This is a genomic window from Belliella pelovolcani (genome assembly GCF_900156785.1).
GTDB lineage: Bacteria > Bacteroidota > Bacteroidia > Cytophagales > Cyclobacteriaceae > Belliella > Belliella pelovolcani.
On record NZ_FTOP01000001.1, the window covers coordinates 1 to 230,686 of the forward strand.

The 230,686-nt window shown below is 39.1% G+C and carries 207 protein-coding genes, 3 tRNA genes and 2 riboswitches (1 of these 212 cut by a window edge); of the genes, 82 read left to right on the forward strand and 128 right to left on the reverse strand.

The window, feature by feature from the left end; translation table 11 throughout:
* Positions 1-319: 319 nt before the first annotated feature.
* Positions 320-958: an alpha/beta hydrolase gene (locus BW935_RS00005; protein WP_076497319.1), complete on the reverse strand. Its 639-nt coding sequence runs from the start codon at positions 956-958 to the stop codon at positions 320-322.
* A complete protein-coding gene (locus BW935_RS00010) occupies positions 958-1,440 on the reverse strand; it encodes a cytidine deaminase (protein ID WP_076497321.1) in 483 nt (160 codons plus the stop codon). The genes BW935_RS00005 and BW935_RS00010 overlap by 1 nt, the downstream gene beginning before the upstream one ends.
* Before the next feature lie 137 nt (positions 1,441-1,577).
* Here BW935_RS00010 and BW935_RS00015 point away from each other — a divergent pair, with 137 nt between their 5' ends.
* The gene (locus tag BW935_RS00015) at positions 1,578-2,909 is read left to right on the forward strand and encodes a saccharopine dehydrogenase family protein (RefSeq protein ID WP_076497322.1); all 1,332 of its coding nucleotides are present in this window, start codon (positions 1,578-1,580) and stop codon (positions 2,907-2,909) included.
* On the opposite strand, the gene BW935_RS00020 is transcribed toward BW935_RS00015, so the two are convergent.
* The 11 genes from BW935_RS00020 to BW935_RS00070 all read right to left on the reverse strand — a co-directional run bounded on the left by BW935_RS00020 (position 2,899) and on the right by BW935_RS00070 (position 16,172).
* Positions 2,899-3,612, reverse strand: a complete 714-nt coding sequence (locus tag BW935_RS00020; protein ID WP_076497324.1) for a tRNA1(Val) (adenine(37)-N6)-methyltransferase — start codon at positions 3,610-3,612, stop codon at positions 2,899-2,901. The two genes, BW935_RS00015 and BW935_RS00020, sit on opposite strands and share 11 nt — an antisense overlap.
* A 9-nt stretch (positions 3,613-3,621) precedes the next feature.
* Positions 3,622-4,095, reverse strand: coding sequence for a ribonuclease HI (gene rnhA, locus BW935_RS00025; protein WP_076497327.1), 474 nt, complete (start codon positions 4,093-4,095; stop codon positions 3,622-3,624).
* An 85-nt stretch (positions 4,096-4,180) separates the two neighbouring features.
* Positions 4,181-6,616, reverse strand: coding sequence for a TonB-dependent receptor (locus BW935_RS00030; protein WP_076497329.1), 2,436 nt, complete (start codon positions 6,614-6,616; stop codon positions 4,181-4,183).
* A 380-nt stretch (positions 6,617-6,996) separates the two neighbouring features.
* Positions 6,997-7,863 carry a nucleoside phosphorylase gene (locus BW935_RS00035; RefSeq protein ID WP_076497331.1) on the reverse strand — a complete coding sequence of 289 codons (867 nt, stop codon included), beginning with the start codon at positions 7,861-7,863 and terminating at the stop codon, positions 6,997-6,999.
* A complete protein-coding gene (gene trhO / locus BW935_RS00040) occupies positions 7,844-8,839 on the reverse strand; it encodes an oxygen-dependent tRNA uridine(34) hydroxylase TrhO (RefSeq protein ID WP_076497333.1) in 996 nt (331 codons plus the stop codon). The genes BW935_RS00035 and trhO overlap by 20 nt, the downstream gene beginning before the upstream one ends.
* An 86-nt stretch (positions 8,840-8,925) precedes the next feature.
* Positions 8,926-9,564: an acetyltransferase gene (locus BW935_RS00045; protein ID WP_076497336.1), complete on the reverse strand. Its 639-nt coding sequence runs from the start codon at positions 9,562-9,564 to the stop codon at positions 8,926-8,928.
* A gap of 56 nt (positions 9,565-9,620) precedes the next feature.
* Positions 9,621-10,916 (reverse strand): DUF2851 family protein, encoded by a 1,296-nt coding sequence (locus BW935_RS00050; RefSeq protein ID WP_076497338.1) that lies wholly within the window; start codon positions 10,914-10,916, stop codon positions 9,621-9,623.
* 82 nt (positions 10,917-10,998) lie between these two features.
* A complete protein-coding gene (gene pyrF / locus BW935_RS00055; protein WP_076497340.1) occupies positions 10,999-11,817 on the reverse strand; it encodes an orotidine-5'-phosphate decarboxylase in 819 nt (272 codons plus the stop codon).
* 70 nt (positions 11,818-11,887) lie between these two features.
* On the reverse strand, positions 11,888-12,547 hold the full coding sequence (locus BW935_RS00060; protein ID WP_076497342.1) for an outer membrane lipoprotein periplasmic chaperone LolA1: 660 nt from the start codon (positions 12,545-12,547) through the stop codon (positions 11,888-11,890).
* Between the two features lie 41 nt (positions 12,548-12,588).
* Positions 12,589-15,069 (reverse strand): FtsK/SpoIIIE family DNA translocase, encoded by a 2,481-nt coding sequence (locus BW935_RS00065; RefSeq protein ID WP_076497343.1) that lies wholly within the window; start codon positions 15,067-15,069, stop codon positions 12,589-12,591.
* Between the two features lie 59 nt (positions 15,070-15,128).
* Positions 15,129-16,172, reverse strand: coding sequence for a quinone-dependent dihydroorotate dehydrogenase (locus tag BW935_RS00070; RefSeq protein ID WP_076497345.1), 1,044 nt, complete (start codon positions 16,170-16,172; stop codon positions 15,129-15,131).
* A 158-nt stretch (positions 16,173-16,330) separates the two neighbouring features.
* Here BW935_RS00070 and BW935_RS00075 point away from each other — a divergent pair, with 158 nt between their 5' ends.
* Positions 16,331-17,011: an outer membrane beta-barrel protein gene (locus BW935_RS00075; RefSeq protein ID WP_076497347.1), complete on the forward strand. Its 681-nt coding sequence runs from the start codon at positions 16,331-16,333 to the stop codon at positions 17,009-17,011.
* A 248-nt stretch (positions 17,012-17,259) separates the two neighbouring features.
* Here the strand turns inward: BW935_RS00075 and xerD are convergent, their stop codons facing one another.
* Complete coding sequence (xerD, locus tag BW935_RS00080) at positions 17,260-18,162, reverse strand: site-specific tyrosine recombinase XerD (protein ID WP_076497349.1); 903 nt, start codon at positions 18,160-18,162, stop codon at positions 17,260-17,262.
* Positions 18,163-18,698: 536 nt separating this feature from the next.
* On the opposite strand from xerD, the gene aroQ reads away from it, so the two are divergent.
* The 3 genes from aroQ to BW935_RS00100 are packed head-to-tail and all read left to right on the forward strand — an operon-like array spanning position 18,699 to position 20,768.
* On the forward strand, positions 18,699-19,118 hold the full coding sequence (gene aroQ / locus BW935_RS00090; RefSeq protein WP_076498102.1) for a type II 3-dehydroquinate dehydratase: 420 nt from the start codon (positions 18,699-18,701) through the stop codon (positions 19,116-19,118).
* A gap of 7 nt (positions 19,119-19,125) precedes the next feature.
* Positions 19,126-20,181, forward strand: coding sequence for an aminotransferase class V-fold PLP-dependent enzyme (locus BW935_RS00095; protein ID WP_076497353.1), 1,056 nt, complete (start codon positions 19,126-19,128; stop codon positions 20,179-20,181).
* On the forward strand, positions 20,181-20,768 hold the full coding sequence (locus BW935_RS00100; RefSeq protein WP_076497355.1) for a MarC family protein: 588 nt from the start codon (positions 20,181-20,183) through the stop codon (positions 20,766-20,768). Before BW935_RS00095 ends, BW935_RS00100 begins: the two co-directional genes overlap by 1 nt.
* Positions 20,769-21,208: 440 nt before the next feature.
* Here BW935_RS00100 and BW935_RS00110 read toward each other — a convergent pair whose 3' ends face one another.
* The 13 genes from BW935_RS00110 to BW935_RS00180 all read right to left on the reverse strand — a co-directional run bounded on the left by BW935_RS00110 (position 21,209) and on the right by BW935_RS00180 (position 34,628).
* Positions 21,209-21,502 (reverse strand): transposase, encoded by a 294-nt coding sequence (locus tag BW935_RS00110; RefSeq protein ID WP_076497358.1) that lies wholly within the window; start codon positions 21,500-21,502, stop codon positions 21,209-21,211.
* 418 nt (positions 21,503-21,920) lie between these two features.
* The gene (locus BW935_RS00120) at positions 21,921-24,425 is read right to left on the reverse strand and encodes a hypothetical protein (RefSeq protein ID WP_139325464.1); all 2,505 of its coding nucleotides are present in this window, start codon (positions 24,423-24,425) and stop codon (positions 21,921-21,923) included.
* A gap of 34 nt (positions 24,426-24,459) precedes the next feature.
* Positions 24,460-24,921, reverse strand: a complete 462-nt coding sequence (locus BW935_RS00125; RefSeq protein ID WP_076497364.1) for a hypothetical protein — start codon at positions 24,919-24,921, stop codon at positions 24,460-24,462.
* On the reverse strand, positions 24,911-26,086 hold the full coding sequence (locus BW935_RS00130) for a DUF4221 family protein (protein ID WP_076497366.1): 1,176 nt from the start codon (positions 26,084-26,086) through the stop codon (positions 24,911-24,913). Before BW935_RS00130 ends, BW935_RS00125 begins: the two co-directional genes overlap by 11 nt.
* A 752-nt stretch (positions 26,087-26,838) precedes the next feature.
* The gene (locus BW935_RS00140) at positions 26,839-27,984 is read right to left on the reverse strand and encodes a carboxypeptidase-like regulatory domain-containing protein (RefSeq protein WP_139325465.1); all 1,146 of its coding nucleotides are present in this window, start codon (positions 27,982-27,984) and stop codon (positions 26,839-26,841) included.
* A gap of 2 nt (positions 27,985-27,986) precedes the next feature.
* Positions 27,987-29,135, reverse strand: coding sequence for a hypothetical protein (locus BW935_RS00145; protein WP_076497372.1), 1,149 nt, complete (start codon positions 29,133-29,135; stop codon positions 27,987-27,989).
* 47 nt (positions 29,136-29,182) lie between these two features.
* The gene (locus BW935_RS00150) at positions 29,183-29,419 is read right to left on the reverse strand and encodes a hypothetical protein (protein ID WP_076497374.1); all 237 of its coding nucleotides are present in this window, start codon (positions 29,417-29,419) and stop codon (positions 29,183-29,185) included.
* A gap of 568 nt (positions 29,420-29,987) precedes the next feature.
* Positions 29,988-31,223, reverse strand: a complete 1,236-nt coding sequence (locus BW935_RS00155) for a DUF4153 domain-containing protein (protein WP_076497376.1) — start codon at positions 31,221-31,223, stop codon at positions 29,988-29,990.
* A gap of 55 nt (positions 31,224-31,278) precedes the next feature.
* Positions 31,279-32,001, reverse strand: coding sequence for a hypothetical protein (locus BW935_RS00160; protein WP_076497386.1), 723 nt, complete (start codon positions 31,999-32,001; stop codon positions 31,279-31,281).
* Between the two features lie 22 nt (positions 32,002-32,023).
* Entirely contained in the window at positions 32,024-32,347 is a 324-nt protein-coding gene (locus tag BW935_RS00165; RefSeq protein WP_076497389.1) for a hypothetical protein, read from the reverse strand.
* 52 nt (positions 32,348-32,399) lie between these two features.
* Entirely contained in the window at positions 32,400-32,693 is a 294-nt protein-coding gene (locus BW935_RS00170) for a winged helix-turn-helix domain-containing protein (protein ID WP_076497391.1), read from the reverse strand.
* A gap of 1 nt (position 32,694) precedes the next feature.
* The gene (locus BW935_RS00175; protein WP_076497393.1) at positions 32,695-33,309 is read right to left on the reverse strand and encodes a hypothetical protein; all 615 of its coding nucleotides are present in this window, start codon (positions 33,307-33,309) and stop codon (positions 32,695-32,697) included.
* 344 nt (positions 33,310-33,653) lie between these two features.
* Positions 33,654-34,628 (reverse strand): polyprenyl synthetase family protein, encoded by a 975-nt coding sequence (locus tag BW935_RS00180; protein ID WP_076497395.1) that lies wholly within the window; start codon positions 34,626-34,628, stop codon positions 33,654-33,656.
* A 229-nt stretch (positions 34,629-34,857) separates the two neighbouring features.
* Here BW935_RS00180 and BW935_RS00185 point away from each other — a divergent pair, with 229 nt between their 5' ends.
* The 3 genes from BW935_RS00185 to BW935_RS00195 all read left to right on the forward strand — a co-directional run bounded on the left by BW935_RS00185 (position 34,858) and on the right by BW935_RS00195 (position 38,972).
* Complete coding sequence (locus BW935_RS00185) at positions 34,858-36,555, forward strand: 1-acyl-sn-glycerol-3-phosphate acyltransferase (protein WP_076497397.1); 1,698 nt, start codon at positions 34,858-34,860, stop codon at positions 36,553-36,555.
* Positions 36,533-37,591: an NAD(P)H-dependent glycerol-3-phosphate dehydrogenase gene (locus tag BW935_RS00190; protein ID WP_076498105.1), complete on the forward strand. Its 1,059-nt coding sequence runs from the start codon at positions 36,533-36,535 to the stop codon at positions 37,589-37,591. Before BW935_RS00185 ends, BW935_RS00190 begins: the two co-directional genes overlap by 23 nt.
* Before the next feature lie 88 nt (positions 37,592-37,679).
* Positions 37,680-38,972 (forward strand): APC family permease, encoded by a 1,293-nt coding sequence (locus tag BW935_RS00195; protein ID WP_076497399.1) that lies wholly within the window; start codon positions 37,680-37,682, stop codon positions 38,970-38,972.
* A 172-nt stretch (positions 38,973-39,144) separates the two neighbouring features.
* Here the strand turns inward: BW935_RS00195 and BW935_RS00200 are convergent, their stop codons facing one another.
* The 3 genes from BW935_RS00200 to BW935_RS00210 form a co-directional block, all read right to left on the reverse strand.
* Complete coding sequence (locus BW935_RS00200) at positions 39,145-40,122, reverse strand: YpdA family putative bacillithiol disulfide reductase (RefSeq protein WP_076497401.1); 978 nt, start codon at positions 40,120-40,122, stop codon at positions 39,145-39,147.
* A gap of 131 nt (positions 40,123-40,253) precedes the next feature.
* On the reverse strand, positions 40,254-41,018 hold the full coding sequence (locus tag BW935_RS00205; protein ID WP_076497403.1) for an NRDE family protein: 765 nt from the start codon (positions 41,016-41,018) through the stop codon (positions 40,254-40,256).
* Between the two features lie 48 nt (positions 41,019-41,066).
* Positions 41,067-42,173: an alkene reductase gene (locus BW935_RS00210; RefSeq protein ID WP_076497405.1), complete on the reverse strand. Its 1,107-nt coding sequence runs from the start codon at positions 42,171-42,173 to the stop codon at positions 41,067-41,069.
* Positions 42,174-42,378: 205 nt separating this feature from the next.
* Between BW935_RS00210 and BW935_RS00215 the strand changes: the two genes are divergently transcribed.
* Both BW935_RS00215 and BW935_RS00220 read left to right on the forward strand, forming a co-directional pair.
* On the forward strand, positions 42,379-42,753 hold the full coding sequence (locus BW935_RS00215) for a BlaI/MecI/CopY family transcriptional regulator (protein ID WP_076497407.1): 375 nt from the start codon (positions 42,379-42,381) through the stop codon (positions 42,751-42,753).
* Between the two features lie 8 nt (positions 42,754-42,761).
* Positions 42,762-45,344: a M56 family metallopeptidase gene (locus BW935_RS00220; protein WP_175606614.1), complete on the forward strand. Its 2,583-nt coding sequence runs from the start codon at positions 42,762-42,764 to the stop codon at positions 45,342-45,344.
* 220 nt (positions 45,345-45,564) lie between these two features.
* On the opposite strand, the gene BW935_RS00225 is transcribed toward BW935_RS00220, so the two are convergent.
* Positions 45,565-46,689 (reverse strand): sugar phosphate isomerase/epimerase family protein, encoded by a 1,125-nt coding sequence (locus tag BW935_RS00225; RefSeq protein ID WP_076497411.1) that lies wholly within the window; start codon positions 46,687-46,689, stop codon positions 45,565-45,567.
* Positions 46,690-46,834: 145 nt separating this feature from the next.
* Between BW935_RS00225 and BW935_RS00230 the strand changes: the two genes are divergently transcribed.
* Positions 46,835-47,992, forward strand: a complete 1,158-nt coding sequence (locus tag BW935_RS00230) for a PQQ-dependent sugar dehydrogenase (protein WP_076498108.1) — start codon at positions 46,835-46,837, stop codon at positions 47,990-47,992.
* Between the two features lie 225 nt (positions 47,993-48,217).
* Here the strand turns inward: BW935_RS00230 and BW935_RS00235 are convergent, their stop codons facing one another.
* The 4 genes from BW935_RS00235 to BW935_RS00250 form a co-directional block, all read right to left on the reverse strand.
* Positions 48,218-49,033 (reverse strand): NAD(P)-binding domain-containing protein, encoded by an 816-nt coding sequence (locus tag BW935_RS00235; RefSeq protein ID WP_076497412.1) that lies wholly within the window; start codon positions 49,031-49,033, stop codon positions 48,218-48,220.
* A 48-nt stretch (positions 49,034-49,081) separates the two neighbouring features.
* Positions 49,082-49,723 (reverse strand): sterol desaturase family protein, encoded by a 642-nt coding sequence (locus tag BW935_RS00240; protein WP_076497414.1) that lies wholly within the window; start codon positions 49,721-49,723, stop codon positions 49,082-49,084.
* Positions 49,724-49,859: 136 nt separating this feature from the next.
* Positions 49,860-51,005: an N-acetyl-alpha-D-glucosaminyl L-malate synthase BshA gene (gene bshA / locus BW935_RS00245; protein ID WP_076498111.1), complete on the reverse strand. Its 1,146-nt coding sequence runs from the start codon at positions 51,003-51,005 to the stop codon at positions 49,860-49,862.
* 125 nt (positions 51,006-51,130) lie between these two features.
* Entirely contained in the window at positions 51,131-54,193 is a 3,063-nt protein-coding gene (locus BW935_RS00250; protein WP_076497416.1) for a serine hydrolase domain-containing protein, read from the reverse strand.
* Positions 54,194-54,358: 165 nt separating this feature from the next.
* On the opposite strand from BW935_RS00250, the gene BW935_RS00255 reads away from it, so the two are divergent.
* Genes BW935_RS00255 through BW935_RS00270 form a run of 4 tightly spaced genes read left to right on the forward strand, consistent with a single transcriptional unit; the run spans position 54,359 to position 58,383 of the window.
* Positions 54,359-54,769 (forward strand): hypothetical protein, encoded by a 411-nt coding sequence (locus BW935_RS00255; protein WP_076497418.1) that lies wholly within the window; start codon positions 54,359-54,361, stop codon positions 54,767-54,769.
* Entirely contained in the window at positions 54,766-56,646 is a 1,881-nt protein-coding gene (gene mutL, locus BW935_RS00260) for a DNA mismatch repair endonuclease MutL (RefSeq protein ID WP_076497420.1), read from the forward strand. Before BW935_RS00255 ends, mutL begins: the two co-directional genes overlap by 4 nt.
* Positions 56,647-56,650: 4 nt before the next feature.
* The gene (locus tag BW935_RS00265; RefSeq protein WP_076497422.1) at positions 56,651-57,442 is read left to right on the forward strand and encodes a rhomboid family intramembrane serine protease; all 792 of its coding nucleotides are present in this window, start codon (positions 56,651-56,653) and stop codon (positions 57,440-57,442) included.
* A gap of 11 nt (positions 57,443-57,453) precedes the next feature.
* Complete coding sequence (locus BW935_RS00270) at positions 57,454-58,383, forward strand: rhomboid family protein (RefSeq protein WP_076497423.1); 930 nt, start codon at positions 57,454-57,456, stop codon at positions 58,381-58,383.
* Position 58,384: 1 nt separating this feature from the next.
* On the opposite strand, the gene BW935_RS00275 is transcribed toward BW935_RS00270, so the two are convergent.
* From BW935_RS00275 to rlmN, 3 genes are all read right to left on the reverse strand, one after another.
* The gene (locus BW935_RS00275; RefSeq protein ID WP_076498114.1) at positions 58,385-58,855 is read right to left on the reverse strand and encodes a hypothetical protein; all 471 of its coding nucleotides are present in this window, start codon (positions 58,853-58,855) and stop codon (positions 58,385-58,387) included.
* Positions 58,856-58,943: 88 nt separating this feature from the next.
* Positions 58,944-61,640 (reverse strand): TonB-dependent receptor plug domain-containing protein, encoded by a 2,697-nt coding sequence (locus BW935_RS00280; RefSeq protein WP_076497425.1) that lies wholly within the window; start codon positions 61,638-61,640, stop codon positions 58,944-58,946.
* Between the two features lie 171 nt (positions 61,641-61,811).
* A complete protein-coding gene (gene rlmN, locus BW935_RS00285; protein ID WP_076497427.1) occupies positions 61,812-62,876 on the reverse strand; it encodes a dual-specificity RNA methyltransferase RlmN in 1,065 nt (354 codons plus the stop codon).
* A 97-nt stretch (positions 62,877-62,973) separates the two neighbouring features.
* On the opposite strand from rlmN, the gene BW935_RS00290 reads away from it, so the two are divergent.
* Positions 62,974-64,101 carry an App1 family protein gene (locus BW935_RS00290; RefSeq protein ID WP_076497429.1) on the forward strand — a complete coding sequence of 376 codons (1,128 nt, stop codon included), beginning with the start codon at positions 62,974-62,976 and terminating at the stop codon, positions 64,099-64,101.
* Here the strand turns inward: BW935_RS00290 and BW935_RS00295 are convergent.
* The 3 genes from BW935_RS00295 to ubiE are packed head-to-tail and all read right to left on the reverse strand — an operon-like array spanning position 64,088 to position 66,574.
* The gene (locus BW935_RS00295) at positions 64,088-65,098 is read right to left on the reverse strand and encodes a cyanophycinase (protein WP_076498117.1); all 1,011 of its coding nucleotides are present in this window, start codon (positions 65,096-65,098) and stop codon (positions 64,088-64,090) included. The genes BW935_RS00290 and BW935_RS00295 overlap by 14 nt on opposite strands.
* Before the next feature lie 25 nt (positions 65,099-65,123).
* Positions 65,124-65,813 carry a type IX secretion/gliding motility protein PorT/SprT gene (gene porT / locus BW935_RS00300; RefSeq protein ID WP_449374837.1) on the reverse strand — a complete coding sequence of 230 codons (690 nt, stop codon included), beginning with the start codon at positions 65,811-65,813 and terminating at the stop codon, positions 65,124-65,126.
* A 38-nt stretch (positions 65,814-65,851) separates the two neighbouring features.
* Positions 65,852-66,574, reverse strand: coding sequence for a bifunctional demethylmenaquinone methyltransferase/2-methoxy-6-polyprenyl-1,4-benzoquinol methylase UbiE (gene ubiE / locus BW935_RS00305; RefSeq protein WP_076497433.1), 723 nt, complete (start codon positions 66,572-66,574; stop codon positions 65,852-65,854).
* A gap of 179 nt (positions 66,575-66,753) precedes the next feature.
* On the opposite strand from ubiE, the gene yihA reads away from it, so the two are divergent.
* From yihA to BW935_RS00320, 3 genes are all read left to right on the forward strand, one after another.
* Positions 66,754-67,362, forward strand: coding sequence for a ribosome biogenesis GTP-binding protein YihA/YsxC (gene yihA / locus BW935_RS00310; protein WP_076497435.1), 609 nt, complete (start codon positions 66,754-66,756; stop codon positions 67,360-67,362).
* 57 nt (positions 67,363-67,419) lie between these two features.
* The gene (locus BW935_RS00315) at positions 67,420-67,851 is read left to right on the forward strand and encodes a DUF5606 family protein (protein ID WP_076497437.1); all 432 of its coding nucleotides are present in this window, start codon (positions 67,420-67,422) and stop codon (positions 67,849-67,851) included.
* 84 nt (positions 67,852-67,935) lie between these two features.
* Positions 67,936-68,238: a hypothetical protein gene (locus BW935_RS00320; RefSeq protein WP_076497439.1), complete on the forward strand. Its 303-nt coding sequence runs from the start codon at positions 67,936-67,938 to the stop codon at positions 68,236-68,238.
* A 1-nt stretch (position 68,239) separates the two neighbouring features.
* On the opposite strand, the gene fbp is transcribed toward BW935_RS00320, so the two are convergent.
* Positions 68,240-69,277, reverse strand: coding sequence for a class 1 fructose-bisphosphatase (fbp, locus tag BW935_RS00325; RefSeq protein ID WP_076497441.1), 1,038 nt, complete (start codon positions 69,275-69,277; stop codon positions 68,240-68,242).
* Positions 69,278-69,334: 57 nt separating this feature from the next.
* Here fbp and BW935_RS00330 point away from each other — a divergent pair, with 57 nt between their 5' ends.
* Entirely contained in the window at positions 69,335-70,606 is a 1,272-nt protein-coding gene (locus tag BW935_RS00330; protein WP_076497443.1) for an aspartate kinase, read from the forward strand.
* On the opposite strand, the gene BW935_RS00335 is transcribed toward BW935_RS00330, so the two are convergent.
* Both BW935_RS00335 and BW935_RS00340 read right to left on the reverse strand, forming a co-directional pair.
* Positions 70,598-71,473 (reverse strand): fructosamine kinase family protein, encoded by an 876-nt coding sequence (locus tag BW935_RS00335; RefSeq protein ID WP_076497445.1) that lies wholly within the window; start codon positions 71,471-71,473, stop codon positions 70,598-70,600. The two genes, BW935_RS00330 and BW935_RS00335, sit on opposite strands and share 9 nt — an antisense overlap.
* Positions 71,466-71,951 (reverse strand): low molecular weight protein-tyrosine-phosphatase, encoded by a 486-nt coding sequence (locus tag BW935_RS00340; RefSeq protein ID WP_076497447.1) that lies wholly within the window; start codon positions 71,949-71,951, stop codon positions 71,466-71,468. The genes BW935_RS00335 and BW935_RS00340 overlap by 8 nt, the downstream gene beginning before the upstream one ends.
* Before the next feature lie 311 nt (positions 71,952-72,262).
* Between BW935_RS00340 and BW935_RS00345 the strand changes: the two genes are divergently transcribed.
* The 8 genes from BW935_RS00345 (at position 72,263) to BW935_RS00380 (ending at position 80,010) form a co-directional block, all read left to right on the forward strand.
* Positions 72,263-72,691: a Fur family transcriptional regulator gene (locus BW935_RS00345; RefSeq protein ID WP_076497449.1), complete on the forward strand. Its 429-nt coding sequence runs from the start codon at positions 72,263-72,265 to the stop codon at positions 72,689-72,691.
* 17 nt (positions 72,692-72,708) lie between these two features.
* Complete coding sequence (locus tag BW935_RS00350; RefSeq protein WP_076497450.1) at positions 72,709-73,338, forward strand: peroxiredoxin; 630 nt, start codon at positions 72,709-72,711, stop codon at positions 73,336-73,338.
* 134 nt (positions 73,339-73,472) lie between these two features.
* A complete protein-coding gene (locus BW935_RS00355; protein WP_076497452.1) occupies positions 73,473-74,714 on the forward strand; it encodes a 3-deoxy-D-manno-octulosonic acid transferase in 1,242 nt (413 codons plus the stop codon).
* 10 nt (positions 74,715-74,724) lie between these two features.
* Entirely contained in the window at positions 74,725-75,648 is a 924-nt protein-coding gene (gene rsgA / locus BW935_RS00360; RefSeq protein WP_076497454.1) for a ribosome small subunit-dependent GTPase A, read from the forward strand.
* A 62-nt stretch (positions 75,649-75,710) separates the two neighbouring features.
* The gene (locus BW935_RS00365; RefSeq protein WP_076497456.1) at positions 75,711-76,214 is read left to right on the forward strand and encodes a phosphoribosyltransferase family protein; all 504 of its coding nucleotides are present in this window, start codon (positions 75,711-75,713) and stop codon (positions 76,212-76,214) included.
* Between the two features lie 6 nt (positions 76,215-76,220).
* Positions 76,221-77,042 (forward strand): 3-methyl-2-oxobutanoate hydroxymethyltransferase, encoded by an 822-nt coding sequence (gene panB / locus BW935_RS00370; protein WP_076497458.1) that lies wholly within the window; start codon positions 76,221-76,223, stop codon positions 77,040-77,042.
* Positions 77,043-77,284: 242 nt separating this feature from the next.
* Positions 77,285-79,288 (forward strand): tetratricopeptide repeat-containing sensor histidine kinase, encoded by a 2,004-nt coding sequence (locus BW935_RS00375; protein ID WP_076497460.1) that lies wholly within the window; start codon positions 77,285-77,287, stop codon positions 79,286-79,288.
* Between the two features lie 104 nt (positions 79,289-79,392).
* Positions 79,393-80,010: a response regulator gene (locus tag BW935_RS00380; protein ID WP_245802612.1), complete on the forward strand. Its 618-nt coding sequence runs from the start codon at positions 79,393-79,395 to the stop codon at positions 80,008-80,010.
* Positions 80,011-80,015: 5 nt separating this feature from the next.
* Here BW935_RS00380 and BW935_RS00385 read toward each other — a convergent pair whose 3' ends face one another.
* The 3 genes from BW935_RS00385 to BW935_RS00395 form a co-directional block, all read right to left on the reverse strand.
* Complete coding sequence (locus tag BW935_RS00385) at positions 80,016-80,768, reverse strand: hypothetical protein (protein ID WP_076497464.1); 753 nt, start codon at positions 80,766-80,768, stop codon at positions 80,016-80,018.
* A 67-nt stretch (positions 80,769-80,835) separates the two neighbouring features.
* Positions 80,836-81,867, reverse strand: a complete 1,032-nt coding sequence (locus BW935_RS00390) for a hypothetical protein (RefSeq protein WP_076497466.1) — start codon at positions 81,865-81,867, stop codon at positions 80,836-80,838.
* Between the two features lie 112 nt (positions 81,868-81,979).
* Positions 81,980-84,121, reverse strand: coding sequence for a T9SS type A sorting domain-containing protein (locus BW935_RS00395; RefSeq protein WP_084565748.1), 2,142 nt, complete (start codon positions 84,119-84,121; stop codon positions 81,980-81,982).
* A gap of 412 nt (positions 84,122-84,533) precedes the next feature.
* On the opposite strand from BW935_RS00395, the gene BW935_RS00400 reads away from it, so the two are divergent.
* Both BW935_RS00400 and BW935_RS00405 read left to right on the forward strand, forming a co-directional pair.
* A complete protein-coding gene (locus BW935_RS00400) occupies positions 84,534-85,835 on the forward strand; it encodes a UDP-N-acetylmuramoyl-tripeptide--D-alanyl-D-alanine ligase (protein WP_076497467.1) in 1,302 nt (433 codons plus the stop codon).
* A 140-nt stretch (positions 85,836-85,975) separates the two neighbouring features.
* A complete protein-coding gene (locus tag BW935_RS00405) occupies positions 85,976-86,656 on the forward strand; it encodes a DUF2461 domain-containing protein (protein ID WP_076497469.1) in 681 nt (226 codons plus the stop codon).
* A gap of 183 nt (positions 86,657-86,839) precedes the next feature.
* Here the strand turns inward: BW935_RS00405 and BW935_RS00410 are convergent, their stop codons facing one another.
* The 5 genes from BW935_RS00410 to BW935_RS00430 all read right to left on the reverse strand — a co-directional run bounded on the left by BW935_RS00410 (position 86,840) and on the right by BW935_RS00430 (position 90,343).
* Positions 86,840-87,655, reverse strand: a complete 816-nt coding sequence (locus BW935_RS00410; RefSeq protein ID WP_076497471.1) for a Cof-type HAD-IIB family hydrolase — start codon at positions 87,653-87,655, stop codon at positions 86,840-86,842.
* Positions 87,655-87,933 (reverse strand): hypothetical protein, encoded by a 279-nt coding sequence (locus tag BW935_RS00415; RefSeq protein WP_076497473.1) that lies wholly within the window; start codon positions 87,931-87,933, stop codon positions 87,655-87,657. The genes BW935_RS00410 and BW935_RS00415 overlap by 1 nt, the downstream gene beginning before the upstream one ends.
* 149 nt (positions 87,934-88,082) lie before the next feature.
* Positions 88,083-88,156: transfer RNA gene (locus tag BW935_RS00420), tRNA-Pro, on the reverse strand.
* A 146-nt stretch (positions 88,157-88,302) separates the two neighbouring features.
* Positions 88,303-89,064, reverse strand: coding sequence for an alpha/beta fold hydrolase (locus BW935_RS00425; RefSeq protein WP_076497475.1), 762 nt, complete (start codon positions 89,062-89,064; stop codon positions 88,303-88,305).
* Positions 89,065-89,626: 562 nt separating this feature from the next.
* Positions 89,627-90,343 (reverse strand): pyridoxine 5'-phosphate synthase, encoded by a 717-nt coding sequence (locus tag BW935_RS00430; RefSeq protein ID WP_076497477.1) that lies wholly within the window; start codon positions 90,341-90,343, stop codon positions 89,627-89,629.
* A 61-nt stretch (positions 90,344-90,404) separates the two neighbouring features.
* Between BW935_RS00430 and BW935_RS00435 the strand changes: the two genes are divergently transcribed.
* The 5 genes from BW935_RS00435 (at position 90,405) to BW935_RS00455 (ending at position 95,878) form a co-directional block, all read left to right on the forward strand.
* Positions 90,405-90,854, forward strand: coding sequence for a GatB/YqeY domain-containing protein (locus BW935_RS00435; protein WP_076497479.1), 450 nt, complete (start codon positions 90,405-90,407; stop codon positions 90,852-90,854).
* A gap of 6 nt (positions 90,855-90,860) precedes the next feature.
* The gene (locus BW935_RS00440; protein ID WP_076497481.1) at positions 90,861-91,406 is read left to right on the forward strand and encodes a CvpA family protein; all 546 of its coding nucleotides are present in this window, start codon (positions 90,861-90,863) and stop codon (positions 91,404-91,406) included.
* Positions 91,390-91,956 (forward strand): anthranilate synthase component II, encoded by a 567-nt coding sequence (locus tag BW935_RS00445; RefSeq protein WP_076497483.1) that lies wholly within the window; start codon positions 91,390-91,392, stop codon positions 91,954-91,956. Before BW935_RS00440 ends, BW935_RS00445 begins: the two co-directional genes overlap by 17 nt.
* A gap of 451 nt (positions 91,957-92,407) precedes the next feature.
* On the forward strand, positions 92,408-94,024 hold the full coding sequence (locus BW935_RS00450) for a M14 family metallopeptidase (RefSeq protein ID WP_076497486.1): 1,617 nt from the start codon (positions 92,408-92,410) through the stop codon (positions 94,022-94,024).
* A 105-nt stretch (positions 94,025-94,129) separates the two neighbouring features.
* Complete coding sequence (locus tag BW935_RS00455; RefSeq protein WP_076497488.1) at positions 94,130-95,878, forward strand: M14 family metallopeptidase; 1,749 nt, start codon at positions 94,130-94,132, stop codon at positions 95,876-95,878.
* Positions 95,879-96,080: 202 nt separating this feature from the next.
* On the opposite strand, the gene trxA is transcribed toward BW935_RS00455, so the two are convergent.
* The 3 genes from trxA to BW935_RS00470 form a co-directional block, all read right to left on the reverse strand.
* Positions 96,081-96,389: a thioredoxin gene (trxA, locus tag BW935_RS00460; protein ID WP_076497490.1), complete on the reverse strand. Its 309-nt coding sequence runs from the start codon at positions 96,387-96,389 to the stop codon at positions 96,081-96,083.
* A gap of 52 nt (positions 96,390-96,441) precedes the next feature.
* A complete protein-coding gene (locus BW935_RS00465) occupies positions 96,442-97,029 on the reverse strand; it encodes a hypothetical protein (protein ID WP_076497492.1) in 588 nt (195 codons plus the stop codon).
* Between the two features lie 264 nt (positions 97,030-97,293).
* Positions 97,294-98,790 (reverse strand): M28 family peptidase, encoded by a 1,497-nt coding sequence (locus tag BW935_RS00470; RefSeq protein ID WP_076497494.1) that lies wholly within the window; start codon positions 98,788-98,790, stop codon positions 97,294-97,296.
* A gap of 203 nt (positions 98,791-98,993) precedes the next feature.
* Here BW935_RS00470 and gcvP point away from each other — a divergent pair, with 203 nt between their 5' ends.
* Positions 98,994-101,888: an aminomethyl-transferring glycine dehydrogenase gene (gene gcvP, locus BW935_RS00475; RefSeq protein WP_076497496.1), complete on the forward strand. Its 2,895-nt coding sequence runs from the start codon at positions 98,994-98,996 to the stop codon at positions 101,886-101,888.
* A gap of 562 nt (positions 101,889-102,450) precedes the next feature.
* Here the strand turns inward: gcvP and BW935_RS00480 are convergent.
* The 11 genes from BW935_RS00480 to BW935_RS00530 form a co-directional block, all read right to left on the reverse strand.
* Positions 102,451-103,560 carry a 6-bladed beta-propeller gene (locus BW935_RS00480; protein ID WP_175606615.1) on the reverse strand — a complete coding sequence of 370 codons (1,110 nt, stop codon included), beginning with the start codon at positions 103,558-103,560 and terminating at the stop codon, positions 102,451-102,453.
* A gap of 83 nt (positions 103,561-103,643) precedes the next feature.
* Positions 103,644-103,859 carry a hypothetical protein gene (locus BW935_RS00485; protein WP_076497500.1) on the reverse strand — a complete coding sequence of 72 codons (216 nt, stop codon included), beginning with the start codon at positions 103,857-103,859 and terminating at the stop codon, positions 103,644-103,646.
* 192 nt (positions 103,860-104,051) lie between these two features.
* Complete coding sequence (locus tag BW935_RS00490; protein ID WP_076497502.1) at positions 104,052-104,249, reverse strand: hypothetical protein; 198 nt, start codon at positions 104,247-104,249, stop codon at positions 104,052-104,054.
* A gap of 84 nt (positions 104,250-104,333) precedes the next feature.
* Complete coding sequence (gene der / locus BW935_RS00495) at positions 104,334-105,647, reverse strand: ribosome biogenesis GTPase Der (protein WP_076497504.1); 1,314 nt, start codon at positions 105,645-105,647, stop codon at positions 104,334-104,336.
* Positions 105,648-105,659: 12 nt separating this feature from the next.
* Positions 105,660-106,550 carry a GTPase Era gene (era, locus tag BW935_RS00500; RefSeq protein WP_076497505.1) on the reverse strand — a complete coding sequence of 297 codons (891 nt, stop codon included), beginning with the start codon at positions 106,548-106,550 and terminating at the stop codon, positions 105,660-105,662.
* A gap of 596 nt (positions 106,551-107,146) precedes the next feature.
* Complete coding sequence (locus BW935_RS18830; protein ID WP_076497508.1) at positions 107,147-107,458, reverse strand: HNH endonuclease; 312 nt, start codon at positions 107,456-107,458, stop codon at positions 107,147-107,149.
* Positions 107,459-107,504: 46 nt separating this feature from the next.
* On the reverse strand, positions 107,505-108,236 hold the full coding sequence (gene qatD / locus BW935_RS00510) for a Qat anti-phage system TatD family nuclease QatD (protein WP_076497511.1): 732 nt from the start codon (positions 108,234-108,236) through the stop codon (positions 107,505-107,507).
* On the reverse strand, positions 108,233-109,621 hold the full coding sequence (gene qatC, locus BW935_RS00515) for a Qat anti-phage system QueC-like protein QatC (RefSeq protein WP_076497513.1): 1,389 nt from the start codon (positions 109,619-109,621) through the stop codon (positions 108,233-108,235). The genes qatD and qatC overlap by 4 nt, the downstream gene beginning before the upstream one ends.
* Positions 109,622-109,623: 2 nt before the next feature.
* Entirely contained in the window at positions 109,624-110,373 is a 750-nt protein-coding gene (locus BW935_RS00520) for a hypothetical protein (RefSeq protein ID WP_076497515.1), read from the reverse strand.
* Positions 110,374-110,375: 2 nt separating this feature from the next.
* Positions 110,376-112,274 (reverse strand): KAP family P-loop NTPase fold protein, encoded by a 1,899-nt coding sequence (locus BW935_RS00525; RefSeq protein WP_076497517.1) that lies wholly within the window; start codon positions 112,272-112,274, stop codon positions 110,376-110,378.
* A 556-nt stretch (positions 112,275-112,830) separates the two neighbouring features.
* Entirely contained in the window at positions 112,831-114,087 is a 1,257-nt protein-coding gene (locus tag BW935_RS00530) for an AAA family ATPase (protein WP_076497518.1), read from the reverse strand.
* Positions 114,088-114,303: 216 nt separating this feature from the next.
* On the opposite strand from BW935_RS00530, the gene BW935_RS00535 reads away from it, so the two are divergent.
* Together BW935_RS00535 and BW935_RS00540 are read left to right on the forward strand one after the other, a co-directional pair.
* A complete protein-coding gene (locus BW935_RS00535; protein ID WP_076497520.1) occupies positions 114,304-115,419 on the forward strand; it encodes a Fic family protein in 1,116 nt (371 codons plus the stop codon).
* 2 nt (positions 115,420-115,421) lie between these two features.
* The gene (locus BW935_RS00540) at positions 115,422-115,772 is read left to right on the forward strand and encodes a hypothetical protein (RefSeq protein WP_076497521.1); all 351 of its coding nucleotides are present in this window, start codon (positions 115,422-115,424) and stop codon (positions 115,770-115,772) included.
* 9 nt (positions 115,773-115,781) lie between these two features.
* Here the strand turns inward: BW935_RS00540 and BW935_RS00545 are convergent, their stop codons facing one another.
* From BW935_RS00545 to BW935_RS00555, 3 genes are all read right to left on the reverse strand, one after another.
* Positions 115,782-116,477, reverse strand: a complete 696-nt coding sequence (locus BW935_RS00545) for a hypothetical protein (RefSeq protein WP_076497524.1) — start codon at positions 116,475-116,477, stop codon at positions 115,782-115,784.
* A 76-nt stretch (positions 116,478-116,553) separates the two neighbouring features.
* Positions 116,554-116,943 (reverse strand): helix-turn-helix domain-containing protein, encoded by a 390-nt coding sequence (locus BW935_RS00550; RefSeq protein WP_076497525.1) that lies wholly within the window; start codon positions 116,941-116,943, stop codon positions 116,554-116,556.
* A 22-nt stretch (positions 116,944-116,965) separates the two neighbouring features.
* On the reverse strand, positions 116,966-117,271 hold the full coding sequence (locus BW935_RS00555) for a type II toxin-antitoxin system HigB family toxin (protein ID WP_076497527.1): 306 nt from the start codon (positions 117,269-117,271) through the stop codon (positions 116,966-116,968).
* A gap of 183 nt (positions 117,272-117,454) precedes the next feature.
* Here BW935_RS00555 and BW935_RS00560 point away from each other — a divergent pair, with 183 nt between their 5' ends.
* On the forward strand, positions 117,455-118,498 hold the full coding sequence (locus BW935_RS00560; RefSeq protein ID WP_076497530.1) for a YbjQ family protein: 1,044 nt from the start codon (positions 117,455-117,457) through the stop codon (positions 118,496-118,498).
* 87 nt (positions 118,499-118,585) lie between these two features.
* Here BW935_RS00560 and BW935_RS00565 read toward each other — a convergent pair whose 3' ends face one another.
* The 3 genes from BW935_RS00565 to BW935_RS00575 all read right to left on the reverse strand — a co-directional run bounded on the left by BW935_RS00565 (position 118,586) and on the right by BW935_RS00575 (position 124,559).
* On the reverse strand, positions 118,586-119,875 hold the full coding sequence (locus tag BW935_RS00565; RefSeq protein ID WP_076497533.1) for a YopA family protein: 1,290 nt from the start codon (positions 119,873-119,875) through the stop codon (positions 118,586-118,588).
* 29 nt (positions 119,876-119,904) lie between these two features.
* Complete coding sequence (locus BW935_RS00570) at positions 119,905-123,726, reverse strand: class I SAM-dependent DNA methyltransferase (RefSeq protein ID WP_076498121.1); 3,822 nt, start codon at positions 123,724-123,726, stop codon at positions 119,905-119,907.
* Between the two features lie 191 nt (positions 123,727-123,917).
* Entirely contained in the window at positions 123,918-124,559 is a 642-nt protein-coding gene (locus BW935_RS00575; RefSeq protein WP_139325468.1) for a hypothetical protein, read from the reverse strand.
* A 51-nt stretch (positions 124,560-124,610) separates the two neighbouring features.
* Here BW935_RS00575 and BW935_RS00580 point away from each other — a divergent pair, with 51 nt between their 5' ends.
* Positions 124,611-124,868, forward strand: a complete 258-nt coding sequence (locus BW935_RS00580) for a hypothetical protein (RefSeq protein ID WP_076497537.1) — start codon at positions 124,611-124,613, stop codon at positions 124,866-124,868.
* 140 nt (positions 124,869-125,008) lie between these two features.
* Here the strand turns inward: BW935_RS00580 and BW935_RS00585 are convergent, their stop codons facing one another.
* Both BW935_RS00585 and BW935_RS00590 read right to left on the reverse strand, forming a co-directional pair.
* The gene (locus tag BW935_RS00585; RefSeq protein ID WP_014771161.1) at positions 125,009-125,284 is read right to left on the reverse strand and encodes a helix-turn-helix domain-containing protein; all 276 of its coding nucleotides are present in this window, start codon (positions 125,282-125,284) and stop codon (positions 125,009-125,011) included.
* Positions 125,281-125,706, reverse strand: coding sequence for a helix-turn-helix domain-containing protein (locus BW935_RS00590; RefSeq protein ID WP_041779194.1), 426 nt, complete (start codon positions 125,704-125,706; stop codon positions 125,281-125,283). Before BW935_RS00590 ends, BW935_RS00585 begins: the two co-directional genes overlap by 4 nt.
* A gap of 216 nt (positions 125,707-125,922) precedes the next feature.
* On the opposite strand from BW935_RS00590, the gene BW935_RS00595 reads away from it, so the two are divergent.
* Positions 125,923-126,294 (forward strand): helix-turn-helix domain-containing protein, encoded by a 372-nt coding sequence (locus BW935_RS00595; RefSeq protein ID WP_076497538.1) that lies wholly within the window; start codon positions 125,923-125,925, stop codon positions 126,292-126,294.
* A 1,065-nt stretch (positions 126,295-127,359) separates the two neighbouring features.
* On the opposite strand, the gene BW935_RS00600 is transcribed toward BW935_RS00595, so the two are convergent.
* The 6 genes from BW935_RS00600 to BW935_RS00625 all read right to left on the reverse strand — a co-directional run bounded on the left by BW935_RS00600 (position 127,360) and on the right by BW935_RS00625 (position 134,520).
* Positions 127,360-128,106, reverse strand: coding sequence for a hypothetical protein (locus tag BW935_RS00600; protein WP_076497540.1), 747 nt, complete (start codon positions 128,104-128,106; stop codon positions 127,360-127,362).
* Between the two features lie 373 nt (positions 128,107-128,479).
* Positions 128,480-128,552 (reverse strand) — tRNA-Met (locus BW935_RS00605).
* A gap of 329 nt (positions 128,553-128,881) precedes the next feature.
* Positions 128,882-131,095, reverse strand: coding sequence for a tetratricopeptide repeat-containing sensor histidine kinase (locus BW935_RS00610; RefSeq protein WP_076497541.1), 2,214 nt, complete (start codon positions 131,093-131,095; stop codon positions 128,882-128,884).
* Positions 131,096-131,212: 117 nt separating this feature from the next.
* Positions 131,213-131,638, reverse strand: a complete 426-nt coding sequence (locus BW935_RS00615; protein ID WP_076497543.1) for an energy transducer TonB — start codon at positions 131,636-131,638, stop codon at positions 131,213-131,215.
* Positions 131,639-131,767: 129 nt separating this feature from the next.
* A complete protein-coding gene (locus tag BW935_RS00620; protein WP_076497544.1) occupies positions 131,768-132,520 on the reverse strand; it encodes a LytR/AlgR family response regulator transcription factor in 753 nt (250 codons plus the stop codon).
* Positions 132,521-132,981: 461 nt separating this feature from the next.
* The gene (locus tag BW935_RS00625; RefSeq protein ID WP_076497546.1) at positions 132,982-134,520 is read right to left on the reverse strand and encodes a SulP family inorganic anion transporter; all 1,539 of its coding nucleotides are present in this window, start codon (positions 134,518-134,520) and stop codon (positions 132,982-132,984) included.
* Between the two features lie 232 nt (positions 134,521-134,752).
* Between BW935_RS00625 and BW935_RS00630 the strand changes: the two genes are divergently transcribed.
* Entirely contained in the window at positions 134,753-135,379 is a 627-nt protein-coding gene (locus BW935_RS00630) for a class I SAM-dependent methyltransferase (protein ID WP_076497547.1), read from the forward strand.
* Between the two features lie 120 nt (positions 135,380-135,499).
* Here BW935_RS00630 and BW935_RS00635 read toward each other — a convergent pair whose 3' ends face one another.
* Both BW935_RS00635 and BW935_RS00640 read right to left on the reverse strand, forming a co-directional pair.
* On the reverse strand, positions 135,500-136,543 hold the full coding sequence (locus tag BW935_RS00635; protein ID WP_076497549.1) for a hypothetical protein: 1,044 nt from the start codon (positions 136,541-136,543) through the stop codon (positions 135,500-135,502).
* Between the two features lie 883 nt (positions 136,544-137,426).
* Complete coding sequence (locus BW935_RS00640) at positions 137,427-138,713, reverse strand: voltage-gated chloride channel family protein (protein WP_076497551.1); 1,287 nt, start codon at positions 138,711-138,713, stop codon at positions 137,427-137,429.
* 69 nt (positions 138,714-138,782) lie between these two features.
* A riboswitch (Fluoride riboswitch) is annotated at positions 138,783-138,850 on the reverse strand.
* Positions 138,851-139,080: 230 nt separating this feature from the next.
* Here BW935_RS00640 and BW935_RS00645 point away from each other — a divergent pair.
* A complete protein-coding gene (locus BW935_RS00645) occupies positions 139,081-139,989 on the forward strand; it encodes a TIGR01777 family oxidoreductase (protein ID WP_076497553.1) in 909 nt (302 codons plus the stop codon).
* A 168-nt stretch (positions 139,990-140,157) separates the two neighbouring features.
* Here BW935_RS00645 and BW935_RS00650 read toward each other — a convergent pair whose 3' ends face one another.
* Genes BW935_RS00650 through BW935_RS00660 form a run of 3 tightly spaced genes read right to left on the reverse strand, consistent with a single transcriptional unit; the run spans position 140,158 to position 140,807 of the window.
* On the reverse strand, positions 140,158-140,334 hold the full coding sequence (locus BW935_RS00650; RefSeq protein WP_076497555.1) for a PLDc N-terminal domain-containing protein: 177 nt from the start codon (positions 140,332-140,334) through the stop codon (positions 140,158-140,160).
* Positions 140,335-140,340: 6 nt separating this feature from the next.
* Entirely contained in the window at positions 140,341-140,592 is a 252-nt protein-coding gene (locus BW935_RS18835) for a PLDc N-terminal domain-containing protein (RefSeq protein ID WP_084565750.1), read from the reverse strand.
* Entirely contained in the window at positions 140,589-140,807 is a 219-nt protein-coding gene (locus BW935_RS00660; RefSeq protein ID WP_076497556.1) for a PLDc N-terminal domain-containing protein, read from the reverse strand. The genes BW935_RS18835 and BW935_RS00660 overlap by 4 nt, the downstream gene beginning before the upstream one ends.
* A gap of 101 nt (positions 140,808-140,908) precedes the next feature.
* Between BW935_RS00660 and BW935_RS00665 the strand changes: the two genes are divergently transcribed.
* Positions 140,909-143,461, forward strand: a complete 2,553-nt coding sequence (locus tag BW935_RS00665) for a M14 metallopeptidase family protein (RefSeq protein ID WP_076497558.1) — start codon at positions 140,909-140,911, stop codon at positions 143,459-143,461.
* 393 nt (positions 143,462-143,854) lie between these two features.
* On the opposite strand, the gene BW935_RS00670 is transcribed toward BW935_RS00665, so the two are convergent.
* Positions 143,855-146,287 carry an outer membrane beta-barrel family protein gene (locus tag BW935_RS00670; protein ID WP_076497560.1) on the reverse strand — a complete coding sequence of 811 codons (2,433 nt, stop codon included), beginning with the start codon at positions 146,285-146,287 and terminating at the stop codon, positions 143,855-143,857.
* Positions 146,288-146,883: 596 nt separating this feature from the next.
* Between BW935_RS00670 and BW935_RS00675 the strand changes: the two genes are divergently transcribed.
* The 6 genes from BW935_RS00675 to BW935_RS00705 all read left to right on the forward strand — a co-directional run bounded on the left by BW935_RS00675 (position 146,884) and on the right by BW935_RS00705 (position 153,697).
* Positions 146,884-147,441 (forward strand): hypothetical protein, encoded by a 558-nt coding sequence (locus BW935_RS00675; RefSeq protein ID WP_139325469.1) that lies wholly within the window; start codon positions 146,884-146,886, stop codon positions 147,439-147,441.
* A gap of 311 nt (positions 147,442-147,752) precedes the next feature.
* Complete coding sequence (locus BW935_RS18840) at positions 147,753-147,875, forward strand: hypothetical protein (protein WP_394333605.1); 123 nt, start codon at positions 147,753-147,755, stop codon at positions 147,873-147,875.
* 383 nt (positions 147,876-148,258) lie between these two features.
* Complete coding sequence (locus BW935_RS00690) at positions 148,259-148,639, forward strand: hypothetical protein (protein ID WP_139325470.1); 381 nt, start codon at positions 148,259-148,261, stop codon at positions 148,637-148,639.
* Positions 148,636-150,675: a S8 family serine peptidase gene (locus BW935_RS00695; protein ID WP_076497568.1), complete on the forward strand. Its 2,040-nt coding sequence runs from the start codon at positions 148,636-148,638 to the stop codon at positions 150,673-150,675. The genes BW935_RS00690 and BW935_RS00695 overlap by 4 nt, the downstream gene beginning before the upstream one ends.
* Positions 150,676-151,023: 348 nt before the next feature.
* On the forward strand, positions 151,024-151,488 hold the full coding sequence (locus tag BW935_RS00700) for a hypothetical protein (protein WP_076497570.1): 465 nt from the start codon (positions 151,024-151,026) through the stop codon (positions 151,486-151,488).
* A gap of 22 nt (positions 151,489-151,510) precedes the next feature.
* Positions 151,511-153,697 (forward strand): M12 family metallo-peptidase, encoded by a 2,187-nt coding sequence (locus tag BW935_RS00705; RefSeq protein WP_076497572.1) that lies wholly within the window; start codon positions 151,511-151,513, stop codon positions 153,695-153,697.
* A gap of 171 nt (positions 153,698-153,868) precedes the next feature.
* On the opposite strand, the gene BW935_RS00710 is transcribed toward BW935_RS00705, so the two are convergent.
* The 3 genes from BW935_RS00710 to BW935_RS00720 all read right to left on the reverse strand — a co-directional run bounded on the left by BW935_RS00710 (position 153,869) and on the right by BW935_RS00720 (position 156,250).
* Positions 153,869-154,474, reverse strand: coding sequence for a superoxide dismutase (locus BW935_RS00710; protein WP_076497573.1), 606 nt, complete (start codon positions 154,472-154,474; stop codon positions 153,869-153,871).
* Between the two features lie 106 nt (positions 154,475-154,580).
* Positions 154,581-155,024: a nucleoside deaminase gene (locus tag BW935_RS00715; RefSeq protein ID WP_076497575.1), complete on the reverse strand. Its 444-nt coding sequence runs from the start codon at positions 155,022-155,024 to the stop codon at positions 154,581-154,583.
* Positions 155,025-155,119: 95 nt separating this feature from the next.
* Positions 155,120-156,250 carry a hypothetical protein gene (locus BW935_RS00720; RefSeq protein WP_076497576.1) on the reverse strand — a complete coding sequence of 377 codons (1,131 nt, stop codon included), beginning with the start codon at positions 156,248-156,250 and terminating at the stop codon, positions 155,120-155,122.
* Positions 156,251-156,577: 327 nt separating this feature from the next.
* Between BW935_RS00720 and BW935_RS00725 the strand changes: the two genes are divergently transcribed.
* The gene (locus BW935_RS00725) at positions 156,578-157,756 is read left to right on the forward strand and encodes a Na/Pi symporter (RefSeq protein WP_076497578.1); all 1,179 of its coding nucleotides are present in this window, start codon (positions 156,578-156,580) and stop codon (positions 157,754-157,756) included.
* On the opposite strand, the gene deoC is transcribed toward BW935_RS00725, so the two are convergent.
* The 6 genes from deoC to BW935_RS00755 form a co-directional block, all read right to left on the reverse strand.
* Positions 157,753-158,418: a deoxyribose-phosphate aldolase gene (gene deoC, locus BW935_RS00730; RefSeq protein WP_076497579.1), complete on the reverse strand. Its 666-nt coding sequence runs from the start codon at positions 158,416-158,418 to the stop codon at positions 157,753-157,755. The genes BW935_RS00725 and deoC overlap by 4 nt on opposite strands.
* Positions 158,405-159,628: an NAD(P)-dependent oxidoreductase gene (locus tag BW935_RS00735; protein WP_076497581.1), complete on the reverse strand. Its 1,224-nt coding sequence runs from the start codon at positions 159,626-159,628 to the stop codon at positions 158,405-158,407. Before BW935_RS00735 ends, deoC begins: the two co-directional genes overlap by 14 nt.
* 282 nt (positions 159,629-159,910) lie before the next feature.
* Positions 159,911-160,468: an FKBP-type peptidyl-prolyl cis-trans isomerase gene (locus tag BW935_RS00740; RefSeq protein ID WP_317044798.1), complete on the reverse strand. Its 558-nt coding sequence runs from the start codon at positions 160,466-160,468 to the stop codon at positions 159,911-159,913.
* Position 160,469: 1 nt separating this feature from the next.
* A complete protein-coding gene (locus tag BW935_RS00745) occupies positions 160,470-161,027 on the reverse strand; it encodes an FKBP-type peptidyl-prolyl cis-trans isomerase (protein WP_076497583.1) in 558 nt (185 codons plus the stop codon).
* Positions 161,028-161,036: 9 nt separating this feature from the next.
* On the reverse strand, positions 161,037-161,966 hold the full coding sequence (locus BW935_RS00750) for an FKBP-type peptidyl-prolyl cis-trans isomerase (RefSeq protein ID WP_076497585.1): 930 nt from the start codon (positions 161,964-161,966) through the stop codon (positions 161,037-161,039).
* A complete protein-coding gene (locus tag BW935_RS00755; protein WP_076497586.1) occupies positions 161,953-162,996 on the reverse strand; it encodes a DHH family phosphoesterase in 1,044 nt (347 codons plus the stop codon). Before BW935_RS00755 ends, BW935_RS00750 begins: the two co-directional genes overlap by 14 nt.
* A 185-nt stretch (positions 162,997-163,181) precedes the next feature.
* On the opposite strand from BW935_RS00755, the gene BW935_RS00760 reads away from it, so the two are divergent.
* Positions 163,182-163,604 (forward strand): nucleoside-diphosphate kinase, encoded by a 423-nt coding sequence (locus tag BW935_RS00760; RefSeq protein ID WP_076497588.1) that lies wholly within the window; start codon positions 163,182-163,184, stop codon positions 163,602-163,604.
* Positions 163,605-163,894: 290 nt separating this feature from the next.
* On the opposite strand, the gene BW935_RS00765 is transcribed toward BW935_RS00760, so the two are convergent.
* Both BW935_RS00765 and BW935_RS00770 read right to left on the reverse strand, forming a co-directional pair.
* On the reverse strand, positions 163,895-165,421 hold the full coding sequence (locus BW935_RS00765) for a P-loop NTPase family protein (protein ID WP_394333603.1): 1,527 nt from the start codon (positions 165,419-165,421) through the stop codon (positions 163,895-163,897).
* A 3-nt stretch (positions 165,422-165,424) separates the two neighbouring features.
* A complete protein-coding gene (locus BW935_RS00770) occupies positions 165,425-166,525 on the reverse strand; it encodes a vWA domain-containing protein (protein ID WP_076497589.1) in 1,101 nt (366 codons plus the stop codon).
* Between the two features lie 64 nt (positions 166,526-166,589).
* On the opposite strand from BW935_RS00770, the gene BW935_RS00775 reads away from it, so the two are divergent.
* Positions 166,590-166,796 carry a hypothetical protein gene (locus BW935_RS00775; protein ID WP_076497591.1) on the forward strand — a complete coding sequence of 69 codons (207 nt, stop codon included), beginning with the start codon at positions 166,590-166,592 and terminating at the stop codon, positions 166,794-166,796.
* 13 nt (positions 166,797-166,809) lie between these two features.
* Here the strand turns inward: BW935_RS00775 and BW935_RS00780 are convergent, their stop codons facing one another.
* Complete coding sequence (locus BW935_RS00780) at positions 166,810-167,049, reverse strand: Kazal-type serine protease inhibitor family protein (RefSeq protein WP_076497592.1); 240 nt, start codon at positions 167,047-167,049, stop codon at positions 166,810-166,812.
* A gap of 147 nt (positions 167,050-167,196) precedes the next feature.
* Between BW935_RS00780 and BW935_RS00785 the strand changes: the two genes are divergently transcribed.
* The 3 genes from BW935_RS00785 (at position 167,197) to BW935_RS00795 (ending at position 169,154) form a co-directional block, all read left to right on the forward strand.
* Entirely contained in the window at positions 167,197-167,799 is a 603-nt protein-coding gene (locus BW935_RS00785; protein WP_076497594.1) for a trimeric intracellular cation channel family protein, read from the forward strand.
* 150 nt (positions 167,800-167,949) lie between these two features.
* The gene (locus BW935_RS00790; protein ID WP_217695338.1) at positions 167,950-168,528 is read left to right on the forward strand and encodes a hypothetical protein; all 579 of its coding nucleotides are present in this window, start codon (positions 167,950-167,952) and stop codon (positions 168,526-168,528) included.
* Positions 168,529-168,572: 44 nt separating this feature from the next.
* Positions 168,573-169,154 (forward strand): hypothetical protein, encoded by a 582-nt coding sequence (locus BW935_RS00795; protein WP_076497595.1) that lies wholly within the window; start codon positions 168,573-168,575, stop codon positions 169,152-169,154.
* A gap of 11 nt (positions 169,155-169,165) precedes the next feature.
* Here BW935_RS00795 and BW935_RS00800 read toward each other — a convergent pair whose 3' ends face one another.
* The 7 genes from BW935_RS00800 to BW935_RS00825 form a co-directional block, all read right to left on the reverse strand.
* The gene (locus tag BW935_RS00800) at positions 169,166-169,678 is read right to left on the reverse strand and encodes a RidA family protein (RefSeq protein ID WP_076497597.1); all 513 of its coding nucleotides are present in this window, start codon (positions 169,676-169,678) and stop codon (positions 169,166-169,168) included.
* A gap of 19 nt (positions 169,679-169,697) precedes the next feature.
* Positions 169,698-170,903, reverse strand: coding sequence for a glycoside hydrolase family 57 protein (locus tag BW935_RS00805; RefSeq protein WP_076497598.1), 1,206 nt, complete (start codon positions 170,901-170,903; stop codon positions 169,698-169,700).
* 2 nt (positions 170,904-170,905) lie between these two features.
* Positions 170,906-172,186, reverse strand: a complete 1,281-nt coding sequence (locus BW935_RS00810; protein WP_076497600.1) for a glycosyltransferase family 4 protein — start codon at positions 172,184-172,186, stop codon at positions 170,906-170,908.
* A gap of 10 nt (positions 172,187-172,196) precedes the next feature.
* The gene (locus BW935_RS00815; RefSeq protein WP_076498131.1) at positions 172,197-174,113 is read right to left on the reverse strand and encodes an amylo-alpha-1,6-glucosidase; all 1,917 of its coding nucleotides are present in this window, start codon (positions 174,111-174,113) and stop codon (positions 172,197-172,199) included.
* Positions 174,114-174,223: 110 nt separating this feature from the next.
* On the reverse strand, positions 174,224-174,364 hold the full coding sequence (locus BW935_RS18250) for a hypothetical protein (protein WP_175606616.1): 141 nt from the start codon (positions 174,362-174,364) through the stop codon (positions 174,224-174,226).
* 114 nt (positions 174,365-174,478) lie between these two features.
* Positions 174,479-174,554: transfer RNA gene (locus tag BW935_RS00820), tRNA-His, on the reverse strand.
* A 76-nt stretch (positions 174,555-174,630) separates the two neighbouring features.
* The gene (locus BW935_RS00825; protein WP_076497601.1) at positions 174,631-175,980 is read right to left on the reverse strand and encodes a dihydroorotase; all 1,350 of its coding nucleotides are present in this window, start codon (positions 175,978-175,980) and stop codon (positions 174,631-174,633) included.
* 130 nt (positions 175,981-176,110) lie between these two features.
* On the opposite strand from BW935_RS00825, the gene BW935_RS00830 reads away from it, so the two are divergent.
* Positions 176,111-177,475, forward strand: coding sequence for a DEAD/DEAH box helicase (locus BW935_RS00830; RefSeq protein WP_076497603.1), 1,365 nt, complete (start codon positions 176,111-176,113; stop codon positions 177,473-177,475).
* Positions 177,476-177,503: 28 nt separating this feature from the next.
* On the opposite strand, the gene BW935_RS00835 is transcribed toward BW935_RS00830, so the two are convergent.
* The gene (locus BW935_RS00835; RefSeq protein ID WP_076497605.1) at positions 177,504-178,016 is read right to left on the reverse strand and encodes an FKBP-type peptidyl-prolyl cis-trans isomerase; all 513 of its coding nucleotides are present in this window, start codon (positions 178,014-178,016) and stop codon (positions 177,504-177,506) included.
* Between the two features lie 46 nt (positions 178,017-178,062).
* Between BW935_RS00835 and BW935_RS18255 the strand changes: the two genes are divergently transcribed.
* Complete coding sequence (locus BW935_RS18255) at positions 178,063-178,278, forward strand: VTT domain-containing protein (RefSeq protein WP_394333606.1); 216 nt, start codon at positions 178,063-178,065, stop codon at positions 178,276-178,278.
* 51 nt (positions 178,279-178,329) lie between these two features.
* Positions 178,330-181,152, forward strand: a complete 2,823-nt coding sequence (gene uvrA, locus BW935_RS00840; RefSeq protein WP_076497607.1) for an excinuclease ABC subunit UvrA — start codon at positions 178,330-178,332, stop codon at positions 181,150-181,152.
* A gap of 103 nt (positions 181,153-181,255) precedes the next feature.
* Here uvrA and BW935_RS00845 read toward each other — a convergent pair whose 3' ends face one another.
* The 4 genes from BW935_RS00845 to lysA all read right to left on the reverse strand — a co-directional run bounded on the left by BW935_RS00845 (position 181,256) and on the right by lysA (position 187,814).
* Entirely contained in the window at positions 181,256-182,785 is a 1,530-nt protein-coding gene (locus BW935_RS00845; protein WP_076497609.1) for a cryptochrome/photolyase family protein, read from the reverse strand.
* A 117-nt stretch (positions 182,786-182,902) separates the two neighbouring features.
* Positions 182,903-183,928, reverse strand: a complete 1,026-nt coding sequence (locus tag BW935_RS00850; protein ID WP_076497610.1) for a PorP/SprF family type IX secretion system membrane protein — start codon at positions 183,926-183,928, stop codon at positions 182,903-182,905.
* A gap of 4 nt (positions 183,929-183,932) precedes the next feature.
* Entirely contained in the window at positions 183,933-186,020 is a 2,088-nt protein-coding gene (locus BW935_RS00855; protein WP_076497612.1) for a T9SS type B sorting domain-containing protein, read from the reverse strand.
* 561 nt (positions 186,021-186,581) lie between these two features.
* Positions 186,582-187,814 (reverse strand): diaminopimelate decarboxylase, encoded by a 1,233-nt coding sequence (lysA, locus tag BW935_RS00860; RefSeq protein WP_076497613.1) that lies wholly within the window; start codon positions 187,812-187,814, stop codon positions 186,582-186,584.
* A gap of 225 nt (positions 187,815-188,039) precedes the next feature.
* On the opposite strand from lysA, the gene BW935_RS00865 reads away from it, so the two are divergent.
* The gene (locus BW935_RS00865; protein WP_076497615.1) at positions 188,040-189,752 is read left to right on the forward strand and encodes a sensor histidine kinase; all 1,713 of its coding nucleotides are present in this window, start codon (positions 188,040-188,042) and stop codon (positions 189,750-189,752) included.
* Positions 189,749-190,441: a response regulator transcription factor gene (locus BW935_RS00870; RefSeq protein ID WP_076497617.1), complete on the forward strand. Its 693-nt coding sequence runs from the start codon at positions 189,749-189,751 to the stop codon at positions 190,439-190,441. Before BW935_RS00865 ends, BW935_RS00870 begins: the two co-directional genes overlap by 4 nt.
* Positions 190,442-190,522: 81 nt before the next feature.
* Here the strand turns inward: BW935_RS00870 and BW935_RS00875 are convergent, their stop codons facing one another.
* The 10 genes from BW935_RS00875 to BW935_RS00920 form a co-directional block, all read right to left on the reverse strand.
* The gene (locus BW935_RS00875) at positions 190,523-192,922 is read right to left on the reverse strand and encodes a TonB-dependent receptor (RefSeq protein ID WP_076497619.1); all 2,400 of its coding nucleotides are present in this window, start codon (positions 192,920-192,922) and stop codon (positions 190,523-190,525) included.
* Positions 192,923-193,085: 163 nt separating this feature from the next.
* A riboswitch (TPP riboswitch) is annotated at positions 193,086-193,182 on the reverse strand.
* 207 nt (positions 193,183-193,389) lie between these two features.
* On the reverse strand, positions 193,390-193,941 hold the full coding sequence (locus BW935_RS00880; protein ID WP_076497620.1) for an OmpH/Skp family outer membrane protein: 552 nt from the start codon (positions 193,939-193,941) through the stop codon (positions 193,390-193,392).
* 120 nt (positions 193,942-194,061) lie between these two features.
* Positions 194,062-194,595 carry an OmpH/Skp family outer membrane protein gene (locus tag BW935_RS00885; RefSeq protein WP_076497622.1) on the reverse strand — a complete coding sequence of 178 codons (534 nt, stop codon included), beginning with the start codon at positions 194,593-194,595 and terminating at the stop codon, positions 194,062-194,064.
* A gap of 2 nt (positions 194,596-194,597) precedes the next feature.
* On the reverse strand, positions 194,598-197,297 hold the full coding sequence (locus tag BW935_RS00890; protein ID WP_076497624.1) for a BamA/OMP85 family outer membrane protein: 2,700 nt from the start codon (positions 197,295-197,297) through the stop codon (positions 194,598-194,600).
* Between the two features lie 8 nt (positions 197,298-197,305).
* Positions 197,306-198,043 (reverse strand): isoprenyl transferase, encoded by a 738-nt coding sequence (locus BW935_RS00895; protein WP_076497626.1) that lies wholly within the window; start codon positions 198,041-198,043, stop codon positions 197,306-197,308.
* Positions 198,044-198,127: 84 nt separating this feature from the next.
* Positions 198,128-198,889: a type IX secretion system protein PorG gene (gene porG, locus BW935_RS00900; RefSeq protein WP_076497628.1), complete on the reverse strand. Its 762-nt coding sequence runs from the start codon at positions 198,887-198,889 to the stop codon at positions 198,128-198,130.
* A gap of 347 nt (positions 198,890-199,236) precedes the next feature.
* A complete protein-coding gene (gene secDF, locus BW935_RS00905) occupies positions 199,237-202,200 on the reverse strand; it encodes a protein translocase subunit SecDF (protein ID WP_076497630.1) in 2,964 nt (987 codons plus the stop codon).
* 98 nt (positions 202,201-202,298) lie between these two features.
* Positions 202,299-202,661 (reverse strand): hypothetical protein, encoded by a 363-nt coding sequence (locus tag BW935_RS00910; RefSeq protein ID WP_076497632.1) that lies wholly within the window; start codon positions 202,659-202,661, stop codon positions 202,299-202,301.
* A gap of 88 nt (positions 202,662-202,749) precedes the next feature.
* Positions 202,750-203,364 carry a uridine kinase gene (gene udk / locus BW935_RS00915; RefSeq protein ID WP_076497634.1) on the reverse strand — a complete coding sequence of 205 codons (615 nt, stop codon included), beginning with the start codon at positions 203,362-203,364 and terminating at the stop codon, positions 202,750-202,752.
* A 19-nt stretch (positions 203,365-203,383) separates the two neighbouring features.
* Positions 203,384-203,953, reverse strand: a complete 570-nt coding sequence (locus BW935_RS00920) for a non-canonical purine NTP diphosphatase (protein ID WP_076497636.1) — start codon at positions 203,951-203,953, stop codon at positions 203,384-203,386.
* Positions 203,954-204,262: 309 nt separating this feature from the next.
* Between BW935_RS00920 and BW935_RS00925 the strand changes: the two genes are divergently transcribed.
* Positions 204,263-204,835, forward strand: coding sequence for an LOG family protein (locus BW935_RS00925; RefSeq protein WP_076498133.1), 573 nt, complete (start codon positions 204,263-204,265; stop codon positions 204,833-204,835).
* Positions 204,836-204,991: 156 nt separating this feature from the next.
* Here BW935_RS00925 and BW935_RS00930 read toward each other — a convergent pair whose 3' ends face one another.
* The 4 genes from BW935_RS00930 to BW935_RS00945 all read right to left on the reverse strand — a co-directional run bounded on the left by BW935_RS00930 (position 204,992) and on the right by BW935_RS00945 (position 208,267).
* Positions 204,992-205,474 (reverse strand): GAF domain-containing protein, encoded by a 483-nt coding sequence (locus BW935_RS00930; RefSeq protein WP_076497638.1) that lies wholly within the window; start codon positions 205,472-205,474, stop codon positions 204,992-204,994.
* A 7-nt stretch (positions 205,475-205,481) separates the two neighbouring features.
* Positions 205,482-206,507, reverse strand: a complete 1,026-nt coding sequence (ribD, locus tag BW935_RS00935; RefSeq protein WP_076497640.1) for a bifunctional diaminohydroxyphosphoribosylaminopyrimidine deaminase/5-amino-6-(5-phosphoribosylamino)uracil reductase RibD — start codon at positions 206,505-206,507, stop codon at positions 205,482-205,484.
* A 2-nt stretch (positions 206,508-206,509) separates the two neighbouring features.
* Positions 206,510-207,307 carry a DUF4382 domain-containing protein gene (locus BW935_RS00940; protein WP_076497642.1) on the reverse strand — a complete coding sequence of 266 codons (798 nt, stop codon included), beginning with the start codon at positions 207,305-207,307 and terminating at the stop codon, positions 206,510-206,512.
* Positions 207,308-207,412: 105 nt separating this feature from the next.
* Complete coding sequence (locus BW935_RS00945) at positions 207,413-208,267, reverse strand: DUF4382 domain-containing protein (RefSeq protein ID WP_076497644.1); 855 nt, start codon at positions 208,265-208,267, stop codon at positions 207,413-207,415.
* 131 nt (positions 208,268-208,398) lie between these two features.
* Between BW935_RS00945 and dgt the strand changes: the two genes are divergently transcribed.
* Positions 208,399-209,751, forward strand: coding sequence for a dGTP triphosphohydrolase (dgt, locus tag BW935_RS00950; RefSeq protein ID WP_076497645.1), 1,353 nt, complete (start codon positions 208,399-208,401; stop codon positions 209,749-209,751).
* 46 nt (positions 209,752-209,797) lie between these two features.
* On the opposite strand, the gene BW935_RS00955 is transcribed toward dgt, so the two are convergent.
* Complete coding sequence (locus BW935_RS00955; RefSeq protein ID WP_076498135.1) at positions 209,798-210,250, reverse strand: DUF1569 domain-containing protein; 453 nt, start codon at positions 210,248-210,250, stop codon at positions 209,798-209,800.
* A gap of 311 nt (positions 210,251-210,561) precedes the next feature.
* Here BW935_RS00955 and ileS point away from each other — a divergent pair, with 311 nt between their 5' ends.
* The 6 genes from ileS (at position 210,562) to BW935_RS00985 (ending at position 218,561) form a co-directional block, all read left to right on the forward strand.
* Complete coding sequence (ileS, locus tag BW935_RS00960) at positions 210,562-213,942, forward strand: isoleucine--tRNA ligase (RefSeq protein WP_076498137.1); 3,381 nt, start codon at positions 210,562-210,564, stop codon at positions 213,940-213,942.
* A 76-nt stretch (positions 213,943-214,018) separates the two neighbouring features.
* A complete protein-coding gene (locus tag BW935_RS00965) occupies positions 214,019-214,648 on the forward strand; it encodes a lipoprotein signal peptidase (RefSeq protein ID WP_076497647.1) in 630 nt (209 codons plus the stop codon).
* Between the two features lie 181 nt (positions 214,649-214,829).
* Positions 214,830-216,131: an ATP-binding protein gene (locus tag BW935_RS00970; RefSeq protein WP_076497649.1), complete on the forward strand. Its 1,302-nt coding sequence runs from the start codon at positions 214,830-214,832 to the stop codon at positions 216,129-216,131.
* A gap of 55 nt (positions 216,132-216,186) precedes the next feature.
* Positions 216,187-216,810, forward strand: a complete 624-nt coding sequence (pnuC, locus tag BW935_RS00975; protein WP_076497651.1) for a nicotinamide riboside transporter PnuC — start codon at positions 216,187-216,189, stop codon at positions 216,808-216,810.
* On the forward strand, positions 216,800-217,333 hold the full coding sequence (locus tag BW935_RS00980; protein WP_076497653.1) for an AAA family ATPase: 534 nt from the start codon (positions 216,800-216,802) through the stop codon (positions 217,331-217,333). The genes pnuC and BW935_RS00980 overlap by 11 nt, the downstream gene beginning before the upstream one ends.
* Positions 217,334-217,496: 163 nt before the next feature.
* Positions 217,497-218,561: a fatty acid desaturase family protein gene (locus tag BW935_RS00985; protein ID WP_076497655.1), complete on the forward strand. Its 1,065-nt coding sequence runs from the start codon at positions 217,497-217,499 to the stop codon at positions 218,559-218,561.
* Between the two features lie 74 nt (positions 218,562-218,635).
* Here BW935_RS00985 and BW935_RS00990 read toward each other — a convergent pair whose 3' ends face one another.
* Positions 218,636-219,583, reverse strand: a complete 948-nt coding sequence (locus BW935_RS00990; protein ID WP_076497657.1) for a pyridoxal-phosphate dependent enzyme — start codon at positions 219,581-219,583, stop codon at positions 218,636-218,638.
* Positions 219,584-219,723: 140 nt separating this feature from the next.
* On the opposite strand from BW935_RS00990, the gene BW935_RS00995 reads away from it, so the two are divergent.
* Positions 219,724-220,395: a peptidoglycan DD-metalloendopeptidase family protein gene (locus BW935_RS00995; RefSeq protein WP_245802614.1), complete on the forward strand. Its 672-nt coding sequence runs from the start codon at positions 219,724-219,726 to the stop codon at positions 220,393-220,395.
* Here the strand turns inward: BW935_RS00995 and BW935_RS01000 are convergent.
* The gene (locus tag BW935_RS01000) at positions 220,382-221,161 is read right to left on the reverse strand and encodes a type III pantothenate kinase (RefSeq protein ID WP_076497659.1); all 780 of its coding nucleotides are present in this window, start codon (positions 221,159-221,161) and stop codon (positions 220,382-220,384) included. The two genes, BW935_RS00995 and BW935_RS01000, sit on opposite strands and share 14 nt — an antisense overlap.
* Before the next feature lie 92 nt (positions 221,162-221,253).
* Between BW935_RS01000 and BW935_RS01005 the strand changes: the two genes are divergently transcribed.
* From BW935_RS01005 to BW935_RS01060, 12 genes are all read left to right on the forward strand, one after another.
* Positions 221,254-221,736 (forward strand): GNAT family N-acetyltransferase, encoded by a 483-nt coding sequence (locus tag BW935_RS01005; RefSeq protein WP_076497661.1) that lies wholly within the window; start codon positions 221,254-221,256, stop codon positions 221,734-221,736.
* A gap of 350 nt (positions 221,737-222,086) precedes the next feature.
* On the forward strand, positions 222,087-222,845 hold the full coding sequence (locus tag BW935_RS01010) for an SDR family NAD(P)-dependent oxidoreductase (protein ID WP_076497663.1): 759 nt from the start codon (positions 222,087-222,089) through the stop codon (positions 222,843-222,845).
* A 92-nt stretch (positions 222,846-222,937) separates the two neighbouring features.
* Positions 222,938-223,540 (forward strand): hypothetical protein, encoded by a 603-nt coding sequence (locus BW935_RS01015; RefSeq protein ID WP_076497665.1) that lies wholly within the window; start codon positions 222,938-222,940, stop codon positions 223,538-223,540.
* Between the two features lie 97 nt (positions 223,541-223,637).
* A complete protein-coding gene (locus BW935_RS01020) occupies positions 223,638-223,985 on the forward strand; it encodes a hypothetical protein (protein ID WP_245802615.1) in 348 nt (115 codons plus the stop codon).
* 338 nt (positions 223,986-224,323) lie between these two features.
* Positions 224,324-224,998, forward strand: coding sequence for a hypothetical protein (locus BW935_RS01025; protein WP_076497669.1), 675 nt, complete (start codon positions 224,324-224,326; stop codon positions 224,996-224,998).
* Between the two features lie 25 nt (positions 224,999-225,023).
* Complete coding sequence (locus tag BW935_RS01030) at positions 225,024-225,428, forward strand: hypothetical protein (protein ID WP_076497671.1); 405 nt, start codon at positions 225,024-225,026, stop codon at positions 225,426-225,428.
* 4 nt (positions 225,429-225,432) lie between these two features.
* Positions 225,433-226,098, forward strand: a complete 666-nt coding sequence (locus tag BW935_RS18530) for a hypothetical protein (RefSeq protein WP_076498141.1) — start codon at positions 225,433-225,435, stop codon at positions 226,096-226,098.
* Positions 226,099-226,188: 90 nt separating this feature from the next.
* Positions 226,189-226,953 (forward strand): sensor histidine kinase, encoded by a 765-nt coding sequence (locus BW935_RS01040; RefSeq protein WP_076497672.1) that lies wholly within the window; start codon positions 226,189-226,191, stop codon positions 226,951-226,953.
* 18 nt (positions 226,954-226,971) lie between these two features.
* A complete protein-coding gene (locus tag BW935_RS01045; RefSeq protein ID WP_076497674.1) occupies positions 226,972-227,607 on the forward strand; it encodes a response regulator in 636 nt (211 codons plus the stop codon).
* A 13-nt stretch (positions 227,608-227,620) separates the two neighbouring features.
* On the forward strand, positions 227,621-228,652 hold the full coding sequence (locus BW935_RS01050) for a Gfo/Idh/MocA family oxidoreductase (RefSeq protein ID WP_076497677.1): 1,032 nt from the start codon (positions 227,621-227,623) through the stop codon (positions 228,650-228,652).
* Between the two features lie 49 nt (positions 228,653-228,701).
* Positions 228,702-229,121: an outer membrane insertion C- signal gene (locus BW935_RS01055; RefSeq protein ID WP_076497679.1), complete on the forward strand. Its 420-nt coding sequence runs from the start codon at positions 228,702-228,704 to the stop codon at positions 229,119-229,121.
* A 186-nt stretch (positions 229,122-229,307) separates the two neighbouring features.
* Positions 229,308-230,018 (forward strand): SAM-dependent methyltransferase, encoded by a 711-nt coding sequence (locus BW935_RS01060; RefSeq protein ID WP_076497682.1) that lies wholly within the window; start codon positions 229,308-229,310, stop codon positions 230,016-230,018.
* A 196-nt stretch (positions 230,019-230,214) separates the two neighbouring features.
* Here BW935_RS01060 and BW935_RS01065 read toward each other — a convergent pair whose 3' ends face one another.
* A protein-coding gene (locus tag BW935_RS01065) for a cysteine desulfurase family protein (protein WP_076497685.1) crosses the window boundary here: on the reverse strand, positions 230,215-230,686 show its final stretch. Its footprint extends 671 nt past the window's final position; 472 of the gene's 1,143 nt are visible here — the last part of the coding sequence; its start codon lies beyond the right edge, outside the window — the gene reads right to left on this strand; it ends in the stop codon at positions 230,215-230,217.

Here is a 230,686-nt window from a genome sequence, read left to right on the forward strand (position 1 = left end):
TAGTCCGAGACACCCAAAAACACAAAATCAAATAATATAAGTCAATGAAATTCAATTACTTAATTTTCAACTAAAATATACCCGCACAAAACAGGTGGCGTGAGGTCATAGTTGAAGTAATCCTCATCATCGGGCAAGTGATGTATTTTTTTGTTATTCAATTGATAAAAACAAATCATGCCCTTTTGCAGTAAGCCTGCAATTTTTTCAATTTCTTGTCCGGTCAGGGTTAACATTATGGATTGGATGTAAAATTTTTAGAAAATTAAGTAACTGATGGTTAAAATCAAACTATTTAAGATGACCCTTTGATTAATTTCTAATCGATAAGTTTTTTTAATGTAGGGTAATGCAAATCATGGCCTCCTGAATAGGTAACTTTCTCGACTTCTATGTTGATAACTCGAATGAGTTCTTCTTGTTTTTTAATACTTTCTGGGGTAATAAATTCATCTTGATTCCCTAACACAACATATAGCCTGGTCTGTTGAAATTTCTCTTCAAAACCGTCCCACTTAAGATCATGTGCAAATCCTCCGCCCCACAAAATCAACTTGTCTACTGGGTATCCTATTTGACTTGCCCATCTACTTGCTGTGGCTGCGCCCTGAGAGAATCCCAAGATCTTCAGTTTAGGCTCAGTAGTGAAACTTTCCAGCTGAGAATCAAGCAATGCGTTCAGATACCTGTGATTATTTTCAATGGCTGTTTCTCTTTCATATTTGGTCATCCAATTGGCCCCAACTCTACCATGGAAGCCTTGCAAATAATTATAATTCGTCCCCTCAGGCGCGATAAACAAACGATCTTCTGAGAAAAAATCTTGGAATTTTCTGAGAAAGAATTCTGCCAATTGCCCATAGCCGTGAAAAATCACCCAAAGTTCACTCTCCTCTCCATTAGGCTGTTTTGAAAGGTGATAGAATGCTGTTGCCTGGTATGAGATCTGTTGCTTCATTAGCTATTCAAATCATTGAATCTAAAAGGTAGCAATTGATCTATCCCGGAAGCTTTGAGTATTTCTTGCGCAGGGTTGAGCATTAGAATTTCAATAGGGTGCCCAAACTTTATCTCGTATTCATTGATAGTCTGCCTACAGAGCCCACAGGGTGTCACCGTTGCCAATTGCGCATCTTGACGGCGCTTGGCTACAATGGCTAGCTTGACCGGACGTACGTTTGGCCTATTACCCATCGCATAGCTCAATACAGCTCGCTCAGCACAAACACCAACTGGAAAAGACACATTCTCTTGATTATTAGCAACAAAAGTCTCCCCATTCTCCAAAAGTAGTGCAGCTCCAACTAGAAAATTGGAATACGGAGCATGGGCATTTTCAAGAACTTGTTCAGCTTTGGTAATCAAATCACCATCTTCCGCTGTCCATTCTGACTTTGGAAAAACCTGTAAAGAGACTTTAATTTCTATCTTCTTCGTCATATCAATTTTCTAAAAAGGGACTGAATTAACAAAAAAATATCCTCAAATGTTATTTTTCGTCGAAATATTAGCTTTGATTTTTTACAGTCGGCCATTTTTCACATCTTCGATCTGTACAATCCAAATACCTTTTTGCTATGCATACGATCTTGATCATTGGCACTGGAAAATCCTCCACTTACCTGATAGACTACTTGGCCAAGACTACTGTTGAAAAAAACAGAAAGTTAATTCTAGCCGATCTTAGCAAGGATTTGGCTATCCAAAAGGCAAAAATCAATCCTCAAATAGTGGCTACGGCCATTGATTTGAATAATATCTCAGAACGAAAAAAAATCGTTGCACAAGCTGATATAGTAATTTCCATGCTGCCAGCCTTTTTGCATCCATTGATTGCAGAAGATTGCTTGGAGTTAGGAAAGCATTTTTTTACGGCTTCTTATGAATCTGAGCAATTGCGAAGCCTTTCCAATCAGATCAAAGAAAAAGACTTACTATTTCTCAATGAGTGTGGACTCGACCCTGGTATCGATCATATGTCTGCTATGAAAATCATCCACCAAGAACAAGCTAAGGGCAATGAAATCATTGGCTTCAAATCTTTCACCGGGGGTGTATTGGCTCCTGAAAGTGAAGATAACCCTTGGAAGTATAAGTTTACTTGGAACCCAAGAAATGTGGTCTTAGCTGGGCAGGGTGTGTCAAGATTTATTAGAAATGGAAAATACAAATACGTCCCCTATCACATGCTTTTCAAAAGGTTGGAAACGATTTCATTTGAAGATGTGGGAGATTTTGATGGATACCCCAATCGTGATTCACTGAGCTATAGGAAAATCTATGGGCTAGACAACATTCCCACAATGCTGAGAGGCACTTTACGTAGAGCGGGGTTCTGCCAAAGCTGGGATGTCTTTGTACAATTGGGGATGACTGATGATAGCTTTGAAATGGATTTACCGGCTGGATTTACCAAGCGGATGTTTGTCAATTCGTTTCTCCCCTACCATGATGAAAAATCAATCGAAACCAAAATCATGGAACTTCTCCCATGGGTAACAGAGGAAATAATTGCTAAAATAGCTTGGCTGGGTATTTTGGATGAAGAAGAATTGCCAAAACTCAAAGGCAGCCCCGCAGCTATTTTACAAGTGATTTTAGAGGATAAATGGAGCTTAAAACCAAGTGATAAAGACATGATAGTGATGCAACACCTTGTAGAAATCAAAACTCCAATAGGAAATAAATCCATCAAGTCAAGTTTAGTCTGTAAGGGAGAGAACCAAACGTATACTGCTATGGCTAAGACTGTCGGGCTACCTTTGGCAATAGCTGTAGATTTATTTTTGGATGGAAAAATCACATCAAGAGGGCTACAAATCCCCACTGTTCCTGAAATCTACCAACCTATCCTTGATACATTAGAGCAAGAGGATATTATTTTCAAAGAGCAGGAAATTAGAAAATGATCAAAAAGTCCTTCAACAATTTCTGATAATTGGAAGCAAAAGTACCATCGCTGTTTTTGATATATAGTTCTTGTTTCTCTACTTCTACTTGTTCAAAAGTAAAAGCTTGTACCTCTCTGATAACCTTAGAGGCTGTTTTATCCCTCAACTTCAAGTTGAACTTGGGAAATAATTGCATCCCAGCACATATGCTGGTAAAGTCCTCCATTTGTCTTGGAGGCAGGATCACCCAAAAGGAGCCTTTTTGATTCAATAATTTCACTACGCCTCTAGCCAGATCTTCAAATGAAAGCTTATCGTTGTGCAAGGCTTGGTTCCTTTGCAGGTCTTTGGACTTGAGGTGATCTGGGAAATAAGGTGGATTGCTTACAATCAGGTCATATTGAGTAGCGTTATTATGGGCAAAATCCTGAAAACTGTTTTGATGCACTTTGACCCTATCTGAAAAAGACGAGGATTTGACATTTTCTATTGATTGAGTGCATGCATGTTCATCTAATTCTACTGCATGAACCGAAGCCTCTACAAAACGCTGCGCAAGCATCAAGCTAATCACCCCAGTCCCCGATCCAATATCTAGTATAGACTTAGCTTCAACTTCATCAGCCATGGCACCTAGCACTACAGCATCTGTACTGATTTTCATCCCACAGCGATCTTGTCGCACTTCAAACTGCTTGAATTTAAAAATAGCGTTACCCATTTTTTTAAATCAAAAAAGTCCTTTACCCTGATTCTTTTCCATTTCGTAGGCTTCGTCTGCTTGTAGTCTAGGTTGTTCTGAAGCCGCTACTGCCAACTGATCACACCTTTCATTGAGTGGATTTCCAGCATGTCCTTTGACCCAAATAAACTTCGGCTTGAATTTCATGTGAAGTGGAATGTACCTTTTCCATAGGTCTACATTCTTTTTGTCTTTGAATCCTTTTTTCTGCCAAGACCAAATCCAGCCCTTCTCCACAGCATCTACGACGTATTTGCTATCTGAATAAATGGAGACGGGAATACCAGTCACCTTAAGCTCCTCAAGTCCTTTGATGACCGCCAAAAGCTCCATTCTGTTATTGGTAGTAAGCCTAAACCCTTCGGAGAGTTCTTTTCTATGTGCTTTATAAAGCAAGACCGTTCCATACCCCCCCGGACCAGGATTTCCTTTGGCAGCCCCATCTGTGTAGATCGTGATCATGGTACAAAGAAAGGGAGTTCGAGAGAATTAATGGACTTAAAAAGAAAAAATCCGAAAGCAAAGCCTTCGGAATGTATTTATCATCTTAAAAATCAGCATCATCAAAATCATCTCTCCCTCCTCCGTTTCTTCCATTATTCTTTTCTTTGAATCCTCCAAATCTATATGTGAAAGCCAATGTCCCAATTCTTGTTTCTCTGTTGAACCAACGTTCTTGGGTGAATCTTTGATCTGCTGTCTGAATCCTAAATATTCTAGTATTGAAGATATCGCTGACATTTAGACTTACAGTTGCCTTTTTGTCTAGGACATCTTTTCTAATACCCACATTTACTCCCCATAACGGCTCTATCTCCCCCTGAGGCAATACGATTGGACCCCGGTAATCTCCTTGAATCTGAATGGTTGCAAACTTCGGTATTGCCATATTCAGTAAGGTATTGACTGTCCAAGAAAAGTTAGAATTATTAAATCCAGCCTCTATATTGTCTCCACGGATCTCCGAATAGAAAAAATTACCTGAGATCGTCGCATCGAACCACTGTGTAAATTGAAACTGATTGATGACTTCTAACCCAGTGCTTGCTCTACTGCTGGCATTTTCACGCAATTGAATGGCTACATTATCTTCATTTAATCGCACTACTCGTGTCTGCACATCAGTAGAATACCTGTGATAGACAGTTGCATTCATCAGGTATTTCTCCCATCCTTTCATGTAGCCCAATTCATAGGAATCCGTAAATTCAGGTTGCAGTTCCGGATTACCAATACTCAAGTTATAAAGATCACTTACACCATAGATAGGGGCTAGAGCCCATATCCCCGGTCTATTTATCCTTCTACTATAATTAGCCGTAAATTCCTCTTCTTGACCAAGTTCATAGCTCAAATAAGCACTAGGAAAAAGATTGAAGTAATTGTTCACAAATGGGTCTGACGTACTAGCCAGCCTTGAAATTGTCTCTGTGTATTCCGCCCTCAGTCCTCCTTGATAGCCTAATTTTCCAAGTTTGTTCTTGTAGCTAAAGTAAGACGCATACACATCTTCTTTGAAGTTAAATGAATCACTGAAAAAGTCATTCAATTGTGGATTAAATGCATTGTCTTCATTTCCCTCCGAGAAAAACTGAGATCTATCCCATTCCCCAAAAGTACCTTTCAATCCAGCCTCCATCTTACCACCATTCAGAAATGGTTTTTCATAATCGACTTGTATCACATATAGGTTACTTGTTTGTGGTCTTTCATTCAGCTGAAGGATTCTATTACTTGGAACTTCTTGATTGAACTGATTAAAAAACAACTGATTGAATATCTCATCCTGTAAGCGCTCATCTCTTGAGAAGGAAGCTGAAGTGAAAAAACGCTGCCCTAAAGTATCTATGTCTACCGCATAATTTATGCCCGTCTCAAAGTTGGTACTTGATCGATCTTGTTGGATATCTCGTACAAACAAGCTATCCAAATCTTGTGTCAAAGTAAGATTTCTTTGATTGAGTGTCTCCATTCCAGTTCTATCTCGAAAGTTACCTTGAGCATATATTCCCAATACTTTAGATTCTGACAAGTTCCAATCTACTCCACCTCGGATCAAATGATTGATATCTCTATTCAACTGATAAGAGTCTTGATCGAGAATGGGAGAAACTCCAGCCAGATTGCTCTGTCTGAAACCTTCACTTTCTCTAAAAAGTCTCCTATCCTGCCAATTATACGATAAATAGTAGTTTGCTTTTTCGGTGCCATAATTCATATTGATTCCAACATTATACTTATCTCTAGTACCTACAGAAGCATTTACCTGACCATTGAAGCCTGTTCTTTGATTTTTTTTCAAAATAATATTGATAATACCACCGACCCCAGCAGCATCATACCTTGAAGAAGGATTAGTGATCAATTCTACTGATTTAATACTGTTGGCTGGAAACTGTGATAGCACACTTTCTGCATCGTCACCAGAAAGATTTGATGGGCGACCATTGATATAGATCAGAATATTACCGCTTCCTCGCATAGAAATACCTCCTTCATCATCAACTTGTATTGAAGGCAATGTTCCAAGTAATTCTGATGCAGTAGCTCCTTCAGCTACAATACTATTTTCTACATTGTATCTTCTCTTATCTATGTCACTTTCAAACATAGAAGTCACACCTTCTACTACTACTTCCTCAAGATTCTGGGCATCTTTTCTTAATCTTATATTCCCGACATTAAGTACATCTCTTTCCCCTATGGTAATAGCTCTAAATCTACTTTCATAGCCTATAAATCCAACTCTAAGTAAATACTCACCAGACTGAGCTGTAAAGGAAAAAGTCCCATCCAGATCACTCATCCCTCCAGTGACCAATGCCGAATCTGTAGGGGACAATAAAGCTATGTTGGCAAATTCCAATGGATCGGAACTCTCTGCCTCTATCACCCTACCCTTTACTTCAAATTCTTGCGCTTGAAGCTGCAATGAAGCCAAAAAAGTCAAAGGCACTAATAAATATTGTAAAATAAGTCTCATGATTTAGTATTTTTTATAGTTGGCTTTAATTTTATTAATAACAATATGTTATTTTGTTTATTGAAATTTTATTTATATATAAATCATATAATTCAACAGACAAATCAAAATAACATCTTTAATTCTGATCCAAACATGTAAAACAATTATTGTTCCTATATGTTTTTTTCTACTATTTAAAGGAATAAGTAAAATGACCCTATATTATAAAACGACCCACAGCAGACATTGTTCTCAAAATCAATGTATATACATATATGGTCAAATATGAGGCTGTCCTGAAATATTCTTATGTGAAGGGAGCTAGCTCAATCTTAAAAAACTATGGTATTTATATTGATTAGCCTAAAAAATTAAAACCAAAAAAAAATAGCGGAAAATCATTCCGCTATCTTATCCAGAGTATGTTTAATCAATTGATCAACAATAGCATATGAATCCTTCGCGAATTCATGTGTAATCCTATTAGCTACGATGGCATTGAGACTAAGTACTTCGTGACCGAGTAGTCTGCCCATTGCATAGTAACCAGCCGTTTCCATTTCGAAATTAGTCATCTTGAAATCCCCCACAGAAATTGTAGACAGTCGTTCTATGATGTCAGGAATAGCTGGTTTCAGCCTTACTTCTCTCCCTTGAGGGGCGAAAAAACCCGGACAGGTTGCAGTATTTCCAATTAAAAGCCCATTACCAAGTCTTTTTAACAATACTTTTGACCCTTCTATACAATATGGAAGAAAGGATACTCCTAGTTTTTTTTGGATGGCTTTAGCTACATTGGCTTCTAAGTCTGTGTAATCAGTAGTATAATAGGCCATCAAAGTATCCAAACCAACACCATACCTAGAAGCTAACATAGACCCGGCAGGAATATCCGCTTGCATACTCCCAGAAGTCCCTACTCTGATGATATTCAAGCTAGTGTGGCTTTCTTTGGGCATTCTAGTCTCAAGATCAATGTTGACCAAGGCATCTAGCTCAGTCATAAAAATCTCAATATTATCAGTACCCATACCAGTACTGATAGCTGTGATTCTTTTTCCTTTGTATGTACCTGTGTGAGTCACAAATTCTCTTTTTGACATTTTGAATTCAATGGTGTCAAAATACTGAGAGACTTTCTCCACCCTGTCTGGATCACCGACAGCAATAATAGTTGAAGCCAGATGTTCTGGCTTCAAATTGAGGTGATATATACTTCCATCTGAATTGATGATCAATTCAGACTCAGGAATTCGCTTGCTCATGGGCCGCTTGTTTAATTTTTTCTTTATTTGGCTTGCGCTGCAATCCCTTGTACGGATTATAGCCATTGCTTTGTTTTTGATAGTATCCTGTGCCATCATAAGGTCGCTTATCTGGATGCTCTTTGCATTCCACAGAGCAGGCGCCATCTAGTTCCCAACCACAATTTTCGCAAATTGCCAAATGCTCATTACAAGTAGGATTGGCACAATTGACCATACGATCTGAGGCAGTCCCGCAAACATGGCACTTTGAGATCACTTTGGGATTTACCTTATTGACATCTACAGCAATTCTATTGTCAAAGACATAGCATTTCCCTTCAAAGTCTTCTCCTCCAGCTTCTAGACCATACTTAATAATACCTCCATGAAGCTGATAGACATCCTCAAAACCCTGCTCTAGCAAGAAGGCAGAGGCCTTCTCACACTTGATTCCTCCTGTGCAATAAGTCAGTACTTTCTTGTTTTTCAAGTGCTCCAACTCTTTGACCTTTTCAGGAAAATCTCTGAAGTTATCAATATCTAAAGTGATGGCATTTTTGAAATGACCCAACTCATGCTCGTAATTGGACCTAACATCTAAGATCACTACGTCTTCTTGATCTTTTAATTTTTTGAATTCCTCAGGTTCAAGATGCTTGCCTGTCTTTACATTTGGATTGATATGTCTCAGGCTACTGTGGACAATCTCAGGTTTTACACGAACATGAATCTTTGCAAAAGCATGTTTATCATGCCCTTCTACTTTGAATTCAGTTTTGGCAAATCTTGGGTCGCTGTGGATGTAGGCCATGTACTTCTCGCAGTCTTCTTTCAATCCTGAGACAGTGCCATTGAGCCCTTCCGATGAAATGATAATTCTACCTCTGATATTGTTCTCTATACAAAAGAGGTGATGCTCTTCCCTGTATGTTTCGGTATCCTCGATATCCGCATAGCAATAGTAGAGCAGGATGCTGTGTGTTTGTGTTTCCATAACTGAAGCCTTGTTTCCGACAAGGTGTTTTGGTTTTTTACTTAAATATGACAACTATTAATAAAGCTCTAATAGCTTTAACTTTTTTATTTTTTGATTGGAGCAGCTGGATTTCCAAAAACCGTATCATTGGCTTTGACATCTGAAATCACTACCGAACCTGCACCAATTCTGGCATTTCTACCAATTGTTATACCAGATACGAGTACCACACCTGAACCTACAAATGCACCTTCCTCTATCGTCACATTCGCGTTGACAATTGAGCCAGCGCCGATTTGAACAAAGTCACCTATTTTAGATCCGTGATCTACAATAGCCCCAGAATTGAAAATACAGTGGTTTCCTACAGTAGCCGCAGCACCTACAGTCACATTGGCATTGACAAAATTACCATGACCAATCACTGCATCAGTTGAAATATAGGCTCTTTCGTGAATCGCATTGATCGGTTGAACTTTCCTTCTTTCATTGAGCATTTTTACCAAAAACTGTCGGTACTTATTGTCATCCACTGCAACAAAAGCCTCACATTTCTTGCCGATGAGTTTCAAGAATCCATCATCTTCGGGATTACCAAGTACAGGAACTACATTGATTTCTTGCCCATGAAGCTTTTCGTCTTCGTCCAAAAATCCGTACACCACTACATTATTGCTATTGAAAATCTCCAATGCTGGGTGTGCGATTCCTTTTGCTCCTAAAATAATTACTGGTTTCTCCATGGTTCTTTTTCTATTCGGATGGCAAAAGTACTGCTAATTGACCTTTTATACAAAAATCATTTCAAAGCTGGCTTGAGGAGGTTTTGTCCTACTTTGCAATCGAGACATCTTTTCTGATGACAATAATTGTGATACATGCCCAGCATACCTTGGGCATCAAAAGCATTTTGAGGAATCCAGTCTGAATTTCTGAATTTTCTAATGATGTAATTTTCTTCTGCATTCATGGCTTGCAAAAGGTCAAAACATCGTTCTTGCAAAGTACTATCTTGCAAATATTTTCCATATGCAAACCAAATCGGCACTACAAAATTGATCAGTAAAAGATTGAATGTCATAGAACTTAAAGCTGAGGACATGGGCTTAACCGCCGTCTTATCTACTTGGTGATGATGTCTCCAATATTCAGGAACTTGAATAGAGAATAGTCTTTTCAATGCTTTGAAATCTGCTGAATCATGTAGCAAACTTCCAAGTAGATTGGGATTTTTTCTGATGACCTCGGCCAATTGAACCAATCGAATTGTAGGAAAATTCGCAGGTCTAACACCCATGAATTTCCATTCAGCCACATGCATAGGTATCGGCCAAGTATATTTTTGCTGATAAAAATCATGCTCCCGTTTCAAAATTTTCCCATACTCATCTTCTGGCCTTTCCGGAATCAATCCAGCTTGCCCTAGCAGGAGCGCTTGTATCACGAGAGGATTACTACTATGCTTTTTGAGTGTCTTGAAGTCAAGCAGCTTGCCTAGTCTTTCCATCGCTTCGGCATTGGTCTTAAACCCAAAACCTATCAAAAGCCATCGAAAACAAGTTTCTTCCCAATCTGAATTGGTTTCTTCTAAGATTTTCAAAACTCTGGAAGACTTAATTTCTAGACGCTCAACCAATGCTTTTTCCAAAGCAGAAAAACGGATGATTTCTGGAACGTTTTGTAAGCCATTGTTACATAGCAAATCTCCCTTTCCTGCAATAAGCCTCTCATAATTTCTGACTACATCAAGCAGGATTCTGCCTTTGAGAACTAGGGTGGGTATCAGAGTACCATCTTTTCTCAAAATGGCCTTATCATCTTCATATACCACATGAAGCACCACACTATTGTATCTTGGATCGGCATCATGGTCATGATTTTTCCAATCAGAGGACTTTCTATGTACTTCCACATGTCCAAAATAAGCCACCTCGCCAAGTTGAATATGTGCCTCAAGAAAATCTGGTCCCTCGTGAAAATTATGAAAGCCAATCTTTCTAATTGTCAGTGGCTCTCCACTTGTGGTTTGCAAGCCATTTTTGTCAAAATACTGATACTTCCAGACAGAATGTAGAAAATCCTCTTTGAAATCCATAGCGAAAAATATTTATGTAAAACAATCATTATCAATAGATAACCTTGATAAATTTAAGTTAAAAAAATCAAAGAATAAAATCTCAGTGGCAATACTGCGCAAGCAACTCTTTCATTTCTTGTTGTAGTTTTTTGGCCTCCTCACGGGCTGCATTTGCAAAATCTTGACCTTTGCTAGCATAAATTATCCCCCTTGATGAATTGACAAGCAACCCACAACTAGCATTCATACCATATTTAGCTACCTCTTCCAAGCTCCCACCTTGCGCTCCCACGCCTGGCACGAGAAAGAAATGATCAGGGACAATTGCCCTAACTTCTGCAATTTTTTCTCCGCGAGTAGCTCCTACTACATACATCATGTTATCAGTATTCCCCCAGCTTTGACTTTTCTCTAAGACTTCTTGAAAGAGTGGCTTTCCAGATTTGGATTCAGTCAATTGAAAATCAGCACTACCTTCATTGGAGGTCAAGGCTAATAGTATCACCCACTTGTCTTCAAAAGCTAGAAATGGCTTGACACTATCAATGCCCATATACGGCGCTACTGTAATAGAATCAAAGTCCATCTGTTCAAAAAATGCCTTGGCATAAAGGCCAGATGTATTCCCTATATCGCCTCTTTTGGCATCCGCAATGGTAAATATCTCCTGTGGGATATAGTCCAAGGTTTTCTTCAAGCTTTCCCAACCCTTGGCTCCTAGTGCTTCATAGAAGGCAATATTAGGCTTATAGGCAACAGCAAGGTCTGCTGTAGCATCAATGATTTGCTTATTGAATTCAAAAATTGGATCATTTAAAACTAAAAGGTGAGCTGGAATTTTACTTAGATCTGTGTCTAATCCAACACATAAAAATGATTGCTTCTTTTGAATCTGCTGAAATAGGGCTGCTTTATTCATGCTTTTGCTCGGTTTGGGCAAAAGTAGGGATTTTTTGAGTTTAAAAATAAAAAAGCGTTGAGGAGATTCCTCAACGCAAGTCTATAATTTCAACTTTCCCGTATTTCTGCGGATTGAATACAAAGTAGTCATCTGCTAACTTTATACCGGTATCTACGGACTTGAAGGTATATTTCAATACACCTCCCTGGTCATCTGTGATTTCCCATCCCAGTAAGTCTTTCCTGTTTTTATCTACTTTTAGGATGACTTTTTTGAAGGGCTCCCCCGTTCGCTCAGCAGTCAGCTCGATTTCTTGGGTTAGTATTCCATTGATCGACTTTTCACCTAGCAATTTGTAATTGTACCCTTTTTTATAAATCGTATAAACAGATGATGGCTTCAATTCATCCTCCATATCGGAAGCATTATTGATCGTGACTTCTTTGTAAGTTCCTGAATTAATAAAAGTCCAAACCGTCTTACCATTATTGAAGATTTCCTGTCCTTGCTCAGGAAGCACTAGGTGATACTTTTCTCCTTTGATCGCAATCTCACCTACTTGAACTTGAGGAGTAGACTCTCCTGCCATGCTGTAAGCGTACTCAAAAGTAGCCTTCATGCCAGCTAACGACTGGTATTTTTGACTCACTGCATCTAAGACCTCTTTGGCCTTCGGGTCTTTTTGAGCAAATACCCCTCCTGCTATCCCAGCAGTAAATAAAACTATAAAAGCAATTTTCTTAAACATGATTATCTCAAATCTATAATGATAGCCCAAAATTCAGGACATCAGAGGCTACTCAACAACCGTTCCAAAGTTGCCTCATCTTGAATCAATACTTCTCTTGCTTTGCTTCCTTCAAAAGGTCCCACAACTCCAGCTGCCTCCAACTGATCTACAATTCTACCAGCTCTGTTGTAGCCCAATTTTAATTTCCGTTGAATCAAGGATGTACTTCCCTGTTGGTGCATTACTATTAGTCTTGCCGCATCATCAAAAAGTGGGTCTCTATCTGCTAAGTCCACATCCAATGAACTGCCATCCCCATCTTCTCCTTCAAACTCTGGCAATAAGTACGCGTCTGGATAACCTTTCTGCTCTCCAATCCAATCACATATGGCATCGACCTCTGGGGTATCCAAGAATGCACACTGCAATCGGGTCATTTCTGACCCAGAAGATAGCAACATATCCCCCATACCGATCAATTGATCTGCACCTCCTGCATCTAGGATAGTCCTACTATCAATCTTCGAAGTCACTCTAAATGACAACCTCGCTGGGAAGTTGGCTTTGATAATCCCAGTGATTACATTCACAGAAGGCCTCTGAGTAGCGACAACCAAGTGTATTCCAATCGCTCTAGCTAGCTGAGCCAACCTCGCAATAGGACCTTCTATTTCCTTACCCGCAGTCATCATCAAATCAGCCAACTCATCAATCACCAACACAATGTAAGGCATAAATCGATGACCTTTTTCTGGGTTCAATTTGCGCGCTACAAACTTGGCATTGTATTCTTTAAGGTTTCTACAGCCTGCATCCTTGAGCAAATCGTAGCGATTGTCCATCTCAATACAAAGTGAATTCAAAGTGTAGATCACTTTCTTAGTATCTGTAATAATCGCCTCCTCAGCTCCTGGAAGCTTCGCAAGAAAATGCCGCTCAATCTTATTGAAAAGTGTCAATTCCACTTTTTTCGGATCTACCAAGACAAATTTCAGCTGAGAAGGGTGCTTCTTGTAAACCAAGGAGGCCAAAATCATATTCAAACCAACTGACTTTCCTTGACCAGTAGCACCTGCCATCAGCAAGTGAGGCATTTTGGCCAAATCCATCACAAATACTTCATTGGAAATGGTCTTACCCAATGCAACCGGCAGATCTTTGTCGCTATGCATAAACTTCTCAGTTCCCAATACTGCTCTTGCAGGGACGAGCTCTCTGTTTTTATTAGGAACTTCTATACCTATGGTACCTTTACCTGGAATAGGAGCAATGATCCTGATGCCCAAAGCTGCCAAACTCAAGGCTATGTCGTCTTCTAAATTCTTGATTTTGGAAATCTTGACCCCTGGATCTGGAACGATTTCATACAACGTAACTGTAGGACCAATTGTCGCCTTGATTTCTTGAATTCCTATCTTGAAATTGACTAGTGTCTCTACGATCTTATTTTTGTTCTCTTCTAGCTCTTGCCTCGTTACTGTCACCTTTTTGACATCGTACTCATTGAGCAAATCGAGTGTTGGGTACTGGTATTTTGGAAGGTCTAGGGTAGGGTCGTAAGGATCTAGATTGCTTACTTGATCTGCTGTCCTTTCTTCCACAGCCACATTGGTGACAGAAAATTTCTTTTCTTCCTCAACAAGAGCTTCTAACGACTCTTCTTCATCTGGAAGCTCGTCCATTCCTTCGATATTAAAAGCAGGATCTGGCGCTGGTGTTTTGCTTTGCTGTTCTTCTTTGTTGATCGTCCAAGAGCTACCATCATCCTCTAAAGCTTCCTCGCTAAACTCCTCCTCTTCAAGAACCTCTTCCTGCTCTTCTATCATTTTCTTGAATAAGTCATCGGCATCATCGTCTAAATCACCCTCATCTGATCCCAGCTGGTCTTGATCAGAACGGCTAGAAGTAAGCCAATCCAGCTGATCTATGTTGAAGAAAAAGACCACAAAAATCAATAATGCGCCACCAATCAAAACGAAGGTTCCCCACCCTAAAAAATCATTGGCTAATCTCCCTAATTCGTAACCAAATCCACCACTGAGGTTATTGAAGGCTGAATACCCCTCTACCAGCTGAATGATGTAGCCAGTAAACAGACCCAACCAAAAGGTGAAGAAAATCGCGAAGATACTATACCGTGATAAAGAAAAAAGACTGACTTTGAAGGAAAGCTTAACTCCCAACAAAAACAAAAAAGGTGGCAATAAAAAAGCCGCTATTCCAAACCATCTTTTGATAAAGACTTCTGCTAAATAAGCCCCAAAGTATCCTTGCCAATTTTTGGTCTGTGAGGCATTTTCACGGATGCTATTTTCTACTTCTGACAAAGTGCTTTGATCAGCCTCTCCTGTAAATAAGTAACTCACAAAGGCAAAAAACATCACGATCGCTAAAATAATCAGGACTATCCCGATAGTAATAGGGATTTTCTTATCCTGAAGAAAAGTCAAAGAAAACTTCTTCTTGCGCTTCTCTCCAGCCTTAGCTCTGGTTTCGCTCTTCTTCCTAAAAGTATTTGTTCTGGGTGCTTCTGAAGCCATATGAATATTTTGCTACTGAATATTAGAATCGAATTAATCGAAATATACAGAATTCTATTTTATTGATTTTTGAAATGTGACAGAAGTCCTTTTTTGATTGCTTTGATCATCCCAGGACCTTCATAAATCATGCCTGAGTAGACCTGTACCAAGCTAGCTCCAGCTTCCAGTTTATCTATTGCATCTTGTGCCGTGAAAATCCCCCCAACACCTATGATAGGAAATGCGCGATTGGATTTTTCGGCCAAATATCGAATCACTTCAGTACTCCGCTGGGCCAATACCTTACCGCTCACTCCTCCGGCACCGATTGCCTCCACTTTATTGGCATCTGTCTTCAGTTGACTCCTGTCTATAGTCGTATTGGTAGCGATGACTCCATCGATTCCTGTCTCTTGGACGATATCAACAATATCATCCAGCTGCCCACCAGTCAAATCTGGAGCTATTTTCAATAATATTGGTTTTGGGTTTTCCTTGGACTCATTCGCCTCCTTTACTGCTGAAAGGAGTTTTTTCAAAGGTTCTTTTTCCTGAAGATCTCTGAGGTTAGGTGTGTTGGGAGAACTCACATTGACTACAAAATAATCTACAAAAGGATGCAAGGCTTCTAGACAAATCAAATAGTCATCCACTGCATTTTCATTTGGAGTGACTTTATTTTTACCAATATTACCACCTATGATGACATTCGATTTCCTTTTCTTTAGCCTTTCTACCGCTGCTGCCACCCCCCCATTGTTAAAGCCCATTCTATTGATCAAGGCTTCATCTTCTGGTAGCCTGAAAAGCCTAGGAAGTGGATTGCCGTCTTGTGGTTTTGGGGTGAGCGTTCCGATTTCTATATAGCCAAAGCCCAATAAAGCCATCTCATCAATCAGCTTAGCATCCTTATCAAATCCCGCAGCCAAACCCACTGGGTTTTTAAATTTCAACCCAAAAACTTCTCTTTCCAATCGCGGATCATCTAAGCTAAATTGGTTCGCTATCAGGCCCTTGACCAATGGAAGATTGAAAGTTTTCTTGATCCAAGCAAATGTAAAATGATGGGCAGACTCTGGGTTCTTTTTGAAAAGAAGGGGTTTGATGATGGACTTGTACACAGAATTTGAGGTTTTCTTTCGGGTGCTAAATTACAGGAATTAAAAGTCTTTTGCGAAGATATTCCTTAATCTATTTGATTCAGTCGATTTCAAAAACTAAACATACAGCTTTATACTTCGTATCTATCAGCAGACTTTCATTCTTAAACTTCCTATTTATGAAAAATTTACTCACAGCACTGTTTCTTTTTCTAGCTGTTTCTTTTTCTTCATATGCTCAAGATGGATTAGGAGGGATTCAATTCAATGGAGGCATTCCCGTTGGAGGCTTTCAACCCGAAGTAGGCAATATCTTATTTCCTTCCATAAGCATTAGCGGACTTTATCAATTGCCCAAAACCCCATTTTTTGTCGGAGGAGAACTGGGTTATGGCCGCTATGGTACAGCTATGACAAGAAGTCGCGACATCATCAATGGTACAGACCAAAGGTTCAGAATCCGTAGGAATAATAATGCCATCAACCTTACAGGAGTAGTCAGGGTCATGCCTGAGACACCCTTTTGGGTTAGACCCTTTGTAGAAGGACAGTTTGGAGGTATTCATACCTATACAAGATCCAAAGTCAGGGAAAATAGATTAGCGGATCCGCTTTCCTCAGGCACAGAAGTCTACGATTGGGGATGGATCTATCAGCTGGGAGGAGGCTTGATGATTCCCTTGGAAAAAAGTAAAGAGACCTTCTTAGAGCTAAGGGTAAATTATGTCCAGACTAGCGAAATGGATTTCCTCACTAAAAGAGACGCTAGCTACAATGACCAAGGTCAAGTAACACTCAGCCCAAGAACAGCCACATTTCAAATGATCCAACCAAGTATTGGGGTGAAGTTTGCATTTTAATGGGTTATTAGTTGAAAGTACAGGTCTACAAATCAGAATTAATTTGATATTAATTGATATTGGATATTGATAGATATTGGGTTTGGTAAGCTATTTTTGTGAATAGATAACCTTATGAAGTATATCCACTTTTCACCTCAAATCATATAACAAAATATTGGTTAAATCTACTGATCCACTGATAACCTAATAACTTTTTTACGCTCACGTGAATCATAATCCATAAACAAGCCCACATTAGCGGATAATCACTTTCTGGGATGAAATTCATTCAACACTTGTCTCAAATAATCTCTATCTAGGTGTGTATAGATCTCTGTGGTGGTGATGCTTTCATGACCGAGCATCTCTTGGACGGCACGGAGGTCTGCCCCTCCCTCTATTAGGTGTGTCGCAAAACTATGCCTGAAAGTATGCGGGCTTACATTTTTCTGAATTCCCGCTAATTCCACTTGCTTCTTGATAATCAAAAAAACCATCACTCTAGAGAGCTTTTTCCCTCTTCTATTCAAGAAAACAAACTCTTCATGGCCTTTGGCTATGGTCTGGTGGACACGAACCTCATCAAGGTAAAGTTTGAGATACTTCAATGCATCTGAGCCTACAGGAACCAAACGTTCTTTGTTGCCTTTTCCAATCACTCTGAGGAAACCAATATCTGCATAGACATTGCCCAGCTTCAAATCTAGTAGTTCTGAAACCCTCAAGCCCGAACTATACAGCATCTCCAGCATCGCCCTATTTCTGTGACCTTCTGCCTCTCCTAACTGCACGCTTTCCAAGATCTGTGTAATTTCCTCGTAGCTGAGGGTATCAGGAAGCTTCCTGCCAAGCTTGGGCGACTCCAGTAGCTGAGCAGGGTCTTCTTGAATCAAATCTTCGTACATTAGAAATCTATAAAATGCCTTGATCCCTGAGATGATCCTTGCTTGGGTATATTCAGAAATCTCCAAGTCAGCGAGTCCATTGACAAATCCACGCAAGTGTGTAAGCTTGACTTCCAAAGGAGATATTGTCGGAAATTGCTTTTCCATATAATTACTCAGCTTGGATACATCCTGCTGGTATGCCAACAAGGAATTTTTGCTCAGAGACCTTTCGAGTTTGAGGTAATGTTGGAATTGCTTCTGATAGGAGACCCAAGTGGACATAGCGCGTTAATTATTTTTTGAATAAAACTGATAAAATCATCCCTTCTTCTTTGGAATCAGACCATGTACCCAGCACATGAATGCGAAATAAACGATAAAAAAAATCACCCCACCTAAAATTGTCATCCAGACATTTTGCCCTTTATTTAACCAGAATTGCTCTACAAGCATGAAAACAACGACTATTGGCAGACTTTGAATGAACAATTTCCTAAATGTCATATCTAGTTTATTCATAATTGCTTTTTAAGATTAGAGTTCTATTGGTCAGGTTAAAGGTATTCGGAGAGAGCTGCCAGATTTTGAATTAAAGCTGATTTAAAATTAAATAACTTCTTCAAAAAAACTGACAGGTTTATGCAAGTCTCCATTAAATTTAAAAATAATAAAATTGATTTATTGATTAAGTAAGAAATCGGAACTGTAAAGTTTGGCTTGGTTGGCAAACATATAGCAATATTCCACCATTCTCTGTGTAATCTCTTTTTTATCAAATAACTTTGTTTGCTCAAATACAACCACTAACCAAAGACATTTTGAAAATCATCATCATCAACGGACCCAACCTCAATTTACTGGGCAAGCGTGAACCAGAAATCTATGGCAGCCAGTCATTTGAGGAATTCTTCGAGCAACTCAAGCAAAAATACAACTCCATTCACCTCGATTACTTTCAAAGTAATGTTGAAGGAGAGATCATCAATAAAATTCACGAAGTAGGGTTTTCATATGACGCCATCCTCCTCAATGCGGGTGGCTATACTCATACGTCCGTGGCCATCTCGGACGCCATAGCGGGGGTAAAGACGCCTACTCTTGAAATTCATATATCCAACATCTACAAGCGAGAGGAATTCAGACACAAGAGTATCATCACTAAAGAGTGTGTAGGCATGATTTCTGGCCTTGGACTCAGAGGATACGAACTTGGAATCCAATACTTTATCACAACCTAACAAACCTATGACCACATTTTCACCAGGACCTTCCAAGGTCTATGATACCCTACCGGGATATTTGCAGGATGCTTATGATGCTGGTATTTTGAGCGCTAGTCATAGGAGTGCGGCTTTTATGAACCTTTATAAGGAAACTGAAACCTTGATGAAGGAAAAGCTACACATGCCTGATGATTACAAGCTTTTGTTCACCTCCTCTGCAACAGAAAACTGGGAAATCATCACACAGTCTGTTGTGCAAGATGCCAGTTTCCATATTTTCTCTGGCTCATTTGGTAAGAAATGGTACGAATATGCCAAATACATCGAGTCCAAAACAGACCTTCTAAAACTAGATCCTAACGATACCATCTACGTAGAAAGCCTTCAAGTGCCAAATCACTGTGACCTGATCGCCATCACGCAGAATGAAACCTCCAATGCTACTCAGGTAAGTATGGACACGATTAAGGCAATAGGTTCGAAGTTTCCCGAGAAAATGATTGCCGTAGATACGACTTCCTCCATGGGGGGCATAGCGCTGGATTTTTCAGTAGCAGATATTTGGTATGCATCAGTTCAGAAATGCTTTGGGCTTCCTGCAGGCCTAGGTGTGCTGATACTCTCTCCAAAAGCCATCCAAAAAGCCAAAGACAAGGGTGAAAAAGGCCGATACAATAGTCTGAACTTCATGCTCGAAAATGCTGAAAATTACCAAACACATTATACACCAAATGTATTTGGCATCTACTTGCTCAATAGAGTGCTGCAAGATATCCCAGAGATCCAGCACATTGATGAGGTGATCAGGACTAGAATGCAGCAATTGGAGTATGCTGTGGCCATGACTTCCCAAATGAGCCTGCTGATCAGCAATGAAGCTGCAAGGAGTTCCACAGTACTGGCTGTATCAGGGAAAGAGGAGTTTATCAAAACTATCAAGAAATCTGCCGAACAAGTAGGTTTGCAGCTTGGTGGTGGCTATGGGCCATTGAAGGCTACGAGTTTTAGGATCGCCAACTTTCCAGCCATCACTGATGAAGAATTCCAACAATTAATCAACTTTATCAAACAATACTAATGGGTACATTCGATCTTAAAGAAGTATTATCGGTCACCTTGATCCTCTTTTCTGTGATAGACATATTGGGATCAATCCCCATCGTAATCAACCTCAGAAAGAAAGTAGGGCATATTGAGTCTGAGAAAGCTACCTTAGCTGCGGGCGTATTGATGATTCTTTTCTTGTTTTTGGGAAAATCTATTCTCAACCTATTTGGAATTGGCGTAGAGGATTTTGCCATAGCTGGTGCATTGATCATATTTGCCTTAGGTGCAGAGATGATACTAGGCATTGAGCTTTTCAAACCAGATCCCGATGCAAGTGGTGGGGCATCTATCGTACCGATAGCTTTTCCCCTGATCGCGGGTGCTGGCACATTGACTACGATTTTGACTTTAAAGGCAGAGTTTGATCAGATCAATATTGGGATAGGCATCATCATCAATCTTGTCATCGTCTATGTAGTGCTCAAAAGTACCACATGGCTAGAGCGAAAACTTGGGAAAACTGGTTTGGATGTACTCAGAAGGATTTTTGGAATTATCCTATTGTCGATTGCGATAAAAATATTTAAGACAGCACTGACTTCTGGAGACCTGGTGTAGTAGGATCGAGAGCAGCTTTATATAAAAATCAATAAACTCTACCTGCTCTTTAAGCTGAATCGATTTATTATTTACAAACGTAAAATTAGGAATTAATTTGAGCTAATACTTAAGATAAAAGCTGACTAATCATCAAGAGGATTATAACACTCCCCATTTGTTGGACCAAAAGTATCAGTTGCTAAGTTAATTTATTTATTTGTTAATATATCCTTAGTTGTCCTATTTCCCAAAGGTACCCTTGGGAAATAGGACAACTAACTTTTGCTTTATGCTGCTTTTTGGGTTGGCCCAAAATATCTTTCTCTGGACTTCTCCCTTGTGGTATGATGAACCTTTTGGTTTGTAATATAGACTGCTTCGGGGAACCTCCAATACTTCACACTGTTTCCTTATAGAAAGCCCCTTATAATCGGAACAAACCAATGTCGCCCGGTCATTCATATCCCCAGTTTCTTGCAGCTTTTTTTTAAAAAGTCATTCTCTACTTTTAGCTCTCCGATCTGGGCATAGAGCTGCTCAAGGGCAGGGCCTTCTTCCTTTTTCTTTGAATGATTCTTTTCAAATACAGCTGACATATTATCCAAAAACTCACCCTTCCACTTGGAGATAATCACAGGTCTAACATCGAACTTCTTGGACAATTCAGCCAACGTAAACTGATTCTTGATTGCTTCAAGGGCCACTTTTGCCTTGAACTCAGGAGAAAACTTTCGTCTTGTTTGCTTATTCATAAGGTTAAATTTAAACGGATTTTTTTAACTTAACCTCTGGTCTCAATTTTGGGGAATATTATATAAGAACAAGTTTTAAAATTACTTCCAAAATTGTTTAATTTAACTTTTGATCTAGAAATAGCCACAGGGGAAATTTTATATTTATAAAGAAATGGAGATAAATTAGAAAACTCATTGTAGCAAACAGGGCAATCATCTAGAAGTACGAAAAGAAATCCTTCATATTCGCCTATATCAAATTCTTCAACAAGTTCATATAATCTATTATTCATCACAATATCATACATAAAACTAATTCTAACCTTCTTCTTCTTTTCAGATTTTTCATAGCTGTGTTCATGAAAAAGATGCTTCCCGTTTATCCTATTACATGTAAAAGAGATACAAAAGCAATAAAAACATAGGCTAATAATGCTTATTTCACAACAAACTCAAAGTTCACTTTACCCATTTTTCCATCTGCACTTAGGACTTCAAAATTGCCTGCAAATATGGATCGAATGTCTGAAGTATAAAGCTCAATCTCCGCTTTTCCATTGGAATCTGTAAAAAGATAAGGATACCATCCCAACGTATTTCTATAATCAGCCTCAGGATCATTTTTTGATTCATGATCAGGATATTCTTTGGCTTGGAATCCTGCCCCTACAAAAAATCCCTTCGTCCTTGTCATATTATACAACTTCATCAATTCTTCATCCGTGTATTTTGGGTATTTGTAAATTACTCTTCTCCAGTTTCCTAGACTCAAATCATAATGTTTACTTGCATTACCAAAAACTTTTTCTCTATCACTATCAAAAACCTCTATATATTCACCTCCTTCAACTGGCTTAATGTTCTTATCAGCGCAATAATAGCAGTTTAAAACACTCCATACATGTCCAAATCCATTACACAAAAAATCATCATTAAAATCTAATTTTGCTCTTTCAGCTAATTCACCAATGAATTTTTCTCTTTCTTGCTCAATACGCTTTCCCCTGACTACAAACTCACTGAGCAGAATCATATTCCTATCAAAAGCAGGGAGATCTAATTTTTGCTCTGAACTACCATAATCTATACTTGGATAGTTAAAATTTGCAGTTTTTAGAACCGATTCTAAGTCATCAAAGGGGTCTTTTATTGTAAGAATTATTTCACTTGATCCTTTTGGTAGGGCTTTTATGTAGAGGTATTCATCTTTTCCAAAGTCTAATTCTTCCGGATAGATTTCAAAATTCCCCTCTCGATCCAATGGAATAAATGCTGTGTTACCTTCATTATCTCCCCTAAATAAAAGCCCATAATTGGAATCATTCTCTTTGCTAGAATTCCTATATTTTATCTGGCCAGTAAGCTTATTTCCTAGAGGGTATTCTACTGTTCTATAGTTTTCAAATTTTTGTTCCAACCAAATGTATTTTTCAATATTGCTCGATTCTAGAATATTATTGATTTTTCTAAAATCATTTTCCTCTGATAAACCTAGTATTGATTCAAGATTTGGATTCGTCCCCATTTGTGTAATTATATGGGCAAAGGTATATAAGCTTCTATTGTATCTAGAATTCTGGTAAAGCTTGTCCGATACAGTTCCTCCTATTTGTACACCTTCAAGCGGGGTGCCTTTTGAATCTTTCACTGTAAAGGTGACTTTAACTTTTTCTCTGCTTCCGTACTCCTGTTGATTGAGCTTGGCTTCAACAATCAGTTTTCCATTATTCTCTATCCATGTTAATCTTTCCCCAAGTGGTTCAGCTTGATCATTGAATATCGCGATCTCTGCTATTCCTGAGGGAATATTTGTCAATGGAATCTTAATTTGGGAATTGTCTTCAAGTATCAATTCATGGAAAACATGCACGATACCCCTCACTTGTAGCCTCAAAAAGTGTTTTTGACCAGGCCAAGAGGTTTGTATTGTCATCAGGAGGGTGTCAGCCAAAGTATTTAGGTTAATGGTGACCCCGCGATCCTCGATCTGATCAAATACGGTCATTGTATCTGAGGGTGTATCATTCCATAAAATTCTGTAAGATGACCCTTTCTCTGGCTTTACTTTAAATTTACCCAATCCTTCACTTCCCATATTGATGAATTGAAGTATTTCTCCATCTTTCAACAATACTCCCTGCCTTGATTGATTTTCATTATTATCCCCAGCAGCTGACAGCATTACAAAGCTTTCTTGATTATGAATTAATTTTCCACTTTCTGGGTGAAAGGTTATCTCTTTGGGATTTGTGATGTCTTTCAGCTCTATTCTTTGGAAAACATGCTTATTTCCTAAAGTAACATCCAGGTCAATCCATTGACTTCCTGTTCTATTGAGAGGAATTTCTAATCTTCCTTCAAGATTTGACTGAAAGGTGGTTTCATGTATTGATTTCCTTTTTGAGTTGAGCCAAGTAATTTGAATTTTAGCATCTGACAATCTATTACCCTGCTTATCAGATACGATCAGGCTTAAAGTGTCAGAATAATCATCTTGATCAGATAAATTGTGTCTGATGATGATCTCTGGATTGATAAACTGTCTGATCTCTATCTCCTTAAAAGCATGGTAGTCTTTCATTTCATGATAGACGGATGAAGGCGAATAGGCTTCCAAATTGTAAATACCGGGATTTAGGTTTTCATTTAAGAGAACCATACCATCTGTGAATCCTGAGTAAATGCCATACTTCTCTTCCCAAAAAACTTCCCTACTTATTTGATTCACTAATCTTAGATACAAGATGCTATCTCCTTGGTATGGACTTAAAAATTGCCCATCAAGTTGCAAAAATTTGAACCAAAGCTGCTCTCCAGTCTCGTATATATCTTTGTCTGTCTGCAAATACTCAATAGGTCTGGCATTTTTCCTTGCTTTTTCTTCAAATTCTGCAACCAATACTTTCTCGTACAAAGTTTGGCTTTGAACAAAATTGCTCAAGCTTAAAAAAATTAAATGTAAAATAAGGCGGTATTTAATCATCCCAAGTTACTTTATCTACTAATGTTTTGTCTGTTTCTGGTGATATATAATCCAATGCTTTGATATGTGACCCTTCCAACCTCAATACAATGGGGTAAATACTTTTATTTGAAGTTAATAAAAACTCATTATCTAAATCAATCAATACATTATCTCTATTTCTTAAATCAACACCTATTTTATTTTGTAACATTTTCAATGATTCAATAGCTGTGAGTATAAAAAAAATATCATTTCTCTCAATGTTATTTTTAATGTATTCTTCTACACCTGAGATACACCCTTGACAACCTAGTCCCGGGAGTATTATCACATATTTATAGGACGAAATTCCATCCAGCTTTGTTAATTGTTGTTCGTAATAAACTTTGCCTTCGTCTTTACTTTCACAAGAAAATAAAAAACAAATTGAGGCACAGATAATGAATACTGAACTTAATAACCTAATTTTCATTCTCTATTAGCTTAAATAGTTTAAAAATCATATAATCTTCATTGCTTGATTGAAAATCAATGTACTCTATAAGAAGTCCATCTTGAGACACCATCATATTATCAACATTCCAGTTTTTTAATGTCCCAATATTCGTTTTTCCCAATAAATTGAACTTGTGATCATAAATGATGATGCTGATCGACTTTCCAGATAAATCTTTAAAACCTCCAGTATCTGACAATCCATTCATCAAAACCCGATAATATACATTTTTATATTTATCAAATTTGATCCCTGCATAGATATCTGATTCGATCAAGTGATTGAGCATCATTTCTCTAGTAGGTCTCTTATTTGAGATGGGCTTTACCGTTTTTGAACCACTTTCAAGCGCCTTGATTTCATTCAAATCTTCACTTTCAAGGGAAGCAGTGAATAGGCTATTGGATATCGGAAAACTATAGACCATTAATTTTTCAATTGGGTTCCAATCATAATGTACGGTGGTATAGTAAGGATCATCCCAATTGAACTTGCTACCATATATAGTTTTTGGATAAGAGTGGTTATAAACTATTTCATTGTTGTCTAAACTCAAAGAAGCCGTGAATTTGAAAGAATTCAAGATATTATCAGGAATAGCCCACATGAAACTACCCGAAAAAACCAATTTGTTATCGACCTTAATGAATGGGGTAACGGTTTTAGGGAAAAACTGCGGATAAGATAATATCCAATTATTATCATTCATTGGTGCATTGTTTATCAGCGAAGTTACACTTAACTTTTTTCCTTTATCATTTAACAAAACCAAGTCATTCTTGAGCATATCGAAGACAAATATTGAATCTCTATTCAAGATATGGTATCCCACTGGTCTTAGTACTTGATTCTCTCCCTCAGATGTAAGAACCGTTCTTTCCAGGTATTCATTTTGACTTAAATCGTACCAATAAATTGAGGCGTTGTAGGCATTGAAAAAAGTTAGGATATTATCTTCTTCTAATAATTGAATAAAAGGAGCTTTGGGTGGGCTGACACTATCTAATGGGATGACTAGTCCGTCTTCTTCAGTTAGGGCAAACCTGTCTTGGAAATCACTACTATCAATAGATTTTTGATTACAATAAACCAAAATCAAACATGAAAGCAATAGAATAATTAGTTTAGTAAATTTAAACATGTAGATAGAATAAAGAATTTAAAAAAGAGGCTGTCGTCAAAATTAGATCAGCCTCTTTATATTTAGAAAGTTTTACAAGTCAGATTTCATTAAACTAAGTTTTTTTGAACTATCATTGACTAATAAAAAATATTATCCTCTTACGGCTCTAAGGTAGGAGGTGGCGGAAGTTCAGAACCTCCTCCAGTACCGGGCTGACCATTTTGTGGAGTTGTTGGATCACATTCAGTATAACCAATAGCAGCAAAGCACATTTTCGATAATGAACATTTCCCATTCATTATAACCCCTGGAGGACATTCTGCATGAGTTGGATTTATCCCACTGAACGCAATCAGTAAGGAAAAAGCTGCGATAAAGTTTAAACATTTTCTCATCATAACAATTTTTGTTTTGGTTAAAATATGATTTTCAATGACTCTAAAAGTTTGACCACTAATAAAGCTGTTTACAAGAAAGAAAGAAGCAATTTTTAGTTTAAAATATTTTGAATAATTTAAGTTTATAAAAATAACAAAATGAAAGTTATTTACACATTAAATCTGTTTAAATCACAATTCTATATGTTCATACTAGATATCTTTAGTTTAAGAAAAGTTATCAGTTTTGTGATTTTTTAATTGGAATGAAGGCAGGTATCGAAGTATTTAGGTATTTATTTCGTCCGTCCCGAAGGGACTTTTGGGGATTTTTTTCACCACGTACCTTTATACTTTGCGAATACATACCTCAAATAAATATTGTTAAAACATTCAATCCCCCTTCTTCATCACAACAGCGTCAATAAAATCAATACCAACCTTCTTCTTTTTATCAGGCTTTTCATTGGTATGTTCTTGGAAAACTAGTTTACCTTTAATCATTTTTGTACCAAGCTCTGGAGAATTGCCTATCCTTTTCAGTTCAATTATTTCAACCTGCTTTACGTAAGATAACCCATCTACCTTAAAGTAATCAATTCTAAAATCAAGTTCTCCGTTCAAGTAAAACTCCATAACATTTCGATGAGTAGAAGGCACTTTAAGAATTTTTGCTTGAATAGAATTAACATGATAAGAATCAATATTAACCAAATAAACAATCTCTGATTGGCTTCCTCTTCTAGCCAGTTTGACAAATTTCTCACCATCCTTTTCTAGTAAATCTTCAAATATCCAATTAGAAGTAGCATTAATTTCAGGCATATACAGTGTAAGTCTTTCAAACCAATTCTTTTTTGATAAAAACTCGTCGATAAAAGCATCATGTTGCTGATCAGGTGGTCCAAATTGGAAATCAAAGCCAACAAGTTCACCAGCTTTAGCATAGGAATATTTTTGCTCACCATCTACATTGATAAGTTTTTTAAAATATACATCATCATTGTTGACAAACTGATTTTTCCCAGTAGCCCTTCTGAATCCTTGAGCATCGTATAAAATCTCCATCTCATAATTGAATGTCGGCTCACCATCTTCAATTACTCGTTCTGAATAACTTGCTAGTCCTGTATAACTTTTGGTATAGAATGTTTTTTCTACCATTTCCATAGTCTTGAGATAAAAATCAGATGGGCTGATACCAATATCCACAACTGAGACTCCGCTCAGCTCAATATCATTCTCTTCTAATAAAACCTCATTGATTTGATCTCTTTTAAGTTGACTAATTTGTAGTGTTTTGACCTCGTACCCCATGAATGACACCTTGATCTCCTCATCTGAGTATTTGGAAGGAATAGTCAAGGAACCCATTCCGTCTACATTCGTTACCACCCCTTGAAGAGAATTGCCGATTTGAATATGAGCATAACTTACTGGTGCAGCATCAGCTGCTCGCTTGACAGCAAAAGTATATGTCTGCCCAATCGCTCCCCAACAAAACAACATCAATCCGAGCAACGTAAAAAAACTCCTCATAACTATTCCAATTTAAATTTATAGACTACAATCTCTTCATTATTAGGGTTTCCACCAGAACCATCAGCAAAATAATAATCACCTATTTTTCCTATGATTGCAAAAGAAGTGGGGACTTCTACATCACCAATCAGCACCTTCCTCTTATAAATCTGCATTCGTTGAGGGTTATCTGCATAGTCAAAGCTAGTTCTATCGGCAACACCTTCTGTATATGTTCTAAAAACCATATCATCTTCAGGAATATATTTAATATGCCTGTAAAAACCCTTTTGTGCTCTATTTGGCCTCCAGTAGGTATCATAGTCTTCCAAATTATTGACTTGAACGTAGTCCTGAAGCATCCCTTTTCCACTTACTCCAAATGCTTCTTTAAAATTAAAATCCCTATCGGCTATATAGATCAAAGAGTCTGGCTCAAAGCTAAGATAGATATCTTCGCCTGTTATATCATGATAGTAGAAATCAAAATGTGGTATATATTTATAATTGAGATAAATAGCTGGCTTCTTTCCAAGTATTCTTAGAATCTTGCCAGTCTTCAAGTCAAACTCTCCATAATTGGCTGTTTCTTGATAATATTTGTCATGCATCAGAAAATTCAGCTTTGGGTTTGAGGTCTCTATTTTCGTATAAAATTTCCCTTCTCGTACAAATATTTCATTGTTTACATATTTGACTTCATAGATACCAGGATCATCAGGTCGCGGGTTGGATTCAATCTCCTTCATAGAGCTGTTGTGGTAAAAGTCCAAGACGGTTCTCTGTGAAAGCTCATTATTCCTATCAAATTCATAGATGGTATATCCACTCAAAAAATATTTGATATCACCATTCATGCTAAAACTCTCAAATCTTTGTATTTCAGAAGGACCTTCTCCTTTGGTAATAGGTGCATCAATAAAATGACCCTCAGAATCGAATCTCAGTAGTTGAGAATTGAGTTTGTCAAGAAAAAATAGCTCACCATTTTGTAGAAATGAATTCCCTTTGCCTATCAAAAAATCTGATGAAAAATCAATTTTCAACAAAGAAACTGTATTAATAATATCAGGACTCTTTATCGAAGTTATTGATAAGTCTAAAGAGTTTTGATCTCTTGTATCATTACAGGCTAAAATTATAAATATTAAAATAAATAGTTTTTTCATAGTATAAAGAAGTTCCCCCCTAGTAAAAACCAGAGGGGAGATTTAACTTAATTCATTTCTGGCTCTTCAATGATAATTTCAAAAGGTTCACAATCAGCTGTGGCTTTACACTTAAGGTAATCACAAGATGCTCTTAGACTAATTTTATGACCAGGTAAACAATATCCCATTCCAACAGAATGGCATTTTGCATTGTCACAACTGGCTTCTGCGGATGATTCAATAGGATTCCATGTAAGCGCCATCACTCCTGCTAACAAACTGAATAAAATTTTCTTCTTCATAACAATTTTTGTTTTGGTTAAAATATGATTTTCTTTGACTCTAAAAGTTTGACTACTAATAAAGCTGTTTACAAGAAAGAAAGAAAGAAGCAAATTTTTAGTTTAAAATATTTTGAATAATTTAAGTTTATAAAAATAACAAAACAACAGTTATTTACACATTTTATCTGTTTAAATCACAATTCTATATGTTCATACTAGATATCTTTAGTTTAAGAAAAGTTAAAAGTTTTTGTGATTTTTCAATTGAATAGAAGGTTAGTATCGGAGTATTAGGCAATTATATCGTCCGTCCCGATGGGACTTTAGGGTGGTGTTCGCCTTTTTATTTGTGGATGAAACCTAACATTAGGATATCGGTCGTCACGAGGGGACTATTTGAGATTTGGATACATATTTTTTTTCTTTGCGTCACTTTGTGTTTCTCTGTGGCTAAAAGAAAAAGAAAACCACAGAGAAAAGTTTTGAAAGGAATTAATCTTACTGTTTTTAAATCCTATTCGTACGCTTTTCTGTGGTAAAAGAAAAACTGTGTTCATCTGTGTTAATCCGTGGTAAAATCCCCCTTTCAGAATCCAAAGATCAAAGGGAACATGAACACCACTAGGATTACCCAAATCACATAGATTGGCAAGTAGTCAACAATACTTTTCCCTATTTTGGAAATAGACTCTTTATCTCGAATCACTTGTATTAAGGTCTTGGAAACACGAAGCAGATGAATGAGCATTAAGATATTGATTCCCAAAACGGCAGTTCTGTTTGGCGTGAAACCCCAAGTAGATATTCTAAATGCGATGGCAGACAATGCCACCGCATTGACTACAACAGTCACCCAAGAAAGTAAAGTAAGCACCCAGATTGCTGAGCGACTCTTTTCTTGAGCAGAAGTTTCTGCTACTGAGAAGAAAATCAAGCCCATCACTCCTATCAACAAGACGTTGAATAACAAAAGGAATTCCCTGTCATTGTATGGGTCTTTTCCTGACAAAACAATCGCCCCAAGGTAAATCACCAACATCACCAAAACCAAAGGACTGAAAATTCTGGCGATGACAGGGGATACTTTATTAATCAGCTGAGGATTGCTTTGGGTGAGTTGCGTAGCAACAAGCGGAGCTGCGGCCAAGCCAAACACAGCTATATAGTTCATATAAAATTCTCCGATATTCAAGCCTACCAAACCAAATAAGCCTAAAGTCACTCCAGTCAATATCCCTCCACCTATCAGCAAAAGTCCTCCCATAATGACTGTATCTCCATTGTATCTCAAAAAGGCCAACCTTCCCGAAATTGACGATTTTCCTACAAAAGAATAACCCAAAATAGCCCATAATAAAATAGGCAAATGCATACACACCAAAACCCAGGTATCACTTGTTTCATCCGCGGGAAGGACATTGATATACAGCAACAAAATTCCCAAGATGACAGCTAATATGGCTATAATTTTTTCACTGAGTTGATTTTTCCAAGCGAAGTATGCGGTCAAAAATGGAAAGACTATAAAGCCAATGTTTCTAGGATAAAAGAGGTCTTCTTTCAAATCAAAGATGACTGGAAACTTCGCATAAATTCCTGCAATCAATGCAGCTATAACTATAAATCTCCATTCCTTAAAACTCCCCCAAGTAATGGACTCCGCGTCATAGCTCAATCTTTCATGCCAAAATTCCGCCCAAGGCTGATCTTTGATCTGTTCATAAATAGCAGTAAACTCTTGACGAAATGCTGCTTTATTTTTTCTGTACAATTTCTCCAATTCAGCCGGCTGATCTTGAAGTGAAATAATGGATTGCTTCATGGTGTATGTCTTAACTTTTGGTTGTTAGTTTATATCAAAGTTTAAAGTGATTTATTTAGTTTGATTTGACTTTGGACATGATTTCAAATTGTTCTATACACAAATCCAAAGGACTTCCCATTCTATGCACGCATTCACAGAATTGGAATCCAATTTCCTCATTTTCTTTGTTGACAAACTGTTTTTTACAATCAGCTAGGGAGTTTCTAGGCATAATCTCAAAACTCCAGAGAAAGACCACTATTACCAAAGCAATGGTGATAATCACTCCGCTGAAAAAGTAGATTGGAAATTTTTTAGCTTCAGGAGTACAAAGCTTTGGTTTATTGGCTTTTGTGGAGATTAGGAGATATTTAACCCTATCAAAATTCCAACAAATCAGATAGCAGTTTGCCAATACCATCAATGTTGATGAAACCAAAGAACCTTCAAACCTCACAGCCAAGGACAAAATCCAGATATTGACTATGATAGAAAGATAGATCAATGCACCTATCAAGACTGTCCTGTTCCAAAGTAATAGCAAAGCCGCCACAACTTGTGCAATACCAATAAATGTGTAGTAATAGCCAGTATGATGCAGCGCTTCCAAATATGCCCCCATTGGATGAACTTCGGACAAACCGCTAGCAAATCTCTCACCCATTATCTTTACCATGCCAGCTATAAAAAATCCTAATGCAAGGGTAACTCGGCAGAAAATATAAAAATATTTATGCCATCGGTTAGCTTGAACACGCAAATGTATTTGCTCAATATCAAATATTGGATTGATCATGATAGGCTAAGTTTGACAGTTATTAATCCCAATGACCTGTAATCGAAAATGCCAAAACTGCACTGATCCAAAGAATTACAAAATAGAATAGCGTACTAAAAATTACAGCGATCAGCTTACGGTTTCCTTTCGGAAACCATTGGAAACCCATCAGATAGAAAAACAGCCCTCCAAAAGCTCCCCCTGCTGGGATGATGGTGAGCGGAAATAGCATCCATGTTTCAAAAACGTCTTCTTTGGTCAGAATGATAATTGCCAAAATTGCGAATGGCAAGAAAGCTCCCAATAGCGCTGCTAGCACGAGATTTTTAGATTTTATCTCTTTAGAGAATTGTTGATTTTCCATATTCTATTTAGTCTAAAGTACTTTGTTTTTCAAAGTATATTTTTAATTTTTTTTACTCTTTATTTTGGTTAATTAAATTTTCAAGATAATCGAGATGTCTTTGAAAGGCTTCCCTTCCTGCTGGAGTAGCACTATAGTTACTTTGTGGCTTACGTCCGACAAATGACTTTTCGACCACCACATAACCTTGCTTCTCCAAAGTTCGCAAGTGTGAAGAAAGATTACCATCAGTTACCTCCATCAATTCCTTGAAGCCATTGAAATCATATTGCTCATTGGCCATCAAGACAGACATCACACGTAGCCTGACAATATTCTCAAAAGCTTTGTCAAAATTTCCTTTCACCTTATCGCTCGTATTTGTAATACATCATCGTTCCATAGATCACATGAAGTACGCCAAACCCTGCTGCCCAACAAAGCAAGCCATAAGCTGGAAAGTAAGCCGCAATCAAACCCAAGATCAATTGCCCAAATCCAAGATTATTGATCTCGTTTAAGGTATAATGTGATGCACTGATCAACCCTAATCCATAAAAAATCAATGTAGTAGCAGCGATCAAATCAAACTGCCCTTCGTGCAAGAGTGCAAATGCAAAAAGTCCCCCACTGATCACAGGGACAAACAAAGCTTTCATAAAACGCTTGCTGGCGGAACTCCAAAATTGACTAGCTGTCTTAGCGCTCCTTTTTTGGCTGAGTAAACCTGCTGTTCCTATCGCCAGGATCAATACTGCTAATGCTACAATTAAAAGTCTTTGAAAAATCACACTTGAATCCAAAACTTCCACTCCATCGCCCCATGAAGATGACGGGAAATAAATCCAATAATAAGCTAGCCCTGCGCCAATAAAGGCATAGATTCCAGCCAATACCCCAGACAAACCACTCAATGATAAAAAGCGAGTACTCCGCTCCATCATCGCTTTGATTTCAGCCAACTCTTGTTCAGGTTTTTTCATTATTTATAAAGTACTTTGAATTACAAAGTAAATGAAAAGATTTGAATGTGTGAGATTTTATTTTGATTTATTTTTGAAACTCTTATAGGTGTAGTTTGCAACTACACTTGAATATCTTAGGCAAGTAGGTTTATTTTAGAGTGGAATTACAAATTCCTTGTATAGAAAAGCATAGATGAAATCTCACGCTTAGGGTCATCTAGGTGTAGTTTGCAACTACACCTGAATATCTTTAGCGAATGAATTTGGCTTATTTTAAAATGGAACTACAAATTCCAAGAATACTAAAGCATAGATGCAATCAATGCTTATGATCACTTTTGAAACACAAAACAAAAACTCCCTTACTTCTTCCTTTCAATAGTATATCTTACCAATCCTTCTAGAGAAGTTTTGTATTCGGAATCAGGGAATTCATTGAGCAATGCGAGAGCTTCTTCAAAATATGTATTCATAACCTGATTGGCATAGTCAAGTCCCCCTGATTTTTTAACAAAATCTATGACTTCATTGACCGCTTTCTTGTCTTCATTCTTGTTTCGAATCATATAAATGATCCTTTTCTTGTCAAACCATGAAGCATTGTTCAAAGCGTAGATAAGAGGTAGGGTCATTTTCTTTTCTTTGATATCAATCCCCACTGGTTTGCCTATTTCATCTTCACCATAATCAAAAAGGTCATCTTTGATTTGGAAAGCCATCCCAACTTTCTCTCCGAAGTCACGCATCTTCTCCACCAAAGCAGGAGACGCACCAGAAGTAGCAGCACCTACAGCACAACAAGAAGCGATCAAACTAGCAGTTTTCTGACGAATAATGGTGTAATATACTTCTTCGGTGATATCAAGCTTCCTAGCTTTAGCGATCTGTAGCAATTCCCCCTCGGACATCTCTCTGACTGCATGTGAGACGATTCGGAGCAATTCGAAATCACCATTATCCACACTGAGTAATAAGCCCCGAGACAAAAGATAATCACCTACCAAAACAGCGATTTTGTTCTTCCAAAGCGCATTCACAGAAAAGAATCCGCGACGATAATTGGCATCATCTACAACATCATCATGAACCAGTGTAGCAGTATGCAGTAGTTCAATCAAAGCTGCTCCTCTGTAGGTAGATTCGGCGATTTGGCCACTTACCCCAGCAGTCAAAAAAACAAACATGGGACGCATTTGCTTTCCCTTCCTCTTTACAATGTAATTGGTGATATGATCGAGTAGCTTGACCTTACTTTTCATAAAGTCACGGAATTTCTTCTCGAACTCCACCATTTCGGTGGCTATGGGTGCTTGTATATGCTTGAGGTCGGGCTTCATGGCTCTTAGAAGGTGCAATAATACAACGGATTCCAGTTGAGACAAAACCGTTGTTCTAATAATTCCTTATTGAAACAGGTTTAGAGAAAAAACGTTTGCCAAATAAAGCCCATTCAAATCAATTTCGTCAGTTTCAAAAGATAAAAAAACATTCGAAAGGCTAAATCCCGATAGCCTCTCCAATCTTTCAATTTTTGTTATCTTTGTTTTTGTCTTAAACCCGAATCCCTTGACTGACGACTATATCAAACATAAATACGACCCCATCCTTCCCCAAAAGGATGAATGGCCTGTGGTAAAATTGAGCAAAAGCAGGAAGGAGTTTGTGAAAAAAGTGGCCGAAGCTGCTAAAAAGAGAATTTTGGAGCAAATTGGGGGTAAAATGGAGGTTTTGAAAGAAGAATTAGAAACCACCCACTACAGAGAAAAGCTCCGCATCAAGCAAAATCCATGGGCTGTCGACCCAGATGATGATTACGAATTTTGGAACAAAGTCAAATCAGCACTGGTGCATCTTAGCGCAGACAGCACGCTCAACAAGACTGAAAAAAAGAAAAAATACACGGAGATTTTAGATGACATCACCATGCGCTATGCAGAAGAGATCGCTAGTAATTTCCAACATACACACTACAAGGTCACCAGGTCCATTGTGACCACTGGATTTGCGAGGCTTTTGAATGCCGCTAGGGTAAAGGGGTTCAAGAGACTTTTTAGTAATCAGTACACCCTTCAAGACAAAATCCAAATCATTGGGGAGACAGAGCAATTGAGAGATTTAGCCTCAAAGGGTACAATTATCATGGTTCCTACGCACTTTTCTAATCTGGACTCCATTCTGATTGGCTGGATAATTTCAGTCTTGGGCTTACCTCCTTTTATCTATGGGGCAGGATTGAACCTTTTTAATATTGAGATTTTCGCCTATTTCATGAATTCATTGGGTGCTTATAAGGTAGATCGAAGAAAAAAGAACCTTGTCTATATAGAAACACTCAAAACATACAGTTCAGAAGCTATACAGTTTGGTGTTCACAGTTTGTTTTTTCCTGGAGGGACTAGGTCTCGCAGTGGAAAAATCGAATCCAAACTCAAACTTGGCCTCCTGAGTACAGCTGTAGAAGCCCAAAGAGCAAATTACCAAAAGGGCATGAATGATATAAGTGGTAAAGTATTTATCGTCCCGGTGACAATCAATTACCATTTTGTACTAGAGGCACCTAGCTTGATCAAAGAACACTTGAGCATCACTGGACAAGAACGCTACTATCAAGAAGCCGATGAATTCTCTACCTCTTTGAAGATTTCTAAGTTTCTAGTCAAGTTCTTTACCAAAGGATCTGATATATCTGTCTCCGTAGGTAAAGCCATGGATGTACTCGGCCACTATGTGGACCAAGATGGCAATAGTATGGACAAAAATGGAAGAGTCATAGACACCAGAGACTATTTCATGTCCAACGGAAAAATTAATGTAGATACGCAAAGAGAAGAGGAGTACACTAACAGACTAGGTGAGCGGATCGTTCAGGAGTTTCACATCATCAATCGTGTATTTAGTTCTCATCTGGTGGCTTTTACTGCATTTCAACTGATCAAGGGGGAAAATAAAAAAATGGACTTGTTCAATTTGCTGAGACTCCCTGAAGAAGATATTATCATTCCGTACGAGACCTTCAAGTCAGCTTGCCAACGTGTACTTGATAAAATCTTTGAACTGAAAGAAAAAGGTAAAGTTCATGTCGCACCACACTTACGTCAAGATATGGATCGAATTATCGCCCATGGTCTTGACAATGTAGGCATGTATCATGCAAAAAGACCGCTAGTGCAAGACAAAGATGGGAACATCATCACAGAAGACTTAAACCTACTTTATTTTTACCACAACAGACTGGATGGATATGACCTCGAAAAACTCATCTAAAAATAAATCGATAGGCGTAGTAGGCATGGGAAGCTTTGGAACAGCCATTGCCAATATTCTTGCTTCCAAAAATCCTGTGATCGCTTATGCCAGGAGGGCTGAGTTAGTCACCGAAATCAACGATAAGCATAGCGTAGACGGTAATCCAATCCATGAAAATATACTGGCAACCCAAGACCCGGAATTATTATGTCAATCCTGTGATGTGATTTTTTTTATGGTTCCATCCAGTGCTTTCATGGACGTGACAAGGTTATTCTCCCCTTTCCTCTACCCTTATCACATGATCATCCATGGTACAAAAGGCTTGTGTTTGAACCTTCCAAAAGGCAAAAAACTTGAAGATCTTCCAGATATAAGGAGAGAAAATATCTTGACCATGTCTGAAGTAATCCTCAAAGAAACTGTCGTGGTCAGGGTAGGATGTCTAGCAGGGCCAAATCTCGCCAAAGAACTTTCAGCAGGATTACCTGCCGCCACCGTAGTAGCGAGTAAGTTCAACGAGGTAATATTACAAGGACAAAACCTACTTAGATCAGATAAATTTCAAGTCTACGGGAATTCCGATATTATTGGCGTTGAGTTAAGTGGGGTTTTGAAAAACATCATTGCCATTGCTGCTGGCGCCTTAGCGGGTCTAGGGCTTGGGGAGAATGCCAAAGGATTGCTGATCTCCAGGGGTATGGTAGAACTAATTTACATGGGCAATGCACTTGGAGGGAGCTTAAAATCTTTTATTGGATTGGCCGGAATTGGAGACTTAGTGACCACCTGCAATTCAACATTGTCCAGAAATTACACAGTAGGCTACCGTCTTGCCAAAGGAGAAACGCTAGAGCAAATACAAGCAACTATGGAAGAGGTCGCAGAAGGAATCAATACTGTCAAACTGATGAAAAACTTTATGGAAAGCACAAAAAATAGAGCTCCTATCACAGAGAATCTATACAAGGTACTTTTCGAAGATCTGACCATCGAGGAGGCTGTACAATACCTGATGAAATATCCATTTAATGTGGATGTAGACTTTTTATAATGTCGTATCAACCATAATTGGATTTTGATTTGGAAATGGGAGATTTTTTAAGCTGATTGGAAGTTAAACCCAATTAGCTTAACCCATTTTGGAAAATAAACGCTCACTCAAAAGAGGGATTCAGAGATGGGACCTCGTATTTCTGATCATCAACTCAGTCATTGGTGCTGGCATCTTTGCACTTCCAGCAAAAGTTTTTGCCCTATCAGGCGTGTACTCTATTGCTGCATTTTTGGTTTGCGCACTGGTCATGATGGTCTTAATCCTCGTTTTTGCAGAAGTAAGCTCAAGATTTGAGCGTACGGGTGGGCCATACCTATATGTACACCAAGCATTTGGTCCGCTTCCAGCTTTTATTATTGGATGGCTGCTGATGTTGACAAGGCTCTTCAGCTATGCCACGCTGATCAACTTGATGGTCTTGTACCTCTCCTTCTTCTCTGAAGCATTCAACGAACCAACCATAAGAATACTGATCATCTTATCCATCACAGGATTGATCACATACTTCAATTGGATTGGGGTAAAAAATACAGCTCGAGTGAGTAACTTTCTCACCGTTGCCAAGCTGTTTCCCTTAGCAGTTTTTATCCTAGTCGGCTTGTTTTTTATTGATTTCAATAATTTCCAAAGTGGCGAATTACCAAGTCTTGCAGACTTTTCTGCCTCTACATTGCTATTGATTTTTGCTTTTGGAGGTTTTGAGGCAGGACTAGTCAATAGTGGAGAAATCGTAGAGCCCAAGAAAAATCTACCTTTTGGACTTATAACTGCAGCAGCAGTGATTGCAGGCTTTTATGTTTTGATCCAATTTGTCTCAATTGGTACTTTGCCAGACTTGGCCAATTCGGACAAACCACTAGCTGATGCCGCAACTGGTTTTATGGGTTGGTGGGGAGGTATGTTTATCACCATAGGTGCGGTAGTTTCTATCATGGGGACATTGAATGTTCAAATCCTAAGCGGTTCGAGGTTACCCTTTGCACTCAGTGAAGAAAATCAACTGCCAAGGTTCTTTGGTAAGATCCATCCAAAATTCTCCACGCCTTGGGTCTCTATACTTTTCTTTGCCAGTCTAGTAGCTTTTGTGGCGATATTCTGGGGCTTTATGAATTCTTTGGCCGTATCGGTGATCTCACGATTGGTCTTATATGCACTAGTCTGTGCATCCTTGATCAAACTGAGAAAAAGCGAGCCCAAAAGCAACAATTTCTTCAAAATACCATTTGGTAATTACTTTGCAATTGCTGGCATATTACTGACAATTTGGCTACTCTCAGGAACACGGTCAGAAGAAATTATAGATACACTCATCTGGACTGGTGGTGGATTATTGATTTTTGGGATACATCATTTCTCAAATGTGAAGAATTTGAATTAGAACTCCCTAATTGGATTCACATTAAAAGCTCAGTTGACCAGAGCGTACAAAAAAATTTAGAAATAGATTTAGATATTGGGAAAGCTAGCGCTATTGCTCTTGAATCAGAAAACCCTCTATTAATCATAGACGAACTTAAAGGGAGAAAAACATCAGTCAAACTAAGCTACCCCTAATCTATATTCTTTTGTTTTTCCAATATATGCCCTACTATATGCTCCGCGTGAACAATAGAATTCTCTATAAAAAACTCTCTGGTATTCAATCCTCCACAAACTACTCCAGCCAAGTACACGCCCGGAATATTTGATTCCTGATTGGTCTGATCGTAGCAAGGCTGGCGCTTTTCGTCTAAGGTCAAAGCTATGCCCAGTTGATCTAGCAAGGCAAAATTGGGGACGTAACCAGTCATCGCCAAAACAAAGTCGTTCTCAACTGTCGCCACCCCATCTGGCGTCTGGATGATCACCTCATGCGCTTTAATTTCCTTGACCAATGAATTGGTAAAAGCCTTGATACTTCCTTCCTTGATCCGATTTTCGATATCGGGCTTGACCCAATATTTCACATTGGGATCCACACCATCTCCCTTGAGTACCATGGTTACTTCGGCTCCTTTTCTCCAAGTCTCTAGCGCAACATCCACTGCTGAGTTGCCACCGCCTACGACGATAATTTTCTGCCCAATGTAAGGCCAAGGCTCCTTGTAATAATGACTTACTTTTGGAAGATCTTCCCCAGGCACATTCATCAGGTTGGGAAGATCATAAAAACCCGTTGCCAAAATAATATTGCTAGCAAGGTATGTTGCTTTAGATGTCTTGATTTCAAAAATATCCTTCTCCTTTTTCATGGCCTCCACTTTTTCGTAGAGGTTTACTTTGAGTTTCCATTTGGCCGCAACACGCCTGTAATACTCTAGCGCCTCAGTTCTTGTGGGTTTGTGGGCAACTGACATAAATGGAACCTCTCCCATTTCTAATTTTTCTGAAGTGGAAAAGAAAGTCATATTCAGAGGATAGTTGTATAGTGAATTAGTCAATACACCTTTCTCAACGATGACATAATTCAGATTGGACTTTTCACATTCAATTCCACATGCCAAGCCTATAGGCCCTCCTCCAATGATGAATACATCTAAAACTTTCATGACTATAATTATCTTTGCTGTAAGATGGAATACCTTTGAAAACCATGGACTTGATTACACCTTTATCTCCAAGGCAGTACCTTACTCATTTATTTTTTATCAAGTATAAAACAGCCCAAATCACTTACTGTTTATTTCTCAATTTGAAAATCTATTTGCGTGTCAAAATATGAATCTTTCAATTGCTCAAAAGATCTTTCTAATATTTCAACATAGCCAGAATGCTCCCATCTCAACACAGTAGAATTCACAGTACCATAATAATCATCAATTCTTATAAACTGTGCCGAAAGATGCTTTTCCTGATACAAAGTAGCCCCAGTGTCTGGAAGTAACTCTTCCGGATCTTGCTTCCTCGAGTGGATAGCGTCAAAATATGCCTCTAGTCTTGATTCACCGTTTTCTATGATTTCCGAAAACTTATCCTTGGCTCTATTCAGCTTTGTCCAAGGCGTATCCAAAAGAGCATTGCTTAATCCATAAATCCCAGGACTAATCTCTTCTATTCCCTCTTTGTAATTAGATAGATAAAACATAGACTCCCCGTCGCTGACAAGCAGATTAAATCCTTCATACCTATCTTTCTCTTCATTGATGGCTTGAAGGTATTCATAAGGATGCATGTCTCCTTCGAGGAAGTTTTTGACCAAATCGCCCCTGGTCTTCGGGTCCTTCTTGGGATTTTTCAAGTCTCGGTAATTCGTCAAGGTAGCAAACCTCCCATTGGGATGAATTCCAAGCCAAGTCCCCCCTGCTTTCAAATCTTTACCCGCATAGAAGCCTGCTTCCCATTGTTGTATGGGCGCGGAGGGTCGCTCAAAGAATTCGTCTCTATTTCCTACCAAGACGAGTTTATAGGCTGGGTGATTTTTCCAGCTAAATGCTATCAAACACATAAGCGCAAAATAGAAAAAAGGCCAGAAAGTCTGGCCTTCAATGATAGATTATATCGATTTTGAAACCGTTAATTTAGGGTAATCTGTAAAACCTTTCTCGCCTGGGGTATAAAATGTATCAGTATCCCAGTCTGCTAGTGGAGCATTTTCAGCAAATCTTTCGACAAGATCAGGGTTTGATATAAAAGGTTTGCCATAGGCCACTGCGTCAGCCAATCCTTCTAAGATATATTGATTTCCTCTTTCTTGGTCGAAACTAGCATTGATGATCAATGTGCCTTTGTATACTGGCCTATACCTGTGTGCAATCTGAGTAACCGCATGGGGTATATCAGACACATCATTGAATGGCTCAGATAAGTGGAGATAAGAAAGTTTATAATCATTCAACTTCTCAATGATATAGTCAAAAGTTGGAATGGTCTCCTCATCCATGGTCATTCCAAAAATCCCATGCAAAGATGGATTGAGCCTAACACCTATACGATCTTCCGGCATGACTTCCTTGATCGCATCGATCACTTCAAATAGAATCTTTGCTCTATTTTCAATGCTACCGCCGTATTCATCTGTTCGGATATTGGAAGTCCTATTGAAGAATTGGTGAAGTAGGTACCCATTGGAAGAATGGATTTCTACACCATCAAATCCCGCTTCCATGGCATTCTTTGCAGCCTTTTGATAATCTAGTATAGTCTGCTTGATCTCTTCGATTGTCATTTCTTTAGGTGTCACTGTCTCTTTGAAGCCTTGTGGTGTAAATGACTTAGAATGTGGGTTGATAGCTGATGGAGCATGAGGAAGTTCACCTCCATGAAAGTCAGGATGTGACATTCTTCCAACATGCCATAGCTGAATGAAAATCTTCCCTCCTTCTTCATGGACAGCTTGGGTGACCTTTTTCCAGCCTTCCACTTGTGCCGCTGTATGAATCCCCGGTGTATTGATATATCCTACTGCCTTGGTGGATATCTGTGAACCCTCCGAAATAATCAAACCTGCAGAAGCTCTTTGACGATAATACTCCACATGGATATCAAATGGAGTTTTTTCAGGATTGTTTGCCCTGCTACGGGTCATAGGCGCCATCACTACACGGTTATTCAATTCGATTGGACCTAATTGTAATTTCTCTAAAAGTGGTTGCTTATTCATTCTCAATAGTTGGTTTACTTTATTTAATGTCTATACAACTATTGTGAAGCAAGCTTCGTTCCAAGAGTCCGATTTACAAATAGAAACCAAGGTCTAAGTACTTATTTTTGTGATAATTAATTTAAATACGAAAATAATCGTATAAAAACTTGGTTGTGAATTTACTTCTAATAACTTTGTACGAAGATAATCGTATATCAGTAATATGAAAGCAAAACCAACTGAGTCAGAATTAGAAATCCTTCAGGTCATTTGGCAAAAAGGAAAAGCTACGGTGAGAGAAGTTCATGAAGCGCTATCCATCAGCAAGGATACTGGCTACACCACTACCTTAAAGCAGATGCAGATCATGCATACAAAAGGACTCCTGAATAGAAATGAAGACAGTCGTACTCATATCTATTCGGCTGGAATAAATGAAAAAGATACTCAAAACAGCTTATTGAAAAATTTTGTAGCCACTGCCTTTGGTGGTTCTTCTAAAAACTTGGTAATGCAGGCCTTGGGCCAAGGCACTCCTTCTAAAGAGGAGTTGGATGAAATTCGCGCTTTTTTAGATCAAATAGAAAATGAAAAATAATGGAATGGATGAATCAATGGATACCTAATGGCTATCTATATGCATTAGGATGGATGCTTGTGCATTCACTTTGGCAGATCGCTGGACTGGGTTTAGTGTTGTGGCTACTGCTGAAATTCTTTAAAGATCGCTCAGCAGCTTTCAAATATCATCTGGGTACATTTACGTTACTTTTAATGCTTGCCGGCAGCATAACTACAGCTGTCATTTCTTTTGAAAAGTACACACCTTCTCCAGAAACATTAAATTCAAATATTGAACCCCAACTAGATTTGACTTATCCCATTGAGCCCTTTGAAATAATGGCTCATCTTGGAAATGATACACCTCAGGTGTCTATTTACAGCTCCATAGAAAAGAGAATACCAATTTTGGTTAACCTCTGGCTGGTCGGTGCAATACTATTTTTGATCAAATTTGGAGGATCAATAATTGATCTTGGCAGATTATACAAAAGTCCTAAAAATCCAATTGGAGCAGCATGGCAAGAGATTCTAAACAGTTGTTCTAAGAAACTTGGGATCAAAAATAGGATCGGATTATTTGAAAGTAGTTTTGTCAATACACCTTTGACATTTGGGTTGATCAAGCCAGTCATCTTGATTCCAGCGGGCTTGATTTTCCAGCTAACACCAAGTCAGCTAGAGGCCATTATTGCCCACGAGTTAGCCCATATCAAAAGGCAAGATTTTTTGGTGAACTTCATTCAGTCAGCCTTAGAAGTTATCTTCTTCTTTCATCCTGTATTCTGGTGGATCAATGGTGTCATCCGAACAGAGCGAGAGCATGCTTGTGATGACATTGCCATCAACCTAGGTACAAACCCTAAAGATCTTGCCAATGCATTGGCCATCAGCACCAATTATAGCATGGAAATAGCTCCCGAGCTCACCCTCGCTGCTTCATCCAGCAAAAATCCCACGCTCAATCGCATCCGAAGGATCATGGGGCTCAACCCCACTTCTAACAAAACATCAACTTTAACCAGCTATACCATGATGATCACATTAATTTTAGGCGCCACTTTGATTTTTGGTGCACATGCAGACAAACCGATTGAATCAAGCACAGCTCAATTACTTACACAAGTTCAAAGTGAAGTCCAACTTTCTGACGATTTTTGGCAAAATTTCGAAATCAATGAAGATTTTGCAGTGCAATACGAGCAGCGAGTACCTGAAGCCTTGAAAAAAGAAATGGCAGAGATGCTAGTTCCTGTTGGAGAGGCTTTGGTTCATTTGAAAAATTCTCTGGCAACTCTTCAAAGAAAGACTAAATCCTATGATTTTGAGGTAACTATTTTTGATGAAAATGAAAAAGTTATCGCATTAGAAGATCTATCAAATGACATCAAAAATGACTTGAAGGCGAGCTTTGACAATATTGAGGCCAGTGGAGATAAAATTCATTTTTGGTCCAATCTAGTTTTACAAAATCAAGACTCAATCAGATTGAAAAAGCCTGTAAGCTCAGTCTTTATGAGTGATTCAACACTTATTAAAAAAATCAATAGCGATGGGTTATTAATTCAAGATAGTGGTAAACAAACTGTTAAAATCAAGGGAGTCAGTGGGGTTACTGGAATTAACCCCATAAATATAAAATTTAACGAAAGCCAATCTACTGTAGCACCAAATGCTAGGATGGGTGTAAGGTCCATAAGAGGGGTAAGTGCTTATCAATTTCAGCCCATTCAATTTGCAGCCACCAAAGATCAAAGTGAAGCTAAACTTCAACAAGCCAAAGATGAGCAAGAAATGAATCTAGCCTCAGTCAATCTTCAACGAGAATCTATGATTGCGGAAGCTAAACTCAAACAGGAAATCATGATCAGTGAAGCAAAGCTAAAACAAGAGATGGCGATCGCTGAAGCTAAGCTCAATCACGAAATGAAGGTCAATGAGGCAAAATTGAACGCTGAGATTACCAAGCAAAATACTAATCTTGCTACCACTAATTCAAGATCAGTTAGAGTCAATCAAAATAATTTGGCTAAAGTCAGTGGAAGAGTCCAGAAGGATTCTGCGGATTTGATCAAACAATTGAGATTAGCAGTAGAGAAACTTCAAAAATCAAATTCAGAGGAAGAGAAAGCAGCGGCGCTCAAAAAAATTACCGAAATCACTATTTACCTAGATGAATATAATGTAGGAAGGGTTCAACCTCCAATGGAAGTAGGTTCGGAAGCTCACAATCGCCTGTTGCTTGGACCTGCATACTCCACTTCTCCAAATTATTTTGAATCAAGGAAATTGACAGAAGCTGAGCAAAAAGAAAAGAAAGAACTAGAAGAAGCATACACAAAGGAGTTTGAAAAGTACCGTAAAGAATTTGAGGTGTTTATGAAAGAATACCAAACTCAACTCAATGCTTGGCAAAAAGAGCAGGAGCCACTTATGAAAGCTTATCAAGAAAAGATGGCAAAACTCGAAGAGGAAGCCAAGCCCATGATGGAAGAGTTTCAGCAAAAGATGAATCAATGGATGAAAGAAAATGAAGGCAAATTCAAGCTTTATCAAGACAGGATGACTGAGTTACAAAAAGAATATGCCATCAAAATGAAAGAGCTTGAAGCTAGACCAAAAAACTGATCTAATAAATACCTCTGAAAATCCATTCCCGCTGCTTGGACTTTCATAGCCGATAAAACTCTAAGCTTCTCCACGATAGACAAGCATGATTTTGTTAATCGAATTTATCAAATTAAAATTATTTATGTTAATCATACTTAACATTATTGACTATACATTGAAAATCATAAATAACATTAATTTTAAAATAAGCGATTTTCATCATCATCCGTGAATAAAATTACGACAAGTTATCTATAGTCGTGATCGGAATATCTTTTCGATTCAATTTCTGCAAAGGCTGTATGGCAGACTTAGGATAAGTGTATCCTTCTTCTTTCAAAGACCACAGCAATGGAGCAAGATTCTGTACCGCAGCCTTACAGCCTTGCACAATCGCTCCTAGATTACCCGTTTGCTTTGAAAGCTTGGCTTCGTTTTCAATTTCGAATGGTCCAGAAAAACCCTTATCTCTTAATGCATCGACAAATTTCCTCCAATCTATTGAGTCTCCCAATCCAAATCCTGGAAGTGTAGCTTCATAATGATGCCTGTCCCATTCATTGGTACTAGATGGAACACCTGCCATTTCAGCCCATTCAGCTTTTACTTTTTGCATGGGATACATATTCCCCCAAAAGGGGTCAGAAACATTTCTAGTCGATTTGACATGGATTCTTTTTAGTCTTGACAAATCTGTATGCTTGATGACTTCAACAGGGTCGGTATTTTGCCAAATATCATGCGATGGATCGTAGATTTCTCCATGGGCAGGGCTTGGAATCAGCTCGTACATGATTTTTCTAGCCGCCAAAACACCTGTAAGATTATTAAAGGTAGAAGTGTATCCAGAAGAGCGCCAACCTTCCATCGGGCAATTTTCATAGAGTACTGTCACACCCAAATCTTCCGCATACTTGATGATGGGAGTAAAGACTCTTTGATACTCCTCTAAATTTTTCTCAAACCCATTTTCCTGAATCCCCAATTCATGATTATAACCTACAAAAGTCCCAACTATCACATCATTTTCATCTCCACCTAATAAATAGGCCATCCTTATCAGCTTCAGCAAGTGATTCTGGTTAAGCTTCCTATGAGCAGCGTCACCACCTATCAAATTATCAAAAGCACCGAGAGAAAGTCTGAGGTTAGCGGTATTGAATTGATCGATTAGCTTTTTTGATTCCTCCAGACCAAAATGATCATAATCCAAATGGGTAGCTACAAAATCATCCCGGGTTCCATCTTTCCTGAATACACAAAGATCCAAGCCTTGCACGCCTATTTCATGCGCTTTCTCAATGACAGCCTCCAAGCCAAGCTGATCAAATGCCGAGGTCATGATCCAAATCTGATTATCCATAAGTCATTATTTTAGTAAAGCCTAAGATAGTATTTAAAGAGAAGCTTTCTGAGGAAAACTTGATTGATGGAATACCATTTGCGGAATTCAAAAAACAATTCACCTGAAAATTGATTAAATTTGTATTCAAACCAACTGAAACATGATGAAAATTCGTAAAAACTTATCTTTTATTTTAGGTGCTCTTATCCTATTTGGGTTGGCATCTTGCTCAGAACCTAATGAAAACGGGGCTATCCAAGAAAACGATCCTTTTGCAGTAGTATCAGAGAAAATGACCTTCTCCGTAGATACACTGTTCACGGATTTTGAAAATCCTTGGGGCATGACTTGGCTTCCTGATGGAAGGATGCTTGTCACCGAGAGAAAAGGCGAAATTCTCGTCTTCAAGGATGATAAATTCACTGGCGAAAAGCTTACAGGCGTACCAGCTGTGCATGAAGTCAATCAAGCAGGTCTCTTAGATATAGCAATTCACCCTGATTATGCCAATAATGGATGGATTTATTTAGCCTATGCCAAAGACATGGGTGAAGGCGGTGTTTTGGTAATTTCTCGTGCAAAGCTTCAAGGCAATGCCTTGGTAGATTTAGAAGAACTTATTGTAAATATGCCTGAATGGAAAGGAGGAAGACACTTCGGGACCCGTATCGTTTTTGACAAAGACAATTACCTTTACTACTCTAATGGGGACAAAGGAAGTAGACCACAGAATGCACAAGAACTTGATAATGCACATGGCAAAATCCATAGAATCCATGATGATGGTAGCATCCCAAGTGACAATCCTTTTGTAGACGTGGAAGGTGCAGTGACTTCAATCTGGACTTATGGTAATAGAAACCCACAGGGAATCATCTATGATGCAGAAAATGATAGATTATGGTCAGTAGAACATGGGCCAAAAGGCGGTGATGAGCTAAACCTCATAGAAAAAGGCAAAAATTATGGTTGGCCAGAGATCACCTATGGCATTGACTATGATGGATCAATCATCACTGAGGATACAGAAAAAGAAGGAATGGAACAACCTATAACCTACTGGGTTCCCTCTATTGCGACTTGTGGAATGACTTTGGTCACATCAGACAAATATCCAGCTTGGAAAGGAAATATTCTTGTAGCAGGTCTTGCAGGTCAGCAAGTAGCAAGAGTTGAATTGGATGGGACATCCTATGTGGGGGAAGAGAAATTACTAGATGGTATCGGCAGAGTGAGACAAGTCTCTCAAAGCCCTGATGGATTCATATATGTCATCACTGAAGCTACTGGACTGATGGTGAAATTGATTCCAAGAAATTAAAAAACATGATTATCTGCTTTCTTACCAGTGGAACTTTAAGAGTAGTATAAACCGATGATTTCAAGCCAATATCAATAAATAACTTGTCCGCCGAGGCGGATCCAATATCTATTAATATCGGGTTAATCTGGGTTCTTATTTAACTTAGTTAGTGGTATACTTGCAGATATACATATTAAGATATTCAATCTACTTAAAAATCCCGCTCGAAAAAGCGGGATTTTTTCACTTCTGATACCAAAAATCGAGCGGATTCGACATCGTAAAATTAAAACCAGTAGCTAATATTTTATCAGCAGAGATCTCCTTCCATGGATTTTTATCAGGTTCTTGATATGAAACAGGAGGATCAAAACCTAGATCTGCCGCATTCTTTTCGTACACTTCTTTCCTTTTTGGATGCAATGGAGCAACACCATTGTAGGTCTCATTCCAAAGTCCCTTTTCGATGATCCAGATCATCAGATCAACAGCATCATCCCTGTGTATATAATTGACAGGAGAATCTCCTACGACTTGTTCCTTACCTGAAAAATATCTCCCTGGAATACGATCAACTCCCAATAAGCCTCCAAATCTCACAATAGTCAAATCATAAGTTTTGTCCTGACCTAAAATTCGCTCTGCTTCAAAAAGAGCAGGATTTCCTGTGCTTCCCTTCGTTAATTTATCAGACTCTCTCGCTACCTGATTTTGATCAGGATAGACTGATGTAGCTGAGATGTAAATGATTTTGGGAACATTCCCAAGTTTGGCCAACTCCTTAAGATATTTGATTTGTTCTGGATGAAATGTCGGAGCAGCAGATTTTGTCCTCGGTGGCACATTGATAATCAAGACATCGGTATCAAAAATTGATTGAAAACCCAAACCCTCAGGGTGAGGATTCAAATTAAACAATACCGTATCTAGTCCATCTTGATTCAGTTTGGCTACTTTATCTTCAGAAGTAGCACTCCCTTGTACCTGATAGCCTTTAGCTAGAAGTTTTTCAGCTAATGGCTTTCCAAGCCACCCAAATCCTATAATTGAAATTTTCATGTAACTCAAATGTTAAAAACAAAAAACCCTCAAAAGAGGGTTTAAAATTTATTTATCCTTTTTTGGCATAGTCCCTAGGATGTAGTCCCACAATGGAGAGCTCACCCCAAATGCCACATCTGGGTCTTTGTAATGATGCACTGCATGATTAACCCATAGTACCTTTAGAAAATTCTTGGGCGGCTGATAGGCATGTACAATGTAATGTACGCCTAGGTAGGCTGCATATCCAAACAAAAACCCAGGTAAAAAGTAAAGCGCATAGCTACCCATCACTAAGGTAAACACTAAGTAAAAAATCAAAGCATAGAACGCGCTTACAAATGGCGGCATCGCTAATCTATCCTTATCTTTTGGATAATCGTGATGAACACCATGCACGGTGTATTGGAGCTTGTCTTTTGTAGGAGTATCTGGCTCCATGTGGAAAAAATGCTTATGCATCATATATTCCACAAAAGTAAATGCCAAAAACCCTAACAATAATACTGGAATCCCAATCGAAAGTCCTATTTCAGTAGTAGTGTAAGCATAATAGAATGACACAGAACTGATGGTCAGGAACATAATAATTGGTATGCTAATATGCGTTCTGGATATTTTTTCCAAAACTGGGTTTTTAAACATGGTGGCAGAGCCGTTATTATCGGGTCTGTCCAACCTGCCGATTTTTTTTAAAGTAACGCTCATTTCTATATGGTTTAGTCTCAATATACGAAGAAATAATAACTTGACTAGATAGTCAATAGTTTACAAATTCGGTGCAAATCTAAGCCGGATGGTTTTAATTACGAATGTATTTGTAAATAGTTGAGAAAAATTAAAACTAGATTTTCTCAAAATAAAACTTCGTCGACTCTATGGTTTCGCGATAGTAAGATTCATATAGAGGCAGGATATTGGTGACGTCAAATTCCTTAGCTCTTTTCAAAGCTCTCTCCTTAAAACCTGGTAGATTTTCATCTTTAAGGATCTCAAGGGCTTTCGTTGTCATGGTTGTAATATCTCCTACATTACACACAAAACCCGTTTGCCCATCTATATTTAATTCTGGGATTCCCCCTGCATTAGAGGTCAAAATAGGCACTTCACAGGCCATAGCTTCTAAGGCTGCCAATCCAAAGCTCTCTTTTTCTGAAGGCATCATAAAAAGGTCTGCAACAGATAGAACTTCCTCAACAGCCTCAAGTTTTCCTAAAAATCTGATATCATCACATGTACCTAAGTCTCTACACAATCTTTCCATCTTATCTCGCTCAGGCCCATCCCCTACCAAAAGTAATTTTGCAGGAATTTGCTTTCTCACTTCATAGAAGACCCTAATCACGTCTTCCACCCTTTTGACTTTTCTGAAGTTCGAAGTATGGACTATCAACTTTTCTCCATGCGGACAAATTGCCAATTTGAAATGTTCCTTTTTCTGTTTTTTAAAACGCTCTAAGTCTATGAAATTTGGGATTACTCTAATATCTCTCTTAATCTCAAAATGCTCAACAGTAGCTTTTCTCAGGTCTTCGGAAACAGCGGTCACACCATCTGATTGGTTGATACTAAAGGTAACTACAGGCTCATAGCTAGGATCTTTACCTACCAAAGTAATGTCTGTTCCATGCAAAGTGGTCACAACAGGGATATAAATACCTCGCTCTTTCAAGATTTGCTTGGCCATATAGGCAGCGGAAGCATGCGGAATGGCATAATGAACATGCAAGAGGTCTAGTTGCTCGTATTTCACTACGTTGACCATCTTACTTGCTAGTGCCAGTTCATAAGGAGCATGCTCAAACAAGGGGTAGCTTTTGATATCAACTTCGTGATAGAATAAGTTTTCGCTAAAAAAATCAAGACGAGTAGGCTGTCTATATGTGATAAAGTGAATTTGATGGCCCTCTTTTGCAAGGGCTTTTCCTAACTCAGTCGCGACTACTCCACTACCTCCAAAGGTAGGGTAACAGACTATACCTATTTTCATCAGTTTAAATTTGTTTTTCATTGGTAATCCCAACGTACCGGGACACAAGGTATGAAATCTTCATTTGTAGAAATCAATAGCCACTAAACATCATAACTACTGTTAATTGTTCAAATAAATGAATTTTATTCAGCTCTTTTGACTGATGACTTTTCTGATTTGCCCATGGACCTGTAGATAATATCATGAATCTCAGTACGAACGCCATCCTTCAAAAGCGTATTGTTGTTGGCATCAGGGTGAACTCTATTGGATAAAAACACATAAATCAAGTCATTGTCAGGATCAGCCCAAACACATGTCCCTGTGAAGCCAGTATGACCGAAAGTGCCTTTGGGAGCTAATGCACCCGCACTTCCTCCTTTACCTCTTTCTGGTTCTGGCTTGTCCCAGCCCCAGCCTCTTCTACTTTGGCTTGACTGTCTTTTGGTAAACTCTTTGATTGTCTTTTCATCCAAAAGGTGAACATCTCCATAATGACCACCATTGAGCATCAGCTGCATCATGACTGCAAGGTCATTGGCCGTACCAAATAAGCCCGCATGTCCCGCGACACCTCCATACATGGCTGCTCCCGGATCGTGCACATAGCCGTGAACCAATCTTTTTCTAAAAGTTATATCATCTTCAGTAGGCGCAATCCTATTCAAATCCATTTTCTTGGATGGATTGAAGGTCAAAGTATTAAGCCCTAAAGGTGTATAAAATATCTGCTCCATAAATTCATCCAATGGCTGATTGACAACACGCTCTACCACAGCTTGCATCAAATACATGGTCAAGTCTGAGTAAAGATAGCTGTGTTTCCTTCTATTTGGGTCAGGTTTCCTGAGGTCTGACTTGATAGTCCAATGCCAAATACTGTCTTTTAGACTTTGTGAAGCATACATCTCATTGGCTACTGGTACCGTAAAATCACCAATTGGAGAAGAGCTGTAGAACTCTGATTTCCAAGAACCTGCTTGTACTGTTTTTGCATAATAAGGGATAAAGGCAGGTAAACCGGCTTCGTGAGCCATGATATCACTCAAAATTAGATTGCCCTTGTTCGTATTTTTCAGTTCAGGTAGATACCTTGAAATAGGTTGGTTCATATCAATGATATCTCTGCTCGCTAAGAACATCACAGCTTGGGTAGTGGATAGCACTTTGGTAATAGAGGCCAAATCGTAAACCGTCTGTACCGTCACCGGCTTTTTCTTACTATAATCATAGTGACCATAAGCTTTTTCAAAAACCACTTGGCCGTTTTTAGCAATCAAGACCACAGCTCCAGGAGTAGCTTTTTTACGAATACTAATCTCCATCACTTGGTCTATTTCGCTTAGGATCTCACTATCTAAACCCTGACTTTCTGGAATACTATAAGATAATCTCCCCAAGCCAGGTAGATAACCACCACTTCCTACTGTAATGATCTCACTAATAGAGACAGGCATCATTCCTTGTGCATCCCTGCCTCCAAAAATGATTTCAGGCACCAAGTTCTGCGTGTATTCATTATTCTCAAAAGCTAAAATATTGTGTGGTAGACCATTCAAATATTTTGCGGCATAAGCATTCCCAAAAACGGTAACAATTACAGACTTTTCTTTGCTAAGTTCCTTTATAAAATTGATATCAGACTGATTGATCCCAAAAGAACGACTTGGGCTATTTGTTAATCCCATCAAACCCACGATGATCGTATTGTATGGTTCAAGTTGCTTTTTGAGATTGGCATGCGAGGTCCCATTGGCTCCTTTGTCCAGCTTGAAATGATCCGCTTTGATATACTTATCCACTTTATCTTTGAAAATTTTCCCATCATCGCCTATCGTAATGGTGGCGATATCAAGCAAATCAAGGTTTCTCAATGGTAAGAAGTTATTCTTATTGGATGTAACTGTGATCGAATTTGCATGCAAACGTTCTACCAGTAGCTCAGTTTCTTTGGTATTCAAGCGCTCAACAAGCCCTTTGGTATTGATCGAAGGAGTCTTGTCAAGTCCAGCCCAGTACTTTGCCTTGAGTACTTTGGTCACCCTATCATCTACTTCTTGTCTGGATAGCTTCCCTTCTTCCACTGCTTGCAAAATCATCTGCTTAGCCTTAGGTACATCTTGGGAATAGAGTAAAATATCATTACCTGCAAGTAGCGCTAATAGATCCACCTCCCCAGGCTTATAATAGTTACTCACTCCCTTCATATTCAATGCATCGGTAAAAATAAGCCCACTGAAATTCATTTGATTTTGTAAAAGGTCTGTGACCACATATTTTGAAAGTGTTGTGGCTTTATTTTTTTCAGCATCCAAGCTTGGGATATGAAGATGGGCAACCATCACAGACATCAAATCCTCGTCAATCAACTCTCTGTATGGATATAAATCAATATCCTTGATACGATTTTCAGAATGCCTGATGACTGGTAATGAATAATGCGAATCAGATTCTGTATCTCCATGGCCAGGGAAATGCTTGGCATTTGCAAGAACTCCATTGTCCTGTAAACCCTTCATATAGGCTTTGGATTTCTTCGCAACCAATCTCTTTTCTTCTCCAAAGGCCCTAAATCCAATAACAGGATTCTCAGGATTAGAATTTACATCCACTACAGGAGCAAAATTGATATGCATCCCCAATTCTTTAAACTGACGAGCAATCTCTTTTCCCATATCGTAAATCAACCTCTCGTCTGGCAATGCACCCAGGGTCATAGCCTTAGGAAAAGTTAGGACAGAATCTAGTCTCATATTGACCCCCCACTCAGCATCCATGGCTATAAAGAGTGGTGTCTTGGAAATCGACTGATAGTAATTAGTCAAATTTGCCTGTCTTACTGGACCTCCCTGAAAAAATATTAAGCCCCCAAGGTTCTCCTCTTTGATCAATTTGGCAATCTCTTGCTTGTGTTGCTCGCCCTTGTTGGAATAAGCAGCTACCATAAAAAGCTGACCTAGACGCTCCTCAAAAGTCTGGGAGTTGAATACTGAATCTACCCATTCCATCTGCTTACGGTAGTCCTTCGCAGCTAATGGATCTCTCTTCTTTCGCGCTACGATTAGGGTTGAGTCTGTATCATTTATAGCAATACCCGTTTCGGAGGAGTCAGCCAATACTGCCAAAGGCAGCTCCAAACTCCGTGCAGCATCGGTATGAAATATCACCACCAAGCCTAAAAGTGCGCTCCAAACTTTTATTCGCATGCTTATGTTTAATTTTTATTGCTTAATATTTAAAATAACTTTGTATGAATATACAATGTATTCATCAAACATACCTCAACTTCATCATTAGAAATATCCAATTTTGATAGAAGGTGATATATATTGAATACAACGTAATAAAGTACAAAAGAATCTAAACTGAGTATGAAATTTCCATCGATCTTCAAAACGGCAAGACCCATGAGCTTTGACATCAAGCCAAGGTATTATGATCCTGTCAAAGAAGAAATAGACCAAAGAACACAAAGGATCAAGAGACAGCTACAGGCTGACGGTAAGCTCAAATCTGATGAGGAAATTACTGATGCTTTCAGAAGTGACTATGGATCCCCTATCAGAGGAGCTTTTGCTCAGGGTGGGCCAATCAAAGGAAGGCAGAGTTCTATTGTAACTTCAGCAGGAATGCTTCGCCTTTTTATCTTTATGCTCTTGATTGGAGGCATGATGGGCTACATTTACTTCGGATCGATTGTCCTATACATTGTTCTCTATCTCTCAATTGGCGGAGGCTTGGCAGGCCTCTTTTTCAGACTGAAAGCAAGTAGGAGGAAATGAACAATATCATTCAACTCCTTCCTGACGCCATTGCCAATCAGATCGCAGCCGGTGAGGTGGTACAAAGACCAGCTTCTGCACTCAAAGAAATGCTCGAAAATGCAGTAGACGCAGAGGCCAAACAAATCCAAGTCATTGTCAAAGATGCAGGGAAAGCCTTGATGCAAGTCATCGATGATGGAAAAGGTATGAGCCTGACCGATGCTAGGATGTGCTTTGAAAGACATGCAACCTCAAAAATCAGAACTTCTGAAGATCTTTTTGCCATTAGAACATTTGGTTTCAGAGGTGAGGCCATGGCATCTATCGCTGCAGTAGCGCAGGTTGAAATGAAAACTCGTCAACAAGGGGAAGAATTAGGCACTTTGATTCAAATTGAGGGGTCTGAATTCAAAAAACAAGAACCAATCTCTTGTCCAGAAGGTACATCTATCGCGGTCAAAAATCTTTTTTTCAATGTCCCTGCGAGAAGAAACTTCCTCAAATCCAATCCAGTGGAGATGAAACACTTGGTAGAAGAGTTTCAAAGAGTAGCATTATCCTATCCAGAAATTGGGTTCACCTTCCATCAAAACGACATGGAGCTATTCAACCTTACTCCAGGAAAACTCAGTCAACGCATCGTAGGGATCTTTGGAAAAAACCATCAAACTCAACTTGTCAGCTGCAAAGAAGATACACCACATTTGAATGTAAAAGGCTATATAGGTAAACCAGAAAATGCCAAAAAAACACGCGGTGAACAATATTTCTTTGTCAACAATAGATACATTAAAAGCAACTACCTACATCATGCCGTAGCCAATGCTTTCGAAGGGCTGATGCCTGCTGATATGCATCCCTTTTATGTTTTGTTCTTAGAAATCGATCCATCGCATATCGATATCAATGTGCATCCTACCAAAACAGAAATCAAGTTTGACGACGAAAGAACAGTCTATGCTGTAATTCGCTCTGCGGTAAAACAAGCTTTGGGAGCGCACAATGTCGTCCCCACCTTGGATTTCAACATGGATGTAAATTTTGCTGAAAACTGGGGCAAAGACGAAAATCGCAAAGCCGCCGTGGGTTTAGAAAATAGCTATAAACCTGACGAGCCTTACAAAGATAATGCTTACAAAAGCTTTCAGACCCCAACCTTCAAAAGGCAGGATGTATCAGGTTGGGAGAAGCTTTTTGAGGGGGCAGAACAAAACAAAAACTGGGAAAGAAAAACTCCTGAAAGAGAGGAAGAAAGAGATTTTCTAACATTTTCATCAAAAGCAAATGAAGATGACTTGAAGGAAAGTATTTTTCCGAAAGATCAAGAAAATACAGGAGCAACTTTCCAAGTGGAGCAGAGTTATATCATTGCTCAGATGTCATCCGGACTTTTGATATTGGATCAGCAAGCATCCCATGAAAGAATTCTCTATGAAAGGTACAGCAGGCAACTCAATAACAATGCAGGGGTATCTCAGCAGTGCTTGTTCCCACAGCATATCCAATTGAGCCCAGCTGATTTTGCATTGGTCTTAGATATCAAAGAGGAACTTCATAGCTTAGGCTTCGTAATAGATGTATTTGGAAAAGAGACCATCCTGATCCAAGGAACACCAGCAGATGTACAGATGACCAACGAGAAAATCCTTTTTGAAGGATTATTGGAGCAGTTCAAGCATTTCAAATCTGAATTATCCTTGGACAATAGGGAAAACCTAGCGCGGTCACTTGCCAAAAGATCATCCATCAAAAAAGGGAAAAAGCTAGATCCCTCAGAAATGGAAACCTTGGTTGGTCAATTATTTGCCTGCCAAAATCCAAATTATGGGCTTGCTGGGAACAAAACCTTCGTCAAACTAGATTTAAATAAAATACACGCTTTTTTCAATAGATAAGCTCATGTTCAGAAACCTCACACCAGTAGTCAAGAACCTTCTGCTAATCAATATCGCCATGTTTGTTGTGGCTAGTTATTTCATGCCGCAGCTAGAAAGGATGTTTGCGCTATACTATGTCCAAAGCCCTAGGTTCATGCCTACCCAGTTTTTGACTTACATGTTCATGCATGCCAACTTCTGGCATTTGTTCAGCAATATGTTTGGTCTATTCATTTTTGGACCATTACTGGAGCAATTTCTAGGACCAAAAAAACTTCTCACGCTCTGGATGGTATGTGGTGTAGGTAGTGGTTTACTTTACTCTGGATACAATGCTTACAGAATTGGGCAGTTAGACAATCAAATTGAAGCATTCTACGCTAACCCAAGTCCTGAAAGATTCAATGATTTTGTCAAAGATAACCGACATTTATTCAAGTCAGGAGTTTATGACTTCATCGATGATTACACCAAAAACCCAGAGAGTAAAACTATGATTCAAAGGGCTAAGGAAAATTACATGGGAATCAGAGACATTCAGATCAATATTCCTATGGTAGGAGCATCTGGTGCATTATTTGGGATCCTGATTGCTTTTGCGATGTTTTTCCCAAACACTGAATTACTCTTGTTATTTCCTCCTATGCCTGTGAAAGCGAAGTATTTGGTGTTATTTTATGGTCTATACACAGTGTATAATATCATCAATAACAGTCCGACTGATAATGTGGCACATTTCGCGCATTTGAGCGGATTGATAATAGGGGTAGGTTTAGTATATTATTGGAAGAAAAACAGAAATAACTTTTACTAAAAGAAAAGGCTATGTACGGAGGATTTTGGGATAATTTGAGGAATGCGTTTCGACACAGCAATAACAGCCTGTATAAGTTGATTGCCATCAATCTCTTGGTGTTTGTGTCTGTGCTGGTAGTCAGGATCGTTCTGAGCTTCTCTGGTGCAGGTGCGCTTTATAAGACACTGTTGGGGTATTTGATGATGCCTGCTGATCTTGGACAATTTATATTCCAGCCTTGGTCTATTTTGACATACATGTTCCTTCACGAGGGCATATTTCACATTCTTTTCAATATGCTATTTCTATTTTGGTTTGGCATGTTGGTCAATGAATACTTGGGAAGTAGAAAGCTTGCTAATATTTATATTTTAGGAGGACTTGCAGGGGCTGCTTTATACGTATTGATGTATAACATTTCACCTATGTTCACAGAAGTACTACCAGCAGCTAAAATGCTAGGTGCTAGTGCGGGAGTATATGCCATCGTTGTGGCAGCAGCCACCTTGGCTCCTAATACCACTTTTCGCTTAATCCTTATAGGACCAGTAAAAATCAAATACATCGCTATATTCTATGTGTTCATTGCTTTTGCAAATTCAGCTGGAAGCAATGCCGGAGGTGAGCTGGCACATTTAGGAGGCGCTGCGATGGGTTTTTGGTATATTCTGCAACTCAAAAAAGGGAATGACTGGGGTAGGCCTATTCAAGCAGTAGGTCAATTTTTTGAAGGACTGCTTTCAAATAGGAGTAAAATCAAAGTTACTTACAAGAAAAAAACTTACTCTAGCCAAGAAACAAAAAGCAGCAGAACAAATCGCTCTACTGCTTCTTTCTCAAATTCTTCCGAGACTACACAAGAAGAAATTGATATGATTTTGGATAAAATTGCCGAAAAAGGCTACGAAGCCCTTAGTAAAGACGAAAAGAGAAAACTTTTCGAATTCAGTAAGAAATAATTCAGTTCAGATTTAAAACTGCCCCTACCCTCAATACTGGCCATCTGGTATTCTGGCTCTGCATTTTCACTTCGGTGATAAAACCGAATTTCTCTGTAGCAGCAAGATAAGCTCCAACACCAAGGTTTCCTCCTGGTCTCGTCTGTAATAATCCTGGATCTCCTTGTTGCGTATTGATCCAGTAATTACTGTATCCTGCGAGTACATATACTTGAGATACCCCTTCAGTCAAATAATACTTCAAATCCGCATTCAGATTAAAGGAGTTTCCGATATCTGGAAACCACACTGTGAATGTCGGAGCCAAAGAAAGTCTATCTGCAAAAAAATACTCTACGCCTATGAAAGTCCCTAGGTCTTTGATGGTAAGACGATAATCACCACCTGCCATCAATCGAGCTTCCCCATGTTGTTGTGCAAAAACTCCAGCAGTCAAAAAACTTAGAAATAGAATCAATATTATTTTTTTCATCCCCATATAATTAAGAATCATTGATAAAACCTGATTTCAGGGTAGAAATTAAGTGGCTTTACCAAGGATTCAAAGGTAATGTAGGATTTCATTCTAATATTTTCTCAAATCTGGCCAAGCGGCCCTGAGCATCCATGCCTTCGATGACAATTAGATGTTTTTTAGCGATATCAGTATTGTAATACTTAATCTTCGCTTTTCCTGATTCATCAATTTTCAAATTTGGATTCCAATAGATGGTACTTCTCTTATCAGGGATTGCGTTTTCAGCTGTCTTTGTCTCGTAATTTGGCTGATAGAATTCCCGAGCAGCTGAGTAGCCAGAAATATTAGATACTAGGCTTCCAGTTGATTCACCAACATACCTATCCCCTATTTTTGTGTAAACAGCTATTATGCCATTTGAACCTTGTGAACCAAAAATTGCTGTACTTGCAGGATCTTTAAAAACATCAATAGTTGAAACATCTCTAGGATTTACTTGCATTAAAGTAAATGCATCAACTTGAATATTATTTAATAAGTATAATGGTTCTGAACTTGAACTGATTGTTCCCACTCCTCTAATCAACACAGAAGCATTCATTCCTGAAATTGTTACTTGAACACCAGCAACTCTTCCTTGAATCATTTGAAAAATGTTTACAAATCCATCTGAACCAACAATATTTTCTGGTTTTAAAACTGCATCTCCTTCCCCATATATTTTCACTTGACGCATTTTTTCTTCCACTAAAGATTGATCCTTTATTTCAAAAACATCCAATTCCATTTCCAGCTCATCATCAAACATTCGTGTCATTATTCTTCTTGCTGGAAATGATTCTAAAAGTCCTTGCGGTGCTTTAAGCCCTTCTAATGACTTCACTTTGATTTTTTCAAAAAATTTCTTTTCCTCAAAAATCTCAATATCCAAATAATCCTTTAACCTTTCATCTTTCGCAGATACATTTAGACTCTTACTGTCGAAAAACAAAAGATCAGAGACAATAAATCTGCCATTCTCTCCAAAGTTTGTCTTGATTATTTCTTCACCATTCCCAACCATGAAGGTTACCTCACCTCCCTTAAGGCCTCTTTTCGTACTTCCTTTATCCTTTACTATGCCTTCTAAAGTCAACCCTTGCTCAATAGTTCTATTATTAGGAGGATACTTTGTAGCATTTACATCAGCCCAATCTATTCTTCTCCAGCCGTTGGTCATCATCACTAAGTCCAAGGCTAATAAAGTATCTTCTTCTCTATCTTTAAAATAATATTGAGGCTTATAAATTGCTCCTTTTAAGTCTGAATTCAACAAAAGCTCACTTACGATCCCTTTAGTTGAAAGTGTTTCAATAGGTACTTGATCCATGTCAACTATACTTACCGAAAACCTTCCCCCCGAAAATATTTCCTGAACCTTTGTAGTAATATCTAGAGATGCTTGCGAACGAGGGCTGTAACTACTGGTCGCAGACACATCAATATTAATCAGCAAGGATTCATCATAATGAAAAAACAACCGCTCTAAAAGTGGCTTACCTTCAGAAGACAATACAGTAACATGATTTATACCTGGTAGTATATTAGCCTTCGGAAGCCTAACTCCCCATATCCCATTATTGAGGCCTCCAGCTATCATATAGTTAATCATCCCTCTTGTATGACTTACTAGAACCATATCCTCCCCTAACTCATTCCCTTGAATAAAAACAGTAATATAAGCAAGCTCAGGGTTATTGATCACCTGCATTACAAGCCCTTTTGATTCAATTTTTGGTAAAGCTACTTCTCTAACTTCATTTGAATGAAGCTCTTTTAACTTCACTTTATAAGAAGTCCCGTATTCAGGCTTAAGCTCAAACTTACCCATGCCTCCAAAAAATGTACTAAATTTAATTTCCTGACTTTCATCTAGAAGTTCCCCTTCAAAATCAACAGGGCTTCCATCTGGAAATAAACCTTTGAATGCAACTTGACTTTTATAACCAGACACTAAATGTCCTCCCTCCGGCAAGAACTGAACATCTGCTAATAAAAAAGAATATGGAATTTTCTGACTCTTTTTCACTTTATAACTATCATTTTCCAAATAGCTCAACTCAATGAATTGATTTGAAAAAGGTTTCAATGGAAAATTAAAAGATAGGGAAGCCTGTCCTAGAGCATTCAGTTCTATACTTCTCTCTGCAAACTCCTCTCCATCCCCTATCGCCTTGAGAGTTATTTGCTTATTTGACAATGCTCTCCCTTGGGCATCAATCACGTCTACATTAATATTGTACCTAACCTGATCTCCTACTACTTCTCTGCCTTCAAAATCTACTCGAGGAAAAAACACCATATTCTGTGCATCAAATACCTCTATGGCTGAACTGTAAAAATATTCAGCTCCAAAATTTTCCATCCAAGCAGTGTAGGCCTTGATTTGAAATACTCCCTCTTTTCCAAAATCTGGCAACTTGAAGTCTCCATTTCCAAATCCTTCTTCAATTAGTACTTTCTTTTGAATGACTAATTCCCCATTACTATCAAACAAGTCGACATATAAGGTTTTACTAAGCGGGCTGGGAACTTGAGTTCCTCCAGCTGTCAAGTATGCACTAAACCAAATATCCTCTCCAAATGTATAAACACTTTTGTCCAAGTGAAGGTGAACCTTTTCCGTAGGGAACTCAGCTTGAAGGTTGGTAAAGTATTCTAAAATTTTTTTTGTCAATGGCTCATTTTGTTGAAATGACAGGAAAACAAAACCAGTAATAAAAATCAGAAGCGGTGTACTTCTTTTGTAAAAAGATCTCATAACATTGATTATTTAATTAGTTTTTAAATATAAGAGAAAAATGAACTGCCAACCAAATCCTTTTAAACTTGATTAAGAATTATTCAGGAGTTTTTAACAAAATCATACTTTTACAAACGGAATACTGGTAATGTTGTTCTACCCAAACTCTGATATTCCCATATTAACCAATCACTCCCCAAGCTCACCAACTTCATTCTTATTGGCCAACTGCCCACAGGCTGCATCTATGTCCTGACCTCTAGATTTCCTAACTTTTGCAATGATCCCTTGGCCCTCCAATATCCTGATATACATTTCTACAGCTTCTTGAGAGGCTTGCCTAAATTCTCCTTCATCTATAGGATTGTATTGAATGATATTGACTTTCGAAGGAATAAGCTTACAAAATTTGGCCAATGCCTTTGCGTGTGCTTCATCATCATTGATCCCATCCCATATGACATATTCATAAGTAACTTTCCTTTTGGTCTTCTGATACCAATATTTGAGCGACTCAGCGAGGTCTTCTAGTGGGTTGACATCATTTATCGGCATCAAGCGACTTCTTGTTTCATTAATCGCTGAATGTAAAGAAATGGCCAAATTGAACTTCACTTCATCATCTGCCATTTTTTTGATCATCTTGGGAATCCCTACAGTGGAAAGCGTAATCCTCCTAGGCGCCATTCCAAGTCCCTCTGGAGAAGTGATTTTATCAATCGCCTCTATCACATTATTGTAATTCAACAAAGGCTCACCCATACCCATAAACACTATATTGGTCAATGGCCTGCTAAAGTATGTCTCAGCTTCATCTTTGATCGCCACCACCTGATCGTAAATTTCGTCAGGGTTAAGATTACGCATGCGCTTTAACCTGGCTGTTGCACAGAAATTACAATCCAGACTACATCCTACTTGAGAAGACACACAAGCTGTTATTCTTTTGGAGGTAGGTATCAATACGGATTCGACTATCTTATTGTCATATAATTTGACTGCATTCTTGATGGTGCCATCAGAAGAATGCTGCATTAAGTCTACTAAAATATGATTGATGGTGAAATTAGCTTTTAACATCTCCCTAGTCTCCTTGGAAATATTACTCATGTCATCAAAATTCTTCAAGGACTTATTCCAAAGCCAATCATAAACCTGCTTGGCTCGAAATTTCTTGTCCCCTTGATTGACAAAAAACTCTTCTAACTGTTCCAGTGAAAACTTTCTGATATCTTTTTTTAAGCTACTCTCCATTTTGCAAAGTTAATCAAAATCAAAGAGCTTTGACTAATTCGAAATTTGGATAGCGTTACCAAATGATTTTTTTAACTTGAGGTGATAAATCTAATCCATGATCAATAAAATACTTCTTGAAATTCTGTATCGCTTTAAGCTAACTTTTTCGAAAATCAAACTGAAATTCGGGATTAAAACAGGTTTTGTAAAATCCCTTATGATCGCTCCATACAAAGGGTTTGGCAGTAGAGAAAAAGTCTATTTGATAGGAAGGGTGCTAAAAGATCGCGGCATAGGGCTTTCTGAGATAAGTGATAGCCGATGGAAGAATTTCTCAAAGATGTACAAGCGTTTTATGTCCTGGGAAATCCCAAATGTAAAAGTGAAGGCAACTATTAACGGAGATTCTTGGATAGCTGAAACAGATGACGAAGGCTATTTCGAGTTTTTCATCAATCCCAAGCAGCCCCTTCAAAATACCACACCTTGGGTTAGTTTGGAATTAGAACTTATTGATCAAATAGTACCCAACCAAGGTAAAGTAAATACTAAAGCTAGGGTGATTATCCCTACAAAGGATGTGGAATATGGCATCATCTCTGATATTGACGATACGATTGTCCCTACTGGTGCTACTAGAATCTGGGAAATGCTCAAGACGACTTTTCTTGGTAATGCTCACAGAAGAATTCCTTTCCCTGGTGTAGCTGCATTTTATCAGGCTTTAGAAAAGGGAACCGATGGAAAAGAAAACAACCCTTTATTTTATGTCTCGAGCAGTCCTTGGAACTTATATGATTTTCTGACTGAAATGATGTCTGTGCACGGCATTCCTTTGGGACCATTAATGCTACGAGACTTAGGGTTATCCAGAGAGCAACTCATCGCTGGGAGTCATTTTGATCATAAGCTTTCCCAAGTAGAAAAAATTTTTGAACTGGTTCCTGACATACCTTTTATCTTGATAGGAGATTCTGGCCAATATGATCCTGAAATCTACCTCCAAGTGATCAAAGACTATCCTGGAAGGGTGAAGATGATCTATATCCGTCATGTTTCCGAAAAAAGAAAAGAAACTGTATTGCACGTCAAAAATAAAATGAAATCACTAGGCGTAGATATGCTGCTCATCGAAGATACCTTAAAAGCAGCCGAGGATGCGCTTTCAAAAGGTTGGATTAGAGAGGATGATATACAAGATATCATCAATGAAAAAATTCAGGATGGTCTCAATAACTCCTAAAACCAATCTCCCCTTGCTTAACAAACCAATATTGTGTCCAATCAAATGCCCAATTTGAAATCGAAGCTGAACCCTTAGTTGTCATTTTCGAAGCTTCAAACATTTTTACCGCAGATTCATTCAAATCCCAAGTCAAGGGAACCCCCGAAGACATGACTTCTGGCGCTAAGCCTGATTGTTCCAAAAAATAAACTTCATTTTGACCTACTACCTGAATTTCTCCTTCTGAACCTATCAATAGAGCTGTTCTTTCATCCACTGCTATTCCTCTAATTGGTAATTCAGACTGAGAACTGAGTCTTGCGATAAAAGCGAAAAGACGTCCTTCTCTATTCCGTTGTGAAAAATGCTGATCTGTAATCACCCCTTGCAGCATTGGATGATTGATCAAAGTAGATTTTCTAACTGTCAGCCTTTCATCAAATGGATTGGCTAGTGCTTCTGTACTAATGATACTGCCATTCTCACCTGTGTAGACATACTCACCCATAATCGCACAACCTGCACTTGTGCCTCCTATTGGGATTTGCTTTTCATGAATCAAGTAATGTAACGCTTCCTCAACCTTAGTTCCTTCCCAAAGCCTCAGATAATTGGATTGATCTCCTCCAGCTATAAAAACAGCTTCTGCATTTCTTAACGTCTCAATTACTTTTGGGTCATTGGCAGCCTCCGGCGTATTGATTCTAAGCGTTTCCACAGAATTAGCATTCCCAAGCCCAAGAATATAATTATTGTAAGCATCAGCTCCTGTCACACGAATAACAACAAAATCCCCTCCTCCTGACTTTTCTATCATCCACTTGAATGCTTGATCCACATCGGTACTTCCCCCCATCAAAACCACTCCCGTGGATGATGAGGTCTGAATATCCTCAGAACTCCCAACTCTACCCAAAGAAAAGGGATTGCCATCTTGATTCGGGGGAATTGGAGATGAAATCTCATCTCCTCCACAAGCAAGCATCATGGAAAACACTAAGGGTAGTATTGTCATAAGGCTTTTATTAAAGCAATTCACTTTATTGAAAATTGAGATAGACAGTAATGCTTTTTCTTCTAATTGATTGAATCGCATCCCTAAATGCTGGATCTGTGGCTTCAGGTCTATACATATCCAATAGTCCATGAGAAAATCTTACCTCTGGCGAAAACTTGAAATACTTGAAGTACATATCAAATCCAATCCCCAAATCCACAGTAAAATCTCGACCCAAGGTACCAATACCCTCTATGTCTGCTTCTTCTTGGTCTTTGGTACGAAACATTGCTGATCCTCCTGCTGTGAAAAACATGCGAGAATTGTTGAACCTCTGCGCTTTATATTTAAAATGGAGCGGAAACTCCACCATAGTCGCCTCATTGATTGTAGTCCTCGTAGTAAAAAAATTATTTTCATCAATAGTATTGGCATCGGGATTACTTACAAAGGTATTGATATCTGTCCTAAATTCGTAGAAACCAACTTTTGGCGTTAGAATTAAATTCAATTGATCATGTAGTCTGAAAGTAGCCAAAAAACCTAATGAAAAACCTGGAGTGTAGATCGGCATAATACTCTGAATATTAGCTAGCGCAGGATCAGTTATGAAAGCATCTGTATACTTCAGCCTCCAATAATTGGTATGAGATGCTAGAAAAAAGCCATAGGAAATAAGTTTATCATCTTGACCAGACTGACTAATCTCTTTGAATCGGGCCTGTGCTGTCACAGACCCGATTGAAAGGATCAATAAAAAATTGAAAACAATTATTTTTCTCCAATATAAATTGAGCTGATACCGAATGTCAGTGGTTTGCATTTTGTGTCTTTAAAGCCAACTTTTTCCAAAACTTTCAGAAAGTCGTTTCCATCTGGAAATGCCTGAACAGACTCAGGCAAATAGGTGTAAGCGGAGTTATCCTTGGAAACGAGTTTCCCTATTTGAGGTAAAATATATTTGAAATAAAAGTTATATCCTTGTTTCATCGGGAATTTTTTTGGCTTGGAGAATTCAACGATGACTGTTTTCCCTCCAGGTCTCAGCACTCTGTACATATCAGCGAGTCCTTTTTCCAGATTTTCAAAGTTTCTAACTCCAAAGGAAACGATGACCGCATCGAATTTATTATCCTCAAAAAGTAGCTTCTCAGAATCTCCCATTTGCATATCAATGATGTGATCTAGCTTTCGCTTTTTCATCTTCTTCTTACCCTCTTCTAGCATACCAGCTGAGATATCTACCCCAATGATCTTATCAGGATTCAAGGCTAAGGCTTCGATAGCGAAGTCACCAGTGCCAGTTGCAATATCCAAAATCAATTTAGGCTGATCTGCTTTGAGCATTTTGATCGCCTTTTTTCTCCAGATGATGTCAATCCCTAAACTGAGCAGATGATTCAAAAAATCATATTTCTTACTTATGTTATTAAACATCTCCGCAACTTGCTCCTTTTTCCCCGCGTCTTTCTCTTTGTATGGTACTACTGACATGAATTCCTGTTCTAATGATTTGCAATATTACTAAGTAAACCCGAGCAATGGAAAAATGTTAAGAATTTATAGCTTCTGAAGAGTCTCAATGACCGGTATTTTCTTTGCATCGCAGGTATTAAGCTAGTCAAGATCGAATATTTCTTTGGAAAGGCTTAACTTTGTCAAAAATTAAGATCATGATCAAAAAAGCAACCTTTTTAATCAGTAATACAGATTACAAAAAATGCCCAAATCCTGATAAACCAGAATTTGCTTTCATCGGACGCTCCAATGTCGGCAAAAGCTCTTTGATCAATATGCTAGCTAATAATAAAAATCTAGCAAAGACTTCTGGAAGGCCAGGAAAAACCCAACTGATCAATCACTTTTTGATTGATGAAAAATGGTATATGGTCGATCTACCAGGCTATGGCTTTGCCAAGGTGAGCAAAAACATCAAGTCTGATTGGGAAAATATGATCCGTGCTTACCTGTCAAATCGTGAAAATCTTGTCGCCCTTTTTGTATTGATTGATAGCAGATTAGACCCTCAAAAAATCGATTTAGAATTCATCACTTGGTGTGGAGAAAACGGGATACCTATAGTTTTGGTATTTACAAAAGCAGATAAACAGTCTCTGCCAAAAACACAATCAGTTGTAGCCAAGTTTATAAAAGCGTCCAAAACCATCTTTGAAGAAGCCCCGCTTTACTTCATTACATCAGCAGAAAATGCTAAAGGAAAGGAAGAGTTAACTGGCTTTATCGAAGAACAGGTTGACGAATTTTATCAGGAAAAAAACTAGCCCTTGGGCTTTTAATGTGAAAGTCTATATTTGCATGCTCATTTAGAAAACGAAATCATGAAATTTAACGAAATAGCTACCGTATCAGGCAAACCAGGACTTTACAAAATCTTGAAACCAACAAGAAGTGGGGTGATTTTGGAGTCTATGGATGAAAAAAAAGGTAAACTTGTCGTAGGTGCTAACCAAAGAGTTTCCGTGCTTAGCGAAATCTCTATGTACACCATGACAGAAGAAGGCGCGTCTCCTTTAGAAGATATTATGATCAAGATTGAAGCTGAATTCAAAGGAGACATTGGCTTAGACAGCACTGCTGATGCAGATGAATTGCAAGCTTTCCTGAAGCATGTATTACCTGATTATGATGAAGACAAAGTATATCCATCAGACATCAAAAAACTGGTAAGTTGGTACAAAATTATCAGAGCACATGCTCCAGAAGTATTGGAAGAGCAACCTGAAGAAAATTCAGAAAAAACAGAAGGATAAAATAAATTACCTCAGAAAATATAAAACTCGCAGGACACAAAATTCCTGCGAGTTTTTTTAATTGACAATCTATTCAGCCCTCATATGAACGCCTCTTTCATTCAAGACACTTTTCAATTGATCAAGAAGGATTTCCAAATCGAAACCACTGAGTCTATCGAAGCTGAGGAGGCACTACTCCAATTCCTCAAACCAATTATTCATCACATGCTCAATAGGGATTTTGAGAGGCTTCTCCAAATCTGCTACAGAATAGACCTTGGAGAAAATAGACTCAAGCAAATTCTCCATGAAACCGATCCAGAACTGATGGTGGACGAGCTGTGCATCGCCATCATCAAGAGGCAGAAACAGAAAATCGAGATTCGGAGAAAATATGCACAATGAGCTATTTAGCAGCTACTACATTATCTTTTCCCACAAATGACATCGCTTCCTCCACCATCTTCTTTGAACCTATATACAATGGAGTTCTTTGATGGAGAGAAGTTGGCTGAATATCAAGAATCCTTTGGCTACCATCAGTGGCTGCGGCTCCCGCCTGTTCTGCTATAAAAGCCAAAGCATTGGCTTCATAAAGTAATCTAAGTTTCCCCTCAGGGTTTTTTGCCGTTTCAGGATAGATGTAGATGCCACCTTTTAGCAAATTTCTATGAAAGTCTGCGACCAAACTCCCTATATATCTTGCACTATACTCTCTGCTTTTACAGGTATCTAAATAGGCGTTAAGCCCTTTACTGAAAGTTTTAGACGCACCTTCGTTGACAGAGAAGATTTTCCCATCTTCAGGGGCTTTCATTTCTGGGTGAGAAAGGAAAAATTCACCAAGTGATTGTTCATAGGTAAATCCATTGACACCACATCCAGTGGTATATACGAGCATAGTAGATGACCCATAGAGTACGTATCCAGCAGCGACCTGCTTGCTACCAGGCTGCATGATATCTTCCAGTTGAATCGGGCTACCAACAGGTGTCACCCTTCTGTAAATAGAAAAAATCGTTCCAATGGAAATATTGACATCGATATTGGAGGATCCATCAAGAGGGTCAATCGCAACCACATATTTACCCGAGGAGTTTTGTAAATCAATAACTTCATCATCTTCTTCAGAAACAACAGCACAGACCTCACCTCCTTTGGTCAAAGCCCTGGTAAACCTGATGTTCGCAATCACATCCAGTTTCTGTTGCTCCTCTCCTTGGACGTTGGTTTGACCAAATGCTCCCCCGATATTTGCAAGACCAGCTCTATTGGTTTCGCGATTTACTATCTTTGTAGCAAGGGCAATATCTCTCAAGAGCTGTGACAGCTCCCCAGAAGCAAAAGGGAAATCGTCTTGTTTCTTTTTGATGAATCTGTCTAGGGTTACCCCAACCGAATAGGCCAAGGAAGAATCATTGGGAATATAGGGCTTAATTTTCATATATTAGAAAAGTACAAATTAATAAATTGAACATTTGAAATTACAACTTAAATCCTGATGTCAAAAGCAATTGTTTTCAAATTTGGAGGGGCTTCCGTGAAAGATGCCGAATCTATCAAAAACCTATTCAATATTTTATTCAAACGATTGCAAACACCAATGATTCTGGTGATTTCTGCTATGGGGAAGACTACAAATGCCATAGAAGAAATTTTAAAGACAAAACTCAATCAAGAGGACTATTCTTTGAAATGTGCAATTATAAAAGACCAACACTTGAATGTTTGCGAATCTCTATTTCCAAAAGAGCACGAGATTTTTGAAAAAGTAGCATTTCAATTTGAAATGCTACTAAAAGAATTACATAAGCCCTTAGACAAAGAAAATTATGACGAATTTTATGACCAGGTCATCGTATTTGGTGAGCTTGTATCTACCCTCATTATTCAAGCTTACTTCAGTTATAGAGGGGTATCTTCCACTTGGCTAGACGCGCGAGATCTCATCAGTACCAATTCCGAATTCAGATTTGCTAAAGTAAATTGGACTTCCACCCAAACTAAAATCAATGAAATATTAAAACCGATTGCTGAAAAATCACTGGTCGTAACACAAGGCTTCATTGGTAAAGACACTTTAGGGAAAAGTACAACACTTGGAAGAGAAGGCTCAGATTTCACCGCTTCAATTCTTGCTTATTGCCTAGATGCCTCTGCAGTTACTATTTGGAAAGACGTAGAAGGTGTGCTCAATGCAGATCCAAAAAAATTTAAAAAAACGACCAAATTTGAAGAATTAGACTACCATGAAGCAGCCGAATTGACTTACTATGGAGCCTCTGTGATTCATCCCAAGACCATCAAACCTTTAGCAAACAAAAATATCCCACTTTTTGTAAAATCATTTTTGAGGCCTGATGGCTCAGGGACAAAAATCCATCAGGTAGCCAAAGCAAATACCGTCCCTTGTATCGTACTCAAAGAAGCACAAATATTGGTAACCTTCAAGGTTACGGACTTTACTTTTATCAATGAGCAACATATGCATCTAGTATACTCAGAATTGGAAAAACTCAAACTGAAGGTTAATCTGCTACAGACATCTGCTATAAGCATTTCAATTGTAATCGACGAACAGCTTTTCAAGCTAGAAAAACTTATTCTGAGTTTGAATTCAGCTTTTCAAATCAAATATAATACAGACCTTAATCTGATCACCATCAAAAACCCAACTTCCAAAATGATCAAAAAAATGATGCAGAATAAAGCTGTACTTATGGAGCAAATCACGAGAACTACCTTCCAGATAGTATACAAAACCTTAGGCTAGAATACGATCTACTGTTTTCTCGATTCCTGACAAATAACTCTCCCCAAACAACAAGAGGTGGACTAAGAGTGGGTAGAGATTATATACCTCCACGCGTTGTTCAAATCCACTTTCTAATGGGAATACTTCTTCATAGGCTTCATAGAATCGAGGATCAAACCCTCCAAACATCCTAGAAAAAGCCAAATCTACCTCCCTGTGTCCATAATAGATTGCAGGATCGACGATTAATGGACTACCGAATTGGTCTGGCAACACATTACCTGACCAAAAGTCTCCATGTAAAAGTGCTGGCTTTTCCTTTGGGAAGAAGTTATGCAATCTTGGATATATCTCTCGGAACTTATCTAAAAATTCAGCCCCGACAAGGTTTTCATAATAAGCCTTCCCAATCATTGGCTCCAGCCTTTGGTTGATAAAAAACTCAGACCAGCTTTCATGAGGTTGATTAAATTGCTCTAGAGATGCAATATAGTTGTCACTATCCAGCCCAAACTCTGATTGCGTAGCCATATGCATCTGAGCTAAGCCAAATCCCAATTGTTCCCAGTAGTCTTTATTAGCCGGAGTAGAAGCCACCCAGTCCATCAATAAAAAACAATAATCTTCAAGTTGCCCAAAATGATATACTTTTGGAATGTTAAGCGGGCAAAATTCACTCATCAAGGCTAATCCCTCGGCTTCTTTTTGAAAAATGTCTTTCCTATGATCAAAATTTAACTTTAAAAAGAAATTACCTGCACTGGTAAGGAGCTGTACACCCTGATTAAAATTCCCTGCTGCTATCAACCGAGCCTGATGGACTTTGATATCTTCACCTAAACTTTGAAAAAGTATCTGCTCGTAAATTTGGGTTTGATCAAACATACATCTGATGCTCCTGTTTGAGGAATTGCAGAAAATGACTGATCGATTCATCTAAGATTTCATATACTTCTTCAAACTTCTCCATTCCACCATAATAAGGGTCGGGTACCTCTAGTTCTTCTGCATTAGGCTGAAATTCTCTAATTAGATACACTTGATCATGATTGACACCATATTTGACAATCAAATTTTCAATATTTTTTTTGTTCGCCTTATCCATGGCAAGGATGTAATCAAACTCACGGATATCAACTCTATTGATCTGCCTCCCTCGGTGATTGACAGCTACCCCTCTATCTGAGGCACACTGAAGCGTACGCTCATCAGGCAGCTCTCCAATATGGTAGTCTGATGTACCACAGCTGTCACTTTTAAACTTATCAGTTAATCCATTCTCCTTAAGTTTATGATTGAATATAGCCTCAGCAAGTGGAGAACGACAAATATTACCTAAACAAACAAATAAAACACTAATCATTGAATCAAATATCTGAACTGGGATAATTTAAGCAGGTTACAAGATAAATAATTTTTACTGAGGATTTCAAATGACTATTATATAAAACTTGAAAAAGTAAATAAGAAGCACAAAATATTATTTCACCTTTGATAAGGACATCAGTTGAAGGCTTTGCTCAAATTAATTTTACCAATATTTTTTTACCATAATCTAATTTTAAACAACGATTGCCAAATATTATTTGGTGATTTTTTTGAAAGATTTTCAATGATCAGTACCTTTGTATAACAATTCGCAAATAATAACTATTGTTATTTAGAAATTATTCAATGAACAGGATCGCTGTCAAAGACAAAATCACTAACAAAGGCTTGAAATTCACTCATCAAAGAATGGTCATTCTCAAGGCTCTGGAAGCATCCGTTGCTCATCCCACAGCTGAGCAAGTTTTTGATTTGATTTCCATTGACAATCCATCTATTTCCCTTGGAACTGTATATAAGACGCTTGATAGCTTTGTACATGCTGGAATATTAAGAAAATTCATTGATCAAAAAGGCGTCATGCGCTTCGATGCAATATTAGAAGCACATAGCCACCTTTATTGTAAGGATACGCATGAAATTAGAGATTATAGAAATGAAGCCTTTGAGCAATTGTTAAAGGATTTCATTTCTAAAAACAACTTTGAAGATTTTGAGATTGATGAAATCTCTGTGGTGTTCAAAGGCTTCAAAAAAACAGAAACTATTATCTAATATTAAACACAAAAATTATGTCATTAGTAGGAAAAAAAGCCCCTATTTTCAGCACAGCAGCTGTAATCAATGGTGAAGAAATCGTTGAAAACTTCTCTTTGGAGCAATACATTGGCAACAAAGAAGTTGTATTCTTCTTCTATCCAAAAGATTTCACATTCGTATGCCCAACTGAAATCTTGGCTTTCCAAGAAAAATTGGCTGAATTCGAGAAAAGAGGCGTAGCAGTAGTAGGTGCTTCTACAGATACTGAAGAAACTCACCTTGCATGGTTAGCTACTCCAAAAGCACAAGGAGGAATCGAAGGCGTTACCTACCCATTGGTGGCAGATACTGCAAAAACTATCGCTCACAATTTTGGTGTATTGGCTGGTGAGTGGAACTACAACGAAGAAGGCGAATTGACTTTCGAAGGAGCTCCTGTAGCTTTTAGAGGTACTTTCTTGATCGATAAAAATGGTGTTGTGAGACAAGAAACTATCAATGACCTTCCGCTAGGAAGAAACATTGACGAAATGATCAGATTGGTAGATGCACTTCAGCACGTAGAAAAATTCGGTGAAGTATGTCCAGCAAACTGGGAAGAAGGAAAAGAAGCAATGACTGCTACTAAAGAAGGTGTTTCTGCTTATTTGAGCAAAAACTGATTCTAATTGGTAAATATCTTAAAAGCCTCGATCCATTTGGATTGAGGCTTTTTCATTTCAATTAATTTTTATTTCTTGCCTTATTATTTCAATATTCTCAACAAACCTACCAGATTTAAACAAATTTTTACGTGATGAAATTACTATATGATTTTTCGATGACATTGCTTTCTATTTTAGTAAAGCTACTACAAAATAGTCGGCCAAAAATCAGGGCATTTGTCGAAGGTAGAAAAAATACTTTTCGGGAAATTCAAACCTTCAAAGAAAACACCAAAAACCCGGTGGCTTGGTTCCATGTAGCTTCACTTGGGGAGTATGAACAGGCAAAACCCGTTATCAAACAACTTAAAGAAGAGAAACCAGACCTCAGCATCGTACTTACATTCTACAGCCCTTCAGGCTATGAAAACGTTAAGAAAAAAAAGCAAGAGCACATTGATCTTATTATTTACCTTCCAATAGATACTGCTAAGAACTCTGAAAAATTCATCAATCTGCTCCAGCCAAGTATGGTGTTTTTTGTAAAATATGACCTTTGGGCAAATTATATCTTAGAGGCGAAGAAACAGCGTATCCCTCTTTTTCTTTTCTCTGCTTCTATGCGAGAGGATCAAGTTTATTTCCAAATATTTGGCGGGTTTTTCAGAAAAACACTTCGCGCTTTCGATCATGTATTCACTCAAAACGAGCGAAGCATAGACTTACTTCGTCAGATCAAAATAACCAATTGCACCCAAACTGGAGATACCAGGTTCGATAGGGTAAGTGAAATCAGTGCTGACCCAAAATCATATCCAGAAATAGAGGCATTTTGTAAAGGTTCCAAGACCATAGTCATTGGCTCAGCATGGGAAGAAGATATGAAAATCTGGATCCCTTGGATCAATCAAGCATCAAACTATAAATTCATCATCGCTCCACATGACATACACCCTGATCAAATAGATCTTTGGGCAAGTCAAATCGAGTTGCCTTCTATCAAATATTCATCTATCAGTGATTTACAAAATGAATCTGTACTTTTCATAGATAACATCGGCATGCTTTCATCATTGTATCAGTATGCATATACTGCTTACGTAGGTGGTGCTTTTGGGAAGGGGCTACACAATATCCTTGAACCTTTGGCATTTAAAATTCCGGTGCTCTTTGGAAATTTGAAAAAACCAAAAAAATTCCCAGAAGCAAAAATCAGCATAGATTATGGTGCTAGCGCTGCTGTTGCTAACTTTGAGGACTTAAAGTCCACCATGGAGGCATTGGAGGATGCTACACTCTATCATACCACCTGCCAAGCGGCTGAGAAATTGGTGAAAGAAAATCGAGGTAGTGCTAAAAAAATCATTGAAGTGGTTTTAAAATATACCGCTTAACACATCAATCATGCAAGGAAGAGTCATCAAATCTACTGGGAGCTGGTACATGGTACAGACAGCATCTGGACTTGTCAAGTCTCGGCTACGTGGCAAATTCAAGCAAGATAACCTCAAACTCACCAACCCCATTGCTGTAGGAGATTATGTGGAAGTGGTGCAGGAGGCTGACTTACCTACTTGGACCATAGACGAAATTCTTCCCAGAGAGAATTACATCATCAGGAAATCTACCAGAAAAATACATTTTTCTCATATCATTGCCTCTAATATTGATCAAGCTTACCTGATCATTACTATCCGAAACCCCAGAACATCACTTGGTTTTATCGATAGGTTTTTAGTGAGTACAGAAAGTTTTAGGATCCCTGCTACCATAATTGTCAATAAAATGGATTTGGTAGAAAAAGAGAAAGACTTAGAATACCTCCAAGATATCCATGAAATCTACGAACTACTAGGTTATCCTGTCATAGAAATATCTGCAACCACTGAATCAGGTCTAAAGGAAAAATTCCTCCCTCTTTTAAAAGGAAAAACTACCTTGATGTCAGGTCATAGTGGGGTTGGAAAATCTACCTTGCTGAATAAATTGATCCCTGAGGCTGCCCAAGAGACCAAAGAAATATCAAAATTCAGTGCTAAAGGAGTACACACGACTACATTTGCAGAAATGTTTGCGCTAGAGCAGGGTGGCTACTTGATAGATACCCCTGGGATCAAAGAATTTGGTATCCTCGACATCGATGACTTTGAGCTTTCCCACTATTTCCCAGAGATGAGACAATACCTGGGTCAATGCAAATACAACAATTGTAGACACCTCAACGAGCCGGGCTGCATGGTGCTCGAAAAACTTGAAGAAGGTTACATCCACCCATACCGCTATGACTCCTATGTCAATATCCTTCATGAAGAAGATGATCATCGCTAAAGATTTTTGATTCTAACTTCAATTGCCTTAATTTTCATCTTTGAAACTGGATCAAAGCTAACATGAGCGAAAATCAATCTCTAGTACTCAATCACCGTCAAATCGGACAGAAAATCACCCGAATGGCCTATGAAATCTATGAAAGAAACTCCTCAGAAGAGGAAATTTTCTTCGCAGGAATATCAGGAATGGGCAAAGTTTTCGCCGATCTCTTGGCTGATAAGCTCCAATCAATCTCTCCATTAAGAGCATCCGTAATGGAAGTCATTCTGGACAAAAATTCACTTGTACAAGGCGAGGTAAAACTTTCTGGGAATAGTAATCTGGAAAATAAATGTTTGATTCTGGTAGACGATGTATTGAATACTGGAAAAACACTGGCTTATGCACTTAAACCTTTTCTAGAAATTCCCATTAAAAAAATGGAAATGGCGGTCTTGGTCAACCGAAGCCATAAACTTTTTCCAGTCTCAGCTGATTATACAGGCTTAGAGTTGTCCACTACCCTCAATGAACATATTGAGGTAAATTTGACCAAAGATAATTATACCGTACACCTTCACTAAGCGATCATGTCTGTACATCAGTCTTCTAATATCAAGCGCATCACCACACATATTCTACAGGAAATGAAAAATCGTGGTGAAAAAATATCCATGCTTACAGCTTATGATTTCTCCATGGCAGGCATAGTTGATGCAGCTGGGATTGACATCATCTTGGTAGGTGACTCTGCTTCCAATGTCATGGCTGGACACGAGACCACCCTACCGATTACCATGGATCAGATGATCTATCATGCCACTTCGGTAGTCCGTGCTGTAAAACGTGCTTTTGTGGTAGTTGACATCCCTTTTGGTTCCTATCAAGGCAATAGCTCTGAAGCACTACGGTCTGCAATTAGAATCATGAAAGAATCTGGCGCACATGCTGTCAAAGTAGAAGGAGGATCCGAAATCAAAGAATCCATCACCAGAATACTGAGCGCTGGAGTACCAGTCATGGGACACTTAGGCCTGACACCCCAGTCTATCTATAAATTCGGCACATATACCGTTAGGGCAAAGGAAGAAGAAGAAGCCAATAAGCTAATCGCCGACGCCAAAATATTGGAGGAAGCAGGCTGTTTTGCGATTGTGCTTGAAAAAATACCTGCCAAGCTTGCCAAGCAAGTAGCGGAAACTGTCAGCATACCAGTCATCGGTATCGGCGCAGGTGGTGATGTAGATGGCCAAGTGTTAGTTGTTCATGATATGCTAGGCATCACTCAGGAGTTTAAGCCTAGATTCCTCAGGCAATATGCAGACTTGAGAACAACCATGACTGAAGCAGTCCAAAACTACATCACTGATGTCAAAGCAAAAAACTTCCCCAATGAAAGTGAGAGTTATTAAATTTCACTTATACCTATTATTTTTATGTATATCCGCTTACTTGCACTGGCCGAACAATTAATCATAGAATGTATGATTCCATTTTCGGTTGACTGTGTGCTGTTGTCTGTTGACGAGTATTCGCAAAATATAATGCCTCTTTTTTCATAACATGCAACATTGCGGATACTCATATTATTTTTTTTTCATAAAACTGTAATTATCAGCTATATTGTCTAGGTATTTCTACAAGCCACAAGACAATGAAAAACCTCAGCTATAAGATTAAGGCCTTATTTTTTTGCTTTTTTTTATTCAACTTTCTAGGCCATGCACAAAATCAGGCGATCCAAGATAGCTTGGGAAACCTAATACAAACCTCATCGATAGACAGCATCAAAGCAGAAGCCCTGATGGATCTAGCTTGGCAAAAAATGTATGCTGAAAATACTGAAGCGTTAGACCTAGCACATCAAGGAATCAAAACTTTGGAAAATGTCAGCAGCCTAAGGATCATCGGATATGCCTATACCGTGATCGGGGTAGTACATTGGGTAGGGTCCTCTTATGACTCGGCTGCTTACTATCTCAATAAGTCTGCCGAGGCCTATCAAGCAAAAAATGACCTTAGAGGACTTTCGGCAGTCTACAACAACCTCTCAATGGTCTATCAAAACAAAAGTGACTACACCAAGGCGCTCGACTATGCAACACTCGCATTAAAAACTTCTGAAGAAATTGGAGATGAAAAAATGATTGGAAACTCATTATTCTCTGTTGGAAATATTAATTATTTATTAGAAGACAACTCCAAAGCCCTTGGCTATTATCGCCGAGCCCTGACTACCAAAAACAAAGTCAACGACAAGCACAATCTCCAGAAAATCTACCTAAACCTTGGGTCTTCTTTTCATAATTTAAAAGAATTGGATTCTGCAGCTTTTTACTATTCCAAATGCGTGATGACATCCGAAGAACTGGGAGATTACAAAGCCTTGGCAATCGCATCTACTAACCTTGGAAACTTTGATATGGAACTCGGAAGACCCAATCAAGCATATAAGCATTATCTAAAATCACTAGAAATCTATCAATCAAAACTCAATAATGATTATGATTATGCTGTGCTTCTTCAATCCATGGCCAAAGCTCAACTACAACTAGAGAATTTTCCCTTAGCGGAGGATTATGGAAAAAAATCATTGGCTTTATCAGAAAAAATTAAAGATAACAAAAGACTCTCTGCTGCACACACAGTACTAAGTGATATTTATGAAGAAAAAGGAGATTTCCAAAAAGCATTGTCTTCCTTCAAAATGGCTCAATCTTTTAGAGACAGTATTTTCAATTTGGATAAAGCTGCCTTGTTAGCAGACATCGAAACCAAGTATGAAACTGAAAAGAAAGAAAGCCAAATCATCCTTCAAGAGACCGAACTATCCAAACAAAAAGCTAGTAATCAAAGGAATCTAGTATTGATCTTCTCTCTGTTGGTTATCCTTTTCTTGATAAGCATACTTTTTCTCCTCAATCAAAGCAGACAGAAAAAAGCCCGCCAACTTCTCCTTCAACAAAAAGAAATTGAAATCAAGGAAGCCTACATCAATGCAGCGCTTGAATCTCAAGAAGTCGAAAGAAAACGATTCGCACAAGACCTGCATGACGGATTTGGTCAATTGATTTCAGCTCTGAGATTGAATATTTCCAACCTGAATGACAGAAATGGAGAAATGGAAGACCGAATTGCTATTGTGGACAAGAGTGAGTCAATCCTCAAGGAAATGCATACCGAAATCCGAAACATCGCCTTCAATTTAATGCCTGCCACATTGATCCAATTTGGATTGAAGGAAGCGCTGATGGAATTTGCCCAACGCATGAATAGTTCTGGGAAAATCCAAATCATCACAGACACCCAAGAGATGACTGGGAGACTCAGTGAAATCCAAGAGATCTCACTCTATCGCGTGATTCAAGAATGGGTCAATAATGTCATCAAATATGCCAATGCCTCCAAAATCACAATTCAGCTAGTCAGGCATGACATTGAGCTCAACTTATTAATTGAGGATGATGGAGCAGGCTTTGATGTCAATAGGCTTCAGAATAGTTCGGGAAATGGCTGGAGAAATATTCAATCAAGGCTTAAAAGAATCAATGCAGATTTTGAAATAGATAGCCATCCAGATAGAAAAGGAAGTAGCTTGATTATCGATCTTCCGATAGATAAGCTCACTATTGCCAAGGAAGCCGACATAATGGTATAATATACCCACTACTACGGATTTTCTCACATTGAGATAGCTAGTAACTTGCAGGCATGTTTGCAATGTTGCGTCAGTTTCTGAAACTTAAAATAAAAACTCAGACCATGAAAATATTTCTGGTGGACGACCACGCTATCCTATTGGATGGAATCAAAAGCATACTTGAAAAAGAACCCACTCTTAAAGTTATCGGCGAAGCCAATACCGCAGAAGTTGCATTAGAATTCATCAAACAGCATGAAGTTGATTTGTTGATCACAGACTTCAATTTACCTGAAATGGATGGGCTAGCCTTGGTGAGGCTGGTAAAAAAAATCAGTCCTATCACCAAAATCATCATGCTTAGCATGCATGATGAAGTACACTTGGTCAAAGAAATCCTCAAAGAAGGGATAAATGGATATATTCTCAAAAACGATAGCCACAAAGAATTGCTATCAGCTATAGCTGCTGTCGATGCCGGGAAAATTTACCTAAGCAATGATATCAATAAAATCATCATCAATAGCTTACAATTCCCAGATGAAGAAAGAATGCTCACGGATAGAGAAAGAGAAATACTCAAACTCATTGCCAAGGAGTTTTCCAATCGGGATATCGCTGATCAACTTTTCATTTCAGAACGTACCGTAGAGACCCATAGAAAAAATATATTCCGAAAGACCAAGACAAACTCCCTCGTAGGCTTAATTAAGTTCGCTTACGCAAATAACTTAATCTGATTTACCTACTTCTTAAATCGGAAGCCTGCTTTCAGCTCTATCCGCTGTCCTCTAAATGGATCATCTCCTCGATTGAAAAAAGTAACGTACTCCAAGCCTACAAATACCTTGGAATTGGTACGCAACTCCAGCATGGTATTGGAAATCAAAGGAGCAGGAAATGCACCAAAACCGTCTCCATCTGCCAAATATTGCCCGTAAGCTAGACTACTTTCAAAATGCACCACCATAGCACTAGGCAATAAGTAATCAACCATCACTACTGGCCCTATACCGGCATAGAAACCATGTGGATTGTAATATACATCTGGGGCAAGACTATAATCGAGGTAATAATCTCCTATATGACCTCCAACTGCAACGGCAAGTTCGTCGTTGATTTTGACATTTTTGGCGATATTCCACCAGCCTATGAAATTATGAATCCAAGTAGCATTAGGTCTATACGTGTAGTAAGGCATTTCTCCTGTAAACACCAGCTGAACTCCGGAACCTATAAAATCCCCCGGCAATTTATTCCTATAGGACCAGCTCCATGCACCTGCTGACAGATTCATTTTCACAAAATCAAATTCAGGAAAAAAGTAGGTAGTCCCGAGTTGGTTTGATTTATCTGCTGGATTGGTCAGGTTGAGATACTTGTAAGATATCCCCATGGTTCGCACACCATTATGTTTGACATTATCCCAGCTTCCCGATTGAGCAAGTCCAGTTAGGGTGGGAAGGGATATCATGATCGATAATAGAAGTTTCTTCATAGCAAATTGAGCATTGGTTGAAAAAGAAAAGCCAAGGCGCTAACCTTGGCTCCGGTCAGTAAATGGATTACTTCCCTTTGGCCCCAACGACCAAGGACTTGGCAAACTCTTTTGAGTATTGGGTAAAAAGGTCTTTAGAGGCAGCGATATAGTCTTCTTTGGACATCTCTATGATTCTCGGATCGAAGTTGACGTCTGGCTTAGCTTTCAATGAAAATAGTTTGCTCATAAGACTCTCCGCTTTGGTCTTATCCTTTGAAATTACAGCTGAATACTCTTTATCAGAAATAAAATCTGCATTTAGCCTCGCTGGTGTACTGCCAGGCGATCCATTTTTCGAAATAAAATCAAAAGTATTGTAAGTGATCCGCATCTTTGGAACCACTTTCATTTCTGCACTGGTAGTCTTCCCTCTTCTACCAGCATCCAAGTCCACATCCAGTTCTACAGTAGAAAAATCCACATCAATATTTTGTGTCATCAATATCGCATCACTCGCTTTATAGTAATTCTTGATGGCAACAGCCAGAGGAACCCCACCTACAGCAAAGCTCTTTTCATTAAACATAAAAATTCCTTGCTCTGGAAGCATCTGAACTTTGGCATTACCTATGTCAGACTCATCAACTTTCCCCTTCTTCTTGTCAGTTTTTCCTTCGAATCTATCTTTGACTTTCTGAAAGGCATCCTGCTGCATCAATTCCTCTACTGGAACTACTTTGAAGCCTGCGTTGGCGATTTCTCTTTCTAAGATCTTCTGAAAATCATTGGTTAGGGCTTGATAATCTTCCAAGGTCATGCCCGCATTGAGTATGGTGGTCACTTGTGCAGAACCACTTTGTTGACCTGCATACTGCCCTCCTTTGCTATGTGCTTCGAAGACATTCTGCAACTTACTGAGCTTTCCTTCTTGTACCACCTGCTTGGTTTCTACATAAGTTTCAAAACCCACACTCAGCTGAGGAATGGCAAAAGCAGTTGCTCCCTTGATGGTTTTGTTGTAATGCCCTTTGGTTCCTATACCAGTGAACATTTCTTGAGCGAATAGCGATCCCGCTGACAATGTCAGTATCGCTACGGATAAGATGATCTTTTTCATGATTGAATTGGTTTTCGTTGGGACTAAAATCTATACCCAAAGCTCCGAAAACACCCTCCATCAAAACATACCCTACAGCTTGTAAATTCGACTACCCACTAGCACGGATAAGCTATGGTCGCACTATCAGCTTCCTACTGTGACTTTGCCCATTGCCTAAACTGAAATTCAAAATATACAGCCCTGGAGCCAAGTTACCAGGCTGAAGGAATATTTCCCTATTGGCTTCCAGCATAAGCTGCTCAACTAAAATCTGACCCAGGCTATTTACCAACCTTACTTCCGCAGCCTGATTGGCAAGTATACTTACAGGCCCTGTAGTAGGGTTTGGATACACTTTCACCAAAAATCCCTCACCTTCAGGATTGGAAACCTCAGATATAGACTTGAGATACAACAATCCTCCCGCAGTAGTCCCCAAAAGCAAGTCATAGCTAGACCCAAAAGCGTCTGCCACCCTACTTATCCAAGTATTCCGACCCAATCGAGCAGGTCTCAACTCCTCACCAATCCTGACCAGTACTTCTTCTCTATCCTTTTTATTCATAAAATCATCGATCCAAAAAAGCTGCCCACGCTGATCAGCAGCATACAGGCTAGGTCTCTGTCCAGGCACCACATGTATAGTCAAATTCCTGGAAGCAGGATTATCTTGGAAACCGAGAAAATTCCGCTCAAGCAAATTCAAAGTGGGAATTTCCTCGCCAAAACTTACTTCATAAAGTAGCAACTCACCTGTCTGCCGAGCCAAGAGCAAGTAGTCTCGATTCTGAAAAGCAAATAACTCAAAATGGTCCAATGGCCTTGGTGTCAAGCCTGGCACATTGACTTCATTCTTCACAGTAAAATCCTCGAATGCGGTATGGAACAGTCGCTTCACCAAGGCAAAATTGACTGTATCCGTGCCAGCAAGCCAATAGCTATTCTGCCCAGTGGCACTGCGATAGGTTTGATATTGGAGGTCTGTCAAGTCTAGCTCTGACAAACTCAAATGATCCTCCTCAGTCAAGCGCCAATCTTCCGCTGTCACTTCAATGATCCTGAGGCTACCGACCACTCGACTACCTTTCAATGTGTTAGCTGACAAGTAAAGTTTGCCGTTCAACTTATTTCCTTGAAAACTAGGCCGCGTATTCTCTCCAAGGTCAAGCATCTGATCTTGTAAAAAAGGAGTAATTCCACCACCTTGCAATGGTATAGAAAAGAAATTCCTGCTGTAATCTGCCCTGAAGGAGCCTGCTATCGAAGAAGAATTGGTGGTAATCAGTAGCTGATCATGCCACAACTGCGCTGCATGGAAAATCGGAAACTCCGGCAAGACTCCAATGCTCGGCAGCGATGTCGAAAATTCATCAAATATAGGATTGGCATTAGTCCCCTTATTGGGTAAATAATAAAGTTGATTGCATTCATCCTGTCCCATCAATAAATCCATGACTCCATCGCCATTGAAATCTGCATAGAGAATGGAATGACCTCCTGCATGCTCGATCCGCTTGTTGTCATCTTCGATAACTCTGCCCATCGGCATCCCCGAGCAGGTGATCCCAAAGCTAAACTGACCACAGTCACAAAACTCAAAGCCACCCCACCTAGCCTCGGGAAAAGCAAAACCATCAATATCTGGAACTCCTTTTCGTTCTACGGAAGTATTTCTGTAAAATTCCAAGAAATCTCCCGAAGCAAAATTGAACGTAGCAATATCCAAATCACCATCCCCATCGATATCCATGATCAAAGGAATATCTAGGTTATTGGCTTGCAGGTTGCTATTATTATCCAATCTAAGAAAATTCTGAGCCAGCTCCCAGCTAGGGAAAGTAGCGCCTGGGGGACTGACATTTCTATACGCTCTGATCCCAAATGGACTGGAAGTAAACAAGTCCTTTTTCCCATCCCCATCATAATCTGCAAGTACTAGAAAGCCATTGACATCCGAAGGAAAGTAATAAGAAAGTTGAGGCAAATGTATAAAAAACACATCCTCTTCTTTAAAAACAGAAACTTGTCTGGCATTGATATCCCATATCACCAACTCCTCTTCCCCATCTCCATTGACATCCATGGTCTGAACTTGCGCGGCATTGAGCCCACCAGAAAAAGCCAATGGAAGCATCTCTCCTTCTTTGAGTAAACTGACAGGACTTGCAAATTCAAAAGCTGTTTGCCCATAACTCAGCAACGAAAACTGACAAGCAATCAGTAGACTGAAGTAAGCTTTTTTCAAAAAAGAAGGACTAATTTTAAATGACATATTTACTCGTACAACTTATTCTAGAACAGCATGTTGAAAATTAATGATCAATACCAGTATCATAAAGGCTAACTCTTCCAAAGTTCAAATTTTTAATTTTAGTTCATGATTATCCGCTTACTTACAAGTAGAATCTAAATAATGGAACAAACCTATGATTTCTAGCCAATATCAATGAATATCCAATATCTATAAGTATCGGATTGATCTAAGCCCGCATTTAAATTGGTTATAGGTATAATTGCGGATATACATATTTGAGTTTGCTCCTACTTTTTACACAACTTTGGAAAAGTTGAATCTCAACCTATAATCATTTATAGATGACATTGCTATCAATGCTCAAATTAACGATCAATTCTTGATAATGATGCCACGAATAGCTTAATTTTAGGATTCAAATTGAGTTCTTATGTCCGATATCCAATCACTCTACACTCATTTCCTACAATCCACAGGAGTCAGCACTGATACACGTAAAATCGATCAAGGCAATATTTTCTTTGCCCTGAAAGGACCAAACTTCAATGCCAACAGCTTTGCTGCACAGGCTTTGGAAATGGGGGCCTCACTCGTCGTCGTCGATGATCCTGCAGTGGTGATTGCGGGAGATTTGAGGTACTTCTTATGTGAGGATGTATTGAGCACGCTCCAAGCGCTTGCACTACACCATCGAAGACAACTGAACATCCCCATCATAGGACTGACTGGAAGCAATGGTAAGACGACCTCCAAAGAACTCCTGCATGCTGTATTGAAGCAAAAATTCAAGACTTCAGCTACAGTTGGCAACCTGAACAACCATATCGGCGTGCCTTTGACACTTTTGGCAATCGAAGAAGAAACGGAGATCGCAATCGTGGAAATGGGCGCCAACAAACAAGGCGATATCAAGGAACTCTGTGATATTGCAGAACCTACACACGGGTTTATCACCAATATCGGAAAGGCTCACCTCGAAGGTATGGGAGGGCCAGAAGGAGTCTTGAAAACCAAAACTGAGTTATTTCAGCACTTAAGAGCACACAAAGGCACTGTCTTTATCAATTCCCAAGACCCTATCCTTTCCAATATGGCCAAGCGCTTTGAAAACCCTGTCCTCTACCCAGCCAAAGGTGATTATTGCGAAGTGGAGTTTGTGGATGCCAATCCCTTTGTAAGATTCAAAGTAGAAGGAAGCGAAGATTCATATCTCAGTTCCATGATAGGAGCATATAACTTTGGGAATATTGCCACCGCCATTACTTTAGGGAAGTTTTTCGGTGTTTCTATAGAAAAGGCAGTTCAGGCTATCGTCAATTACAAGCCTTCCAATATGCGTTCTCAACTCGTAGAAAAACGAAGCAACTTGATCATCTTAGATGCATACAACGCCAATCCATCCAGTATGGAAGTGGCGATCAAGACTTTTGGCGAGATGACTGGGAAAAAACACAAAATGATCATCTTGGGGGACATGTATGAACTTGGTGATAGCACCCAAGCCGAACACGAGAAATTGGGTGAATTGGTCAGCCAATATGATTTTGATAAAATTTGTTTTGCCGGAAAGCATACCCAAGCGGCTTTGGCAAAGGCTCCGATGAAAGCACTCTATTTTCCTGATCCTTTTTCCTTCAGAAACTGGCTACAGGATTCCAAATTAGAAGATCATCTGATTTTGATCAAAGGAAGTAGGGGAATGAAATTGGAGGGCTTGGTGGATTTTATATAAAAAGTTGCTTTGGCAAATAATACCCCTGTTAAATTTGAAGTTGATATTAGTTGAGATTTTGTTACTCAAATTGACAATTATGCTTAACTATTTCACTTTACAGTAGTTTTAATCGGTGAATCACGAATTAATCCAAAAAAATGCCTACTCCATACCTTAACTTCCTAAAAGAACTCGCCAACAACAACTCCAAAGAATGGATGGATACTAATAGGGATTGGTATCAAGAGGTGAGGGCTGTGTTTTTGGAGGATGTGGCTGAGTTACTGGAAGGAGTTAGTTCTTGGGAACCAGCTCTTGCCGGATTTAAGGCCAAAGATTGTGTTTTCAGGCAAAATAGAGACATCCGTTTTTCTGCAAACAAAGCCCCTTACAAAACCAATTTAGCAGCATATTTTTCCGTAGGAGGCAAAAAATCCAATGGCCCTGGCTATTATTTGCACATACAACCTGGTGAGAGCTTCATCGCTGGAGGAATATGGATGCCTCCCGCTGATATTTTGAAAAAAATCCGTCAAGAAATCGACTACTCTGGGGAAGAACTGCTTAAGATACTCAATGAACCCAATTTCAAGAAACATTTTTCCAGCTTAGAAGGCGAGCAACTTAAAACAAGCCCAAGAGATTATGATACCGAGCATCCACATATCGATTTGCTCAGATACAAGAGTTTTATCGTATCTACGCCTCTGGCCGACAAAGATATTTCTTCTGGTAATTTCAAAACCAAAACACTCGATGCTTTCAGACTGATGAAACCCTTTCACGATTTTCTGCATCAAGCGGTGGATGAAGCTGAAAGTGGAGAGGGGTTGTTGTGAGGAAAGGATCCTTAAAAGTAGTTCCGGGAATGCTTCTTTACAAGAAAATGCAATTCATTCGATTTAACGAATGTTATTGGGAAAATATCATTTAGTATCTAATATCAATGAATATCAAAGCTAAACTAAATCGGTTTTTTCTACCGTTACAGACAAAGTACTATATATGCATGTAAAATATCCCTACCCCAGCAAAACCTCCTCTATCATCACCGCCACCCCATCTTCTTTATTGCTCAAAGTCACTCGATCTGAAATTGCCTTGACTTCCGCCCGGGCATTGCCTACCGCAACTCCCATCCCTACGGCTTGAAGCATTTCTATATCATTATAATTGTCCCCAAAAGCCATCACTTCATCCATCGCAATGTCATACTTACGCGCTAGAAGGAGTTGTAGCGCCGAGGCTTTTGAAATAGACTTGGGAGCAATTTCTATATAGGTATCCTTGGAGCGGTAGAGGTGCAAGTCCTCACCAAGGTGTTGCTGTGCATTTTGAAAGAAAAAATCTATCTCTTCGGCAGGACCCATACACATGACTTTGTGCGCTCCTTTTCTTCTGGCTTTCCACATGGCCAATACTTGATCTGCGGGCTGAATGGTGGGGTCTACCCTTGTATTGCTAGCCTCCCGCTCCGCCCAGTAATCAAAAGCAGGCTCGTACCATTCCTCCCCTTGATACAGACTGACATGGACTTGTGTGCCTTTGGCTATCTTCACCAAGGCTTCACAATGATCAAGCCCTATCGCTACATCATCCAAAACCTCTTGATAGCTGTCGTGAATCACAAATCCCCCATTGTAGCAAATCAATGGTTCGCCCAAGCGTCCCATATCTTGCTGTAAATGTCGCATGGCATCAGGCATACGAGAGGAAGCAAGTATGATAGGGAAATCCTTGGGTAATCGCGCAATCGCTTGAAGTAATCTTGGGGACAGCACCCTGTCCCCATTCAATAATGTACCATCTATATCAGTACAAATCGCTTTAATCTGCATCAGGCTATATCAAAATCATTCGGATCAAAGTTATCAAAAAACCCTGATATCGCTCCGAAACCTACGATAAAGAGGATCAATAAACCCAACCCTACTGCCAATGCAGTCCAAATTAGCTTGGCCTTGGCCCAATTGGCTTTACTCGGATTCCCGTTTTTGTCCAATGCCCATACGATCAGCATGATAAAACCTACTATAGGAATGTTAGCGATAAATACAGTCAAAAACCAGTCTGAAGTATTGACTGGTGGATGTTGAAACTCTTGATTGATGTACATAGTGAGTGGGGTTTTGGTATAAGTTTTTTAATCTATATTGAAAACAGCTTTATTCGCTTATTTCAGCGCATTTAATTTAAACTTAAATTTTTAAAAAGCCATAAAATCAAAAAAACACTGATGCTGTTTCATCAGTGTTTTGAAAATTGTCGGAGTGACTGGATTCGAACCAGCGACCCCTTGCACCCCATGCAAGTACGCTACCAGGCTGCGCTACACCCCGAATATTTTGCGAATTAAATGGATCAAAACTTTATTTCAAAATAGGATTGATCTCAATCATATCAATACAGCAATAGAGGACTAAGCGCAGTAAATCACATTTTCCTCCAGTTGATTTTGTGGCATAATTGCAGAATATCCTAATCTTTATCTCAGAAAAGCCTTAACTGTATCAACCACCGCCTGAGGCTGCTCTGCATGAAGCCAATGCCCAGCATTTTTAATATAGATCAGGTGATTATTAGGAAAGAACCTGTCAATGTCTTTCTTGTCTTTTTCTTGGATATAATTCGAATTGGCACCGCCCATGAAAAGTGTCGGCTTATCGAAAGTACCTTCAGAATCGAGAGCCTCTCCTACGTTTTCGATTTTATCCATGATCACCGAAAGATTGATCTTCCAGATAAAGTCTCCAGCACTATTCCTACCCAAGCTTTTGAGCAAAAACTGTCTGATTCCAGCTTCAGGAACATACTTTGCCAATTGGTCATCAGCTTCCTTCCTCGATTTGATTTCGTGAAGATTGATGGAGGACAAACCCTCAAGTATGGTTTGGTGATGAATAGGATAGTATCTCGGAGCAATGTCTGCTACGATCAGCTTCTTGACTTTTTCAGGATACCGCAAAGCAAAATTCATCACAGTCTTGCCACCCATCGAATGTCCCATCAGGTATGCCGTTTCAATTCCTTCATCTTCCATCAATTCCGCAAGGTCCCCCGCCATGACTTTATAGTTCCACTCATCACTATGTGGGGAGTCACCATGATTCCTTTGGTCTACCAAGTACAGTGTAAACTCCCGCTCCAACTCTTTGGCAATGCTAAACCAATTATCTGCCGATCCAAAAAGCCCGTGTAATATAATCAATGGCTCTCCTGAACCCTTTTTTCTAAAATTCAATTTCATTTCCTTATCCTTTAAAATTCAACTTAAAGACTTCCCCACAATCAATCTATTATTTCCTAAACATTTCGCCACAGGCATATCCCCACCTCATCAATCCCCTATCTCCACCTTACCCATCTATTTCTATTCTATTTCAACTATATTTCCACTATATTTCAACCCCCCATCCATCACTTAAATCCAAATATCAATTAATATCTAAGTCTCCATCAATATCATTCAAACCTACCCCCTATTTCCACTTTATTTCCACCATATTTCAACTTTATTTCACCCCACCACCCATCACTAAATTCCAAATATCAATTTATATCTAAGTATCCATCAATATCAATACCCCCCTATTTCCACCTTATTTCCACCTTATTTCTACCTTATTTCTACCCTATTTCAACTTTATTCCACCCCCATCACTTAAATCCAAATATCAATTAATATCTAAGTATCCATCAATATCATTTACCCCCCCTATTTCCACCTTATTTCTACCTTATTTCAACTTTATTTCACCCCACCACTTAAACCCAAATATCAATGAATAAAAAATATCCATCAATATCATTTAAACCTCCAACTGCCTTCTATACATCTGAATGGTGTTCTCCAATCCATAATAGAGTGCATCACAAATCAATGCATGACCAATGGATACTTCATCAAGGAACGGGATACTCTCTTTGAGGAATTTTAGATTGTGCAAATCCAAGTCATGTCCCGCATTCAAACCCAGTCCTAATGCGCTAGCTAAGTTGGCTACCTCTACATAAGGCTTGACGGCGGCATGCTTGTCCTTATGGAATTGTACAGCGTATGGTTCTGTGTAGAGTTCCACACGATCTGTTCCTGTAGTCTTGGCTGATTCAAAAAACTTTGCTTCAGGGTTGATGAAAATAGAAACCCTTGCACCATAGCTTTTCAATTCAGCGACTATATCTTTCAAAAATTCCTGGTGAGTAATGGTATCCCAGCCCGAATTGGAAGTAATGGCATTGGGTGGATCGGGCACCAATGTAGCTTGAGCAGGCTTGACGGTCTTGATCAACTCCATGAATCGCTGATCAGGATAGCCTTCTATATTGAACTCAGTGGTGACTACCTTGCTTAGATCAAGGGCGTCTTGGTATCTAATATGCCTTTCATCTGGCCTTGGGTGCACGGTGATCCCCTCAGCACCAAAGCGCTCAGCATCCAAAGCCACTTGCACCACATTGGGATTATTGGCTCCTCTGGCATTTCTCAGGGTAGCGATTTTGTTAATATTTACGCTTAACTTGGTCATTTTCCTAGATTAAAAGATAATTTTGTGACAAATTTACACCTATAACACAAACAACAAGGGAATGAGTTTAAAGCTAAGTGTAGAAAGTGAAATTAAAAAAGCCATGTTGGCTAAAGACAAGGATAGATTGCGTGCACTGAGATCTATCAAATCCTTGATCATGCTGGAAGAAACCAAAGGTGGAGCAGCTGGTAGCATCTCCGAAGATGAGGAATTGAAACTCTTGACTAGAGCGGCAAAACAGCGTAAGGATTCAGCAGATATCTATCAGCAGCAAGGCAGAGAAGACCTCTATGCTGTTGAAATGGCTGAATTGGAGATCATCTCAGAGTTTTTGCCTAAGCAGCTTACAGAAGAAGAACTTGAGGCAGCTTTGAAAGCAATCATCGCCGAAGTAGGCGCCGAAGGTCCCAAAGATATGGGAAAAGTGATGGGAGCTGCTACCAAGTCGCTCGCTGGAAAAGCAGATGGCAAAGCCATTTCAGCCAAAGTTAAATCCTTACTTTCCTAATACAATTTGGCCACTCTAGACATCATCATTCTGGCAATATTGACTATCGGTACTTATAGCGGGTACAAGCAAGGTCTCTTTATCGGAATCATCTCTATAGTGGCCTTTTTTCTTGCCATTTTATTGGCTTTCCAGCTGATGGATTGGGGCGCAGAACTACTCTCCAATAAAGTAGAAAACCTCACTTTCATGTTGCCCTTTTTGGCATTCTTGATCATCTTCCTGATCGTCATCATCAGCATCAGGGCATTAGCATATTTGGTCAAAAAAACCATAGACCTTACCATGCTAGGATCCATGGACAATGTAGCTGGTGCAATTTTGGGCATATTGAAGACGGGTTTTATCTTGAGTTTACTGCTTTGGGTAGCCAATTCCTTTGAATTTGAACTTTCAGAAACATGGATCTCTGAATCCAAGGTGTACCCATTCTTACAGCCCATAGCCCCATTTACCATCAACATACTTGATGCTTATACTCCCATCGTCAAAGAAGCAGTAGAATCTATTCAGACACTTGTAAACACGGCCAAGGATGCTGCTCTTGATTGACAACTTCGACTCTTTTGCATACATCTTGGCGGATTACATCAGACAAACGGGAAAGGATCTGAAAATCGTCAGAAATGATGTCCCACTTGATGAAATCATCAAAGAGGAATACCAAGCTATAATCCTCTCCCCTGGTCCCGAATCTCCTCAGAAGGCAGGTAATCTCATGCAGGTTTTGGATTACTATCATGACAAAATCCCTGTCCTCGGCGTTTGCTTGGGACACCAAGCCATAGGCGAATATTTTGGTGCCAAATTAGTCAAGGGGCTACACCCTGTGCACGGAAAAGTCCACCAAGTAATAAAGGTTGCCGAACACCCTGTCTTGACTGATCTTCCAGACGCTTTTGAGGTAACACGTTATCATTCTCTGATTTTGGAGGATTTACCAGCCTCATTGGAATGTTTGCTAGAGACAGCTCAGGGTGAAATCATGGCCATAGCGCACAAAGATTTGCCCATCATAGGCATCCAATACCATCCAGAAGCCCACCTCACGGCATTCGGACTAGCCTTAATCAAAAATTGGGTCACCAATCTACAATCTTAAATTGTTCCTTTTCTTACTTTCAAACAATATAAGAAATCTACCCCCTCTCCTAATCTTCCAATTTTCAAATCTTACAATCTATTCATCCTTCAAATCTCAATCAACACCCTACTCTTTGCTATCACAAATCCCTAATCTTACAATATTTCAATTTTAAAATCTTCCAATCCTCCAATCCCCAATTCCCCCAATAACTCAATCAACTAGTCCCAAACTCCCCAACATTTAAACTTTTCAACTTCCCCAACTTTCAAACACATTGCTCCAATCTATTCCTCCTTCATCCTTCCCAACTCATCCTTCCCCCTCCCACTCATCCATCCAAAACACCTTTCAAAATACCGCTTTTTGTCCAAGGCACAGAGCATTTAATTATGCTAATTATTTTTTGTAACATAGATGCGCCAAGTACATTTTCATCTGGCAAATAATCTAAACCAAATTATACTTTATGAAGAAGATTTATCTGTCGTTGGTTGCTGGTGCGGGACTGTTATTTTCCCAAGCATCAACCACGCTGGCGCAGGGTGATTACCCAACTCTGAGTCAGGTCAATCAAAGGCTTCAGGCCCTTTCTGGCAGTGGAAGCCCTGCCAAACTCACTTCTCTGACCAAAACAGAGGGTGGAAAAGATATTTGGGTACTCAAAGTGGGCCGTGGCGACATGGACAATAAACCAGGGATCGCCGTAGTAGGCGGGGTTGAAGGTTTCCATGTACTCAGCGTGGAGCTAGCATTGCAGTTTGCTGAAAAACTGGTCAAAGACCACGCTTCCAAACTTGATAATACCACTTTTTACATTTTCCCTAACATGTCTCCTGATGCATACGAGCAATACCATGCTTCATTGAAGTATGAAAGAAGGGGAAATGCTGCCAAAGTAGACCATGACAGAGATGGTCAAGTCAGTGAAGATGGATATGAAGACCTCAACAAGGATGGATTCATTACCATGATGCGTGTTGAAAGTCCGATGGGTGATTACATGCCACTAGACAAAGACCCAAGAATCTTAGTCAAAGCAGATCGTAGCAAAGGACAAAAGGGAAGCTACATGATCTATCCAGAAAGTAGAGACAAGGATAAGGATGGACAATTTGGCGAAGACCTGACTGAAGGTATCGCTTTCAATAAATCATTGACTTACAAATTCCCAATTTTCCAGCCTCTAGCTGGTGACTTCGCTGCCTCTCAAGTTGAGACAAGAGCCATGTTGGATTATTTATTTGATCAGTGGAACATCTTTTCCATCGTGACTTTCAGCCCTGCAAACAACCTGTCATCACCTTTGAAATATAATCCAGCTGATGCCAGAAAACGAATCCTAACTTCCATGCTGGACAAAGATGTAGCCATCAATAGCATGGTGTCTGGCATATACAACGAGACTATTTCCCAAAAAGCATACAACCAAACCAACCAAGGTACAGATGGCGACTTCTTTCAGTGGGCATATTTCCACTTTGGGAGATTGAGCTTTGGTACCCCGGGATGGTGGGCACCTGAGGCAAAGGATGCGGATGGTAAGCCATTGGGTAATCCAGAAGCAAACTTCCTCGCTTGGGCAGAACAAGAAGGAATGAATGATGTCTTTGTCCCTTGGACAGCCATCGACCACCCAGACCTGCCAGGACAAAAAGTAGAAGTAGGAGGTATCAAACCTTTTGTAATGTACAACCCTCCTTTCAGCAAAGTAGCTGAAATCGCAGAAGAGCACACGAACTTTATACTCAAGCTAGCAGATATGCAGCCTAAGTTAGAGTTTCACAATGTGAAAACTGAAAAATTGAGCAATGGCTTAACAAGAATCACCGCTGATCTTTTCAATAATTCGCCTCTACCTACGCACTCACAATTAGGCGAGCGCTCCAGATGGCTGAGAAAAATCAGGGTAGATATCTCCAAAGATCAAAAAGACCTAGTCGCAGGTGAAAAAATCCAATTGATCAGGAGCGTGGGTGCTTTTGAAAAAACAACCCTCAGCTGGGTAGTAAGAGGTAGCGGTAGTGTAGACATCAAGGCAGGTGCAGCACATGCCGGATTTGCAACCTTGAATGTAAAACTCTAATCATAGAAATTCTGCTAAATGAAATGCCTACACAAGTAAGTTCTCACAAATGGAACCCAATTCGAAAAGGCATTCCATGTGACCTTTGAAAAAAATAACAAACACATGAAAATTAAAAACTGGATATATACAACCGCCCTTGGTGCAGCGATGTGCCTCGGAGCGACACAAGTCTCCGAAGCTCAGGTAGCTGATGGACGCTATTTCCGTGCTGCCGGTACACCGCACAATCCAAAAGTTCAGGTTTCCTGGAATAGATACCATACCAACAAAGCACTTTTGGAAATCATGCGTGACATGGTAGCCAAGCACCCCAATTTGGTGAAGCTAGAAAGTATCGGAAAATCTTACGAAGGCAATGACATCTGGGTACTGACAGTCACAGACTTCAAAGCTGGCAAAGCAGAAGATAAGCCTGCAATGTGGATCGATGGAAACATCCACTCCAATGAAATACAAGGTACTGAGTTCACACTATACACGGCTTGGTACTTGATGGAAATGTATGGAGAATTAGACTTCATTACAGAATTATTGAAAGACAAGACATTCTATTTTGCCCCTACGATCAATCCTGACGCCCATGATTACTTCATGACAGGACCTAATACTGGAAGTTCACCAAGATCTGGGATGATGGTATTTGACAATGATGGTGATGGTGAATTTGGTGAAGATCCAATGGATGACTTGGATGGTGATGGCAGCATCACACAAATGATCAGAAAGTCTCCTTATGGTAACTTGATCAAAGACCCAATGGATCCAAGAAAACTGATCAGAGTTGGAATCGATGAAAAGGGCGAATACGAAATGATCGGTCAAGAAGGTCTGGATAGAGATGGTGACGGTAGAGTCAATGACGATGGCATTGGTTACTATGATCCTAATAGAGATTGGGGCTGGAACTGGCAGCCAGATTATGTACAAAGTGGCGCTTTGAGGTACCCTTTCACAGTACCAGAAAATAGAGCAGTCATGGAATTCATCATGAAGCATCCAAATATCGCAGCAGCACAATCTTACCACAACTATGGCGGTATGATCCTAAGAGGCCCTGGTGCAGAAGAGGATTTAGGAACCTACAATGCCACTGATGTAAGAATCTATGATGCCATTGCCAAAAAAGGCGAAGAATTCATGCCTGGATATAGATACCTAGTAGTGTACAAAGACTTGTACTCTGTATTTGGTGGGCAGCTGGATTGGTTCTACGGAGGTAGAGGAATCTTCACCTATTCCAATGAATTGATGACATCATACCTATACTTCCATGAAAATGCAGGTAGAGGAAATCAGGACGAGCAAATGAAAGTAGACAAATACCTTACTTTCGGTGATGCGTTTGTAGATTGGAAGGAATACGACCATCCGCAATTTGGAAAAGTAGAGATCGGTGGATTCAAGAAAAATTTCGGAAGATTGCATCCTGGCTTCTTGCTAGAACAAGATGCACATAGAAATGCTGCTTTCTCCATTCTTCATGCTTACCATACACCTAAGCTTAGTGTAACAGAGGTCAATGAAAAAGACCTTGGTGGTGGATTGAAAGAAATCACTGCAACCATATACAACGAAAGATTGATCCCTACACACTCTAGCCAAGATCTGAAATACAAAATCGAAAGACCTGATTATGTATCGATCTCTGGTGCAAAAGTAGTAGCTGGATTCACCGTAGAAAATGAAGATTTCAATAGAGTGACCGAGCAAAAGGTCAGCCCCGAGAAACTCTCAGTAGCCAATATCCCAGGCATGGGCACTGTGAAAGTCAGATGGATCATCAGCGGAGGCGGCAACTACAGCATCACAGTAGATTCAGCCAAAGGCGGAAAGGCGAGTTGGAAAAAGTGAGTTTAGTGAATTAGTTATTGGTTATTAGTTACTGGTTAACAAGAGCTAAATAGACTAATACCTTATAAAAAAACCTCCTCTAAAGTGATTTAGGGGAGGTTTTTTCATACACCTAAGTACTACCTAGCAGATATATATTCAAAAATTTTTATCCATTTCATCGAAAACTGTGGACTGCTGACTTTGGTATGTGGACTATACTTCATCCCACAAATCCCTTCATCGCCTGCAATAAATCTCGCTTGGTCATGTAGCCCCCTTTTCTCCAAAGTATCTTCCCTCTTTTGAAAAGTATGTAATGCGGAATCGAGCGCACTGCAAACTGCTGAGCTGCCTGTGGGTTCTTATCTACATTGAGTTTGTATAATTTCACTTTCCCGTCTAGCTCAGCCACTACTGCCTCAAGGATAGGATTCATGGTCTGACAAGGCCCACACCAATCCGCATAAAAATCCACCAACACTGCCTCCTCACTTTTCTGAATAACCTCTTTAAACTTCTTCTTTGCCATGATTTTCTATTTCCAGCATGCTAACCAAAAAAGAATTCAATTAGTGCCATCATTAATTCCTCGGTGGATTGATCATAATATGTGCACGATGAGTTCCTGGATCCATGATCCAAGGCATGGCTGGACCAGAAGGGCGAAGTGGTAGACCTGTACTTTCAGAAGTAGCCCATGGAATATAGACCACATAGCGGAGATAAGAATCCTTGACTTCACCTGTTTTCGGATCAAAATCGGCCTCATCGGCAGTCAAAACAAATAATGTCGCCCCATCCTTTGGCATTTTCAATTTTCCACTCTTAGCCTCTGCTTCTCTGATATCAAAAATCTCTTTGGCATTTTTCCCTTCCTTTTTCAGTTGCCTACCTCGCTCCATGAAAATATCTAAATCCTTATGATAACAAGAAGCATTGAATCCAGGAGTTTTGGGATCATCTGTCAAACAAATCAAATCATTGTTCCCTTTTCGCAAGACTACCAAATCTCCATTTTGATCATATCCATAAACCATTGCTCCTTCCTTCAACTCTTCAGGAGCAGCAAGCAAGGCAGTTTTGATTTGGATTTCCTTGCTGGGGATTTCCTGTGCACTTACAAAAGTGACAAATAGCATTATACAGATAAAAGTAAGTTGATACTTCATAGCTTCTCAGAGTTTGGGGTTCTCTTAAAGTTAAGGAATATTCAGTAAAAAGGGAAATGGGGCGTCTCTTGGTTTCTCGCAAAGGTGAGCAAAGAGGCAAAGTTCGCCATTGAATCTTATGTCTTGTACCTTGCATCTCAAATCTCATTTTAAAAACAAAAAAACCTGCCACACATAAACCAGGCAGGTCTTAACTTGAAAACCTTCGAGGTTTTGGAAACCTCAAAGGTTAGTGTTCAAATCTAAAATCTGAATTCTAAAATCTTATCTATCCGTTCTCGTATTCGTACCATCCACGGGGGTTCTTTCCTCTCTGTTGGCCAAGTCCCAAGAAGTGTGGAAGATCAATTTTGCCCTTTTGGTCATCAACGGGAATTCGATTTTGTCCACAGTATCTGTATGCTGATGGTAGTCATCATGCACACCATTGAAGAAGAAAATCACAGGGATGTTATGCTTTGCAAAGTTGTAGTGATCCGATCTGTAATAGAATCTGTTTGGATCATCTTCGGCATCGTATCTGTAATCGAGTTTCAAACCTGTATAGGTGATATTATTGTATTCATTGATCACTTTCAAATGAGAAGAAAGCATCTCTGACCCGATCACGTACACATAATCCTGATCTTCGGCATCTTGATACTCATAATCAATTCTACCCACCATATCAATGTTAATGTTATTCACAGTATTCTCTAGTGGGAAGATTGGGTTGTTCGCATAGTATTCAGAACCCAAAAGACCTTTTTCTTCACCAGTCACATTCAGGAATAGAATGCTTCTTCTTGGCTTGATGCCGTCTTTGGCAGCAGCAGCAAATGCCTCAGCAATCTGCATGACAGATACAGTTCCAGAACCATCATCATCTGCTCCATTATTAATTCTCCCTTGGCTATCGATACCCGTATGGTCATAGTGAGATGAAATCACCAAAACTTCATCTTTCTTGTCCGTACCTTCCAAATAACCCATCACATTTTCTGTAGGAACCAATTTGGTGTTTTTCTTGATCAAATAAGTAGCTTTCTGTGACTTGATCGATTGTGGGTTGTTTTTGGCAGCTTCTTTCAAAATCTCCACTGGCGTAGCAAAAAGAGAGGACATCTTTTCAGAACTTACCAAGAAAATCGGCTCTTGCTTGGAAGGCTGCTCGAAACCCAATCTACCTCTTCCGCTTAGGGATTTGTACCTGTTTGCCAGTCTGTCAAAATTGGCCTGGCCTTCCATGGTTACAATCACGATACCCGCAGCACCTGCATCCATCACATCTCTCACCACAGTCTGTGCACGTTCACCGATAGCCCAAAGTCCAACAAGCTTCCCTTTGACATCAACTTTGGCTAAGTTTTCCTCAGATGCTAGGCCCAAAAATACCAAGTCAGCCTTCTCAGCCTTCTTCATGTCACCGTCTCCGATGAACACAAAGTCTTCATTATTCACCAGCTTCTGCTTACCTACAGTGAGATTTACATCTGAGAAGGAAACTGATGCCAAATTGAATTTTTGAAGATACTCTCCATTCACTGGGCCAGCTAAGCCTAGGTTTTTATAATGATTTGCCAGATACTCAGCAGCCATTTTCTGACCTTTCTCGCCAGTATCTCTTCCTTCCATTTCATCAGAAGCTAGGTAAGTCAACTTCTCTTCCAAGCCAGCAGCAGTGATCTTTTCTGCATATTTCAAGGCTGTGGCGTCTTGTGCACTGACCTGTACTGTCAGACACAAAGATAGCAATCCAGCTATCCAGTAATTTCTCTTCATAAGTATATTCTAATGGTTAGACATTTTTAGATATCAAACTTAAAAATTATTCCTATCAGATTAAAACCGTTTATCAATTTGGACTGTTAAGCAGGTAGAAATCTTAGGTGTAGAAACTTGTATTGAATCAATAATTTATACCTTTGCACTACCCTAAATCAATGAGGATATAACCCGAATAATTTCCCTTTACAATATTGATTATGAAGATTAATCTTTCCCCTACTACAAAGTTTGAAAACAGGCATAATGGCCCTTCTCAAGAAGATATAGCCATGATGCTGGAAAAAATCGGTGCGTCATCAATGGAAGAATTGATCGACCAAACCATCCCAAAGTCCATCCAAATGAATCAGTCTTTGGATCTGCCGGCAGCAAAATCTGAGGCAGCATTCTTAAAGGAGTTCAAGACTTTGGCTTCTAAGAATAAAATCTTCAAATCATTTATCGGTTTGGGATATTATGACACCATTGTCCCTGGAGTAATCTTGAGAAATGTCCTCGAGAATCCAGGATGGTACACTGCTTACACCCCATACCAAGCCGAAATCGCACAAGGTAGATTGGAAGCTTTGATCAATTACCAGACTACAGTCATGGAATTGACAGGTATGGAAATGGCCAATGCTTCGCTACTCGATGAAGCAACTGCTGCTGCTGAAGCCATGACCATGCTCCATGCTTCCAAGCCAAGAGAAAAGAAAAACGCTAACAAATTCTTTGTAGACGAAAAAATCTTTCCTCAAACCAAAGACTTACTGATCACCAGATCTACGCCGATTGGAATTGAATTGCAAATCGCTCCATTGTCTGAATTGGATCTGACTGATGCCGATCTTTTTGGGATTTTGATTCAATACCCAAATATTGATGGTGAAGCCATCGATCATGCTGCCTTGGTTGCTGCTGCGAAAGAAAATCATGTAATGACGGCTTTTGCAACCGACCTGTTGGCTTTGACGCTTTTGACACCTCCGGGTGAAATGGGCGCAGACGTGGTAGTAGGTACCAGCCAAAGATTCGGCGTACCAATGGGTTTTGGTGGACCTCACGCTGCATTTTTCGCTACCAAAGAAGCTTTCAAAAGACAAGTTCCAGGTAGAATCATCGGTGTATCCGTAGACCGAGACGGCAACAAAGCCTACAGAATGGCGCTTCAAACCCGTGAGCAACATATCAAAAGAGAGAAGGCTACTTCCAACATCTGTACTGCACAAGTACTCTTAGCAGTGATGGCTGGATTCTATGCTGTCTATCACGGTCCAAAAGGATTGAAAGAAATCGCTTCAAGAACCCATGGATTGGCACAATTGACTGCAAAGGCACTGGCGAAACTTGGTTTTGAGCAAGAAAATAAAAACTACTTTGATACCATCAAGGTCAAAGTAAATGATGTGGAGCAATCCAAAATTAAAGCTTTTGCCCTCTCGGCAGAGATGAACTTCAGGTACGAACCAGGCGCTATCTTCTTGTCATTTGACGAAGCCAAAACATTGGAAGATGCCATGGCTGTTGTGGAAGTTTTCGCCATGTCTACCAATCAAAAAGTTGACTTGGACTGGAATGCATTGACCGCTGACTTGGATATCAACCTGCCTCAAGGCTTGGCTAGAACTTCAGATTTCCTGACACATCCAGTGTTCAATCAGTTCCATGCTGAGCACGAAATGTTGAGGTATATCAAAAGATTGGAAAACAAGGATCTTTCCTTGGTTCACTCCATGATCTCCTTGGGTTCTTGTACCATGAAGCTCAATGCTACCGCGGAAATGATCCCTGTGACTTGGCCAGAATTTGGTCAACTGCACCCATTCTGTCCACAAGACCAAGCAGCGGGGTATTATGAAATGTTCCAAAACCTGAGAAACTGGCTGACAGAAATAACTGGTTTTGCTGATACTTCTTTGCAACCTAACTCAGGTGCACAAGGTGAATATGCTGGCTTGATGGTCATAAGAGCATATCACCAAAGCAGAGGAGATCACCACAGAAATATTGCCCTAATTCCTACATCTGCACACGGAACCAATCCTGCATCTGCTGTAATGGCCGGCATGAAGGTAGTCCTTGTCAAATGTGATGAAAAAGGAAACATCGATGTGGCTGACCTAAGAGAAAAAGCAGAAGCACATAGCCATGACTTGGCTTGCCTGATGGTAACTTATCCATCTACACACGGCGTATTTGAAGAAGCTATCCAAGAAATCTGTCAAATCATCCATGACAATGGAGGACAAGTATACATGGATGGGGCCAACATGAATGCGCAGGTAGGTTTGACCAGTCCTGGTTTGATCGGTGCGGATGTTTGCCATTTGAACTTACACAAGACTTTCTGTATTCCTCATGGTGGTGGTGGACCAGGTATGGGACCTATTTCTGTGGCTAAGCAGCTTGTCCCATTCTTACCAAGCAATCCTGTCGTGAAAACAGGTGGCACGCAAGCAATACACGCAATTTCTGCTGCACCATTTGGTAGCGCGAGTATTTTGCCAATCTCTTATGCTTACATCGCCATGATGGGTGCCGAAGGATTGACGAATGCAACCAAAATAGCCATTCTCAACGCCAACTATATCAAGCATAGATTAGAATCGCACTACCCTATCCTCTATACAGGAAAAGGTGGAAGAGCAGCACACGAAATGATCTTAGATTGCAGAGCGTTCAAAGAAGTAGGTATAGAAGTAGAAGATATTGCGAAGCGATTGATGGACTATGGGTTCCACGCACCAACTGTTTCATTCCCAGTAGCGGGAACACTGATGGTAGAACCTACAGAATCAGAAACTGTATCTGAATTGGATAGATTCTGTGATGCGATGATCGCAATCAGAGCTGAGATTCAAGAAATCTATGATGGCGAAGCAGACAAAGAAAATAACGTGCTGAAAAATGCCCCTCACACGGCAGGACTGGCCTTGGCTGACACTTGGGAGTTCCCATATAGCAGAACCAAAGCTGTTTACCCACTTCCTTATGTGAAAGGTAACAAGTTCTGGCCAACTGTAAGAAGAATTGATTCTGCTTATGGAGACAGAAACTTGATCTGTAGCTGTATCCCTGTTGAGGAATATGCTTCAGAAGTAGCAGAGTAAAACAAAAATCCCCTGTCAAAAGTGACAGGGGATTTTTTGCCTTTAATGGGGTTTGGTAGAATTGGACTACCATCTAAAACCTTTGAGGTCTTTTTTTAGACCTCGAAGGTTTTATTTCCAGTTAATTGGCACGAGTAAGTTATTGGTAGATGGGTAGCGACAATGTGATTTTCGTGTCTTTTTGTTCGACCCCTTTGGGGTCGGGAGAGGGGATTCTGGTCACTTTGCCCATGGGTTTCACCCATGGTTATTGAGAAGTTTGACCCTTTTAGGGTCGCAAAAAAATGATCAATTTAGCATTGGTTTTTTTGGGTCTCAAAAAAATCTAAAGCGCATTTTTGTGATTGATTGAAGTGTATATCTAGGGCTTGCTGAAAAAGAATCACTTGTTAAAGGGGGTGTTCTTCAGAATTTAAAGAATTTATTCCCCAATTGGCGTTTTTCAGCACGCCCTAGTTATAAGCGATATGATTACTTACTAGTGTCATTATGGATAATCATATTGATTAATTTATAAACAACTGTAAGTCCACAAATAATAGCTCTAAGATTCAATAATAGGTTATTTTAAATAATATAAAGCTACAGTAACACCACCTTCAGTAATGTGGTTTGACACATCTTCAGGAATTTTCCCTTTGCCCCAATCTACTTGATACAATTCATATTCAAGTATACTTGCCACAAATTTCTCTCCATCCGAAAAGTATGGAAAATTGACATTAAGATGGTTAAAGTTCAAAGGTTTAATATTGAATTCATCATGCATTCCACTTTTTTGATCATATAAAAACATTACTTTATTGTTACCTGAGTATCCTTGTGCAAGAATCGTATTACCTAAGATAACTGGAGGAGAACTCAAATATTTAAAGTCCTTTGTAGATCGCATTTCAGCCAAAATCTCGTAATCATTTTTATACGACTCAAATTCATCTGGATTCTCCAAAATTATATCAATTTTTTTCAGATGATTTCCTTTTAAATCAAATTGTAAAACAAAATCTGTTACGGGCTTGTGATAATAAATATGTTGCTTGGATTTGGTGAATAGACCTGTATGAAATTTAACATCCATAAAGCCTTCTGGATATTTTTCAAACTTGTCTAAAATATTTAATTCACTGTCTGTTTTAATGACATGATAACCATTTATTTCAGGATACTCACTTTCTACAACAAGGCCGAACAAAAAGCCATCACCTAATGCCACGAAACTATCTGCCCTAAAATCAAATTTTTTTATCTCCATCAATGCTCCAACTGTTGAATAAATAAACAACCGCTTCCTTTGTCTGTCTAAAAGGACAACCTTACCATCGTCAGTCACATCAAAATCTCCTAACCTTCGATATTCGTTTGGCCCATCTCCAATGTTCCCAAGTCTTGAAATAAATTTACCATTCAAGTCGAAAACATAAACATGATTCGAGCCCGTCAAATCAAGCACAAAAATGAAATTGTCAGAAATAATCAACTTATCGACTTGTGTGAAAAAGTAATCACCTGATTGATCCAAGTTCACATATTCCGGTAAGCTGACAACCTCTCTTACATCAAGATCTCCTTTTCCGAAATAAAAACTTGAATTGGATTCGTCAAAATATGTCTTATCTATCCTATTGCATGATAACAAGCTAAAGAAAACTAATACAGAATAAAATACTTTCATATAAAATGTATGAGATAAAGGCTGAGTAAAAAATAAGGGATGAGCATAAATCATCCCTTATCAAATTTAAGAGTTTTTGAAATTTAGAAGCAATCTGATTCTGTACATGGGTTTGTATTCTCACTCATACATACCTTTTTGTTTCCAGTAAACCACCAAGCACAATCAACGATTTTAGCAGGCCCTGTATTTAAACCAGCACCAGGATCAACTGTAGCTTGACCAGATGAAGAAAAACTGATAGAACAAAACATTAGTAATGCTCCGGAAAAAACGATTTGAATAATTTTGTTTTTCATTGCTTAATTAATTTAGTTGAAAATAAAATAAAATGGCTTTAAAAATGAATTCACTAATAAAGTCGACGAAAGAAAGAAAGAAAGAAAGAAAAAAGCAAGAGTTTAGTTGGAATTATTGTTTAAAATTGCAGGTGATCACAAAAAAAGCCCCTGATTTCTCAGAGGCCTTTATTTTTTGGAAGAATGGGTTGATTAACCTTCTACAGTTTCTTCAACTTCTTCAACGATTTCTTCTACTGCTTCTTCAGCACCTTCGATCGCCTCTTCAGTAGCTTCTTCAGTTTCTTCGATGATTACTTCGATTTCAGTTTCTTCAGAAACTTCTTTGTTACCGCAAGATGCAGTGAATAGCATACCAGCTACAGCGAATAATGCAAATACCTTTTTCATTGTTTTTTTGTTTGTTTCTTAAATTAAGCACGCAAATGTACAACCGTTTATGTAATTGTCAAGCACTTGCACAAAATTTATTTTTTACTTCTTTTTATACACAATTTTGATCGGAACACCCTCAAATTCAAAGTTTTCCCTCAACCTGTTTTCTAGGTATCGAGTATATGGATTTTTGATATACTGAGGCAAATTACAGAAGAATGCAAACACTGGATTTTTGGTCGGAAGCTGTGTCACATACTTGATCTTGATGTACTTCCCTTTCCATGCTGGTGGTGGATACTTCTCGATCTCAGCAAGCATCACATCATTGATTTTGGAAGTGGCTACTTTTCTGTTTTTATTCTCGTAAACCTTCACCGCCAATTCAATTGCTTGGAAAATTCGCTGCTTGTTCATCACAGAAGTAAAGATCATCGGAATCCAACGGTTCTCTCCGAGCTTCTCCATGATGTCTTTTTTGAATTTCTCCATGGTCTTATGATCCTTCTCTATCAAATCCCACTTATTCACCATGATCATGATGCCTTTATTATTTTTGATCCCCAAGGAAATCAAATTCATATCCTGAGCCTCAAAGCCTCTCGATGCATCTACCATCACGATAATGACATCAGATTCTTCAAGGGTCCTCAGAGAACGCATCACAGAGTAAAACTCAATATCTTCTTTGACCTTAGCTTTTTTCCTGATCCCCGCAGTATCGGTAATGATAAAATCCTGTCCATAAAGCTTGTATCGGGTATGGATAGCATCACGCGTAGTCCCAGCCTCATCAGTCACAATAGACCTTTCTTTTCCCAAAAGGGCATTCAAGAAAGAAGATTTCCCAACATTTGGTCTACCTAGGATAGATATCTTTGGAATACCTGCATCTGGATCTTCGATTCCCTCATCTGGGAAATTGGAAACCACAGCATCTAACAATTCACCTGTACCACTACCTGAAATGGCGGCAATAGGGAAAACCTCATTTTCCCCCAAGCCTAAAGCATAAAACTCCGTAGACATCAATACCTGAGATTGATTGTCTGCCTTGTTGGCTACAATGTAAATAGGCTTCTTGGAAGTACGGAGTACGTTTGCAAACTCCTTGTCTAAGTCAGTCAGCCCATCATGGCAGTCCACTACAAAAAGAACCACACTCGCTTCTTCCAGTGCAAGTGTAACTTGTTTTCTGATCTCGGCTTCGAATACATCATCAGATCCAGTGACATAGCCACCTGTATCGATGACAGAAAAGAATTTGCCTCCCCACTGCGCATGGCCATAATGCCTGTCACGGGTCACCCCCGACATGTTATCTTCTATGGCCTTTCTCTCCTCAACCAATCGGTTGAAAAAGGTGGATTTACCTACATTAGGTCTCCCTACAATTGCTACTATATTTGACATTACTTTATTGGCTTATTGGTCGTAACCAAATTTCTTCAACTTATTTTTATTTTTTCTCCAATCTTCCTCCACCTTTACATAGGTTTCCAAGAAGATCTTCTTTCCAAAGAATTTTTCCATTTCTTCCCTGGACTGAATCCCGATACGCTTCAGTGCTTTGCCACCTTCCCCGATGATGATCCCTTTTTGACTGGATCGCTCTACGTAGATGATCGCTCTGATGCGGATGATTTTCTCCTCTTCATAAAAATCCTCTATAGCCACTTCTGTGCTGTAAGGGATTTCTTTTTTGTAATTGAGGAAGATTTTTTCTCTGATGATTTCAGAGGCAAAGAAACGTTCCGGCTTATCTGTAAGTTCCTCCTTATCATAGAAAGGGGGATGACTGGGTAAGCGGTCTAGGATTTCCTGAAGAATACGTTCGGTGTTGAAGCTTTCGGTAGCAGAGATCGGAATGATCGTCTCGGCCTTGATGCGTTGAGTCCAATAAACTGTCACTGCATCCAACTGACCTTCTTTGCTGAGGTCAATCTTGTTGATGACAAGTAGCACGGGTACACCCGATTGGTTGATCTTTTCTATTACGTCTTCTATTTCTTCGTCTGTTTCAAATAGATCGGTTACGAAAAGGATCACATCTGCATCCTCCAGAGACATGTGCACAAAACTCATCATGTTTTTGTGTAACTCATATTTCGGCTTCAGCATACCTGGGGTATCAGAAAATACAATCTGATAGTTGTCATCATTGATGATGCCCATGATGCGGTGACGAGTGGTCTGCGCCTTGGAGGAGATGATCGAAAGTCTTTCACCGATCAGCACATTCATCAAGGTCGACTTGCCAACATTAGGTTTCCCGATGATATTGACAAAGCCAGCTTTGTGTGTTTGTTCGGTCATGACAATAATTTTTCACAAAGGTAGCTGAAATTTTCCGTGAAGACACACATACACAGGAATAAACCAAAGAAAGTTTGGAAGAAGGGCGGATGAGCGTGGAAGGATGTGCCAAGGACTTATGCGAAGCTTAGGGGATTAAATCAGGTGGATGAAGTTATTGTGAAGTAGAAAAATAGAATTTAGGCATCATTTCTCCCCCTTTTTAATCGGTTTGACCCCATAATGTCCAATCTCCCCTGAAAAATCTAGCATCTCTCCGATCCCTGGGAGCTAAAATCCAACCCCTGCGCTCCCCCGCGTCCTCTGCGGCAAAAAAAAGACCTTCGAGGAGAAAAAGACCTCAAAGGTCCATCTGCCCTATCCACAAGCCACCAGACTACCCTACACCTCATTTTCAAGACATAAAAAAACCAAGCATCTCTGCTTGGCTTCGTAGTAGCGGGAACAGGACTTATTCAAATAAATTAAAATCAATAGATTACAGCTTTAGGGGGACAAAACAGGGGGCAATATCCAATGATTTTATGAATTCGAATTGATTTGAATCAAATTGAAATAACTAGTTAGTATTAACCATTTTACATTTAATCCTTCTATTACCAAAAACGCTTATGAAGAGATTCATGACATACTGAACATACAGAAACTAACCACTTGATCGGTTCTTTACCAAGCTTTCTTTTTGCATACCGTTTATGATGAACTTCTGTCGCTTGAGCCCCACAATATACACATTGCCAATTATCTCGCCTTAATACAACATATCGTTTTCTCTGCCATTCATCTGACTTAAGATATACATTCCTGTAATAATCACGCCTGCGTTTCCTCTTGATTGTAAAAATCAATCTTTTAAATAACCAGGGTGCTACAAAGACAAAAATTAAAACAAGGAGCTGAAAATCCATATCTTAAGACAATTTTGGAACTATATAGTTTGAGGAGAAATAAATTTCATTTCAAATCACTTATTAAAGTGTAGAAATTAGTTTCAATTTGCTTTTCAACTTCACAAAAGTTAACCCCTTTCAAATGCGATATGTGACTAAACATTTCTTTCAACTCCCAAGGATGAAGAGTTTTCTGATTATTTTTAATAAATGGCCCATCACTTTCTAGCAATAACTTATTGAGTGGGATTTTAGCAATTATTTTTTTACCATTCAAAGATTTCACCATAGCAGGGTTGACAGAAAAATAATAACCTTCTCTAACTATCTGATCTATTAAATTTAAGCCACCTGAATACCAATGAAAAATAGCAGACTGTATATTGTTTTTGATTAATAGTTCTAAAACTTCTTTTTCCGCTTTTCTAGAATGGATACTTAATATTTTATTTTGCCCCGAAATACTATTAAGAATTTTAGAAAAGGTATCTATCTGTATCTCTTTTGTAGAGATACCCTCTTTGGAGAAGTCCAAACCAACTTCACCGATATATGATGTTTTATTAAGGTTCTTTAGAAATAAATCAAATTCCTTTTTGTGTGAATTAGCCATCAAGGGGTGCATTCCTAAAGCCAATCTTATTCTTTTTAATGATTGAAAATGAGAATATCCCATTTCAAAATGACTTGGAAGGTTAGTCATTGCTAAAACAGTTATATTAGCTTGTACAGAACCCTCAAGAACTTGTCTTGGATTAGGATATAAATCTATGTGGCAGTGTGTATCAACAATCATTTAATCCCTAATTCAGTTTTTATAAATGTGTTTCCTTTATCGATAAACAACTGAAGAACTTCTTGTTTCGACCTTAACACCATTTTAGCATAATCTTCAAGTTTATCAATTTCAATATTTCCATTTACTAAAAGGTCTCTTTTCATTTTTTCTAGAGAAATATCCTTTCTCAAATAACTAATTAGCGCAGGTAAATCTTTGCTAGCCTCTCTATTTTTAGCATTTGTAATGAAGTTACCATATTGTTCATTTCTATCTAGACCTGCTTTATGTAATGCAGCTCTCCTATAAACACATGGCATACATCTACCACAATGATGCTTTTCATTAGAATTGTCCTTATGTTGATGCCTTCGCCCTCTTTTGCCACAAGAAACTGAATCTTGGAATATGCTCTTTATAAAAGGTGACCTTGTTGCGCAATCAATAAACATCTCTCCTTTTGTTTTAAATGTATATGGATTATCTAGGAGTGTTGTTATTCCCACCTCTATAAGTAATTCTTGAGTGTTTTTTATGACATAGGGATGTGTTGTTCTAGTACTTAAAGAGCTCACCCTTGATGGGGTCAATGGATAGTTGATTGAGATTGTCCCATTCTCAGGAATTATCAATTCATCAATTGGGGATAGGTAACAACCTAAACCAATAAAAAATAGAGATCGACTGCGGTAATTGTTTTCTACTGTAACTCTGTTACCATCAGTATCTTTTCTTGATAGTGCTAATTTTGATTGTATCCAATATATTTTATTTTGGTATTCTGCCTCCAAATGTCCAAAAAGTTTATTTTGGTCATCGTTGGGACCAGGAGATTTTGAGTCAAAATGAGAAATCAAGAGGATTCTTTCATCACTACTTAGCTTTTCTAGCTCATCTATGACACCAATTAAAGAATCTAATCCACCTGAAAATAAACTAGTAGATTTTATAGAATCTATTTTATAAGTTGGTGGAATTTCTCTTCTTCTTGATAAAGGACGTGGATAAAAAAGCGAATCCTGTGTGTTTTGTATGAAAGAAACTAGCCAATTATCGCCTGTTAAGAAATCTAATATCAATTTCAATTTGTCTTCCTTTCCTATCCAAATGCCTATGTTGTTCACCGGGAACACTACTTCTATATCTCTTGACCAACCATCATTTGAATAAATCGCCCTACTAAGTAAGTTATCTACGCCATAAACTATTGCCGTTATGAGAAAGAAATCAAATTTAACCGAAGAAAAGTCAATAAGAAAATCACTAACTTTTTCAAATGGATATTTAGAACCCATATTGAAACTTAACAAAACATTCCTATCAATACCTCTGTCATTATAATTAAGGTACAAATCTGAAAATTTGCCATATTCGGCTTCTTTAATTGCTACTGTTACTTTCATAATTATTCAAATACGTTAAAAACATTTTGTTGAATATTCTTTATTAGCCTATCTGCCTCCTCTGAACTCCAATCTAAATTTTGAAGCGGGTAATTTTTGTTTTCATCATTAACTTGTTCAAAGACATAATTTCTAATTTCATTAAAAAGATTATTGACATCATTCTCTTTTTTACTTTTTATAAGGTTGTCATAAAACCATCTTGACAAAAGTGTATTAATATAATATCCAAAGTACCTTATAATGATATCTTCCAAATTACTGGTTGTAAAGGTTTGTTCCAATAAGGTTTGTAAGTCATTAATTGACTCAGCCTCTCCCATTAGTTCTTCCAATAATAATCGTGTAGCTTCTTTTGCTGCATCATCATCTATTGATGTTGCATTACTTGAGCAGTATTGAATTAAGTGATTAATTACATCATCAACTGATTTATTATCAATATCAATTAATCCAGTTGATTCAAGAGTCTCTCTTATATTATTGCCTGAACTGATAAACTTTGAAAAGACTCCTCCGATTTTTCTTGCAGTTCTAACACTGCTTCTTCCACCTGCTTTTGAACCACCACGTCCGCCAGTTGATGCTCCACCTAGCGCTGAAACAAAATGTCTCATAATATTTTGTAGTTTTTGAACTGGAATAACAGACGAATCACAATTTGAGGTAAGCGAAGAACTTAGCGTACCCCAATTTGGAATCATTTTACTTTTTTTTACTGAACCATCAGAAAATGATTTAGATGTTCCCATAATTATTTTTTTATATTAAATGCTTTACTCGCTTTTGACTTTCCATCTTTAAAGAAATTAATCAAAAACTCACCAAATTCAGGATCAGTCTTAAAGTCTGCTAATCTTAAAGCAACCGCAGGTTCAATATCCGACACACTGATTATTTTAAGAGCTTCCATATAATGATAAACTGCATTTTCAATTTTCATCTCTGTCATTGTATTGAATATGTCATACAACCGTTTTTGTTTCGGGTTTCTTTTTAGATTTGAGGATAAAAGATTGAAAAATGCATCTTTTTCAATATCGCTAAATGGTTGAAATTTTTCAGAAAGTAGAGATTTTGTTACTGTTGCCGTCATATTATCAGGTAATAACTCATTAAACAAAGCCCTTACTATTGGCGGAATCATACTAGTCGCAGTGATTGAATTTTCCAATTTATCACGAGCAATCCAATAATAATCTCGCAAATCAACTCCTGACAATAACGGTTCTATTTGAAACCATTTTATTATTTTAGGTTTACTCCATTCCTTGAATTCAGAATCTTTTATTTCTGAAATTACATCATCAATTACCTTTTCCTTAGACATAGCTTCGATATCGGTTATTTCTTTCGGTACTCCGTCTTGAGCAATTTGCCATTCAAATAACTTCTTGAACAATTTGGGTTCAGAGTATTCAAGTATCATCATTTTTGCAAGAACGGCATCATCAAAACTTTGTAAAGATGCCACTTCTGCAAGTCTTTTTCTGATAGTATAAGTGTTTAAAAAACGTTTAATCTGTCTTGGGTTTCCATACAAACTATTTGTGATTAAGGGTACTAATGAAGGAATTGTAATTACATTATCTTTAACTTTGCCAAACTCCCCTGCTTCTAAAATCTTCTCAAAATTCGATAATCCAAATGCAGAATACTTATTTGTAACCCTATACTTCCTAAATTCATCAAGTACTCTTTTAAACTTAGTATCTCCTATCTCCTTTTTACATATAAGCATTGATATATAAGTTTCGACTTCTGATTCAGAAAGTCTGGGTAAAGAATATGGAAGCTGAATTAATTTTTCTAAGTAATCAATCACAATCCGGTTGTTATCTTCCTCAATTTCTTTGTTGTTTTTATACTTGTGTTTAATTGCATATTCCACAATCCGAGGGTCTGCTCCAATGATGAATGCTGTTTTGGGAACGTTAAGAAAAAGTTTAATTGCTTCAAGGTTTTCAATAATTCTTTCTGGGCTACATCTATCTAAATCATCTATTATAACTACTAATCTTTTAAAGTTTGTAGCTGCTAACAAGTCTGAAAAATCCTTTCTAAATTCAGATACTGCATTTGTCAAATTTTTATCTTGTTCTTTTCCTTTTTTTACAAAGGCTTCAAATATCCTTTTCCCTTCTTCAGATTGAAGCTTTTTAATTATTTTATCTGGATTGTCTCCCCATTCTGCCATTTTCTGATATGCAAATGGCACTAAACTAAGCCCTCCTGTAAAATATGCCGAAACAGCAGGTAGGGCAACATTCTTCATAACCATACCAGCGCCACGCATCCAATCAATAGATTTCCAAAGTTTCTTTGCTTTCTCCTTTATTGTATCTTTTAACTCAGCGGAAATTTTTCTATTGTCCTCTAATTCTTTGAGAATCGAATTGAGCAATGCTGCTTTAGCATCATCATATCCCTCAAAAGTCCATCCATTAAAATAAATACAGAGTGAGTCCTTATCATCTTCTTTCTCAAATTCTTCTTTTACTATTTGTAAAATACTAGATTTTCCGCTTCCCCAATCACCAAAAACGCCAATTGTAATAGGCAATACAGATTCATCATTAAGAATGTTAATTAACAATTCTGCGTGTACTCTAAATCCTAAAAGGTCTTCTGATGTTTCATTATCTGCCCACATTGTTTACAAAGTTATTTACAGTAATATTCATAGTTATCTGCTTTAATCAAAATGGCCCTCTTCCTATTAGATGTATCTTTAATAGAAACATAAAACAAAATTTTTAATCAAAAATGTAACTGATTTTAACATTAAATATTTTCTAGTTAACACTATTGATATTATCAGAAGGTTATCTTAAATAAATTTTGATTAAATCTACCCCTTTCTTAACTCCTAAAATATACCCATAACAGGGTATTTTTGATAAATTAAGAGCAAAAAGAACAAAAAATTAACTTTCTCTTCCCCAAAAGCCTTTACTTCAGGGGAAAGAAAATTAAAACCAGACTACTTTCTTGCATTCTTTGCACTTCTTGCACTATGTGGTCATACGGCTTGGAAATGCTGATTTTGAGGTCAATTTATTGCAAGGTTAATGCAAAGAGTGCAAAATAAATTACTTCCCTTTCTTGGCATTCTCTAACTCTTCTATGAAAGAGAATACATTGGAGGAAGGGTTGTCAAAAAGTTTCGACTCTTTGGCTCTTTCGCACGGTCTCTTGGTTTGTTCCGTTTACTCATTAAAAATCCCCTTTAACATTTCCAATGAGTCACTAACGATAGGTACAGCATCAAACCTTCCTTGAAGGTATGCTTTCTCCAAGTCCATTGTATCTCTAAAATCACTGTAATCATACAATGAATATACTTCTGTTGAAGCATCCTCCTTTTTATTGACGAAGTATATCTGATCTTTACGCAATTTCTTCAAGTCTAGAAACTTTGTATTGTGCGTAGTACAAAGCAATTGAGCACTTTTACTCGCTCTGAAAAAATTGAAAATATACTCAATGATCTTAGGATGAAGACTTTCTTCAATTTCATCTATCAAAAGTATCTTGTTGTTTTTCACGATATCCATGATCGTAAGCATAATAAAAAACAACTTTATTGTACCCTGGGATTCTTCAGTCAAGAAGTCAAACCCTTTAAGAGGATCCCTTTTGTGAAAAGTGGTGATTTGCAGACGCTCCTGTACAACCTCTTCTACGGTAACCGTGAGCGTATCCAGATTAGCATTGAAATTTTTACCTGGTTGTTTCAGAGATCTAATCTTCACGTCTACAATATCACTATCGGCAATTTTCAAAGCATCGATCAAAAGCTCTTTATTTTCCTTACTCAATCTTTCAATAGCCGACATACCAAAACCTAGGTATTGTAGAATAAATGTATTGTGGAAGTAATTGAAGATCTCTTTAGGAATCTCCCTATCCATTTGGCTTGCTCTACTGATATATAGGGTTTTGTTGGAGGTGTTTTCAGCTACATCCATTGGCCTCTTGATTACATCTCCAAAAGTATAAATATCACTCTTCTCTTTACCTCTTCTTTCATCTCGGGTAAAAACTTCTTTGATCCTTCCTTTTGGATAAAAATGTAAGCTTTCCGCAATGATCTGTGTATTGGTAAGACTGAAAGCATACTCATACTCAATCCCTTTGGATAAGAACCTTATAAAGTATTTGCTTGGCTTATTGGCATACCCATCAAATTTGAATGGTTTGAAATTGAAAATGGTATTTTCATTATGCGTATGTGATCGAAATACCAAGGTATTGCAAAAACGAATGGCCTTGATGACATTGCTTTTTCCAGAAGCATTGGCTCCATACATGACCATCGTTTTGAGAACATCAGTTTTATCATGGCGAAACACATTATCCACTAATGCTCTAGCATTGGCGGATTTAATGTTCGCTGCTCTAAAATCTAGACAAACTTCATCTTTGATGGAGAAAAAATTGCTAAGACGAATCTCTAATACCATTTTAATAGCTTATTATGTAAATATTTTACAAATATAAACTTTAAAATGACATAAGTGTTTTTTTGTTTTGTTTTTCGACTAGCAATAAGTTTAATGAATATGGTTGCAGGTTTTTAGATCATCTTCTTTGGAATAAAACTACGCTGAGCCGATTAACCCTTTTAATCGGCTCAAATTATTGCTATATTTGAGCCGATTAGATAAAATAATTGGCTCATGACCTACAACTGGCAACATCAAAATTGGCCTAATTTCCAGTATGATATGGAGACATTACAGCCTTTATTTCTAGAATTTTCCTTGGAATGGGCTGAATTGAGCGGGATGGAAAAAGGACTCACTACAGATTTGGAGGAAGAAACGGTCATCAACATCATGGTTTCCGAAGCCATAAAATCCTCTGCCATTGAAGGTGAGTATTACAGCAGAGAGGATGTCATGTCTTCAATCAAGAATAAACTTGGACTAAACAAAATACCTGTTAGGATAAAAGATCGCTATTCGGCTGGGATTGCTGAGTTGATGGTAGAGGTAAGAACTAGCTTTAAAATGCCGCTAAGTACAGAAATGCTAAAAAATTGGCACAAAATCCTCTTTATTCATGTCAAGAATTTACTTGTGGGCGATTGGAGAACGGGGCAGGAACCCATGCAGGTGGTTTCTGGATCCATAGGAAGAGAAATAGTGCATTTTGAGGCTCCACCATCAGATCGGGTGGCCAAAGAAATGGAATTGATGGTTGATTGGTATAATCAAGCCAACTTCCCCCAAATCAATGTCATCGGTTCAGCTTTGTTAAAATCAGCCATTGTGCATTTATATTTTGAATCCATACATCCATTTGAAGATGGTAACGGAAGAATCGGCAGGGCGCTTGCAGAAAAAGCATTATCACAATATCTGGGAAAACCAGTCTTATTGAGTATTTCTAAAATCATTGAAACGGATAAAAATGCCTATTACCAGGCATTGAAAGATGCCCAAAAGAGCTTGGATATTACCAATTGGATAGCCTATTTCATCAAAGTGATCATCACTGCCCAACGAGACTCTAAAGCTTTTGTAGCATTTCTTCTGGGGAAGGTGAAGTACTTTGATAAGTATAAAAACTTCATGGATGAAAGACAGACCAAAGTCATTGAAAGAATGTTTGAAGCAGGTCCAGAAGGCTTCCAAGGAGGCATGAGCGCTAAGAAGTACATGTCCATCACTCAGGTTTCCAAAGCCACAGCTACCAGAGACCTGCAATTCCTTCACGAAAATGGACTTTTGATCCAATCAGGAGCAGGTAGATCTGTGAGGTATGAGTTGAATTTACTAAATATGAAATAACCATGATGGATCAAAAACGCGAAGAGGAGAAGGAAAGACGAAAAAGAAGAAATCAAAGATTGATTACGGCATTCTTTGTTGGATTATTTTTTATGAATATTCTGTTAATGATGATCTTGCCTCCATTTTCAAAGGAAGCTGAAATTAAAGGTAAAGTCATTTTTTATGTGCCAAATCGTGGATCAGCATTAGTGTTTTTATCTAATAAAATATTTCCAGTATTTGAAGATAACTTTACAATATTCGATAAAAATGTAAATGTTGGAGACTTCATCCAAAAAGCAGCGGAATCCGATTCTCTTATTATTTACAGAAATAATATAAAGACTGTAATCAAGCTGGAGCCTGAATGATTTTGGGGTTTAAGTGGAATAATAAAAATACCACCCATTTTTTAATTCAATAATTCGTCCGACAATAAAGCCGAATGGAGGTATTCCATCTCCTAACTTAATATCCCCTTTATAGGATTTGATGTATCCATATTCATTGTCGATAAAGCCATCAATTGTTAATACCAAAAATTCCTCATCTCTGTGAAGTGAAATGATATCAGCTTTAATCATATTTTGCTGAATGTTAAAAACATCATCTATTGATATATTATTTTCCTCCATATAATCCCCAAATGCTGCTTTAATTTGAGTTTTGGTTGAAAGCTTTTTACTGTCCCCTATATAACTTTCATCAATCCTTTTTGAATATCTTAGAAAGTCAGACATTTCATGAATACCGCTCTCTAAGCTAAGGTTTTCTATTTTTTCTAATCTAGATTTATTCAGATTGTAATGGAGTTGGTGACTTAAACTGTTTTTTGGAAATAGGGAAAATGAAAATGAAATTAGTATGATAATGACAGGTGCATATGAAACTAATTTCTTAACCCCATTAAAAAAAATGAATACGGTTGAGAAAATCAATCCTAGAAATAAAACAACTAACAATGTCAGTACATCAAATAAAGGACCTAGGAGTAAAGAATACTGTAATTCAAAAACTGTTGCTAAGAATATTAATATGCTAAATACAAACGCCAGAATTTTTATGATTGAATTCATATTTTAAAGTAATTGAAATTTAAATAATTACAAAATTCAATAAAATATCAAATTCAAAGTCGAATCAAGATATAAATTATTTCACCAACTCTTGACTACCATTCAATTCATAAGGCTGAATTAATACCTCTACAGGCAAACCTAAGAGCTCGTGAAGGTTTCTGATCATATCTATAGTCAAAGCTCGCTTACGGTTGAGTACAAGGCTTACAGTGGTCTTACTGCCAATGGCAGTGATCAAGTCTTTATCTTTAAGCCCTTTCATTTCCATAGCTTCTTTGATGGCCGTGATAGGCTCGGGCAAAGCGATAGGATAATGCTCTTTTTCATACTTCTCTATCAGCGTCACCAATAGCTCTGCTTCCATTCCTTCAGGACTATCTGGATTGGCATCAAATATTGAAGAAAGCCTCTTTATCGCTTTTTCATATTCCTGCTCCGTGGTGATGATTTTATCCCATTTCATATCTACGATTTGATTTTACGATTTAAAACTGGTCAACTGTATTGGCATCAACTTTATCATATTCGGTATGTGTGCCAATAAATTTGATAAATACCCACTGCCTTACATAACTAACCTGAACGATAAGCCGATATTTATTTCTTGCGATATTAAATACCACCCTATTATTTTTGACTGGATCAGCATCAGGAAAGTCTTTGACTACATCCATTGACTTTTGCCAATCAGCTCCTTTTGTAATGGATATCCATGTTTCAAGACTGGCCTTCGCATCGGGATGCTTTTCATAGAATTTTACCAGATTTCTTAAAGCAATGATGTTTTTCAATGATTTATACTTTTACAACGGTTGAAGATATATAAAAGTTTTCAATATGAAAACTTTTATCTGATTTAGATATGAAATTTAAGAATTCAGAAGAAAACTTTTCTTTTCAATAGAAATTAGGTCAAACTTGATAAATATCCAAAATCAATAAGTATTTTTAGGTACATCAAATAATTTTAAATAATGAGATCAGCAATTCTAGTTTCCTCAACTGAAAGACTTGAAGGTTATGAAATTGAAAAGTATTTTGAATTGATTTCTACAAATGTTGTCTTAGGTACAAACTTCTTTTCAGATATAGGAGCATCATTTACTGACTTTTTTGGAGGGAACTCCGAAATATATCAAAGCAAACTCGAAAAAATTTACAAAGTGGCTATTGATAAGTTGAAGAATAAAGCAGCAACTTTTAATGCTAATGGAATCATTGGAGTAAGAATAGATTTTGATGAGATTTCAGGGGGTGGTAAATCGATGTTTATGATTTCTGTATGTGGTACTGCCGTGAAATTGAAACTTTTAAAGAAAGTTGATTTAATAAAGGAGAATAATTCGTCTTTTACATCAGATGAACTTGATGTTATGTCTAGAAAGATTGCCATCAAACTAAAAGTAGATCAAAATCAAACTCTAAGTAGCAGTGACTGGGAATTTTTAATTGAGAATTCATTAGAAGATCTTATTCCAAATTTGGTGGAATCATATTTTAAACTGGTTAAGGATTATCCATACTCAGACCAATTAAAAATTTATAAAGGTTATCTAACTGTATTGCTGAGACAGAGCACTCCAGAATTAGTTGAGAATACACTTTATGGAATGTATGCTTCAAACCCTGAAATTATTTCACAATTAATTGTTGAATGTGAGGTGTTTTCCCCTTCCTTAACGATAGATTTAATTGAATCAGGAAAAATACATTATGCTATAGCAATTCTTGAAGCCAAAAAGAGTTTTTATACAGCTGATGATTATACTAAAATGGTAAATATTTTGAATCTACTAACCACTTTACCTGATACTGGCAAAATTGATGCAGTAAAAGGAATGTTGGGTTCGAAAGAAAAATTCATTTGTGACAAAGGTCATCAAAGCCCACCGGATTTAGTTTATTGCACTGAATGCGGTCGTAACATAAAAGGTGTTACCAAAGGAGAAGAAATAGCCATAAATCAATTCTCAATGAAAATTGAGGCTTTAGAGGAGTTATTCAAAACTAAAACCTAGTGGTTATACTTTTACATGATTTTATTCATTTAATTGGATTGGATTGGATTTAATAATTCACATCAATATTACATAGTAATCATACGATTATTTTACAGCCAATTCTTTTGAAAGATTGAATATTGAAACTTGATTTTCAGCAGGATATGCAGAACCTTTAATTCTAGATCTAATTATTCCTTTGTAACCTATAATCCTGAGTAAAAGAACCTCTAAATAAAATATTCCAGTATTCAGTAAAGGCCATGTTTTACCTTTGAGTTTTTCCAAATCTTTCTTTTTAGATTCTGAATAATGAACATATGCATTTCTTATTAAAGGAAATACATAGGCAAAATCTTCAGACTTATTTAGATCGAATTCTTTGAAAGTTTTTCTGTATTCCTTAGGGAATTCTGTTGATAAACTGAAATGAAAGAGAAGACTTCTAATTTTATTACTTGCGTAATTTTTTTCTTTGTCAGATTCACCAAAAGCTTTAATTTCTCCTTTCTCTAAAACTAGCCAACTATATAGAGTTTCAAAGCTGTTTTGTAAAAAAATGATCGAGCCGTTAGTGTAACCAGAGTTATTTAAAGCTTCTAAATACCAATGGATCACAAAATCCATTTTTTCAAAATCACTTTCAGTTTCCGTGACATTTAAAAATTTATTCCATAGTGAGCAAAATTCATCATCAAAGCGGAAAGGTAACCAGGATTGAACATATTTATGATGATCAGTAATGTATGGTGAATAGTCTTCCCAAATTATTTTTTCATCACTTGAATATGCTTTCAGAAATAGTGGTGCAACTCTCCTACCATTTAAAAAAGATAAAAATATTTTAAGCCTCTTAACAATGAAATTGACTCTATTTAGTGGAGTGACTTTGTTGAACTTTATCCTGCAATTGTTAGAGATAATATAACCTCCTTCGCTCTTAATTGCTTTTTTGCTTTTTTCATCAAGAATGTTTTGAATCTCTATTGAGTGATCAGTAGAAATAAAACTTATATGTCCTAACCTTGAACCTTTAGGACTTTTCTGGTATGATAACCCAAAATATTCTCTAAAATTAACTAGATTAAAGTCTATGTATTTTATCTTTTTCTTACTTTGAGTAAAAATTAATTTTTCATTAATGCTTCCTTTAATGTTAATAGTTTCGCCATAAAATTTATTTTCTATAAAAAATTTCACCTTTTTGTTTTGACTCCCAATTGTAATTGATATTTCATTTTTATCAAATATTGCCTTCAAATCAGAGCAATCAAGGATTTCAAATCTTAATTGATGCCTTGGAACCCATTTGACAAAGATTTTTCCATTAAAAAGATGAGTACCAAAATGAAATTCTCCTTGGTATATCAATATTTCTTGATTTGGGTATTCCATAATTATGGTAGAAACTATTCCTTTCTTTCTCACCCATCACCCCCTTCCACAATCCTAATCTCCTCCTCCGTCAACCCATAAAGTTCATAAACCAATTGATCGATTTGGCTTTCTAGATATGTTGTATTTAAAGAAGGCGCTTCTTTTTTATTTGATAGAATTGTATTTACTAGTTCAGTAATTTGTTCACGTATCGATTCATTTCCAGTAGCTATTGGGATTTGACTGAAATACTTCCAAATAAGTTGATAACCATTTTGAATAGCTGTGCAATATTTTGAAATAAGCCACCAACCTATTCTTGAATTTAATATCCCTAGTAGTACTTTGTCATTAGTAGGTAGAATCCACATTGAATTATTACAGTACAAATTTTCTTCATCATAAATGAAACATGGTTTTACTTGAAATACCTGATACATAATTTTCGGCTTCTCAAACTCTTTCCAATAAGCAATCGAATCTTGTGTCTCAAACCATTTTCCAGATGTCTTTTTTCTTGAGCCCTTTAATCCACTTTGTTCTAGACGCTCAATCCCAAAGCCCTCTAAGTGTTTCTTAATTCCTTGAAATTCTTCAATGTCTATTTTTAAACTAGGAAATGTTCCGATTAAATATGAATTGTCAGACCTGGAATACCAAGGCTTGACATCTCTTCCTCGAAGTAATGGTTTTATGAGATCAATTGATCTTGGATCTAATTCAAAAATATACTGTTTCTTTACTTCATCAATAAAAAATGCTTCTGATAGACCTGTTTTTATACCATAGTTCGCTTCACCGTTAAGAAATTCATATAATGGTTTGCTTACTTTTTTAATCTTTACCAATAAGTTTTGGTCCTCAGCATTACTTATAACCCATGTTTCATCTGATAGTGTTTCTTGATTTATCTCTCCTTTTTTCGTAACCACATAACTTGCGAATCCATCTGGGAAATCAAGAGTTGAAATCGGTACTGATGTAAAGGAACTGGCGGAAGCTGATTTTTTAGCCGTTAAAATGCAAGGGTAGGTAGTGGCTTCTTCAAATACTTGTAAATCTCCAAAGTCCAATATTTCTACCAAATCATTTTGAAGTAGAAAATTTCGTGCTGCTTTTCCGTATCCTGCTTGCATAAATTTATTAGGCATGATATAGTTGATAAAACCATTTTCCTTTAAAATTGAAAAACCTCTCTCAATGAAGAAAACATAAATATCAGCAGTGCCTGAATAAGTTGAAAAAACTGATTTAAATAATGCTTTAAATTCTTTCAATTCCTCCTGCCTAATATACGGCGGATTCCCAATCACCACATCAAAGCCCACAAAATCCCCTGATTCATTCAATACCTCCGGAAACTCAAACCTCCATTCAAAGGCATTTTCATAGATCTTGTTGTTTTTGATCTCCTCGATCTCGGTGGAGAGCTTTTCCAGCTCGGCTTCTATCTTTTCTACTTTCTTTTTCCTGTCCTTTTTCTCCTTAGCAGATACCTCAAATAGTCCAGTTTGCATGGTGAGGTTATAGAGCTCTCCACCAAGTTTAGCCTTACGCTTGATCTTGGGATCATTATTGGCTATCTCAGAGCGAAAGTCAGACTTGATCTCTGCGATCAGTCGCTCCATTTCTCGCTTTTCCTGTTTGTTTTGGGCATTTCGATAAGTAGTCACCGCCATGCGATAGCTGTCTATCGAGAACTTACTTTTCTTCAGTGCCTCACTCAGATCAGCATCGATAGCAAATCGGCTTACAAGGGAATTCCCACATTTGATATTGATATCGATGTTTGGCAGGGTTTCCAATGCTCTAAGACCTGTCAGGTTTTCAAAACCTGACAGGTCTTGCTTGTAGTAAGCATTCTTCAGCAACTCAATCCATAACCTCAATCGGCAAATCTTCACCGAATTGGGATTGATATCTACGCCAAATAGACAATTTTCGATGATCGTCTGCTTTTCATGAAACAGGGTTTCTTGGATACGTTGGCTTTCTTTATTGGATGGATTGTATTCAAAGAGTTCTCCCTCTTCGTCAGTCACGATCAGTTCATCATTGACTACTTCTACTTGATACTCTTTCAACCGCTTGCCATCCCGATCTTGCAGAATTTTCAAGTCGTTTTTTACCGCAATCATTTCATTGAGTGCAGATACTAAAAAGTGTCCAGAACCTACAGCAGGATCACAGATTTTGATGCTGTTGACGATTTCATTGGCTTGTTTCCGATCTTCTATTTGATCATATATCTCGTCCAGACTTTGCGAAAGCTCTGAACTCTCGGATAGCTTAAATCCTGCTTCTTTGAACTTCTGTACCACAGCCCTTCGGATGGTCTCCCGACACATGTACATGGTGATAAAACCAGGGGTGAAGAATGATCCATCTTTGTAGCCATTGATTTTCTCGAAGATCAGGCCAAGAACAGAAGCATTGATCAGGGTCTTGTTGTCCTCTTGAATATCTTCCGAACCTTCGGAACTGAAATCATAAGCATTCAAGAATTCAAACAGATACTCCAAGGTGGAGAGGTTCCCTGTTCTCTTTTTCCCCTGTTCGTTTTTCAGTACCGTGGAAGAAATGATTGGCACTGTCTTTTCATCTCTCAGATTGGAGATAAATAGCGTATCATGCTCCATATCTGTTGGCTCAAAGAGTGAGCTGTTCAGATAAGGCACATTTCCAAAAACCTTGATTATCTCCTCGGACCTGTCTTCATATTTTCTGGCCAAGACCTTAAAAAACAAACTATTCAGGTCATCGTAATTTTTGATCTTATCCAGGTTCAGGAAGGAATAGGATTTATCACCCTTATGGTAAGTGATCAGCTGTGCTTCCAGTAGTTTCAGGAATAGTATTCTATTCACCCATGTGATGCTCAGCTCAAGGGCTACATTGAAGAGCCTTTCATCAATAGTATTGCCATATTGACTTGGTCTTTCCAGTCGGCTGATCTTATCCAAGCTATCCAGTTCTACAATGGCATTTTCCAAAATAGAACCCGCATGCCTTTCACCAGACTTGTTTCTTCCGATCAGCTTTTTACCACCTTCCTTGGTTTCACTCAGCCCTATGATGTGCAGGAGTTCGCTGTAGAATCGCTTATCAAGGCTGTTGCTATCATTGGTAAAAGGAAGCTTCAGCATATGCTCAGGAGAAAGCAACTTAAAGAGCGCTATCAGCTTGACATCATCCTTTTTATCTGCATTGCGAAGGGGTTTGTCGTATGTCCTAAGGTCAAAATAAGTAAACGCCAGCTCCCCTTCCAGTTTATCGATCTCACGAGCTGCGATTTCTTTATAGAAAAAATCAGTAGTCGTTCCAGATAAACTTCCTGATTCAAAAGCCTTGAAATCTTTCACCAGGTTCTTATTTTGTGCAAAAGCCTTTTCAAATACCGATGCATCAAACACAAACCATTCATAGATATTGGTCACCACTAGGTGCTTAATTTCCAGATTGTTTTGAGTAATACGCTCTCTCAAGAAGTATAATACCAGTTCCTGAAAAGATTTGACATTGAGGCTTTTGATGGATTTGGCTTCTGGGGAAAGAGAAAGCATTTCAGCCTTATTTGAAGGCCTTTTGGTTTCTAATATTACCCCTACTGGGCTTTTTCCATCTTTTCCAATATGGATTACCAAATCATTTTCCTTTTTTGTGTTTATGAAATAATCTGGCTCATAAAATGTTCTCTTAAGAAAATCTGAAACTAAATTTTTTAAATGTTCTTCTCTCTCACTTTCATTGATCTGATCCAGCAATTGAACCAAATTATCCTTAAATACCTCAATCTGGGTTCTTACAGGTTTTACTTTTAAAAATGCCTTATTTAATGCCTGTCTTGGTTTAAGAAATTTGTGGTTCATTCTCCCTGCTTTGTTATTGAAAAATTCCAACAACCAATTTGCTTGTTTTTAGTGGGATTTGCAATAAAACGAACCCAGTACTTTAGTTTTTTGAGCTAATTTGACAGTTTTTGACTCAAATTAAAACTTGAGCTAATGTAAAATCCAATTAAAAACATTTAATAATTGAATTTTGGCAATTGGTAAAAATTTTAGTCTTCAATATTGATAGCCAAACCAATTACTTGAATTCCTGGAACACTTGATCTTCCATCGACACTGCTTTTGGAAATATTTCTTATTTCAAGCTTGATAATGCTATTAGCATCAGAACCTTTTGCTTGATAGATAATTTCCTCAAATAGATCGTTGATCTCGCAACCTTTAAAATTAAAATCTTTTATTTTATCAAATGAAGTACTTTTACTACCATAAAGATCATCATATCCTGAGTTGGAAGACTTGGACTTTTTTATTTTAACATCTTCTTTTGGTACATAGCCTTGATAACAATCTACTATCACAATAGAAGCGGATTTGTAATTCCTAGAAATATCTCCCGTTGTGACGAACATACCCTCTTTTTCAAAAATACTTAAATCTATTACTGCTGCGTCAAAAGAGTATTTATCTAAAATGGCACAACTATTAAAAAATAAGAATAACGACATTTTCGAAAGAATTTTGATTTGCTTTCTAAACTGCATGGCTTTTTTGTTTATATGGAAATTTAAAACTAGGCACATTATAGTTTGAATAAAATACCCACAACAGGGTATTTTTGAGAGAGTAGAAGCCTTCATTGGATTAGTATTTAAATACTCATTGATTTTAATAAAATCTAATTTTGCCAATAAAAATATTTTGATGATATTATTAACTTATAAATGTTAATAATATAGACAATGGATGTTTTTGAGATTTTAGCAGAACTGGAAAGGAGAGAAGAGCAGATTGAAATAAAGCTTAAAAAGATTCTACAGGCTAATTTAAACCCTTTTCCTGGTGATAGAATACAAAAGGCAAAGCTGTTACTAAAACTGATCTATGAATTCAAGAAGCATATTCAGGCAGACGAGTTTATCCAAGCTGGAATGAAAATGAGGGATTTGGAAATTGAAGGTTTGATGATTCTTGTAGAAAAATCACCTTCTTTGAAATGATATTCATTAAAAAGAAAAAAGAGGTTCAGTTATTTTTGATATAGAATCATAAAGTTTATCATAGACCAGAATCAATTGATCACAATTGGGCAATGTGCTTCTGAATATTACTAGTCAAATTAAAGTCCTTAATTTACAACTTAAATTTTATCTTCTTTTGATTCAATATAATTTTCCGCATAGATCGTTCTACTGTAGCTTCCAATATTATAGTTTATGCTTTCAGCAAGTTCTAATAAATGACTTGGATTGATTTCATATAGATCACCGAGCTTTGCAGCCTGTAAAATATCTAATTTCCTGATACCATTTTCTATCTCCAAATATTCTGAATCAGTAAGGTCTGCTTTGGCAGCCACCAAGTCAATATCATACTTAAACTCTTCACGTAATTTTTTTAAAAGTGTATATTTCATTGTATTGGTTTATCAATTCTATTCATATTTTTAATTATCAAAAATAGCTCTTCTTTGTCTTTTTTTAAAGATTCTAATTCTTTAATTAAATTACCAATTTGGATATCTTTCTCCTTAATTATTCTTTCGTAAAATTCAGAATTATCATTTTTGCCTTCGTGGTATTTATTTGTCGATATAATGGACCTACTGTATTCACCTGTATTATAATTTATTATTGGTAAATCTTCTGATAAAAAGTAATCAGGTTTGACATGGTAAAACTCTGCTAATTGTTGTATTCTCTCTAAGGTCAACTTAGTTTTTCCTGACTCTAAATTAGAATATGTTTTCTGATTAATATCCAAAACATTGGCCACATATTCTTGAGAGAAGTCTCTTGACTCTCTTAATATTCGAATAATTTTCTGTGCTTTGACCATATTAGAAATATTTCGACTAAAATTCACTGTTAAATACTCAATTAGTAAAATACTTAACTCTCTCTATCCAATTTTTTTTAAAAATTTGTACAACACTCTTCTAAGTTAAATATACTAAGTATTCTTCAAAACTAAAGCATATCAGCAAGATTAGTGGGGCTTAATTTATGCGGCTTTAAAATAAATAGAGATGGAGAAAATTTATAGGTAAACTTTATGATCCTGGACAATCAAACAGTAGGAAAAAATATCTCTCTCTTCCGTAAATTGAGACAGAAAAAAGCCTTTGAAGTAGCCTTTCATTTAGGTTTAAAGGAAGCGGCATATACCAAATATGAAAGAGGGGAGACAAAAATCACCATTGACTTCATCCAAAATATCTCTGAGTTTCTAAAAGTAGATCCACTTCATTTGCTAGTATCTAACCCTGAACAACTGCTCCAAAATCTAAATCAAGATCCAATAATCGCCAGTTTCGAGGGAGACTCAAATAAAAACGTAGACCACAATAAAACCCTACATCAAATACTACAATCCATTCTAACCCTAAATGAATCCATCAAAGAAATTTTAATACCTGAAAAATAAAATTCAATTGTCATTTCCTTCCTCCATTACCTCAGTTACCTAATTAACCAATTAACCAATTAACCCCTTTTTCGACTTTTTTCATCCTTCATCCCTCATAATTCCTCCCTTCTTTCCCCCTCCTCCCTAGTACCAACGTAGTAGCAGTCTAGTATCAACGTTGGGGTAACGTAGGGGATACGTAGACCCCGTGACTAGACCCCGTAATTTAAATTCTTTAAAAAATAATATTTAATCCTTCATTTAATACAATTTCAACCCTATTTTAATATTTTCACACACCTTCTCTAATAATCCCTGGTTTCTTTAAGGATGGCCCTAGGTGAGGCTGCTTTTAAAGTGTGTCACTGAAAACTTAACAGCAACCGTCTGATGCGGGCGGGACGACGGAGATCCGGGCCGGCGCTGGCCTTGTGCGTTGATAGGATATCTCCGTCTTGACTTTTTTGTTACTTTTTGCGTCAAGGCAAAAAGTAAGAGAAAACAATATATTCATCTCAAAACAGATTCTCTCACTCCTCAAAATCAACCCTTCACCCTTCTAATTTTGCAAGAACCCTATCGTCCCGAGAGACACTTATTTTTCTAAAAATATCCACAGCTGGGACTCTAGGTTACGTGTGCGCACTTTTCATCCATGCACTGCGGCGCATTACAAAAGTGGTGACTATAAAGGATTTTCTGCGCCTTGTACATGGCTATTCAATGTTAAGCCCGCTTCGGGGCTTCCTTCCTTGATTTTTTTCATCACTCAGACTTTATCATTTCAACTCCTTTCCTCAGCGACCCTCCGTGCCTCCTCTGAGCAACTCGGTGTAATATAAGGACTTTGCTCTTTAAACTTTTTCCTTCAATTAGCCAATTACTTAAATTATATCATTGTGCTCATTGTGACTCTTGGAGCTCTTCGTGTCAATCTATAGCGCATCAGCGCCATAATTTATAAATCCCTATAAATCGAATTTCCGATCATCAAACCTTAATCACCTTCCAAATCCCTTAAGTCTAAATTCGTTCAATTCGCTAAATTCGTGGTCTTCCTTTTTTCCTTTAACCTTGTGTCATTCATCTTTTCAATACCTCTAAAACCCCCACAGCTCTTTTCCCCGCTAACTCATTCATTTTCCCATTAACCTCCTGCAAAAAGACAATCCCCATCACAAGAAACAATACCTCTTCTTCTTGCAACGCACTGCCCAAATCCATTTCTTTAATCCCATTTAAATCAAGAGAATCATCTAAATCAAGAATATTCCCCTGATATTCCTGATAACCTACTTTTTCATTGACTTCATGAAGCCTACACCATAATAGATCTACTCTATAATGTGTAGCTCCTCCAGGAGCAGTCTTTTTATCCATACCTCCAATTTTATTAAAATCTACTTGAACTATTTGTCCTTGATAATCAACAAAGGGTAAGTTTGCAATCAGACTCTTCAAAGAAGTAGCTTCAAAATCAAAACCATGCATTAAACCTAAATCTCCAAACCTCAACCTTCTATAGCCATATACACTGACAGGGTCGGATTGAACTACCTTATGCATTTTTGAAGTCAACCTTCCATGTAAACCATCATGTCTGCTTGGATTCAGAAGACCTACACATGACCGGGATAGTTTAGCCGCGAATTTCGAGGCATGTCCAAATTCAGAACTTACCCTTCTAGAGTTCTCAAATTCTGGACCTTCCTTTAATCTTTTCTTTTTTGGGCTTCCTTTTGACCTGGAATAAAACTTTCCATTTCTCTTGTAAAAGATAACATTTCCCATTGTTCCTTCTAGCGTTAATGATCCTGTTTGCTTAGCCATAATTTCTTAGTGTTTGATCGGACTCTAAAATAATGATAATTAGTGACTTATCCTAGACAAACACGTATTAACTCCGTATCATATCCATATCAATACCATATCATACACGTATCAAACATAAATCAGACTATAGCCAAAATAGACATAAAGTCTGTTTAAAGCTATTTTAAAGGTATTTTTGATAGAATTTTAAGTAAATAATTAAGCTTAATTGTACTAGATTAACAATATTTTAATGGTTTGATTTTCAACAAAAAAAGGTTTTAATAAATGGAAAAATAAGGAGCCTTTAAAGGTCTAAAATGGTTTCAAACATTTCTCTTTTCAAAAAAGTGTAAACAAAAAAACCAAGCATTTCTGCTTGGCTTCATAGTAGCGGGAACAGGACTCGAACCTGTGACCTTCGGGTTATGAGCCCGACGAGCTACCAACTGCTCCATCCCGCGATATATCTTATAGACTTAATAAATCAATCTTTTTTATGACCTCGAACTTGTATCTGCTACTGCGGATATTAGACCGAAGAACTACCAACAGCTTTAACCTGTGATATGTTTTTTGACTTATTTATCGCTTTTTCTTGTTTCAATCAGACTTCTGCTGATATTGTGGTACAAAAGTAAGGCGAATTTATATTCAAAGCAAGTATGGAGAGATATTATTGCTAAACAATTTCTGATCTCCTACCAACTCCTTTGGTTTTTAGCATGTTGAGTAGTTACTATTTTTTATAGCAGTAAAGCAACACCAGTTCTACATATTCGAAATACCCATATCAGGCCGCCAAAGCATCCTCCTTAAACACAATCTCGAATGAGGCACCAGGATTAGAACTGATTTTGAGTTGTCCATTGATCTGACGAGTCAATGTTCTCACTAGCTTCAAGCCAAGGGACTTGGACTTTTCTATATCCAAATCATTATCCAAACCCTTCCCTGTATCCTCCACTCGAAGCTTGTAATTCCCTGACTCTTCTTCGCTGAAAATGATATGAATCTCACCAAAATCCCTGTCCTCAAAAGCATACTTCAGAGAGTTAGAAAGCAGTTCATTCGTGATTAAACCGATTGGAATGGCCATATCCATATCCAAATTGATCTCTGCTGCCTCCACAATCACATTGATCTGCTTGTCGGATCGATAGGTCTGTGTCAAGAAATCACTCAACTGCATCATATATTCCTGCATATTGATCTTTGAAAGATTTTCATATTGATAAAGCTTTTCATGTATCAAAGCCATTGTCTTGACCCTGCTTTGGCTTTCCTTCATGGCTCCCTTGACCTTTTCATCTTGTAGCCCCCTAGTTTGCATACTCAAAAGACTTGAAATAATCTGAAGATTGTTCTTCACACGGTGGTGAATTTCTTTGAGCAAAAGCTCCCTTTCTCCATTTTGCTTAGCGATTTCTTCATTTTTCAATGCCAAAATATGATTATGCTGTTTTCTTATTTTGGATTGTCTGAAAAACACACCTGCTAAACCCAAAAACAATATTAAACCTCCTATGCTAAATGAAATTTGTGCCTTTTGCTTTTCCGACAGAAGGTTTTGAATTTCCTTTTCACTTTCCAATACAGCTATTGTCTGATCCTTCTTTTCCGTTTCATACACTGTCTCCAGTTCTGCCAACTGTCTACTTTTGACTTCATTGAAAACAGAATCGTAGTATATGTGAAACAATTTAAAAGCTTCATATGCCTTCGGATAATTCCTCAAACCTTCCTGAGCCTCGGCTATGCCTTGATAAGCGTCTCTAATCCCTCCTAGATCCTTGAGCAGCTTTCTGATTTCCAAAGCCTGCTGCATATATTCCAAAGCACGTGCTGATTGTCCCACCTTGTTCAATGAATATCCCATATTAAAAAGAAACCCTGCATAGGCTTGTGTTTTTTCATTTTTAAGATACTCAGCTGTCTGTTGGTAATACCGTATGGCTTTTTCATAATCTTCTTGCATAAAGGCAATATTCCCCATAGTATTGAGCACCATACCAATGGAAGATTCCATTTGATTTTCCTTGAAATATGCCAAGCTCTTTTCTACATACACCATAGCAGAATCCATGACACCATATTGATAATGGTAAACACCAAGTTTATAATTCAGATTAGCCACAGCTTGCTGATTCTTACTATCCTTAAAAAATGCCTTACTCTTCATCAGTGCTTCATACTGCTTATCAGTTTGGCCACGAAGCTCATAGACCTCACCCATCATCTCACCTAGCTTGCTGATGTAATAATCATGCTTATTCGTTTCAGCTATTTGAAATCCTTTCAACAAAAGTTTCAACCCTTCTTCAACCCTGTTCATTTTAAAAAGCACAAGGTGTTTGTTCATGTAAAAGCCTACCCAACGAATTTCATTGGGATCCAGATAGGTATTTAGCAAGGAATCTGTTTGTTCAAAATAACGCAATGCCAAATCAAAATCATCTTCTTGATAATACGCTAGCCCTAGATTCTCGTAGACATTACTCAACCCTTTTGCATCCTGAAACTCCTTAAAAACTGGCTCAGCTAATTTATAATTGCTGATTGCTGAGTCATATTGACCAATTTTCTCTTGCATCACACCGATGTTCATCGACATGCCAGCAGCCATTTTCTTCTCGTCTGATTTGATGTAGTATAGCCTGGCATCATTAAAAGTCGATAGCGCCGCTTGAATATTCCCACGAAAATACTCCAGCATTCCCAAACTTTTGTGCAACTCCGCCATAAGCGCGTCTTGACTTTGATAGGATTTGTTTTCAAGAGACCTTTCAAAGAATTCAAAAAACACAGGATCCAAGCTGTTAGACCCAGCTCGCTCTATCTTACCAACTACCGCTTTCCCTTCATCAAGCTGATCTTTACTGATATGGCTGGCTAATTTTTTCTCGTAAAAAGCCAAAGAATCTTGTGCCCACTGTGGAACCTGTGCTGAAGTTTCAAATGCGGCAAACAAAACGAAAAACAGTGTATAAACAATGTTATTTTTCATCTCAAATAAATTTTATAAGTACCAAAAGTTCAACTATTTAAAACTAATCAAAATTTAAAGAATAAAAAACTGCCCCCCGAATCAGAAGACAGTTAGTAGTTAACTTATGCAAAGTCTTTAATCGTTTAACTCAAATCTAATAGGGAGTTGATAAGCGACCTCTCTTGGCACTCCATTCTGTAGAGCCGGAGTCCAATGCGGCATCTCAGAAACAATCCTTAGCGCTTCTTTATCCAAGGCAGGATGCACACCCTGAGATACATAAGGCTTGATGATCTTTCCTTCTTTGGTAATTCTAAAATTGACCAATACTACCCCTTCTGCACCTTGTCTAATAGCTAATTCTGGATAAGCAATTTCCTTTTGAATAAAAATAGCCATGGCTTCCTGCCCTCCTGCAAATGCCGGGAGCTCCATGTCTCTTAATTCCACATTATTTTCGGTATTGTTAGCAGTATTGACGGCAACAAGAGATTCCACTTGTGCAAAACTTACAAAAACTACTAGAAAAAAACTGGCGAGTACTGTGATTGATGTTTTCATGATTCATTTTGTTTTTGGTTGTTCAAAAATTTTAAATGAATCTACTGACTATCAGTACACAATTGATTTCAATTGGTAACAAGTGCAAAAAAAGGTGTAATAAGTGCAGAAATACAGGAAAGAAGACACCTACAACATCTTGATCTGATGAAGGAGCCAACTGTATTGGTTTCTACTGATTGGGATTTCCTTGCCTGCAATCTGTACAGCATCAGCCTGAATGCTTTCTATTTCTTCCAAATTGATCAAAAATGATTTATGAACCCTTGCAAATCGATTCGGATCCAATTTACTTTCCAATTCTTTCAAGATTGAGCGGATTACATATTTCTTATCCCTCGTATAGACTTGGGTATAATTCGCATCCGCTTCAAAATAAATTATATCAGTGAACTTGAGCTTGACCAGCATGCCATTCGTTCTGATAAATAAACTATCCTTCAACACAAAATCCTCTGATCTTTCTGATCTTCCCTTTCTATCTTGTTCTTTCGCAAAATTAGCCAAAGCCATTTCTATGCCCGCAAAAATCTCCCGCTCATTATATGGCTTGACGAGATACCCATACGGATGAACTCCCTTGGCCCTCTCAAGTGTCTGCATATCTGAATAAGACGACACAATGATAAAAGGTAGGTGGTAATTAGCATTGATGTCAGCCGCTAGCTCGATACCATCCTTACCTCCTTTGATATGAATATCAAGCAATGCTAAATCAGGATTGAACTCCTCAATCATCGCCAAAGCCTCTCGAGCACTGATAGCTATACCACACACTTCGTAACCAAGCTCTTCTAATATGTCCTTGAGGTCCTCTGCAATGACTAACTCATCCTCGACTATTAAAACCCTTGTTTTTGTAGATGAATTTTGAATCTCCATGTCTTGTTAAAAATTCTCCAACTTGATAAAAGTAATTTACTCTATCTCAATGCACTAAAAATACACAAATCCTGCAAATGAAAAAAAACCAGAGAAAATCTCTGGCCTTTTTTATCAAATTAATCCCACATCCTTCGTAAAAAGGAATTTTCTAAACTAAGTAAATATTGCTTAAACTCAAATCTTACGTTAAAAAACTTATTGATCAGGAGATTATTTAAAAAATACCCTTTTTGAAATTATTTTAGTTGACATTGACTAGCCAGCTGTTCACCATCATTTCTGAGGAGTTCCTTACCTTAAAATCAAAAATCCGAATTAGAAAAAACTTTTTGCAATAACCAGAAAGACCTATCTAAAAAAAAAGCCAACGACTAAAATCGCGGGCCTTTTTTGTTTTATAGAGCATTGCGGATACTCTTACTTTTTTCTTAGAACGGCATTATACCATTTTCTTGTCATCAATCTGTGACTATCTTAAAACTAGGATCATCAGCTGTATAATTGACATGGATGATTTTCTCAGCCTTAGATAGGAGCACCTTGCTGGAAGTATTGAGATGGCGGATATAAACCGTCTTCCCCAATTTCTCATATCGTTCTGTCACCTTGTGGATGGCATCAATTCCCGAATGATCTACAATCCTACTTTCAGCAAAATCTATCACAATTTCATTTGGGTCATTGATTGGATCAAACTTTTGTCCAAATGTCAATGCTGAAGCAAAAAACAAGGGACCATATACCTCGTAGTGCTTTACCCCATTTGCATCAATCCTTTTTCTGGTTCGGATCATTTTCGCATTTTCCCAAGCAAACACCAAAGCAGAAATAATCACACCAATCAACACAGCCAAAGCGAGGTTATGTAAGAATACAGTTACCAAGGTCACGGTCACCATCACCAATACATCGTGAAAAGGTACCTTTCTAAATACTTTCAAAGAAGCCCATTCAAATGTGCCTATAGCTACCATAAACATCAAGCCTACCAAAGCAGCCATCGGCACCATCTCAATATAAGTAGACAGGAAAAGGATAAAAACCAAAAGCCCAATTGAGGCTACAATTCCAGAAATTCTATTTCTACCGCCCGCATTGACATTGATCAAGGACTGACCGATCATCGCACAGCCTCCCATTCCACCAAAGAAACCTGTGGTTAGATTGGCCATACCCTGAGCAACACATTCCTTATTACCATGTCCACGAGTCTCAGTGATTTCATCTATCAAGGTCAAGGTCAACAAACTCTCAATCAAGCCTACCCCTGCCATAATTGCCGAATAGGGAAGGATGATCATCAATGTGTCCCAGTTCAATGGGACAACAGGTAAGTGAAACTCTGGCAGCCCTCCACTGATGGAAGCCAAATCCCCAACAGTTCTTGTTTCTACACCACCGAAAATAACAATCACCGAAATGGTCAAAATAGCCACCAAGGCAGATGGAACCGCTGTAGTTAGCTTTGGCAAAAACTTGATAATAACCATAGTCAAAACTACCAAAGCAATCATCACATAAAGCGGACTTCCTGTCATCCATTCAGATACACCAGCGGCATTCTTTACCTTGAAATTCTCAAACTGAGCCATCCCAATCACTATTGCCAAGCCATTCACAAAGCCAAACATTACAGGATGAGGCACCAAGCGAATCAACTTTCCAAGCTTCAGTATCCCTACCAATATCTGGATCAAGCCCATCAATACCACAGCAGCAAAAAGATATTCTACGCCATGTGTAGCTACCAATGCTACAATGACCACAGCAATCGCGCCGGTAGCCCCTGAGATCATTCCTGGTCTACCTCCTAAAATAGAGGTAATCAAACCAATAATAAATGCAGTATATAAGCCAATCAGCGGACTCACTCCCGCTATCAATGAAAATGCAACTGCTTCAGGCACCAAGGCCAAGGCTACAGTCAAACCGGATAATACTTCATCTTTCAGATTTGCCTGCGTAGGTTTAAACAGGCGATAAAACATCTGTGTCATACTATAATAAATTTAATAGGAAGAGGTAAATAAAAGGTACATAATCACCCTCCTAATCAATTGAAAAGGGGTGATCTAACATGAAAAATATGTTTCAGGGTGGAGTACAAGTCATTCCTTAGGCTTGTGATTTGGTGAAAAGAAGTTGCAAAGCTACTCTTTTTAGAAGCAAAAGACAATTTGTTCTTAGGAATACTACTGATGTGAAATTATTTTTGTTCAATTTTAGAAAATGTTTCATAACTGCCCACTTTGTTTATCCCCTAGTCATGACTTTGAGTTCAAAGGTGAATTTACGCACTGTTCGGCATGTGATCTAATCTTCAGAGCGCCAAAAGCGTCCTTTACTGGATTAGGAGAGAAAAAACATTATCTCCTGCATCAAAATGGTCCTCATCATGATGGTTATGTTTCATTTTTGAGACGAGCCATAGACCCTATCAAGTCCCATTTACTGCCAAATCTCCAAGCTTTGGATTTTGGTTGTGGACCAGGCCCCGCCATCAAATATATCCTTCAATCTTATCAAATCTCTTGTGACAGTTATGACCCTTTTTTCTTTCCCGAGGGGATTAAAAATGAAAAATATAATTTGATTTTTGCTACCGAATGTTTAGAACACTTTCATGATCCTCAAAAAGAGATAGTGAAGATACTCGACTTACTCGAAAAGGGAGGGCTGCTTTCTATCATGACAGACATGCATCAAGGAATAGGTCGCTTTCCTGATTGGTATTACGTCAAAGACCCTACCCATGTGGTCTTTTATTCATTGAATACAATGATTTGGATAGCTGATCAATTTGGGATCAAGCTGATCTTTACTGATCAAAAAAGAGTCTGTGTATTTGAAAAGTAATCCAACATACCTGAAAACGGCTGTGTTTTTTCTTAATCAAAAACAAAACCCCTTCCAAACCAATTGATTAGCCGAAAGTGCTTGATCTATTGTTTGGAAGGAATTGAACTCTAATGAGGCTTAGATTTGCCTGTTTAGAAAAGAAACCAATTTGAAAATCTCCTGATCCAGGGCTTTATTGGCCATCTCAAACCTCTCCGGAGAATTCACAGATTCCCTTACCGAAATATAATAAGTCAACTTATCTTCAGTAGGTACAAAAGTAATGCTCACCCCCTCCACTGTCTCTACTTTGAGAATATTGGTGCCCGTGATCGGATGCTTATATACTTTATCGGTCAGGATATTCTTCTTGATCCCCTTATTGAAATCAGTCACTGCACTGACTGAAAATATCTCCTCCAGAAACTTCGGGCTCTTTCGCACTTCTGACAGAAACTTATTCAATTGCTTCTTGTGCACATCCAAACTCAAATCCAACGCCACCGTCTTCTCCTTGTAGAAGCCATTGTAAAAATACACTTCCAATAAGGCATCATAGATGGTCTTCTCTTGTAACCCCTGAATCGCCTCCAATGCTACCAATTCCAAAACGATATCCTCGAAACTCAAATCAGAATGGATCACTTGCTGATCTATATTGAAAGCTGCTACAGGCTTATCAGAGAGAACTGCTTGGTTGGCATGCATGGCTGCCTTGAGCTCACCAGCTCCGATCACTTGATCGATGGTCTCTATTCTGCCTTTCCTAGCAACCACATCCAAGACATCCGACATCAGAATTGATTTAAACAAATGTAGATCGGCATATTTACCAGACTTGATCCATTCCTGTAACAAAACTGCCGCTACCTGATGGGCATTGAGCAACATAAACGCACCCGAACCCCCCTTCTTCACAACCAATGACAACCTATCGCCCTCAGGATCTACCGCTACGATAAGATTGTACCCACCTTCCTTTGCCTCCTCTATGGCAGATTTCAATGTGACAAAATTAAACGTACGATCTGCTGGCACTTGATCCAACACATGCTGCCCCACTTCTTGGGCTACCTTATTCAGTTTTTTGACTAAACCTGATTGCTTCTCAAAGGAGACTAAAAGAACTTTATTTTGAAAGGTTGCAGGTTGCTCTTGTTGGATTTCTGATGCTAAACTCATATATATTTTACTCGATTTTTTCTCAAAACGGACACTGAATTCAAATACAATAAACTGAATGATTTTTGATTCAGTATTTAGGCTGGATGCTGGGAAATTTCCATTTCAAAAAAATTACAGCGGACTCTGTATTTTATGCGTTGACCTTTTACATGACACAAATTTACACATTCTCTTTGCCAGTCAAAAGAACAGCGAGATAAATACCCCAAAATAAACCCTTATTTATGTTGATTTTTAATAAATGCTCTCAGGTCTAGATCTTTTACGCTCATTCATGATCTACCATACTGCTTCATTCCATTACTACGAAAATGTCCAAATAAACACAACATAACATGCTTATTCAATACAAAAATGTAAAAATAAGCATTTTTAAACCCAAATTTCAGCTTATTTGTACACTTTGATATTTCTCCAACTAAAAAACTCAGACCCTAAGATTTATTAGTTTTCTCTAACAGAAGATCTATTTTTTTCTCAAGCTCAGCAACCTTCAATTCTAGCGCATCATTATTATCACTCACCATCGCATCGACAAAAATTGAGTTGACGATAGATAGACCGAATACCCCACCAAAGAAGAGGATAGCTAAAAATCACAACTTTTAATTTTTCCTGTTGTGATCTTCGAAACCAATTATCACAAAAAAATTCAACCCACTATGAGCTTGATGTGATTTGCATTCCTATTCATTTCCCATTGCTCCTCTAATCTTCCCCCTAATTCCTAATCAAATAACCAATTAAGCAACTAACCAAATAAACCAGTCTCTACTATTTTTCAAATCTTATGTCTTGAATCTAAAGTCTTATATCTTGTGTCTTGAATCTTACATCTTGAATCTCATGTCTCATGTCTTAATCCTTCCTCCTCCCCACTTCATCCTCTTTCCCCTAGCTTTTTTCCCTTATCAGACAACATCTGCTTACTCTTAGGTGAACCAATAACCTGAGAATTATAAATCCCCGCATGTCCGCTGAAAATATAGGCTACCACACAGGCTATTCCTATAAAAATCCCCGACTCAGCACCAAAGAGTTCTATCCCCATCAAGGTACAAGCCAAGGGTGTATTGGTTGCTCCGGAAAATACGCCAACAAAACCCATCCCTGCCAAAAGTGCAACCGGTAAAGGGATCAAGAAAGCAAGTGCATTGCCCAAGGTCGCGCCAGTGTAGAATAATGGCGTTACTTCTCCCCCTTTAAAACCTGCCCCAAGTGTCAAGGAAGTCATCCCGATCTTCGCCAAGAAATCATACCAAGGCAAATCTTCTGAAAAAGCATCGACTATCGTAGGAATTCCCAATCCTATATATTTGGTAGTACCCATGGCAAGTACTAGCAAAGCGACCAAAGCACCGCCAACTACAGGTCTCAAGGGTGGATATTTGATGTATTTTCTGAAAACATCAGTCCAAAAATGCGTGGCTTTGGCAAACAACCTCCCCGCCAAACCAAAGCATATCCCCGCAGGAATGATCCAAAGTAAATTGATCAAATTGAGGCTGGGTACAATAGGGATTGAATATGCAGTATGGTGAACTTGCCAAAACTCAGCACAAGCATAATCAGCAACATAAGCACCTATAAATGCCGGCAAAATAGATTCATAGCGAATCCTTCCTACAATCAACCATTCCAAAGCAAAAACAGCTCCTGCTAATGGCGTCCCAAAAACAGAGGAAAAGCCAGCAGCTACGCCAATAGTAATCAGAATTCTTCGATCCTCCTTTTCTAGCTTGAACCACTTGGTAAACTGATCTGCAATCGCTCCACCCATCTGCACCGCTGTCCCCTCTCGACCAGCCGAACCACCGAATAGATGTGTAGCCAAAGTCCCAAACAAAACCAATGGAGCCATTCTAAGCGGGATAGTTTGCTGAGGATTGTAAAATTCCTCCAACAGCTGATTGTTCCCTTTGACTACTGATTGCCCGATTTGATGGTAAGTCCACCCGATCAACAAGCCTCCCAATGGCAACAAGGCAATGATCCACAAATGCTCCTCTCTATATTCCGTCACCCAAGAAAGCGACACTAAGAAACCTGCCGACGCAGAACCTGCCAACATACCAATGATCGTGGCAATCACAAGCCATTTGATCGTAAATCGGAGACTGGGAAGAAACTCTTCTGCGGTAAATACTTTAAAATTCAAATTTGCCATAGCCTACTCCAACAAGAGATTAAGATAAAATCTTCCATGGGTAAATCCCCAAAAAAGAAGAGAAATAAGGTTGAAGTAGGAGTCATCAGCACCAAAAATGGGCGGTTGTAAGGCGGAACCCCATCGCCTATGAAAAACAAAAATAGCCTTTTTGATCTAAAATCCACTTTAAAAAGATATTAAAATAAATACCAGCTTTTCTATCGATAAAAAATCCCACCAAGCTCGGTACTTGTGAACCGAAGGCAGAGGATTTCTCACCAATAATCCCCGAAATAGGTTTTCTATGGCAAGAAAATTGATTAACTTCTGATTTAAATCAAACAAACACCGTCATTCAAGACTTTTGTATTAAAGAAATCATACCATGAAAAACGTTTTAATTACCGGGGGCTCAGGTTTAGTAGGCAAAAGAATTACGGCACATCTAGAACGCAAAGGCTATCAGGTCGCATGGCTAAGTCGATCCCCAGATAAATACAAACAACAATCATTTTTTTGGGATGTAGATCAAAAGAATATCGACCCTAAAGCCATCGCATGGGCAGACGCTGTCATACATCTGGCAAGTGAAGGTGTAGCGGATAAGAGATGGACAGCCAAGAGAAAACAAGCCATTCTCCATAGCAGAACACATTCCACACAACTCCTCAGAGAGGCCATCGAAAATTCAGAACAGAAGCCTAAGACCTTCATCGCTGCAAGTGCAGTCGGTTATTATGGCTTCAATACAGGCGACAGCTTGATGACCGAAGAGAGCCAAGCTGGATCAGATTTTTTGGCTCAAGTAGTAATAGCCTGGGAGGCAGAAAGCAAAAAGCTCTCTAACTTAGGACTCAGAACAGCCATGCTAAGAATAGGAATTGTATTGGATAAAAATGGAGGTGCACTTCCCGAGATGCTTAAACCTCCTGTGGCTGCCCCTTTGGGTAGTGGTAGTCAATGGATGAGCTGGATACAAATCGAGGATCTTGCCCGCATGTTTGTCTTTGCCTTAGAAAATGACCAAGTGAATGGCATCTACAACGCAGTAGGACCCAAGCCATCCACCAATAGAGAACTCACCCAAGCTGCAGCCGATAGGGTAAATAAAACTTACATTGGCGTTGGCGTCCCAGGGTTTTTACTTTCCATAGTCCTAGGAGAAATGGCCCAAATGGTCACTGGAGGCAATAAAGTCTCCTCCAAAAAAATCGAAGCCACAGGCTTCCAATTCCGATACCCAAGCCTAGAATCCGCCCTAGACAAAACCTTCTCCAGTGGCGGTGGAGATTGATTTGGGTTTTTTAAACCACAATAGACACAAGAAAAACGCAGAGAAAACTCCCATTTTCTCGATTGGCATGCATTAAAAAAACTATAGAAGAGGACATGCTTGATACATCGTACTTTGTACCAAGAAGATTAACTCCCTCCTCGAACCTTCACACCATTTGCAAAAAACTCAGCTTGTCCCTTTTCTTCCAAAAAGAAACCAAAGTATCGTTCCCAAAAGCGGAAGAAATAACACCACAAGTATCCATACAATTTTGTCATTGCCACGAGCGCCAAAACTTCTTGTCAGCACATCATAAATCGTATAAGCGTAGATCAACAAACCTACAATTCCTAATCCAAACATAGCTATCTATTTAAGATGATTAAATTGATTAAAATCACTCCTTTTCTGCCCAGGTGCTATGACCCAATAGAGTATTACACCTAAAAAATTGGCAAATAAGATAATCAGGACCCAAATTAACTTCATGTTGGGATCCTTGAAATTCGATTGAACTGCATTGACTATGGTGACAACCCAAAGCACAAAGAAAATAAAACTCAAGAGTCCAAATAGCAAGAATACCCCTGCGCTAACTCCCCCTACAAACATTAAACTCATCTCGTTCTTAATTTTTGTTTTCTAGCAAAATGACCATAAAGAAAAGGTGCCAATGGATTTAGGAACACCAAAAGCAAAAGCCAAAAGGCTTTTATAGAATTATCCGTAAATTCGGACTTGATCAAGTCTATCAAACACCAAAGCCATAAAATACCGTATAATGCTGCTAATGCCAGCATCCATAATTGCATATCAAAAGGTTTTATTAATTCCATTTCAATGTTGATTTGATTAAAACTAACTGAACGAAACTAATAAAAATTATCATTAAATTCTTTTTTTGAAGAAAATAAGCATCAAAAAAATCATAAAGACCATGTTGAAAAGAAGTTTATTAGCTATCCTCTGCCTGATCAGTTCTTTGAGTTATGCTCAGATAGAACTTTCCTATTATTTGCCTGAAGGCTTCACTTATAATTCATCCATCCCTACGCCCAAGCAAGTGCTAGGCTATGAGGTGGGAGAATGGCATGCTTCTCACGACCAAGTGGTCATGTACATGAAAGCTTTGGCAGAGGCCTCTGATAGAGTTATTTTTGAAGAAATTGGAAGAACCTACGAGATGCGTCCACAAGTCACACTGACCATCAGTAGTCCCTCCAATTTGGATAGAATTGATGACATCAAAGCTGAACGTAAAAAACTCCGCCAAGCCAATGCCAGCGTAGATCTTGACAAGATGCCCATTGTAGTCTATGCCGGCTACGCTGTCCATGGCAATGAAGCTTCTGCGGTGAATGCTTCCCTATTGGCAGCCTACCATTTTGCAGCAGCAGAGGAAATCGCCAATGACTTGGACAACATAGTGATCGTCCTTGACCCTGCGCTGAATCCTGACGGCGTCAATAGATTTGCCTCATGGGTCAATTCCCACAAAAGCTATCAGCTCAACGGTGACCCTGAAAGCCGAGAACTCAACGAAGCTTGGCCAAGAGGTCGTACCAATCATTATTGGTTTGACTTGAATAGGGACTGGCTTCCAGTGCAGCACCCCGAGTCCAGAAATAGAGTGGCTGTCATCCAAGAATGGTTACCCAATATCCAATTGGATTTTCATGAAATGGGCACCAATAGCACCTACTTCTTCCAGCCAGGTGTACCTGCACGAAATCACCCTTTGACCCCAAAACGAAACTTTGACCTCACAGAGAAAATAGCACAGTATCACGCCAAATACCTGGATAAAATTGGCTCCCTGTATTACAGTCAAGAAAATTTTGATGACTTCTACTATGGAAAAGGTTCTACCTACCCTGATGTACAAGGATCGATCGGAATTCTCTTTGAGCAAGCATCCTCAAGGGGACACCTCCAAGAAAGTATCTATGGGCCAGTCACTTTTGAGTTTACGATCAGAAATCAGTTCAATACCACCCTCTCTTCCTTCGAGGCAGCCAAAGACATGCGTAAGGAACTCAACACCTACCTGAGAGATTTCTACCGAGAGGCCAAAAATGAATCTGATACAGACACCAACAAAGCCTACATCTTTGGATCGAAAACTGACGGGGGAAGAACCTTCCACTTGGCCGATATGATTGCTCAGCATGATGTGGAAGTTTTTGCACTGATGGAAGACATCACAGTCAATGGCGTAGAATTCAAGAAGGATAAAGCTTACATCGTCCCCCTCACCCAGCCCCAATACAGGCTAATCAAGAGCATCTTCGAGGACAGAACCAATTTCCAAGATAGCCTTTTCTATGATGTATCTGCTTGGACCATGCCAATGGCTTTCAACTTAGAATACATGGCACTCAGCAGCAGGATCCTGAATCTTGCCAGTGTGGAAAAAATCGATAAAAACAGTGCATTGATCCCAGGAACAGTCCACGGGGAAGCTGGAGCGCTTGCTTACGCTTTCGAATGGGGAGAGTACTATGCGCCCAAGGCTGCTTATGCTTTGATGCAAAAAGGCTACCTCGTGCGTGTTAGCCATGCTGAATGGGAAAGCCGAGATGGGAAAAAGTTTAAGCGAGGAACCATCTTAGTAAGCAAAGGGCAAAAGAATGTATCAGACAGAGAGATGCTCGCTGATCTTGAAAAACTAGCGGAAAATTCTGGTATTGAAATTCACGCTATTCAAACAGGCTATACCAAAGGTATCAACCTTGGCTCACCTAGTATAGATGTCCTGAAGCAGCCTAGCATCGCCCTATTGGTAGAAGGTGGGGTGTCTAGCAGTGAAGCTGGAGAGATCTGGCATTTGCTCGATCAGCGCTTTGAGATGCCTGTCACCTTACTCCCCGTAGATCGCATCGGCAATGCAGACTTGAGCAGGTACAATACCATCATCTTTCCCAATGGAAACTACAACAGCCTCGGTAAATCTGGCGCTGATAGGATCAAAGCTTGGACAAGTGCTGGAGGAACGCTGATCGCTAGGGGAAATGCCCTCACTTGGCTTGCAGCGCAAGAAATCGGCAACTTCAAATTCAAGGAGCAAGAAACTCAGTCAACTTTTGCCTCCAATGCCTACGCAGATTATACCAATACCATGGGTGCAAGGGTCACAGGTGGAGCAATTTTCAACGCCAAACTGGACCTTACCCATCCATTAGCCTATGGTTATGAAGCTGAAGATATTTTCACCTTTAGAAATTCCAATCAATTCATGCTGCCAGCAGAGAATCCCTTTGCCAATCCTATGTTGTATAAAAAAGAATCATTGGCCAGTGGCTATGTCCATCCAAGCAACCTAAAAGAAATCAACGGCTCTGCTGGGATACAAGTAGCGACTGTAGAAAGAGGACGTGTCATCGGCTTTGTAGACAATCCCAATTTCAGAGCCTTCTGGTTTGGCACCAACAAGCTCTTTATGAACGCCATCTTCTTCGGTGACACCATCAATCCAGGCACGGGAAGGTAGGAGTTTAATTGATTACTTATTCATTTAGTAATGGTTAGCTTTTCCAAAGTTCAGCGCTCTAAATAAGGATTATTTTGACCTTCAATCTAACTTTGGAAAAGTTAAATTTCAATATGTAGTCTTAAACAGTTCAGAAGAAACTACCTAGACTATGAAAATCTCACATTATAATGAAAGGTCTAAAAGTGTTGTAGCCCATTCATCACTATTACAAATCGTTGCCAAAAAACAAAGCCCCAAGGAATCCTTGGGGCTTGTTTTGTACTGGGTATTACCCATCTAATTTAACCTAATCCAATCTATTTTTTATTTAAGTGATATGTCTCTAATTAGCAGCTTGGCAGTCGCTGCTGATTTAACGTTTAACGTTTTTAACAATTAACAACTCCATCGTTAATTCAACCTGTCTCTCTCCTCTGTACTGCCACTCCTATTGGATACACGGAAGCTTTCTCCCTGTGCAAACTTATATCTCAGCGTCAATCTGACACCCTGATTACTTCTGTACTGTCTGAAGAAGGTGTCTATCTGATCAAACTGCACATCTGCTCTGATCACTTGTGTCCTCAATAGATCAGTACCATTCACCGTCAGTGTCAGCTTATCCTTGGCAAAGGACTTGGTCACCCCTGCATCAATACCACCCATGGCACCGATCGTCGCCTGACCCCAAAGCATCGGACTCATGTACATCCCTATCAATTCTGCCTTGAAACCTTTGGGAAGGATGAAGTTGTGCTGTGATCTAGCCATGTAGGAAAACTGCGACACATCCAAGAGTGCATCTCCGATTTGAGATTTCCATTGAGCATGATTCATTTGCAGCATATTGCTGGTATTCCACCAAGATGTAATCTCCACAGGTACTATGGCCCTGAAATTGATATTCTGGGACCTATCCAAATTCGCATTGAAGGTAGTAGTCGTGCGACTTTCTTGATCCTGCTCGAAGATTTGCTGGAATACATCTGTGGTCAAGGCATAGCCTAAGCTGAATTGGTAAGCGCCTTTGACCACGTGATTCATCTCAATATTATGGGCATATTGTGGTCTCAAATTTGGATTACCTCGCTCGGTGGTCAGCGGATCAATGTAGAATACAAATGGATTCAACAAGCGGTAATTAGGCCTGGTGATCCTCCTATTGGCATTGTAGATGATTTGATAGTCTTTGCTCACTTTATGCTGTACAAACATGCTCGGAAACAGGTCAAAATATCGCTGTGCATTCTCTTGTTCCAAGGTCACAGAAGTACCCAAAATATCAGAGTATTCCCCTCTCAAGCCTGCTTGGAAACTCACTTTGTCGGAGAACTTACTTTTATAAGAAGCATAGGCTGCTAGGACATTTTCTTCATAAATGAATCTGTTGCTATTTGGGTCAGGGTTAAAAGGCCCCTCTCCAATAGACCTGCTAAGGTCTAGGTCATTGTCAGATTTGACCCAGCTTCCCTTCAGACCTGTCTCCAATACGCGACCCTTTCCAAAGGGCTTGGTGAAGTCTACTTTGGCAGTGAATATGGTATAATCCATATTATTGAGGTTACGAATCCTATCAAAAGAAGCCTGATCTTCGGCATCATTGAGCCAATAGCTGTTGGATAAGGTGGCGGCAGCATCTGAATGCATCTTGGTGAAGTCTACATCTGTCGTAATCTTTGTCCCCAAGCTGTCCAATAAACCCACGTAGTGGAAGTTACCAAAAAGCCTATAGTTGCTATTCTCGCTATCATTGATAGATCTTAGGAAGTTCTGATCTGTGGTACCAGGATTGCTGACTTGTGTCAATGCCTTACTGATGTCGGTACCATTGGAACTAGAAGCTTGTACACTGACTCCCAAGCTGTGGTTTTTGTTGATTTCATAATCAGATCCTCCATTGAAAAACAGGTTCTTGCCTCTAGTAGTGATCCTGCTATCCTGATCAAAGACAGATAGACCTTCTGCCAGCTGGAAATTTCTCAAAATTTCTAAATCGTTGTAGACAGCATACTCACTGTAGTTTAGACTGGCATTATTCGTCCATTTCCCTTTTTTCACATTTACTGTCACACCAGTATTAGGAGCAAATTGACCATTATACTGTCCTCCTACATGGACATTGCCAAATACTCCATCGATATTATTTTTCTTCAACTTGATGTTGACCACCCCTGCGGCACCTTCTGCATCGAAGCGCGAACTGGGGTTGTTGATGATTTCTATACTCTTGATATTTTCAGCTGGCATCGCTCTTAGAAAATTAGCCAAGTCCGCAGCACTCATGTATGTCTGACGGTCATTGATCATCACAGTCACACCAGAGCGACCATTGAGGTTGATATTCCCTTCTTGATCTACATAGATCCCTGGGGACCTTCCAATCACATCAAGTGCGGTATTGCCTTCTGCCATCACAGTGCCTTCTATGTTGACAGTAGTCTTATCAGGCTCGATGATGACTTCAGGACGATTGGCTCTTACGGTGACTTCACCCAAGGCTGCGATTTCTTCTGTGATGCTGAGGGCTCCAAAATCCTTCTTCTCTCCTGCATTTAACTGAAAAGTCTCTGACTTGAAGGTTTCAAATCCTATGGAAGAAACCAACAGCTTAAACTCTCCCGATCGAGAGGATTCCAAAATAAAGTTTCCGGACTCATCTGTCACGGCACCAGTGATCATGGATTCGGACTGAGCGTCCACCAGCATCACATTTGCGAAGGGTAAGGCTTCGCCCTTTTGATCATGAACTTGCCCCCGAATGATGGAAATCTCTTTTGCTGCTACATTACTTACCCCTAGGAGAAAAGCAAAAAAGATGGTAAAAACTTGGATAGAAATTTTCATTGGTTTAGAAATTAATTGTGTCTGAGTTATTTGGTACAGACCAGTATGAAAAAGCAGTGCCAAGAGGGATTTTAATTTATAATGTATTGATTATCAATATATTATTTAAATTCAAAAAAATATCTTTGTTCCAATTCCGAACAGTTTGATTGTTCGCTTTGGGTACAATGGGAGTGATGAATTGTAGTGCGGGGTTCCAAATCTCAACTAGGAGTAGATTGCATCTACGCTATAATATAAATCTACACTTACGCTTTCTAAAGTTTGGTAACTTCTTATCGTAGAATAGACTAAGCGTAGATTGCATCTAAGCCAAACTATTCTGTGAATTTGTAATTCTATTTCTAAAAATATTGAATACCCTTTTATTAAAGGGGAAAGATTAGCATATATTTAAATATAGCCCCCAAATCGTGGTATGATTATATAACTAATTGATTATAAATTTGATACATAAGTATTTCTTCCAGAGAATTAAGACTTGAACAAGGGCAGCTTGACTATTATTTTGATAAACTATTTATTAAATTGAGGACATATTATTTTTTGGATACGTCTTGATATCGAAAATGATACTTCATAGAAAAGAATTTGATATGAAAAAATTAAGCAACTTATTGATTTTGGGAATGATCATGTTGGGGTCTTGTACAGAAGACGGTATACCTAATCCTCCAGTAGAAGTGGAAGCTCAGCTTACAAATACAGACGGAGAACCCACTTGGGTTTTTCAGGAAGGAGAAGATATTTTATTCGAATACTCCATAATAAACCTGACGGAGGAGACGCTCACTTGGTATTTCGACAGTCTGTTTAATTTCCAAGGGATGTTTACAGTCTATAAGGACGTAGCTCCAAATCCGGAAATGCCAAACGGGGGAGTTGTCAAAATAGGTGCTCCGCAAACAGGGAAATTGTTTAGGGATGCTAGACTAGGTAGAGTTTTACCTGAAAATGCTGAAATGAAGGTGATATTATCTTGGTTAGGAGATAGGGAATACACTTATATGTTTGATAAATGGTCTATTTTTTACCATGAAGAAAGAAATGCACTACCTCCAGGGAAGTATTTTACGGAATTTGAACAAAGGATTAACTTCGCAAAGTTCAATCCATTTTATGGGAAATTCAGGTTTGATTTTGAAATAAGGTAAATAAAGAAGATTATGAGAAAATTTTCAGTTTTATTCGCTTTAAATTTTATAATCGCCTACCAAGTTTTTAGCCAAATAAGGTTAGAATATAGTGTGGATAGAAAATTAGTGGAGGAAAGTGGTGTATATCAAACCAAGTTTAATTATCCCCGCATCAATCTACCGGAATTTGATTTTTCAGAACTGAGGGAAAAAAGTTTGAAAGCGTCTCCTAACGAACCTTTTCAATTCGGAAAGGAATTCGATTTGAAATACAAAGAGATCTAACGTCTTTTGAAGTAAGCCTTTTCGATGTCTTAGGTCAGGAAATCATCAGCAGGGCAGCAGCCACAGATGAAGCAACCCTAGACCTCAGTAAACTCAAAAAAGGGCGCTACTATATCCACATCTACTACAAAGAAGCGATCATTAGAAAACAGATCAAAGTGGAATAGGTCAGAAGAAAGGGGCGAGGAAAAAGAAGCAAGGTGAACTGTACCTTCCTGCATAATTTCAAATATTAGAACGAGACAATTCTTGAATGCTCTTTTATTAAAGAGGAAAGATTAGCATACATTTAAATATCTCCCCCAAATCGTGGTATGATTATATAAGTAATTGATTATAAATTTGAGATATGAGTATTTTTTCCAATGAATTAAGACTTGAATATGGACAGTCTGGTTAATAGTTATTGAAACTGTTTATTTAATTGAGGACATATTGGGATTTGGTTACGTCTGGTGAATATTAACATATAATCAAATGTTTAAAAAAATAAAATAATCTGGAATGAACTATATGTTATGTGCTTCATTTTATTCTATAAAAATTAGTTATGAAAAATTTATTGATTTTATTGTTTTCGATATTGATTATGGGTTTTAGTTGCACGGATAGCACTAAACCTGTAAGTAGAAATTGTCTAACTGGGGTTATAATTGGAAACGGATGTACTAATGAAGGATTTTTGATTGATGTTGCAGAACTAAAAGATAAAGAAATTGAAGTGGCCTCGGTTACAATCACCAACAAAACATATTTCAATGTAATAATGAGTCTTGGACTTCCCTATGAAGATGATTGGCAAGTTGGAGACATAATATACTTTGAAATAAGTGAAATTCCAGTTGAAAAGGATTCTTATTTCTGTCAGGATTTATATCTTACTGCACCTCCCTATAATTTGATCAAGGTTTCCAAAAATAATTGTTTATGAATAAATTTGTTTTGTTATTAGTTTGTTATATATCAGTTGTATTTGGAAACAACTTGTTTTCCCAAGATTATTACTGGTCTTCAGATAGGAAAATCTCTATCGTTAAGGATACTTCGATTTTATTAATCAAGTTTAAGGAAGATCATGATTACAAAAGTACTTGGGATTTTTTCAAAGATAACAAAACAACGCACAAGAATACCCTTATGGAGGAGAAGAAAATAGCCATAATTAATATTATTGATTATGATCCAAGTAAATTAGAAGAAATTCTTAATAAGTCTAGTTCGATAGAGTATTATACACCAATTTTTAAATCCAACAATACTCCCCTTTATCCAACTGATAAAATTATTTTAAAACCTAAATCGGCTGGGGATTTTTCTGAAATTAATCGAAAATTTAGCAACTATTTTTCATCTTTTTACAAGAACAGGTATGGGGTATATATTATAACATTAAACAATTATTCAAATTTAATACCTGTTTCGAATGAAATATACGAGAGTAATTTGACTGAATACTGCCATCCAAATTTTATAGTGGAGCTACAGCATGATAATGATCCTTTATATCCTGAACAATATTATTTGAATAATACTGGACAATTTGGTGGGACAGTTGGAATTGATATTAATGTTTTGGGAGCATGGAATAGTATTGGTACTTTTTCTAGTGAATGTAACATCAATGTCGCAATTCTTGATGATGGTGTTGAAAATCATGAAGACTTTGATGGTAGGGTTTTGGTAGGTCGTACTATTGGAAACCCTACAGGTTTTGGGGCACCTGGTGTTGGTTCGGCCCATGGGCAGGCTTGTGCAGGTATAGTTTCAGCTACGCATAATAATGAATTGGGAATTAAAGGAGTAGCACCTAATACCAATATTATACCAGTGAGGATTTTGGGTGTCGCTGCAGATTTAATTGATATAGCTGATGCAGTTGATTGGGCTTGGGACGAAGGGATGGCAGATATACTAAGTAATTCATGGGGATTAGGGCCAGGAAACTGTACTCTTACAGGGGTTGATTTTAACAATATTATTGATGCATATGATAGGGCAAGAGATCAGGGAAGGGGAGGTCTTGGTTCAATTGTGGTTTTTTCTTCCGGTAATCATGGGAGCTGCATATCATTTCCCAGAAATATTAATGGAGCTATTACTGTGGGTGCAATTAATAATAATGGGCAAATTTGGAATTATAGTAACACAGGGCCCGAAATGAACCTTGTCGCTCCATCCGGTGATACTGATTTAAATGGTAATGTTAGAACTACTGACAGAATGGGTAATAATGGATATGAAAATGGTAATTACACCAACAGATTTGGAGGCACTTCAGCAGCTGCACCTCAGGTCGCAGGTGTTGCAGCATTAATGCTCTCAGTTAACCCAAACTTGACCGAAATCCAAGTGAGAACCATTTTACAGCAAACTGCAACAGACATGGGTCCAGCCGGTTTTGATAATACTTTCGGTTATGGCCGAGTAAATGCTGAAAAAGCTGTCAAAGCAGCCCTACCCACCATCTCCGGCTCTGATTACCTATGCTCCTCTTCAACCTATTCTATTCAGAACCCATCTACTGGAAGTACAATTTCATGGTCTGTTTCTCCTACGCATCTATTTTCAGGAGCTACTTCTGGCTCAGGCGCCACAGCCAATCTCAGTCCAGCAAGCGGCGCAGCTTCAGGACAGGCTATATTGACATTTGAAGTTACGACAACATGCGGTGTCATCAATGTGGATTGTACAATTTTTGGTGGAGATCCCTTTAGAATCTATCCTAATCCCACCACTGACTACGTGACCGTCAGTAAAGTAAGCCATCAAAAACTTGGTGAAGAAATACTAAGAGATCAAACGTCTTTCGAAGTAAGTCTTTTCGATGTTGTGGGTCAAGAAATCATCAGCAGGACAGCAGCCACAGATGAAGCAACCCTAGACCTCAGTAAACTCAAAAAAGGACGCTACTATATCCACATCTACTACAAAGAAGCGATCATTAGAAAGCAAATCAAAGTGGAATAGGTCAGGAAAAATAAGCGAGGAAAAAGAAGAAAGGCAAACCGAACCTACCTGCAAAATTTCAAAGATTAGAACGAGACAATTCTTGAATGCTCTTTTATTAAAGGGGAAAGATTAGCATACGTTTATATATATCACCCAAATCGTGGTATGATTATATAAGTAATTGATTATAAATTTGAGATACGAGTATTTTTTCCAATGAATTAAGACTTGAACATGGGCAGCTTTACTTTTATTTTTTAAAACTATTTATTAAATTGAAACAGGTTAGATTTTTGACTCGTCTTAACATTATCAGGGATTAGATTACTTGAGTCAGATTCGAAAGCCATAAAAACTGTAGAAATAATGAAAAATAAAAAGATTCAATCAGTAAGAGCGTGGGGGGTTGGATTGCTGTTTTTGGTATTAATCATGATGGCTTCTTGTCAGGAAGATGCTGCTCCAGATGATGAATTGAGATGTCAGGTGGAGGCAATAGATGGCTCAGAAGACGAAGTAGTGGGAAAATGGAAATTGATAAAAGCAGAAATTCTTTTTGGTAACCCACGGAATGAAGATTACTCCTGCGATAATATAATTTATCATTATCGGAATGATGGAATCCTGAGAATAACTAACAACACTTCTGATATAAGTCATGGTTCAGGAGAGTACCCCTATGAATTTATTCCTGCTAGTTTGAGCGAGAATGGTTATCCTATTTTGAAAAGGGCGAATTCAATTTGGCCATGCCATATTGAAAAAAATAATATGACTATATATCTGATGGCTTTAGATGGTCCAATTTTACACTTTTTAAGGACTGAATAATTCTCAATTAAATTCTTCAACTATGAAAAAAATGTTTTACAGATTATATTTCCTAGCTTTATTTTTTTACTCAACATTAGGATTCTCACAAGAGAACCTTTTGTATAGGAGTATAAAAGATGCCAAGACTTTAGAAATCGACTTTCAAGTCGTATCATCTGTTTTTTCACAAACTTTGGTTGATAAGACAATCTTACACCATTTTGAAGATTCAAAAGAGATTGATTTTTTACAATACGAAAACACTGGGTTAAAAGATTTGAAAAAATTTATTTCACTGGAACTCCCACTTAGAACAGGTAAAATCCAACTGGAACTGCTTGAAGTTCCCGATTCTTTTTACAATTATGAAGTGGTGAACAGCGATGGTAAAAAGTTGCCTGCCAACAGGGATATCAAACACTACCGAGGAATTGTGAAGGACGACCCGAACAGCTTGGTAGCCATCAGTTTTATGGAAGATGAAGTTATGGGTCTGATTGCTACCGAAGAGGGTAATTTTAATCTTGCATTGGATAAAAAAAGTGGAAACCATATTTTTTATAATGACAAGAATCTAAAGAAGAAAGCGGAGTTTCAATGTGAGACACATGGTCATGGCGCGACTAATTATGATACAGAAGTACTTTCCAAATCTTCTAAAACAGCTCTTCGATCTGAAGATGAATGTGTACGTTTGTATTTCGAAACCGAACAGGACATTTTCCTAGCCAGAGGAAATGTCGCCTCGGTTGAAAGTTTTGTTACCGCAGTATTCAATCAAGTCGCTACACTTTATCAGAATGAAAATATTGAAACCACCCTTTCTGAAATTTTTGTTTGGACAACGCCAGATCCTTACACAGCAAATCAACCTGAAGATCTTTTGAATGAATTCCAAGGGCATAGAACAATATTCAACGGTGATCTTGCTCAATTACTCACATTTAGAGGCGGTAACCTTGCTGGCTGGGCAGCAGGATTCAATGGACTATGTAATACTGATGTTTCTGATAGGTTATCTGTTTCGATGATCCCCAACAACTTCGAAATTTTCCCTGTGTTTAGTGAATCTGTGTTCGTGGTTGCACATGAATTTGGACATTTGTTTGGCTCTCGCCATACTCATGCCTGTGTGTGGAATGGTAATAACACAGCTATTGATGGATGCTCGGGTTGTATGGAAAACCCAGACCCTAATTTAGGAGGATGTCAAAATTGCCCAAATCCGGGCATTCCATCGGGAGGTGGGACAATTATGAGTTATTGCGTATTTCAGAATGTTGGAGTTAACTTTAATTTAGGCTTTGGTCTTCAACCTGGAAATGTGATCAGGAATAGCGTGGCAAACGCTGATTGCCTTTGCGAATGTGTCAGCGCCACCATCTCCGGTCCCGACTTCCTCTGCTCCACATCTTCCTATTCTCTTCAAAACCCGCCTACTGGAAGTACAATTTCATGGTCTGTTTCTCCTACGCATCTATTTTCAGGAGCTACTTCTGGCTCAGGCGCCACAGCCAATCTCAGTCCAGCAAGCAGCGCAGCTTCAGGACAGGCTATATTGACATTTGAAGTTACGACAACATGCGGTGTCATCAGTGTGGATAAACGCATTTGGGTGGGTAATGCAACTGTTAATGACATCACTTTTTCCAATAGCGTAGATGAATTCCAGCATTGGTGCTCAAGTGATGATGGCAATACCTTCAGCATTAATTCTCTCCTTGATCCTGACAATACACAATGGGAAGCCAGGCTTTTGAATTGGCCGAGTTTGACTGTAGCCTATACCTCTCCTTCTGTCTATACTGGTGCTGGGCCTCATCAGTGGTTTTATGTTCCTCCTTTCCCTACTCAAAATAATGGCTACTATGTGTTTCAGGTGAGGAATATCAATGCTTGTAGCCCATCTAACTGGATACCGGGGTTTGAGGTGGAATATGTGGATTGTACAATTTTTGGTGGAGATCCTTTTAGAGTCTATCCTAATCCCACCACTGACTACGTGACCGTCAGTAAAGTAAGCAATCAAAAACTTGGGGAAGAAATACAAAGAGATCAAACGTCTTTTGAAGTAAGTCTTTTCGATGTCGTGGGACAGGAAATCATCAGCAGGGCAGCAGCCACAGATGAAGCAACCCTAGACCTCAGCAAACTCAAAAAGGGACGCTACTATATCCACATCTACTACAAAGAAGCGATCATTAGAAAACAGATCAAAGTGGAATAGGTCAGGAAAAAGGGGCGAGGGAAAAGAAGAAAGGAACTTAAAGTGGGATTACAAATCCTTCTAATCTGGTTTCGAGATTGCAAATCTCAAAAAGCTAGATGGTGATGAAAACACAAAAAAACCCTGCAAGCTGAAAGCCTACAGGGTTTGAGGTGATATCAAGCAACTTAATTATTTAGCTGCTGCAAATCTCTTACTTACTTCGTCCCAGTTGACCAAGTTCCAGAAAGCGGATACATAGTCAGGTCTTCTGTTTTGATAATTCAAATAATAAGCATGCTCCCATACATCAAGACCTAGGATTGGCGTACCCGGGCATTCCGCTACATCCATCAGTGGATTGTCTTGGTTAGGCGTAGAGCATACACAAAGTTCTTTTTTCTCATCAACACAAAGCCAAGCCCAGCCAGAACCAAATCGAGTCGCTGCTGCCTTGTTGAATTCTTCTTTGAAAGCATCAAAAGAACCAAACTTAGCATCTATAGCAGCAGCCAAATCCCCAGAAGGTTGACCTCCACCATTAGGAGCTAAGACAGTCCAAAAAAGGCTGTGATTATAGTGACCACCACCATTGTTTCTTACCGCAGCATTAGATCCTGCTACTTTCATCAATTCCTCTAGAGACTTACCTTCAAGGTCAGTTCCTGCGATGGCATTGTTCAAGTTAGTCACATAAGCATTGTGGTGCTTACCATGGTGGATTTCCATAGTTTTTGCATCAATATGCGGCTCTAGCGCATTAAAATCATAAGGTAATTTTGGAAGTTCAAAAGCCATAATGTTTTTGGTTTTATAGTTTATGATAAAATTTATTTCATTGTATACACATACATCCAATTAACCAACCCCACTTATAAATAGTTCTTTTCTGATGACAAAATGCTCATTTTCTCAACTTCTGAAAAAATTCATCCAGCAATTGCTTGGACTCAGCTGCCATCAAGCCAGCATGAACTTTGGTTTTGGGATGTAGCAAGCCCTCTGAGAATCGCGCAAAACCCCGCTTCGGATCGGATGCTGCATAATGAACCTCACCAAGCTGCGACCAAAAACTCGCTCCTGCACACATGACACATGGCTCCAAAGTCACATAAAGTTTACATTCATTGAGGTATTTGGAACCTAGTGCATTGGCGGCTGCTGTGATGGCTAGCATTTCGGCATGGGCTGTGGCATCGGTCAGCTTTTCTGTTTGATTGTAAGCCTTAGCGATTACTTTATTCCTACAGACTACGATTGCACCCACAGGGATCTCATCATCTTCAAATGCCTCCTTGGCCATCTTCATGGCCTCATTCATAAAATACTCGTCTGTATATAGTTCCATCGTATGTCAAAAATACGAGAATTGAATCAATTGTAACGAAAAAATAAAGCTTAAATCGTCCACGGTCATGTGTAGACCATCGACCGTGGACCATATTAGAATATCAACTCAAATATCTCTTTTCTCACACCTTCATTGATGATCAAGGCCAGAATCAAAGAAACCAGCAAGCCTATCAATGCACGTGTCATGTCTTTTTTAGCCAGTCTATAAGCCCTCACCAGCCTTGCCTTACGCTTCTTGAGTTTCCGCGATTTGGCTAAGGCAATTGAAAGCTCTCTACCTCCCAGCAAACCAATAAACACCCAAGTGGTACTCATCGGAACATTATTGACCATCTTAAAGTAGAACAAAATAATCGCATAGACAAAATCTACAATAGTAGCCGCTCTGACATCAGTGACCTTGGTCTTTTCATTGACTATACCTTGGATCCTGTCACCCTTGAGGTAAAATAGAAAGCCTAAGCCTAAGAATACAAATCCTGCATAGGCTACAAATTCCCATACATTCAACTGTCTCGGTAAGAATACCGCAATATTGGCAGCATCCTGCATGATCCATACTGCCCAGAGTGTCCCTGATGTAATCCATTGTAATACATACCAATAAGGCTTTGGCTTGCCTTTGAGGTAAGTTTTGACAAATTTCTCCAAAACAAACCATACCACTATAGCGATCCCAAATGCTAACAAATAGCCCAAGAAGCTTTTTTGCATCACACTGACAATCGTCCCGGCCTTGTATGTGAAAACATTAAGCAAAAGAAAAGTAGTTGACACGGGCATTCTCATCCTAGTCATGACCAGTAGGACTATAGGAGCTGCCAACTGAAGGAACACAAAACTCTGAGGTGCTTGCTCCAAACCTGGTACTTGTAATCTTTCATAGCTGACGTCACCATTGAATGTAATCCAGCTATATGTTACCGTACCAACAAAAATAACCCCCATAAACAACCATAACCAATACCACTTCCTATTCTGATTGGAAGCAATAAAGGTACCTATGGTCTGAATACTATCATTGGCAATGGCCGAGTAGGCTGCCAATGCAAAACCAAACCACATCGCCGCATATGTATATGGTGTCAGGATTCCGGCAACTGATACCAAAATAAGAATAATGACCAAAAAGGATTTTTCTTTCTTTGTAAAATCAAAAAGTGCGTAGGATGCTTTTGAGAGCGCGTCCTGATTGATGTTTTGATCTTTGAGCTTAGCCATAGTTAGGTTTTGGCGTTGAAATTTTCAAGTGCAAAGTTAAAGAAGATTATTTGGCATGAATGTTAACAAATTGTTAAGACAATGATACCATTTCTTAATACTGCAAAGTTATTGAGTCGCACTCCAAAGTCAAGCGCAAAGCGAAATTTTAATCACTCTTTCTGTAGAATCAAAAAATATAATTCTAATTTTTAATTTTAGAACCGCTTAGATTCCAAATTAATATTAACAATATCTTCATATTGATTCACCTCTTATTTCCACAATCTCCCGTTACTTTGTAGCATAATTTAGGATAGGTGAAGCCATCAGGAGCATAATCAATCAATGACAACCAACAAAGTATCTACACAACAGCCCAATAAGGCACTTTTCTTTTTGAAAATGCTCCTTGCCTTGTTGCTGTTCATGTTTGCCATAGACTTGTTGACAGTGTCTATGCTTCAGCTTAACAATGAGTTGGCCAAGGAGATTTTTCAAGCCACCAACAATCCTTTCGTAGGCCTTTTCATTGGCTTGCTGATGACTGCCCTGATTCAAAGCAGTTCCACAGTGACTGCCATGATTGTTGCAGTCGTAGCTTCAGGCAATCTTTCATTGATGCAGGCAGTTCCACTCGTCATGGGAGCCAATATAGGGACCACCATCACCAGTACCTTGGTTTCTTTTTCATTCATTATGAAAAAGGGAGAATTCAAAAAAGCACTATCAGCTGGCGTGCTGCATGATGTATTCAATATCATCACTGTAATAATTCTATTTCCTTTAGAGTTCTACTTTGGATTTTTGAGCAGCTCAGCCATGTACATCACCAACACTTTTTTTGACTCTAATAATGATTTTGAAGGTCAGTATAAGTACAATGTCCTTTTTACAAGGCCCTTATCACTGTGGGTGGTAGATTTTCTAAGACTACCGATCCTCGCATTGATTTTTAGTGTATTACTGGTATTTGGAGCTATCAAGTTACTATCTGTAACTGTCTTTCGTTCTTTCGTCTCTGATAACTATAAGAAAGTCAGCAAACATATTTTCAAATCCCCATTTGTTGCATTCATTTATGGTGTGTTTTTCACGGCTGCGGTTCAGTCTAGCACCGTCACCACTTCCTTGATCGTACCCGCAGTAGCCAATAGAAAAATCTCTTTAATCAAAGTTTTCCCCTTTATTATTGGCGCCAATATAGGCACCACCATTACCGCAGTTATTGCTGCAATCTACAAGACTGAGGCAGCCATCAGCATTGCCATTGTGCACGTACTTTTCAATTTCATCGGAGCCTTGGTGTTTATGCCTATTTCCTCAGTAAGGAACATCCCAGTAAAAATTGCCACATTCTTGGGTAAAGAGTCCGTCAAAACAAGGGTAGTTGGGTTTGCATATATTCTGCTCACCTTTTTTATCATTCCCTTTTTGTTGATCTATTTTAATAAAAACGAAGACATCTCTGCTTCACAGGCCAATCAGAAAAAAATCAATCAAACAGAAGCCCCAACAGAAAATTAATCCTGCTGGGCTTTTTGTTCCTTCACGATCTGTACACCAGAGCTTGTTCCAATTCGATCTGCTCCTGCTTCAATCAGAGCTTTGGCTTGCGCATAATTCTTAATACCTCCACTTGCTTTGATCCCCACATTGCTAGGTAGATTGGCACGCATCAAGGCGATATGTTCTACTTTTGCTCCTTCAGGAGCAAAGCCTGTTGAAGTTTTGACATAATCAACCCCTGCATCTCTACAAATCTCACAAGCTTGGATGATTTCGGAATCACTCAGATAAGCAGTCTCAATGATCACTTTGAGTATGCGCTCATGCTGATGACAAATATTGGCTAGCTTGGCCAGTTCTATTTTTGGCCAGTTCATTCCCGCTTTGAAGGCAGTAAGAGACCAGACTACATCTATCTCATCAGCGCCGTCCCTAATAGCTAGCTCTGTTTCATGCGCCTTGGCCTCACTCATGTTATACCCTAGGGGAAAACCTACTACAGTAACCAATTGGATAGGCTCCTCTCCAATTTCTCTCTTAGCCTTCTTGACCCAAAATGGTGGCACGCAAATGCCTACAAAACCATAATCCTTTGCTTCTTGCACCAGGTTTTCGATGTCTGCATCCGTGGTCAGTGGCTTCAATACAGTCTGTTCAATATATCGCTCAATGTTTTTCATTCCCTTGGCTATTTTCAGCTACAAATTCCTTCAAATATATAAACTCTAATGTCAAATCCCCTTCTTTGGCTATGGTAGCTTTTTCTATCATTTCCGATCTTGGCTTCATCAGCTCTGGGATGAAGTGCTTCATCAATTGTTCCCCAAAATCCTTAGAAGCGTCTCTAGGCAATTCGGTGGGTAAATTGTCAATAGCCATCACTGAAATACTTGTTTGCTTTCCAAATGGCGGCAGCTCTTCAAAGTGCTCCCTATCGATATCATAGACTGGATCTAATACTTTTGATGCGCGAATAGTAGTCGGTACAGAACCATGAATATCACAGGTAATATCTGCGATCACAGATATATTGAAATCATCAGAGTTGATGTCTTCAGGGCTAAAAAGCCTTGGAGCTCTATTATCCCAATAGGCCGCTGCCATCAAGATATCACTGACCTCTGCATATTTCAAGAAGTGACTTTCATACTTCTCTGGTTCATGATAAAACTCACTCCTATCAAACCCCCCATCTGTCTTCCTTCTATTATAATGCGAGGATGATAGAACTGTAAAAACAGATTCTTCAAAATAAGCATTCAAAAAATCATGTGAATCCACCTGCTTCACTCCAGCCGTTTTGAGGACCTCCACCACCCCTTTTCCAACACGTCCAGTACCTGTCACTACAATTTTGATAGGTGGAAGCTGCACTTTACGTAGTTCCTTATCCAGCTCTTCTCTATCATAGCAATCGTAGGCTCGCTTGATTTCATATAGTCCCGACTTCTTTCCATAGGTCCAAAGACCATTGTAAGCACCGACAATCCCCGCCCAGCGTCCAAAAGCAACGACCCTTTCTCCCTGGGAGTTCTTGATCACTTCATAATCAATCAACTTGATCTGCTTCTTGATGATTGCTTGAAGCAGTGCTCTATTGTAAGGTTGCTTCTTGATGGTATGAGAGAAAAACACATACGTCTTTTTATCTTTCAATTGAACTATAGGAACTTCTTTGATCCCCATAAACACATCACAATCTTCAATATCATCTGTGACCGTAATCCCCCTTGACATATATTCTATATCTTCAAATGACCTGACATCGGAGTGCTCCACTACTACTTCGAGCTGTGGATAGACGCGATGCAACTCCAAAATCTGTTCTGGCGTAAAGGCTACTCGCTTATCGGCTGGAATTTTCCCTTCCCTGATCAAGGCAATTTTCATGACAAAAGATTTTTGAGTTCTAGTATAATCGTCTCAAATCGCTCATAAAAATAGCCCCTGCCAAAGTCATGGGCTAATAAAATCATCCATGGGTTCCATCTTAAATTCAAGGTCATAGTATTTGGGTTTTATGTTCAAAAGTAAGAAATGGTGATCCTAAGATCACATCTTGCCTTCCAACTTGAAGATAGAAATAAATAAACAAGTAAGATAAAAATCTCCAAGTATCTTAAACTCAAAAAGCAAAAAAGCAGCTAAATCAGCTGCTTTTTTTTGAATTGTTTAATCCAGTCCGAGAAAATCTACATCAAACCTGAGAACAGAGTTTGGAGGTATCCTTTCATTGGTATCAGAGTCCCTATAACCCAGAGGGGAAGGAATCAAAAGCACGGCTTTGGAACCAGATCTCAATCTTCTAAACCCAAAATTGAATCCAGGTATAGCTGACCCAGTACTATTTGGCCCAGGAATGGTGAAAAGAAACACAGTGTAGCTTCTATTATCATCGAAGATATCATTGGCTCTAGCTACATCTTCAATACTTGTGTCGAAAACTGATCCATCTAATAAACTACCAATGTAATTCGTGTAAACAACACTATTGGATCCAGGCCTTGATCCTTCACCTTCTTCCTGTACAATAATCACGACCCCAGATGGATCGTGAATCCTGTAAAGGCTATCAATAGGAGTAGACAATAGATATTCATCTATTTTAACTCTATCAGCTGCTAGATTCCCATCAAAATCATACGTTGGACCGCCAAAAGGATTTTGTTGATCGCAGGAAGCTAAAACCAATAAGGTTAATACAAAAATCAAACTGTATTTATTCATCATTCTAATCATCAGATTCGTCTTCTTCTTCAAGGATGGTAGGCAATAATTCAAGTTCAAAGATTAATGGAGTATTGCCACCGATTACAGGAGGGCTTCCCGCTCTTCCATAAGCATAAAGCGATGGAATAAAGGCTAGAATCTTGTCTCCAATATCCATTTTGGATACAGCAAAATCAAAACCTGGGATTACTGAACCTGCATTGAAGGTGTATGTCAACGGTTCATAGATTCTATTGGCATTGAAAATATTATTTGCTTTTGCGACAGCTTCTTTAGAAGTATCGAAGACAACATTCTCAAGAAATTTTCCAACATAATCAACGGTCACACGCTGCCCGGGGACTGGCTTTACACCGCTTTCAGAAGTTTCCTTCCAAATGAATATAAAACCCAGACCAGGATCCCGCTCTTCCTTAACTCCAGTTACGTTATTATCGGCGATGTATTTTTCAAATGCTTGTATCTCTCTTTGAAGAATCACATCTGCATTTTCCTGATCAGAAATACAACCTGTTGCTAACAGGAAAAATGATAAAATTACAACGCTTAACCTTTTCATAAATTTCAATTATTTAACATCCTTCACTTCTACGTCGAAGATCAAAACAGAGTTTGGCTTAATGATAGGACCTGACTGTCTGTCACCATACGCTAAGGTAGAAGGGATCAAGAACTTAGCTTTGGACCCATTTTTCAACAAGGCTAAACCCTCGTCCCATCCTGGAATCACTCTACCCATCCCTACTTGAACATCGATAGGCTCATATCCACCTCTTTGCTCATTGTAGATACCATTATCTTGGGCAATTTTTTCATTACTGGTATCGAATAGTGTACCATCCAAAAGGTATCCAGCATAATCTACCGCAGCAACTTGTCCTGCTTCAATCTGAGATCCGGTTCCTTCATTCTCTATGACGTAAAAAAGGCCTGATTCTGTCCTGTTCGCTTTCAAATTATTTTGCGCAATATAGTCCTCGATCAATTTTACATCAATTTCAAGCTGCTCTGCTGATTTCTCAGCTTGCTTTTTCATTTGAGCATCCTGCAAAGCAGTGAAATAAGCTTGAACACCCTCTTCATCCAGTACATCAAATACGCCAATTTGAATCTTTACCTTTGAATTTTCTTGGATAAATGGCGGAATATTAAACTCTCCAAATACTTTTACTGCTGGTGCTTCGAAGGAAATACTATCTCCTTTTCTCAACCCTAAGAAGATTTCATCCATACCATTTGTAGCAACTGCAGAGTCATTATAAAGCATATAGCCAGGCTGCATTTGATCATAAGTAGAGATAAAGGTGGAATCATTTTCAGTCGCCACGATTAAGTTATAGAGCACATATTCTCCGTTTTTAGGATCTTCTTTTCCCTCCTTGATGTAAGTGTACTCTATGCCGTCAGATGTTGTTTTTTTGGTTTTGGTACATGCTGACATGGATACTGCCGACGCTACTACTGCTGCTGACAATAAAAGGCTTTTAATTTTTTTCATGGATGAGTTCTAATTGATTGTATAAAGTGTTTATATTTTCTTTGATTAATTGCTCAAATTTCTCTGTTGTCTCGCTCAATGTCAAGTCTGATTTTCCTCCAGATGCATTTTTATGGCCTCCACCATTGAAGTGCTCTTGGGCAAACTTATTGACCGCAACTTCCTCCACCGACCTAAAGGAAATCTTGATTCCGTCTTCACGCTCTGTGAATAAAGCTGCAATCTTGATCCCATCTATGGAAAGGGCATAATTCACCAAGCCTTCTGTATCTCCTGTCTGAGAGGCATATTTTTTCAAATCCTTCTTTGAAATCGCAAAATACGCGATCCTTAAATCTTGATTGATCACCAACCTACGTGAAATGGCAAAACCGATAAACTTCAGTCTATTCACACTATTGGTGTCATAAATCAACTTAGATATTTTGGTATTGTCAGCACCTAATTCGATCAGTTCAGCGGTGATAAGGTGAACATTCTTGGTTGTATTGGGATGTCTAAAACCTCCTGTATCAGTCATGATCCCTGCATACAGACAATCCGCAATATCAGCATCAAGCAGATCCTTATCTCCAAGTTCATCTACGATCAATTCATAAACCAACTCACAGGTAGCTGCTGCATCTGTACTCCAATAGCTAAATTGACTGAAATCTTTGGGGTCTTGGTGATGGTCGATGTTGACGATATAAGCAGAAGAATTTTTGACATGGTCTTGCATGGACTGTAGCCTGCTAAGGCAAGAAAAATCAAGACAAAAAATGATTTCTGCTGCTTCTATTTTTTGGATAGCCTCCTTTTGACGGGATTTATCCTCGAAGTTAATGACCTCTTCGTTTCCTTTCATCCAATGTAGGAATGAGGGATAATCAGAAGGGGTGATGACTGTTACCTCGTGGCCTTTTTTGATCAGGTAATTTTTCAAACCCAAAGACGAGCCCAGTGCATCTGCATCAGGCTTATGATGGGTGGTAATTACAATCTTGGCTGGGGAGGCGATTTTATTTTTGAATAACTCTAATGCTTGCATTTTTAAGCTTTTGTCGATTCTCTTTGGAGAACACAGTCTGCAAAGGTCAGGATAATTTCTGAAAATTCCCAATACGGATAAGGGCTTAGAAATTAAACAGATAACAGAGATTTCACAGGGATCATTCGGAACTTCATGGATTTCCCGTATTTTTGCACCCTAATTCCAAAAACGATAAGTATACAATGGCAACTAACAGAACTTTCACAATGATCAAGCCTGACGCTTTCGGCGCGGGAAATTCAGGTGCAATTTTAAAAATGATCGAAGAATCAGGTTTCAAAATCGTAGCTATGAAAGCTACCAAATTGACTCCTGAATTGGCAGGTAAATTCTACGAGGTACACAAAGAGAGACCTTTCTACGCGGACCTTTGTGCATACATGTCTTCTGGACCTATCTTCGCTGCTATTCTTGAAAAAGACAATGCAGTAGAGGACTTCCGTAAATTGATCGGTGCGACCAACCCTGCTGATGCAGCGGAAGGAACGATCAGAAAAATCTTCGCTAAATCTATCGAAGCCAATGCCGTACACGGCTCTGACTCTGACGAAAATGCAGCGATCGAAGGAAACTTCTTTTTCAATCAGGCTGAGAGAGTACTTTAATTAGTCAATTTTGTAAATCAAAAAGCCCAGCTTCTGTTTCCAGAAGCTGGGCTTTTTTTTATGAAAAACCATTCATTTTTTAAAATGAAACATTATTATACGCTTTTTTACCAGTAAATCAATTCATTGGCTCATTCGGTTGCTAATGGTCAATACCTACATATATCCAACCCGCCTGAGTCGGGCTAGTATCAATTATATAACTTGTCCGCTGCGGCGGATCGGAATTCGGGTAAATCGGATTTTTTAATATTACTGGCAAAGTTCCGTATATACATAAATTTTAATATTCAATTATCATCCTCATCAAAGTCATCTTCATCGGGTGCTCCAATATCGAACATGGAACTGAAGAGGTCTTTGAATTGCATGCCTGTATCCAGCAACTTCTTGCTCAGTTGGCTAAATTCGGCTAAGCCATGTAGCGCAAACTCCATAAAAAACTCTTTCTCTTTCTCATTGAGCTGATTCACTTGACTGGTGACAATCTCCTCAAGGCCTGGCACCTCCTGCAAGGCAGACTTGTAGGCCTTATCAGATTGAGAGGCGAGGATATCAAGGGTATTACCCTCTCCAAACCAAGACAATGGCAACACATAAGGATTGACCTCTTTGTCCTTTTTCTTTTGCTCTGGTGATGGAAAATAATCTACAAAGAGTGTTCTAATAGCTTTACCAATCAAATTATAAGCAACCAAGCCTGCACCTTCCTGCTCTCCCTCATAGACCAATTCTACTTTACCCGTTATAGCAGGAATGATCCCAATCAAATCTGAGATTCTAACAACTGTATTTTCTTCTTTATTTTTATACAGTCTTCTTTCAGCAGCTGAAATCAAGTTTTCGTAAGCCGAGATCGTCAACCTTGCCGAAACCCCACTCTTCTCATCCACATACTCACTATGTCTTGCCTCTATCGCAATCTGCTCTATCAAATCCTTCATCAATTCAGGCACATGGATTTTGTCCAATGGCTTCCCGTCTAGCTTGGCTTCTTGGGCAGTAATTTGCTTCCCTATCTCGATTGTCTTCGGATAATGGGTGATGATCTGACTCTCTATCCTATCCTTCAATGGCGTCACGATGGATCCTCTGTTGGTATAATCCTCCGGATTGGCGGTAAAGACAAACTGAATATCCAAAGGCAACCTCAGCTTAAAGCCTCTGATCTGAATATCGCCTTCTTGCAAAATATTGAACAAGGCAACCTGAATCCTTGCTTGTAAGTCTGGCAGCTCATTGATTACAAAAATGGATCGATGTGATCGCGGCACCAAACCATAGTGAATCACTCGCTCGTCATTGTAGGAGAGCTTCATGGTAGCTGCCTTGATGGGGTCTACATCTCCGATCAAATCTGCCACAGAAACATCTGGCGTTGCTAGCTTCTCTGTGTATCTGTCAGCTCTGTGCCACCAACTAATGGAAGTATGATCTCCCTTTTGCTTGATCAATTCTACCGAATAGGATGTCAACGGTGCCAATGGATCATCATTCAACTCTGAACCAGCCACAACAGGAACATATTCATCCAGGAGTGCGGTCATCATTCTAGCAATCCTTGTTTTGGCTTGCCCCCTGAGTCCAAGTAAGTTGATATTGTGGCGGGACAAAATGGCTCGCTCTATATCAGGAATCACAGTATCTTCATAACCCCATATTCCTTCAAAAACGTTCTCTCCAGCACTGATCTTTTTGATCAGATTTTGCCTGAGTTCTTCTTTGATAGATTTTGATTCATAACCTGCTGCTTTGAGCTCTCCCAAAGTGCTAATCTTCAGCAAATCACTTGCTGCCATTTTATTATATGCTATCATTTCTTAAAATCTTTTTGTTCTGTTTTTCCTGTAATCTTCAAAAATCAAATCCCCGAGACCTTTTAAGCTACTGTAATACGCATTCCCATTATTGACTTTGGTGAATTCTTTGACAAATTCCTTCAAGTAGGGATCTGAGGCAATCATAAAGGTGGTTACGGGTATTTTGAGCTTCCTACATTGAGCAGCGAGTTTGAGCGTTTCGTTCAAAATCTTGCTGTCTATTCCAAAGCTATTTTTATAGTATTTAATCCCAACTTTCAGACAAGTAGGTTTCCCATCAGTGATCATAAAAATCTGCTTATTGGGGTTCTTCCTCCTTCTCAGTAGGTCCATGGCCAGTTCTAAACCTGCCACAGTATTGGTATGATAAGGGCCTACTTGCAGGTATGGCAGGTCTTTGATCTCAATCTGCCAAGCGTCGTTTCCAAACACAATCACATCAAGCGTATCTTTGGGATAGCGTGTTTTGATCAACTCAGCCAGCGCCATTGCTACTTTTTTAGCTGGAGTGATTCTATCTTCCCCGTAGAGAATCATCGAGTGAGAAATGTCAATCATCAAGACTGTGGAGGTCTGCGTCCGCATTTCATTTTCTACTACTTCTAAGTCATCTTCTGTGAGTAGATAGTCCCCTGAGAAACCATGATTGACTTGAGCGTTTCGCAAAGAGTCAGTAAGTGCTATTTGATCTAGGTTATCTCCGAATGAATAAGGCCTTCTATCCGAGCCTTTTTCATCACCAGGGCCAGAAAAAGTAGTCTTATGCTGCCCTCCTTTGGATTTTTTAAGCTTTCCAAAAATCTCCTCTAAGGCAGATTTACGAATGCTTTGCTCTGCTTTACCAGTGATTCTGAATTCACCTTTTTGATTTTCTTCGGTCAGGTAGCCCTTGGATTTCAGATCATCAATAAAGTCTCCAATACCATAACTAGGGTTAGTGAGATTGTACTGCTTATCTAAGTTGGTCAGCCAACTCAATGCTTCTGACACATCCCCACCAGTCATGGTGACAAGTTGTAAAAATATCTGCAGGAGATTCTCAAAGTTATTTTTCTCAGGATCCTGCGGTGGTATGTATTGTGTAAATCTGAATCCTTTCATCTTGGGCTTATAACAAGATAGCCCCTTGGCTAGTTTACAATAGCACCAGATTAATTTAAAAAAGATGAAAAATTACCTCTTCCCCATTTATCTAGTCACAGCCATTCTCTTGGTTTATGTGACGGCTATCCTTGCCAACCTCAGCACAGCCATGATTCTATTCGCTTTTTCCATCTCCCCAGCATTGGTGATCTGGATGGTCTACAGTGTCCTCACAGCAGATGTTGAAGTCCATTCAACATTTGAGGAAAAATGGTACGAGAATGTTTAGTAAAAGATAAAACTCACTTACAGGCACCCTTGGTATAGGATGTAACGCCAGCGTTGATTGCGATACAGTCATTGCCATAGGTCTTGTTGTCACACCCGCAAACAGGTGCGTAAATCATGTAACATGCTGCGTCTTTGTTGATTTTTGAAGGATCTATGCAATTAGAAGATTCCAATGGACTTAAATCCTCACACTGAAACGCAACCAAGATAGCTGCCCCACATAACATCAAAATGATAATCCAATTTTTCATAACCGTGCGTGTTTGATATTCTCCAGACGAAAGTCCTACCAAAAGTGCTACAGTAGCATTTGATTTTTTATATAAATCTAGCCGCTCGTACTTTTAGCAATCATTTTCCTTACCTTAGCTACAATATAAAACCTAATTATTAATCCATTGGACTTACAATACCCCCTTGAGCTAGCAGGTACATTTGTCTTTGCCATTTCTGGTGCATTGGCTGTCAAAGATCGGGAGCATGACCTATTTGGTGCAGGTTTTACAGGATTCATTACAGCTATAGGAGGGGGAAGTTTGAGAGATATGCTATTAGGAAGTTATCCTTTGGTCTGGATTGGAGACGTCTATTTCCTTTATTCCATCTTCGCAGGTATCCTATCAGCTTTTCTATTTCAAAGATTCCTTTTGAAACTACGCAAAACCATGTTTCTATTTGATACACTGGGAATCGGCTTTTTTACGGTTTTAGGTGTGGAAAAAGCACTAAGCCTTGGTGTCAGTGTGGAAATCGCCGCTATCATGGGGATGTTTTCAGCCGTCATGGGTGGCGTGCTACGTGATACACTTACCAACGAAATCCCGATCCTATTTCGAAAAGAAATTTATGCATCCGCTTGTTTGGCAGGAGCAATTTTATATTTGATTTTAAACTATTTTGGCTTAGAAAGAGACTACAACTTGTTGATCTCCATGTCAGTGGTCATTTCGATTAGACTGATTGCAGTCAAGTATAAGTTGAGTTTGCCAAGTTTAGATTAAAATTCTTTCTGGACTAAATAATCACATATTCATGATGTAAATATTTTTAGAATTATCTAAAATAAATTGCTTTATTGAGTTTTTAGTTGTAAAATGAAATTAATTTGAATTGAGCATCTATTTGTCTGATTTTTAATTATAAACAAGTCTATGAGATCACGCTTCCATATATTATTCTTAGTTTCTATACTCACTATTTTTTGTTCACATTTCGATGCCATTGCCCAAGAGGAAGCTGAAATTTTCACTGCCAAAAACTCGATATTTGTTGAGCTAGGGGGAAATTCAATTTATTATTCAGTGAATTACAATAGAATCCTACTTCAGAAGGATAAATTAAAAATCTCGGGAAGTGCTGGGTTTTCAGTATTCAAACAAAGTGGAGGGAGTCAGTCTTCAAACATTTCTCCCTTTTGGTCACCTATGTTACCTCTTGAAATTTCCGCTTTCTGGGGAAAGTCAAATCATCATTTGGAAATTGGCACCGGTCTTACTTTTTATGCTTCTCGTGCATTAGTATTCAATCCAGATGTGCCTAATAATTTTCAACAAGACAAATCTCTAGAAGCAATCCTGCCCCTGAGAATAGGCTACAGGTATCAAAAACCAGAAGGAGGTTTCTTCTTCAGAGTTGGTTACACTCCTGGATTCAATCTTTTTCTCAGTTCAGAAGATAGTCCAAAATTCCATCCGCTATGGGGAGGAATTAGCCTAGGAAAAAGTTTCTGATTATAAAATATTACCAAGATGAAAACTGAAATAAATCTAAGTTTATGACACTATTAAAAAATAAATTTTTGTTATTCACTTCCATCATCCTTTTGCTGTGTTTGCAATTAGAAGCATTTGCCCAAGAGGAGGCTGAAACTTTCACTGCTAAAAACTCGGTATTTGTTGATCTCGGGGCAAATGCACTTCAGTATGCCGTCAACTATGGGCGTATTATACATCAAAACAATAAATTAAAAATAGCGGCAAGTGTAGGTTTTTCGATGAGATATCGCCAACCTAGTGAACCCATTCATTCTGGTTATTTGATTCCTGTCATTCCAGCGGAAATTACAGCATTTCTTGGGAGAGATAAACATCATTTGGAATTTGGAACAGGATTTTTCACTATTTTAAACCGAAGATTTCTTTTAGACCCCGATCAAGCAGGCGAACTTCAAGAAAAAACATATTGGGATAGATTTGTGATGGCTAGAATAGGCTATCGCTATCAGAAGCCTAACGGAGGCTTCTTTTATAGAATAGGGTACACACCTACTTTAGCTTTCTATAACTCTGGGGTTTCAGAAAACCCTATTCAGTTTTTACCCTTTGGATTAGGAGTTAGCCTTGGGAAAAGTTTTTGATAGCAATGATTCTACCTCGCCGCAACAGCTTCTATTTCAATAAGCAAATCTGGATTGGCTAAGGCGAAGACAGCTATGGTACTTCTGGCTACCTTATTTGGATTTGCATCATTGTTGAAATATTCTCCATAAGCCTTGAACCAAGCCTGCCAATCTATATTTCCCTCCTGATCTGGTGCTAGATAAACTCTTAAGAAAAATACATCCTCCATGGTAAAATCCGCTTCTGCAAGCGTCGCCTTGATTTTTTCTAGGGTGCTTTTGCTTTGCTGATATGTATCTCCATATCGCTTGTAAGTTCCCGGCTCTGCGTCCACATCTACAACATCAGCTACCAAGCCAGAAGTGTAAAAATATTCCTTGCCTGCTGGAATATATACTCCTTTGAGTATACTGGCATCAGGCCGATCGAATCTCGTGATGATAGTTTCCACAGGATCCTTGCCTTTTTCCTCTACTTTCACCTGACAAGAAAAACCAAGCATAAAAGCTAATAATGATACAATAAAGATATTTTTACTCATGGAGAATGGTAGTTTGGGTTTATAGAATCTGCTTTTTGAGATGTTGCTCCACTCTGAGAATGAAATCACTCAAGGCATTCATGTAATTGATGAAAGCATCATAGGGCGAATCATAAGGGCTGAAATACGCGTGAATATCTCCATCGGAGAAAAACTTGGTACACATATAATAAAAATGATCAGAGGTCTGCAGGTAAGTCCAGTCCCGCTGAATCTCTTCATCTTCAATTTGCTTGACCAAATGCTCAAGCTGATACAATTTCTCAAAAGCTTCATCCTGCAAATCATTACCAAGCCAAGCTGTCAAATCCCGCTCTTCATCTGCCCATGAAATCGGAGTGGGCACATGAATAGGAGCAATATTTTTGGCACGGCCCAATACTTCTGAAGGAGTAGAAAATCCAAAGTCACTTCCTTGAAACACTGCCTCTGGAAGGGCTTTCATAAAATCAAAAATCCCTGAATCAGCCCATTGATGCTCTCCAAAAGTTTCATAATCCATGAATAAGTTGAGCGTTTCTTCTTCTTTTGGAATCATATTGATCCAGTTGACAAACTTGTCAGTGGTCAATGGATAAGCTGGCCAAGTTTTATTGCTAAATCTAAAAGCAATATCGTCACTGAGTTGGAAATTTTTCAATAATACTTTGAGCTCTGGCTTGATGGCATTTTGATAGACATAATTGGGACTTTTCCATCCCAAGATATGTTTGGCACCCTCCGTCAATATCCCCCTGTAGCCCAATTCATAGACCATCGCACCGATGCTATCAGAATAGATCAACTCTGTATTTCTGAAAACCTTCGGCTCATATCCATTGAAATGCTTCTTGATTTTTTCTTTGTGATTCTTCACCATGCGAGCAAATTCATCATTACTCTTCAATGAGCACAAGGCATGGGCATCTGTTTCACTGAGCAACTCCACATGACCTGTGGCCACTAGTTTTTGGAAACTCTCCAGTACATCTGGCGCATATAGCTCGAATTGATCTAAACAGACCCCCGAGATAGAAAAGCTTACTTTGAATGCCCCATTGTAATGATTGATCAAATCCAACAGCAAAGCATTCATAGGCAAGTAGCATTTTTGCGCCACCTTCCTCATGATACTTTTATTACTATAATCATCCCAGTAATAATGATCGTCTCCTATATCAAAAAACCTATAAGGCTTTATCCTCAATGGCTGATGAACTTGAAAGTAAAAACAAATGGTTCTCATGGCTATTCTTCTGTTATTTTTTCATACACGGTTACTAATTTGGCAGCTACATGCTCCCACTTGAGGTTTTTCAACTCCTCGCTTCCAAGTTCTTTGAACATCTTGGAAATACTCTGATAATGTAAAAGGGCAAAAATGGCATCAGCCATAGCATCCACATCCCAAAAATCAATTTTGATTGCATTTTGCAACACCTCCGCTACACCCGATTGCTTGGATATAATTACGGGGGTATTATGCCTCACTGCTTCTAAGGGCGCAATTCCAAAAGGCTCAGATACCGAAGGCATGACATACACATCAGACATGGCATACATATCATCCACATCCTGCCCCTTCAGGAAGCCCGTAAAATGAAACTTCGTCCCAATCCTCAATTCAGCCACCCTTTTGATCATGGCATTGAGTAAGTCTCCGCTGCCTGCCATCACAAATCTCACGTTAGGATCTCTTTCGAGTACTTTTTTGGCTGCTTCTACAAAATATTCAGGGCCTTTTTGGAAAGTAATCCGACCAAGGAAAGTGACGATTTTTTCTGGCACTTTCTTCTTCACCTTACTTTCTATGATACTGGCATCTAGCACAGCATTATGAAGGACACTCACTTTGTCCGGATGTACTCCATACTTATTGATGACAATATTTCTTGTAAGGTGGCTTACAGCCACCACATGATCGGCAGCATGAAGACCTGCATATTCAATATCAAAAACAGGCTTATTGACAGACTCTCCAGAGCGATCGAATTCTGTTGCGTGAATATGCGCAACCAAAGGCTTGCCGCTCATTTGCTTGGCTGCAATACCAGCAGGATACGCTAACCAATCATGCGCATGGATGACATCATGATCCTTGGACTTGGCTATTTGAGCAGCAACCAAGGCATAACGAGAAACCTCCTGTAGAAGATCTTTGCCATACTTACCACTAAACTCAAACTTATTGCTAAAAATACTTTCATCTACATCAGTACGATCATGTAGCGCATAATCTGAATATTTTTTAAACTCTTCTGGACTGAGGTAAGGCACCAAAAAACTACTCACTTCCAAATAGGTAAGGTTCTTCCAAATTTCCCTGAATTTTTTTTCCCTATAATCTACCGTCACATCACTGGCATTGACAAAATCAGCAAGTGGCTCTTCATCTCCCCATAATTTGGGAACCACAAAGATGATATCCTGCTTATGATGAACCAATCCCTTGACCAAGCCGTAGCATGCTGTGCCCAATCCTCCAGAAATATGTGGTGGAAACTCCCACCCAAACATTAAAACCTTCATAAAAATCCGCTTAAACTTTTTTCACTAAATGCATCATCCTCAATAATTCTCCCACACTCCAAGCTTGAGAAATAGCTCCTTTTGGACGATGAGGCGGGTCACCATCATATATTTCCGCCACAGTACCTATACCATATTGTGTCATCACCCCGTCAAATGACTGAATGATCTTCTCAATAAAGTGCTTCCCTGATTTGCCATGAAGCTTCAGATAGCCTTCTGCAAAATGCCCCAAGAGCCATGCCCATACTGTACCGTTATGGTATGCTCTATCTCGCACATACTGATCACCAAAATAATACCCCTTATAGCCTGGATCATCTGGTGATAAAGTCCTGAGTCCTCTAGGCGTCAACAGCTTAGATTTGATGACCTCTAATACCCGATCCATTTGACTTTCTTCCAGAGGAGAATGTGGCAACGAAACCGCAAAAAGCATATTTGGCCTAATAGACCAATCTTTGTGATTTCCATCTACCACATCTGCCAAATATCCTTTCTTCTCATCCCAGTAAGTAGAGACAAAACTTGATTTTACCTGCTCTGCTAGAGTAGCAATCTCTTGATCTCCAGAAAGCTCATGATAAAAACAAAGCGCATTATACCACAAAGCATTGATTTCAACTGGGCAGCCTATCCTTGGAGTCACAGGACCATCAGAATTTACCGCATCCATCCACGTCAATGCTATCCCTTCTTGACCTCCATAGATCAAACCTGATTCTTGCATATGAATGTTGAAATCTGTACTATTTTTGAACCCTTCAATGATCCCCTTGAGCTTTTCTAAATATTTTTTCTTGACTGTCTTCTCATCTCCAGTGAAAGCGATATACTGCTGAAGTGACCAGAAGAACCATAGTGGCGCATCCATAGAATTCATATTGCGCATGACGCCACTTCCCACATTAGGAAAAAGCGCCCCACTCAAGTCAGCAACCATAGTATCCATGATCTCTAGAAATGTATCCTTATCTCCATGGGTCAATGTCAACCCAGGACTGGCTATGAAAGTATCTCTACCCCACCATCCAAACCAAGGATATCCTGCTATGACATGAGTCTTGCCATCTCTTTTTTGAATAAATTGACCTGCTGAGTTTAGCAGACAGTTTTCGAAATTATTCCTAGGTATTCTCCTTGCCAATTCCTTTTCAAAAGCCCGCTGTCGGGTAGCGGGGTCTGCTTCTGTAAGCCCAGCCGAGAAAATCACAGATTCTCCCTTTTCTATATCAAACTCAAAAAATCCTGGCACAAACAAATCTTCTTGATAGGCATATCCCCTTTCTCGTTCTTGAATGTACTCTATGTTGTGGTACCAATTAGGTATGCTATGAAAGTCATTCTTTTTAGAAACCTGCAAATACAAGGGACTGTACTCTGGATAAAGTTGAAAAATAGCGCCATTGGGTGCTTTCTTGAAACTTTGATCAAGGCGATCATTGGCTTTAGATAATTCATGATATCCTCTGAAAGCTAAAAAAGGGCTAATTCTGATTTTGGTTGGGGAATGCGCATCAAGTAAGGTATACCGAATCATCACCCTATCTCTATTGGTATCAAGTATCAATTCCTTCTGAAGCAATACACCTCCTACCCTATAGGTCAATTTTGGGATAGGTTCTGAATCAAAATCCTCTAAATATTTATGTCCTCTTGGAGAATAATTCCCTGGATACTTATTGATCCCCAAATTGAAGCTAGCTCCTCTTTGAATGACAGTCTCATGAACTGTGGATAATAAAACATGTAATTGGCTATCAATCTGGGGCTGCGGGCTGACCAAGAGTCCATGATACTTTCTGGTATTACACCCAATGATTGTAGTACTTGTATAAGATCCGCCGCGATTGGTTCTGATGATTTCGCGATCAAGGGAATAATTGAGGTTTATTAATTGTGTTTTATCGAAATGGATATAACTCATTTGGTCAAAAGTTTGGAGATTTCCATAAAAATAGTTTTTCCATCCCGAAAGAAAAATATTATAGCAAAAAATAAAGGTTATGTTTCCATAACCTTTCATAATATCTCGACTTACGAGCCCATACTTTCTTTTTGAACCTCTTCAAAGTTGCGGAGAGACTCCTCAAACTTTTCAAAATAGCACTGAATGAACTTCAAGTTCACAGGCTGTATTTTAGGGAATTTTGGCGAAGCTTTGAATAATGTAAACATTGCCGTGTATCTTTTGATTTTTAAAATTTTATATTTTCTGTGACAAATTTAATGCCATAATAGTTCAATTTTATTTGTTAAAAATGAAAAAACCCCTCTAAAGAGAGGGGTCAAGGGTGGAAGACCGGGTTCGAACCGGCGACCTCTGGTGCCACAAACCAGCGCTCTAACCAGCTGAGCTACAACCACCATTTTAACACTACAAATCAGGCCTGATGCCTGATTGGACTGCAAAGGTAATATTCGGTTTTTTGGCAAACAATACCCTAGTCAATTATTTTTCTGGAAAATTTCAAACGCTCTCCTTTTTTCTCCTCGTGGAATGTCCCATTCTCGTACGCCAAATGTCCAGAAACGATCGTATGCGTTACTTTTGATTTGAATGTATGCCCTTCAAATGGAGACCAGCCACATTTGGAAAGTACATTGTCCCTCGATACAGTCCAAGGATCATCCAAATCTACAATCACCAAGTCAGCATGATAACCTGGCCTAATGTAACCCCGCTTTTCAATTTCAAATAATATTGCAACGTTGTGACACATCTTTTGAGCAATCTGATCTAGCCTGATTTTCCCTGCATGATACAGATCCAGCATGGCTACCAAACTATGTTGAGCCAATGGTCCCCCAGATGGAGCCTTGAGATATTTTTCTCCTTTTTCTTCCAAAGTATGAGGTGCATGATCTGTAGCAATCACATCGATATTGCCCTTGAGAACACCTGCTAAGATTTTCTCTCTATCTGCTGCAGTTTTGACTGCAGGATTCCATTTGATAAAATTGCCTTTTTCTTCATAATCTTCGTCCGAAAACCACAAGTGATGTATACATGCCTCAGCAGTGATGCGCTTTTCTTCAAGAGGAAGCCTATCATCAAACAAGTCCACTTCTCTACCTGTACTAATGTGCAATACATGGAGCTTAGTACCATATTGTCTAGCAAGATCTACTACCCTCTTGGATGCATCATAGCAAGCTTCCTCAGACCTAATTTTTGGATGGTAACTAGGTGGGATACCCTCTCCAAATTCAGCCTTGTACTTCTCCAAATTTTCCTTGATGATATTGTCATTTTCGCTGTGGGTTGCGATCAAGAGCTTGCATTCTGCAAAAATTCTCCTGAGGCTTTCTTGATTATCTACTAGCATGTTGCCAGTAGAAGAACCTTGAAAAACCTTGATACCACAGACATTTTCAGGATCTACTTTTAGGATTTCATCGATATTATCATTGGTAGCACCGAAGAAAAAGGAATAGTTCGCAAGAGATTTTTCGGCAGCTATTTTGTATTTGTCCTCCAAGAGTTCAAGAGTTGTGGCCTGAGGCACTGTATTGGGCATTTCCATGTAGGAAGTGATCCCTCCTGCGACTGCAGATTTACTTTCGGTGTAGATATCAGCTTTATGGGTCAGCCCCGGCTCCCTGAAATGCACTTGATCATCTATCAAGCCAGGAAAAATATACTTCCCACTTGCATCTATGGTAATATCCGCTTCAAATTCGGATAAATCTTTGCCGATATTGTAAAACACCCCATCTTGGATCAAAATATCCATCGGGGTAATCTTACCTTCATTTACTATATTTGCACCTGTTATTAAAATACTTTTCATATGTCGTTATGATTTGATGAAAGGTTTTTGATTCAATTTATCCTAAATGGAAAAAGCGTACAGTATTTATTTACTGGAAAAATCAATTTTGAGTTTTTCTTTTTCCCTTATCCTGTAAAATTAAACAAACATGTCTGATAGCCTTCTATCTTTTGAGAATTTTAAATTGAATAAACAGCTGATGGAAGCTGTCAAGGAGGCTGGCTACACCAAGCCAACGCCTATCCAAGAAAAAGCCATCCCATTGGCATTGGCTGGACATGATGTCTTAGGAATAGCACAAACAGGCACCGGAAAAACGGCCGCTTATGTGCTTCCACTCCTATTCAAAATCAAATATGCACAAGGTCAGCACCCAAGAGCATTGATTCTTGCTCCTACTAGAGAGCTTTGTATGCAGATCGAAGAAGCTGTGATACAATTTGGGAAATACACTGACTTAAGATATGTATGCCTGTATGGTGGTATAGGTCCAAAAACGCAGATTGAAAAATTACAAGCTGGTGTAGATATCATCATCTCTACTCCAGGAAGATTTTTGGATCTTTATAAAAAAGGGAAAATCTACGTGCGAGACCTCAAAACAATGGTCATGGATGAAGCAGACAAAATGCTGGATATGGGATTTATGCCTCAAATCAGGGGTATACTGGAAGTAATCCCAAACAAGCGTCAGAATTTGCTTTTTTCGGCTACCTTCGGCTCAAGAGTTGAAAATCTATCTGCTGAATTCCTCGAGTTTCCAGAGCGTGTAGAAGTCACTGCACAAGCAACTACAGCCGAAACCATTCAACAGACCAAATATCATGTCCCAAACATCAAGACTAAAATCAACCTGCTTGAATACCTCCTGCAGGACGAGTCTGTAAATCGGGTGATCATTTTTACCAAATCAAGAAAAAACGCAGAGTCAGTTTTTAGTTATTTGGAACGAAAGCAACTAGGAGAAATACGTGTAATCCATGCCAACAAAGGTCAAAACACAAGAATCAACTCCATGGAAGACTTCAAAGCCGGAAGTGTAAGGATTTTGGTAGCTACCGATGTGGCGGCTCGTGGATTAGATATTTCCATGGTCAGCCATGTGATCAACTTTGATGTACCTCTGATCTATGAAGATTATGTACACAGAATAGGCAGAACAGGCAGAGCTGAAAATGAAGGTAAGGCCTTTACCTTTATCAACCCAGCCGAGATTTGGCATTTTGAGAAAATTGAAGAAATCATCAGGATATCCGTCCCCGAGAGTGAAATACCCAATGAGGTAAGTATTGCTCCTACTCCTTTTATAGAAAAACAAGGCTATGAAAGAGAAATCGACAATCAAAAACGAAAAGACAATCCTGAATTCAAGGGAGGCTTCCACGAGAAAAAAGCCCGACCAACAGCTAATCCAAATAAAGCAAAAGAAAAGCGTGGCAATAAAAACTCTAAAGCCAAGCGCAATAGAAATCAGATGAAAACCCAAGGAAAGTGGAAGAAAAAAGGAGGTTAAGCGTTTGCTTAACCTCCTTTTTTGAACCTCAGTGGTGATGCCCTCCTGGACCATGCACATGACCGTGATCTATCTCTTCTTGCTCGGCATCGCGGATTGAAATCACTTCACCTTGAAAATATAAATCTAAGCCAGCTAAGGGCGAATTGAAATCCATATGAACTCCCTTATAATCTATCTTGGTAATCTCTCCTCTCAGTTGATTGCCTTGATCGTCTTGCATGGGTATGACTTTGCCTACTTTTAGCATTTGGGGATTCTTCTTACCATTTTCCTTGAAATTAGCCTTAGGAATGATCGCTGTTTTACTTTCATCATAATCTCCGTAGGCATTTTCAAAATCTATAAAAACCTCGAAAGTGTCGCCTACCTCCTTGCCACGAAGCGCGTCTTCCAATGCTGGAAGCGTATTGCCCGCTCCAAATAAAAAATAAAAAGGCTGATTTCTTTCTACTTTTTCAAAAAAGGTTTTCCCATTCTCTCCATCATCCACATGGAGCTCATAGCTGACAGCTACAACTTTATGCTTCTCTATTTTCATAATTCATTTTGATTGACAATATTGAACACAAAAGAAATCAAAATAGATCAAAAATAAATATGTACAAAAATACAACGCTTTATTTATGAAGTTTGGCGCATATTTAGTCATCGTTGCTTCGATCAGCCCGCTTCCTTTTTCAGCTATAGCGCTGATGGCTGGCGCAGGAGGAATGTCTCGGATGAAGTATACATTTTACAGTCTTTTGCGCATTCTTAGGTATTTTGCCTATGCCTATATTTTATGGTTAGTTGAAGGCTAAAATTTCCAACAAATTATCTTTTCAGCTGTTGTTTGGGTAACTTTGTGCGATATGAATTTGAGCATCCCTGTAAAACATACATCAGTAGACGACCTTGACCCCAAGGAATACATCATCATCAAAAATGCTAAGGTTAATAACCTCAAAAGCCTCAGCGTAGCAATTCCAAGGAACAAACTTGTTGTAGTAACAGGCCTTTCGGGTTCAGGAAAGTCCTCTTTAGCTTTTGATACACTTTTTGCTGAAGGACAGCGGATGTACGTAGAGAGTTTGAGCTCTTATGCCAGACAGTTTCTTGGAAGGATGGAAAAACCCGATGTGGAATACATCAAAGGTGTCTCTCCGGCCATTGCAATTCAGCAAAAGGTATCAACTAAAAATCCGCGCTCTACTGTAGGCACCACCACAGAGATCTATGATTACCTCAAGCTACTCTTCAGTAGAATCGGTAGAACCTATTCTCCTATCAGTGGTGAAGAAGTAAAGCACCACACCGTCACTGATGTGGTGGATTTTATTCATTCATTTGAGGAAGGGGATAGGGTCATGATTTCCTGCCCACTGCAAGTCCTCAATGATAGATCCAAAGCCAAAGAGCTTGAATTACTACTTCAAAAAGGCTTCACTCGTATCCTGATAGATGGTGAAGCGCACTTCGTAGAAGACTTGGTAGGAGAAAAACAGCTTCCCAAAGGTCATTACGAAATTCTAATAGACCGGGCTACAGTCCAAAAGGAAGATGAAGACAACCAATTCAGAATTGCTGACTCAGTACAGACAGCTTTCTACGAAGGTCATGGAGAATGTACCATTTTGATCCCCGAAAAAACCAAAAAGACCTTCTCAGACAAGTTTGAGCTAGATGACATCAGCTTTGAGTTGCCCTCTGTGAACTTCTTTTCATTCAATAATCCCTACGGAGCATGCAAAACTTGTGAAGGTTTTGGCTCAGTGTTAGGGATAGACGCTGACTTGGTCATCCCTGACAAAACCCTCTCCATTTATGAAGGTGCAATAGCTCCTTGGAGAGGAGAGACGACGGGCAAATGGCTTGAACCATTGGTCAAAAAGGGCATTTACTTTGACTTTCCCATTCACAGGGCATACGAAGACCTGACAGAAGCTGAGCAAGAACTACTTTGGACGGGCAACTCCCACTTCAAAGGGCTCAATGCCTTCTTCAAAGACTTAGAAAGCAAAACACACAAAATCCAATACCGGGTAATGCTTTCTCGATTCAGGGGAAGAACCACCTGCCCCGATTGTAGGGGCACAAGATTGAGAAAAGATGCCTCCTTTGTCAAAATAGCAGGGCATTCCATCACAGACATAGTTTTGATGCCAATTGACAAGGCCTTGGATTTTTTCCAAAACCTACAGCTTTCTGCATCTGAACAAAAAGTAGCCAATAGACTACTCAAAGAAATCCTGAATAGGTTAGAATATATTGACAAAGTAGGTCTTGGCTACCTGACTTTGAATAGGCTAACTTCGAGTCTCTCAGGTGGTGAATTCCAAAGGATCAAGCTTGCCACTTCTTTAGGGTCGGCCTTGGTAGGATCGATGTATATTTTGGACGAACCAAGCATTGGGCTTCACCCAAGAGACACTGACAGATTGATCGAAGTACTCAAATCGCTCAGAGACCTCGGCAATACCGTCATCGTAGTAGAGCACGAGCAAAAAATCATGAAAGCAGCTGATGAAATCATCGACATTGGTCCTGACGCAGGTGTCAATGGTGGTCAGCTGATGTTCCAAGGTGACCTCAAAGCACTCATGGATTCCTCCCACACCCACACAGCAAAATATCTCAGAGGTGAGGAAAAAATCAACATCAAAGAGTCCAACAGAAAGTGGAAAGATAGCATCACCGTAAAAGGTGCCAGAGAGAATAACCTCAAAAATCTCACTGTACAGTTTCCCCTAAATACCCTGACTGTAGTCACTGGGGTAAGTGGCTCTGGCAAGTCCACTTTGATCAAAAAAGTACTCTACCCAGCACTGGGTAAAATGCTTGGGACGGTCATTGACGAGTCTGGCAAATTTGACAAAGTAGAAGGAGACTATAAAAAAATCTCACAGATTGAATTTGTAGATCAAAACCCCATTGGCAAATCCTCTCGATCCAATCCTGTCACCTATGTAAAGGCTTATGACGCCATCAGAACGCTGTATGCCGAATTACCCACCTCTAAGCAAAGAGGCTACAAGCCTGCATTCTTTTCCTTCAATGTAGATGGAGGAAGGTGTGAAGCTTGTCAAGGTGAAGGAACGGTCACGGTAGAGATGCAATTCATGGCTGACATTCATTTGACATGTGAAGCTTGCAAAGGAAAGCGATTCAAAGCTGAAATCCTTGATGCCAAGTACAAAGACAAGGATATCTCAGATATCTTGGACATGACCATTGACGAGGCGATGGAATTCTTTGCTGGAAAAAATCAAATCATCAACAAGCTACAACCGTTACAAGAAGTTGGTCTGGGCTATATCGGTATGGGCCAATCCTCCAATACACTTTCAGGTGGAGAAGCACAAAGGGTCAAACTGGCTTCATTCCTAGGTAAAGGAGGTACAAAATCAGGTGATCATATTCTTTTTATATTTGATGAACCCACCACCGGACTTCATTTCCATGATATCAAAAAGCTCCTTCATGCCATCAATGCGCTTATCGAACAGGGTCATTCTGTAATCGTCATTGAACACAATACCGAAGTCATCAAATCAGCGGATTGGGTAATAGACCTAGGACCAGAAGGTGGAGAAAAAGGAGGAAACTTGACTTTCCAAGGCACGCCAGAAGACATGAAGGCGCTACAAAACAACTATACAGCAGCATACCTAAGAGAATCCTTTGATGGGATTTAATTTGCCCTTGTTTCAAAAGTTAATCTCTGCTATACAAGTCCACATACCTCCTTATTTCAAATCTATTTCTACCTTATTTCCACTCTATTTCAATTCCTAATCATTACAACTCCTCCAAGTTGCCCAAATAATATTCAGCTTGCTTGAGAATAGCTTCCTTATCCTTCATCTTGGCCAGTGTGCGGTAAGCCATTCCAATTCTTGGATTTTTGGCCAATTGTGCTTCATTTCTAGCATAGAAATGCCAATATAGACTATTGAAGGGACAAGCTTTATCGCCTACTATCAGGTTTTTTTTATAGAAGCAACCCTCACAATAATTGCTCATCTTGTCAATGTAATTCGCAGAGGAAACATAAGGCTTTGTCCCTACAATCCCCCCATCAGCAAACTGGCTCATCCCTCTAGTATTGGTGATCTCCACCCACTCAATGGCATCTATATATATCCCCAAGTACCAAGCATCCACCTCATCAGGGTGAATACCAGCCAAAAGGGCGAAATTCCCCGTCACCATCAAGCGCTGAATGTGGTGGGCATAAGCATGGTCCAAAGATTGACCAATGGCATGCTTGAGGCAATTCATTTTGGTTTTTCCTGTCCAAAAATAACTCGGCAACTTGCGCTGATGATCAAAGAAGTTCAAGCTGGCATAATCGGGCATCTTAGCCCAATATACCCCCCGCATATACTCCCTCCAGCCGATGATCTGCCTGATAAACCCCTCCACTTGTGCGATGGAAATAGCATCTTGATGGCTGTACCAGTATTGTTCTACCTGCTCTACCACTTCTATCGGACTGAGAATTTTAGCATTCATTGCAAAACTGAGTCGACTATGAAACAAGAATGCATCATCCGTATACATGGCATCCTGATAAACCCCAAAATAGGGCAGCAACTTCTCACAGAAATAAGTAACTAAGCCCAAGGATTCAACTCTTGTCACTGGCCAAGCAAATTGCTTCGCATCTAGCTTTCCTATCGTCTCCACCTCCATCTTTTCAAGCAATGCTACAATATCAGTCACATCTCTGTGATGAACTTTGGGTGGAATCAGCAACAAAGGGTCTTTGAACTTATTCCTGTTTTCATGATCATAATTCCACTTTCCCGTCAAGGGCTCGTCCCCATCCATCAAGATATTGTATTGCTTGCGCATGGCACGGTAAAAAGTCTCCATCAGGTAGGTCTTTTTCCCTTTAAAAAAGTCCTTCAAAAACCCCCTCTCTGTAAGGAAATGTTCCGAGTCACAGGCCTGCACCTCCACTTCAAGCTCCTCACTCAAATCACGCAATTGCTGATCAAGCCGATACTCATCCGGCAATTGGTACTCAAATCTCCCAAATCCTTGTTCGGCAATAAGGCTTTTGATATTCTCTGTGAGTGCTTGTTTGTTCGCTTGGTCATCTAAGCGATAATACACCACCTGATGTCCATGCGCTGCAAGCCAATCAGCAAAATGTCGCATCGCTAGGAAAAACCCAACCACCTTTTGGATATGATGCCTGACATATCCTGTCTCCTGCTTCATTTCCATCAGCAGGTAAGTCACATCCGAATCCACCTCCCCAAACCAACTGTGCTTTTGATTCAACTGATCTCCCAATATCAAACGTAAAGTCTTCGCCATCTCCTTTGCTTTATTATTCAAGAAGAGAGATTGAAGCTGATTTGTTTAAAAAAAATGCCTCCACTGAATGAACAGCAGAGGCAACCATCTGAGTTTAAAAAGATCCCTAACCAAATATTAATACTTAAAGCATGGCATCATGCTAACTTTTCTACCCTTCTGATTGGAGTCTCCTGCTAGGAAGGAAAACCTGATGGAGATTTCATGTGCTCCTCCCGAATTGGCTTGGCTGAGCTGAGAAAGTGTATAATCATAGCTATAGCCTATATCCATTCCATTACCTAGTGAGATGCCCACTAAGCCGATCAATGATTCATTATTAGGCAGTGCTTCGCTGAAAGTCGGTAGACCTCTATACCACAAGCCGAATACGATAGGCTGAAGGTTGATCTGTGCGCCTAAATCAAGCTGATTGAATGGATCCTGATGCTTATAATTGAATGCCAAAACCAATTCTCTAGCTCCCATGGTATTGTTATAAAAGTTCTGCACCATACCATTAGACAGGTCAAATTTCACCCCACCATGCGCTGACAATCGCATCGGAAGCTTCGCAATCCCATCTTCTATAAATGAAATATTCGGTTGCGTGATGTGATGGGCTGATAAGCCCAACCATACATGCTCATTATTGTAAAGCACCCCGAAATTGTAATCCATAAACCTGTGACGAGCATCAGCCCCAAGGTTCTCGCCACTGAAATCTCCAATATTACCATTGGCATCTATCTGACTTCCAAAGACCATATTGCTGAAATTGGCATCTCTGGACACAAAACTTGCCTGCCCGCCAAATCTCAAAAAGCTTCTAAAGCCCAATTGTAATCTATAAGAGTAAGCAGCACCTACTTCCATGGTGCTCAAATTGGCCATTGACTCCTGCGTGCCGTTTACGATCAGGCCTATGCCACTATTTAAGTTGAAAAGATAATGATCGATGTAAGCAGAATAAGAATTCAAAGTCTGACCAAGGCCAGGCCACTGATTTCTATAATTCACACCGATTCTAGTCATTTCAGATGCCCCAGCAAAAGCTGGATTTAAGTATAATGGCGCAGCATAAAATTGAGAATACTGCATATCCTGTCCTTTCAAGGAAAAGGTGCATAGGAGAAGGGCGATAATTGTCCATATTTTTTTCATGACATTATCTGATTAGGGTGACGCCTCCGGTTTTGTTAATCGATTGACCATCGGAGGTCTTGTAGGTTATTTTGTAGACATAGTTGCCAGGAGGCAAAAGTCTACCTTTGAATGTTCCATCCCAGCCATTGACTTCTAGGCCATTTTCGGAATAAAGATGCTCACCCCAGTGATTGAAAATATCCATCTGGAAAGCAGTGAGGCCTTTGGTTACTGGCTTCAAAGTATCATTGAGCCCATCACCATTTGGAGAGAATGCATTGGGCATGACTACTATTTCGCCATTGGCCAAAACTTGAACTGTATTGATTTCTACTGAAGAGCATCCATAGATATCGTATGCCGTCAGCTTTACTTCATATTCACCAGCTTTTCTGTAAGTATGCACAGGATCCTTATCCTGACATACTCTACCATCTCCAAAGTCCCACTCCCATGTGATGTATTCTGGAGCGATGTAACTTTCAAACTGTAATGGATCATTGACAAATACCTCTGGCTCGGAAGTGATTTCTAACTTTCTGTATTCAAAATCTAATCGAGCGTTGCCAGTCACTTCTGGGAAGCTGACACGCATTTTGTCTGATGTAGTACAGCCATTGGCATCCGTGATTTCGATGCTGATTTCTGTACTACTATTGAAATTGATCTCTCTGGTGTTTTCTGCACCTGAACTCCATTTGATGGTATAAGGAGACTGACCCCCTGTGATATTGACCCAAGCCACGCCGATCACTTCACCAGTTGTACAGTTCACATCCAAAGTATTGTCCAACCTAGCAGTCAATGCTTGTGGTGCAGTGATATTGACAACTTGCTCAGAATTACATCCACCAGCATCACTTACTTTTACTGTGTAGGCACCTGCCTTAAGCCCCGTTCTTTTCAAGCTATCCTTGACACCATCTGACCATAGCACGGTGAATGGAGCTATACCACCCACGATTTCCACTTCAATAGCTCCATCCTCGCTGCCATGACAAGTAATCTGCTCCACACCAACCAACTTCAATCCAACTGCCTCTTCCCCTGCCTTCACTTCAAAAACTCCATTGACTGAACAACCTGCGGCATCAGTAACTTTAACTGTGTAGCTACCAGCTTTTAGGTTAGCAATCTTTGCTGTCTTTGCACCATTGCTCCATTCGTAATTGAATGGGGCTTGACCTCCAGTGATACCTAGCTCAATCGCGCCATTATCAACTCCTGCGCAAGTAATGTCTGTGATTTTCACAGCTTCTACTTCCATGGCAGTTGCTGCCTTGATTTCAAATGTTTTGCTCAAAGAACATCCCGCAGCATCTTCAATCAATACTTGATAGTTTCCTGCGCTCAGACCAGAAATATCCCTGGTAGTTTTACCATTAGACCACTTATAAGTAAATGGAGCTTGACCACCTGAAACTTGCAAGCTAATCGCTCCATTCTGATCATCAGTACAGGATACATCTTGTACATTTTCAGTTACAGTGATTGCAGGGCCATTTGATCCAATAGAAAATGCTACGGTTGTGCTACAGTTAAAAATATCATACACCGTGGCTGTATAGTCTCCAGCTGGAAGATTGGTAGCTTCCATTTTATCTTTCAACCCATGACTCCATTCCACACGATAAGGCTCCCCTCTACCTACTCTTACATTGATTTTTGCAGATCCATTATTGCTACTACCACAAGAGGCATTCTTGGTCTCTACCAAATCCACAATCAATGGAAAAGGTGGCTGAACCACGATTTGCTCTGTATGCTGCAAGCCTTTGGCATCAGTGATAAATACAGTATAAGTACCTGCGAATAAGTTGTATCTATTTTGTTCTGTAGAATTGTTGTTCCATCTAAAAGTATAAGGTGCTGTACCTCCAAAAACATCTAAAATGATATGCCCCTTTTCTGCGTGAGAACAAAGTGCCAATTTCCCAGACACATTTACCTCTATCTTACCCACCATCTGATTGCCAGTCGTCGCAGCTACTTTAGCATTTTGGAGTGAGTTTTCCTTGGTTTGAGCATGGGATACAGCAAGAAGACTTCCCACTCCTAGAAGGAGAAGAAAGAAGAAGAATTTGCCATATTTTATTCCGAAAGCTTTCACCGTGGTAGGGATCTAGGTTTTAAACTTTGCTTTGAATTTCACCCTGATATTTTGCTCTTTGAATGCATAATTTTGATTTTCACTATTTGAAACATTATTTTATGCTTTTTACAAATACCAAAATGAAATTCTTTTATTTCACTCGTTTTGATTAATTAATGGAATAAATTATAGATTTCCAAAATCAGATACGAGATATTTTCATGATAAAGATCACTTCAAAAAATGCTATTTTTCACCCTAGAATACCATGTTCAAATAAGTAGTGAGGAGTTGCTTTTTTCCTGTTTTTAAAAGCAAAATCAAGCTTAGAGTAGCTGAAAAAAATAATTTAAAAATTTTTGAATATTTTTTCTCCTACCGCAATAAACTCTGAAAATCACTTTCTAGAAGACATAAAAAAACCCGGTAATGGAGACCGGGTCTTTATTAAAATAATTACTACTACTAGGGAATATCTATCTAGGATTTTTGCCCTTACCAAATATACGACTAATTAAAATCTGTTCAAAAATTAGCAGGAAATTAAACGATTAATAATCTGATGCTAAATAGCTTAGATCAAATCCCAATATCAACCTGATGCTTCAGAATATCTTCAAAAGTCTCCCTTGCACGAATTAGGTAATCTTTACCATCTAAGATCAATACCTCTGCAGGTCTCAGTCTGGAATTGTAATTTGATGCCATGCTGAAACCATAAGCTCCTGCATTTTTGATGGCCAGAATATCCCCTTCCGATACTGTATGCAGCTTTCTGTCTGCTGCAATGGTGTCTGTTTCGCAGATATAGCCCACTACAGTATAAATATGCTCCTCACCAGAAGTATTAGACACATTGACTACACCATGGTATGCATCATACATCATAGGCCTGATCAGGTGATTCAAGCCCGAATCTACTCCCACAAATGTACTTACTGGAGTAGATTTAATCACATTGGACCTGACAAGTAGGTATCCAGCTTCACTGACAATGAATTTGCCTGGCTCAAACCAAATCTCCAATTTCCTTCCATACCCTTGGCAGAAAGTCTGAAATGCTGCGGAAACCTTCTCTCCCACCTGCATGATATCTGTGGTGATATCCCCTTCTTTATAGCCAACCTTGAATCCCCCTCCAAAATCCAAAAACTTCAAATCAGGAAACTGCCTTGCCGCGTCAAAAAGAATCTCTGCACCTTTCAAGAACACCTCTGCTTCCAAAATATCGGAACCAGTATGTACATGCAAGCCAGTGACCTGCAATTGGTACTCCTCCACTACTTTCAGTATATTTTTCAATTGTAGAATAGAGATACCAAACTTGCTATCAATATGGCCAACTGAGATTTTGGCATTTCCTCCTGCCATGATATGTGGATTCAGACGGATACATACAGGAACAGTATTTCCATAATGCTTGCCGAAATGTTCCAACATGGGTACATTATCTATATTGATCATCACACCCAAGTCGACCGCTTCTTGGATCTCGGAAAAAGCAACACAATTAGGCGTGTACATGATATCCTGAGCCTCAAAACCTGCATGCATTCCTAACATGACCTCTTCAATGGACACCGCATCGATACCAGTACCAGATGCCTTGAGTAGTTTCAAAATATTTATATTGGAAAGTGCCTTAGTGGCATATTTGATTTTGAGATCTACACTAGCAAATGCCTCTTGAAGTAACTTAACTTGAGATTTGATTTTGGCGCCATCATACACATAAACTGGGGTGCCATATTTTGCTGCTATCTCTGTAAGGGCTAGACCTTGTATTTGGTAGGTTTGATTGATTAACTCCATGATTTTGAATTGAGTCGCAAAGATAAGGATTGATGGACAATAAAAAAGGAAGACCTAGGCCTTCCTTTTCGGTATTATACTAGCTATTCGCTATTTTAAGAAACAATTAAACAACGGTCTAAAAGTACGAAAGGTTTGATAATTTAAAAGTCAAACATGCTTCCTTTTGCTGTTAAATAATGTTAAGCCGCTCTCTTGGTTCATATTAACCTATAAATTTGTAGCATGTCCAAATCCAAAATGAAGTTGATGATTGTCTTGATGTCCCTAGCGAGCTTTGGCTTACTGGGGTTTCAGTTCTATTGGATCAGCAATGCTTTACGGATCAACGAAGAGCGATTTGAGCAGAACGTCTACCAATCTCTCACCGCTACAGTAGCCCATATAGAAAAAGGAGAAGCCAGTGATGTGTTTCTGAACTATCTGGTCCAAGATACACTCTTACAAAAATATTTATTCGAACCCATTGAGCCCATTGAAATTCAAGTCCGACAAAGGCCCGTAAATAGAAGGAGACCATCCGTGACCGACTCCGTGATGCAATTCCCCATTCCACAATTCAGTCAGCGCTTCCAAAGAATCATAGAGGCCTCTGGATTTGATATCAATATCTTGGCAGATTTGGATAACTTCCTCAACAACCTGACAGCCGAAATGGCATCGACCATTTTCACTCCTGATGAATTACAAGTGCTGCTTCAAGAAAGAGAAAGGCAATATGCCTACCTCAGTCAAATCGAACTTTCTTATCGCGGCAGATTCAATGGAAGAAGGGATATCGAAACAGAAAGGGAGTACAACATTCCCCCTGAGGATTTAGAAAAAATCAGGAGGGCCAACGAGAGAATAGAATTGATGAACAGAGCTTGGGAAGAACTACTCGAAGGTCAAAAAGACATCTTGAGCCGAATGGACACCAGTTTTGTGAGGCAATTTTTGGCCAATGTCCTCAGCGAAAGAGGTATCAATCAGAAATTTGATCTTGCAGTCATCAATGACAAAGGCAGTCTGATTCCAATCACTCCTGTATCTGATGCATTGAAACTAATCCGTGATGGACAACAAGCCAGACTTTTCCCTAGTGATATCGTAGGCAAAGAAAATTACCTCTCCATCTATTTTCCTAGGAAAAAACTCTTTGTTGTTCAACAAGTATGGCTCCCTGTCTTGAGCTCCATGATATTCATAGCCATCATCATCATCTGCTTCATCTACGCCATCAGGGTCATCATCAGACAAAAAAACCTATCCGAAATCAAAAATGATTTCATCAACAACATGACCCACGAGTTCAAAACTCCCATCGCTACTGTCAGCCTAGCTGTAGAAGCGCTTCAAGATCCAGAACTTGCCAATCAAGATGCTTTCAGAAATCGCTACCTCAGCATCATCAAAGACGAGAACAAAAGACTTGGGTCTCAGGTGGAAAAAGTACTGCAATCCGCAGCATTGGATAAGAAGGATTTCAAACTCAAACTAGAACCAGTCGACTTTAAAGAATTGATCTCAACTGCAAAGAAGCAAGTCGAATTGCAGGTAGAAAATAAAGGCGGAAATATCAGTCTAAATTCGAAACTAAAGGACTCAACGATCATTGCTGACAAATTCCACCTTTCTCATATGGTCAATAACCTCCTTGACAATGCCATCAAATACTCGCAAGCCAAACCCATCATCAAGATACAATCTTGGGATGACCAAGACCACGTCTACATAGCCATTGAAGACAATGGAATAGGCATGTCTAAAGAGGCTGTGAAGAAAATTTTCGATAAATTCTACCGTGTTCCTACAGGAAACCTACACGATGTCAAGGGTTTTGGGCTGGGACTTTCCTATGTCAAAACCATGCTGGAAGCACATCGTGGAGAAATTCAAGTAAGTAGCGAACCAGGAAAAGGAAGTATATTTACTCTCAAACTACCCAAAAAACAATGAGCAAGCCAAGACTTTTGATCGTAGAAGATGATCCTAACTTAGGAGATATCCTCAATGAATACCTCACCATGAAAGGTTACGAGACCACTTTATGCCGGGATGGTGAAGAAGGATGGTCCAAATTCAAAAAGGATAAATTCAACCTTTGCATCCTTGATATTATGATGCCAAAAAAAGATGGCTTTACACTGGGTAAAGAAATCAAAAAGGTACAGGAAGACCTACCCATCATCTACCTTTCAGCCAAAAACCTGAAGGAAGATGTGATCGAAGGATTGAAAATCGGCGCGGATGATTACATCACCAAACCTTTTAGTATGGAGGAACTGCTACTCCGTATTGCTGCGATTCTCAAAAGAACACAAAAAAGCGAAGCACATGAAGGTCTAAAAACGCTAAAGTTTGGAGACTTCACGCTACATTACGACGAACAGCAACTCGAAAGCCCTAGCGGCAAACATAAGCTGACTTCGAAAGAAAATGAATTGCTACGACTACTAGCCTCAGAAATCAACAAGCTGGTCAATCGAAGCCATGCACTCAAGCAAATCTGGGGAGACGATAGCTACTTCAATGCAAGAAGTATGGATGTATACCTCAGCAAAATCCGAAAGCTACTCAAAGAAGATCCCAAAGTACAAATCATCACCATTCATGGAGAAGGTTTCAAAATGGTCGTCAGTGAATAAGATTTTAAGGAGATAGGAGGTTTAAAAAAAGGAGGGGAATTCCCCTCCTTTTTTAGATTCTTCAACTAAGCATAAGCGCTACTAGAATCTTACCTTCAAACCAGCAAGGAAATTGGTTCCTGCCATTGGATAGTAAAAATTTTCAGTAATCAATTGCCTTCCTGTCTCTCCTTCTCCTGGCAAGAAGTACGAGAAGGTATAACCATTGGGCTCGTAGAGTTTGTTGAAAATATTGTATACCATCAAGGTAAACTCAAGGTTATTTACAAACCTTGGTCTCATAGCATAATTCAACCGCAGGTCAGTTGTCCAGAAAGCATCTAGCTTTCTATTTTCATTCATGGTGTTATCCATATACTGACTACTTACATACTTGTTCAATAGACTCAACTCAAAGTTTTTGAAAGGTCTATAATCCAAAATCGCTGATCCCACCACATTAGGAGAGAAGGCAATATCAGTATTGGTATAAGTAATCTCCTCCTGGAAAAACACTGCTGCCGAATAATCATCCAAGTACTCCGTGAACTCAGCAATCTTATTCCTACTAATCGCCAAGTTACCTCCCAAGCTAATCTTCGAAGAAAGCTGATAAGCACCATCTAGCTCTATACCTGCTCGATAAGAGTCCGCAACATTATCCCTTACATAAGCCCCTACATCATTCAGTTGACCAGTCAAAACCAACTGATTATTGTAGTTCATATAATATATATTAGCATTGTAAGCATACCTGCTTTTATTGACCTTGATACCAGCTTCTATATTCTGTAAGTTTTCAGCTTGTGGCGCTCTGTCTACTATCGGGGAGTCTGTAAAATCTCTCCTTACTGGTTCACGGTTTGCCACCGCATAGGAAGCATACCAAGATTTACCTGTACTGGTCTGATAAGTCAACCCAAACTTGGGATTGAAGAAATTGTAACTCACCTGCCCACTGATATCACGCAGATCATTATTGATTCCATCAAATCGATAATCTATTCCTCGATATTGCAAATCTCCAAAAAGGAATAATCCTTCAATAGCCTCATAGGTACCTTTCAGATAAACATTCCTGTCATCTTTTACCGCGACATTGTCATAATACCTGTCTCTGATATTTACATCATTGGCAAATTGCATCCAAATGAGCTCTCCAAAGTGATCCCCATCATAACGATTGGCTCCTCCGCCTAGGACTACATCCCACTTGGCATCATCAGAGATATAATTGAAAGAGAATACCCCTCCATAAAAATCATTGTCCAACCACCTTCTACGAATGATGTCCATTCTGGCTATGCTCTCACCGCCAATCAGAAGATTCGGAAGATTATAATTTTCTAAACGATCATTTGGTCTAAACTGCTCATAGTAACCGCGTCCATAGGTATAATGCAAGGCCGCATTCGCCTTCCAGTTAGGGCTCAATGCTCCAGTATAGATCAATTGGTAATGATCCTGCTGGTAATTATCCGTTTGATTATCGTAGGTATATCGATTGAAAGTCCTGTTTGTGGCTAGCAAGGCCTCTGGGACACCTTCCCAGGCCTGATAAGTTTGTTCTGCTCCTGAGAAAATATTCACCTTCACTACATGCTTGTCGCCATAGTATCCTCCACTGACAAAATAAGACCTCAAATCAGAAAATGCCCGATCAATATAGCCATCAGAGGTGATTTGCGATAGTCTAGCGTCAAATGCCCAACGATCATTGATCAAACCCGTACCAGCCTTAACGGTATGCCTTCTAGTATTGAAAGAACCAAATGAATTATCTACCTCTCCGTAAGCTTCATCTTGGCGCGTATCTGTTTGAATATTGATGCTCGCACCAAAGGTGGCTGCTCCATTTGTAGACGTTCCCACTCCTCGCTGTATCTGCATATTGTCTACCGAAGAGGCAAAATCAGGCATATTCACCCAGAAAACCCCATGCGACTCTGCGTCATTGAGCGGAATACCATTCACGGTGACATTGATCCTCGTCTGATCAGAACCTCTGATACGAAGTCCTGTATAACCTACCCCAGCGCCAGCATCTGAAAAACTCACCACTGAAGGTGTGTAGTTCAGGAGCATAGGAATATCCTGGCCCAAGTTAAGCTTGGCGATATCCTCCTTTTTGATGTTTTGAAATGTGGTCGGCGTCACATCTGTAGCTCTTGTCCCATAGACGATAAACTCCTCCGTGAAAATACTACTTTGATCCAAGTTCAACTCCAAAACCTCGTTCAAAGGCACCTTGATGGAGTTTTTCAAGGTCTCGTAACCCAAGAAAGAAACCCTGAGCACATAAGACCCTGAAGGGATATTTCTTATTTCAAACTTCCCCGAAAGGTCTACCGTCGCACCACGGCCAGTTCCTTCCAATACTACATTGGCACCTACTAAGGGTTCGCCTGTTTGGGAATCCTTGACAGAGCCACTGATGCTGTTCTGTGCCACTGCCACAAAACTCATTAGCAAGATCGCTAATGATAATCCATACTTTTTCATGTTATTTACTGCTTGTCCGCATCTGCGGATGGTTAAACATCAGAAAACCAAGGGGATGATTTTCTTTGATTTGTTCACCCTATTCCCATTTCCAAATATCAAATTTGCTTGCATGCAATACCGATAAACTCGGTGGACTCGTCCTTTTGAAATTAATGATTTTGGTAATGGTTACTCATTTCCCTTCGCCGGCACTACCCGGATCAGGTATTGTGGGTATGATCTCAGCCCGTTTTGTTAAGGCACCCCTCATGATCTTGCGTGCAAATGTAGACGATTTGAAGGACTAATGAAATTCTTGATAGAAATAAATTTGACATGTACACCATCTCGACCTACCTCTAAATTTATCTGTGTAAACCCTTGCTCCTTGAACTTCTTTGCGAGATGAAATATTTCTTTTGCAAAACAAAAAATCCCATTCCTTTGCAAGAATGGGATTTTATATCCTGTTGGGTAAGATTTTATTATTGATCTCCTGAAAGACCACCTTCTGGGATCTCAATACCCAATTTCTTCAATACCAATTCAGTAAACTTGTCATCATCTCTTGTGTACAACAAGATTGGAGAATTGCCGGCAGAATCAGAGAAAATATGGGTGTAGTTATTTTCTGCTGCAACTGCATTGATCGCATTGAACACCTTAGTCTGTACTGGCTCAAGCAACTGCTGCAATTTTCTCTGATAAGAAACCTGTGCATCTTGCTCAAATTTTTGAAGCTCTTCCTGTAATTTCCTCAATTCGTTCTCCTTTGCTGCTCTAGCATCCTCAGTCATCGTAGCTGCTGCCTGCTGATAAGCTTGTACTTGTCTTTGGAAGCTTTCGCCTTTAGTCTGAATATTTACCTGAAGTTGCTGCTGATAATCCTGAATATCTGCACCGATCTGCTCCATCTCTGGCATCAAATCCATGATCAACTCTACATTGGTATACCCAATCTTGATATCTTGGGCCTGTGCTACAAATCCCACGCAAAAGATCGCAATTGCAGAAAGGATAAATTTTGCTTTCATCATCTTAATTATAATTTATTTTATTTTGTTTTTTTAAATACAATACAATTCACTACCTCGAAATACCAATACCTCTATCAATTTTCTATAGGCTATCGATAGTGGCTTGGCGTCAGTCGACCGTCATTTATTCTCGATCCCCAATTCTTCCAACACAAACTCTGAGTAATCATGCCTCGGATCCGTGTAGATCAAGCCTAAACCGGCCGCTTTGTCAAACAAGCCAGCCAAACCATTTCTCTTTGCTACCCGATCTATGGCATCATAAATCTTGGATTGCAATGGCTGCATCAATTCAGTTTGCTTTTGGTAATACTGCCCATTGACACCAAAGGTCCTGTTATTGAATGCTACGGCTTGCTTTTGCTTTTCTTCTATTGCCTGCATTCTTTCTTGGTACATTTCCTCAGTAAGCAAGACTTCTTCTGCTTTTAGGGTATTCAGCATTTCTTTGATCTCTCGATCCAAATTTTGTGCCTCTTTTTTCCACTGACTACTCAGTGTCTCCAATTCCTGCTGAACAAGCTTATAATCAGGGTGTTTATTCAGAATAAATTCTGTATCAATATACCCCCACTTCTGAGCAAAGGCATGATTCACGCTGGTCAACATGACCAATATGCCCGACAAAAGTAACAATTTCATGAATTTTTCCATGATTATCTGAATTGTTGTCCGATAGTAAAGTGGAATTGTGGCCCACTTCTCTGACCGGTAGTAGGAGAGTCATCAAATCCATATCCCCAGTCAATACCCAAAAGACCGAATGCCGGCATAAATATCCTCGCACCTACACCTGCTGACTTATACAAAGTAAACGGATTGTATTCTGCATAGGATCCCCAGTTATTTCCTGCCTCTGCAAACCCGAGCAAGAATATGGTAGCTGATGGATTTGGAGAAACCAAGAATCTCAACTCCATCACATGTTTATTGTAAACTATACCGCCATATGGCTTATTAGATTCTGGGTTGAACCTATCTTCTGCTCCTGGAGTCAGCGTTTGATTCTCATAACCTCTCAAGCCAATGATTTCCTGACCTAGTGCAAAGTTATTGAAGTTCATCCCATCTCCACCCAATACAAATCGCTCAAGTGGAATAATACCGATCCTATTGCCGTAGGATCCAAGGAAACCCATATGCGTTCTGGCACTGAGGACCCATTTGTTAGATCCAAATACAGGGGTATAGTAAGTCCCGTCAAACATCCACTTGTGATATTCCAACCACTTGAACCTTTCCTCATCTGGAGATTCTCTATCAATATTTCTATTCAAAGAAGAATATGGAGGGGTAAAGGATGTGGCCAAGGAAATATTCGAGCCCAATCTTGGGTAGATTGGGTTATCCACGTTATTTCTAGAGATAGTCGTATTGAATGTTACACTTTGGGATCTACCACTGGCATAACTCAATCCAAAACTCCTACCAAATTCGTCAAATTCATATATTTGATACTGAAGCGTGTTGCTGATCATAAAGTAATCGTCAGGCCATGTCACCCTTTTGGCTAAACCTATGGTTGCTCCAGTTATTTTGAATGACCCAATTTCACGCATTGGATTTACCCTATTGAAGAAATCAAGCTGTCTTTGTACAGAATGATTGAAACTAAAGCTCAATGCATTTGGCTTCTTGCCACCAAACCACGGCTCGGTCAAGGACACACTGTAGTTTTGGAAAGATCGACCATTGGCTTGTACTCTAAGAGAAAGCTTCTGTCCATCACCGACTGGCAATGGTCTCCACTTATCAAAGTTCCTGATATTCTTCATGGAGAAATTATTGAATACCAAACCGACGGTACCAACAAATCCAAAGAATCCACCCCAACCTCCAGAGAGTTCTACCTGATCATTGGGACGCTCTTCTAACTTGAAGACAATGTCCACAGTGGCATCCTCAAAATTAGGGCGCATGTCAGGCTCAATATTCTCTGGATCAAAATACCCAAGTTGTGAAAGCTCTCTAATAGTTCTCACCAACAAACTTCTATTGAACTTCTGTCCAGGTAAAATCCTGATCTCTCGCATGACCACGTGATCGGAAGTCCGCTCATTTCCTTCTATGGATACGGAATTTACGGTTACTTGAGGTCCTTCCATGATTCTAAGCTCAATATCAATAGAATCATTTTGTACATTGACCTCTACTGGATCTATGTTGAAGAACAAATAACCATCATCCTGATAAAGTGAAGAAACATCATCTCCTCTTTGAGGATCATAATTCAAGCGTTTCTCTAGCTTTTCTTTATTGTAGACATCACCTTTTTCTATGCCAAGTTTGGCCTGAAGCACACTATCGGGATAGATGTAATTTCCAACAAAATTGATATTTCTATAATAATATTTATTCCCCTCTTCTATTTTGATACCCACATTTACAGTGTTCTCAGAGTATTTGTACAAAGTATCCGAAACGACCTCAGCATCTCTAAAACCCCTAGAGTTATAAAAATCTATGACCTTTTTCTTATCATCTCTAAAATCTTTAGCTACAAACTTGGAAGCATTGAAGAAATTGAGCTTAAAGTTTTTATTCATATAGGCAATCACCTCTTCATCGCTCACAGGATTCCTGTAGACAATCGCCTCCTTGGCAGATTTCGGCGTGGTATTGGTCAATCTAGAGAACACCTCTCTTACAAAGTGCATTCTCGGGTGCTCCTTGGTACCTTTCAATTTTCCTTTGATCTTTCTATCTGAAATATCCTCATTCCCTTCTACAATAACCTCGTTGATCTTGACTTTAGACTTGGTATCCACTTCAAATCTCAACTTCACACTATTGGGCAAAGTGGTATCTCTTTCCTGAATGACCTTCACCTCAGTATTGAGAAAGCCCTTGTCCACGAAGTATTGTCTAATGTTGCGCTGAGAGGTACTCAAGACATCATCTCTGACCACACGACCACGAATTTTGACCTTATCTTTCAGCTCTGATTCTTGCGTCTTATTGATACCACTGAACTCCACGCGGCTAAATCTCGGACGCTCAGTCAAGTCCAATAACAAGTAAATGTCATTGTCTTCAATCTTGGTGACGAGGATTTTCACGTCACCAATGATCCCCTGTCCCCATAGTTTCTTCAAAGCATTTGAAATAGCATCACCTGGTACGCTGATCTCGTCATCCACTCTCAGGCCTGAGAGGGAGATAATGGCAATCTCATCCAAGGTGGCAAGTCCTACTGCCTTGATTTCTGCTATCCTAAACTTTTGCGGTTTTGAATAATCCAATTCTAAAATATTCACCGGCTTGGCAGAGGTATAACGACTTTGACCCAAACGAATCTGGGCTTGGATCGAGCCTGCAAGCAGGAGAAAAGCTAGGATAATAAAGTACTTCTTCATCAATTCTTTTAAGATTTAATCTGTGAGCCAGTTTTTCCAAACCTCCTCTCACGCTTTTGATAATCCAGAACAGCCTCTTCCAAGTGCTGCCTCCTAAAGTCAGGCCACAACACATCTGTAAAGTACAGCTCAGTGTAAGCCAACTGCCAGAGGAGGAAATTACTGATTCTCAGCTCTCCACTTGTCCTGATCAAAAGCTCAGGATCTGGTATATCATTCGTATTCAAATGGGAAGCAATCGCTTCCTGTGTGATATCTTCTACGGTCATCTGACCATCGACTACTTTTTTGGCAATGTTTTTTACCGCTTGCTCAATCTCCCATCTCCCACTATAGCTCAAAGCCAAATTCACCCTAACCCCCGTATTGTTTTTGGTTTTTTCTACGGTGTTAGCAAGATTCTCTTGCATGCCTTTTGGTAAACTATCAATATCCCCGATAGCTGTCAGTCGTACATTGTTTTGCAGCATGCGGGGAAGTTCGGATATAAAACTATTGATCATGATTTCCATCAGTGCACTGACTTCATCAGCTGGTCTAGACCAATTTTCAGTAGAAAAAGCGTATAAGGTCACAACCTTGATTCCCAAGTCATCAGCGGCTTCAATGGTGTCTCTTACGGCGGCCAAAGCATGCTTATGACCAAAAACTCTCATGGCACCTTTTTTCTGGGCCCAACGCCCATTGCCATCCATGATTATCGCTACGTGTTGAGGGATTTTTGTACTGTCTATCGATTCCTTCATTCCGTTCAATTCCTATTACGGTATTTTTTTGGAGGTACAAAAATGCTATTTCTTTTCCATAATTCTAACCTAACGGTCAATTAATTAATAAGCGTAGCATTTTACCGTCGTAATAGAATAACTCACCGTCAAACCCAAAAAATAATACCAGTCCCTATCGCTAGGGTTACCATAATAAGTAAACCTGATTTGCTCCAAGGGATCTACTTGTCCATCATCATTTCTACTGAACCTCGCTTGACTGTCTATGCGATCTATCAGGTCTGAGAAAGTTGCCCTGAACCCCATTTCTAAAGCCAAGCCCCAATTGTTGTTCAGCTTATACTTCACCCCAATCCCAAATGGAATCACTGGAGTGGCCAAGCTGTATCCTCCTCTGTCTGGATTGCTCGGATCAAATCCAAAAGCCCCAGAACCATTGAAATAGGAAAAACCTAAACCAAAGAAACCATAAGGAGAAAATCTGTGTGCTGATTGAGGATGAAGATAGTCAAGAAAATGGTACTCCATCACTGCTGATACTTCAAAGAGATTACCTTTGAAATAGGCGTCCCTGAACTCCGCCATTGCATCGATTGGATTGATACTATCTGTGGCACTGAGTCTTCCATAAGAAAGCCCAAGTCGGAGTGACCATACATTGTCAAAATTTCGTCTGCCAAATAACGTTCCTTGAGCACCCAAATTACCCTTGTCCAATCTGCGGACAATGTCACCTGAGTAGGTAGCCACTCCCAATCCCCCTCCGAATTCGAATTGCTGCGCCTTTACATCTACCAAAGCCAAGAGGCTCAAGCTGCTTAGCAGCAAGGAAAACAAGAAAAGATTGAATTTGACTTTTTTCAAGACGTTGCAATTTATAAAGTACCAAACGATATTAAAACCTACTTTTGTATTTGACGGGTTAATTTATGTTAAGACTCACTCATATCAAATAGATTGTTAGAATATATCGCTCCAAAACAGCATTTTAATTGATAATTGACCCCTTGATCTTGATAACACTACATTATTCAACTCCTCCGGAGTTGGTGATCTTCAGAGTGGTTGCTACCTCTCCACCGGATTTAATCCGGGGTTAATCAAATTCGTTCCCATTCGGGAATATGATTCTTACTAGCCCCTATTTGGTAAATAAAAAAAGGAGTTGATTGCTCAACTCCCTTCTTTAATTTATAAATACTTAATTGATATTAAGCAGGTTTCTTGGCTGTGTCTGTAGACTCGCTTTCAATCTCACGCTTCATCAAATCAACTACAATTGGCGTAGCGATGTAGATAGAAGAGTAAGTACCTACCAATACACCGATAAGCAATGCGAAAGAGAACCCTCTCAACACTTCTCCACCAAAGATCAACAATACCAATACCACAATCAAGGTAGTAAAGGATGTAATCAAGGTTCTTGCCAACGTCTGGTTGATCGCATCGTTGAACATTTTCACCAACTTAGAAGTACCTCTGTTCTCAATGTTTTCCCTGATTCTATCGAATACAATCACGGTATCGTTGATCGAGTAACCTACTACTGTAAGCACTGCTGCGATGAATACTTGATCGATTTCAAAGGTAGCACCAAGCGCAGTTGCAATCGCAAATGCAGCAATCACAAAGAAAACGTCATGCACCAAGGCGATGATGGATCCAAGGGAGAACTGCCACTTACGGAATCTCAATAGAATGTATAAGAAGATTGCAACCAAAGCAAAGAACATCGCCTCAGCTGATGAAGTCTTGATATCATCTGCCACTGTAGCACCAACTTTAGAGGTACCTGTGATAGCAAACTGTCCCTCTTTCATATTTTCAGCATCTCTGGTAAATTCTAGTCCAGTTACCGAAGCAATCCCTTCTTTTACTTTTTGTTCTACCTCTGCATTAGACGCATCGTCATCTTCAGTAATCAAGTAGGATGTTGTCACTTTAAGGATATTATTTGCACCAAAAGTTTTTACTTCAACCGACCCGTCAAACTCACCATCAAGTCCTACTTTCAAGTCAGAAGTAGCGATAGGCTGAGTGAACTGTACAATATATGATCTACCACCAGTGAAATCCACACCGAACTTCAAGCCATTGACAGCAGCAACTCCAAGGCCGATCACAATGATACCTGTAGAGAATAAGTAAGCCACTTTTCTCTTGCTCAAGAAGTCGATGTTCAATTCGCTCAACACATTTTTTGCCAATGGAGAAGAGAATGAAATGCTCGCCTTGTCTCCTTTTTTCTTGCTCATCCAGTATACAATAACTCTTGTGATAAATACTGCTGAGAAGAAAGAAGAAGCGATACCAATCATCAATACGATCGCAAAGCCTTTTACTGGTCCTTGACCGAGGGCATATAGAATAGCACCAGTCAAGAATGTAGTCACGTTGGAGTCAAGAATAGCAGAGAATGCTTTGCCATAACCTTCATTGATCGCAGCAAGCAATCCAGAACCATTTCTGAGTTCCTCTTTGATCCTCTCAAAAATCAGGACGTTGGCATCAATAGACATACCAATGGTCAAGACAATACCAGCGATGCCTGGCAAGGTCAATGCTGCACCCAGCTGAGCCAAGATACCTAAGATAAAGAAGATGTTGAATACCAAAGCTGCAATAGCGACAAAACCTCCTTTAGAATAGTAGGCTACCATGAACAATACCACCAATACCAAACCTGCGATCATGGAAATCACACCTTGATTGCTCGCCTCTTTACCCAGAGTAGGACCTACAAAAGCCTCTTCTACGATTTTGGTTGGTGCTGGAAGGCTACCAGATTTCAGGATATTTGCCAAATCCTTGGCTTCTTCTAAGGAGAAGTTACCTGTGATCTCAGATTGACCAGAAGGGATTTCACCTTGTACAGTAGGAGCAGTGTATACATAGTCATCAAGTACTACTGCGATACGCTTACCGATATTTTCACCAGTTACTTTTCTCCACTTTCTAGCACCATCTGCATTCATCTGCATACTAACAGCAGGTCTTGAAGTCTGATCCAAAGTCTGTCTTGCATCAGTGACCACATCACCTTCAAGAAGCGCTTGATCAGAGTTTCTTGTCAATTTAATACCATAAAGCTCAAGCAATTCCATGTTGTCAGCTTTCTGAGGCTTCACTGACCACAAGAATTTCACATCTCTTGGAAGCATTGATCTCACATCTTCTCTAGCGAAGATTCTATTGATAGTAACAGTATCTCTGATTTCATATACCAAACCATAGTTAGCTTTGGTCAATGCGAAAATCGGAGACACTTCTGAAGAGAAGTCATCACCTTCGCCATCAGCCAATTGTCTCTCAAGGTCGGTTGCCTCGTCACCTTCTTCATCAGCTATGTCTGCATCAGCAGGAGTAGTTTCACCTTTTTTAGCTTTCATCTCTGCTACTAGAAGTGAATTTACCGCTTCCAATTCGCCTAGGTAATCATTCACTTCTGCGACTTCCCAGAATTGAAGCTTGGCCACACCTTGTAAGAGGTTTCTAACACGCTCTTGATTGTCTACACCTGGAAGTTCGATTTGGATTCTTCCAGAACCTTGGATTCTCTGAATATTTGGTTGCGAAGTACCAAATCTATCCACCCTTGTTCTCAAGATATTGAATGAACGCTCAATGGCATTTTCGATTTCAGTATCGATGATGCTCAAAATATCTGCGTCTGATGATTCCAAAGAAATTCTTCCTCTATTGGCAGCAGTTGCGAAAATGGTATTTAAATTTTTACCCCCCGCTTTGGACTGCCATGCAGTGTAGAATAGGTCTACAAATTTTTGATTGGAAGTCTTTGCTGCCTGCGTAGCTTCTTCTAATGCTGCATTGAACATTGGGTCTTTGCTATTACCAGAAAGTCCTTTGACAATTTCCACTGGAGATACTTCCAAGGTCACATGCATTCCACCCTGCAAGTCAAGCCCTAAGCCCAACTCAGTTTCCTTGATTTCTTTGTAGGTGAACTTAGCACCTAAAAAGTTGTAAACTGGCTCTCTGTAAATAGAGTCCAAATACGCTTGCTTCTTTCCGAAGTCTACATTGCCTACTTCGTCAGTCGCATATTCAACAGCTCTCTGCTGAATGTTGTTTGATACAAATGTGAATGACAGATAGTACAGACATAGGGCTGTAACAATCACCGTCAAAAACACAATAACACCTTGGTTACGCATAGTAATTGTTTATTATAGATTGATTTTTTGAAATGAATTAATAGTAAAGCTATGCCAACTGGCATGTCGCTCAATGATGTAATGGTGAAGCTTGTCGCTTAGGGAGCGTTGGTCGAAATGATTCTTTCAAAAAGTATTTCCCTAAATTCAAGATTGCTTAAGAGCTGAAAACTGCTCTTGAATGTTGTAATTCTTTCAAAATCGAAAATTTCGTAGATGATATAAAAAGTAGATTGTGCTACAGAGGTGACAAAAGGCACCACTGCGTCTACTGCTACATCCAGAAAAGTTTGGTTTTGATTGGTGCCCTCTTTATCTGTCTGTGCTTCCTTTTTGGTAGCTTGGTCAAGATCGGGTTGAGGAAAATATTCTACACCAGACACGAGCATACAAAAAAACATCACCATCACGAGTGTGATGCGTTGTTTGATGATGTTTTGTTGCCCTTCGTGTTTTTTCATGGGTGGCAAATATAGAAATATTTGTAGATTTCCCTTTACTTCAATTGGAAAAATTGCAAATGAACGTTAGCTAAATTGCTGTGAGCGATTAGATTCTAGCTCTCAAATACGTCTTGATCACATCCAAAGCCTTATCAAAATTGCGATTATTAGGCACAATTAAGTCTGCATCATGCTTGAATGGTTCAATGTATTTTTCATAAGTAGGCATCACATGACTTTCGTAGCGATAAAGTACATCGTCTAAGTCATAGCCTCTTTCTACTTTGTCTCTGACGATTCTTCTTTTCAATTTGATGTATTCCTTGGCATCAATGAAAATCTTCAAATCCAGTAAATTAGCCAGCTCGGGATAATACAAAACAAAAATCCCCTCTACTACCACTACTGGAGAAGGTGCAAATTCTAAAATTTTTGGTTTTTTGTTGGGGTTATTGAAAGTGTACTCTTGTCTGTAGACGGTCTCTCCAGCTTGAAGCTTTTGGATGTCCAGCGCGTATTGTTCAAAATCTATGGAGTTGGGTGTATCAAAATTATGGACGCCTTTATCATCTATGGGCTGTAAGTGTCTAGGCTTGTAATAATTGTCCTGAGAGATCAGACAAACTTGATGTGATTCAAAAGAATGGAGGAGTTTATCTAGAAACAAAGTTTTTCCAGAAGCACTTCCGCCAGTAATTCCAACGATAAATGGCTTGCTCATGGGGGACAAAATTAGTGATTTATTTCAGAAACTGAACAAGAGCTTGTACAGCTTTGCCACGATGACTGATTTTGTTTTTCTCCTCCATGCTCAATTCAGCAAAAGTTTGCTCATATCCATCTGGCCTGAATACAGGGTCATAGCCGAATCCTCCAGTACCAGTTCGCTCCGGTAGAATTTCTCCAGAGACCACTCCTTCGAAGCTGTGCTCCTGACCATCAAGGATCAGTGCTATCACTGTTCTAAATCTCGCCTTTCTACTTTTCTTATCCTCTAATTTATGTAAAAGTAAATCTATATTTCTCTCATCACTCCTTGGTTCTCCTGCAAACCTACCTGAATATACTCCAGGGGCCCCATCCAAAGCCTCAACTTCCAACCCTGTATCATCCGCAAAGCAATCCACTCCATAGTTATCTTTCACATATCGGGCTTTCTGAAAAGCATTATGATCTAAGGTATTTCCAGTCTCTGGTAGTTCTTCATAACAGCCGATCTCTTCTAAGGAAACTATCGTAAAAGCCGAACCAAGAGCAGCTTTTACTTCTTCTATTTTCTTCTTGTTGTTGGTTGCAAAGCATATTTTCATTCGATAAAAATAAGGGATTTTATTGAGGGTAGGAAAATTGAAAAATATAAGGTTTGTTAGAATGTTTTAAAGTTACAAAGTTAACACTTGGTGAGAGATAGTATGTAGAAATCCCTAACCCCCTGAAACTTTATTGATTGAAACCGGATTTTAAATTGCTTTTGAAGTTGCTGGGTATGCAAGTTTCTAGAAAGAAATTCCTAGGCGACGATATCTTTAAACTCCTAATTTATTACTAATAAAACCAATTTGCCCACCTTTTTAACTTTCCAACTCCTTTCCCTAACTTTGACCAAAATCAACTTAGAGATGAAGAAAATCACTGTTTACTGCGGATCTAATAAAGGAAAGAATCCGATTTATGCACAAGCCTCAGAGGTGTTAGCAGATGAAATGATCCGAAGAAACATGGCGTTGGTGTACGGTGCTGGAAATGTAGGGCTGATGGGTGTGATTGCGGATAGGATGCTTTCGGCTGGTAAAGAAGTGTATGGAATTATACCACAGAAGCTAGTCGATATAGAAGTAGCGCACCAAGGCTGTACAGAACTGACTGTAGTAGAGACCATGCGAGACCGGAAATGGCTGATGGCTGAGCGTGGTGATGGATTTATCGCTATGCCAGGTGGGATAGGGACTTTCGAAGAGCTTTTTGAGATCATGACCTTGAATCAACTTGGTTACATTCAAAAGCCATTAGCGCTCTATAATGTGAATGGATATTATGACAAGTTAATAGACTTTTTGCAGCATAGTGCTGAGCAAGGGTTTCTTCATCAGGCCCAATTGAATCTTTTGATTGTATCCAGCGATCCTATCGTGTTACTTGATAAAATGTCGGCTTTTGAACCCAAGCATATCGATAAGTGGGAAGTCAAATAGGTAATAAAACCCGCATCCCAAATACTTTCAAAAATGCTTATCCTGAAGCTTCCATTCAGGTTATTCACCATGACAACTTCGAGGAGTTTATTCTCTAATCGCAAAATTTATATAAAACCAGCGATCATAACCGCTAAATTTATATAAATTTTGCGATTACAATGTCTTTTCTAGAATCTGCATTAATCTTTCCAAGTATTCTTGGTCTATTTCATCAAAATCAGCCAGTTGGTCTGAATCTACGTCTAGCACACCGGCCACTTTCCCATTTTTTGAAAAAGGAACGACAATTTCTGATTTAGAAGCTGAGCTACAAGCAATATGCCCAGGGAAGGCGTCTACGTCTGGGACAAGTTGAGTTTTATCCTCTTTCCAAGCTGTTCCACAAACCCCCTTTCCTAAATTAATTCTCGTACATGCGATTGGGCCTTGAAATGGACCAAGTACCAATTGATCATCTTTTACCAAATAGAACCCGACCCAAAAGAAGCCGAAGGATTCTCTCAGAACCGCTGAGATATTGGCCAAATTGGCGGTCAAATCAGATTCACCCGTGATAAGCGCCTCTATTTGAGGTAAGATTGCTTCGTATTTACTTGCTTTGTCTGCGTCCGTTGGAATATATAGTGATTCTGCCATTGTATTGTTAGTCTTTTAGCCAAAACTCAAGTTTGTCGCCCAAAACATCAATTTCTTCTAGAAGTCTTCCCTTGAATTTAGGAGCTGATATGCCTGTTCCGAAATTAGTTTGTCCTGTAAACACCCTTGCTTCGTCCCAAAGTTCAGCGTTGATGATTTTATTGAGTAAAAAAGTGCCTCCTTCTATGATGACACTTTGAATTTTCAATTCGTAGAGTTTTTCAAATACATGCTGTATTTCGAAATCTGGATCAAGCTTGATAAATTCCAGATTATCGTATTTTTCTTCCTTGATAATATTGAAGCAAATGGTCTTTTGGCTTCTATCGAAGAGCGATAGGCTTGGATCAAGCTGAAGCATTCTATCTATAACTATCCGTGTGGGATTTTTCCCAGACCATTCCCTCGTATTGAGTTTGGGATTGTCATAGCGAGCGGTATTGGTTCCGACCATGATCCCGTCCTCTTCTGTTCGCCAACGATGGACAAGCTGTCTGCTATAGGAGTTACTGATCCACTTTGAGTCAAAATTATCCCTGGCAACAAAGCCATCCCTTGTCTGTGCCCACTTGAGGATCACATAAGGTCTCTTCTTTTCGATAAAGGTAAAAAAACGGCAATTCTGCTTCCTGATATCATCTTCCATGATACCATGGATCACTTCGACTCCTGCCTTTCTTAGTATTGCGATTCCTTTACCACCTACCAATGGGTTCGTGTCTACTGCACCAATAACTACTTTTTTGACTCCCTTTTCAACCAAAAGATTGGCACATGGGGGTGTTTTACCGAAATGCGCACAAGGCTCTAGTGTGACGTAAACAGTACTGTTTTTTAACAACGACTGATCCAAAACACTGAAAATAGCATTGGGCTCGGCATGTGGTCCACCATAGTATTCATGATAACCTTCTCCGATAATGTCACCTTCATGTACAATCACGCAACCCACCATAGGATTGGGACTGACCTTGCCTCTCCCCAATTCGGCAAGCTCCATGGCTCTCTGCATATAAAGATGATGATGATCCATTATCATGGTTCTTGTCTTGGGCGAAGGGTGATATTTCCTAGTTGAGTTCTTTGTTGACTTTGTACGATTACAGTTCGGATCGTATCAGGTAGGTATTCATTATTTTTTGGGATAATAAAAATCGTGTAGGTGCCCTCCAAACCTCTAAAAACGAATTCTCCGTTGGCTCTCACATTCACTCCAGTTGTAACAGTATCATTTTGTTGGATAGCATAGAGAAAGGCGCGCTCGGTACCAGGCCTTATACTCCCAGCAACTTCGCCAGACGCAGCCTTAGAAAACCCTCTCAGACTAGGGCGAAAGGTGAAATCTGTAGGGCCATTTTGAATGACAGATTTTAGCAAATCAAAGTCAATGTAAATATCATGTGATATACCAGGTCGTAACGGAAAGTCAACATCGATGCTGAGGCCTGCTTCATTTTGAGGGCTTAGCGTTAAATTTGTTCTCACATCATTTTTGGTGACATAGTTATCATTACCAAGCCTCAATCTCATTTTCGAAAGTCTTCCAGCAGGTACAACCCCTCTACCGATCAATAGCTCTTGATTTCCTACGAGCTGTGCAACATCCACCCTTTTGATTCCTGATTCATATTCCAAAAATTTGGAAAAGGGACTCGAGGAATCTAGTTCGCTTGACACTTCTACATCTACACCAAGAAGTTCTACCCAGAGCGCATCAATATCTGCGGGTGCATCTACTAAGAAAATGTTTACCAAAGAATTGCTTCGCTCTTCCTCAGTGGCGCAGGAAATTAAAGCGAATGCAAAAATAATGATGACGAGGTGTTTTTTCACGGTCTAAAATTATAAAAAGATAAATGATTCAAGAACCTATATTTAGTGAAGGTAAAAAAATAACCCGAAGCCTAAGCCTCGGGTTCAAAAAAATCAGGGAGTTTTTTAGTCATCACCGTTTCCATCGCCATCATCTTCAGGAACTAATTCTAATTCAATAGTTCCTACATTGGTAACTTGACCAAGCGTAGTCTCTACATCTTCTACCAACAATTCTTGGTATTCTTCATTTGGCACAACAAATAGGCTGTAATTCCCAGCTCTCAGACCTCTTATCATAAAAGAACCATTATCAGAAGTAAAAGTAGAAACAGTATCTTCTCCGATGATCGCTGCAACATTTACAGGTCCAGCCTCCAATGGTAGCACAGCACCCTCGATGGTAGCAGATTCTTCAGCAACTACTCTCAGCACAGGTTTTAAAATATATTGTCCTGAATTACCTGCTCTAACAATTGATCTTCCTGCGTCAAAATCAATCACAATGTCATAAGCAATACCCGCTTGGAGGGGTTTGTCAACTTTTAACTTCAATCCACTTTGTTGCGCACTTGGCGTTTTGAGATCGATTTGTCTATCACCTTGAACCAAATAGTTATTATCTCCAAGAATCAATCTGATTTGTGAAATTTCTCCAGCTGGCACTTCGATTTCCCCTAGGTGAGCAGAATTCCCACCAGTCAGTTCTAGTAGGTTGATCATGTTGTCATCAGAGGCTTCGTTGGCAAGATTGATCCATGCGGAACCATTGTTTTCATTTTCGCCTTTTGGTAAAATCTCCACTGCTAGCACTTCTACCCACACAGCATCATAATCAGCAGGGGCATCGACAAGAAATACATTGACCTTTGCCATTCCTTCAGAAATATTGGCGCTGTCATCTTCCATTCTACAGGAAAAAGCAAATACTGCTAGAACCGCTAGCAATACAGCGTTTAGGGTTTTAAGTTTAGTTTTCATGATATTGTTGGTTAATTAATTTCTGAATTACCATTTTCAATGACTATGCCAAAACGGGTTCATTTGGTAGCATTTAACAGAAAGCTAGGGTTGAATTACCTGATTTTGTCGAATTGATTGTATTTTTGGCTATGATGCAATGGGAAAAACTACTAACTTCTGGGAGATTTGATCCGAAAATTTCGGCACAGCAGACTGATAATCAATTCAGAAGTGAGTCTGAAAGGGATTACGACAGAATAATTTTTTCAGCTCCATTTCGAAATCTTCAAGACAAAACACAAGTCTTTCCACTACCAGAACATGATTTTGTCCATACTAGATTGACCCATAGCCTAGAGGTCTCCTCTGTAGGGAGGACGCTTGGTAAGTCTGCAGGGGATTATCTCATAAAAAAGTATGAGCATCTCGGAGATAAGGGCATTACAGCTTCAGAAATTGGAGCCATTGTAGCCGCCGCTGCACTGACACATGACATTGGAAATCCACCTTTTGGGCATGCAGGTGAGACTGCGATTTCAGATTTTTTCAGATTTCACGAATATGGCCAAGTATGGCAGAAGCATATCACACCCGAACAATGGGAAGACCTATGTAACTTTGAAGGAAATGCTCAAGGATTCCGCATGCTCGTTGCACAGAATAATGGGTTGAAGTTGTCCTACGCTACTTTAGCTGCTTTTACAAAATACCCGAGACCTGCTTATATTTTTGAAAAAGACTCAAACAGAAGGAGTCAAAAAAAATTCGGATACTATTCAGATCAATCTAAAGAATATAGCCAATTAGCCATGATTCTTGGAATTGAAAAAGCAGCAAATGGCTGTTGGTTGAGGCATCCCTTGGCTTTTTTGGTAGAAGCGGCTGATGATATTTGTTACAGTGTGATCGATTTGGAGGATGGGTGTACTTTGGGTTTGGTGACGCTTGAAGAAACAATTACACTTTTTGGAGAGATTTTGAAAGATAGGTTGGACAGACAAAAGCTGGACAGCTATTCTACTCAAGCACAAAAGCTTGCCATTCTCCGTGCTATGACAATTAATCAATTAATTCAGGAAACCTTAGCCACTTTTGAGAAATATGAAGAAGCGATGTTGAGCGGGGATTTTGATCAAGCATTGACAGATGTGATTCCGTCAGCTACTGCTTTGGAGCGTATTTCTAAAATTTCCGTAAAAAAGATCTATCGATCCAAACCTGTGCTTGAAAAAGAAGCAGCAGGCTATCAGGTTCTAGAAGGTTTATTGGAAGTTTTTTCTCGTGCTCTCAATCACAAATTTTACCAGACAGACCTCTATTCTGGTAAGGACAAAAGTATCCTAAGGTTGCTCCCAGAAGATTTTCCAATGGATGGGCTTAGCTCTAGTGTAAATCCATACCCTATGTTAAGGGTTTTGATGGATTTTATCTCAGGTATGACGGACAAATATGCCTTGAGCCTCTATCGAAGAGTCAAGGGAATAGCATTGCCAGGGGCTTAATTTCACTATTTGAAGGTCATGCTTTTATTTATTTGATATTCTTTGATCACAGACCAAACTGCTTCAAATGGTGATCCAAATGCTTCCAAACAAACCTGCCCCAATAGTAATGATTCAAGGCTCCAAATACTGGATGGCCTCCTTCCAGCTTTTTGTCCAAATTCTTGAATTTCTCAACGAGCTCGATGTACTTAGATCTTTCAGATTCAAAAGCATTTTGATCGACTTGCCCTTTGATATCAAATCTTTTTGCCGCCTTAGCTCCCTTAGGGAAGTCTTTTTTGATATGAAAAAAGGCAAGCTTGAGTAATCGTTGTTTAAAGCTCGATTTTTTGGAGGATTTAGGGGCATTCAAGATGGCTTCATTGGCAAGGTTACAATGATGGAGCATCTCAGTGGCATTCATACTTCCCCAGTAGGGGAGTTGATCGGGGCTTAGCCTTTGAATCCGCTGTATCAATGCATCTACCGCACCATCTCTGTAGATTGATTTTGCCATATCCTTTTTGTTTGATTCATCTAAATATAAGCCATTTGGATAAGAATAGGTGGTCTGGTATTGACTTATTGATAGGAATTTCGAATTCTGCAATAAATTATCCCTATTCCTGCAAAATCTCTTAACTTTGTGCCCGCATTCCTTTAGAGAAATGCATGCAATAGCGTATGGAGTGAATTGCTCTAGTTCGGTTAATGCCAAGCTTTCCATCATGGAAAGTTTCTGTTTTAATAGGGGATGATAAAATCTTCTCCAATCAAATATGATCAATAATGTGGTTCCAAGAGCCACATCAAACACATAGAAATAAGGTGAAAAAATATCAGGAGTTCAAACAAGTAGATTACCCGAATATAGGGGAAAGTGTACTTCAGTACTGGAAGGAAAATCAAATTTTCAAAAAGTCTGTAACCAATAGAGAAGGTGCAGAGACTTTTACTTTTTTCGAAGGGCCTCCTTCAGCAAATGGTACTCCAGGTATCCACCACGTAATGGCCCGTACACTCAAGGATATCTTCTGTAGATACAAAACCCTCCAGGGCTTCCAAGTCAAAAGAAAAGGAGGCTGGGATACACATGGGCTTCCAGTAGAGCTTCAGGTGGAGAAAGAACTAGGAATCACCAAAGAAGACATCGGTAAGAAAATCACCGTAGAAGAATACAACCGCAAATGCCGTGAGACGGTGATGCGGTTCAAAGATGAATGGGATGACTTGACCGAAAAGATCGGCTATTGGGTGGATTTAGATGATCCTTATATCACCTTTGACGCCAAATACATCGAATCACTTTGGTATCTTTTGAAAAGGTTGTACGACAAAGACCTCCTTTACAAAGGGTATACCATTCAACCTTATTCACCTGCCGCGGGTACAGGCTTGAGCTCCCACGAACTCAATCAGCCAGGTTGCTACAGAGATGTGAAAGATACTTCCATCACAGCGCAATTCAAGCTAAAAGGCGAGGAGAATACTTACATTCTAGCTTGGACCACGACTCCATGGACCCTGCCCTCTAACTCTGCCTTGGCAGTAGGTGAAAAGTTAGATTATGTCAAAGTCCGTACTTTCAACCCCTATACTTTCGAGCCACAGCAGGTCATCTTGGCAAAGGCAAGAATGAATGGCTACTTCAACCCCAAAGCTAAAGAGCTAGCCATCTCTGATTACAATCCCGGAGATAAGCTTATCCCATTTGAAGTGGTAGCTGAGATGAAGGGAGCAGACCTTCTTGGGCTAGCGTACGAACAGCTATTCCCAATCGAAGCTTTGGCACTTCCACACCCAGCATTTACAGTGATCTCAGGGGACTATGTGACCACCGAAGATGGTACAGGAATCGTTCATTTGGCGAAAGCTTTTGGCGCGGATGACTTTAGAACATTGGTACAAAACAACGTCCCTGGCGTATTTGTCCAAGATGAAAAAGGGAATGATATCCCTGTGGTAGACAAGCAAGGGAAATTCCTTCCTGTGGTGGGTGAATACCTGGCTGCTAAAATGCAGGAACATGGTATCTCGGCACACAAAGCATTTGGCGCGGATGATTTCTATGTGAAAAATTATACCAAGGACAATGAAGATGATAAAGAATACAAGAATACAGATATCATCATCTCCATTATTCTCAAAAATGAAAACAAAGCCTTCAAAGTAGAAAAATACGAGCACAGTTACCCACATTGTTGGAGAACAGATATGCCTATCCTATACTATCCTTTGGAAAGCTGGTTTATCAAAACCACCGCTTACAAAGATAGAATGGTAGAACTGAACAAGACCATCAACTGGAAACCAGAAGCAACTGGAATCGGCCGATTTGGCAATTGGCTCGAGAATCTCGTAGACTGGAACTTGAGCAGATCGAGGTTCTGGGGCACGCCTTTGCCAATCTGGAGAACCAAGGATGGTTCTGAAGAAATCTGCATAGGCTCTATCAATGAATTGAAATCAGAAATTCAAAAGTCCATCAGCGCAGGCTTCATGGAATCCTCTCCTATCAATGATGAAGACATTGACTTACACAGACCTTATGTGGATGATGTAATTCTAGTTTCTGCCAGTGGCAAAGCAATGTACAGGGAACCTGACTTGATCGATGTATGGTTTGATTCGGGAGCTATGCCATATGCTCAATGGCACTATCCATTCGAAAACGAAGATATCTTCAAGGCCAATTATCCTGCCGACTACATTGCCGAAGGCGTAGATCAGACGAGAGGATGGTTCTTTACACTTCACGCTTTGGCAGTGATGCTTTTTGATTCAGTTTCCTTCAAAAACGTCATCGCCAATGGACTTGTATTGGATAAAAACGGCAACAAGATGTCCAAGCGATTGGGCAATGCTGTAGATCCATTCGAGACCTTAAAAGAATATGGGCCAGATGCTTTGCGCTGGTACATGCTGAGTAATGCCAATCCATGGGACAACCTGAAATTCAACCTTGATGGGGTGGCAGAAGTACAAAGAAGGTTCTTTGGGACTTTACAAAATACATACAACTTCTTTGCACTCTATGCAAACTTAGATGCATTCACCTATGATAAGGCGCAAAGCATCCAAGTTTCAGAAAGGGCTGAGCTAGATCAGTGGATCATCTCTAAGCTTCAATCGCTGATTGCAGAAGTGGAGTCCTCCATGGACAATTACGATGCCACCAAGGCTACTCGTGCCATCATGAACTTTACTGTGGATCAGCTGTCCAACTGGTATGTGAGGTTAGCCAGAAAAAGATTCTGGAGAGGTGAAATGAATGCAGATAAGCAAGCGGCTTATGAGACTTTGTACGAATGTCTGACGAGCTTATCCCAGCTCATGTCATCTTTTGCACCATTCTATGCTGATTGGATGTACAAGAACTTAACAGCAACCAATGCATTGGCAGCGGAGTCCATCCATTTGACAGACTGGGTGTCGGCTAATCAAGACTTGATCAATGCAGATCTTGAAGAAAGCATGGACTTGGCACAGAGAATATCCTCTTTGGTGCATTCATTGAGGAAAAATCCAAAAATTGGTATCAAAGTAAGACAACCACTTCAGCGTATCCTCTTGCCAGTATTGAATGAAAAAACCAAAGCGCAGATTGCCCATGTTGAGGATTTGATCAAATCAGAAGTGAATATCAAATCAATAGAGTATATCGATGATGCTTCCGATGTTTTGGTAAAAAGCGTCAAACCTAACCTTCCTGTCTTAGGTAAAAAACTAGGGCCAAAAATGCGATTTGTCGTGGCTGCGATCAATTCCTGGGGCAAGGAGCAAATTGCCGAAATCGAAAGAAATGGTAAGATCTATGTCGATGTAGAAGGAGAGTCTTTGGAGCTTTTGCTAGAGGAAGTATTGATTAGCTCTCAGGATATCCCAGGCTGGTCAGTAGCCACAGACCAAGGACTTACAGTGGCACTTGATGTGACATTGACAGAAGAGCTGAAGCAGGAAGGTATTGCTAGGGATTTGGTGAATAGAATTCAGAACCTAAGAAAAGATATGGGTCTAGAGGTTCAGGACAAAATCCAAATCGAAATTGCGCAGCATGATGAATTGACCAATGCCGCTTTCGAGAATTTTGGCACTTATATCAAGACAGAAACCCAAGCGATATCCTTGACCGTAAAAGCTGCTGTAGATGATGCAAAAGTGTTGGATATGGATGATTTTGAATTGTCTGTCAAAGTGACTAAAGTATAGATCTGATAAAAAATAACAGCCACAGATGGGGAGATTAGCAAAAAAATCCTTAAATCTGTGGCTTTAACGTGAATTCATGAAGTACTTAAAATATTTCGGAATAGCCCTAGCGGTGATCATTCTGGATCAAATCGTCAAGCTACTTGTCCATTACCAGATGGATTTTGGCACCCCTGGTCAGATCAAGATCTTTGGAGATTGGTTCAAATTGCACTACACTACCAACCCAGGGATGGCCTTTGGAATGCAATTGGGTTCCGAGTACGGGAAACTGATCTTAACTTCATTTAGATTAGTAGCCATGTTCGGCATTGGATATTACTTGTACTACATCATCGATAAAAAAATGCATGTAGGCTATATCATTTGTATAGCCATGATCTTAGGAGGAGCTATTGGCAACCTAATTGATTCTGTATTTTATGGTGTTTGGCTGAATAATGCCCCCTATAATGCGCCAACACCATGGCTTCATGGCCAGGTAGTGGATATGTTTTACATTGACATCTGGGAAGGCTATATTCCTGATTGGGTGCCACTATGGGGAGGAAGCTATACAGCACTATGGCCAATTTTCAATATCGCAGATGCTTCGATATTTGTAGGCGTAGCTATCATTTTGGTCTTCCAAAGCAGATTCTTCAAAGAAGACAAAGCAGAAGAAGAGGATGAAATCCAGAAGCAGTTTTTGCAAGAAGGAGAATAAAACGCATTTATTGAATTTACTGAAGCCCCTTTTAGCTAAATGCTGAGAGGGGCTTTTTTTGCATTCTCCTATCATTCATTTGAAAAAGTGTTGAATATCACATTTATTCATTTGAAAAAGTGTGTATTTTTACATTTATTCATTTGAAAAAGTGTAAAACCTCAAGATTAATTTTCAAAACATGAAGAGAAAACTGTTTAGTAAACTCCTAGAATGGAAGAGTGATAAGTATAGAAAACCCTTATTAATTCAAGGAGCGAGACAGGTCGGCAAGACTTGGGTGATGAAGGCTTTTGGGAAAGAAAGTTTCGAAAATGTAGCCTATGTCAATTTAGAGTCAGACAAAGAGCTAAAGGACGTGTTTGCTCAAAATTTTGATATTGACAGAATTTTATTGGCGATTCAAATTGCATCAGGAACTAAGGTCGAAAAAAACAAGACTTTATTAATCATTGATGAAATTCAAGAGTCGCCCCATGCTATAACCTCTTTGAAATATTTTCATGAAAATGCTCCTGAATATTTTGTCATCGCTGCAGGCTCACTTTTAGGGGTTGTTTTGCACCAGCAGGTTTCATTTCCAGTTGGAAAGGTAGATTTCTTACATCTTTATCCTTTAGATTTTGAGGAATTTTTGATTGCAAAAGAGGAAGAAGCTTTGATTGATTTGATCAAACGTAATGATTGGAAATTAGTCAACTCTTTTAAGGATAAGTACATAGGCTTATTAAAGGAATACTATTTCGTCGGAGGAATGCCAGAAGTAGTATCTACCTATATACAAGAAAATGATATCAACCTGGTCAGAAAGATTCAAAATAGAATTCTAGAAGCATATCAACAAGATTTCTCAAAGCATGCCCCAGTAGAAATCGTCCCAAGAATCCGGATGCTCTGGAATTCGATACCAGCGCAATTAACAAAGGAAAATAAGAAATTCATCTATGGCCAAATCAAACAAAGAGCTAGAGCAAGGGATTTTGAATTGGCATTGGCTTGGCTTTTTGATTCTGGCTTGGTCATCCGAGTCAATCGAGTATCTAAGCCTGCGGTTCCTCTTAAAGCGTATGAAGATTTCAACTCATTTAAGTTATTTTTATTAGATGTCGGTTTACTTGGAGCTATGACTTCTCTTGACGTCAAGTCCGTCATTGAGGGCAATCGCTTATTTGAAGAATTTAAAGGAGCACTCACGGAGCAATACGTTTTACAACAGCTTCTGAGTAGAGATATTAATCCATTCTATTGGTCTGCTGAGCGATCTACGGCTGAGGTGGATTTTCTATTTCAAATAGATAGTAAAATCTTTCCATTAGAGGTAAAGGCAGAAGAAAACTTAAAGTCAAAAAGCCTAAAAGTACTTTCTGAAAAGTATCAAATCCCCAAATCTCTGAGGACCTCAATGTCAGGATACAGAGCCGAGTCTTGGATTGTCAATATTCCTTTATTCGCTATTGGCATAGCTGATTTGAAGCAAGTATAATCATTTAGTTTTCCTCTCCTTTTGTCTCAGGTCAAAATAATCGTTTAATTCGCCCATGGATTTTGAATGGCTACTTGAAAGTATTTTAGCTGGAATTGCAGAACTCTCTTTGCTGGAGGTTATTGCGGTGTTTTTTGGAATAGCTAGTGTAATCTATTCCATTAAGAAAAACATCCTTGTTTTCCCCACAGGGATAATCAGTACGATCATATACATCTACATTTGCTTGAAATATAAGCTTTATGCTGACATGGGAATCAATTTTTATTATACCGCCATGTCTATTTACGGCTGGTATCTCTGGAGTAGACCTGCCACAAGCAATGGAGAATTGCCTGTCACTTGGCTGAGTAACTCAGGTATTGTAAAGTCAATTGGACTATTGCTTGTCTCCTATTTGGCGCTTTACTTGACATTGGCCAATTTCACTGATTCCGATGTGCCATATTGGGATTCTTTTACTACAGCCACGGCATTTGTAGGAATGTGGCTGATGGCCAAAAAGAAGGTCGAAAACTGGATAGCATGGATCATTACTGACTTGGTGTCTGTTCCCTTATACTGGTACAAAGGTCTACCGCTAACTGCTTTTCAGTTTCTTTTTTTTACTGTGTTAGCCACTATTGGATTATTTTCTTGGATCAAATCAGCGAAGAAAACTACCGCCTATGCCAGTTAAAAAAATCGTCGTCATCGGCCCTGAGTCTACTGGAAAGAGCACCCTTTCACAGGCATTGGCTGCGGCTTTTGACGAGCCATGGGTGATGGAATTTGCTAGAGTTTATATAGAGCGCTTAGAGAGACCTTATAAGTACGAAGACCTCTTGGAGATTGCCAAGGGGCAATTAAGAGAAGAAGACGAGAAAGGTAAGCGAGCAAAACGAATGTTATTTATCGATACAGACTTGCATGTATTGAAGGTTTGGAGTGAGCATAAGTATGGAAAAACTGACCCTTGGATCCTTGAGCAGATAGCAGAAAGAAAATATGACCTTTATTTGCTGACAGACATTGATCTCCCATGGGAAGAGGACCCACAGCGAGAGCATCCCCAACCCGAAATGCGCACTTATCTATTTGAACAATATCATCAATTGATCAAAAATACTGGAATTCCATATGAGATCATCAGCGGGAAATATGATCAGCGATTTGTTCAGGCCTTGCAGAAAGTAAGGGCATTGTTGGACCAAAACAACTAAAGTTGAATTGTTAAAAGACCTTAAATCAGAGACTTATTCGCGATCAAAATTAATTATCTCTTTGAAGTCCGATTAATTGATGTAACTTTATAGCAAGAAGAGAAATAAAATCACCCAGCTATTTAATTTTTTTTCGAGTTCATTACAAAATTAATCATATTACATGCGTCCCCCCCGATTTAGTGCCGCATCCTCCTTCCATTCAGATTTGAAGTTGAGGATCAAAAATTACTTCACAGAGAAAAATCTCAACCCAACAGGAAATTTCACGCTTTATTCAAAAGCCATCATATTAGTCGCCGCATACATCGCGACATATGTGATCTTGGTATTCTTCACCCCTCACTGGTCTCTAGCCATTCTAGGCGCCATCCTTTTGGGTGGCCTTGCCGCTACCATTGGCTTCAATGTCATGCATGATGGAGCTCATGGGAGCTTCAGTAAGAAAAAATGGGTCAACGAATTGGCAGGTGTTTCCATCAATTTTCTTGGTGCTAATGTGTTCATGTGGAAAACCAAACACAACGTAGTGCATCACTCCTTTACTAACATTGACGAGGTAGATGATGATATGAATGCCAGGCCATTCCTCAGACTATGTCCAAATCAGCGTTTCTACAAAATTCACAAGTATCAGCATAAGTATTTCCTATTTGTGTACTCCTTGCTATACCTCTACTGGGTGTTTGTGACTGATTATAAAAAATATGCAAGCAAAAAGGTAGGTATCATACCTATACAGAAGATGAAAGCCATGGACCATATCTCCTTTTGGGGATTCAAAGCAATTCATATTTTACTCTTTGTGGTTCTCCCTATCATGATGGTAGGATGGCTTCCATGGTTGATAGGTTTTATTATTTACGGATTGGCTACTGGTATCATCTTGAGTGTAGTATTCCAACTTGCACACGCTGTAGAAGAAGCTGCTTTTCCTATGCCAAACGCTGAAACCAACCAATTGGAAGATGACTGGGCTATTCACCAGCTCAAGACCACAGCAAACTTTGCCACACACAACAAAGTACTGTCTTGGTTAGTTGGCGGGCTCAATTTCCAAGTGGAGCATCACTTATTCCCTAATGTGTCCCACATTCATTATCCCGCAATCAGCAAAATTATTCGTGAGACTTGTCAAGAATATGGTATACCATACCTCGAGCATCCAAAATTCAGACTAGCTTTTGCTTCTCATGTCAACCACCTGAGAGGTTTGGGAAGACCCTAAAAAATTATCAATACTTTGATTTTGAATAGATCAAGAAAAGAGGCTGATGCATTATGCTCCAGCCTCTTTTGTTTTTAAAAGGGGAGTTTTCCAAGATCAACATTCCCTCCACTGAGGATAATTCCTACTTTTTGACCTTGGAATTGTTCCTTATTTTTGAGCAATGCTGCTAATGGCACTGCACAACTAGGCTCGATGACGATTTTCATTCTTTCATAAATCAGCCGCATTGAAGCAATAATTTCCTTATCACTAACTGTATGAATATCATCTACATATTCCATGATGATCTGGAAGTTCAGCAAGCCCAAGGATGTCAATAAGCCATCTGCGATGGTGTTTGGTTTTTCCATAGGAATAAGCTGTTGGGCCTTGAAAGAGCGATAAGCATCGTCTGCTCCTTCTGGTTCACCAGCGATGATTTTGGTCCGTGGTGAGATATATTTACTGGTCAATGCAGTCCCACCAAGCAAACCACCACCACCCACAGGAGCCATTATCGTATCAAATTCAATTCCCGAATCCCACATTTCTAAAGAGCAGGTAGCTTGTCCTTCTACCACATCAAAAAAGTCATAAGGAGGAATGAATGTAGCACCAGTTCTATCTACGACATCCTGCAGGGTGGTTTCTCTAGCCTTCAGATTGGGCTCGCATTCGATGATTTCACCTCCGTATGATTTTACAGCCTTCTTTTTGATTTCTGGAGCAGAAGAGGGCATGACGATGTAAGATTTGATGCCTGCTACAGTAGCTGCTCTAGCAAGTGCCGCAGCATGATTGCCTGAAGAGTGTGTAGCGACTCCATTTTTCTTTTGTGCTTCACTGAGTTTGGCCACGGCGTTGGCTGCACCACGGGCTTTGAAAGCACCAACTTTCTGGAAGTTTTCACATTTGAAAAAAATCTCGCAACCTGCCATTTCATTGATAGCAGCTGATTTCATGATCGGTGTATGGTGTATAAAAGACTGAATGCGTACATGTGCAGACTTGATTTCTTCTAGAGTAGGAAATGGAAGCATGGAACTATGTTTATTAGGAAGTTTGAATTTATGAAGTTTTGGGTGAGTTGTGAATTGATTATGTAGGAAATTACATGATTGGAGAAGTATTATATCTCAGGTTTATAAATTTGAAAGAGCCTCTTATATTTGATTTTAATATGGATTTAAAAAAATTGCTAGCCAAAGAAGAGATTTTTCCTTTGATGGGTATTCAGCTTGACGAGAGCAATACGCTGAGAATGGACTTTTCTCCGTCTAACCTCGCCTTGGAGACGGTTGATTTGAGAAATACGGATGATTTTAACACCTACGTGTTTGACATGCTCAAATTAAAAGGTAAGACTTACGGAATTGGTGGTTATTTTGAACATAGAGCGATTTACAGCAGAAGTGCTGTTTTCGAAACAGGGCTAGAAGATTTTAGGGATATACACTTAGGAGTAGATATTTGGGCAGAAGCTGGACATGCTGTTTATGCCCCTATAGATGGAGTGGTGCATAGTTTTCAAGACAATGCTGGTTTTGGTAACTATGGCCCTACTATCATCCTGGAACATCACCTATCAGGCCAGACACTTTTTAGCTTATATGGTCATCTGGCACGCACAGATTTGAAGGGTTTGGAGATAGGTCAGCGTATTAAAAAAGGAGAGTTATTATGTCATCTTGGGCCCTATCCAGAGAACGGAGATTGGCCTCCACACCTTCACTTTCAATTGATGTGGGATATGTTGGGAAATACCGGAGATTTTCCAGGTGTCTGCTCCCATAGAGATCGGGAGAAGTTCCAACAAGTCTGCCCAAACCCTCACATTCTCATCGGTTTTTGAGATTAGCTTGCGTGATCAAGCGGATACCTTCTAAGGTCAAATAACGGTCTACTTCATCGAAGGTATTTTGGAGATTTGAAAGAATATTTGAAAGCCCGCCCGTAGCGATGATTTTCATGGGTAGTTGGACTTCTGCTTGGATGGTCTCAAGCATACCTTTGACCAAACCAGTGTAGCCATGTAATATCCCTGCCTGAATTGATTCTATGGTGTTCTTCCCAATGGCTGACTTGGGGAATTTGAGATCAACTTCTGGCAGCTTGGAAGTATTGGCAAATAAAGCCCTCACAGCAGTCTTCAATCCGGGCACGATATTGACCCCGAGTACCTTCCCTTGGTCATCTACTACTGTAAAAGTCAAGGCTGTCCCAAAGTCCACAATGATGGTAGCTTGCGAAAACCTTTCAAAAGCTGCCGTAACATTGCACATCAAATCAGTACCGATTTCATTGGGTTTGGTAGTGGATACTTTCAGTGTCTGGTAGCTTTTACCATTGATAAAGTAGCAGGATTTGCCTAAAAACTCTTTACAGAACTGTGTCAGCAATGGATTTAGCTCAGGCACGACTGAACTTACGCCTACTTGGGAGATCATTTCTATTTTGAGGTCATTCTCAAGAAAAAATAGGTGGAGATCTTTTTCTAATTTAAGAAGCGAAAGTTTTTCTTTGGTGGAAATTCTGAATTCATGTTGCCATTTCCCTTGCTCATCATCAAAAAAACCAATAGTGATGTTGGTATTACCTGCGTCGATTGATAGAAACATAAAAGATGGGTTAGTCAGAGCCAGTTAGAGCCTAGCATCTCCAAATATAAAAATTGATTTTAAGCTTTTTCAATTTTTGCCTACTTTCGGGTATGTACACGATTAGAAAAGGAGAAAAAACAGACCTACCCAGAGTCTTAGAGTTGGTAAAGGAATTGGCCTTATACGAGAAGGCACCAGAGCAGGTCACCAATACGGTAGCTTTGATGGAAGAGGATGGTTTTGGTGAGCATCCTATCTTTGGATTCTTTGTCGCCATCAAAGACAGTACCCAGGAGATTGTCGGTATTTCTATATACTACTACAGATATAGCACTTGGAAGGGACGCAGGCTTTATTTGGAAGATATTGTAGTCACAGCATCCGAGCGGGGGAATGGAGCAGGCAAACTCTTGTTTGATAGAACCATGCTCAAATGCCTAGAAGATAATTGTACTGGAATGATGTGGCAAGTCCTAGATTGGAACGAGCCTGCTATAAATTTTTATAAAAAATATGGCGCGGACTTGGATGGTGAGTGGATCAATTGTAACCTCCAGGCAGATGAAATCAAAGTACTTCTTGGGAAAAAGTAATTAAGTGAATTGGGGAATTTATAATCAGTAATTATGGATATACGGAACTTTACCAGTAACATTAAAAAAAACCGATTTATCTAACTTACGATATTTATTGATATTGGATATTTGTGGATAACTTGTTCCGATTTTTCGGAATTGACCGTTAGCAACGAAATGAGTCAATGAATTGAAGTTACTGGCAAAGAAGTGTATAATCAGATAAGTAAATTATCAGACTCTAGACTGGTTATTTTAACTTTCGATAAAACTGAATCAACCAGAATTAGAATTTATTGAACATTCCATTATACTATCACCTTTTGATTATTGATAAATAATCACGCATAACATTTTACTACTTTAGGATGAATATCTCATTAGCAAATCAAAGAATCCTTGTCACTGGTGCATCACGTGGAATAGGTCGAGGCATAGCTGAGCAATTGTCCGCATCAGGTGCGGAGGTTTTGATTCATTTCAATAAGAATGCAGAAGAAGCCCAGCTACTTCAAAAGAACCTTCCCAATCCTTCTCATTTGACACCATGTGACCTCTCAGATTTGGAAGCAGTCAAAGGGTGGATTCCAGAATTGATCAGGTGCTATGGACCTATTGATGCGATTGTCAATAATGCAGGTATCGCGATCTCTGTGGCTGATGATGCAGAAATTGGTAATTGGACCAATGCTTGGCTCAAGACTATGGATGTCAATATCAATGCACTGGCCATCATCAGCAAAGAATTTATTGAGCATGCTAGAGAGAGAAAGCAAGGTAGATTGATCAATATATCTTCGAGGGCTGCATTCAGGGGAGATACGCCAGATTACTTAGCCTATGCAGCTTCCAAAGCCGCTATCGTAAGTTACACCAGATCCATAGCAAGGTACTATGGAAAGGATGGCATCAAGGCCTTTATCATTGCTCCTGGATTTACGAGAACAGACATGGCTCAGGATTTTATGGATCAATATGGTGAGTCGTACGCACTCAATGACATAGCCCTGACTACATTGACGGAGCCAAAGGACATTGCACCCATGGTGACCTTACTATGTTCTGGATTGGCTGATCATGCGACAGGCGCCACGATAGATATCAATGCAGGGTCTTATGTGCATTGATTAGACTTCGTACCAACTTTTAGAAGCTATCGCTGTTATAAAGAAAGATCAAAGATGGATCATTTCTCTCAAAGCATAAACTTAATTACAGCATGGCTAAAAACGACACCTTGACACCAGAGATGCTTAAAATCCTTAAGATTTTTGGATTAGGCTCTCTTTTGTTTGTCGTAGTATTGTCATTTTTTGATGGAAGGAGGGCAAATAATTCTGGTAAAGAGATTTCGATCTTGAGCATTACAGATGCTGAGCGACTTTACTTTAACAATGTCAGAGGAATCTACTACGATCAAGAAAACCGTGCTGATGCCAAGATGGTGGTCTATAGATTTGGAAAAAGAATAGAAGGTGCAGACCATCCCATATTGAACCTGTCGATATTAATCAATAGGGTGAAAAATGAAGCCTATATTTATTTGGAGCCATCGTGGGGCCTGGATGATTTCAAGATTAGGATTGAAGTAGCTCAAAGGATAGACACCTTGAGTTTTTCACAGGGAGATAAGTTCTCGCATTTTGAATTTGTCCAGCAACTTTATCCGTATTTGAGCGAAAATTCGTACTTTACTCTATGGGATGGGTCAGAATGGAGACCTATTTTACAGGATGATAAAGAAAGAGATGCCTTACGGATTCCAATCAAGGATTTTCTCAGATTGATAAATGTTGAAGCAGATGGATTTGAAAAGGATTGATAATTTGTGGAAATTTTTGTGTCTCAAAAATAACCTGACTCTACAACATCAGGTAGGTTTGAAAGTAAGTTATTCGGTAAATAAAAGTACACAAAGGATGAGTCATCAGTTCAATCCAAAACTACTTATAGATTCCAGCCTTTGCCTTAAAGATGTCAAATTTCAAGAGAATTTAGTGCATAGGACTTATCAGGCCCAAAGAAAAAGGTTTGGTGTCAAGCAAAAGACCTTTTCACCAGCATCAACGATTGTTTTTTTTCCAAAGGAATTACTCAAGTTGGGCTTAAAATATGATTTGGAAGTCAAACAAGATAGGCATGATCATTTTTCAATTTGTATCAGCCCATTTAATCCCAAAAACATTTATGACATTCTCAATACCGTCAATCTTATCAGCAGGACATTTTGGGTTAAGAATTTTTTTGCAGAGGGGATTAGGAATTGAACCACCTATTGGTGTGAAGGCAGCATATATATTCATTTATAGAGGAGTATAAAAAGTTATTACATGATCATGGGATCGTATTTGACGAAAAATACCTCCTTTAAATTCAACACCTTCGGTGTTGTAGAGGAGGGCATACCTCTTTTTTACCTCCGCATTGGCATGCGGGGTTAATTAGATTTATTCCCTCCGGGAATGGGAGATGAGTGAATTTAGGTGCCGAATGATGGTTTTTATTATTAAAGTAAGATTGGATATTTGCTACTAAAAATACCCTCAACAGGGTATTTTTTAGAGGTTTTTAATGCTTTAGCTTTGTTGTAATCAAAATTGGCAACATGAGCGCAGATTTTTATTTGATTTCTATAGGGTTGGGACTTTTTGCATCTCTGATTTATTGGGGAATCAAAAATAAACCTCAGATCAAAAGTCACGGAATCATCTTACTGATTCTTCTCTTAGTTTTTGGTATGGAGTCGGCAGGATCTTACACTGCTGCCAGGCGGATCAACAATACTTTACTCTATAATATTGGCTGGGTGTACTTAGAATCACTTTTGCTAATTCTGTACTTCTACTCTTTGGAGCAAAGTCATCAATTAAAAACAGGTATCAGATGGATGACTGTACTGATTTTTCTATGGGGTATTCTCAATTCTTTCCTTTACCAGGACATGACCAACACATTCCAATATTTCTCATTCTTACCCTTTGCGCTATTTATCATTGGTCTGACAGGATTATTTTTATACAGAATTCTCAATCTCAAACTTTATCCTGATAAAAATCTAGTGCAAATTCCACACTTCTGGATCACTTGCTCTATTCTATTTTTTTATGTTGAGGCCATCGTATTGTTTGGAACGTATCAGTTTTATCCCAGTGTCGTGGTGGCTCATGTAGACATCTTTTTTTCCTTCAACCGATTTCTTGCAGGCCTCATGTATTTGACTTTTGGCCTTTCATTTTTTATCCCTTTATTTATAAATAAAAGAGCCTCACAAGCTTACTAAATATAACCACCTAACCAAGCGTAACATGAAAAAAGGATTAATCAAAAAATTCAGAGCGTACTACAGCAAACATGGACAAATCCACATTCCAGGTCGGGATAAGGATAACAATCCAATCGAAAAACAAACTGACTGGGTTTGGTTTGACAGAGAAACGATCGAAGAGGCTTTGAAAAAGGCTGACGCCGATGGAAAGATTGGTGGACTGAAAATGTACATCGGACAATACGATAAAGAAACCATATCAATGTTACCAAAGGAGCGGCCAGAAAAAGAAGAATATATTGGAAGAATTTCATTAGTTTTGGTTCCTGCTGATATGACCAAAGCAGGACCAAAAGATATCGGTGGCGCATCAGATTCTGATGATTCAGACGAAGAGGAGGAAGACGCATGGAATGGAGGTAGAATTTGTCCTCCTTATTGTTAAAAGAATGAAACTATTAGATTGGTATAATGGATTAATATTAGTAGGGCTACTTTTTAGTATCCCTGCTTTTTTTTTGAATATAAAATATAAAAGGCAGCATTTAATAGTATTTATGATTCTTGTACTCGGTAGCTCCTTGGAACTTTATGGAACTTATACATACTTAAGAAAACTCAACAACGTTCCTGTTTATAATATTTTCTTCGTTTACTTAGAAACACTTTTGATCTACTATCTTTTTTATACGATTTACCAAAACAAAAAAGTACAAAAAGCAATAATTATTGGCTCCCTTTTATTCTTACTTCAAGGGTTATTTATTAACCTTTCTTTCGAAAATCTTCTAGTATTCCAAAGTATTTCTTTTACAATCGGTAGCTTGGGCATTATTCTTTGCTGTATTTATTACTTTTATAACATAATTTTCAGCAACATTTTATTTAAGGAGCGATTAATCCTGAATCCATTATTTTTAATTGTTACTTTAATTTTTTTCTTCTATTCAACAACATTTGTGCATTTCTCTTCTTTCAATTTGCTACACGAGTTAGATTCTAGTTTTTTAAATGTTTTTTCAATTCTAATAAGAACCATGGCAGTCTTAATGTATCTCGGAATGGGATTGGCTTTTTATCTTCCCTTTCTTACTAAAAATACACCGAAAGCTTGAAAACAATTTTTTAGGCACATTTAAGTTTCTTATAGCCAAGCCCAATGGCAAAATTCTGTATATTCACAGCGCTTTTAAGATCAGTTGTATATGGTTCAAGATACGCCTAGCGTTTTTGTGATTATCCTCTCGGGATTTATTTTGATGCTCTTGATGGGTTCTTTTATCATCTTGATGGTGCTGCTTCATCGTAAGCGTCAGATCGAAAACAAACAGAGACTAGAAGCATTACAGGCGGAGTTTGACAAAACCATCCTCAATGCAGAAAAAGAAATCCAAGAAGAAACACTCTCCCATGTAGGGCGAGAGCTTCATGACAATATCGGTCAGCTTCTCTCACTCACGAAGCTCACCCTGAATAGCAGCAAGCCTGAGAAAATCCAAGAAGGCAGACAACTCGTCAACCAAGTGATCAAGGAAGTTCGTACTCTTTCCAAAGACCTCAACCTAGATTGGGTCAACGCCATCGACTTGGAAGCTTTTATCAAAAGAGAGCTTTCAAAGCTAGAAGACTTGAATTTTTGCCAAATCGAATTTGAAAAAACCGGACAAGCAGAAGAGGTTGACCAATCCAAAAAACTGGTTCTGATCCGAGTAATCCAAGAGTGTCTCAATAATGTCATCAAACATGCCCAGCCAAAAAAGCTTGTCATTACCTTGATACAAAATCCACAGCTGCTAGCAGTCCATATTGAGGATGATGGTGTTGGTTTTGATACCCAAAAAGCCTCAAATGGCTCTGGCATGTATAATTTGCAGAAAAGAATGCAAACAATAGGTGGTTCTATTTCAATCACATCTGAGTTAGGCAAAGGCACCTTGGTCAAACTTATTTTGCCTAATTCGATTGCATAAGCTATCTTTTGGAAGATTATGCCACCTAAGATTAAAATAGCCCTCGCTGACGATCACAAATTATTCGCAAAAGGAATCGAAGGAATGCTCTCTGAAGAAGAGGATTTCGATGTACTTGATGTATTTACGAATGGTCAGGACCTCCTAGCATTTATTTCGAAAAAACATGTAGATGTAGTCATCACAGATATGAATATGCCCGTGGTAGATGGAGAAGGGGTCATCAAAGCCATCAAAAAAGGAAAAAAAGACACCAAAGTAATCGTCCTCTCCATGTATGATGAAGAATCCATCTTCAAAAAGTGTCAACAACTCGGCGCAGATGCCTATGTGCTCAAAGATGCCGATCCTGATGAATTGATCTATACCATCAGAGAAGTTCATGAAGGTGTACATGTCATGAGTTTTCAGAAAGCCATACAGCAGAGTAATGATGATTATGCTCATGATGGCTTCAAAGACAGATATAAGCTTTCCAAACGTGAACTACAAATCTTGACCATGATCAAAAATGGGAAAATCAATAGGGAGATAGCCGAAGAATTGCACCTGAGTCAATTGACAGTTGAATCACACCGTAAGAAAATCCATTCTAAACTAGGGGTCAGCTCTGCCATAGAATTGGTCAAGCGAGCCATAGAAATGAAGCTTTAATTTTTAAACTAGCATGAAAAAGATCAGAACAGCCCTCGTAGGCTATGGGAATGTAGGAGAAAAAACCCACGCCCCACTCATCCATGTTTGCCCATATTTAGAGTTGACGGCAGTGGTAGAACGCCATCACCAAAAATCAAAAGAAAAGTACCCGTCAGTCTCGGTATATAAAAGTCTTGAGGTACTACTCGCCGCTGATGCTGCTGAGCTGATTGTGATCGTCACACCCAATGAATACCACTTTGCGCAGGCCAAACTATGCCTAGAGCATGGCAAGCACGTAGTTGTAGATAAGCCGATCACCATACACAGTCATGAAGCAGAACAGCTCAAAGCACTTGCAGAAGAAAAGGGTTTGATGCTGACTGTTTTCCAAAACAGGCGTTTGGACGGGGATTTCAGAACGGTTGAAAAAATTCTGAAAGAAGGTATCTTGGGGGAATTGGCACATTTTGAATCACACTTTGATCGATTTAGACCTGAGATCACGGATAATTGGAGGGAAAAGGATGTACCAGGTAATGGCATCACCTATGATTTGGGAACACATTTGATCGATCAGGCATTGGTACTCTTCGGTAAGCCCAAGTGGGTACAAGCCAATATCCTCAAACAAAGGAAGGGAGCGCTTGCAGACGATTTTTTCGATATCATCTTGGGTTATGACAAACCTTACGTTAGATTGACAGCATCAATAATGAGCAATGCGCCCGTGCCTAAATTTTTGCTCATGGGAGAGCAAGGTTCATATAGCAAGTATGGCCTAGATGTTCAAGAAAAGGCTTTGAAAGCTGATACACTTCCAGCAGGAGATGATTGGGGTTTGGAAGCAGCAGGAAGCTGGGGTACAGTCTACCTCGCTGACAAAATCCAAAAGTATCCAACCGAAAGAGGAGATTACAGGGAGTTTTATGAAAATGTAGGTAAGTCCATCCTTGATGAAGCTCCACTCTCGGTAAAGATGGAAGAAGCCATTGTGGTACTACAAATCATAGAAGCTGCCTTTGAAAGCAATAAAACTGGTCAAAGAATTCTCCTACATTGATTTTGGCAAAGTATTTGAAAAGTGAGGGGAAACCAACTATTCAAATATTATGAAAAAGTTAATGCTATTTTCGATGCTACTTTTTTTCGCAGTAGTAATGGAGTCACAAGCACAAATCAGCGCAGGAGTGTACAGGTTAAGTTCCGCAACTTTTGCTTCAATCGGCTCTGATCCAGACAACAAAATCTTTGGTGAAGCACGTGTATCCACAGGAGGGCGAGTAGGAATAGAAGGCACCTTCGGGTACAATTTTGTGCAGAAAGAAGAGGTCAACTTCTACAGTGGTTTCCATTTGGGTACAGAAGGCAATAGAGATGGGCTGTACTTGGGCGTACCACTTGGCGTTTTGGTAAAGCCATTTGCCAATACCAGAAACTTTGGCTTCTTAATGGAGGCATCGCCGATTTTCCCAACTGAATACGGGACATACTTTAGAGCTGGTATAGGTCTAAAATATACGTTTAGATAAATAACATCAGCAGTCAACGGTCAAGAGATAATCTTTGGAGCCGTTGACTGCTATTTTTGTATGTTTTTATCAGCAAATAGTATTCATCAGATCGCTCTTAACTTTTAGAATTCCCAAACATTGAATCATAGCCATTGCATTGAAGTTAAAGTTGACCGCTGACTATATTATAGCCATCTTTGAGGCATGAAAGGCAAACTTTATTTGATCCCCTCCATTCTTGCAGCTGATACCTCCTTGACCATCATGTCTCCACAGATCAAGGAAGTGGTGAAAAACACCAAATACTATCTCGTAGAAGAACTTCGAACTGCCAGAAGATACATCAGCAGTTTGAAGTTAGGATTGGTAATCGAGGACTTACACTTTGAGATTTTGAATAAAAAAACCCGCACTGCTCAACTCCAACAACTCATGCAGCCCATTCTCAATGGTGAGGATATGGGAATCATTTCCGAGGCAGGATGCCCTGGAATCGCTGACCCTGGAGCAGTGGCCGTGGCTTGGGCCCATGAAAAAGGCATCCAAGTAGTCCCCCTTTCAGGGCCTAGCTCCATGTTTTTAGCCTTGATGGGCTCAGGGTTCAATGGGCAATCATTCGCTTTTCACGGCTATCTGCCCATAGACAAAAAAGACAGGGCACAAGCCATCAAAAACCTGGAAGCTGAATCTATCAAGATGAATAGAACGCAGATTTTTATGGAAACACCCTTTAGAAACAATCAGGTACTTGAAGACCTCAAGACTCAACTTCACCCAAATACCAAGCTTTGTATAGCAAAAAACCTCACCGCTAGCGATGAGGTCATTGTGACGAAAACTATTCAGGATTGGAAAAAGTCTAAAATTGACCTTCACAAAATCCCGACTGTCTTTATTATTTATGCTGGGAATTAATATTGACTTTTTGAGTAAAAATCTCTATTAACTTAACTCTGATATTGATAGATATTAGATATAAATTGATATTGACCAATAACAGGCCATTAAACCAATAAATTAACTTACTAACAAATGAGCGTATAATCAAATAACCAATATTTTGATTATAAGGGTTATAACACAGAACCTGTCAGGTTTTTAAAAGGCTACTCTAAGCTATCACCCCGTAGAGTTCCTTCAATTTCTCAACCGTATAGTCTACTTCTTCCACTGTATTGAACCTGCTGAATGAAAACCTGACCGAGTCACGGTCAGCCTTGGCTCCAATGGCTCTGAGCACATGGGAACCTACCGAAGCACCACTGCTACATGCTGACCCTCCAGAGGCAGAAATACCATGAAGGTCCAAATTGAAAAGTAACATGCCTCCATTTTCCTCTGATGGAGGAAGGCTCACATTCAAGACCGTATAGAGACTCTTATCCATTTCAGCAGAAAGGCCATTGAACTCCACCCCAGGAATGTCAGTTTTCAACTTTTCGATAAACCTACTTTTGATATCTTCTACATGCTTGCGATGTCCATCCATATCCTCGTAAGCAATCTCCAATGCCTTCGCTATTCCTACGATACCAATGACATTCTCAGTACCCCCACGCATATTGCGCTCCTGAGCACCTCCA

What these genes read in the sequence shown, in the direction of transcription:
- BW935_RS00005 (WP_076497319.1), bottom strand. Translation starts at nt 958, where the DNA reads ATGAAGCAACAGATCTCATACCAGGCAACAGCATTCTATCACCTTTCA.
- BW935_RS00010 (WP_076497321.1), bottom strand. Translation starts at nt 1,440, where the DNA reads ATGACGAAGAAGATAGAAATTAAAGTCTCTTTACAGGTTTTTCCAAAG.
- BW935_RS00015 (WP_076497322.1), top strand. Translation starts at nt 1,578, where the DNA reads ATGCATACGATCTTGATCATTGGCACTGGAAAATCCTCCACTTACCTG.
- BW935_RS00020 (WP_076497324.1), bottom strand. Translation starts at nt 3,612, where the DNA reads ATGGGTAACGCTATTTTTAAATTCAAGCAGTTTGAAGTGCGACAAGAT.
- rnhA (WP_076497327.1), bottom strand. Translation starts at nt 4,095, where the DNA reads ATGATCACGATCTACACAGATGGGGCTGCCAAAGGAAATCCTGGTCCG.
- BW935_RS00030 (WP_076497329.1), bottom strand. Translation starts at nt 6,616, where the DNA reads ATGAGACTTATTTTACAATATTTATTAGTGCCTTTGACTTTTTTGGCT.
- BW935_RS00035 (WP_076497331.1), bottom strand. Translation starts at nt 7,863, where the DNA reads ATGAGCAAGCGAATTCCTGAGTCTGAATTGATCATCAATTCAGATGGA.
- trhO (WP_076497333.1), bottom strand. Translation starts at nt 8,839, where the DNA reads ATGGAAACACAAACACACAGCATCCTGCTCTACTATTGCTATGCGGAT.
- BW935_RS00045 (WP_076497336.1), bottom strand. Translation starts at nt 9,564, where the DNA reads ATGGAGAAACCAGTAATTATTTTAGGAGCAAAAGGAATCGCACACCCA.
- BW935_RS00050 (WP_076497338.1), bottom strand. Translation starts at nt 10,916, where the DNA reads ATGGATTTCAAAGAGGATTTTCTACATTCTGTCTGGAAGTATCAGTAT.
- pyrF (WP_076497340.1), bottom strand. Translation starts at nt 11,817, where the DNA reads ATGAATAAAGCAGCCCTATTTCAGCAGATTCAAAAGAAGCAATCATTT.
- BW935_RS00060 (WP_076497342.1), bottom strand. Translation starts at nt 12,547, where the DNA reads ATGTTTAAGAAAATTGCTTTTATAGTTTTATTTACTGCTGGGATAGCA.
- BW935_RS00065 (WP_076497343.1), bottom strand. Translation starts at nt 15,069, where the DNA reads ATGGCTTCAGAAGCACCCAGAACAAATACTTTTAGGAAGAAGAGCGAA.
- BW935_RS00075 (WP_076497347.1), top strand. Translation starts at nt 16,331, where the DNA reads ATGAAAAATTTACTCACAGCACTGTTTCTTTTTCTAGCTGTTTCTTTT.
- xerD (WP_076497349.1), bottom strand. Translation starts at nt 18,162, where the DNA reads ATGTCCACTTGGGTCTCCTATCAGAAGCAATTCCAACATTACCTCAAA.
- BW935_RS00095 (WP_076497353.1), top strand. Translation starts at nt 19,126, where the DNA reads ATGACCACATTTTCACCAGGACCTTCCAAGGTCTATGATACCCTACCG.
- BW935_RS00100 (WP_076497355.1), top strand. Translation starts at nt 20,181, where the DNA reads ATGGGTACATTCGATCTTAAAGAAGTATTATCGGTCACCTTGATCCTC.
- BW935_RS00110 (WP_076497358.1), bottom strand. Translation starts at nt 21,502, where the DNA reads ATGAATAAGCAAACAAGACGAAAGTTTTCTCCTGAGTTCAAGGCAAAA.
- BW935_RS00125 (WP_076497364.1), bottom strand. Translation starts at nt 24,921, where the DNA reads ATGAAAATTAGGTTATTAAGTTCAGTATTCATTATCTGTGCCTCAATT.
- BW935_RS00130 (WP_076497366.1), bottom strand. Translation starts at nt 26,086, where the DNA reads ATGTTTAAATTTACTAAACTAATTATTCTATTGCTTTCATGTTTGATT.
- BW935_RS00140 (WP_139325465.1), bottom strand. Translation starts at nt 27,984, where the DNA reads ATGAGGAGTTTTTTTACGTTGCTCGGATTGATGTTGTTTTGTTGGGGA.
- BW935_RS00145 (WP_076497372.1), bottom strand. Translation starts at nt 29,135, where the DNA reads ATGAAAAAACTATTTATTTTAATATTTATAATTTTAGCCTGTAATGAT.
- BW935_RS00150 (WP_076497374.1), bottom strand. Translation starts at nt 29,419, where the DNA reads ATGAAGAAGAAAATTTTATTCAGTTTGTTAGCAGGAGTGATGGCGCTT.
- BW935_RS00155 (WP_076497376.1), bottom strand. Translation starts at nt 31,223, where the DNA reads ATGAAGCAATCCATTATTTCACTTCAAGATCAGCCGGCTGAATTGGAG.
- BW935_RS00160 (WP_076497386.1), bottom strand. Translation starts at nt 32,001, where the DNA reads ATGATCAATCCAATATTTGATATTGAGCAAATACATTTGCGTGTTCAA.
- BW935_RS00165 (WP_076497389.1), bottom strand. Translation starts at nt 32,347, where the DNA reads ATGGAAAATCAACAATTCTCTAAAGAGATAAAATCTAAAAATCTCGTG.
- BW935_RS00175 (WP_076497393.1), bottom strand. Translation starts at nt 33,309, where the DNA reads ATGAAAAAACCTGAACAAGAGTTGGCTGAAATCAAAGCGATGATGGAG.
- BW935_RS00180 (WP_076497395.1), bottom strand. Translation starts at nt 34,628, where the DNA reads ATGAAGCCCGACCTCAAGCATATACAAGCACCCATAGCCACCGAAATG.
- BW935_RS00190 (WP_076498105.1), top strand. Translation starts at nt 36,533, where the DNA reads ATGACCTCGAAAAACTCATCTAAAAATAAATCGATAGGCGTAGTAGGC.
- BW935_RS00200 (WP_076497401.1), bottom strand. Translation starts at nt 40,122, where the DNA reads ATGAAAGTTTTAGATGTATTCATCATTGGAGGAGGGCCTATAGGCTTG.
- BW935_RS00205 (WP_076497403.1), bottom strand. Translation starts at nt 41,018, where the DNA reads ATGTGTTTGATAGCATTTAGCTGGAAAAATCACCCAGCCTATAAACTC.
- BW935_RS00210 (WP_076497405.1), bottom strand. Translation starts at nt 42,173, where the DNA reads ATGAATAAGCAACCACTTTTAGAGAAATTACAATTAGGTCCAATCGAA.
- BW935_RS00215 (WP_076497407.1), top strand. Translation starts at nt 42,379, where the DNA reads ATGAAAGCAAAACCAACTGAGTCAGAATTAGAAATCCTTCAGGTCATT.
- BW935_RS00220 (WP_175606614.1), top strand. Translation starts at nt 42,762, where the DNA reads ATGAATCAATGGATACCTAATGGCTATCTATATGCATTAGGATGGATG.
- BW935_RS00225 (WP_076497411.1), bottom strand. Translation starts at nt 46,689, where the DNA reads ATGGATAATCAGATTTGGATCATGACCTCGGCATTTGATCAGCTTGGC.
- BW935_RS00230 (WP_076498108.1), top strand. Translation starts at nt 46,835, where the DNA reads ATGAAAATTCGTAAAAACTTATCTTTTATTTTAGGTGCTCTTATCCTA.
- BW935_RS00235 (WP_076497412.1), bottom strand. Translation starts at nt 49,033, where the DNA reads ATGAAAATTTCAATTATAGGATTTGGGTGGCTTGGAAAGCCATTAGCT.
- BW935_RS00240 (WP_076497414.1), bottom strand. Translation starts at nt 49,723, where the DNA reads ATGAGCGTTACTTTAAAAAAAATCGGCAGGTTGGACAGACCCGATAAT.
- bshA (WP_076498111.1), bottom strand. Translation starts at nt 51,005, where the DNA reads ATGAAAATAGGTATAGTCTGTTACCCTACCTTTGGAGGTAGTGGAGTA.
- BW935_RS00250 (WP_076497416.1), bottom strand. Translation starts at nt 54,193, where the DNA reads ATGCGAATAAAAGTTTGGAGCGCACTTTTAGGCTTGGTGGTGATATTT.
- BW935_RS00255 (WP_076497418.1), top strand. Translation starts at nt 54,359, where the DNA reads ATGAAATTTCCATCGATCTTCAAAACGGCAAGACCCATGAGCTTTGAC.
- mutL (WP_076497420.1), top strand. Translation starts at nt 54,766, where the DNA reads ATGAACAATATCATTCAACTCCTTCCTGACGCCATTGCCAATCAGATC.
- BW935_RS00265 (WP_076497422.1), top strand. Translation starts at nt 56,651, where the DNA reads ATGTTCAGAAACCTCACACCAGTAGTCAAGAACCTTCTGCTAATCAAT.
- BW935_RS00270 (WP_076497423.1), top strand. Translation starts at nt 57,454, where the DNA reads ATGTACGGAGGATTTTGGGATAATTTGAGGAATGCGTTTCGACACAGC.
- BW935_RS00275 (WP_076498114.1), bottom strand. Translation starts at nt 58,855, where the DNA reads ATGAAAAAAATAATATTGATTCTATTTCTAAGTTTTTTGACTGCTGGA.
- BW935_RS00280 (WP_076497425.1), bottom strand. Translation starts at nt 61,640, where the DNA reads ATGAGATCTTTTTACAAAAGAAGTACACCGCTTCTGATTTTTATTACT.
- rlmN (WP_076497427.1), bottom strand. Translation starts at nt 62,876, where the DNA reads ATGGAGAGTAGCTTAAAAAAAGATATCAGAAAGTTTTCACTGGAACAG.
- BW935_RS00290 (WP_076497429.1), top strand. Translation starts at nt 62,974, where the DNA reads ATGATCAATAAAATACTTCTTGAAATTCTGTATCGCTTTAAGCTAACT.
- BW935_RS00295 (WP_076498117.1), bottom strand. Translation starts at nt 65,098, where the DNA reads ATGACAATACTACCCTTAGTGTTTTCCATGATGCTTGCTTGTGGAGGA.
- ubiE (WP_076497433.1), bottom strand. Translation starts at nt 66,574, where the DNA reads ATGTCAGTAGTACCATACAAAGAGAAAGACGCGGGGAAAAAGGAGCAA.
- yihA (WP_076497435.1), top strand. Translation starts at nt 66,754, where the DNA reads ATGATCAAAAAAGCAACCTTTTTAATCAGTAATACAGATTACAAAAAA.
- BW935_RS00315 (WP_076497437.1), top strand. Translation starts at nt 67,420, where the DNA reads ATGAAATTTAACGAAATAGCTACCGTATCAGGCAAACCAGGACTTTAC.
- BW935_RS00320 (WP_076497439.1), top strand. Translation starts at nt 67,936, where the DNA reads ATGAACGCCTCTTTCATTCAAGACACTTTTCAATTGATCAAGAAGGAT.
- fbp (WP_076497441.1), bottom strand. Translation starts at nt 69,277, where the DNA reads ATGAAAATTAAGCCCTATATTCCCAATGATTCTTCCTTGGCCTATTCG.
- BW935_RS00330 (WP_076497443.1), top strand. Translation starts at nt 69,335, where the DNA reads ATGTCAAAAGCAATTGTTTTCAAATTTGGAGGGGCTTCCGTGAAAGAT.
- BW935_RS00335 (WP_076497445.1), bottom strand. Translation starts at nt 71,473, where the DNA reads ATGTTTGATCAAACCCAAATTTACGAGCAGATACTTTTTCAAAGTTTA.
- BW935_RS00340 (WP_076497447.1), bottom strand. Translation starts at nt 71,951, where the DNA reads ATGATTAGTGTTTTATTTGTTTGTTTAGGTAATATTTGTCGTTCTCCA.
- BW935_RS00345 (WP_076497449.1), top strand. Translation starts at nt 72,263, where the DNA reads ATGAACAGGATCGCTGTCAAAGACAAAATCACTAACAAAGGCTTGAAA.
- BW935_RS00350 (WP_076497450.1), top strand. Translation starts at nt 72,709, where the DNA reads ATGTCATTAGTAGGAAAAAAAGCCCCTATTTTCAGCACAGCAGCTGTA.
- BW935_RS00355 (WP_076497452.1), top strand. Translation starts at nt 73,473, where the DNA reads ATGAAATTACTATATGATTTTTCGATGACATTGCTTTCTATTTTAGTA.
- rsgA (WP_076497454.1), top strand. Translation starts at nt 74,725, where the DNA reads ATGCAAGGAAGAGTCATCAAATCTACTGGGAGCTGGTACATGGTACAG.
- BW935_RS00365 (WP_076497456.1), top strand. Translation starts at nt 75,711, where the DNA reads ATGAGCGAAAATCAATCTCTAGTACTCAATCACCGTCAAATCGGACAG.
- panB (WP_076497458.1), top strand. Translation starts at nt 76,221, where the DNA reads ATGTCTGTACATCAGTCTTCTAATATCAAGCGCATCACCACACATATT.
- BW935_RS00375 (WP_076497460.1), top strand. Translation starts at nt 77,285, where the DNA reads ATGAAAAACCTCAGCTATAAGATTAAGGCCTTATTTTTTTGCTTTTTT.
- BW935_RS00380 (WP_245802612.1), top strand. Translation starts at nt 79,393, where the DNA reads ATGAAAATATTTCTGGTGGACGACCACGCTATCCTATTGGATGGAATC.
- BW935_RS00385 (WP_076497464.1), bottom strand. Translation starts at nt 80,768, where the DNA reads ATGAAGAAACTTCTATTATCGATCATGATATCCCTTCCCACCCTAACT.
- BW935_RS00390 (WP_076497466.1), bottom strand. Translation starts at nt 81,867, where the DNA reads ATGAAAAAGATCATCTTATCCGTAGCGATACTGACATTGTCAGCGGGA.
- BW935_RS00395 (WP_084565748.1), bottom strand. Translation starts at nt 84,121, where the DNA reads ATGTCATTTAAAATTAGTCCTTCTTTTTTGAAAAAAGCTTACTTCAGT.
- BW935_RS00400 (WP_076497467.1), top strand. Translation starts at nt 84,534, where the DNA reads ATGTCCGATATCCAATCACTCTACACTCATTTCCTACAATCCACAGGA.
- BW935_RS00405 (WP_076497469.1), top strand. Translation starts at nt 85,976, where the DNA reads ATGCCTACTCCATACCTTAACTTCCTAAAAGAACTCGCCAACAACAAC.
- BW935_RS00410 (WP_076497471.1), bottom strand. Translation starts at nt 87,655, where the DNA reads ATGCAGATTAAAGCGATTTGTACTGATATAGATGGTACATTATTGAAT.
- BW935_RS00415 (WP_076497473.1), bottom strand. Translation starts at nt 87,933, where the DNA reads ATGTACATCAATCAAGAGTTTCAACATCCACCAGTCAATACTTCAGAC.
- BW935_RS00425 (WP_076497475.1), bottom strand. Translation starts at nt 89,064, where the DNA reads ATGAAATTGAATTTTAGAAAAAAGGGTTCAGGAGAGCCATTGATTATA.
- BW935_RS00430 (WP_076497477.1), bottom strand. Translation starts at nt 90,343, where the DNA reads ATGACCAAGTTAAGCGTAAATATTAACAAAATCGCTACCCTGAGAAAT.
- BW935_RS00435 (WP_076497479.1), top strand. Translation starts at nt 90,405, where the DNA reads ATGAGTTTAAAGCTAAGTGTAGAAAGTGAAATTAAAAAAGCCATGTTG.
- BW935_RS00445 (WP_076497483.1), top strand. Translation starts at nt 91,390, where the DNA reads ATGCTGCTCTTGATTGACAACTTCGACTCTTTTGCATACATCTTGGCG.
- BW935_RS00450 (WP_076497486.1), top strand. Translation starts at nt 92,408, where the DNA reads ATGAAGAAGATTTATCTGTCGTTGGTTGCTGGTGCGGGACTGTTATTT.
- BW935_RS00455 (WP_076497488.1), top strand. Translation starts at nt 94,130, where the DNA reads ATGAAAATTAAAAACTGGATATATACAACCGCCCTTGGTGCAGCGATG.
- trxA (WP_076497490.1), bottom strand. Translation starts at nt 96,389, where the DNA reads ATGGCAAAGAAGAAGTTTAAAGAGGTTATTCAGAAAAGTGAGGAGGCA.
- BW935_RS00465 (WP_076497492.1), bottom strand. Translation starts at nt 97,029, where the DNA reads ATGAAGTATCAACTTACTTTTATCTGTATAATGCTATTTGTCACTTTT.
- BW935_RS00470 (WP_076497494.1), bottom strand. Translation starts at nt 98,790, where the DNA reads ATGAAGAGAAATTACTGGATAGCTGGATTGCTATCTTTGTGTCTGACA.
- gcvP (WP_076497496.1), top strand. Translation starts at nt 98,994, where the DNA reads ATGAAGATTAATCTTTCCCCTACTACAAAGTTTGAAAACAGGCATAAT.
- BW935_RS00480 (WP_175606615.1), bottom strand. Translation starts at nt 103,560, where the DNA reads ATGAAAGTATTTTATTCTGTATTAGTTTTCTTTAGCTTGTTATCATGC.
- BW935_RS00485 (WP_076497500.1), bottom strand. Translation starts at nt 103,859, where the DNA reads ATGAAAAACAAAATTATTCAAATCGTTTTTTCCGGAGCATTACTAATG.
- BW935_RS00490 (WP_076497502.1), bottom strand. Translation starts at nt 104,249, where the DNA reads ATGAAAAAGGTATTTGCATTATTCGCTGTAGCTGGTATGCTATTCACT.
- der (WP_076497504.1), bottom strand. Translation starts at nt 105,647, where the DNA reads ATGTCAAATATAGTAGCAATTGTAGGGAGACCTAATGTAGGTAAATCC.
- era (WP_076497505.1), bottom strand. Translation starts at nt 106,550, where the DNA reads ATGACCGAACAAACACACAAAGCTGGCTTTGTCAATATCATCGGGAAA.
- BW935_RS18830 (WP_076497508.1), bottom strand. Translation starts at nt 107,458, where the DNA reads ATGGATTTTCAGCTCCTTGTTTTAATTTTTGTCTTTGTAGCACCCTGG.
- qatD (WP_076497511.1), bottom strand. Translation starts at nt 108,236, where the DNA reads ATGATTGTTGATACACACTGCCACATAGATTTATATCCTAATCCAAGA.
- qatC (WP_076497513.1), bottom strand. Translation starts at nt 109,621, where the DNA reads ATGAAAGTAACAGTAGCAATTAAAGAAGCCGAATATGGCAAATTTTCA.
- BW935_RS00520 (WP_076497515.1), bottom strand. Translation starts at nt 110,373, where the DNA reads ATGGGAACATCTAAATCATTTTCTGATGGTTCAGTAAAAAAAAGTAAA.
- BW935_RS00525 (WP_076497517.1), bottom strand. Translation starts at nt 112,274, where the DNA reads ATGTGGGCAGATAATGAAACATCAGAAGACCTTTTAGGATTTAGAGTA.
- BW935_RS00530 (WP_076497518.1), bottom strand. Translation starts at nt 114,087, where the DNA reads ATGGTATTAGAGATTCGTCTTAGCAATTTTTTCTCCATCAAAGATGAA.
- BW935_RS00535 (WP_076497520.1), top strand. Translation starts at nt 114,304, where the DNA reads ATGACCTACAACTGGCAACATCAAAATTGGCCTAATTTCCAGTATGAT.
- BW935_RS00540 (WP_076497521.1), top strand. Translation starts at nt 115,422, where the DNA reads ATGATGGATCAAAAACGCGAAGAGGAGAAGGAAAGACGAAAAAGAAGA.
- BW935_RS00545 (WP_076497524.1), bottom strand. Translation starts at nt 116,477, where the DNA reads ATGAATTCAATCATAAAAATTCTGGCGTTTGTATTTAGCATATTAATA.
- BW935_RS00550 (WP_076497525.1), bottom strand. Translation starts at nt 116,943, where the DNA reads ATGAAATGGGATAAAATCATCACCACGGAGCAGGAATATGAAAAAGCG.
- BW935_RS00560 (WP_076497530.1), top strand. Translation starts at nt 117,455, where the DNA reads ATGAGATCAGCAATTCTAGTTTCCTCAACTGAAAGACTTGAAGGTTAT.
- BW935_RS00565 (WP_076497533.1), bottom strand. Translation starts at nt 119,875, where the DNA reads ATGGAATACCCAAATCAAGAAATATTGATATACCAAGGAGAATTTCAT.
- BW935_RS00570 (WP_076498121.1), bottom strand. Translation starts at nt 123,726, where the DNA reads ATGAACCACAAATTTCTTAAACCAAGACAGGCATTAAATAAGGCATTT.
- BW935_RS00580 (WP_076497537.1), top strand. Translation starts at nt 124,611, where the DNA reads ATGGATGTTTTTGAGATTTTAGCAGAACTGGAAAGGAGAGAAGAGCAG.
- BW935_RS00585 (WP_014771161.1), bottom strand. Translation starts at nt 125,284, where the DNA reads ATGAAATATACACTTTTAAAAAAATTACGTGAAGAGTTTAAGTATGAT.
- BW935_RS00590 (WP_041779194.1), bottom strand. Translation starts at nt 125,706, where the DNA reads ATGGTCAAAGCACAGAAAATTATTCGAATATTAAGAGAGTCAAGAGAC.
- BW935_RS00595 (WP_076497538.1), top strand. Translation starts at nt 125,923, where the DNA reads ATGATCCTGGACAATCAAACAGTAGGAAAAAATATCTCTCTCTTCCGT.
- BW935_RS00600 (WP_076497540.1), bottom strand. Translation starts at nt 128,106, where the DNA reads ATGGCTAAGCAAACAGGATCATTAACGCTAGAAGGAACAATGGGAAAT.
- BW935_RS00610 (WP_076497541.1), bottom strand. Translation starts at nt 131,095, where the DNA reads ATGAAAAATAACATTGTTTATACACTGTTTTTCGTTTTGTTTGCCGCA.
- BW935_RS00615 (WP_076497543.1), bottom strand. Translation starts at nt 131,638, where the DNA reads ATGAAAACATCAATCACAGTACTCGCCAGTTTTTTTCTAGTAGTTTTT.
- BW935_RS00620 (WP_076497544.1), bottom strand. Translation starts at nt 132,520, where the DNA reads ATGGAGATTCAAAATTCATCTACAAAAACAAGGGTTTTAATAGTCGAG.
- BW935_RS00625 (WP_076497546.1), bottom strand. Translation starts at nt 134,520, where the DNA reads ATGACACAGATGTTTTATCGCCTGTTTAAACCTACGCAGGCAAATCTG.
- BW935_RS00630 (WP_076497547.1), top strand. Translation starts at nt 134,753, where the DNA reads ATGTTTCATAACTGCCCACTTTGTTTATCCCCTAGTCATGACTTTGAG.
- BW935_RS00635 (WP_076497549.1), bottom strand. Translation starts at nt 136,543, where the DNA reads ATGAGTTTAGCATCAGAAATCCAACAAGAGCAACCTGCAACCTTTCAA.
- BW935_RS00640 (WP_076497551.1), bottom strand. Translation starts at nt 138,713, where the DNA reads ATGGCAAATTTGAATTTTAAAGTATTTACCGCAGAAGAGTTTCTTCCC.
- BW935_RS00645 (WP_076497553.1), top strand. Translation starts at nt 139,081, where the DNA reads ATGAAAAACGTTTTAATTACCGGGGGCTCAGGTTTAGTAGGCAAAAGA.
- BW935_RS00650 (WP_076497555.1), bottom strand. Translation starts at nt 140,334, where the DNA reads ATGTTTGGATTAGGAATTGTAGGTTTGTTGATCTACGCTTATACGATT.
- BW935_RS18835 (WP_084565750.1), bottom strand. Translation starts at nt 140,592, where the DNA reads ATGAGTTTAATGTTTGTAGGGGGAGTTAGCGCAGGGGTATTCTTGCTA.
- BW935_RS00660 (WP_076497556.1), bottom strand. Translation starts at nt 140,807, where the DNA reads ATGGAATTAATAAAACCTTTTGATATGCAATTATGGATGCTGGCATTA.
- BW935_RS00665 (WP_076497558.1), top strand. Translation starts at nt 140,909, where the DNA reads ATGTTGAAAAGAAGTTTATTAGCTATCCTCTGCCTGATCAGTTCTTTG.
- BW935_RS00670 (WP_076497560.1), bottom strand. Translation starts at nt 146,287, where the DNA reads ATGAAAATTTCTATCCAAGTTTTTACCATCTTTTTTGCTTTTCTCCTA.
- BW935_RS00675 (WP_139325469.1), top strand. Translation starts at nt 146,884, where the DNA reads ATGAAAAAATTAAGCAACTTATTGATTTTGGGAATGATCATGTTGGGG.
- BW935_RS00690 (WP_139325470.1), top strand. Translation starts at nt 148,259, where the DNA reads ATGAAAAATTTATTGATTTTATTGTTTTCGATATTGATTATGGGTTTT.
- BW935_RS00695 (WP_076497568.1), top strand. Translation starts at nt 148,636, where the DNA reads ATGAATAAATTTGTTTTGTTATTAGTTTGTTATATATCAGTTGTATTT.
- BW935_RS00700 (WP_076497570.1), top strand. Translation starts at nt 151,024, where the DNA reads ATGAAAAATAAAAAGATTCAATCAGTAAGAGCGTGGGGGGTTGGATTG.
- BW935_RS00705 (WP_076497572.1), top strand. Translation starts at nt 151,511, where the DNA reads ATGAAAAAAATGTTTTACAGATTATATTTCCTAGCTTTATTTTTTTAC.
- BW935_RS00710 (WP_076497573.1), bottom strand. Translation starts at nt 154,474, where the DNA reads ATGGCTTTTGAACTTCCAAAATTACCTTATGATTTTAATGCGCTAGAG.
- BW935_RS00715 (WP_076497575.1), bottom strand. Translation starts at nt 155,024, where the DNA reads ATGGAACTATATACAGACGAGTATTTTATGAATGAGGCCATGAAGATG.
- BW935_RS00720 (WP_076497576.1), bottom strand. Translation starts at nt 156,250, where the DNA reads ATGGCTAAGCTCAAAGATCAAAACATCAATCAGGACGCGCTCTCAAAA.
- BW935_RS00725 (WP_076497578.1), top strand. Translation starts at nt 156,578, where the DNA reads ATGACAACCAACAAAGTATCTACACAACAGCCCAATAAGGCACTTTTC.
- deoC (WP_076497579.1), bottom strand. Translation starts at nt 158,418, where the DNA reads ATGAAAAACATTGAGCGATATATTGAACAGACTGTATTGAAGCCACTG.
- BW935_RS00735 (WP_076497581.1), bottom strand. Translation starts at nt 159,628, where the DNA reads ATGAAAATTGCCTTGATCAGGGAAGGGAAAATTCCAGCCGATAAGCGA.
- BW935_RS00740 (WP_317044798.1), bottom strand. Translation starts at nt 160,468, where the DNA reads ATGATGAATAAATACAGTTTGATTTTTGTATTAACCTTATTGGTTTTA.
- BW935_RS00745 (WP_076497583.1), bottom strand. Translation starts at nt 161,027, where the DNA reads ATGAAAAGGTTAAGCGTTGTAATTTTATCATTTTTCCTGTTAGCAACA.
- BW935_RS00750 (WP_076497585.1), bottom strand. Translation starts at nt 161,966, where the DNA reads ATGAAAAAAATTAAAAGCCTTTTATTGTCAGCAGCAGTAGTAGCGTCG.
- BW935_RS00755 (WP_076497586.1), bottom strand. Translation starts at nt 162,996, where the DNA reads ATGCAAGCATTAGAGTTATTCAAAAATAAAATCGCCTCCCCAGCCAAG.
- BW935_RS00760 (WP_076497588.1), top strand. Translation starts at nt 163,182, where the DNA reads ATGGCAACTAACAGAACTTTCACAATGATCAAGCCTGACGCTTTCGGC.
- BW935_RS00765 (WP_394333603.1), bottom strand. Translation starts at nt 165,421, where the DNA reads ATGATAGCATATAATAAAATGGCAGCAAGTGATTTGCTGAAGATTAGC.
- BW935_RS00770 (WP_076497589.1), bottom strand. Translation starts at nt 166,525, where the DNA reads ATGAAAGGATTCAGATTTACACAATACATACCACCGCAGGATCCTGAG.
- BW935_RS00775 (WP_076497591.1), top strand. Translation starts at nt 166,590, where the DNA reads ATGAAAAATTACCTCTTCCCCATTTATCTAGTCACAGCCATTCTCTTG.
- BW935_RS00780 (WP_076497592.1), bottom strand. Translation starts at nt 167,049, where the DNA reads ATGAAAAATTGGATTATCATTTTGATGTTATGTGGGGCAGCTATCTTG.
- BW935_RS00790 (WP_217695338.1), top strand. Translation starts at nt 167,950, where the DNA reads ATGAGATCACGCTTCCATATATTATTCTTAGTTTCTATACTCACTATT.
- BW935_RS00795 (WP_076497595.1), top strand. Translation starts at nt 168,573, where the DNA reads ATGACACTATTAAAAAATAAATTTTTGTTATTCACTTCCATCATCCTT.
- BW935_RS00800 (WP_076497597.1), bottom strand. Translation starts at nt 169,678, where the DNA reads ATGAGTAAAAATATCTTTATTGTATCATTATTAGCTTTTATGCTTGGT.
- BW935_RS00805 (WP_076497598.1), bottom strand. Translation starts at nt 170,903, where the DNA reads ATGAGAACCATTTGTTTTTACTTTCAAGTTCATCAGCCATTGAGGATA.
- BW935_RS00810 (WP_076497600.1), bottom strand. Translation starts at nt 172,186, where the DNA reads ATGAAGGTTTTAATGTTTGGGTGGGAGTTTCCACCACATATTTCTGGA.
- BW935_RS00815 (WP_076498131.1), bottom strand. Translation starts at nt 174,113, where the DNA reads ATGAGTTATATCCATTTCGATAAAACACAATTAATAAACCTCAATTAT.
- BW935_RS18250 (WP_175606616.1), bottom strand. Translation starts at nt 174,364, where the DNA reads ATGTTTACATTATTCAAAGCTTCGCCAAAATTCCCTAAAATACAGCCT.
- BW935_RS00825 (WP_076497601.1), bottom strand. Translation starts at nt 175,980, where the DNA reads ATGAAAAGTATTTTAATAACAGGTGCAAATATAGTAAATGAAGGTAAG.
- BW935_RS00830 (WP_076497603.1), top strand. Translation starts at nt 176,111, where the DNA reads ATGTCTGATAGCCTTCTATCTTTTGAGAATTTTAAATTGAATAAACAG.
- BW935_RS00835 (WP_076497605.1), bottom strand. Translation starts at nt 178,016, where the DNA reads ATGAAAATAGAGAAGCATAAAGTTGTAGCTGTCAGCTATGAGCTCCAT.
- uvrA (WP_076497607.1), top strand. Translation starts at nt 178,330, where the DNA reads ATGAATTTGAGCATCCCTGTAAAACATACATCAGTAGACGACCTTGAC.
- BW935_RS00845 (WP_076497609.1), bottom strand. Translation starts at nt 182,785, where the DNA reads ATGGCGAAGACTTTACGTTTGATATTGGGAGATCAGTTGAATCAAAAG.
- BW935_RS00850 (WP_076497610.1), bottom strand. Translation starts at nt 183,928, where the DNA reads ATGAAAAAAATATGGACAATTATCGCCCTTCTCCTATGCACCTTTTCC.
- lysA (WP_076497613.1), bottom strand. Translation starts at nt 187,814, where the DNA reads ATGGAGTTAATCAATCAAACCTACCAAATACAAGGTCTAGCCCTTACA.
- BW935_RS00865 (WP_076497615.1), top strand. Translation starts at nt 188,040, where the DNA reads ATGTCCAAATCCAAAATGAAGTTGATGATTGTCTTGATGTCCCTAGCG.
- BW935_RS00870 (WP_076497617.1), top strand. Translation starts at nt 189,749, where the DNA reads ATGAGCAAGCCAAGACTTTTGATCGTAGAAGATGATCCTAACTTAGGA.
- BW935_RS00875 (WP_076497619.1), bottom strand. Translation starts at nt 192,922, where the DNA reads ATGAAAAAGTATGGATTATCATTAGCGATCTTGCTAATGAGTTTTGTG.
- BW935_RS00880 (WP_076497620.1), bottom strand. Translation starts at nt 193,941, where the DNA reads ATGATGAAAGCAAAATTTATCCTTTCTGCAATTGCGATCTTTTGCGTG.
- BW935_RS00885 (WP_076497622.1), bottom strand. Translation starts at nt 194,595, where the DNA reads ATGGAAAAATTCATGAAATTGTTACTTTTGTCGGGCATATTGGTCATG.
- BW935_RS00890 (WP_076497624.1), bottom strand. Translation starts at nt 197,297, where the DNA reads ATGAAGAAGTACTTTATTATCCTAGCTTTTCTCCTGCTTGCAGGCTCG.
- BW935_RS00895 (WP_076497626.1), bottom strand. Translation starts at nt 198,043, where the DNA reads ATGAAGGAATCGATAGACAGTACAAAAATCCCTCAACACGTAGCGATA.
- secDF (WP_076497630.1), bottom strand. Translation starts at nt 202,200, where the DNA reads ATGCGTAACCAAGGTGTTATTGTGTTTTTGACGGTGATTGTTACAGCC.
- BW935_RS00910 (WP_076497632.1), bottom strand. Translation starts at nt 202,661, where the DNA reads ATGAAAAAACACGAAGGGCAACAAAACATCATCAAACAACGCATCACA.
- udk (WP_076497634.1), bottom strand. Translation starts at nt 203,364, where the DNA reads ATGAGCAAGCCATTTATCGTTGGAATTACTGGCGGAAGTGCTTCTGGA.
- BW935_RS00920 (WP_076497636.1), bottom strand. Translation starts at nt 203,953, where the DNA reads ATGAAAATATGCTTTGCAACCAACAACAAGAAGAAAATAGAAGAAGTA.
- BW935_RS00925 (WP_076498133.1), top strand. Translation starts at nt 204,263, where the DNA reads ATGAAGAAAATCACTGTTTACTGCGGATCTAATAAAGGAAAGAATCCG.
- BW935_RS00930 (WP_076497638.1), bottom strand. Translation starts at nt 205,474, where the DNA reads ATGGCAGAATCACTATATATTCCAACGGACGCAGACAAAGCAAGTAAA.
- ribD (WP_076497640.1), bottom strand. Translation starts at nt 206,507, where the DNA reads ATGGATCATCATCATCTTTATATGCAGAGAGCCATGGAGCTTGCCGAA.
- BW935_RS00945 (WP_076497644.1), bottom strand. Translation starts at nt 208,267, where the DNA reads ATGAAAACTAAACTTAAAACCCTAAACGCTGTATTGCTAGCGGTTCTA.
- dgt (WP_076497645.1), top strand. Translation starts at nt 208,399, where the DNA reads ATGATGCAATGGGAAAAACTACTAACTTCTGGGAGATTTGATCCGAAA.
- BW935_RS00955 (WP_076498135.1), bottom strand. Translation starts at nt 210,250, where the DNA reads ATGGCAAAATCAATCTACAGAGATGGTGCGGTAGATGCATTGATACAG.
- BW935_RS00965 (WP_076497647.1), top strand. Translation starts at nt 214,019, where the DNA reads ATGAAGTACTTAAAATATTTCGGAATAGCCCTAGCGGTGATCATTCTG.
- BW935_RS00970 (WP_076497649.1), top strand. Translation starts at nt 214,830, where the DNA reads ATGAAGAGAAAACTGTTTAGTAAACTCCTAGAATGGAAGAGTGATAAG.
- pnuC (WP_076497651.1), top strand. Translation starts at nt 216,187, where the DNA reads ATGGATTTTGAATGGCTACTTGAAAGTATTTTAGCTGGAATTGCAGAA.
- BW935_RS00980 (WP_076497653.1), top strand. Translation starts at nt 216,800, where the DNA reads ATGCCAGTTAAAAAAATCGTCGTCATCGGCCCTGAGTCTACTGGAAAG.
- BW935_RS00985 (WP_076497655.1), top strand. Translation starts at nt 217,497, where the DNA reads ATGCGTCCCCCCCGATTTAGTGCCGCATCCTCCTTCCATTCAGATTTG.
- BW935_RS00990 (WP_076497657.1), bottom strand. Translation starts at nt 219,583, where the DNA reads ATGCTTCCATTTCCTACTCTAGAAGAAATCAAGTCTGCACATGTACGC.
- BW935_RS00995 (WP_245802614.1), top strand. Translation starts at nt 219,724, where the DNA reads ATGGATTTAAAAAAATTGCTAGCCAAAGAAGAGATTTTTCCTTTGATG.
- BW935_RS01000 (WP_076497659.1), bottom strand. Translation starts at nt 221,161, where the DNA reads ATGTTTCTATCAATCGACGCAGGTAATACCAACATCACTATTGGTTTT.
- BW935_RS01005 (WP_076497661.1), top strand. Translation starts at nt 221,254, where the DNA reads ATGTACACGATTAGAAAAGGAGAAAAAACAGACCTACCCAGAGTCTTA.
- BW935_RS01010 (WP_076497663.1), top strand. Translation starts at nt 222,087, where the DNA reads ATGAATATCTCATTAGCAAATCAAAGAATCCTTGTCACTGGTGCATCA.
- BW935_RS01015 (WP_076497665.1), top strand. Translation starts at nt 222,938, where the DNA reads ATGGCTAAAAACGACACCTTGACACCAGAGATGCTTAAAATCCTTAAG.
- BW935_RS01020 (WP_245802615.1), top strand. Translation starts at nt 223,638, where the DNA reads ATGAGTCATCAGTTCAATCCAAAACTACTTATAGATTCCAGCCTTTGC.
- BW935_RS01025 (WP_076497669.1), top strand. Translation starts at nt 224,324, where the DNA reads ATGAGCGCAGATTTTTATTTGATTTCTATAGGGTTGGGACTTTTTGCA.
- BW935_RS01030 (WP_076497671.1), top strand. Translation starts at nt 225,024, where the DNA reads ATGAAAAAAGGATTAATCAAAAAATTCAGAGCGTACTACAGCAAACAT.
- BW935_RS18530 (WP_076498141.1), top strand. Translation starts at nt 225,433, where the DNA reads ATGAAACTATTAGATTGGTATAATGGATTAATATTAGTAGGGCTACTT.
- BW935_RS01040 (WP_076497672.1), top strand. Translation starts at nt 226,189, where the DNA reads ATGGTTCAAGATACGCCTAGCGTTTTTGTGATTATCCTCTCGGGATTT.
- BW935_RS01045 (WP_076497674.1), top strand. Translation starts at nt 226,972, where the DNA reads ATGCCACCTAAGATTAAAATAGCCCTCGCTGACGATCACAAATTATTC.
- BW935_RS01050 (WP_076497677.1), top strand. Translation starts at nt 227,621, where the DNA reads ATGAAAAAGATCAGAACAGCCCTCGTAGGCTATGGGAATGTAGGAGAA.
- BW935_RS01055 (WP_076497679.1), top strand. Translation starts at nt 228,702, where the DNA reads ATGAAAAAGTTAATGCTATTTTCGATGCTACTTTTTTTCGCAGTAGTA.
- BW935_RS01060 (WP_076497682.1), top strand. Translation starts at nt 229,308, where the DNA reads ATGAAAGGCAAACTTTATTTGATCCCCTCCATTCTTGCAGCTGATACC.